The organism is Lysobacter sp. Root604 (genome assembly GCF_001427505.1).
Taxonomy (GTDB): Bacteria; Pseudomonadota; Gammaproteobacteria; order Xanthomonadales; family Xanthomonadaceae; genus Lysobacter.
Map to the genome: position 1 here is coordinate 1,135,602 of NZ_LMGS01000001.1, position 227,974 is coordinate 1,363,575.

Annotated in this window: 210 protein-coding genes, 1 other RNA gene and 1 pseudogene (2 of these 212 only partly in view); 63 read left to right on the top strand and 149 right to left on the bottom strand. The window is 66.6% G+C overall.

The genetic code is table 11. The annotated features are described in order from the left end of the window. A protein-coding gene (locus tag ASD69_RS05290) for a DNA topoisomerase IB (RefSeq protein WP_056174706.1) crosses the window boundary here: on the top strand, positions 1-175 show its 3' end. It extends 884 nt beyond the left edge of the window; only the last 175 of its 1,059 coding nucleotides appear in the window; its start codon lies off the left edge, out of view; it ends in the stop codon at positions 173-175. Between the two features lie 60 nt (positions 176-235). Here the strand turns inward: ASD69_RS05290 and ASD69_RS05295 are convergent, their stop codons facing one another. From ASD69_RS05295 to ASD69_RS21075, 3 genes are all read right to left on the bottom strand, one after another. Continuing rightward, the gene (locus tag ASD69_RS05295; RefSeq protein ID WP_056174708.1) at positions 236-3,316 is read right to left on the bottom strand and encodes an efflux RND transporter permease subunit; all 3,081 of its coding nucleotides are present in this window, start codon (positions 3,314-3,316) and stop codon (positions 236-238) included. Continuing rightward, on the bottom strand, positions 3,313-4,410 hold the full coding sequence (locus tag ASD69_RS05300) for an efflux RND transporter periplasmic adaptor subunit (protein ID WP_056174710.1): 1,098 nt from the start codon (positions 4,408-4,410) through the stop codon (positions 3,313-3,315). Before ASD69_RS05300 ends, ASD69_RS05295 begins: the two co-directional genes overlap by 4 nt. An 827-nt stretch (positions 4,411-5,237) precedes the next feature. After that, entirely contained in the window at positions 5,238-5,657 is a 420-nt protein-coding gene (locus ASD69_RS21075) for an H-NS histone family protein (RefSeq protein ID WP_082576277.1), read from the bottom strand. A gap of 472 nt (positions 5,658-6,129) precedes the next feature. Between ASD69_RS21075 and ASD69_RS21705 the strand changes: the two genes are divergently transcribed. Both ASD69_RS21705 and ASD69_RS21710 read left to right on the top strand, forming a co-directional pair. Next, a complete protein-coding gene (locus ASD69_RS21705) occupies positions 6,130-6,273 on the top strand; it encodes a hypothetical protein (protein WP_157498998.1) in 144 nt (47 codons plus the stop codon). Between the two features lie 632 nt (positions 6,274-6,905). After that, positions 6,906-7,367 carry a HEPN domain-containing protein gene (locus ASD69_RS21710; RefSeq protein ID WP_157499000.1) on the top strand — a complete coding sequence of 154 codons (462 nt, stop codon included), beginning with the start codon at positions 6,906-6,908 and terminating at the stop codon, positions 7,365-7,367. Positions 7,368-7,374: 7 nt separating this feature from the next. Here ASD69_RS21710 and ASD69_RS21715 read toward each other — a convergent pair whose 3' ends face one another. The 3 genes from ASD69_RS21715 to ASD69_RS05310 all read right to left on the bottom strand — a co-directional run bounded on the left by ASD69_RS21715 (position 7,375) and on the right by ASD69_RS05310 (position 10,824). After that, on the bottom strand, positions 7,375-8,019 hold the full coding sequence (locus ASD69_RS21715) for a hypothetical protein (RefSeq protein ID WP_157499002.1): 645 nt from the start codon (positions 8,017-8,019) through the stop codon (positions 7,375-7,377). A 367-nt stretch (positions 8,020-8,386) separates the two neighbouring features. Then, positions 8,387-9,895 carry a hypothetical protein gene (locus ASD69_RS05305; RefSeq protein WP_157499004.1) on the bottom strand — a complete coding sequence of 503 codons (1,509 nt, stop codon included), beginning with the start codon at positions 9,893-9,895 and terminating at the stop codon, positions 8,387-8,389. Between the two features lie 212 nt (positions 9,896-10,107). After that, positions 10,108-10,824 (bottom strand): hypothetical protein, encoded by a 717-nt coding sequence (locus ASD69_RS05310; RefSeq protein WP_157499006.1) that lies wholly within the window; start codon positions 10,822-10,824, stop codon positions 10,108-10,110. 397 nt (positions 10,825-11,221) lie between these two features. Between ASD69_RS05310 and ASD69_RS05315 the strand changes: the two genes are divergently transcribed. The 4 genes from ASD69_RS05315 (at position 11,222) to ASD69_RS05330 (ending at position 14,651) form a co-directional block, all read left to right on the top strand. After that, positions 11,222-11,632, top strand: a complete 411-nt coding sequence (locus tag ASD69_RS05315) for an SRPBCC family protein (RefSeq protein ID WP_056174716.1) — start codon at positions 11,222-11,224, stop codon at positions 11,630-11,632. Between the two features lie 304 nt (positions 11,633-11,936). Next, entirely contained in the window at positions 11,937-12,509 is a 573-nt protein-coding gene (locus ASD69_RS05320) for a methyltransferase domain-containing protein (protein ID WP_235567143.1), read from the top strand. A 49-nt stretch (positions 12,510-12,558) separates the two neighbouring features. After that, entirely contained in the window at positions 12,559-13,233 is a 675-nt protein-coding gene (locus ASD69_RS05325) for a response regulator transcription factor (protein WP_056174718.1), read from the top strand. Further along, the gene (locus ASD69_RS05330; RefSeq protein WP_056174720.1) at positions 13,230-14,651 is read left to right on the top strand and encodes a HAMP domain-containing sensor histidine kinase; all 1,422 of its coding nucleotides are present in this window, start codon (positions 13,230-13,232) and stop codon (positions 14,649-14,651) included. Before ASD69_RS05325 ends, ASD69_RS05330 begins: the two co-directional genes overlap by 4 nt. Before the next feature lie 203 nt (positions 14,652-14,854). On the opposite strand, the gene ASD69_RS05335 is transcribed toward ASD69_RS05330, so the two are convergent. The 5 genes from ASD69_RS05335 to ASD69_RS05355 all read right to left on the bottom strand — a co-directional run bounded on the left by ASD69_RS05335 (position 14,855) and on the right by ASD69_RS05355 (position 20,407). Next, a complete protein-coding gene (locus ASD69_RS05335) occupies positions 14,855-15,136 on the bottom strand; it encodes a S41 family peptidase (RefSeq protein WP_056174722.1) in 282 nt (93 codons plus the stop codon). A gap of 6 nt (positions 15,137-15,142) precedes the next feature. Beyond that, a complete protein-coding gene (locus ASD69_RS05340) occupies positions 15,143-15,991 on the bottom strand; it encodes a hypothetical protein (protein ID WP_056174724.1) in 849 nt (282 codons plus the stop codon). A 138-nt stretch (positions 15,992-16,129) separates the two neighbouring features. Then, complete coding sequence (lnt, locus tag ASD69_RS05345) at positions 16,130-18,595, bottom strand: apolipoprotein N-acyltransferase (RefSeq protein WP_056174726.1); 2,466 nt, start codon at positions 18,593-18,595, stop codon at positions 16,130-16,132. A 24-nt stretch (positions 18,596-18,619) separates the two neighbouring features. Then, entirely contained in the window at positions 18,620-19,180 is a 561-nt protein-coding gene (locus tag ASD69_RS05350; RefSeq protein WP_056174728.1) for a hypothetical protein, read from the bottom strand. A 138-nt stretch (positions 19,181-19,318) separates the two neighbouring features. Continuing rightward, a complete protein-coding gene (locus tag ASD69_RS05355; RefSeq protein WP_056174730.1) occupies positions 19,319-20,407 on the bottom strand; it encodes a hypothetical protein in 1,089 nt (362 codons plus the stop codon). A gap of 360 nt (positions 20,408-20,767) precedes the next feature. Between ASD69_RS05355 and ASD69_RS05360 the strand changes: the two genes are divergently transcribed. Together ASD69_RS05360 and ASD69_RS05365 are read left to right on the top strand one after the other, a co-directional pair. Further along, the gene (locus ASD69_RS05360; RefSeq protein ID WP_056174732.1) at positions 20,768-21,322 is read left to right on the top strand and encodes a GNAT family N-acetyltransferase; all 555 of its coding nucleotides are present in this window, start codon (positions 20,768-20,770) and stop codon (positions 21,320-21,322) included. Between the two features lie 9 nt (positions 21,323-21,331). Next, entirely contained in the window at positions 21,332-21,574 is a 243-nt protein-coding gene (locus ASD69_RS05365) for a DUF6868 family protein (protein ID WP_056174734.1), read from the top strand. Between the two features lie 96 nt (positions 21,575-21,670). On the opposite strand, the gene ASD69_RS05370 is transcribed toward ASD69_RS05365, so the two are convergent. From ASD69_RS05370 to cydP, 7 genes are all read right to left on the bottom strand, one after another. After that, on the bottom strand, positions 21,671-22,027 hold the full coding sequence (locus tag ASD69_RS05370; protein WP_056174736.1) for a DUF4377 domain-containing protein: 357 nt from the start codon (positions 22,025-22,027) through the stop codon (positions 21,671-21,673). 87 nt (positions 22,028-22,114) lie between these two features. Beyond that, on the bottom strand, positions 22,115-22,579 hold the full coding sequence (locus ASD69_RS05375) for a universal stress protein (RefSeq protein ID WP_056174738.1): 465 nt from the start codon (positions 22,577-22,579) through the stop codon (positions 22,115-22,117). A 48-nt stretch (positions 22,580-22,627) separates the two neighbouring features. Beyond that, entirely contained in the window at positions 22,628-22,882 is a 255-nt protein-coding gene (locus ASD69_RS05380) for a cyd operon YbgE family protein (RefSeq protein ID WP_056174740.1), read from the bottom strand. After that, complete coding sequence (gene cydX, locus ASD69_RS21080) at positions 22,882-23,007, bottom strand: cytochrome bd-I oxidase subunit CydX (protein ID WP_082576278.1); 126 nt, start codon at positions 23,005-23,007, stop codon at positions 22,882-22,884. Before cydX ends, ASD69_RS05380 begins: the two co-directional genes overlap by 1 nt. Continuing rightward, complete coding sequence (gene cydB, locus ASD69_RS05385) at positions 23,007-24,140, bottom strand: cytochrome d ubiquinol oxidase subunit II (protein ID WP_056174742.1); 1,134 nt, start codon at positions 24,138-24,140, stop codon at positions 23,007-23,009. The genes cydX and cydB overlap by 1 nt, the downstream gene beginning before the upstream one ends. Continuing rightward, positions 24,137-25,720, bottom strand: coding sequence for a cytochrome ubiquinol oxidase subunit I (locus ASD69_RS05390; RefSeq protein ID WP_157499012.1), 1,584 nt, complete (start codon positions 25,718-25,720; stop codon positions 24,137-24,139). The genes cydB and ASD69_RS05390 overlap by 4 nt, the downstream gene beginning before the upstream one ends. A gap of 6 nt (positions 25,721-25,726) precedes the next feature. Further along, the gene (cydP, locus tag ASD69_RS05395) at positions 25,727-25,981 is read right to left on the bottom strand and encodes a cytochrome oxidase putative small subunit CydP (protein WP_157499014.1); all 255 of its coding nucleotides are present in this window, start codon (positions 25,979-25,981) and stop codon (positions 25,727-25,729) included. A gap of 367 nt (positions 25,982-26,348) precedes the next feature. Between cydP and ASD69_RS05405 the strand changes: the two genes are divergently transcribed. Then, positions 26,349-27,182: a universal stress protein gene (locus ASD69_RS05405; RefSeq protein WP_056174751.1), complete on the top strand. Its 834-nt coding sequence runs from the start codon at positions 26,349-26,351 to the stop codon at positions 27,180-27,182. Position 27,183: 1 nt separating this feature from the next. Beyond that, positions 27,184-27,606 carry a hypothetical protein gene (locus ASD69_RS05410; RefSeq protein WP_056174752.1) on the top strand — a complete coding sequence of 141 codons (423 nt, stop codon included), beginning with the start codon at positions 27,184-27,186 and terminating at the stop codon, positions 27,604-27,606. Between the two features lie 35 nt (positions 27,607-27,641). Here the strand turns inward: ASD69_RS05410 and ASD69_RS05415 are convergent, their stop codons facing one another. Further along, positions 27,642-28,541 (bottom strand): hypothetical protein, encoded by a 900-nt coding sequence (locus ASD69_RS05415; RefSeq protein WP_056174754.1) that lies wholly within the window; start codon positions 28,539-28,541, stop codon positions 27,642-27,644. A 204-nt stretch (positions 28,542-28,745) separates the two neighbouring features. Between ASD69_RS05415 and ASD69_RS05420 the strand changes: the two genes are divergently transcribed. Beyond that, positions 28,746-29,468 carry a helix-turn-helix domain-containing protein gene (locus ASD69_RS05420; protein WP_056174757.1) on the top strand — a complete coding sequence of 241 codons (723 nt, stop codon included), beginning with the start codon at positions 28,746-28,748 and terminating at the stop codon, positions 29,466-29,468. Positions 29,469-29,481: 13 nt separating this feature from the next. On the opposite strand, the gene ASD69_RS05425 is transcribed toward ASD69_RS05420, so the two are convergent. Both ASD69_RS05425 and ASD69_RS05430 read right to left on the bottom strand, forming a co-directional pair. Next, the gene (locus ASD69_RS05425; RefSeq protein ID WP_056174759.1) at positions 29,482-31,503 is read right to left on the bottom strand and encodes a PAS domain S-box protein; all 2,022 of its coding nucleotides are present in this window, start codon (positions 31,501-31,503) and stop codon (positions 29,482-29,484) included. Continuing rightward, positions 31,500-32,282, bottom strand: a complete 783-nt coding sequence (locus tag ASD69_RS05430; protein WP_235567144.1) for a response regulator — start codon at positions 32,280-32,282, stop codon at positions 31,500-31,502. The genes ASD69_RS05425 and ASD69_RS05430 overlap by 4 nt, the downstream gene beginning before the upstream one ends. Before the next feature lie 130 nt (positions 32,283-32,412). Here ASD69_RS05430 and adhP point away from each other — a divergent pair, with 130 nt between their 5' ends. Together adhP and ASD69_RS05440 are read left to right on the top strand one after the other, a co-directional pair. Next, positions 32,413-33,450 (top strand): alcohol dehydrogenase AdhP, encoded by a 1,038-nt coding sequence (gene adhP, locus ASD69_RS05435; protein ID WP_056174764.1) that lies wholly within the window; start codon positions 32,413-32,415, stop codon positions 33,448-33,450. A 73-nt stretch (positions 33,451-33,523) separates the two neighbouring features. After that, entirely contained in the window at positions 33,524-34,363 is an 840-nt protein-coding gene (locus ASD69_RS05440) for a universal stress protein (protein WP_157499018.1), read from the top strand. 66 nt (positions 34,364-34,429) lie between these two features. Here the strand turns inward: ASD69_RS05440 and ASD69_RS05445 are convergent, their stop codons facing one another. From ASD69_RS05445 to ASD69_RS05455, 3 genes are all read right to left on the bottom strand, one after another. Beyond that, entirely contained in the window at positions 34,430-35,341 is a 912-nt protein-coding gene (locus ASD69_RS05445; protein ID WP_082576279.1) for a CPBP family intramembrane glutamic endopeptidase, read from the bottom strand. A gap of 261 nt (positions 35,342-35,602) precedes the next feature. After that, positions 35,603-36,406, bottom strand: coding sequence for an arginase family protein (locus tag ASD69_RS05450; RefSeq protein WP_056174770.1), 804 nt, complete (start codon positions 36,404-36,406; stop codon positions 35,603-35,605). A gap of 70 nt (positions 36,407-36,476) precedes the next feature. Further along, positions 36,477-36,893: a DUF4124 domain-containing protein gene (locus tag ASD69_RS05455; protein ID WP_157499020.1), complete on the bottom strand. Its 417-nt coding sequence runs from the start codon at positions 36,891-36,893 to the stop codon at positions 36,477-36,479. 176 nt (positions 36,894-37,069) lie between these two features. On the opposite strand from ASD69_RS05455, the gene ASD69_RS05460 reads away from it, so the two are divergent. Further along, positions 37,070-37,570, top strand: coding sequence for a hypothetical protein (locus ASD69_RS05460; RefSeq protein WP_056174774.1), 501 nt, complete (start codon positions 37,070-37,072; stop codon positions 37,568-37,570). Positions 37,571-37,606: 36 nt separating this feature from the next. On the opposite strand, the gene ASD69_RS05465 is transcribed toward ASD69_RS05460, so the two are convergent. After that, positions 37,607-38,263 carry a hypothetical protein gene (locus tag ASD69_RS05465; RefSeq protein WP_157499022.1) on the bottom strand — a complete coding sequence of 219 codons (657 nt, stop codon included), beginning with the start codon at positions 38,261-38,263 and terminating at the stop codon, positions 37,607-37,609. Positions 38,264-38,458: 195 nt separating this feature from the next. Here ASD69_RS05465 and ASD69_RS05470 point away from each other — a divergent pair, with 195 nt between their 5' ends. Continuing rightward, a complete protein-coding gene (locus ASD69_RS05470) occupies positions 38,459-39,376 on the top strand; it encodes a DUF2268 domain-containing putative Zn-dependent protease (RefSeq protein WP_056174777.1) in 918 nt (305 codons plus the stop codon). 48 nt (positions 39,377-39,424) lie between these two features. On the opposite strand, the gene ASD69_RS05475 is transcribed toward ASD69_RS05470, so the two are convergent. Together ASD69_RS05475 and ASD69_RS05480 are read right to left on the bottom strand one after the other, a co-directional pair. Further along, complete coding sequence (locus tag ASD69_RS05475) at positions 39,425-40,111, bottom strand: DUF4386 family protein (protein WP_056174779.1); 687 nt, start codon at positions 40,109-40,111, stop codon at positions 39,425-39,427. A 140-nt stretch (positions 40,112-40,251) separates the two neighbouring features. Then, complete coding sequence (locus ASD69_RS05480) at positions 40,252-40,647, bottom strand: type II toxin-antitoxin system PemK/MazF family toxin (protein ID WP_056174781.1); 396 nt, start codon at positions 40,645-40,647, stop codon at positions 40,252-40,254. 339 nt (positions 40,648-40,986) lie between these two features. Between ASD69_RS05480 and ASD69_RS05485 the strand changes: the two genes are divergently transcribed. Beyond that, positions 40,987-42,003 (top strand): transporter, encoded by a 1,017-nt coding sequence (locus ASD69_RS05485; RefSeq protein ID WP_056174787.1) that lies wholly within the window; start codon positions 40,987-40,989, stop codon positions 42,001-42,003. Positions 42,004-42,016: 13 nt separating this feature from the next. Here ASD69_RS05485 and ASD69_RS05490 read toward each other — a convergent pair whose 3' ends face one another. From ASD69_RS05490 to ASD69_RS05520, 7 genes are all read right to left on the bottom strand, one after another. After that, positions 42,017-42,739, bottom strand: coding sequence for a M15 family metallopeptidase (locus ASD69_RS05490; protein WP_056176614.1), 723 nt, complete (start codon positions 42,737-42,739; stop codon positions 42,017-42,019). 94 nt (positions 42,740-42,833) lie between these two features. Beyond that, the gene (locus ASD69_RS05495) at positions 42,834-43,433 is read right to left on the bottom strand and encodes a DUF3011 domain-containing protein (RefSeq protein ID WP_056174791.1); all 600 of its coding nucleotides are present in this window, start codon (positions 43,431-43,433) and stop codon (positions 42,834-42,836) included. An 11-nt stretch (positions 43,434-43,444) separates the two neighbouring features. Further along, complete coding sequence (locus ASD69_RS05500; RefSeq protein WP_082576281.1) at positions 43,445-43,846, bottom strand: EF-hand domain-containing protein; 402 nt, start codon at positions 43,844-43,846, stop codon at positions 43,445-43,447. 478 nt (positions 43,847-44,324) lie between these two features. Next, on the bottom strand, positions 44,325-44,738 hold the full coding sequence (locus ASD69_RS05505; RefSeq protein WP_056174795.1) for a DUF4124 domain-containing protein: 414 nt from the start codon (positions 44,736-44,738) through the stop codon (positions 44,325-44,327). A 484-nt stretch (positions 44,739-45,222) separates the two neighbouring features. Beyond that, positions 45,223-45,690, bottom strand: a complete 468-nt coding sequence (locus ASD69_RS05510; protein WP_056174797.1) for a nuclear transport factor 2 family protein — start codon at positions 45,688-45,690, stop codon at positions 45,223-45,225. Between the two features lie 126 nt (positions 45,691-45,816). Further along, on the bottom strand, positions 45,817-46,023 hold the full coding sequence (locus ASD69_RS05515; RefSeq protein ID WP_056174799.1) for a twin transmembrane helix small protein: 207 nt from the start codon (positions 46,021-46,023) through the stop codon (positions 45,817-45,819). Positions 46,024-46,089: 66 nt separating this feature from the next. Further along, entirely contained in the window at positions 46,090-46,440 is a 351-nt protein-coding gene (locus ASD69_RS05520) for a hypothetical protein (protein ID WP_235567145.1), read from the bottom strand. A 129-nt stretch (positions 46,441-46,569) separates the two neighbouring features. Between ASD69_RS05520 and ASD69_RS05525 the strand changes: the two genes are divergently transcribed. After that, positions 46,570-47,985 carry a PLP-dependent aminotransferase family protein gene (locus ASD69_RS05525; RefSeq protein ID WP_056176620.1) on the top strand — a complete coding sequence of 472 codons (1,416 nt, stop codon included), beginning with the start codon at positions 46,570-46,572 and terminating at the stop codon, positions 47,983-47,985. 242 nt (positions 47,986-48,227) lie between these two features. Here ASD69_RS05525 and ASD69_RS05530 read toward each other — a convergent pair whose 3' ends face one another. From ASD69_RS05530 to ASD69_RS05540, 3 genes are all read right to left on the bottom strand, one after another. After that, positions 48,228-49,262 (bottom strand): NADP-dependent oxidoreductase, encoded by a 1,035-nt coding sequence (locus ASD69_RS05530; RefSeq protein ID WP_056174801.1) that lies wholly within the window; start codon positions 49,260-49,262, stop codon positions 48,228-48,230. 147 nt (positions 49,263-49,409) lie between these two features. After that, entirely contained in the window at positions 49,410-50,015 is a 606-nt protein-coding gene (locus tag ASD69_RS05535) for a TetR/AcrR family transcriptional regulator (protein ID WP_056174803.1), read from the bottom strand. Positions 50,016-50,215: 200 nt separating this feature from the next. Beyond that, positions 50,216-50,812 carry an NAD(P)H-dependent oxidoreductase gene (locus ASD69_RS05540; protein ID WP_056174805.1) on the bottom strand — a complete coding sequence of 199 codons (597 nt, stop codon included), beginning with the start codon at positions 50,810-50,812 and terminating at the stop codon, positions 50,216-50,218. Between the two features lie 299 nt (positions 50,813-51,111). Here ASD69_RS05540 and ASD69_RS05545 point away from each other — a divergent pair, with 299 nt between their 5' ends. Further along, complete coding sequence (locus ASD69_RS05545; RefSeq protein WP_057159364.1) at positions 51,112-51,357, top strand: hypothetical protein; 246 nt, start codon at positions 51,112-51,114, stop codon at positions 51,355-51,357. A gap of 80 nt (positions 51,358-51,437) precedes the next feature. Here the strand turns inward: ASD69_RS05545 and ASD69_RS05550 are convergent, their stop codons facing one another. The 3 genes from ASD69_RS05550 to ASD69_RS05560 form a co-directional block, all read right to left on the bottom strand. After that, positions 51,438-52,013 (bottom strand): hypothetical protein, encoded by a 576-nt coding sequence (locus ASD69_RS05550; RefSeq protein ID WP_056174810.1) that lies wholly within the window; start codon positions 52,011-52,013, stop codon positions 51,438-51,440. Positions 52,014-52,833: 820 nt separating this feature from the next. Continuing rightward, on the bottom strand, positions 52,834-53,220 hold the full coding sequence (gene crcB / locus ASD69_RS05555; protein WP_056174812.1) for a fluoride efflux transporter CrcB: 387 nt from the start codon (positions 53,218-53,220) through the stop codon (positions 52,834-52,836). A 26-nt stretch (positions 53,221-53,246) separates the two neighbouring features. Continuing rightward, a complete protein-coding gene (locus ASD69_RS05560) occupies positions 53,247-54,605 on the bottom strand; it encodes a replication-associated recombination protein A (protein WP_056174813.1) in 1,359 nt (452 codons plus the stop codon). Positions 54,606-54,810: 205 nt separating this feature from the next. Here ASD69_RS05560 and ASD69_RS05565 point away from each other — a divergent pair, with 205 nt between their 5' ends. Together ASD69_RS05565 and ASD69_RS05570 are read left to right on the top strand one after the other, a co-directional pair. After that, entirely contained in the window at positions 54,811-55,338 is a 528-nt protein-coding gene (locus ASD69_RS05565; RefSeq protein ID WP_056174815.1) for an N-acetylmuramidase, read from the top strand. 106 nt (positions 55,339-55,444) lie between these two features. Beyond that, the gene (locus ASD69_RS05570) at positions 55,445-55,921 is read left to right on the top strand and encodes a GNAT family N-acetyltransferase (RefSeq protein WP_056176621.1); all 477 of its coding nucleotides are present in this window, start codon (positions 55,445-55,447) and stop codon (positions 55,919-55,921) included. 55 nt (positions 55,922-55,976) lie between these two features. On the opposite strand, the gene lolA is transcribed toward ASD69_RS05570, so the two are convergent. The 3 genes from lolA to ASD69_RS05585 form a co-directional block, all read right to left on the bottom strand. Beyond that, positions 55,977-56,624 (bottom strand): outer membrane lipoprotein chaperone LolA, encoded by a 648-nt coding sequence (lolA, locus tag ASD69_RS05575; RefSeq protein ID WP_056174817.1) that lies wholly within the window; start codon positions 56,622-56,624, stop codon positions 55,977-55,979. A gap of 150 nt (positions 56,625-56,774) precedes the next feature. Continuing rightward, positions 56,775-57,641 (bottom strand): hypothetical protein, encoded by an 867-nt coding sequence (locus tag ASD69_RS21720; RefSeq protein ID WP_157499024.1) that lies wholly within the window; start codon positions 57,639-57,641, stop codon positions 56,775-56,777. 118 nt (positions 57,642-57,759) lie between these two features. Beyond that, positions 57,760-60,117 carry a DNA translocase FtsK gene (locus ASD69_RS05585; protein ID WP_200943943.1) on the bottom strand — a complete coding sequence of 786 codons (2,358 nt, stop codon included), beginning with the start codon at positions 60,115-60,117 and terminating at the stop codon, positions 57,760-57,762. 533 nt (positions 60,118-60,650) lie between these two features. Here ASD69_RS05585 and trxB point away from each other — a divergent pair. From trxB to ASD69_RS05625, 9 genes are all read left to right on the top strand, one after another. Then, positions 60,651-61,604, top strand: coding sequence for a thioredoxin-disulfide reductase (gene trxB, locus ASD69_RS05590; protein ID WP_056174823.1), 954 nt, complete (start codon positions 60,651-60,653; stop codon positions 61,602-61,604). Positions 61,605-61,606: 2 nt separating this feature from the next. Next, positions 61,607-61,804: a hypothetical protein gene (locus tag ASD69_RS05595; protein ID WP_056174825.1), complete on the top strand. Its 198-nt coding sequence runs from the start codon at positions 61,607-61,609 to the stop codon at positions 61,802-61,804. After that, positions 61,801-62,256, top strand: coding sequence for a GNAT family N-acetyltransferase (locus tag ASD69_RS05600; RefSeq protein WP_200943957.1), 456 nt, complete (start codon positions 61,801-61,803; stop codon positions 62,254-62,256). The genes ASD69_RS05595 and ASD69_RS05600 overlap by 4 nt, the downstream gene beginning before the upstream one ends. Then, positions 62,234-63,400: a GNAT family N-acetyltransferase gene (locus ASD69_RS05605; RefSeq protein ID WP_082576282.1), complete on the top strand. Its 1,167-nt coding sequence runs from the start codon at positions 62,234-62,236 to the stop codon at positions 63,398-63,400. The genes ASD69_RS05600 and ASD69_RS05605 overlap by 23 nt, the downstream gene beginning before the upstream one ends. A 160-nt stretch (positions 63,401-63,560) precedes the next feature. Next, a complete protein-coding gene (gene aat / locus ASD69_RS05610; protein WP_056174829.1) occupies positions 63,561-64,319 on the top strand; it encodes a leucyl/phenylalanyl-tRNA--protein transferase in 759 nt (252 codons plus the stop codon). A gap of 87 nt (positions 64,320-64,406) precedes the next feature. Next, positions 64,407-64,625: a translation initiation factor IF-1 gene (gene infA / locus ASD69_RS05615; protein ID WP_031372296.1), complete on the top strand. Its 219-nt coding sequence runs from the start codon at positions 64,407-64,409 to the stop codon at positions 64,623-64,625. A 340-nt stretch (positions 64,626-64,965) separates the two neighbouring features. Further along, on the top strand, positions 64,966-65,130 hold the full coding sequence (locus tag ASD69_RS21725) for a hypothetical protein (protein WP_157489276.1): 165 nt from the start codon (positions 64,966-64,968) through the stop codon (positions 65,128-65,130). Positions 65,131-65,227: 97 nt separating this feature from the next. Beyond that, on the top strand, positions 65,228-68,086 hold the full coding sequence (lanM, locus tag ASD69_RS05620) for a type 2 lanthipeptide synthetase LanM (RefSeq protein WP_056174831.1): 2,859 nt from the start codon (positions 65,228-65,230) through the stop codon (positions 68,084-68,086). A gap of 644 nt (positions 68,087-68,730) precedes the next feature. Next, positions 68,731-69,090: a DUF6491 family protein gene (locus ASD69_RS05625; RefSeq protein WP_056174834.1), complete on the top strand. Its 360-nt coding sequence runs from the start codon at positions 68,731-68,733 to the stop codon at positions 69,088-69,090. A 291-nt stretch (positions 69,091-69,381) separates the two neighbouring features. On the opposite strand, the gene clpA is transcribed toward ASD69_RS05625, so the two are convergent. Together clpA and clpS are read right to left on the bottom strand one after the other, a co-directional pair. Continuing rightward, entirely contained in the window at positions 69,382-71,664 is a 2,283-nt protein-coding gene (gene clpA, locus ASD69_RS05630) for an ATP-dependent Clp protease ATP-binding subunit ClpA (RefSeq protein WP_056174836.1), read from the bottom strand. Between the two features lie 88 nt (positions 71,665-71,752). After that, positions 71,753-72,073, bottom strand: coding sequence for an ATP-dependent Clp protease adapter ClpS (gene clpS / locus ASD69_RS05635; RefSeq protein ID WP_056174837.1), 321 nt, complete (start codon positions 72,071-72,073; stop codon positions 71,753-71,755). Positions 72,074-72,180: 107 nt separating this feature from the next. Between clpS and ASD69_RS05640 the strand changes: the two genes are divergently transcribed. The 4 genes from ASD69_RS05640 to hflD are packed head-to-tail and all read left to right on the top strand — an operon-like array spanning position 72,181 to position 75,000. Continuing rightward, positions 72,181-72,702 (top strand): YbjN domain-containing protein, encoded by a 522-nt coding sequence (locus ASD69_RS05640; RefSeq protein ID WP_056174839.1) that lies wholly within the window; start codon positions 72,181-72,183, stop codon positions 72,700-72,702. After that, positions 72,702-73,181 carry an NUDIX hydrolase gene (locus ASD69_RS05645; RefSeq protein ID WP_056174842.1) on the top strand — a complete coding sequence of 160 codons (480 nt, stop codon included), beginning with the start codon at positions 72,702-72,704 and terminating at the stop codon, positions 73,179-73,181. The genes ASD69_RS05640 and ASD69_RS05645 overlap by 1 nt, the downstream gene beginning before the upstream one ends. 5 nt (positions 73,182-73,186) lie before the next feature. Continuing rightward, positions 73,187-74,371, top strand: a complete 1,185-nt coding sequence (gene mnmA / locus ASD69_RS05650; RefSeq protein ID WP_056174844.1) for a tRNA 2-thiouridine(34) synthase MnmA — start codon at positions 73,187-73,189, stop codon at positions 74,369-74,371. Further along, the gene (hflD, locus tag ASD69_RS05655; protein ID WP_056174846.1) at positions 74,368-75,000 is read left to right on the top strand and encodes a high frequency lysogenization protein HflD; all 633 of its coding nucleotides are present in this window, start codon (positions 74,368-74,370) and stop codon (positions 74,998-75,000) included. Before mnmA ends, hflD begins: the two co-directional genes overlap by 4 nt. A gap of 706 nt (positions 75,001-75,706) precedes the next feature. On the opposite strand, the gene ASD69_RS05660 is transcribed toward hflD, so the two are convergent. The 16 genes from ASD69_RS05660 to ASD69_RS05715 form a co-directional block, all read right to left on the bottom strand. After that, the gene (locus tag ASD69_RS05660; RefSeq protein ID WP_056174848.1) at positions 75,707-76,336 is read right to left on the bottom strand and encodes an HAD family hydrolase; all 630 of its coding nucleotides are present in this window, start codon (positions 76,334-76,336) and stop codon (positions 75,707-75,709) included. Between the two features lie 519 nt (positions 76,337-76,855). Next, positions 76,856-77,182 carry a nucleotide pyrophosphohydrolase gene (locus ASD69_RS05670; RefSeq protein WP_056174853.1) on the bottom strand — a complete coding sequence of 109 codons (327 nt, stop codon included), beginning with the start codon at positions 77,180-77,182 and terminating at the stop codon, positions 76,856-76,858. Positions 77,183-77,261: 79 nt separating this feature from the next. Then, complete coding sequence (locus ASD69_RS21730; protein WP_157489277.1) at positions 77,262-77,495, bottom strand: hypothetical protein; 234 nt, start codon at positions 77,493-77,495, stop codon at positions 77,262-77,264. Positions 77,496-77,574: 79 nt separating this feature from the next. Continuing rightward, the gene (locus ASD69_RS05675) at positions 77,575-78,033 is read right to left on the bottom strand and encodes a hypothetical protein (protein ID WP_056174855.1); all 459 of its coding nucleotides are present in this window, start codon (positions 78,031-78,033) and stop codon (positions 77,575-77,577) included. A 365-nt stretch (positions 78,034-78,398) separates the two neighbouring features. Then, positions 78,399-79,016, bottom strand: a complete 618-nt coding sequence (locus ASD69_RS22615) for a DUF1294 domain-containing protein (RefSeq protein WP_082576283.1) — start codon at positions 79,014-79,016, stop codon at positions 78,399-78,401. A 70-nt stretch (positions 79,017-79,086) separates the two neighbouring features. Further along, entirely contained in the window at positions 79,087-79,458 is a 372-nt protein-coding gene (locus ASD69_RS21090; RefSeq protein ID WP_082576284.1) for a DUF4274 domain-containing protein, read from the bottom strand. A 60-nt stretch (positions 79,459-79,518) separates the two neighbouring features. Then, the gene (locus ASD69_RS05685) at positions 79,519-79,827 is read right to left on the bottom strand and encodes a hypothetical protein (protein ID WP_157499026.1); all 309 of its coding nucleotides are present in this window, start codon (positions 79,825-79,827) and stop codon (positions 79,519-79,521) included. A 256-nt stretch (positions 79,828-80,083) separates the two neighbouring features. Then, positions 80,084-80,503 (bottom strand): hypothetical protein, encoded by a 420-nt coding sequence (locus ASD69_RS05690; protein ID WP_056174861.1) that lies wholly within the window; start codon positions 80,501-80,503, stop codon positions 80,084-80,086. A gap of 57 nt (positions 80,504-80,560) precedes the next feature. Then, complete coding sequence (locus tag ASD69_RS05695; RefSeq protein ID WP_056174863.1) at positions 80,561-80,935, bottom strand: VOC family protein; 375 nt, start codon at positions 80,933-80,935, stop codon at positions 80,561-80,563. 399 nt (positions 80,936-81,334) lie between these two features. Then, positions 81,335-81,751, bottom strand: coding sequence for a DUF4440 domain-containing protein (locus ASD69_RS21735; RefSeq protein WP_157499028.1), 417 nt, complete (start codon positions 81,749-81,751; stop codon positions 81,335-81,337). A gap of 823 nt (positions 81,752-82,574) precedes the next feature. Beyond that, positions 82,575-82,904: a hypothetical protein gene (locus tag ASD69_RS21740; protein WP_157499030.1), complete on the bottom strand. Its 330-nt coding sequence runs from the start codon at positions 82,902-82,904 to the stop codon at positions 82,575-82,577. Positions 82,905-82,960: 56 nt separating this feature from the next. Next, a complete protein-coding gene (locus ASD69_RS21745) occupies positions 82,961-83,275 on the bottom strand; it encodes a hypothetical protein (protein ID WP_157499032.1) in 315 nt (104 codons plus the stop codon). A 1,489-nt stretch (positions 83,276-84,764) separates the two neighbouring features. Continuing rightward, a complete protein-coding gene (locus tag ASD69_RS05705; protein WP_056174867.1) occupies positions 84,765-85,079 on the bottom strand; it encodes a hypothetical protein in 315 nt (104 codons plus the stop codon). Between the two features lie 96 nt (positions 85,080-85,175). Beyond that, on the bottom strand, positions 85,176-85,598 hold the full coding sequence (locus ASD69_RS21750) for a hypothetical protein (RefSeq protein WP_157499034.1): 423 nt from the start codon (positions 85,596-85,598) through the stop codon (positions 85,176-85,178). 1,443 nt (positions 85,599-87,041) lie between these two features. Then, the gene (locus ASD69_RS21755; protein WP_157499036.1) at positions 87,042-87,422 is read right to left on the bottom strand and encodes a hypothetical protein; all 381 of its coding nucleotides are present in this window, start codon (positions 87,420-87,422) and stop codon (positions 87,042-87,044) included. Positions 87,423-87,567: 145 nt separating this feature from the next. Beyond that, the gene (locus ASD69_RS05715; RefSeq protein ID WP_056174871.1) at positions 87,568-88,053 is read right to left on the bottom strand and encodes a hypothetical protein; all 486 of its coding nucleotides are present in this window, start codon (positions 88,051-88,053) and stop codon (positions 87,568-87,570) included. Between ASD69_RS05715 and ASD69_RS21760 the strand changes: the two genes are divergently transcribed. Then, positions 88,037-88,402 carry a hypothetical protein gene (locus tag ASD69_RS21760; RefSeq protein WP_157499038.1) on the top strand — a complete coding sequence of 122 codons (366 nt, stop codon included), beginning with the start codon at positions 88,037-88,039 and terminating at the stop codon, positions 88,400-88,402. The genes ASD69_RS05715 and ASD69_RS21760 overlap by 17 nt on opposite strands. A 570-nt stretch (positions 88,403-88,972) precedes the next feature. On the opposite strand, the gene ASD69_RS21765 is transcribed toward ASD69_RS21760, so the two are convergent. The 7 genes from ASD69_RS21765 to ASD69_RS21775 all read right to left on the bottom strand — a co-directional run bounded on the left by ASD69_RS21765 (position 88,973) and on the right by ASD69_RS21775 (position 94,251). Further along, positions 88,973-89,266 (bottom strand): hypothetical protein, encoded by a 294-nt coding sequence (locus ASD69_RS21765; RefSeq protein WP_157499040.1) that lies wholly within the window; start codon positions 89,264-89,266, stop codon positions 88,973-88,975. Positions 89,267-90,198: 932 nt separating this feature from the next. Next, positions 90,199-90,657, bottom strand: coding sequence for a hypothetical protein (locus tag ASD69_RS05725; protein WP_056174876.1), 459 nt, complete (start codon positions 90,655-90,657; stop codon positions 90,199-90,201). A gap of 80 nt (positions 90,658-90,737) precedes the next feature. After that, the gene (locus ASD69_RS05730; RefSeq protein WP_056174878.1) at positions 90,738-91,121 is read right to left on the bottom strand and encodes a hypothetical protein; all 384 of its coding nucleotides are present in this window, start codon (positions 91,119-91,121) and stop codon (positions 90,738-90,740) included. A 22-nt stretch (positions 91,122-91,143) separates the two neighbouring features. After that, complete coding sequence (locus tag ASD69_RS05735) at positions 91,144-91,629, bottom strand: hypothetical protein (protein WP_056174879.1); 486 nt, start codon at positions 91,627-91,629, stop codon at positions 91,144-91,146. A 457-nt stretch (positions 91,630-92,086) separates the two neighbouring features. Beyond that, positions 92,087-92,473: a hypothetical protein gene (locus tag ASD69_RS21770; RefSeq protein WP_157499044.1), complete on the bottom strand. Its 387-nt coding sequence runs from the start codon at positions 92,471-92,473 to the stop codon at positions 92,087-92,089. A gap of 471 nt (positions 92,474-92,944) precedes the next feature. Next, positions 92,945-93,181 (bottom strand): hypothetical protein, encoded by a 237-nt coding sequence (locus tag ASD69_RS05740; RefSeq protein ID WP_056174881.1) that lies wholly within the window; start codon positions 93,179-93,181, stop codon positions 92,945-92,947. Between the two features lie 590 nt (positions 93,182-93,771). Next, the gene (locus ASD69_RS21775; protein ID WP_157499046.1) at positions 93,772-94,251 is read right to left on the bottom strand and encodes a hypothetical protein; all 480 of its coding nucleotides are present in this window, start codon (positions 94,249-94,251) and stop codon (positions 93,772-93,774) included. A 131-nt stretch (positions 94,252-94,382) separates the two neighbouring features. On the opposite strand from ASD69_RS21775, the gene ASD69_RS21780 reads away from it, so the two are divergent. Further along, positions 94,383-94,607: a hypothetical protein gene (locus ASD69_RS21780; protein WP_157499048.1), complete on the top strand. Its 225-nt coding sequence runs from the start codon at positions 94,383-94,385 to the stop codon at positions 94,605-94,607. A gap of 169 nt (positions 94,608-94,776) precedes the next feature. On the opposite strand, the gene ASD69_RS05745 is transcribed toward ASD69_RS21780, so the two are convergent. The 9 genes from ASD69_RS05745 to acnB all read right to left on the bottom strand — a co-directional run bounded on the left by ASD69_RS05745 (position 94,777) and on the right by acnB (position 103,725). Continuing rightward, positions 94,777-95,121: a hypothetical protein gene (locus ASD69_RS05745; protein ID WP_056174882.1), complete on the bottom strand. Its 345-nt coding sequence runs from the start codon at positions 95,119-95,121 to the stop codon at positions 94,777-94,779. A 681-nt stretch (positions 95,122-95,802) separates the two neighbouring features. After that, positions 95,803-96,135 carry a hypothetical protein gene (locus ASD69_RS05750; protein WP_056174884.1) on the bottom strand — a complete coding sequence of 111 codons (333 nt, stop codon included), beginning with the start codon at positions 96,133-96,135 and terminating at the stop codon, positions 95,803-95,805. A gap of 59 nt (positions 96,136-96,194) precedes the next feature. After that, complete coding sequence (locus ASD69_RS21785; RefSeq protein WP_157499050.1) at positions 96,195-96,740, bottom strand: hypothetical protein; 546 nt, start codon at positions 96,738-96,740, stop codon at positions 96,195-96,197. Positions 96,741-96,816: 76 nt separating this feature from the next. Continuing rightward, positions 96,817-97,137: a hypothetical protein gene (locus ASD69_RS05760; RefSeq protein ID WP_056174888.1), complete on the bottom strand. Its 321-nt coding sequence runs from the start codon at positions 97,135-97,137 to the stop codon at positions 96,817-96,819. 641 nt (positions 97,138-97,778) lie between these two features. Continuing rightward, complete coding sequence (locus ASD69_RS05765; RefSeq protein ID WP_056174889.1) at positions 97,779-98,018, bottom strand: hypothetical protein; 240 nt, start codon at positions 98,016-98,018, stop codon at positions 97,779-97,781. Positions 98,019-98,502: 484 nt separating this feature from the next. Beyond that, positions 98,503-98,799 carry a hypothetical protein gene (locus ASD69_RS21790; RefSeq protein ID WP_157499052.1) on the bottom strand — a complete coding sequence of 99 codons (297 nt, stop codon included), beginning with the start codon at positions 98,797-98,799 and terminating at the stop codon, positions 98,503-98,505. Positions 98,800-98,839: 40 nt separating this feature from the next. Then, positions 98,840-99,241: a hypothetical protein gene (locus ASD69_RS05770; protein ID WP_056174892.1), complete on the bottom strand. Its 402-nt coding sequence runs from the start codon at positions 99,239-99,241 to the stop codon at positions 98,840-98,842. 34 nt (positions 99,242-99,275) lie between these two features. Beyond that, complete coding sequence (locus ASD69_RS05775; protein WP_056174894.1) at positions 99,276-99,992, bottom strand: hypothetical protein; 717 nt, start codon at positions 99,990-99,992, stop codon at positions 99,276-99,278. A gap of 1,135 nt (positions 99,993-101,127) precedes the next feature. Next, complete coding sequence (acnB, locus tag ASD69_RS05780) at positions 101,128-103,725, bottom strand: bifunctional aconitate hydratase 2/2-methylisocitrate dehydratase (RefSeq protein WP_056174895.1); 2,598 nt, start codon at positions 103,723-103,725, stop codon at positions 101,128-101,130. A gap of 350 nt (positions 103,726-104,075) precedes the next feature. Here acnB and acnA point away from each other — a divergent pair, with 350 nt between their 5' ends. Further along, positions 104,076-106,841, top strand: coding sequence for an aconitate hydratase AcnA (gene acnA, locus ASD69_RS05785; RefSeq protein ID WP_056174897.1), 2,766 nt, complete (start codon positions 104,076-104,078; stop codon positions 106,839-106,841). Positions 106,842-107,419: 578 nt separating this feature from the next. Here the strand turns inward: acnA and ASD69_RS05790 are convergent. Next, positions 107,420-107,890 carry a nuclear transport factor 2 family protein gene (locus ASD69_RS05790; RefSeq protein ID WP_162250615.1) on the bottom strand — a complete coding sequence of 157 codons (471 nt, stop codon included), beginning with the start codon at positions 107,888-107,890 and terminating at the stop codon, positions 107,420-107,422. A 186-nt stretch (positions 107,891-108,076) separates the two neighbouring features. Here ASD69_RS05790 and ASD69_RS05795 point away from each other — a divergent pair, with 186 nt between their 5' ends. Both ASD69_RS05795 and ASD69_RS05800 read left to right on the top strand, forming a co-directional pair. Continuing rightward, the gene (locus ASD69_RS05795; RefSeq protein ID WP_056174901.1) at positions 108,077-109,750 is read left to right on the top strand and encodes a long-chain fatty acid--CoA ligase; all 1,674 of its coding nucleotides are present in this window, start codon (positions 108,077-108,079) and stop codon (positions 109,748-109,750) included. 287 nt (positions 109,751-110,037) lie between these two features. Further along, positions 110,038-110,931 (top strand): crotonase/enoyl-CoA hydratase family protein, encoded by an 894-nt coding sequence (locus ASD69_RS05800; RefSeq protein ID WP_082576287.1) that lies wholly within the window; start codon positions 110,038-110,040, stop codon positions 110,929-110,931. A 51-nt stretch (positions 110,932-110,982) separates the two neighbouring features. On the opposite strand, the gene ASD69_RS05805 is transcribed toward ASD69_RS05800, so the two are convergent. The 3 genes from ASD69_RS05805 to lysS all read right to left on the bottom strand — a co-directional run bounded on the left by ASD69_RS05805 (position 110,983) and on the right by lysS (position 115,944). Next, positions 110,983-113,148: a response regulator gene (locus ASD69_RS05805; protein WP_056174904.1), complete on the bottom strand. Its 2,166-nt coding sequence runs from the start codon at positions 113,146-113,148 to the stop codon at positions 110,983-110,985. A 3-nt stretch (positions 113,149-113,151) separates the two neighbouring features. Then, entirely contained in the window at positions 113,152-114,210 is a 1,059-nt protein-coding gene (locus ASD69_RS05810; RefSeq protein WP_055901601.1) for a two-component system response regulator, read from the bottom strand. Between the two features lie 219 nt (positions 114,211-114,429). After that, entirely contained in the window at positions 114,430-115,944 is a 1,515-nt protein-coding gene (lysS, locus tag ASD69_RS05815) for a lysine--tRNA ligase (protein ID WP_056174906.1), read from the bottom strand. Positions 115,945-116,155: 211 nt separating this feature from the next. Here lysS and ASD69_RS22880 point away from each other — a divergent pair, with 211 nt between their 5' ends. Further along, complete coding sequence (locus tag ASD69_RS22880) at positions 116,156-116,290, top strand: hypothetical protein (RefSeq protein WP_255356342.1); 135 nt, start codon at positions 116,156-116,158, stop codon at positions 116,288-116,290. Positions 116,291-116,355: 65 nt separating this feature from the next. Here ASD69_RS22880 and prfB read toward each other — a convergent pair. Both prfB and ASD69_RS05825 read right to left on the bottom strand, forming a co-directional pair. After that, positions 116,356-117,484, bottom strand: a protein-coding gene (gene prfB, locus ASD69_RS05820) for a peptide chain release factor 2 (protein WP_157489291.1) whose coding sequence is annotated in 2 segments (ribosomal slippage) — positions 116,356-117,408 and positions 117,410-117,484 — 1,128 coding nt in all. Because the reading frame shifts where the segments join, the coding sequence is not laid out codon by codon here. Positions 117,485-117,620: 136 nt separating this feature from the next. Further along, complete coding sequence (locus ASD69_RS05825; protein ID WP_235567146.1) at positions 117,621-120,548, bottom strand: VIT domain-containing protein; 2,928 nt, start codon at positions 120,546-120,548, stop codon at positions 117,621-117,623. A 355-nt stretch (positions 120,549-120,903) separates the two neighbouring features. Between ASD69_RS05825 and ASD69_RS05830 the strand changes: the two genes are divergently transcribed. Next, the gene (locus tag ASD69_RS05830) at positions 120,904-122,289 is read left to right on the top strand and encodes a trypsin-like peptidase domain-containing protein (protein ID WP_056174909.1); all 1,386 of its coding nucleotides are present in this window, start codon (positions 120,904-120,906) and stop codon (positions 122,287-122,289) included. Positions 122,290-122,359: 70 nt separating this feature from the next. On the opposite strand, the gene ASD69_RS05835 is transcribed toward ASD69_RS05830, so the two are convergent. The 22 genes from ASD69_RS05835 to hrcA form a co-directional block, all read right to left on the bottom strand. Further along, positions 122,360-124,195, bottom strand: coding sequence for a 2Fe-2S iron-sulfur cluster-binding protein (locus tag ASD69_RS05835; RefSeq protein ID WP_056174911.1), 1,836 nt, complete (start codon positions 124,193-124,195; stop codon positions 122,360-122,362). Continuing rightward, positions 124,192-124,884, bottom strand: coding sequence for a PepSY domain-containing protein (locus ASD69_RS05840; protein ID WP_056174913.1), 693 nt, complete (start codon positions 124,882-124,884; stop codon positions 124,192-124,194). The genes ASD69_RS05835 and ASD69_RS05840 overlap by 4 nt, the downstream gene beginning before the upstream one ends. A gap of 77 nt (positions 124,885-124,961) precedes the next feature. Next, positions 124,962-127,697, bottom strand: coding sequence for a TonB-dependent receptor (locus ASD69_RS05845; RefSeq protein WP_056174916.1), 2,736 nt, complete (start codon positions 127,695-127,697; stop codon positions 124,962-124,964). Between the two features lie 115 nt (positions 127,698-127,812). Further along, a complete protein-coding gene (locus tag ASD69_RS05850; RefSeq protein WP_056174918.1) occupies positions 127,813-128,190 on the bottom strand; it encodes a CopL family metal-binding regulatory protein in 378 nt (125 codons plus the stop codon). 169 nt (positions 128,191-128,359) lie between these two features. After that, positions 128,360-129,163 (bottom strand): TSUP family transporter, encoded by an 804-nt coding sequence (locus tag ASD69_RS05855; RefSeq protein WP_056174921.1) that lies wholly within the window; start codon positions 129,161-129,163, stop codon positions 128,360-128,362. 82 nt (positions 129,164-129,245) lie between these two features. Beyond that, entirely contained in the window at positions 129,246-130,961 is a 1,716-nt protein-coding gene (gene recJ, locus ASD69_RS05860; RefSeq protein WP_056174924.1) for a single-stranded-DNA-specific exonuclease RecJ, read from the bottom strand. A gap of 10 nt (positions 130,962-130,971) precedes the next feature. Further along, entirely contained in the window at positions 130,972-131,919 is a 948-nt protein-coding gene (locus ASD69_RS05865) for a hypothetical protein (RefSeq protein ID WP_056174927.1), read from the bottom strand. Positions 131,920-131,944: 25 nt separating this feature from the next. Beyond that, positions 131,945-132,421 (bottom strand): transcription elongation factor GreA, encoded by a 477-nt coding sequence (gene greA / locus ASD69_RS05870; RefSeq protein ID WP_056174930.1) that lies wholly within the window; start codon positions 132,419-132,421, stop codon positions 131,945-131,947. Between the two features lie 184 nt (positions 132,422-132,605). Next, positions 132,606-135,854: a carbamoyl-phosphate synthase large subunit gene (carB, locus tag ASD69_RS05875; RefSeq protein WP_056174934.1), complete on the bottom strand. Its 3,249-nt coding sequence runs from the start codon at positions 135,852-135,854 to the stop codon at positions 132,606-132,608. 4 nt (positions 135,855-135,858) lie between these two features. Further along, on the bottom strand, positions 135,859-136,509 hold the full coding sequence (locus ASD69_RS05880; protein WP_056174937.1) for a hypothetical protein: 651 nt from the start codon (positions 136,507-136,509) through the stop codon (positions 135,859-135,861). 59 nt (positions 136,510-136,568) lie between these two features. Then, on the bottom strand, positions 136,569-137,012 hold the full coding sequence (locus ASD69_RS05885) for a hypothetical protein (protein ID WP_056176635.1): 444 nt from the start codon (positions 137,010-137,012) through the stop codon (positions 136,569-136,571). A 14-nt stretch (positions 137,013-137,026) separates the two neighbouring features. Further along, positions 137,027-137,605 (bottom strand): hypothetical protein, encoded by a 579-nt coding sequence (locus ASD69_RS05890; RefSeq protein WP_056174940.1) that lies wholly within the window; start codon positions 137,603-137,605, stop codon positions 137,027-137,029. Next, positions 137,602-138,729, bottom strand: a complete 1,128-nt coding sequence (gene carA, locus ASD69_RS05895) for a glutamine-hydrolyzing carbamoyl-phosphate synthase small subunit (protein ID WP_056174943.1) — start codon at positions 138,727-138,729, stop codon at positions 137,602-137,604. Before carA ends, ASD69_RS05890 begins: the two co-directional genes overlap by 4 nt. 345 nt (positions 138,730-139,074) lie before the next feature. After that, a complete protein-coding gene (dapB, locus tag ASD69_RS05900; protein ID WP_082576291.1) occupies positions 139,075-139,800 on the bottom strand; it encodes a 4-hydroxy-tetrahydrodipicolinate reductase in 726 nt (241 codons plus the stop codon). Positions 139,801-139,858: 58 nt separating this feature from the next. Then, a complete protein-coding gene (locus tag ASD69_RS05905; RefSeq protein WP_056174949.1) occupies positions 139,859-140,320 on the bottom strand; it encodes a hypothetical protein in 462 nt (153 codons plus the stop codon). Between the two features lie 88 nt (positions 140,321-140,408). Further along, positions 140,409-141,011 carry a hypothetical protein gene (locus ASD69_RS05910; protein ID WP_056174950.1) on the bottom strand — a complete coding sequence of 201 codons (603 nt, stop codon included), beginning with the start codon at positions 141,009-141,011 and terminating at the stop codon, positions 140,409-140,411. Positions 141,012-141,062: 51 nt separating this feature from the next. Then, positions 141,063-141,395: a hypothetical protein gene (locus ASD69_RS05915; protein WP_056174953.1), complete on the bottom strand. Its 333-nt coding sequence runs from the start codon at positions 141,393-141,395 to the stop codon at positions 141,063-141,065. A 48-nt stretch (positions 141,396-141,443) separates the two neighbouring features. Beyond that, the gene (locus ASD69_RS05920; RefSeq protein WP_056174956.1) at positions 141,444-143,339 is read right to left on the bottom strand and encodes a DUF3857 and transglutaminase domain-containing protein; all 1,896 of its coding nucleotides are present in this window, start codon (positions 143,337-143,339) and stop codon (positions 141,444-141,446) included. A 205-nt stretch (positions 143,340-143,544) separates the two neighbouring features. Continuing rightward, a complete protein-coding gene (dnaJ, locus tag ASD69_RS05925; RefSeq protein ID WP_056174959.1) occupies positions 143,545-144,672 on the bottom strand; it encodes a molecular chaperone DnaJ in 1,128 nt (375 codons plus the stop codon). Between the two features lie 127 nt (positions 144,673-144,799). Next, positions 144,800-146,713 (bottom strand): molecular chaperone DnaK, encoded by a 1,914-nt coding sequence (gene dnaK, locus ASD69_RS05930; protein ID WP_056174962.1) that lies wholly within the window; start codon positions 146,711-146,713, stop codon positions 144,800-144,802. A gap of 140 nt (positions 146,714-146,853) precedes the next feature. After that, a complete protein-coding gene (grpE, locus tag ASD69_RS05935; protein ID WP_056174966.1) occupies positions 146,854-147,369 on the bottom strand; it encodes a nucleotide exchange factor GrpE in 516 nt (171 codons plus the stop codon). A gap of 595 nt (positions 147,370-147,964) precedes the next feature. Continuing rightward, on the bottom strand, positions 147,965-149,014 hold the full coding sequence (hrcA, locus tag ASD69_RS05940; RefSeq protein ID WP_056174969.1) for a heat-inducible transcriptional repressor HrcA: 1,050 nt from the start codon (positions 149,012-149,014) through the stop codon (positions 147,965-147,967). Positions 149,015-149,471: 457 nt separating this feature from the next. On the opposite strand from hrcA, the gene recN reads away from it, so the two are divergent. Beyond that, entirely contained in the window at positions 149,472-151,139 is a 1,668-nt protein-coding gene (recN, locus tag ASD69_RS05945) for a DNA repair protein RecN (RefSeq protein ID WP_056174973.1), read from the top strand. 329 nt (positions 151,140-151,468) lie between these two features. Here recN and fur read toward each other — a convergent pair whose 3' ends face one another. Next, entirely contained in the window at positions 151,469-151,870 is a 402-nt protein-coding gene (gene fur / locus ASD69_RS05950) for a ferric iron uptake transcriptional regulator (RefSeq protein ID WP_056174976.1), read from the bottom strand. 190 nt (positions 151,871-152,060) lie between these two features. Between fur and ASD69_RS05955 the strand changes: the two genes are divergently transcribed. Further along, on the top strand, positions 152,061-152,456 hold the full coding sequence (locus tag ASD69_RS05955) for an outer membrane protein assembly factor BamE (RefSeq protein ID WP_056174978.1): 396 nt from the start codon (positions 152,061-152,063) through the stop codon (positions 152,454-152,456). A gap of 55 nt (positions 152,457-152,511) precedes the next feature. On the opposite strand, the gene ASD69_RS05960 is transcribed toward ASD69_RS05955, so the two are convergent. Both ASD69_RS05960 and ASD69_RS05965 read right to left on the bottom strand, forming a co-directional pair. Then, on the bottom strand, positions 152,512-152,793 hold the full coding sequence (locus ASD69_RS05960) for an RnfH family protein (RefSeq protein WP_056174981.1): 282 nt from the start codon (positions 152,791-152,793) through the stop codon (positions 152,512-152,514). Beyond that, positions 152,790-153,224: a type II toxin-antitoxin system RatA family toxin gene (locus ASD69_RS05965; RefSeq protein WP_056174984.1), complete on the bottom strand. Its 435-nt coding sequence runs from the start codon at positions 153,222-153,224 to the stop codon at positions 152,790-152,792. The genes ASD69_RS05960 and ASD69_RS05965 overlap by 4 nt, the downstream gene beginning before the upstream one ends. A gap of 42 nt (positions 153,225-153,266) precedes the next feature. Here ASD69_RS05965 and smpB point away from each other — a divergent pair, with 42 nt between their 5' ends. Further along, positions 153,267-153,779: an SsrA-binding protein SmpB gene (smpB, locus tag ASD69_RS05970; RefSeq protein ID WP_056174987.1), complete on the top strand. Its 513-nt coding sequence runs from the start codon at positions 153,267-153,269 to the stop codon at positions 153,777-153,779. 366 nt (positions 153,780-154,145) lie between these two features. On the opposite strand, the gene ASD69_RS05975 is transcribed toward smpB, so the two are convergent. Together ASD69_RS05975 and ASD69_RS05980 are read right to left on the bottom strand one after the other, a co-directional pair. Beyond that, positions 154,146-156,335 (bottom strand): CHASE domain-containing protein, encoded by a 2,190-nt coding sequence (locus ASD69_RS05975; protein ID WP_056174990.1) that lies wholly within the window; start codon positions 156,333-156,335, stop codon positions 154,146-154,148. Between the two features lie 56 nt (positions 156,336-156,391). After that, positions 156,392-156,850 (bottom strand): hypothetical protein, encoded by a 459-nt coding sequence (locus ASD69_RS05980; RefSeq protein ID WP_056174993.1) that lies wholly within the window; start codon positions 156,848-156,850, stop codon positions 156,392-156,394. A 451-nt stretch (positions 156,851-157,301) separates the two neighbouring features. Between ASD69_RS05980 and ASD69_RS05985 the strand changes: the two genes are divergently transcribed. Both ASD69_RS05985 and ASD69_RS05990 read left to right on the top strand, forming a co-directional pair. Beyond that, positions 157,302-157,673 carry a helix-turn-helix domain-containing protein gene (locus ASD69_RS05985; RefSeq protein ID WP_056174996.1) on the top strand — a complete coding sequence of 124 codons (372 nt, stop codon included), beginning with the start codon at positions 157,302-157,304 and terminating at the stop codon, positions 157,671-157,673. 454 nt (positions 157,674-158,127) lie between these two features. After that, entirely contained in the window at positions 158,128-158,820 is a 693-nt protein-coding gene (locus ASD69_RS05990; RefSeq protein WP_056174999.1) for an alpha/beta hydrolase, read from the top strand. A gap of 55 nt (positions 158,821-158,875) precedes the next feature. Here ASD69_RS05990 and ASD69_RS21795 read toward each other — a convergent pair whose 3' ends face one another. From ASD69_RS21795 to ASD69_RS06010, 4 genes are all read right to left on the bottom strand, one after another. Continuing rightward, entirely contained in the window at positions 158,876-159,439 is a 564-nt protein-coding gene (locus ASD69_RS21795) for a hypothetical protein (RefSeq protein ID WP_056175000.1), read from the bottom strand. A 200-nt stretch (positions 159,440-159,639) separates the two neighbouring features. Then, on the bottom strand, positions 159,640-160,398 hold the full coding sequence (locus tag ASD69_RS06000; protein ID WP_056175003.1) for a CPBP family glutamic-type intramembrane protease: 759 nt from the start codon (positions 160,396-160,398) through the stop codon (positions 159,640-159,642). A gap of 429 nt (positions 160,399-160,827) precedes the next feature. Beyond that, a complete protein-coding gene (locus ASD69_RS06005; RefSeq protein ID WP_056175006.1) occupies positions 160,828-161,139 on the bottom strand; it encodes a hypothetical protein in 312 nt (103 codons plus the stop codon). Positions 161,140-161,285: 146 nt separating this feature from the next. Continuing rightward, entirely contained in the window at positions 161,286-162,422 is a 1,137-nt protein-coding gene (locus tag ASD69_RS06010) for a HAMP domain-containing sensor histidine kinase (protein WP_200943944.1), read from the bottom strand. A 367-nt stretch (positions 162,423-162,789) separates the two neighbouring features. Between ASD69_RS06010 and ASD69_RS06015 the strand changes: the two genes are divergently transcribed. Further along, a complete protein-coding gene (locus tag ASD69_RS06015; RefSeq protein ID WP_056176639.1) occupies positions 162,790-171,348 on the top strand; it encodes a glycoside hydrolase family 94 protein in 8,559 nt (2,852 codons plus the stop codon). Then, positions 171,327-171,590, top strand: coding sequence for a hypothetical protein (locus ASD69_RS06020; RefSeq protein WP_235567147.1), 264 nt, complete (start codon positions 171,327-171,329; stop codon positions 171,588-171,590). Before ASD69_RS06015 ends, ASD69_RS06020 begins: the two co-directional genes overlap by 22 nt. A 131-nt stretch (positions 171,591-171,721) precedes the next feature. On the opposite strand, the gene ASD69_RS06025 is transcribed toward ASD69_RS06020, so the two are convergent. From ASD69_RS06025 to ASD69_RS06045, 5 genes are all read right to left on the bottom strand, one after another. Continuing rightward, positions 171,722-172,183 carry a hypothetical protein gene (locus ASD69_RS06025; RefSeq protein WP_056175008.1) on the bottom strand — a complete coding sequence of 154 codons (462 nt, stop codon included), beginning with the start codon at positions 172,181-172,183 and terminating at the stop codon, positions 171,722-171,724. 195 nt (positions 172,184-172,378) lie between these two features. Next, positions 172,379-172,696: a hypothetical protein gene (locus ASD69_RS06030; RefSeq protein WP_056175010.1), complete on the bottom strand. Its 318-nt coding sequence runs from the start codon at positions 172,694-172,696 to the stop codon at positions 172,379-172,381. A gap of 89 nt (positions 172,697-172,785) precedes the next feature. Further along, on the bottom strand, positions 172,786-173,148 hold the full coding sequence (locus tag ASD69_RS06035; RefSeq protein WP_056175013.1) for a response regulator: 363 nt from the start codon (positions 173,146-173,148) through the stop codon (positions 172,786-172,788). A gap of 3 nt (positions 173,149-173,151) precedes the next feature. After that, complete coding sequence (locus ASD69_RS06040) at positions 173,152-174,294, bottom strand: PAS domain S-box protein (protein WP_056175016.1); 1,143 nt, start codon at positions 174,292-174,294, stop codon at positions 173,152-173,154. Positions 174,295-174,444: 150 nt separating this feature from the next. After that, positions 174,445-175,062 (bottom strand): ferritin-like domain-containing protein, encoded by a 618-nt coding sequence (locus ASD69_RS06045; RefSeq protein ID WP_056175019.1) that lies wholly within the window; start codon positions 175,060-175,062, stop codon positions 174,445-174,447. 164 nt (positions 175,063-175,226) lie between these two features. Here ASD69_RS06045 and ASD69_RS06050 point away from each other — a divergent pair, with 164 nt between their 5' ends. Beyond that, a complete protein-coding gene (locus ASD69_RS06050; protein WP_056175022.1) occupies positions 175,227-175,646 on the top strand; it encodes a hypothetical protein in 420 nt (139 codons plus the stop codon). A gap of 63 nt (positions 175,647-175,709) precedes the next feature. On the opposite strand, the gene ASD69_RS06055 is transcribed toward ASD69_RS06050, so the two are convergent. Together ASD69_RS06055 and ASD69_RS06060 are read right to left on the bottom strand one after the other, a co-directional pair. Continuing rightward, positions 175,710-176,618 (bottom strand): NAD(P)/FAD-dependent oxidoreductase, encoded by a 909-nt coding sequence (locus tag ASD69_RS06055; RefSeq protein WP_056175025.1) that lies wholly within the window; start codon positions 176,616-176,618, stop codon positions 175,710-175,712. A 134-nt stretch (positions 176,619-176,752) separates the two neighbouring features. Further along, on the bottom strand, positions 176,753-177,238 hold the full coding sequence (locus ASD69_RS06060; protein WP_056175028.1) for a pyridoxamine 5'-phosphate oxidase family protein: 486 nt from the start codon (positions 177,236-177,238) through the stop codon (positions 176,753-176,755). 306 nt (positions 177,239-177,544) lie between these two features. On the opposite strand from ASD69_RS06060, the gene ASD69_RS06065 reads away from it, so the two are divergent. Beyond that, a complete protein-coding gene (locus tag ASD69_RS06065) occupies positions 177,545-179,635 on the top strand; it encodes a catalase (RefSeq protein WP_056175031.1) in 2,091 nt (696 codons plus the stop codon). A gap of 87 nt (positions 179,636-179,722) precedes the next feature. Here ASD69_RS06065 and ASD69_RS21110 read toward each other — a convergent pair whose 3' ends face one another. The 4 genes from ASD69_RS21110 to ssrA all read right to left on the bottom strand — a co-directional run bounded on the left by ASD69_RS21110 (position 179,723) and on the right by ssrA (position 182,336). After that, entirely contained in the window at positions 179,723-180,190 is a 468-nt protein-coding gene (locus ASD69_RS21110; RefSeq protein WP_082576355.1) for a LuxR family transcriptional regulator, read from the bottom strand. A 241-nt stretch (positions 180,191-180,431) separates the two neighbouring features. Continuing rightward, complete coding sequence (locus tag ASD69_RS06070) at positions 180,432-180,878, bottom strand: hypothetical protein (protein WP_056175035.1); 447 nt, start codon at positions 180,876-180,878, stop codon at positions 180,432-180,434. A 75-nt stretch (positions 180,879-180,953) separates the two neighbouring features. After that, positions 180,954-181,493: a hypothetical protein gene (locus ASD69_RS06075; protein ID WP_057159440.1), complete on the bottom strand. Its 540-nt coding sequence runs from the start codon at positions 181,491-181,493 to the stop codon at positions 180,954-180,956. Positions 181,494-181,982: 489 nt separating this feature from the next. Continuing rightward, positions 181,983-182,336, bottom strand: a transfer-messenger RNA (tmRNA) gene (ssrA, locus tag ASD69_RS21115). 284 nt (positions 182,337-182,620) lie between these two features. Between ssrA and ASD69_RS06080 the strand changes: the two genes are divergently transcribed. Beyond that, positions 182,621-183,094, top strand: a complete 474-nt coding sequence (locus ASD69_RS06080; RefSeq protein ID WP_056175040.1) for a hypothetical protein — start codon at positions 182,621-182,623, stop codon at positions 183,092-183,094. An 84-nt stretch (positions 183,095-183,178) separates the two neighbouring features. Then, on the top strand, positions 183,179-184,228 hold the full coding sequence (locus ASD69_RS06085) for a nitronate monooxygenase (protein WP_056175044.1): 1,050 nt from the start codon (positions 183,179-183,181) through the stop codon (positions 184,226-184,228). 120 nt (positions 184,229-184,348) lie between these two features. On the opposite strand, the gene ASD69_RS06090 is transcribed toward ASD69_RS06085, so the two are convergent. Both ASD69_RS06090 and ASD69_RS21120 read right to left on the bottom strand, forming a co-directional pair. Continuing rightward, positions 184,349-188,761 (bottom strand): DEAD/DEAH box helicase, encoded by a 4,413-nt coding sequence (locus ASD69_RS06090; RefSeq protein ID WP_056175046.1) that lies wholly within the window; start codon positions 188,759-188,761, stop codon positions 184,349-184,351. A gap of 205 nt (positions 188,762-188,966) precedes the next feature. Beyond that, on the bottom strand, positions 188,967-189,389 hold the full coding sequence (locus ASD69_RS21120) for a CBS domain-containing protein (RefSeq protein ID WP_162250616.1): 423 nt from the start codon (positions 189,387-189,389) through the stop codon (positions 188,967-188,969). 208 nt (positions 189,390-189,597) lie between these two features. On the opposite strand from ASD69_RS21120, the gene ASD69_RS06100 reads away from it, so the two are divergent. Further along, positions 189,598-189,777 carry a hypothetical protein gene (locus ASD69_RS06100; RefSeq protein WP_056175049.1) on the top strand — a complete coding sequence of 60 codons (180 nt, stop codon included), beginning with the start codon at positions 189,598-189,600 and terminating at the stop codon, positions 189,775-189,777. 77 nt (positions 189,778-189,854) lie between these two features. Here the strand turns inward: ASD69_RS06100 and ASD69_RS06105 are convergent, their stop codons facing one another. Further along, positions 189,855-190,196 (bottom strand): BON domain-containing protein, encoded by a 342-nt coding sequence (locus ASD69_RS06105; protein ID WP_200943959.1) that lies wholly within the window; start codon positions 190,194-190,196, stop codon positions 189,855-189,857. Between the two features lie 148 nt (positions 190,197-190,344). Beyond that, positions 190,345-190,527, bottom strand: a complete 183-nt coding sequence (locus tag ASD69_RS06110) for a hypothetical protein (protein ID WP_056175058.1) — start codon at positions 190,525-190,527, stop codon at positions 190,345-190,347. 246 nt (positions 190,528-190,773) lie between these two features. Between ASD69_RS06110 and ASD69_RS06115 the strand changes: the two genes are divergently transcribed. Continuing rightward, the gene (locus ASD69_RS06115) at positions 190,774-191,985 is read left to right on the top strand and encodes an FAD-binding oxidoreductase (protein ID WP_056175062.1); all 1,212 of its coding nucleotides are present in this window, start codon (positions 190,774-190,776) and stop codon (positions 191,983-191,985) included. 309 nt (positions 191,986-192,294) lie between these two features. On the opposite strand, the gene ASD69_RS06120 is transcribed toward ASD69_RS06115, so the two are convergent. The 5 genes and pseudogenes from ASD69_RS06120 to ASD69_RS22970 form a co-directional block, all read right to left on the bottom strand. Next, positions 192,295-193,014, bottom strand: coding sequence for an OmpA family protein (locus ASD69_RS06120; RefSeq protein WP_056175065.1), 720 nt, complete (start codon positions 193,012-193,014; stop codon positions 192,295-192,297). A 438-nt stretch (positions 193,015-193,452) separates the two neighbouring features. Beyond that, positions 193,453-194,910, bottom strand: a complete 1,458-nt coding sequence (locus tag ASD69_RS06125) for a wax ester/triacylglycerol synthase family O-acyltransferase (protein ID WP_056175067.1) — start codon at positions 194,908-194,910, stop codon at positions 193,453-193,455. A 378-nt stretch (positions 194,911-195,288) separates the two neighbouring features. Next, positions 195,289-196,731 carry a deoxyribodipyrimidine photo-lyase gene (locus ASD69_RS06130; protein ID WP_056175070.1) on the bottom strand — a complete coding sequence of 481 codons (1,443 nt, stop codon included), beginning with the start codon at positions 196,729-196,731 and terminating at the stop codon, positions 195,289-195,291. A gap of 96 nt (positions 196,732-196,827) precedes the next feature. Beyond that, positions 196,828-197,136 (bottom strand): S8 family serine peptidase, encoded by a 309-nt coding sequence (locus ASD69_RS22965; protein WP_343123758.1) that lies wholly within the window; start codon positions 197,134-197,136, stop codon positions 196,828-196,830. Next, positions 197,116-197,589: pseudogene (locus tag ASD69_RS22970) on the bottom strand (PA domain-containing protein); the annotation flags it as partial. The pseudogene ASD69_RS22970 and the gene ASD69_RS22965, both read right to left, overlap by 21 nt. A gap of 154 nt (positions 197,590-197,743) precedes the next feature. Between ASD69_RS22970 and ASD69_RS22620 the strand changes: the two are divergent. Beyond that, positions 197,744-198,508, top strand: a complete 765-nt coding sequence (locus ASD69_RS22620; RefSeq protein ID WP_235567150.1) for a hypothetical protein — start codon at positions 197,744-197,746, stop codon at positions 198,506-198,508. 219 nt (positions 198,509-198,727) lie between these two features. Here ASD69_RS22620 and ASD69_RS06140 read toward each other — a convergent pair whose 3' ends face one another. The 12 genes from ASD69_RS06140 to ASD69_RS06195 all read right to left on the bottom strand — a co-directional run bounded on the left by ASD69_RS06140 (position 198,728) and on the right by ASD69_RS06195 (position 217,102). Further along, positions 198,728-200,356: a S8 family serine peptidase gene (locus ASD69_RS06140; protein WP_056175076.1), complete on the bottom strand. Its 1,629-nt coding sequence runs from the start codon at positions 200,354-200,356 to the stop codon at positions 198,728-198,730. A gap of 222 nt (positions 200,357-200,578) precedes the next feature. Continuing rightward, positions 200,579-201,655: an alanine racemase gene (gene alr, locus ASD69_RS06145; RefSeq protein ID WP_056175079.1), complete on the bottom strand. Its 1,077-nt coding sequence runs from the start codon at positions 201,653-201,655 to the stop codon at positions 200,579-200,581. Positions 201,656-202,117: 462 nt separating this feature from the next. Then, positions 202,118-203,260 (bottom strand): M23 family metallopeptidase, encoded by a 1,143-nt coding sequence (locus ASD69_RS06150; protein ID WP_056175081.1) that lies wholly within the window; start codon positions 203,258-203,260, stop codon positions 202,118-202,120. A gap of 63 nt (positions 203,261-203,323) precedes the next feature. Beyond that, positions 203,324-203,659, bottom strand: a complete 336-nt coding sequence (locus ASD69_RS06155) for an antibiotic biosynthesis monooxygenase (RefSeq protein WP_056175083.1) — start codon at positions 203,657-203,659, stop codon at positions 203,324-203,326. Positions 203,660-203,801: 142 nt separating this feature from the next. Beyond that, positions 203,802-204,092, bottom strand: coding sequence for a glycine zipper 2TM domain-containing protein (locus ASD69_RS06160; protein ID WP_235567180.1), 291 nt, complete (start codon positions 204,090-204,092; stop codon positions 203,802-203,804). Positions 204,093-204,464: 372 nt separating this feature from the next. Continuing rightward, the gene (gene dnaB, locus ASD69_RS06165; RefSeq protein ID WP_082576293.1) at positions 204,465-207,365 is read right to left on the bottom strand and encodes a replicative DNA helicase; all 2,901 of its coding nucleotides are present in this window, start codon (positions 207,363-207,365) and stop codon (positions 204,465-204,467) included. A 331-nt stretch (positions 207,366-207,696) separates the two neighbouring features. Beyond that, positions 207,697-208,149 carry a 50S ribosomal protein L9 gene (gene rplI / locus ASD69_RS06170; RefSeq protein WP_056175089.1) on the bottom strand — a complete coding sequence of 151 codons (453 nt, stop codon included), beginning with the start codon at positions 208,147-208,149 and terminating at the stop codon, positions 207,697-207,699. A 166-nt stretch (positions 208,150-208,315) separates the two neighbouring features. Then, positions 208,316-208,546, bottom strand: a complete 231-nt coding sequence (rpsR, locus tag ASD69_RS06175) for a 30S ribosomal protein S18 (RefSeq protein ID WP_055899483.1) — start codon at positions 208,544-208,546, stop codon at positions 208,316-208,318. Between the two features lie 12 nt (positions 208,547-208,558). Continuing rightward, the gene (gene rpsF, locus ASD69_RS06180) at positions 208,559-208,987 is read right to left on the bottom strand and encodes a 30S ribosomal protein S6 (RefSeq protein WP_056175092.1); all 429 of its coding nucleotides are present in this window, start codon (positions 208,985-208,987) and stop codon (positions 208,559-208,561) included. A 347-nt stretch (positions 208,988-209,334) separates the two neighbouring features. Beyond that, positions 209,335-212,445: an efflux RND transporter permease subunit gene (locus ASD69_RS06185; protein ID WP_056175095.1), complete on the bottom strand. Its 3,111-nt coding sequence runs from the start codon at positions 212,443-212,445 to the stop codon at positions 209,335-209,337. A 10-nt stretch (positions 212,446-212,455) separates the two neighbouring features. Further along, on the bottom strand, positions 212,456-215,959 hold the full coding sequence (locus tag ASD69_RS06190; RefSeq protein WP_056175098.1) for an efflux RND transporter permease subunit: 3,504 nt from the start codon (positions 215,957-215,959) through the stop codon (positions 212,456-212,458). Between the two features lie 15 nt (positions 215,960-215,974). Further along, a complete protein-coding gene (locus tag ASD69_RS06195; RefSeq protein ID WP_056175101.1) occupies positions 215,975-217,102 on the bottom strand; it encodes an efflux RND transporter periplasmic adaptor subunit in 1,128 nt (375 codons plus the stop codon). 320 nt (positions 217,103-217,422) lie between these two features. Here ASD69_RS06195 and ASD69_RS06200 point away from each other — a divergent pair, with 320 nt between their 5' ends. After that, positions 217,423-217,827: a cytochrome c gene (locus ASD69_RS06200; RefSeq protein WP_056176647.1), complete on the top strand. Its 405-nt coding sequence runs from the start codon at positions 217,423-217,425 to the stop codon at positions 217,825-217,827. Positions 217,828-217,838: 11 nt separating this feature from the next. After that, the gene (locus ASD69_RS06205; protein WP_056175104.1) at positions 217,839-218,273 is read left to right on the top strand and encodes a c-type cytochrome; all 435 of its coding nucleotides are present in this window, start codon (positions 217,839-217,841) and stop codon (positions 218,271-218,273) included. Between the two features lie 135 nt (positions 218,274-218,408). Here the strand turns inward: ASD69_RS06205 and ASD69_RS06210 are convergent, their stop codons facing one another. Together ASD69_RS06210 and ASD69_RS06215 are read right to left on the bottom strand one after the other, a co-directional pair. After that, complete coding sequence (locus tag ASD69_RS06210) at positions 218,409-220,103, bottom strand: hypothetical protein (RefSeq protein ID WP_056175107.1); 1,695 nt, start codon at positions 220,101-220,103, stop codon at positions 218,409-218,411. 19 nt (positions 220,104-220,122) lie between these two features. Next, positions 220,123-220,719 (bottom strand): NfuA family Fe-S biogenesis protein, encoded by a 597-nt coding sequence (locus ASD69_RS06215; RefSeq protein ID WP_056175108.1) that lies wholly within the window; start codon positions 220,717-220,719, stop codon positions 220,123-220,125. A gap of 129 nt (positions 220,720-220,848) precedes the next feature. On the opposite strand from ASD69_RS06215, the gene ASD69_RS06220 reads away from it, so the two are divergent. The 5 genes from ASD69_RS06220 to ASD69_RS06240 all read left to right on the top strand — a co-directional run bounded on the left by ASD69_RS06220 (position 220,849) and on the right by ASD69_RS06240 (position 223,729). Beyond that, the gene (locus ASD69_RS06220; RefSeq protein WP_056175111.1) at positions 220,849-221,190 is read left to right on the top strand and encodes a 4a-hydroxytetrahydrobiopterin dehydratase; all 342 of its coding nucleotides are present in this window, start codon (positions 220,849-220,851) and stop codon (positions 221,188-221,190) included. A gap of 8 nt (positions 221,191-221,198) precedes the next feature. Next, complete coding sequence (locus ASD69_RS06225) at positions 221,199-221,630, top strand: energy transducer TonB (RefSeq protein ID WP_056176652.1); 432 nt, start codon at positions 221,199-221,201, stop codon at positions 221,628-221,630. A 106-nt stretch (positions 221,631-221,736) separates the two neighbouring features. Further along, the gene (locus ASD69_RS06230) at positions 221,737-222,477 is read left to right on the top strand and encodes an energy transducer TonB (protein ID WP_056175114.1); all 741 of its coding nucleotides are present in this window, start codon (positions 221,737-221,739) and stop codon (positions 222,475-222,477) included. Positions 222,478-222,641: 164 nt separating this feature from the next. After that, complete coding sequence (locus ASD69_RS06235; RefSeq protein ID WP_056175117.1) at positions 222,642-223,421, top strand: energy transducer TonB; 780 nt, start codon at positions 222,642-222,644, stop codon at positions 223,419-223,421. Next, a complete protein-coding gene (locus tag ASD69_RS06240) occupies positions 223,418-223,729 on the top strand; it encodes a hypothetical protein (protein WP_235567151.1) in 312 nt (103 codons plus the stop codon). The genes ASD69_RS06235 and ASD69_RS06240 overlap by 4 nt, the downstream gene beginning before the upstream one ends. 9 nt (positions 223,730-223,738) lie before the next feature. Here the strand turns inward: ASD69_RS06240 and ASD69_RS06245 are convergent, their stop codons facing one another. Then, the gene (locus ASD69_RS06245) at positions 223,739-224,698 is read right to left on the bottom strand and encodes an RluA family pseudouridine synthase (protein ID WP_056175124.1); all 960 of its coding nucleotides are present in this window, start codon (positions 224,696-224,698) and stop codon (positions 223,739-223,741) included. A 518-nt stretch (positions 224,699-225,216) separates the two neighbouring features. Between ASD69_RS06245 and ASD69_RS06250 the strand changes: the two genes are divergently transcribed. Beyond that, positions 225,217-227,974, top strand: the 5' portion of a protein-coding gene (locus tag ASD69_RS06250) for an Rne/Rng family ribonuclease (protein ID WP_056175126.1). 545 nt of this gene lie beyond the right edge of the window; only the first 2,758 of its 3,303 coding nucleotides appear in the window; its start codon is at positions 225,217-225,219; its stop codon lies beyond the right edge, outside the window.

Consider the following 227,974-nt stretch of genomic DNA (forward strand, 5'->3'; position numbering starts at 1 on the left):
AGCCTTGCGCAACACGCCGGCGGTCTGCCGCAAGTCCTACATCGATCCCACCGTCTTCGCAGGCTGGCGCGAGGAGGCCTTGGCCTCGTACGCGGCGCGAGCGCGCGGGGACCGCCAGTGGGAGATGGCGATGCTCGGTTTCCTCAAGCGTCGCCGCCGGCGGCGCAAATCCTGAAACGCCAGCGCCGGGCACGGCCTGGTCGCCGTACCCGGATCGGTGAGACCGTTGGCGTCGTCAGGCCGGAGGCGTGTGCTGCCGCGGATGCGAGGAGCGGCGGCGGAAACGCCGCGTCATCCATTCGCCCAGATCGTCGACGACGGTGAACGCCGCCGGGATCACGATCAGGCTCAGCAGGGTCGACGTGATCAGGCCGCCGATGACCGCGATCGCCATCGGCGCGCGGAAACTGGAATCGCCGGAGAAGCCCATCGCGATCGGCATCATGCCCGCGCCCATGGCCAGCGTGGTCATGATGATCGGCTGGGCGCGCTTGCGGCAGGCGTCGATCAGGGCGTCGTGCTGGCTCAGGCCGTGCTCGTCCTCGGCGATCACCGCGTAATCGACCAGCAGGATCGAGTTCTTGGTGGCGATGCCGATCAGCATCAGCAGACCGATCAAGGCCGGCAACGACAGCATGTTCTGGGTCAGCAGCAGCGCGCCGAACGCGCCGCCCGCGCACAGCGGCACCGCGGTCAGGATGGTCAAGGGCATCAGCGCATGGTTGAACAGCAGCAACAGCACCATGTAGATGCAGACCAGGCCCGCGGCCATCGCCAGCATGAAGCCGATGAACAGTTCGACGAAGACTTCGGCGTCGCCGGTATTGAGGAAGCTCACGCCGGGCGGCAGCTGCTTCACGCTGGGCAGCTTCTGCACCGTCTCCATCACATCGCCCAGCGGCCGGCCGTTGAGTTCGGCGGTCAAGGTGACGTTGCGCTGGCGCTGGTAACGCGAGATCAGCGACGGGCCGCTGCCCATCTTGATGTCCGCGACCGCCGCCAAGGGCACCGGCCCGTAGCGGCCGGGCACGCGCAACTGCCCGATCAGGGCCGGATTCGCCAAGGTCGCCTCAGAGAAGCCCACGCGGATCGGAATCTGGCGGTCGGGCAGGTTGAGCTTGGCCAGGCGCTGCTCGTAGTCGCCGGCGGTCGCGATGCGCGCGGCCTCGGCGATGTCGGCGGTGGCCACGCCCAGGTCGGCGGCCCGCGCCGGGTCCGGCAATATCTGGATCTCGGGCCGCAACAACGATGCCGACGAAGTCACGCTGCCCAGGCCGGGTATGCGGCGCAGGTCGCGTTCCAAGGCGATCGCCGCATCCTGCAGATGCTGCGGATCGTCGCCGGACAACACCAGCTGCAGTTGATTGCCGGGCTCGGAACTGACGTAGCTCACGCGCACGCCGGCCAGCTGGGCCAGTCGCGAACGCGCCTCGCGTTCCAGCACGCGCTGGTCGCGCTCGCGCTCGTCCGCCACGCCCCAGTCCAATACCAGGGTGGCCTTGCGCGACTCGCCGATGCCGGTGGTGGAGGGATCGCCCAGGTCCAGCACGCTGCCGATCGCGGTGTAGACCTGCTTGAGCTCCGGCATGTCCTTGAGCAGCACGCGCGCGCGTTCGGCCACCGCCTTGGTTTCCTCCAGGCGCGTGCCCGGCGGCAGTTCCAGGCTCAGGTTGCTGCGCCCCAGATCGGACTGCGGGATGAAGGTGGCGGGGATCAGCGGCACCAGCGCCAGCGAGGCGACGAACAGACCGGTAGCGATCCACAGCGTGCGCGCGCGATGGCGCAGGGCCGCGTCCACCCAGCCCAGGTACCAGCGCATCAGCTTGCTATCGCCTTTCTCCTCGCCATGCGGCTTGAGCAGATAGGCGGCCATCATCGGCGTCAGCAGACGCGCCACCAATAGCGAGAACAACACCGCGGTGGCCGCGGTCCAGCCGAACTCGCGGAAGAACTTGCCGGCGATGCCGGGCATGAAGGCGACCGGCACGAACACCGCCGCCAGGGTCAGCGAGGTCGCGATCACCGCGTTGCCGATCTCGTTGGCCGCCTCGCGGGCAGCCTCCAGCGGCGGTTTGCCCATGCGCAGATGGCGCACGATGTTCTCGATCTCGACGATGGCGTCGTCGACCAGGATGCCCACCACCACCGACAGCGCCAGCAGTGTGATCAGGTTCAAGGTGAAACCGAACCAGTACATCACCGCGAAGGTCGGGATGATCGACAAGGGCAGGGCCAGCGCCGACACCCAGGTCGCGCGCCAGTCGCGCAGGAACAGCCACACCACCAGCAGGGCCAGCAACGCGCCTTCCCACAGCATGGTCATCGACGAATCGTAGGAACGATGGGTCTCGTCGATGACGGTGGTGACCAGGCGGAAGTCGATGCCCGCATGGCTGGCCTTGAGGACGTCCAGCGCCTTGTGCACGCCTTCCTCGACCTTGACCTCGCTGGACCCGCGTGTGCGCGACATCGAGAACGCGACCACGTCGCGCCCGTCGAGCAAGGCCGCCTCGGTGGGATCGGCGGCGGCATCGGTCACCTTGGCCAGCGCCGACAGACGCACCGAGCGCCCGTCCGGCAGGCTGATCGTGTAATCGCGCAAGGCCTGCGCGTTGCCGACCGTGCCCAGGGTGCGGATGGTCTGCTGCGCACCGTCCAGCTCGGCCTTGCCGCCGGCGCGCTCGACCTGGATCTGGGCGAGCTGATGCGACACGGCGCCGGCGGTGACGCCGAAAGCCTGCAGTGCGTTCGCGTCCAGGTCCACGCGCACCTGTCGCTGCACGCCGCCCACGCGCGTGACCCGTGCCACGCCGGGCACGCCGTACATGGCGCGCGAGACCTCGCGATCGACGAACCAGCTGGCCTCGTCCGGCGTCATTTGCGGCGCGACCAGGGCATAGGTCATCAGCGAGCCGCCGATATCGACCTTGGAGATCACCGGCTCCTGGATGTCCTGCGGCAGGTCGGTGCGGATGCGCGTGACCGCGTCGCGGGTGTCGTCCAGCGCGGTGGCCAGATCGGCTTCCAGCTGGAACTCGATGGTGGTGGTGCTGACGCCTTCGCTGACCGTCGAGATCACCCGCTTGACGTTGGTCACCGTGGCGACCGAGTCCTCGACCTTGCGGGTGACCTCGGCCTCGAGCTGGCTGGGCGAGGCGCCGGGCTGAGTGATCGTGACCGTGGTCATCGGGAAGGCGATATCGGGGAAGCGCGCCACCGGCAGCTTGTGGAAGCCCCACAGCCCGGCCACGCACAACACGAAGAACACCATCAGCGCCGGCAACGGCCGCTTGATCGCCCAGGCGGAGAAATTCATCGTGCGGCCTTCCCGGCCGCGGCGGCCGGCACCACGCGCACGCGATCGCCGTCGCCGAGGAAGCCCGCGCCTTCGGCGACCACCTGATCGCCGTCCTTCAAGCCTTGGACGATCTCGACCTGGCCGTTGCCGGTCTGGCCGGTGCGCACGCGCACGCGCTGCACGACCTGCTTGTCTTTCATGGTGAAGACATAGCTATGACCGTCGCGCTGCACAACAGCGGCGGTGGGCACCATCAGCGCACGGCCGGCGCCGGTGACGATGCGGCCTTCCACATAGACGCCGGGCTTGAGCGGCCCCGGTTCGGGCAGATCGACGTACACCGTGCCGGTGCGGGTCTGCGCATCGACGCCGGGCGTGACCGCGCGGATGCGCCCGGCGATGATGCCGCCGCCATACGGCAGCTCGACCGTGTTGCCGACGGCGACGCCGGCCAGTTGGTCCTCGGGCAACTCGGCGCGCCATTCCAGACGGCCGTCGCGAATCAGGCGCAGCAGCTCGTTGCCCGCGGCCACGACCTGGCCCGGCTGCACCAGCCGCTTGGAGATGACGCCATCGGCGGGCGCGCGCAGTTCTGCGAAGTCGCGCCGCAGCTTGGCCGCATCGCGACCCGCGCGGGCGGTGGCGACTTGCGCCTCGGCCTGCACGCGGGTGGCGCGCAGCTCGTCCAGATTGCCGGCGCTGATCAGTTGCTCGGCCGCCAGTTTGGCGCCGCGATCGTAGCTGACCTGCGCCAGCGACAAGGACGCCTGCGCCTGCCGCAGCGAGGCTTCGGCCTGGGCCAACTCGCTGTCCAGCGTGCGATGGTCCAGTTCCAGCAGCACTTGGCCTTTGCGCACCGACTGCCCGACATCGACCAGCAACGAGGTCACTCGCTGCCCGCTGAGTTCCACCCCGAGCTGCATCTCCTCAAAAGGCGACACCGGCCCGGACACCAGCACGCTGCGCGCCAGAGGCTGCGCACGCGCCGCAACCAGCGATACCGCCAGGGCCGACGCGTCGCTGGCCTTGTCTTCCTCCTTGGCACCTCCGCACGCCGCCAACAGCGAGCAGACCAGGAACACGATTAGCCAACGCGAGGAGCGTGCACGCATGGAAGATTCCGTAGAAGAAAAGTGGTAAGCCCGTTTCGGCGCAGTCGCTGATGGGATCACACGACGACCGATCCAACGGCAGACGAATCCAGACTCTGACTGGCGCATCGTGACCCAGCTTAGGGCGGCGAGTTTAAGAAGGGATTAATAAGTTCCCGGCGCGGGGCGTCGCAGGCGGCAGCGCGGCGGGAGTAGGGGAGAGCGCAACGCACAGAAGCGGGGCCTGGATCACAACATGCGATGCGCCCCTTGCGCGCGAGATCAGCACGCCCTCACATCCAGCGATCTGTGGTCAGCAAGCGCGAACGACACCCACCATGCTCAGGCTGTCTCCGTTCCCGATGGCCCAGCGCTCGTAATCGTCCTCGATTCATCGCGCGATAGCAAGTGATTCTCATTAGCATTTAATCGCGACCAAGCAAGCCTCTGACGGGTCGGGCAAAACGTCAGGGGCTGGTGATCGCTGCCGGACGACGGCAGCTGCGATCCGCCGTGATTGGATCCGGAGCACCTGCACCCAGGGCGATGGGGCGAAACTGGCCGGCTAGAGAGCGGCCGCGATCGACAACGTAGCCGGTCTATAGCTCAGGACCGCGCCGGACGTCGCGCTGCGCGCAAAACCAGGGCTGATGCGAGTACCAACCGGCCAGAATGAAATCTGGAGGCCGGCGCTGAGCGTGAGACCGCTGGATCTGGTCGGAATCCATAAGTTGCGCACGCGCGGAGATGGCGGATCTCACGAAGAACCTGGCGGTTAGCGAGGGTTATCTAGGGTAGGGGAGGCAGCTTCCGACCCAAGGCAGCCATTCGCGACTTCCGATTTCGCGTCATCCTTGCTTGATGAGCGTTCGTTGGCCTATTGATCCGCCCTTGCGTGCGGTTGGCTTTCCTAGGCCGGGAATCAGGAAGTCCGTTACGCTCCGGCCATACTTCGTCTTCTGGGCCAGCCATCGCGGCATACGTCCACGGCCCGACCAGGTGTTGCGCATGTTCTCTGGGTCGCGGTACTTGGCAGCAACTTTGCTCGCCTTTCGCCGCGGCGCTCGCTTCTTAGTCGCAATCTCAGCTACCGGCTGATCGCCATAGAGTTCCTCGATCGTGTAACCGTACTGGGCGGCGAGTGCGATCATTTTTCGACGCACTAAGGCAATGGGGCGACGGCTGGAAATCAGCCGCATTCGCTGCTCCGCGGCGGTCAGTAGGGACTTCAGTTCCGAGAGGTTGAGCTTATCGACATCAATGTTCATGCCGCTTAGGGTCCAGGCATGCCTATCAACCTGTCAACCAACATGCCGATGTCCTGTGATCAGAATGTGCTTTCGGCAGGAAGTTGCAGCCAGTCGAAGTAGCCGTCATCAGAGTCCTGCACCAGATTCGCTAGCTCAGCCCGCAATGGCCCGCCGGCGCGAAAAGCCTAGTCCTTAACCAACTCCAGCCAGCCGGTATGTTGCTTGCGGATCTGGCGTCCGAAGCTGACAAAGCGGGTTGCTGACACGTGGCCTGGGGCCCAGGTTCGTATTTACATAATATGCATTATGCGAAGTACGATCCGATCGTGCGTACGGATGGCACGTCGTGTTCGCGGCCGGTTCAGTGGCCTGGGCGCTGCATGGCGAGCCGCAGCATGGAGGCTCGCTGATGGATACACCACGCCCGCCCTGTTGGCTTGACGGCAAGCCTTGCCCGAACCAATGCGCACGCCAGCACTACGAACGTACGGTGTACAACCACACGGCGCTCTACGGTCCGTGGGATCGCTGGCGCATGGCCGGCGGCCGCCTGGTATCGCCGCACGGCGACTGGATCGGACCCGGCTTGCTTGATCGCTGGATGTGGCGGCACATGCGCATGTTCGAGCGGTAGATCTGGCGATGTAGACCTAACCCGCGATCTTGTGTCTCCGAACGACGGCCGGATCACGCCCGAACGCTTGCGTGGCCTGATATTCCGTCAGAAAGCCGAAGACAGGCTTGCGGCAGCAAGGGCTCGACGGGCAGGAGGCGTAGCGGCTTCTTAAGATGCTCTACGCTACCCGCCAGGAAAGAGGCTTTGGGGGGGGCATGGAAAACGTAGAGCATGACTTGTATGCAGGTCTGTCGGGACTGAAGTTGGGAGACGCGGTGATCGAGCTAGGGCACGGCGTAACGTTAAGGGGGACGTACGCTCACGTTTTCTCGACAGACATCCTTGCGTTCGAACGACCGGCGACACCCCATTCCTATCATCCTGGCCCCTGGCAGGCTGGTTCGAGAAGACCTGGCATCGACATAGAGACCGAACTGTATTTGCCATCCACATTTCGACACAAGAAAGTCGACGGAAAGAGGGTCGTAAATACGATAGTTACCCTCCTCCGCCTTTGGAGCGACCCGCAGATTGTGCTTCAGCTGCTCACAGACTGTCCGATCCAACAGTTGAAGGAAAAGCCATACTCCGACGCTAGGCACAATGAGCATGTGGCTGTGCTATTCGGATCCAGGCCACGACACTTCGAAATGGCGGCGATAGATAGAGAACCAGCAAAACTGATCGAGAACATGGGTTGGGTAATTGCGAATTGGCAGGCTGCACTAGATCTTTGCGAGTCACCCGAGTTTTGTTTCGCGCTTGAGACGTTCGATAACGCGCAGTTTATTCCGAATCACGCAATGATGATGGTTTCCTTGTGGGGTGCGCTAGAGGCAATTTTTGCTAGAGCGAAGGCAGAACTGCGATACAGCGTGTCATCAAATATCGCTACTTTCCTTACCCCTCGCGGCCCCGAGAGATTGCAAAAGCAGAAGGAGGTTCAGCGGCTTTACGATGGTCGCTCAGCGGCGGCTCATGGACCTGCAAAGCAGTCACCAGACGATTTGCTACAGACTTTCCAGCTATTACGTGCCGCCATTGTTCGTATGATTGAAGACAAAGCGGTACCGACAAAAAATGATCTGGAAGAGATGCTGTTCGTGAAGTAAGGGCGCTTTAATCGTCCAGGTCTGGCGGTTCTGGCAACCCCGCCCAAGGCGGCGCTGGTGCTGCGCCATACGCTTCCACTTCTTCACTGAGCGTCCTGTAGCTTGTTGCAATGAATGAAGTCAGCTCATCAGAATTGAACAATACCGTACCTAGCGATACCGCAGGCAGCAAGAATGCGTCAGCCTGCATCAGGTGAATGCGATTCTCGCTTTCGTCGAACGGCTGGGGATGTGTGCGACGATCCAATTGGATCATTCCACCGTGCGTGTACTTATGAAATCGTCGCCACATAGGATCTTGCCTCAAGGCGCTCAGCCTCTTCACTCCGGGAATATTGCTAGAGGCAAGGGCGGTGATCATGTCATCCAAATTTGGCGTATCTGCCTTAAATTCGAGAGCACTCCCCGGCTTCAGCTCCAAGAGTGACCCAAGCCACTTTTTTGGAGCCGCATACATAGTCCAGAAAGCACATGCGCTTGCTTCTCCGATTGGCCGCAACATCGCAGCCGCCGATGCATAGTGCGACGAACTAACCATACTGACACAAGCCGAATGATGCTCATGTGCCAACAGCATCGCCGACAACGCAATACGTTGCCTTTCGGTTGAGTATCGACCGGAATAAACGAAGCCTGCGGCCTGATTAGACAACTTGCGAGACTGCCTAATGCGGAGCTGAAGATCCCTGTCAGTCACACCCCTACCCCCGTGTGATTAGCTCACAAAACGACCGGCGTCATGCCGGCCAGTCATTCGGGTTTGCCCATGGAGCGCCCTGGCAGTCAACCACTTGTAAAATGTCCCAGACGAGAACAAGTGTTGCCAGTCCAGTTCCCCACCAAGCCTCAATATCAGAAGCAGAAAGATTAGTCATAGCGCCCTCCCCTTGTATCACTTGGGGCGTCGAAAACCTGGTCGTTGTACCAACACCGCACATCCAGCGCCACCGCTGTACTGATCCCGCACTCAGATCCTGGCCTGGGTCTGCGGCACTGCGTGGCGTCATCGATGTCGACCATCAGGTGTGCCACACCTCGATCCTCAGCGACAGCTTCCGCGCGGTCGGCTCCGCCGGTCCGACGGTCGCTTTCAACAGGCCGTTGAGTTCCCGGTTCAAGAACTGCGTGACCACGGACGGCACCTCGGGCGCGACGGCCGCCGAGGTGCTGGGCAGATAGGCGTAGTCCAACGCCAGATCGTAGCTCGACAATATTTTCCATATCGGATCGGGCAGCCAGGACCCGTTCGGATGCTGCAAATCCGGAGGGACGTACTGGCCCATTGGCTGCGGCCGCCGCAAGCGCAGGCGCAGGCTGATCGGGTCGCCGAGGTTGAGGATGCGGATGGCGAGAATATTGTCCCGCCGAGTGTCCGCCGCGAGCGCGCTGTTGGGGCCGACGGCTTGTTCCAGATTGATGGGTGCACTGCCCTCGCCCAGTTCGCCGTCCAGCCGCAGCACGGATTGGGTGACGTGCGTCGAATGGGCGCGCCTGCGCATCCGGGCCTCGGCCTGGACCAGGTAGCTGCCCAGCGTGTCCAGCGAAATCCAGATGCCGTCGTCGAAGGACTCCTGCACGTCCGCGCCCGGCGCGCTTTGCGTTTGCGTGCGCGCCGGTTCCAGGATGTAGCGATTGCGAAGGTCCAGCCTTTCGGCGTCGAAGCCTTCGATGGTCATGCCCAGGATTTCCGTTTGGCCGAACTCGATCGCGTGCAGCGCGACACGCAGCTGGCCGAAGATCTCCGAATACAGCATCAGCGAGTCGCGCAAGCGGCGATTGAGGCCCAGGCCGGAGTTGGTCTCGAACTGCACCACCTTGCGGCGCCACTTCTCGTCGCGTATCGCATTGCGATTCTTCGCCAAGTCGTGCTCGTAAACGGCGATCTTCTTGGCCGCCGAGATCTGGGCGATCTGGCTGTCGATCACGGACTTCTCGTTCTGCAGGCGCAGGGTTTCGTTGCGCTGGTTGGCGGTCTCGAACTTTACGCTGCGCTTGGCATCGGAGGACATCGCCGCCCAGACGATGTCGAAGACGGAACCGGAGAACAGGGCGCTGTAGGGCGCATTCGACACTTTCACCAATTCCGGCGTGCCATTACCCGGCGTCGACGTGGAATGGATCACCGGCCAATAGGACTGAATCAGCGCCCGGTCGACGCGATGCTCGGACGTGTGTCCGGGCGCGTCCGCGCCATGGCTGGCCATGGCCTCGGTCCAGTTCGCGATCACGCTCGCGAAGGCGGTTTGCTCCTTGCGCTTGGCGGCCAGCAAGCCGTCGTGCAGTTGCACTTCGTCGGCAAGACGGGTCAGCTCGGCGTCCCGCAGCTTCTTGGTCTCCTCGAACTCGTAGGATTCCTGCGCGTAGTTGAACAGGTCGAGCTGCAGCGCCTCGATGCGTCGGCGCAGCTCCAGGCAATCCGACAGCAGTGAGCGGGCGACGCCGATGTTCTCGAGCACGAGAAACGGATTCAGGCCTGGCTCGAGCAAGGTATCCAGCACGGTGATCCGGATCTTGCCGCCTTGCTGCACGATCCCCGACAAGGGAATGTCCTTGGCCTTGTCCCGGATCAGCAGGCGCAGCTGAAGGTCCTTGTCGCGCTTCAGGAAGTCCAGCAGTTCGTCGGAATCGGTCGGAATCGGGTCCGGGTCGAACCGCAATCGCTGGATCAGCTCGTCGGGCGATTGCACCTTGGAAAACAGCGAATCCGAAGACGACGACATACGCGCACCCCCTGTGCGTTTCAGCGTTGACTACCGCCGTTTGCTCCGGGTACCGGCAGCTCCAGCGAACGAATGATCGCGCGGCCGATCTCGTCGGCCATGACGTCGAACCCGCGGCCCAGCGAAACGCCGACGTCGGCCTTGTAGGTGATGTTGCCCGTCTTGAGCTTCGCGCCGGCGTCGAAACAAGGGCCGGAATCCGGGCAAACCGTATAGGCGTAGACCTGCGCGCCGCCCAAGGATGCCCTGCCGAGCTTGGGACCCAGCCCCAACTCCAGGCCGATGGTCTGCGATCCGTCCATGCCGACGCCGAAGTTCAAGGACGTACCGGCCAGCGGCAGCGGTATCGGCGTCTCGAAGGAGCTGCCCTCCTTCAGGGACTTGGCGTCCAGGAGCATGCTCGGGGATGGGACGTAGTCGATGCTGAGGCTGGGGCCAACCTCGAAGGAACCCTTCACCGTCAACTCGAAAAAAGGGAGCCCCTGATACTCCAGCAGCGTTATCCCCAACGTCGAGGATTTGCCCTCCGCGCCCCCCAGGGAATACAAGCTGATGGCATCTGAGGGGATTCGGATCTGCGAGTCCGGCGATTCGCTGGCGTCGCCTTGCGTAGGATCTTCGGAGTCCCCGCGAGCGTCTCGTCCTCTGCGATCCAGATCGGCATCGTCGCGCTCCGCGCGCTGCGGCGGTGGCGAGACATCCATATCCGGTTGGGCGACCTGACCACGAGGGTACATGGGCATCCTTGCCTTGCCGTACGGTGCGGACCCGGATCATCGCAGCACCGCCACCGGACAAAGTCAAGCGCACACCAGGCGCGAATCGAACGGGTGCCGAAGGCCGGGGGCGTCGCGACGCCCCTCGCGGTGCCGCCGCATCGTTCGAATCGGATCCGGACCGGATGCATCTGCCCTGCCCTGGCCGAAGACAGGCTCAAAGCAACAAGTCCTCGTAGAAGACGCCACAGCCGTCCATGTCGCCGAGCCGCGCCGCGCCTGGACGGGTCCGCGCGACATCCCGGCTCGGCGACATCGGCGCGGCGATCTGAAAAAATCTTCGCGAGCCTGTCGATTCGGCGCCCCTCCGTTCGACGCTGCTAATGAACGCCCATTCCGGGCCGCACTGGAGCACAACATGAAGATCACCATCGAAACCCTGGTACGCGCCGACCTGGACCAAGTCTGGAAGGCCTGGAACACCCCGGAGGACATCAAGCAGTGGAACGCCGCCAGCGACGACTGGCACACCACCCGCAGCACGGTCGATCTGCGCGAGGGCGGCAAGTTCCTTTCGCGTATGGAAGCTAAGGACGGCAGCTTCGGCTTCGACTTCGAGGGCACCTACACCCGCGTGGTCCCGCAGCAGACGATCGAGTATCGGATGGAGGACGGCCGCGAAGTCCAGTCCGAGTTCGTCGCTCAGGCTGACGGCGTCCTGATCAAGTCCACCTTCGACGCCGAGTCGGAGAACTCGCCGGAAATGCAGCGCGCCGGCTGGCAGGCGATCCTCGACAACTTCGCCCGCCACGTCGAAGCGAAGGCCTGACATCCAGCGCGCATCGCGGCGCCGTACCTGCGGCGCCGCGGTCTGTCTGCTCCGGGTCGCAGGCACCTGGCCCTTGGACTGCAGGCGCCAGGCCGGTACACCGTGTCGGCCGAGTCGCAGCAATGGGCGCCCAGTCGAGAACAGAAGGCTTGAACACGCAATGTTGGCGCAACCTTCCTTCCTAAGATCGGACTCTCGCCTGCCCTGTGGAGTTCGAATGAGTCCAGCATCGCTACCTCAAACCCCGCACGAATCCGCGCCGCTGGACTCTTCCGCGGCCGCCTACCCCGGATGGCGCGACCTCTTGTCGTTCCTGCGTACCTGGCGGCGCTCGCCTGGACGCGTCGGAGCGATCGCGCCGTCCAGCGCCGCGCTGGCCCGCTTGATTACCAGCGAGGTAGCGGCAGCCCCCGGCCGGGTATTGGAATTGGGGCCCGGCACCGGCGTGTTCACCCGCGCCTTGCTCGAACGAGGGGTTCGCGAGGAGGATCTGGTTCTGGTCGAGGCGGCACCGGAGTTCGCCGCACTGCTGGAGCGGCGCTTTCCGGCGGCGCAGGTCCTGCGCGCCGACGCCCGCTACCTTCCGCACCCGCTCTCGCGGGTCGACAGCCCAGTCTCCGCCGTGGTCAGTGGCCTGCCCTTGCGCAACCTGTCGCGACGGCATCGGCTCGCCGTGCTGCTCGGCGCATTCGGCCATCTTGCCGTCGACGGCGCGTTCTACCAGTTCACTTATGGAGCACGCTTCCCATTGCCGCGCTCGTGGACGGACCGTCATGGCTTCAAGGTGCAAAGGCTGGGTCGCGTGTACGGCAATCTGCCTCCCGCGACGGTGTATCGGGTAACACGGCGGGCGGCCTCGCGCTGGATCGGAGCATGAGCCTGCGATGGCGGTGGCAGAATGCAGCCTACGCGACAGGGTCGGACCCATGCGCATCTTGCTGATCGAAGACGAGCTCGAGTTCGCCGTGGCCCTGACGCAGGCCCTGAAGCGCTACGACATGGTCGCCGACCACGTCCCCACCCTGGGCGAAGGGCAAGCGGCCGCGATGGGCGATGTCCACGACGCGATCGTGCTCGATAGAAGCCTGCCCGACGGCGATGGGGTCGCCTTGATACCGCGTTTGCGCGCAATGGGGCTGCGCACGCCGGTCATCGTGCTGACCGCGCGCGGAGATCTCACCGATCGCGTCGTCGGCCTGGACGCCGGCGCCGACGATTATCTGGTCAAGCCCTTCGCGATCGAGGAACTGCTTGCCCGGCTGCGCGCCGTGTTGCGCCGGCCGGCGCGGATGGCATCCGACACGATACGCGTGGGCCTGCTTGCGTTCGACCTGGTGGAACGGCTGGCGGAGGTCGCGGGACGACCGCTGGAACTGCCGCGCCGCGAACTGTTGCTGCTCGAAGCCCTGCTGCGACGCCGCGGCCGCACCGTGATGCGCAGCGTGATCGAAGAGTCCGTCTATGGATTCGACGACGACATACAGTCGAACACACTCGATTCCCATGTTTCCCGCTTGCGCCGCAAGTTGGCCGAAGCCGGCGCCGGCGTGGAGATCCACAGCATCCGCGGCATCGGTTACCTGCTGCGGGAGGCGGCATGACCCGATCGCGCCCGCACTCGCTGAAGCAGCGCCTGCTGTGGAGACTGCTGGCACTGCAAGGCGCCCTCCTGGCGGTCTTCGGATTGCTGATCGTATTGGCGCTGTACAGCAGCAACGTCGCCAAGGACGCCGACAATGCGGTCGAGATTCTGCAGGAGGCATTGACGCTGGACGACCGCGGCCGGATGAGCTTGCGCGAAACGCCGGACCTTATGGAACTGCGCCGGGAAATTCCGGCCTTGTGGTACGTCATCCGCGATCGGCGAGGCCACGAACTGCGCCATGGTCCGATTCCGCCGGAGTTCGCCTCTATCGGCGGCGCGTTGGACCAGGTCAGTCAGGCCCGGCTGGGATACCTGATAGACGACGACAAGGCGACCGGCGCGCGTCTCAAGCGGGTCGATACTCAGTACGGCAGGGTCCAGATACTGACGACCGAAGAAGGCCGGGTGATGGCGCCCGGCCGCGCGAGCTGGCTGATTCTGTCGGTCTTGGTCACCGTCCTGCTGCCGTTACTGGTCCTGATGACCTTGGTCACCCTGATCGCCACCCCCAAGGTTGTGCGTTGGTCCTTGAAGAGCCTGGAGCCCGTCGTCGACACCGCGCGCAAGCTCGATGTCGAACAGCGCGGAGCGCGTCTGCCCGAAGCCGGCGTGCCCGAGGAAGTGCTTCCCTTGGTGTCGGCGGTTAACGACGCCCTGGGGCGCTACGACGAAGGCCACGAAAGACGCCGACGCTTTCTGGTGGACGCCGCGCACGAGCTGCGCACTCCCGTCGCGATACTCAACGCCCGCCTGGAGTCGATGCCCCCCTCCCCCGACCGGGCACGACTCCTGCAGGACGTCGCGCGCTTGTCCGTGCTGGCCGAGCACCTGCTGAACCTGCAGCGCCTGGATCGGAGCAACCCGAATTTCCAACCGATCGACCTGGTCGACCTGGGCCGGCAAACCGCCGCCAACCTGGCGCCGTTGGCGATTTCCGCCGGTTACGAGCTCGCATTCGAAACCGTTACCGACGCGGCCCGGGTCGCGGGCGACGCGCTGGCGTTGGAACGCGTCCTGGTGAATCTGGTTCAGAACGCCATCGAGCACGGCGGCAACAGCGGCGCGATCACGATCTTCGTCGGTCGCGATAGCGGCCACGGCATTATCGAAGTATCCGACCAAGGCCCCGGCATTCGTCCCGAGTATCGCGAGAAAGTGTTCGAACGCTTCTATCGCGTCCGGGGCAACCAACGCGGCAGCGGGCTGGGATTGAATCTGGTCCGCGACATCGTGCGACTGCACCGGGGCTCCATCGAGATCGTGGACGCGCCGCGGCAAGGCGCTTGTTTCAGATTGGCCTTGCCCTTGGCGCGTTCGCAGCATGCGAAGCTCGGCACGGACCGCGACGTAACCGCGGTGCAGGACGGCGCTTGAACCGGCACGCCAAGTCTATGCCTACCTGCGCGCGGCGCAGGCTTGCGCAAGGCCAGTCGGCGTAGGGATTGTCGACGAAGAATCGGCAGTTCCCGGCGTCGTTGATGGCATTGACAGGATTGTTCGTCGCGGGATGTCGCGCATTCGTCGTTCCGTCGCCATCTCCCACTCGCCTGCCTGCCCGTTCCGAAGCGCGGACTCTTTCAAGCGCCGGCCAGCGTCAAGGCTTTGGCCAAAGCTTCGTCGGCCGGAACTTCGATATCGGGAACGATGCCGACGCCCTCCCAATCCTTGCCGGTATCCGGATCATAGGTGCGTCCTACCGGGATGAACGCGGCCAGGCCCGCACCGATGGGCTCGATGCCGCCGAAGTGATTGGCGCCCGCGGTGCGCTCGCCGATCAGCGTGCCTCGGTGGGTGCGCTGCAAGGCGAGAGCGAAATGCTCGCCCGCCGAACGCGTGCGCTTGGAGGTCAGGTAGAACACCTTGGCCTAGCGCAGGCGGCGTTCGGCCGGGTCGGGAATGGCCACATGCTGGCGTACCAGTTGGTTCGCGGCACCGGGGACGGTACGCAGCGTCGGGGTTGCGAACGGCACCGGACCTCGCCCCAGCCTGTCGTTCTTCGCCACCGACATTTCCACCAGCACCGTTTCTTGCGCGAACAAGAAAGGAAACAAGGCGTCCATCTCCGCCAGGCCGCCGCCCCGCGCCAGGCTGCGCGTGTCGATGATGACGGCCTTGGCGTTCGCATGGTCTTGCACGAAGGCCCGGATCGCCGCCACGGACGCAGGTTCGCCGGCGAACTGGTTGAAGCGTATGTAGGCCACACCGTCCGCGATCCACTTGGTCTCGGCGACGCTGGGCAGGTCGATCGGAGCCAGTGCGGATACCCGACTCGGCGCTCCGCTCGCTGGTGGCACGCGTTGCGGCGATGCTCGCGCACTTCCGGTACCCGTCGGCGCGGGGCCAACGACTCGCCGCGGACCGTTGGACACGGGCCCGGCGCCCGCGCCGAGGTCCGGCGCCAGATCGACGCGCAGATGACCATCGGCCGCGACCGCTTGCAGGTCCAGGGTCAGGCGCTGCGCCAGGTCCTTGGCGTCGTCGATGTCCGCGTACTCGCCCGCGCTTAGCTTGCTACGCAGCATGTCCGCGTAACGCCGGCCCACGGCCGGATCGACGAAGCGCGTCGCCAATTTGTCCGCCAGGGTCTCGATCGCCGCCGGATAGGGATCGTCCGGGTCCGCAGCGAAGGCCGGCGAAACGATCGCGAGCAGTGCGGACAGGCCGATGGCTAGCAGGCCCGGGTATATGCCGGAGTTGGTCTCGTGGTGGCGCATGGCGGATCCTCGCGGGCTAAGCCAGATCCCAGTACCGATGCCGGCCGTGGCCGATTGGTCGCAAGCGGACTCTGCCTGCCCTGGCCTGCCCGGCTCCGTACCCCGGAACGCCACCCCCGAAGTCGGACGAAAGACCGCTTATCCCGTGGAGATCAGACGAAACGCCAGCCAAGCCGGAACGCCCAGATAGAACGCCAGACGGCCCAGCCATTCCAAGGCGTCGCGCAGCGCGGCCAGGTGCGCGGAACGCAGCGCTATCGCCAACGCCACCGCCGTTTCGATCGCGATCCGCAGCGCGGCGGCGAACAGCATCAGGCCGATCGACCAGGATGCCCACCAGATCAGCAACCCCGTCAGGTAGGCCGCCAGCCCGTAACTGTAGTACTCGCCGAAGCTGCCGCCGAAGGCGATGACCTGGTGCAGACGAAACGCCACCAGCGCCAGCAGCAAAGGGAATAGCGCGAACTTCACCAGCGCGTGATCCAGCCGCGGCCGGCGTGCGTCCGCACGCGTTTGGGCCAGATCGGCCAACGCGTTCGCCACGCGCCCTCCCCCGTCCACCGCTGTGCCGGTCGCGGCCAACAGGCGCCGCAAGGCATGCGGCCGAGACAGCGCCAGAGCGCGCGTCCAGTAAGGCCCTTCGGCCAAGCGCAGGTCGACGCCGCTGCGCGGCAGCGGCAGCCGCCAGGGACGCAAGGCGGCGATCGAGGCCAGGGGCATCTCGATCCGTTGCCGGCGTTGGTCCAGCACCAGCAACGGCCCTTCCACGCGCGCCTGCGCGAGGAACGCGCGCTCGATCGCCCAGGCCGCCAGCGCCGGCGCCACCACCGCGGCGGCGAAGATCTTCAGCTGCGACAAGGATTGGATCTGCAGGCCGATGCGCGACAGCATGTCGTAGGCCAGCCACAACAAGCCCGCGCCCGCGCACAACCTCAACGCGCCGGCCGCCGTGCGCCACAATGGCGTGAGCGCGACGACCGCTACCGTCGATTCGTCTTTCGGCACGGCGCCGGCACGGCGGTAGCGGACGCGCCAGACGCTCAATGCGGCCAACGCCAGCAGGAACACCGCGCCCGCACGCCCCACCCAGTCGCCCCAGCGCACCATCAAGGTCGGCGCCGGATCGCGGGCGCTGACGAAGGCGGTGAGCACAGCCTGGTCGCCCATCGACGTACTCGCCAGCACTTCGCCGGTGTCGTCGATAATGGCGCTGAGTCCGTTGGTGGTGACGCGCACCTGCGGCAGCCGCGTCTCGATGCTGCGGAAGGCCGCGACCGCCAGATGCAATCGGGCGCCGACCGGATAGGCGGTGAACCAGGAGTCGTTGGACATGCCGATGATGGCCTGCGCCCCCAAGCGTGCGCCATCGATGGCCAGGTCGGTATGCACGTCGTCCAGACAGATCAGCGGCACCACGTTGACTTCGCGCCCGTCCGCGCTGCGCAAGGGCAGCACGCGCGCGCCCTCGCCCGGGCGCCAGCCGCCGGCCCACGGCAGCAAGCCGCGCAACCAGGGGCCGTCCAGCCAACGCGGCACGTACTCGGTCAGCGGAAACGGATAGGTCTTGCGATAGGCGCCGAGCAGGCCCTTGCCGGGTTCGAGGAACGCAGCCGCGTTGTACTCGCCCTGCTCGTCGCGGTCGTAGGTGCCGAACACCAGCGGCACCCCGGCGGCATCGACGAAGCCTTGGATCTCCCGATCCAGGGCCGCGCCGTCTTCGCTGCGCGGGCTACCGAAACTGGTGGGATACACGGTTTCCGACCACAGCAGCACGTCCGCGTCGTGGTCGCGGATCGCCGACCAGGACAAGGCGTAATGGGTATCGAGCACGTGGCGGACCACGGCGTAGGCGCCCATTTCCTCGCGCAGCCGCTCGTAGTCGGTAATGCTGGCCTGGACCATGGCCACGCGCAGCGTCGCCGCATCGGCTATCGCGGGTGCCTGCAAGGCGGCGCGTCGCAGCAGGCCGTAGCCGGCCATGCAGGCCACGATCAGCGCCGCCAGCGCCAACGGCCGCAGCGCCGCGCGCAGGCCGCGTTCGCGTTGGCGGATGGCGAAGGCCAGCGCCTCGTTGACCAGCAGCAGTACCAGGGTGATGCCCGCGGCGCCGCCGAGGTCGGCCATCTGGCGCAGGACCGCGGACGGAAACAGGCCGTGCCCCAGGGTGTCGCCCAACAGCTTGGGCAGCAGCCATTCGCAGGCCACCCAGGCCGAGGCCGCGGCCAACGCGCGCAGCAGCGGCCCGTAGCGGCGTCCGGTCAGTTGGCGGACCAGTGCGTAGGCGATGAACTGCGGCTGCAGCAACGGCGCCAATAGCAGCAGCGCCACCGTCGCCGTCGCCGCGCCCACGCCGGTGTAGGCGCCGATCGCCGCACCGAACCAATGAAACGCCGCGGCCACGAAGGCGACGCTCATCAGCGCGCCTATCGCCAGCACGCGCGGCAAGCTGCGATCGGTATCGAGCGCCAGCAGCCAAGGCACCAAGGCGACGAAGCCCAGCCCCCAGGCGGGGCCGCCGCGAGCGTATAGGCCGAGCAACAAGGCGGTGGCGAGGATGCCGGCGAGGCTGCGCCAGCGGGACGTAGACAACCGTTCCTTGGTCAAGTCGAAGAACTCCGTGTAGCGGTCTTAGCGCGGAGGAATGCGGACCTGCCGCAACGGCATGCCCGGTGGCGCGAGCGCGGGCGGAACGACGCGATCGGACGGCATCTGAATCGGCCGGCCTTGCGGATCGTAGAGCGTGAAGTCGGGCGCGAACATCAGGATCGGCTCGATCGCGACGCCTTCGTCGGTGACCTGGTGATGGCGCACATAGCCTTCGGGCAGGTCGTAGCCCTCCGGCACGGCCAGTCCCGCCAACGGCGGACTGGTGCCGGGCGGATTGAACGCGCCCAGACCGGTGCGCACGCCGGCCTGCTGCAAGGCCTCGATCACTTGCGCGCCGCTGGGTTCCGGATCGCCGGGTTGGAAGTAAGCGGCCAGATCGTCGGGATCCTGGCTGGGCATGGCCTCGGGCTCCTCCAGCGATGCGGCTTGCAGCTTCGGGCGCGCGTACGGCGGCCGGCCCTCGATCGGGCCGGCCGTCGCATCGTGTTGCGCGCCGGCCTGTGCGGCGAGCGCGTTGTTGCGATCAGCGGATTCTGGCTTGAGCACCCACCAGGCCGACGCCGCGACCAGCGCGACGACCATGCAAACCGCCCACGGCAGCCATCTGCCGCGGGCGGTGGGCGGCTTCGCGATCACACGCATACCCTCGCCGTCCGCTCGGGACGACGGGGTACGCGGCTGGCTGCGCTTGGCCACGAGGCGGGTTTCCTAACCCATCCGTCAGGGCGTGGCCGGCTGATACACCGACAGCGCCCAGCCCATGCGCTCGTGCCCGTACTGGTTCCAGATCGGGCTGCGGCCGTTGCTGAAGCTGGAGTAGCGCGGCGCGCCGCTGCCCGTGCTGCCGCCCCAGAGCCCGGCCGACACGGTACCGCCGGTGTAGGTCGGATGGGTGTCGTCGGACTGGATGTAGTCGAACGAGCTGGAGGACGAGACGAACTTGGTGTTGGCGTCGCGCAAGGTCGCACGCAGGGTGACCGCGGTGCGGTTGATGTAGCTGGCCTCGCTTTCGCCGGACACGTAGCGCAGCGCGTCGGCATCGATCTGGCCGTCGCCGTTGCTGTCGTAGTCCGCGCCCATGTACTGGGCGAAGCTGTCCGCGCACTGGAAGCCCTTCTGGCGGGCGTACTCGCACATCCAGTAGTTCATCTTGGCGATCGCGGGCAGGAAGCGGTCGCGCATGTTCACCGTCTGGCCGGTGCTGGCGTCGCGGCAGGAGCTCTGCACGTTGTCGGCGTTGTAGCCCGGGTAGTACAGGTTGGAGATCACCTTGAGACGGGTGTTGGCGTGCGCATTGGTATTGATGTAATCCATCGCCGCCGACACGTAGGTCTTGCAGGAATTGACCGCCGCGTCCAGGCCGCTGTAATCGCAGGTTCCGGTCTGCGACTTGAAGGCGGAGCGCGCCTGCAGGCCGTCGTTGCCGCACATTTCGAAGCTCACCACGCGGGTGGTCGCGGCCTGCATGTAGGAACGCTCGGCCACGATCTTGTTCTCGTAGACGTCGCGCGCCACGGCGCCGGACTTGGCGCGGCGGATGCTTTCGATGTCGGCGTTCCAACGCGCCGACAGGTATTCGGCGTCCACCGTCGGCGCCGAGTAGCGCGCCGCGTTGCTGATCGAGCCGTTGTAGCCGGCGAAGATCGAATCGCCGTACGCGACGACGCGGTACTTGGTGCTGGTCCCGGCCCGGTCGATGGTCCACGACACGTTCTGGTTGAGCGTGCTGGCCATGGCCGGAGCCGCAAGCGCAAGCAGCGCAGCAGCCGACAGCCACCGCCCCGCCCTGGTGCGGAACAGAGTCTTCATCCTTAATTCCCCTTCGAAATGATGTGCGCCACGGACACCGGTTGGTGCCCGCTGAGAAAACGCTAAACCCGATCACGATGAGGACGCCCGCAGTTTTCCGGGCGTCTCTCCCCCTACCATCGCCCCCAGACGCTAGCGTACGGTCCCCGGGCGCGCAATGTGCGCTGCAACAGCGGCGAGGGACGGCATCACGTTTTCGTACATGGGCGGCGAGCCGAGTACGGGATGGCGATCGACAGGGCCGCATGCTCCGCACTCAAGTTTGCGCCGCCTTTCACAGTCGCAACGGTTGACCTGGATCAATGGAAGCTAAGGCCGCTGACCTACTCTGCATGTGAGCCCCATACGGGAGTACGCAGCATGGCCACGAAATCCTCGTCGACCTCCACCAGCCCCGCCCCTGGCACCGCGCATTGGCCGGAAACCTTGCGCGACGGCAGCCGACTCACCATCCGTCCCATCGCGGCCGAGGACGCCGCCGCCGAGCGCGCGTTCATCGAAGGCTTGTCGGACCAGTCGCGACGCTTTCGTTTTCTCGGCCAGACCCGGCATCCCAGCGCGGACCTGATCCGTCAGCTGACCGACATCGACTACGTCCACGATTACGCGCTGATCGCCACGACGGGCGGCGACGACGGCGACGAAATCGTCGGCGTCAGCCGATACGGGACCAGCCCGGACGGATCGCGCTGCGAATGCGCGGTCGCCGTGACCGACGAATGGCAGAACAAAGGCCTGGGCACGACGCTCATGAGCCGCTTGATCCGGATCGCGCGCGAACGCGGCATTCGCACGATGTACTCGATCGATTCGGCCGAGAATCGGCGTATGCGCGACCTGGCCGGCGACCTGGGCTTCCGCACTCGCAGCGATCCGGACGATGCCAGCCAGGTCATACACGAACTGAGCCTGTGAGACGACCCTATGAACACCGCATTCTGGCCGAACTTCCTGCTCTGGTGCGCCGTTCTCAACTACGGCCTTTTGCTGCTGGGGTTTGCGGCCTACGCGAAGTTCCGCGAGCCGATCCAGCGGCTGCACGGCCGCTGGTTCGCGCTGTCGCCGTCCGCGTTAGACGCCAGCGCCTATCTGATCTTCGGCTTGTACAAGATCGCGATCTGGATGTTACTGATCGTCCCCTACATCGTATTGTGCTGCCTGCGCTGAGATCCCCTGCCCTGTCAGACGGCGCTTGCGCCTGCGAGGCTGCAGCCGACGCAGGCGCCGGCGAAGCCCGCGGTGGCTCGATCAGCGCGCTTCCGGCTATTCGTGTATGTGCGGATAAGCCCCGATCACTTGCTTGAGCACCAGGCGTCCCAGGGACGAATGCTGGGCGGCCGGATACTCGATGATTTCCAGTACATAGTCCTGGCCTTGCGTGTAGGCGAAGCCTTCCACGCGCGCGCACCTTGGCCGCCAGCCGTCGCCGCCATGCTCGAGCACCTGGTAGCGCAGCGCGGGCAGCTGGCCCGCGCAAGCTTCGCTGGCCACCGCACGTATCCGCTTCGCCACCGCATCGCCGGCGATATTCGGAGTCCCGGCGGGGCTGCCGTCCAGGAGTATTTGCGACATGCAGCCGCTGAGCAGCAGCGCTGCGGCCGCGACGATGAGCCGAGTCATGATCGATACTCCTTCATCACTGCTCCGGATCCGGGACAAGACCACGGCGCGCCAGGATCGGCCGCGCAAACAGGCTCTGCCCCTCCTTCAACGCACGACCGTGAGGGGCACCATCGTGCTTCCCAGCACCTTGCTGGCGACCGAGCCCAGGAACAGACTCTTGAGCGCCGATCGCCCGTGCGAGCCCATGACGATCAGATCGCAGCGGTTGGCCTTGACGAACTTCAAGATGGTGGGCGCCGGCTCGCCTACCAGCACATGCTCCTCGCAGGCGGCTTTCGCGCGTTTGAGCATGGCCCTGGCCTTCTGCGTCGCCATCCTGCCGTTCTCGGCGTGATAACGGCGGGTGCCTTCCAGCCCCAGACTCATCGCGACGCTGCGCAGCAGCGGCTCGTCGGCATACAGCAGGTGCAACTCCGGCGCCAGCTTCAGCTCCCCAGCCAGTCGTATCGCATAACGGACCGCGCGCAAGGCGGCCTCGCTGCCGTCGACCGCAATCAGGATACGCATGCTCTTCTCCTCGATGCTCGTGCGTTCATTGACCGCGAGCATGGCCCGGGCCCGGCCGGAGCGCCTTGACCCAGATCAAGGCCTGCGCGCTCAGAAGCTGCGCGCCCACGACAGCGCCAGGACCAACATCGCCGGCCAGAGCAGGGCCGGATGCAACGCGGCGCGCAGCCACGAATGCAAGGGACGGTAGCCCACCCCGTGAACGAAGCCGGCGCAGATAGCGAGCATCAAGGGCGTCAACAGACCGTGCCCGGCCGCCGTCATGCCGCCGCCGCGCATCGCCGGCAGGAACAGCAGGCCCAGGCTCAAGCACGAAGCCAGCAGCAGCGAAACCGCACGCGCCATCACACGTCCTCCTGCACCTCGCGTCTGCTGCGCTCTTCGTCGCTGCGCAGTTCGTACCACATCGCGTTGAGCACGCCGAAGCAGCACGCCAGGGCCAGGCCCAGGATCCAAGCGAAGTACCACATCAGTAACCTCCTTCGGAATCGTGCTGCGACTCCACGTAGGCGCGGGTCACGGTGCCGCGCATGACTCGGAAGGCCCAGCCCGTGTAGGCCAGGATCAGGGGTAGGAATATCGCCGCGGCGACCAGCATGATTCCGAGCGTGCGCCTGCTAGAGGACGCGTCCCAGATCGTCAGGCCGTGGCCCGGAAGCGTGGAGGACGGCATCAGGAACGGGAACATCGCCAATCCCGCGGTCAATATGATGCCAGCGACCGCGCCGCCGCTGGCCAGGAAGGCGAGCCCGTGCGAGCGCACCGTCGCCACCGCGATCAACAGGGCGACGACCGCGACCGGCACGGCCATCATCCATGGCGTCAAGGCGTAATTGGCGAACCAGCCGCCGTCGATCATCAGCACGTGTTTGGTCAGCGGATCCGAGGAGCCGTCGGCATGCAGGCCGCTGACGATCGCCGGCGCCGGAATGGAGCGCAGCCAGATGCCCGCCACGAGGAATGCCGTCGCGGTCGTGGCGGCGGCGATGCGGGCGATGCGCCGCGCACGGCGGCCGACAGGGTCCTCGATGCGCATAGCGGCGAATGCGGCGCCGTGCATCACCAGCATGGACAGACTGACCACCCCGGCGAGCAGGGCGAAGGGCCTGAACAAGCCGATGAAGCTGCCGTCGTAGACCGGAAGAAGCTCCGGTGTGAAATGGAACGGCACGCCCAGCAGCAGGTTTCCGAACGCCACGCCGAAGACCAACGCGGGCACCGCGCCGGCGACGGTCAGGGCCCAATCCCAGGCGCCGCGCCAGCGCGCATGCGGCAAGCGGTTGCGGAAGGCGAAGCCGACCGGCCGCAAGATCAGCGCCACCAACAGCAGGAACATGGCGAAGTAGAAGGACGAGAACGAGGCGGCGTACAACAGCGGCCAAGCCGCGAACACGGCGCCGCCGCCGAGGATGAACCAGACCTGGTTGCCCTCCCAATTGGGCTCGATCGACTCGATCACCATGCGCCGTTCGACGTCGTCGCGTCCGACCAGGCGCAAGATGGCGCCCAGTCCGAGGTCGTAGCCATCGGTCACCGCGAAGCCGATCAGCAGCACGCCCAGCAGAACCCACCAGATGATGCGCAGCAGCGAATAGTCGATCATCGGTCGGTCCTCGCGTTCGGGGGGCTTATCGCGCCATGAAGGGGATGGGACGCCGGCCAGAACTTCAGCCGGTCCGGCCCCGAACGAATCGCTCGCAGCATCAGCACCACGTCGACCACCGCCAGCCCGGTGTAGAGCACGACGAAGCCGATCAGGCTGGCGAGCACCTGGCCGGAACTGGTCGAGGACACGCCCAGGAAGGTCGGTAGGATGCCGTCGATCGCCCACGGCTGGCGCCCGTATTCCGCGACGATCCAGCCCAGCTCGGCGGCGACCCAGGGCAGCGGCAGGCTCCACAGCGCGATGCGCAGGAACCAGGGCCGATGCAGTCGCCCCCGTGTGGCCAGATAGAACGCCCAGCCGAACAGCAGGATGAAGAAGCAGCCCAGACCGACCATGATCCGGAACGACCAGAACAGCACCGGCACGTTCGGGACCGTGCTCCAGGCGGCGCGATCGATGACCGCTTCGTCGGCCGTGGCCGGGTCGGCGACGTAGCGCAGGGTCAGAAGCCCGAATCCCAGATCCTCGCGCAGGGCCAGAAACGCCGCGATCTTGTCGGGATCCTCGCGATCGGCGCGCAACTCGCGCAGCGCCGTATGGGCGGCGATCCCGCGGCGGATGCGCGCGCGGTTGTGCTCGACCAGCTCATGGATGCCCGCAACCTCCTTGTCCAGCGATCGCGTGGCCACCAGGCCCAGCGCCCAGGGAATGCGCACGGCGTGCGCGGTTTCGCGCCGCTCCATGTCCGGCATGCCGAACACCGTGAACGACGCCGGAGCCGGATGGGTGCGCCATTCGGCCTCGATCGCGGCGACTTTCATCTTCTGGTTCTCGGACGCGGTGTAGCCGCTTTCGTCGCCTAGCACCGCCACCGACAACGCCGACGCCAGGCCGAAGCTCGCCGCGACCACCATGGACCGCCGCGCGATCTCCAGGTTGCGTCCGCGCAGCAGGTACCAGGCGCTGATCGAAAGCACGAACATGGCACCGGTCACGTATCCGGCGCTGACGGTATGCACGAATTTTGCTTGCGCCACCGGATTGAATACCACCGCGGCGAAATCGGTGATCTCCATGCGCATGGTCTGGAAGTTGAACTCCGCGCCGACCGGGTTCTGCATCCAGCCGTTGGCGATCAGAATCCACAGCGCCGACAGGTTCGCGCCGATGGCCGTCAGCCAGGTGACCGTAAGATGCTGGAGCTTGCTCAGTCGCTCCCAACCGAAGAAGAACAGGCCGACGAAGGTGCTTTCCAGGAAGAACGCCATCAGGCCTTCGATGGCTAGAGGCGCACCGAAGATGTCGCCGACGTAATGCGAGTAGTACGCCCAATTGGTTCCGAATTGGAACTCCATGGTGATGCCGGTCGCCACGCCCATGGCGAAGTTGATGCCGAACAGCACGCCCCAGAAGCGGGTCATCTGCTTCCAGATCGGGCGTCCCGTCATCACGTACACGCTCTCCATGATCGCCATGATCACGGCCAGCCCGATGGTCAGCGGAACGAACAGGAAGTGATACAGCGCGGTGAGCGCGAACTGCAGTCTCGATAGGTCTACGACGTGTAGATCGGGCATGGCGATTCACCTGGTAGGCAGAAGGAGCCGATCGACTTTCGCGTCGTCTATGCGCGGTCGGTGCGATGGCGAAAAGAACAGCAGGTACAGCACCGTCAGCAGCGCCAGCTTGGCGACGACGGCGACGACGATGCGCCGACGCAGCAAGCGGCGGAATCCGGGCGGCATGCCCGCCTCATCGGCGGATTCGCCCGGCGCGCGCGCGGCGTTCACCGGATGCGAGCCCGGTTCTCCACCGCTTTCGCGCTGGCGACCCGCCAAGCGGCGTTCTCCGCCGCATTGTGGGATTGGCGGTCTTCGACCGGGTCTCTCGAGGTGACCTGCCCGTCCCCGTCCGCGTCGACTCGGATGTTCGGGGATTGCGCGATCGCCCGCGGGTCGACGGCCCGTTCATCCAGTACGCATTTGCGCAAACGCTCGCTGCCCATGGTCGCGTCCGTAAGAAGGCCCTCGCCATTACCTCAGCCGCCGCCCATCGCCGTCTTGATCCAGATCAATCGATGCGCTTGCGTGGTCACAACCGCGCACGGACTGGCGGATCGGTACGCGTTTGACGCAGATCAGTGCCCGGCCTCGCCGACGGGGGTGCAATGGATACCGCGGCCGCACCCGGCCGGGGAGAGCAATTATGTACAAGGATCTGATGATCCCGATGACGGGCGCCGGCGCGGATGAGGACGCTCTGGCCCTGGCGATAGCGCTGGCGAAGTCGCATGGCGCACATTTGACGGTTCTGGAGATGGTCGACCTGCCGATGCCGCTGACGCATCCATGGGGATTGATGCCGGACGCGACGATGTACGAAGCCCATGCGATCCTGCGCGAGCGCGGGGCGAAGAACCTGGCGCGACTCCAAGCCCGGCTCGCGGTCGAGTCCGTCTCGTCCGAAGCCCGGCTGATCGAAGCCTTGTACTCGGAAGCGTCCAGATCCGCGGCCAGGCACGCCTACGACGCCGATCTGACGATCGTTGCCGGCGCGGTCGGCGACAACGCGGATTCCGTCGTGCCGCACGCCTATTTCGTCGACCTGCTGCTCGAGTCCGGACGGCCGGTACTGGTGGTTCCTCCGCGTTCGGCACCCGCACCCATGCGGCGCTTCGCGATCGCTTGGCAACCCACCCGCCAGACCAGCCGCGCCGTACACGATGCCCTGCCCTTGCTGGAGCAGGCCGAACGCGTGGATGTGCTGACGATCGACGAGGACGGCACGCCGGACCCTCAGCAGTCCGGCGAGCGCATCGTGCGGCATCTCATCCGCCATGGCATCGATGCCCACCGCATCGTGCGCCCCTGTCTGGATCAGAGTGTGGCCACTTCGATTTTGCGGTACGCGCACGAGGCCGGCTCGCAGGCCCTGATCGCGGGCGGCTACGGGCATTCCCGCCTGCGCGAGTGGGTGCTGGGCGGCACGACCCGGGAATTGCTGATAGGCGCCGACCTTCCCGTCTTCTTCGGACACTGACATGGCGCGCCATATCGTGTATCCGATGGACCATCCTATGATGGGAGATCCGACGCGGCTGCGCGGGCACGCCCGTTGCGCGCTGGCCCGCGCCTCGGCCAGCATCGAGTCCCTGCGCCATCAGGCCATTTCGGGCGAAGGGCCGATGCTGCGGCAGCAGCGTGCGCTCATGCATGAGGTCGTGCGCGAGCTCGATCTGCGCTTCGGCGATCTCCAGGCGCGTTACGTCGAACTGGGGTCTGAAGCCTGCACCGACCCCGGAGCGGCGTGGCAACGGTTCTTCGATCGCTACGACCGTTTTCTCGAGGCATTGCGGCTGCGCCGTTGCGAGATCGCCACGACGCAAGCGCACTGCGGTGTCGATGACGGCGCGGCCATGATCCATTTGGGCGCATCCGCCGGACCTCTAAGCAACGTCGGATGAGCGATGGCGCACGGTGCGTGCGCCTGCGGGGTCGATCAGGCCTCGCTGCGGACCGGGGCGTACGGCGCTGCCGGGTCTAGCAGGCTGTCCACCCAGGGTTGGACGGCGTTGCGGATCATGCGTCGTGCCGCATCCACGCTCAGCGTCCGCTCGTCGCCAGACGATATCGGCACGCCCACCTTCGGTTCCAGCGCATCGCTCGCTCCATTGGCCAGACGAGCGAGTTCGGGCTGTCTGCCGATGCGGGTCAGGCAGGCATGGCGATGGTTGTGCGGCACCGCGTCGGCCATCGATCCCGACAGCGCCCGATGCTTCCACAGCGCGGATAAACCGTAGTCGCCCTCGTCGCGCCCACCTCCACGTTCGTCCGCCAGGATCAACGAGCCCTGCAGGCAGCCCATGGCCAGGCTCTGCGCTATGCCCCCCGCCACCGCGGGCGAGCGGCTCGAGCCGTAGACCACACCCAGGGCATCGAGCGCGTCGCCCAACCCGACCATACCCACGCCCAGACGCATGGGCAGCGCATCTTCCACGCCGAATTCCATCACCGCATCGTCCAGCATGCGTACCGCGACCGCCGCGGCCGCGCTGAAACGCGTGTGATCGAAGCGCGCCGAGTCGGTATGCGGATCGGATACGAAGACGCCCGCATTCACCACGGCGACGGGATCGAGCAACAGCGGTACCGGCTCATCGGTTCCCGCGTTGCGCAGAAGGCGGGGGTCCGGGAGTATCTGCCATTTCCCGAACGCGAACGCGTAGCGGCTGCGCCAGTACGCCCGCTCCTCGCCCTTCGACTCGGTCAGAGCGCCAGCGATGCGCTGCCAGGTCGCATCGATGGTACGGTCGCGAAGCTGGCCGCCGCTGCGCCAGCGGAAGCGGGCATCCCATAGGTCGACGGCGCTCGGGTCGCTGAATCGCGTTGTACGGCTCACGGTATTTCCTAGCGGCAGCCACCGCGCTGTATTCACGCCACTGTGCCGGCCGCCAGGGGACCGGCATTGACGCGGATCAACCCGACGCCAGCGCCCATCGCGGGGAACGCCTGTTACAAACCGTTACCGACGGTTACCGCTTTCGAATCATCCGCCGCTTCCACAGGCCTAGGCTCAGTCTCAACTCGTCGCCGGAGCGCCGCCATGTTGCTCGATCACGTCTCCCCTAGCGGGCTCGTTCCCGCCCCGTCCGAGCATCTGTTCACGCCGACCCGTACCGATGAAACCTGCAGCCTCGAGCAGTTGTTGCAGGCCTGGCCGCTCCAGCGTCGCTGCGTTCACGCCAAGCAACACGTGTTCCGCGCCGGTCAGGCGCGGCATGCTCTGTACCTGATTCACTCGGGAATCTTCAAGACCGCGGTGATCAGCGAGGACGGGCGCGAGAAGATCACCGGCTTCCGCATGCGCGGCGACCTGCTCGGCCTGGATTCGCTGGACATGCCGACTCACGCTTGCGATGCGACGGCCTTGGACACGGGCGAGATCTGGGAGCTTCCGTACGCGCAGCTGCGCGACCGGATGCCGCAGTTCCAGGAGCGCATCACCGCGCTGCTGGCGGGCGAAATACGCCGCGACTGGAACTGGATGCTGGTACTGGGCACGCTAGGAGCCGACCAGCGCGTGATCACCTTCCTGTTCGATCTGGCCTCGCGCCTGGAACGCCAGGGCTTCAGCCCCAATCATCTGCAACTGCGGATGACGCGGGCCGAATTGGGCAATTTCCTTTCTCTGACGCTGGAAACCGTTACCCGCGTGCTCTCGCGCCTGCAAGCGCGCGGACTGATCGCCGTGGCTGGTCGCGAAATACACATGCTGGACCGCAAGGGATTGCGGAGCATCCTGAGTGAAAGCGTCGCCTATCATTGAACCGCCGCGACGCTTATCCCGGCCGGTACAAGGCACGCGTAACCGCGGCCGTCAGGTCCTCGCGCCGGTAGGGCTTGCGCAGCAACTCGAAAGTCTCCGCCGCCTCGTCCTGGCCGGCCTCGGCAAAGGTCTCATAGCCGGACGTCAGCAGCACCGGAATAGCTGGCGACATGCGTCGCACAACCGTCGCCAGCTCCTTGCCGTTCATGCCCTCGCCCAACATCACGTCACTGAAGAGCAAGGCGATCGGCCCGCTATCGGCCAATCGCAGCAAGGCCTCCTCGGCCGATCCCACCGCGATCACCTGGTACCCCGATGAGCGCAGGAAAGCGACCGTGATATTGCGCACGGCCGCATCGTCCTCGACCACCAGCACGGTTTCGCCGCCCCCTTCCTGGCGCTTGCCGTCGACCTGGGCGGGCGCGGGCGCGCGGGTCTGCGAGGCAGGCAGGAACAGCTCCACCTGTGTGCCATAGCCCAGCGTGCTGTCGATACGCAGATGGCCACCGCTTTGTTTGGCGAAACCGTAGACCATGCTCAGGCCCAGACCACTGCCCCGCCCGGCTTCCTTCGTCGTGAAAAACGGTTCCATCGCCCGGGCCAGCGTCTCGGGCGCCATGCCGCGGCCGGTATCGGCCACGCCGATGCGAACGTAGGGACCGGCCATGAGATCGCCCGCGCGCGTCGGATCGCCCGCCCGATGCGAACGTGCCTCGATGGTGATTTCGCCTCCATTGGGCATCGCGTCGCGGGCGTTGAGCGCCAGGTTGAGTAGCGCCGCATCCAACTGGGTGGGGTCGACATAGGCCGGCGGCAGTGCGTCGTCGCATAGCACCTGCAGGCGAATGCTATCGCCGAGCGTTCGCTTCAGCATCGATTCGACGTCGCGCAGCAACGCCGGCGTATCGACCGGTCGCGGCAGCAGGCGCTGTCGGCGCGCGAACGCCAGCAGCTTACCGGTCAACTCGGCGCCGCGGCTCACCGAGCGCAAGGCGCTGGCGATGAGCTCGCCGGCCTCTGGCTTGTCCTCGCACTCCATTTCCAGCAGCTGCAGACTGCCGGACATGACGGTAAGCAAATTGTTGAAGTCATGTGCGATACCGCCCGTCAACTGGCCGATCGCATCCAGCCGCTGGGAATGGGCCAGTTGCTCCTCGGTCCGGCGCCGCTGCACGAACGCCGCGATCAGGTCGGCCACCGACTGCAGCAGGTGCAAGGCGTCGTGATCGAAGTGCCGCGCCTTCGCCGACACGACCAAGAGCGCCCCCATGGGCCTGCCGCGATCCGACAACGGCAGCAGCACGCCGCTTCCCGACCGCGGCGCGCTCACCGGGAATCCCTCGGCCGGGCTGGAATCGCACGCCAAGTCGTCGACGACCAGGGTGTCGCCCGTCTCTATGCGGGCCAATAGCGCCGCTTCGTCCAGCCCGGCGGGCGATTGCGAACCGGCGATCGAGAAGTCCAGGCCGACCGAGGCGCGGGTCTCCACGTTCTGCCGATCGCTGGACACGAACACGATGGCGACGACAGGCGCATCCAAAGCCGCGGCCAGCAAGCCTGGCACGTGGTCGACCACGCCCGATTCGTCCTGCGCCTCGAGCGCGAGTTGGCCGATCCGCGCAGCCAAGGCGTCGTAGCGTGCGCGAACCAGGGCCTGGCGCGCTCGCTGCGATTCGGAAATGTCGCGCACCGAGGCCAGATAGCGCGGCCCCTGATCGCCCTCGATCGGGCTCAGGGCGATCTCGACCGGAAACCGGCGCCCATCCAGGCGTTGACCGATCAGGCTTTGTCCGGACACCCCCATTGGACGCACGTGCGGTCGATCCATGTAGTGCGCGCGGTGACTGCGGTGCCGCTCGCGGGCCGATTCGGGAATGAGCTGTTCGATGGAGATCTGATTCAGCCCACCCGGCGGGTAGCCGAACAGGCGTTCGGCCTGGCCATTGGCCTGCACGATCCGCCCGCTGCGATCCACCACCACCAGCGCGTCCGGCACCGCCTCGAACAGTCCGGGAAACGTGCTATCGCCGTTCATGCGCCACGCACCTCCGCCGCGAACAGATAACCGGCACCCCTGACCGACTTGATCAGCTTCGGCTCGCCGGGGTCGCGCTCTATCTTGCGCCGCAGCCTGCCGATGCCCACGTCGATGGTCCGATCGAACGGACCGGCCTGGCGGCCGTGCACGCTGGTCATCAATTGATCGCGGCTGAGGACCTCGCGCGGATGCTCCAGCAGGGCCTTGAGGAGTTCGAACTCGCCGGTGGTCAGAGGCACTTCCTCGCCGGTGGCATCCACCAGACGGCGCGCCAGCAGGTCGAGCTTGAAGCCCTCGAAGGCCAGACCGCTGGTCGCGGGCGCCGACAGGGAGGCCACGGCCCGGCGCATCACCGAGCGCGTTCGTGCCAGCAGTTCGCGCAAGTCGAAGGGTTTGGTCACATAGTCGTCGGCGCCCAGTTCCAGCCCGACGACGCGTTCCACCGCCTCGCCTCGCCCGCTGACGACGATGATCGGCCCGCGCCACTGCGTCTGCAGGTGGCGTAGCAAGGAGAGGCCGTCCTCGTCGGGCAAGCCCAGATCCAACAGGACCAGATCGATGACTTGCGAGCGGATCAACGCGCGCGCTTGCGCGGCGCTCGCGGCGGCGACCACTTTGTAGCCGTTCGCGCCGAAATAACGCGACAGCAACGCGACGATGTCGGCGTCGTCGTCGATCACCAGCAGGCTTGGAGCTGGCCGCGTCGAAGACCTCGCGTCGGTGGCTTCGGGTGGCATAGAGATCGCAACTTTCGCGGAGACCGATGCCGGGAGCATGGTCCGATCCCGGCCCGCTCGCAAGCGCCGGGGGCGCCTGCCCGCGAGGCGCGATCGACTTGATCTGGATCAAGGCGCGCGTGCGCGCCCGGCTTAGAGTCTAGGGCCGTTCTCCATCCAGGATCCCGTCATGAAGGGCAGCATGAGAGCGGCAGTGGCGCAGCGTTCGGGCGAGCCGCTGGTCATCGAGCGCCGGCCGATTCCCGCTCCGGGGCCTGGTGAGGTGCTGGTCAAGATACACGCCAGCGGCATCTGCCACACCGATCTGCACGCGATGGACGGGGACTGGCCGATCAAGCCCGCGCTGCCGTTCATTCCCGGCCACGAGGGTACCGGCGTGGTCGCCGAGCTCGGCTTCGGCGTGAGTCAGCTGCAAGTCGGCGACGCGGTCGGTATCGCCTGGCTGCACGACGCTTGCGGCCACTGCGAGTACTGCATCACCGGCTGGGAGACCCTGTGCGAGCGACAGCACAACAGCGGCTACGGCGTCGACGGAACCTTCGCCGAATACACGATCGCCAATGCGGCCTACGTCGTCCGGCTGCCGCACGATTGCGATTTCTTCGCGCTCGCGCCGATCCTTTGCGCGGGCGTCACCAGCTACAAGGGCATCCGCGAAACCGAGGTGCGGGCCGGCGAATGGATCGCTATCTCCGGCATCGGCGGACTGGGCCATCTGGCGATCCAGTACGCCCATGCAATGGGTTTGCGCGTGGCGGCCATCGACGTGAGCGACGCCAAACTGGAGCTGGCGCGTTCGCTGGGCGCGGAGATCGTGGTCAACGCCAACGACGGCCGCGCGCTGGAGGACATACGCCTGGGCACCGGCGGTGGCGCGCACGGGGTTTTGGTCACCGCGGTGTCGCCGGCCGCGTTCGCTCAGGCCCTGGGCATGGTTCGGCGCAAGGGCACGGTCTGCCTGGTGGGTCTGCCTCCCGGGGATTTTCCGACGCCCATCTTCGATGTGGTCCTCAAGCGCATCACCCTGCGCGGCTCCATCGTCGGTAATCGCCAGGATCTGAGCGAAGCGATGGCGATGGCCGCCAACGGCAAAGTCCGGGCGATGACCGAGCCTTACTCCCTGGACCAGATCAATGCGGCGCTGGACCGGCTACGCAGGGGCGAGGTGGAAGGCCGCGCCGTGCTCGACATGACCTTGCTGGCGTGAGCGCTGGCGTGGACTTGGCTTGATCCGGGTCAATACCCCCGATCCGCTTCCTGCCAGGCTCACGACATGGCCCTTGCGAGCACCCGCCATGTACAAAGACTTTCTCCTTCCCCTGCTGATGGGCGACCTGGCTTCGCCGGTGCTGAAAGCGACCTGCGCGATCGCCAAGGCCTGGCAGGGCCGGGTCATCGCCCTGGTCGGCGTCAGCCAGATCGCGCCCGTCGCGCAAGCCTGGGACTATTACCCCGCTGGCGTCTACGAAAGCATGCGCGATTACGCACTGGCCACCACGCAACGCATGGCCGAAGCCGCCGACCTATGCCTGCGCGATGAAGGCGTGCCCTACGATATCCGCCTGTCCGAGGATTACTGGTCCACCCCCGCAGAAATCGCGACCGCGCATGCCCGCTACGCCGACCTTACCGTGCTGGGCATGGGCGACTCCGAGACGGAGACGCGCCATCGCGTGTTCGCCGCGGTCGCAGCGGGTGCGGGGCGCCCCGTGCTGAGCGTACAGGCCTCCACGCCCGCCACCGTCGGGTTCGGCCACGCGGTGGTGGCATGGAAGGCGTCGAAGGAGTCCGCGCGTGCTTTGAGCGACGCCCTGCCCTGGCTGGGTCGCATGGCCACGGTGGATTTGCTTACCGTCGAGGAAGCTTCTTCCAAGGCGAACCCCTTGGACGCGCTGCTGTCGAATCATCTGGACCGGCATGGCGTGCGGACCCGGTGGGTTCGTCGTTCGGCCGCGCACGCCAGCGCGGGCGCCGAAATCGTCCATCACGCCGCCGAAAGCCGCGCGGACCTGATCGTCGCGGGTGCGTACAGCCATTCGAGACTGGTCGAGCAGGTCCTGGGCGGTACGACCCGGCATCTTCTGAGCAATGCGCCCTGTCCGGTGTTGTTCGCGCACTGAGCCCGATCGCAGCCGAACGTCGCGGCACGCGATACGAACTCAATCGGACGGCGTGCCGTCGGCGGCCTACGCCGCGTCGCCCAGCGTCGTGGAGCGGGCCGATGCGGCCGAGCCTTTCCATCGCCACAGCAACACGATCAGCAGGACATCGACCACGACCGCGAAGATACTGGCTTCGGGGCCGAAACTGCCGCCGGTGACCCACTGCGGCCGGTCCAGCAGTTGCGGATGGAACCAGCCCGCGTGCGCGAAGCCGCTGACGTCGAAGCCCAACAGATAACCCTGCGCCCAGTTCCAACCCAGGTGGATGCCGACGGGCATGGCCAGGCTGCGCGTGCGCAGATACGCCAGGCCCAGCAGGACCGCGCCCAGGAACAGTTCGATCGTCGCCCAGACCATCGTGCTGCCCTGCATGTCCGGGTTGCCCCAGTGGCTGCTCGCGAACAGCAGGCCCAAGGCCAATTGCGCGACCCACACGCCGGCGCCGGCGATCAGTCGCTGGAATACGAAGCCTCGGAACAGGGTTTCCTCGAACAAGGCCACGAACAAGAAGATGTAGAGGCCATAGGCCAGCAGGCCGAAGCTGCGCGCCGGGTCCAGTTCCAGCCGCACGCCGCCGACCGCCCAGATCATCGCGACCGCAAGCACGGCCGTCGTCAAGCCAAGCAAGGAACCCACGCCCAGCTCCCTGGCCCAGCGCGCATTCAACACGAAACCGATGCTGGACAGCGGCTCCTTGCGCAGACGCACGCAGATCCAGGTGACCAGCAGCAGGAAGACGAAGCGCAGCGGTTCCAGGGCCTCCTGCGACGCGCCCCAGCCCTGCAGCGCCCGGCTCACCGGGGTGTAGACGAAACGGCTGGCGAACATCAGCGCGGCGAAGATCAGGATCCACCAGCCGTTGCGCACGCGTCCGTTCGAGTCGAGAAATAGGCGTTTCAAGGTGACCTCGGGGCGATGTCGGGTGACGACAGGCATGTGCTCGTCGGTTGCCGACGGTCAGGATCGTGTCGGCGAATATATCTTCACGTGAAGATACTCGATGTAAACACTATCCCGCTGAGCCCGCAACTGACGGCGGTCATGGCGCAGGCAAGGGTGCCGTGCCTGCGCTCCAAGGCAGTCGCGTCCGCATTAGCCCGCGGAAGTCTGCATAAAGGCGTCGGCGCCTGGCTGCGGGGCGGGCCGGGAACGGACGCGCCGCGGTCGATACGACCGGTTCGGCGCGCGGTTAGGGCCTCAACGGCGCAGGGCCGCCTCGCACAGGCGCGCGATCACCCCGCTGCCCTGCTCCGCTTCCAGCGCGTCGGCGGGCGAGAACTCGGTCAGGGTAAGTCCGACCAGATCCGACGCCTCGGCGATGCGACGCACCAGGGCGACCGCGTCGTCCACGCGCAGATCGCCATCGGTATAGGCCAGGTAGGGAAACTCGCTGGGTTCGAGCACGTCGAGGTCGAAGTGGATGTGCACAGGCCCGTTGGGAAGCTGCGTAGGGTCCAGGGTCTGCAGGTCCAGTTCGCGCCGCAGCGCCCAGTCGCCCTCGTCTCCGACGTGGATCCCGAAGTAACGCAAGCGTCCCGGATCGAGCGGCGCGCCCATTAGCGACCGCATCGGCGCGGGCGCGCGGCCAAGGACGGCCGCGACCGGCATGCCATGGAAGCTGCCGCTGGGCGAGGTTTCGGGCGTGTTCGCATCGAGGTGGGCATCGATCCAGATCACGGTGAGCTGCGGATGGATGCGATGCAGATAATCGATCACCGCGATATCGACGGCGCAGTCGCCACCGGCGGTCAGCACGCGTTTGGCGCCCGAGCGCGCGAGGATGTTCTGGGCGTTGCGGAACTGCTCGAGGATCGCATTCCAGCGCCGCACGCCGTGGGCGTCGCCCTCGGCGGCGCTTACCGGCACCCGCTCCAGGGGCGCGAAGCGCGCGCAGACCGCGGCGGCGGCCGCGGCACCGCGCGCCAGGTTGCGATGGCGTCCGGAGCCCTGCCATTGCGGGTACGCCAGAACCAGGTCGAACGCGTTGGAATTCGGTGGCATCGGTTCATTCCCTCCAAGACGCCGCGCGCGGTGCCGGCCGGATCGCTTCGCCGCGCGCTCCCCCATCAGCCTACTTGCAGGCGTCGTACACCCTATCGTTCAAGGCCCGGCGCGCGTCGTAGCCTACGTCGTCGTTATCCTGACGCAGGATGGCCTCGCGTCGGGCCTTGGCCGCCGCGCAGGCGTCGGTTGCGGCCGGCGACGGTGCGTAGGCGGCGCTGGCCCGCGAACCGTCGGTGCCGGCCAGGCGCGACAAGTACCGCGAATCCGCCTCGCCTTGTTTACGCCGATAGTGGCGCCGCCACAATTCGTCGTTGCTGGGCGGCGGCGCCGGCGTCGCGTCCCAGGACTTCACCGCCTTCTGCGCGGGCGCGCAGGGCTCGCTTTGATAGCTGACCGCTCCGCCCTTGCCGACGCACTTGTGCACGCTTTGGCCCTGGACCGTGCCAGCGAACGCCAGCAACAGGCATGCGAGTCCGATTCGCATACATCACCCCCCGGTTGATAAGCGCAGGCTAGCAGACCTGAGCCGCGGCGCCCTAGCCCCTGCAACGCACGGTCACGAACCGGCGCCTGAACGCTGCGCCGCTCGCTGCGGGACTGGCTGGCCGATCGCTCTGGCGCGACGCGATACTGTGGGCCGATGCCCTATTCGGAATCCCTATGCGTAGCCTTCTGCTGACGGCCCTGTTGCTGCCGTGGTGCGCTTGCGCAGCCGAGGCCACGCCGGAACAGGCCGTGTCGACGTTGTGGCGCGCCTCGTCCAATGAAGCCGGAGGCAGCGCGGATCTGACCGCGCTGGAACGGCTGTTCCATGCCGATGCGGTGGTCTTCGGCGGCCGCTACAAGGACGGCGCGCCGGTGGTTCGGCGCTGGTCCGCCGCCGATTTCCTGAAAAACTTCCAGGGCGTGCGCAAGCAAGGCTTCCACGAATGCGAAGTCGCGCGCGTGGTCCACACCTACGATCGTTTCGCGGTGGCCTACAGCGTGGTCGAATCCCGGGCCGACAAGCGCGCGGCGCGTCCGGACTTCGTCGGCGTCAACAGCGTCCAGCTCTACAAGGTGGGCACGCAGTGGCAGGTGCTGTCCTTGTACTACCACGTCGAGAAGCAGGGGTTGCCGATTCCGACCGACGCTGGACGCTCGGGGCAGTGCATCGGTTAAGCGCCCGGACTGCCGGGGTCCCGCGCCTTGGCGGCCTCAGTCCGGCAACAAGCTCCACTGCGAACCCTGCAGTTGGAAGCGCACCCGTTTGGAGCCTGCGCCGGCACCGGGCGTATGCAGTTGCGCATCGCATTCGACCGCGCCGCTGTCGCGGTCCAGATCGCAGGACTCCAGCGCGGCGACTTCGAGGGCGAGCGCGAACCGACGATACTCGGCGGCGCGCCGGGCATCGGTTTCGCGCGCGCCCAGCGCCTGCAAATGTTCGCGCAGCAGCGCTTGCGCGCCGCCCAGGGTCGGTTGCGGGGCCTCGATATCGGACCGTTTGACCAGCCGCCAGTCCGCACCGTCCAGGTCGAAAGCGAAGACCTGATACGCATCGCGCATCGGCGCTTCGATCTTGACGATGCAGGCGGTCTGCGCGGGGGCTAGCGACTGACACCCTTGCACGAGCGAGAACTTCAGCGATTCCAGCAAGGCCCGGCCGAGCGGCGACGCCGCCGCCTGGGGCCCGGCCCGTTCCGCGCTCAAGGCCGCGTGCAAGGCGGCATTGGCCTGATCCAGGGTCGGCGCCGCATCCAGGGCCATGACCTGACCCGACGCGAGCGACAGGACGAATAAGGCATAACGGCGTGCGAGCGCGGTGAGCGGCATTCGGGAAGACTGCGTGGAGCGGACGAAGACCGCGGGCGGCATAGTCTAAAGGCACGGCGCTATCGACGAAGGAGCAGGACGCCACCGTCGCAGCGCCTCCGCTTCGGCTGTCAAGCCTCTTGAGTTCACCGTCGTCCGGCCTACTCGGGCCGCTATCGCCGCGGCGGCGCGGCGCTACCATGCAGGCGCAGTACGACCAGCAGATTCCAAACCGCCTACGACGAATGGAATGCCCCCATGCGAGCCACACGCCTGCTTCTGACAACCGTATCCCTTCTCCTGCTCACCGCCGCCGTCCCGGCCCAGCGCGGCCCGGAAATACGCGTCGACGATGTCGAACGCTTCTATGCGATCTACGATCGCGCCGGCGGCAAGCCGAGCGCGGAAGAACTGCAGCGCGACTATCTGGATCAGGGCAGCCCTGGCTTGCTGGAGTTCGCACGGATGCGCAGGATCACCGGCGAACGCATCGCCGGCATGATCGCCGAGCGCCCCGCGCTGTACACCAACGCCAAGCGCTGCGTGGACGTGCTGCCCGCGGTGGAGACCCGGCTGGGCACGGCGCTGGCCAAACTTAGCCAGTACTACCCGCCTACGCGTTTCCCACCGGTGACGTTGGCGATCGGGCGCGGCAAGCCGGTCGGCACCGCCAACGCCAGCGGGGTGATGATTGGGTTGGAGTCTCTGTGCGCGGTGGACGTCCTCAACCCCAATCTGGAGGACCGCTTCGTCTACGTGATCGCGCACGAGTACGCGCACGTGCTGCAACCGGCCGCGCAGGTGGAGGACTCCAACAGCACGGTGCTCAAGGCCTCGCTGATCGAAGGCGGCGCCGAATTCGTGGGCGAGCTGATCTCCGGTTCGGTCGGTTACAGCCATCTGCGCGCCGCGACGCGCGGAAAGGAACTGGCGCTGGAAACCGCGTTCCTCGCCGACCAGGACCAGAAAGCCGAAGGCTCGGCCTGGCTGTACAACGGCCTGGGCACGCCCGAGCGCCCGGGCGACCTGGGTTACTGGGTCGGCTATCGCATCGCCAAGGCCTACTACCGTCAGGCCAAGGACAAACGGGCCGCGGTGCGCGAGATCATCGAATTCGAAGACGCCAAGGCCTTCCTGGCCAAGAGCGGATGGAAGCCGGGTATGCAGTTGGATTGAGGCATCGCGGCGGGTCGGCGCCGACGACGCGCCGACCACCGCCGCCCGTCAGCCATCGACCGCGCGCTGCGCGTTCGCCTCCTTGGGGAAGCCCTTGACCAGCAGCCAGCACAGCAACGTCAGGTAGACCAAGGCCAAGGGGGCGATCAAGGGATAGATCACCGGCAGCCCGAACAAAGGGCGACCGACGGAGAACATCTGCGCCGTCGCCGCCGCGATGCCGACCACCGCAAGCGCGCGCGGCACCAGCCGCGCCCGGTAAAGAAACGCGAACAGCATCAGTACGCTCGCGCCGCCCATCAGCACGTCCATGAAGTGGATGCTGTTGCGCAACCCGGTCAGCAGGCTCTTGGCCGGCAGGAACAGTTCGCCCGCGTGCGGACCGGCGGCGGTGTAGGCCTCGCTGAGGCTGGCGAACGCGACCAGGGTGGAACATTCGATCAGGGAGATCGCCAGGGCGGCCGCCGCCAGCCCGAAATAGAAGGTGACGATCGCCGGGTGGCTGCGGCGGAAGTGCGCCGACACCAGTGCCGCGACCCATAGCTTCAGCAGGCTGGTGCATAGCCCGATCACCGCGATCAGGCCTATCCGATACGGATGCTGCGCGGCATTCACCAGCAGGCCCTCGCCGACGAACAGATCGGTCTGCAGTTTGAAGTTCGAATACATGCCTAAGGCGAAACTGAGCAGCATGCTCGCCCCGATCCAGCGACCCACGGTGGTGATGTTGTTCATCTCGTCCCTTCGTTCCCCGCCTCATCGGCGAGGCCCACTGTCGTCGTGCGTCGCCAGCGCGTTCAAGCGCGACAACGACAGGCGACGACAAGGACTGGATGAATGCCGGCCGGGCGCGACCGACGGCGCGGACCGGCCGCTCAGCGACGGAAGAACGAGGCCTGCAGGAAGCGCATCCCGGCCAGGATCTGGGCGACGCGTTCGCCCGACAGGCTGCCGATGCGTTCGCCCAGTCGCGTCTTGTAGACCGTCGATACCTGCGAGACCACCACCACGCTGCGCTTGCTCAACCCGCCCTCGTCCGGGTCCAGCAGCAGGTTGCCGGGCTCGCTGGCACGGTTCAAGTTGGAACTCAGCGCGCACACCACCACCGTGCCGATGCGCGAATGATTGAATACATCGTCCTGCACGATCACGTGCGGATGCGGCGCGCCCGGGATCGAGCCTTTCGTGGGATCGGGTGGCAGCCAGAACACTTCGCCTTGATTGACGACGCGGGCATGCCCCCCACCTTGGGCTTCTGGCTCTCGATCCATGGCTTGCGATACCGGTGCTGAGGTGCGGTGAGGGCGTGCTGGCGCTGCCGATGCGGGAGCGCGCGGAAGAGAATACTAGGCCTGCCGCCGAAGCGCGGCTGACGCGGATCCGGCGACTGCCGCGGTCGCGGGTCCGCCCGACCGCACTCCCGGATCGGATCGCGCCGTCCGACTGGGGGGCGAACCGGGACTCGGCTTCGCCCCTGCAAGCTAGGTACTCATCGCGCCCTACCCGGCCGCCGTTCCGAGGCCGCGACCCGGCGGGCCCGCCCGCAAGCCCAAAGGCATCGCCCGCCACCAACTTCCGCTAGGCTTTCGGCAAATCCCGGAATACGCACGATGCGCGCGATCGACGCTACTTACGGCTCCAACGAGGATGGACTGATCTGGGGCTATCGGTTCGCACCCGGCCAGGCCGCGCAGGCCATCGGCACCGAGGCGGTCGCGGCGTTCCTGGCCGCGCAAAGCATGGCCCCCACCGGCGAGTTCCTGTGGCTGCATTTCTCGCTCTCCAATCAGGGCGCCGAGCGCTATCTGCGGCGCGTGCTGGACCTGCCCGAGGCCTTCTTCGAGTCGCTGGGCAGCCAGGTCGGTTCGACCCGCTTGGAGCAGGACGACGATACCCTGATCGCGGTGATCCACGACGTGCTGTTCGAATCCAGCTTCGACGCCTCCGAGGTTGGCACCACCAGCCTGTGCATCAATCCGCGCCTGATCGTCAGCGCGCGCCTGCGCCCCTTGCGGTCGGTCGACCGGCTGCGCGCGGCGGTACGTGCGGGGCAGCCGTTCCGTTCGCCGGTGGAGCTGCTCGCGCATCTGTTGCGCGACCAAGCCAACGTGCTCAGCGATATCCTGCGCAAGTCGACCGTGCGCGTGGACGGCATCGAAGACCGCCTGCTGGCCAATCGCATCGCCAGCGACCGCACCGAGCTGGGCAGCTTGCGGCGCTCGTTGGTGCGCCTGCAGCGGCTGATGGCGCCGGAGCCGACCGCGCTGTTCCGGCTGTTGAACCGCCCGCCGGCCTGGGTCGATCGCGACGACGTGCAGGACCTGCAGCAGGCGGCCGAAGAGTTCGCCACCGCGATCGGTGACTCGGCCGCGCTGGTCGAGCGCGTCAAGCTGATCCAGGAAGAACTGGCGGCGCTGGTCAACGAGCAGACCGGTCGCAGTCTGTTCGTGCTGACCGTGGTGACGGTGCTGGCGCTGCCGGTCAACCTGATCGCGGGCCTGTTCGGCATGAACGTGGGCGGCGTGCCGCTGTCGGAGCACGGTCACGGCTTCGCCATCGTGGTCACCGCCCTGGTGGTGCTGACCGCGGTGCTGGCCTACCTGGCGTTCGGCCGCAAGCGGGATTGAGCGCAGCCCGCGCTCAGCGGATCGGAAAGTCGTAGGCGGTATCGGGCGTAGGCTCGGGCTTGTAGGTGTAGTGCCACCACTCCAGCGGATAGTTGACGAAGCCTTCGCGCGCCATCGCGGCCAGCAGGCGCTGGCGGTGTTCGCGCTGGGCGGGGCTGGCACCGGGCCAATCGGTATGCGCTGAGACGTCGAAGTAATCGAAGGGCGTGCCCATGTCCAAGGGCGTGCAGGTGGCCGGATCGCTCGCCGACCCGCAACGCATCAGGGTGAGGTCCAAGGTGGCGCCGCGGCTGTGGCCGGAGGTCGGCGAGATGTAGTCGCCGAGCAAGGCGCTCTTGTCCAGTCTGGGGTAATAGGCGGCCTTGGTGGATTGGTCGTGCAGGTCGCCCGCCCAGGCCACGAAGTCGCCGACCGCGCGGGCCGGGCGATAGCAATCGAAGAGCTTCAGACGCAGGCCTTCGGTGCGCAGCCTGCGCTCGACCCGTTGCAGGGCCTGCGCGACCGGGCGTAGCAGGTAGCAGCGCGCCGCAACGTAGCCTTCGACCGGACGGCCGACGAAGTTGTCGGCGGAGGCGTAGCGGATTTCCAGGGCCAGATCCGGCACCGATGCGCGCACGTCGACCATGCCGGCCGCATCGGCGTCGGTAGCGGGCGACAGGCGCGGCGCGACCGCGGCGCTCGGCGCTGGTGGCGATGCTGGTGGCGAGGTCGAGACGCAGCCGGACAGGAGCAGCATCAACGGCAGGAAGATGGCGATGCGCATGGGCGCCAACATACAGGACCCGGCCCGCGACCGCGGCGGGCGGTCGTGGGCGCGGGTCGGAGCGGACTCAATACACCGCGAAATCTGCGCGGCAGCCGTTGTCGACCCAGATCGTGTTGCGCTCGACGCCCCAGTTCTGGCCGTACTGGCAATAGGTCTTGCTGAGCTGGCGCTGCACCTCGACGTGGCCGCGGCCGTAGAACGGGCAGCGCACGTAGTTGTTGTCGTTGGACTCGCAACGCACGGTGTTGCTGGGCTGGTAGTAGTTGCCGCCGTTGTAGCGATCGTCGTCGTAGCGGTCGCGATCGCGGTCCTTCTTGTTCTTGTTGGCCAGGATCGCGGCGCCGATCAGGCCCACCACCACCGCGCCGGCGACGGCGTTGGAATTGTCGTGACCGGAGGACTGATAGTCGCCGACGTTGAACTCGGCGCGGCAACCGTTGGTCACCCATACCCGGTTGCGGTCGTAGCCCCAGGTATCGTTCTGCCAGCAGCCCGAAGAGCTGAGCTGGCGCGACAGGGTGACGCCGCCGCGGGTATCGACCGGGCAACTCTTGTACTGGCCGTTGCCGGATTCGCAACGCACGGTTTGGCCCGCGTAGGCGCTCTGGCCCAACGAGGGCACGACCAGGGCGAGGACGAGGATGCTGCTGACGATTCGTTTCATGGTCGTCTCCTTCACTTCGCGGCCCGGCGGGCCTGGGCCAGGGCTTCGAGTTCGGCGCCGGCGAGGTAGCCGTCGCGATCGGTATCGAAGCTGTCGAAGACCGGCCGCAGCGCGTCGCCGTAGGCGTCCATGGTGATCTCGTGCTGCGGGTTTTCCGCGCGTGCGGTAGGCACCAGGTGCGCTGGGATCTCGGCGCCGCGCAGCACGCCGTCGCGGTCCGCGTCGGCTTGGGCGAATCGGCGGATCATGGCATTGCGGTATTCCTCGAACGAGAGCTTGCCGTCGCCGTCGCGGTCCATGCGCTTGAGCAGGCCCTCCGGGGTGACGGCCACAGGTTCGTTCTTGGTCTTCGCCAGCGCCAATGGACTAAGGCACAGCAGCACGACGGCCACCAACGATATGCATCGTTTCATGCGGTTCTCCTGAGGATGGGAAGCGGACGAAGCGCCGTCGGCCGGGAGGGGCCGAACGGTGGACGACGGAACGACGATGTGTGGGCGGCTTTCCTTCTCCTCGTGAACGAACGGCGTCCTGGCGGTTCGGTGGCGATGGGTTCAGCGCTTGCGGGACATCGATGGGTCGGGCGGGCATCCGCAGCGCACTGGCGGGTCGGCCCCAGGTGCACCTGCGCTCATCAAGAACGCGCGCGGCTCCAGATTCAGGCCATACGGCGCACCGACGGAGCCCCCAGCCGTGGCTAGCCCGGCGCGACGGTCCGGCGATACTGGCGTACGGAACATGGCTCACCCCATGCCGCTGCGACCCCGCACTAATAGTGCATCAATCGTTAGCAAAACATGTATTCGCGGCCGGCGCCGACGAGCGGCCGCCGGGCACTCCGTCTGAGGTGTGCGCACGGTCACGTCACGACCGGCCGTCGTGCCACTCCGGCTATTTGCAGGCTTCGAAAACCGCGTCGTTGAGCGCGCTGACCAGCGCGTAGTCGCGTTCCATGCCGACGGCGGCGAGCTTTCGTTCGCGGCGTTCGCGCGCGACATCGCAGTCGCGGCCATCGCCGAGCCGGATCGCATAGGCGCGCGCGCCGCCGGGGCGGTCGGTGCCGGCCAGGCGCGAGAGATAGCGCGAATCGGCTTGGCCGCGCTGCTCGGCCTGCTGACGGCGGGCCAATTCGGCCGTGTCGGGCGGCGGCTGCGGTGTGGCCTCCCAGACCCGGGCGGTGGCGGCGGCGCAGGGTTCGGACTGATAACTAACCGCACCGGAGCGCGCGACGCATTTGTAGAGGCTGGCGGCGTCGGCGACGGTAGGCAGCAGCAACAGCAGCGTGCAGATGGGATGGAGGGGCATGGCGATCGTCCTTGACCGATGCGGCGGGGCCGCGTTGTGGGGTGCGGTCAGATTGATCGTGGCGGGAGATCGTCGCCAGCGGTGGAGCGCGCGGATCGGGGTCGGATAAAGGAGGATCGGGACGTAGGAAAGCCCTTATCCGGATTTGCGGAGGCCGGCATTGCAGCCGCGCGTTCTCAAGGCACCGGTACCGCGTAGCGCTTCGAGGCCTGTGGGAGTTCGTGGCGCGCTGGTCGGGTCATCAGCGCTAGGCATGCGCACGCAGTACCCGATCCCCCTGCCCCCTTTAGCAAAGGACCAGGTCGAGCGGCCCCCGGCTGGAGGTCGGCGATCGCACCAGAGCCGGGGCGTGCTGATTAAGTACGTTCTGGCGAGCCTGTGCAGCGATGGGCGGCTAGCGCGCGAGGCGCAGGAGCAACGAAGAGCTCGAGCGGCGGGCCTCGATGAGCGAGGTCCCGCAATGGCGCGGGCGCCCTAGCCTGGGTCAGGGCTTGGTCGCGGGCGCCGCTGGCAGGCGCGAGGCGTGGCTGGCCACCATCACCCAGCCCTGCGGCCCGCGCACGTAGGTGTCGGTGAACTGGAAATCGGCGGCGAAGGCTTTGCCTTCGGAGACGCCCTTGACGCTGGTGATGCCCAGCGCGATCGCGGTGTCGTTGCCGTAGTAACGCAGGCGGGTGCCGTGGTTGCGGAACACCTCGTAGGTGGTCACGCCTTTGGCTAGTTCGGCGACCTCATCGTCGCGCGTGGTGATCTTGCCGTTGGACGCGGTCAGGGTGAAGTCCGGGGCCAGGTGCTTGCCGATCCAGGCGGCGTCCTCGGCTTCATAGGCCGCGCAGATGTCGCGCTCCAACTGCAGGATGGCGCGTTCGTCGGCGCTGCGATCGGCGGCGATGGCGGCGGGCGCGCACAGCGCCAGGGCGATGGACAGGGGCAGCAGCGAGTACAGGCGCATTGCGGGTTCCTTGCGGGATCGATGGCGAGGGACGCGAGCAGCGCCCGTCGCGCAGCATGCCCGCGTGCGCTCGCGCAGGCTGCGCGGATCTTGCGGATTCGCGTGGTTGCGCGAAGCGCTGCGCGCTCAGCGGCCGATGCCGTGCGGCTCGATGACGCCCGTGGCGATGCCGGCCGCGACCAGCGCGATCAATGCCACCGACAAGACGATGCGACGGGTGAGCGCGTTGACGGTGCGCCGGCTCTGTCCGTGATCGACGAGCATGTAGTAGAGGCCGGCGCCCAGGTTCCACACGATCAGGCTCAGGAAGGCGACGATGAACAGCGTTTTCATACGGGTTCCATGCCGGCGCGGCCGGCGACGTAGCGGGCCCGCGTGACGCCGCGGGCGGCGGCGGGTTCAGGCGTCCGCGGAAGCGACGGCCTTGCGCCAGCGCGGCAATATGCGCAGGCGTAGGAACACGGCGGCGGTCATGATCAGCAGGAACAGGCCGTAGGCGACGGAGGTTGCGAGCACCTGTTTCCAGATCGCGCCGGCGTTGGGGTCGGCGTTGTGCATCGACCAATGCATGCCCCACCCGGCCAGCAGCGTGGCCAGCAGCAAGGCGCCGCTGTCGAAGACGGTGCGCGCGGCCAGGCGCGGCTGCTTCGGGTAGGCCCAGTACAGCCAGGCCAGGATCGAGAACCAGGGCACGAACAGGATCAGCGCGAGGTTGAGTTCGACCTGCGGATTCATGGCGGCGGCGAGCATCGACGGCGACTCTGTGGGGTTGAGGCCATACTGCGCCGACCATATCAGTTTCGCCAGAATCAGAAATGAGATAAAAAACCGTATCAGTTGAGCCTGAGCGGCCGTCCCGCCGCGCTCTGGAGCCGCGCCTTGAAGCGTTACGAAGCCCTAGCCGACGACATCGCGGCCTCGATCCGCGACGGCCTGCTGCGTCCGGGCCAACGGCTGCCCTCGGTGCGTCAGGCCAGCGCGGCGCGCGGGATCAGTCCGGCGACGGTGTTCCAGGCCTATTACCTGCTGGAGGCGCGCGGCCTGGTGAGATCGCGCGCACGCTCGGGTTACTACGTGACCCGCCCGTCCGCGCTGCTGCCGCCGGAGCCGGACGCGGCCTCGCAGCCGGACGGCGAGTCGCGCGCGGTCGATGTGTCCGAACTGGTGTTCGAGGTGCTGGGATCGGCGATGGCGCACACGGTGGTGCCGCTGGGGTCGGCGTTCCCCAGCCCCTTGCTGTACCCGCTGCAGAAGTTGGGTCGGGCGATGGCTTCGGCGGCGGTGCATCTGGACCCTTGGAGCACGGTCGACGATCTGACCCCGGGCAATGCGGCGCTGCGGCGCCAGATCGCGCTGCGCTACCGGATCGACGGCCTGCAGATCGGCGCCGACGAGATCGTGGTCACCAACGGCGCGCTGGAAGCCTTGAATCTTTGCGTGGCCGCGGTGACCCGCCCGGGCGATGCCGTACTGGTGGAGTCGCCCTGCTTCTACGCCGCGCTGCAATCGCTGGAGCGCCACGGTCTGCACGCGATCGAGGTACCCACGCATCCGCGCGACGGCATCGACCTGGAGGCGCTGGCCGCGGCCATCGAACGCCATCGCCCGCGTGCGTGCTGGCTGATGACCAACTTCCAAAACCCCTTGGGCAGCGCCATGCCCGATGAGAAGAAGCGCGCCCTGGTCGAACTGCTGACCCACCATGGCGTGCCGCTGATCGAGGACGACGTCTATGGCGAGCTCTACTTCGGCGAGCGCCGACCGACGCCGGCCAAGGCCTACGATCGCGAGGGGCTGGTGATGCATTGCGGTTCTTTTTCCAAGAGCCTGGCGCCGGGCTATCGGATCGGCTGGGTCGCGCCCGGGCGTTATGCGCGCGAGGTCGCGCGGCGCAAGCTCACCGCGACCTTGAGCACCTGCGTGCCGGCGCAGCTTGCGATCGCGCACTATCTGGAGAAAGGCGGCTACGACCGTCACCTGCGGCGGCTGCGCGCGACGCTGTCGGCGCAGCAGGCGCAGTATCTGGCGGCGGTGGCGCGGCATTTTCCGCCAGGCACGCGCGTGACCCGTCCGGCCGGCGGCTACTTCCTCTGGATCGAACTGCCGGAGGGCGGCGACGCGCTGCGCGTCTATCAACGCGCCTCGGCCCTGGACATCAGCATCGCGCCGGGGCCGATGTTCTCGGTGCGGCGCGGCTTCGGCCACTGCCTGCGCCTCAACTGCGGGCACCCGCTGGATGCGCGCGTGGATGCGGCGCTGGCGACCTTGGGTCGGTTGGCGGGCGGCGGCGGATAGGAGCATCCAACACTGCGCGTATCCGAGCGGATCTTGCATCGAGGCGGCGCCGGCGAGGCGCGCGCGGTCGACGGTCCGTCACGCGCTGGATCGCTGCCTTGGCGCCGAGCGGGGTCGGTCGCGCATCCGATCGCCGGCCGACGCGTATCGCCGCTCCTTCGCGAGAGCGGCGATACGCGGACGGAAGTCGCCTTCGCGGTTCCGCCTCGTTGTTAGCTGGCGTCTTGCTCAGGCCGTAAGGATCAGGCGTCGGCGACCTGCACCACCAGCTTGCCGAAGTTGCGCCCCTCGAGCAGGCCCGCGAACGCCGCCGGTGCCCGCTCCAGTCCATCGACCCGATCCTCGCGCAGTTTGACCAGTCCGTCGGCGAACCATTGGTCCATGTCGCGACGGAAGGCCTGGTAGCGGTCGGCGTAGTGGTCGAGGATCACGAAGCCCTGCATGCGGATGCGCTTTTGCACCAGCATCGTGGTCAGCTGGGGCAGACGGTTCGGGCCCGGCGGCGGGGACTCCTCGTTGTAGTGCGCGATCACGCCGCACACCGGTACGCGCGCGCCGATATTGAGCAGCGGCAGCACCGCATCGAACACTTCGCCGCCGACGTTTTCGAAGTAGACGTCGATGCCGTCCGGGCACGCCGCGGCCAGGCGCTGAGCCAGGTCCGACTCGCGGCGGTCCAGGCAGACATCGAAACCCAGTTCCTCCACTGCGTAGCGGCACTTGTCGGCGCCGCCGGCGATGCCGACCACGCGCGCGCCTTTGAGCTTGGCGATCTGGCCGACCATGGCGCCGACCGCGCCGGTCGCGGCGGCCACGACCACGGTCTCGCCGGGCTTGGGCTGACCGATATCGAGCAGGCCGACGTAGGCGGTAAAGGCCGGCATGCCCAAGCCGCCCAGCGCCAAGGACGGCTGATGCATGTCGCCCAGCGCGACCAGATCGCTGCCGTCCGACAGGGCGTAGTCCTGCCAACCGGCGTTGCCCAGGACCAGGTCGCCGGCGCGGAACTGCGGGTGTCGCGATGCGACCACGCGATTGACGGTGCCGCCGACCATAGGCTGGCCCAGCGCCACCGACGGTGCATAGGTCGGCCCGATTTCGTTCATGAGCTGGCGCATGTAGGGATCCAGCGAGAGGTAGAGGGTACGCAGCAGCAGTTGCCCCTCCTCCGGCGTCGGCACCTCGGTCTGGTCCAGGCGGAAGTCCTGCGGGGTCGGCACGCCGCGCGGACGCGCGGCCAGGACGATGCGGCGGTTGACGGTGGCGCTGGACGACATGGGTTTACTCCGTGGTGTGGGGTGAGTGGGGCGCGAGTGGGCCTGCGATCGGGCTGGCAACGGCGCAGGGCCGGCAGCGGGCGCAACTAGACCGGTCGTCTAGAACGCGGATACAAAAAGGGCGGGAATGCATGCGCAACTCCCGCCTCAGACGTACAGGTTAAGGCCGAGCAGTTGGCGGGTGCCGATCAGGGCCGTGTCCAAGGGCGCGCGGTCGCGGGTGATCTTCGCCAGCAGGCTGGCGCCCAACCAGTTCTGATAGAGCGCGGCCGCGGCGGCCTGCGGATCCGCTGGCGCCGACGCCAACGACCCGTCCAACCTGCCCGCTTCGATGCACGCGGCCAGCCGCGCGATGATCCGGCGGGTACCCTGCGCGAGCGCGGTGCGCATGCTCTCGGACAGGTCGCAGACCTCGGCGCCGAGCTTGACCACCAGACAGCGGCTTTGCGCCTGCTCGCCGGTCTGCGAGTCCAACCAATCGTGGAAGTAGGCCAGCAAGCGTTGCGCGGCCGGGCCCGGGGCGCTCAGCAGGGCGTCGGTACGCGCCAGGTACTCGTTGAAGTAGTTCTCAAGCAGAGCTTCGCCGAAGGCTTCCTTGGAACCGAAGTAGTGATAGAACGAGCCCTTCGGCACGCGAGCAGCGGCCAGCACTTCGGCCAGCCCCACCGCGGTGAAGCCCTTGCTGAGCAGCAAGGGATGGGCGACGTCGAGGATGTGCTGGCGGACGTCGGCGACGGCGGCGGCGGGATTCATAGGCCGGGACTTTAAACTCAATTAGACCGGTCGTCTAGCGCCTGAAATCGCGGGGCTAGACGCCGTATGGCGGTGCGTCATGCAGATCCCTGCCCCGCCCGCCCTGACCCGCGCCGCTCGCCCCGCGTCCGCGCAAGCCCGCAAATTCATCCTCCGCGCGCCGACCGAAACATCGAACTCTGCGCCCGGCCGTGCGGCGCTCAACGCAAGCCGCGGAGCCGCGCCAGGATGCGGCGCTCGAAACGCTCCAGGCGACCGCGCTCGACCCGCTCGGCGCGATACAGCGACAGCAGCTCCAGCCGGCAACGCGGCGCGCAGGTGCCGAGCAAGGCGTGCGCGAGCACGCGTCTAACCGGCCGACGCAGCCACAGCCAGTCGACCCACCAGGGCGAGCCCAGCGTGGTGATCGCGATCGTGCGCCGCAAGCCGTGCAAGGCGGGCTTGATCGCGCTCAGATCGGATGCGTGGTGATACGCGTGGCCCGGCGCCCAGACCCGATCGAACCAGCCCTTGAGCATGGCCGGAAAACCGAACCACCAAGTCGGAAACACCAGTACCAAGGCCTCCGCCGCGCTCAATCGCGCCAACTGCGCGCGCACCGCGGTGTCGTCGTAAGCGCCGGCCTCGTAGTAGGAACCGCGTTCGCGCGCGCTCAGCGCCGGCTGAAAACCTTCCGCGTATAAGGACTCGGTTTCGACCTCATGACCATCGGCGGTCAAGGCGTCGATCACCAAACGCGACAACGAGACGCACAAACTGTCGTGCAGCGGGTGCGCGACTACGACCAGACATTTCACGACTGCGTTCCTTGCCTTGCGCGATTCGTATGGTGTCCAGACTAACCAAGCCTGAGCGATATTCCGATCCGCCCATGGTCGTAGATGCGACGCCATTGTTGTGCATATCGTATGTGTTTTAAGTGCTATCGCTGCCGGCGCAGATGTGAAAAGTGCGTCGAGAAGCTGAACGCTTTGTCAAAACCCTTCACACGACTAACGCGACGTTGCGCACGGTTAACACACCCGATCCTAGATTCGCCCGGCACAAGAAGGGGGGATTGCGGGTGTTCAAAGTGTCGTTGAGGGAGCACGCATTGATGAGCGTGCTGGTGGGGCTGCAGCGCGGCGTGCAGCCGGAAACCAGTCATCTGAAACATTGCCTGGTCGAAGAAGGCCTGGCCCTGAATCGCGAGGGCCGTCTGTGCCTGTCCGATGCCGGCAGCACCCTGCTGCAGGGCTTGCAGCACATGCTCTGGGCCGAGGTCGAAGCCCTGCAGCAAGTGCTGGCCAATCGCAGTGCGACCGTGGCGCAGGGCCAGCCGCGAGTGCTGGCGCCGGACTGAGCGGTCGGGATCCGCGGGTCGCCAACCCCGCGGCGAAGCGCGAGCGCGCCGACGGCCGCAGGCCGCCGGCGCATCGTCGATCATGCCGTGGCGCGATCCTTACGACCCAGCCACCAGGCCATCGCCGCACCGGCCAGCAACCAGCCGATCAACTGTTCGGCCAAAGCGGCGAGCGTGAAGTCGATCGGGAACAGGTACCAGTTCCAGTACGGCACGCTAAGCGCGAACCAGGCGAACAGCGCCATCGCGCCGGCGATCAACACGCGTCGGCCGAAGCTGCGCGCGGCCAGCGCCATCACCCAGGCCGCCAGCATCGCACCCAGCAGGCAGCTTACGAACTGTTTGCCCAGATTCGGGCCCATGCTGGAAATCGCCGGATTGCCAGCGGGCTGATAGATCACGAAGGCATAGGCTTTGCCCTGGTTCTCGGCGATGAAGCTCTGCCTCGCCGCTTCGTCGCTCCACTTCTCCGGCGCCATGCTCGGATACGTATACACGCCCTCGCCCGCCGCCGACTGGCTAAGCGCGCTCAGCACCGCATCCTGCTGAGCCGGCAGCTTCATGCCGGCTTCGCCGATCGGCAGCGCCATGTGCGCGACCGCGCCCCAGATGAACATCACGATCGCGCCGATCAGGCCCGTAATCGCTATCCGCATAGTCGTTCTCCCCGCAACGTAGGTGGGTTCCCCCGAACCCGCGATAGCGAGCTTGCGCTCAGTCGCGATGGCCGACAACTCCCACGCGGGTGTTGCGCCGCAACGTCGAACGGTGCGCATAGCGGCCGCGTCGCAACCCGCGCATGCGCTCAGAACGAGCGTGGCACCTGCGGTCAGAATTGCATCGGGAGTATCGCGGCTCACTCCGATAGCCAGGGCCAGGCACAAGAAATCCGCCGCTGTGTTGTCGTCGCTGGCGCTTGCGCGGCCGCGCCAGTCGACGGTGCCGTTGCAGGAACTGTCGATCGCGCTCGCGCTGTGGTCGTCGTTTCCGTGGCGGCGTGACGCCTGGCCGCGAAAACGAGATGGAGAATCATCGCTATGGCCAACAGGCGCGCATGCTTGTCTCCTTCGGCACCAGCGGATGCCAGGGGGCGGACGCGATGCGCCGCTACGGGCAATCGCGGTCTCCTGATCGACTTAGCCAAGCCGATCTGCCTTGGCAGATATCGCTCTCTTAAAGGCGCACTGCATACACAAAAATTGCGCAGTCCCTTATCGAAGCTAGAGAGTTGCGAAAAGGTTGCATCGCTGCAACATCGCCTGAGCCGTCCGAAGCCAACTCGTGGGCGCCGAGCCGCGCCAGATGCTTGATCGTCAAGGGATAGGCCACCCAGGCCCAATGATTCGACCAGACGTTTCAGTAGCGAAACAGTGCCTAATTCCCGGCCGGTAGAATGGCTTTATTTGTTATTATTTTCAGATATTTATATAAGATAATTTAAGTGATTCCGCAGTTGTGCTTGCGATACTCCACTACCTAGCCCGCCCCACTCCAGCCGCGCACGCTGGCGATCCCCAAGGCCGTCATCGCCAGCGAACCGAATAAGTGCAGTGCCGCAGTCGCCAGCGCCCAGCCGTACTGCTGGCGCAGCAGCTGCTGGACGACCTCAGCCGAGAAGGTCGAGAACGTGGTCAAGCCGCCCAGCAATCCGGTGATCGCGAACAAACGCCACTCCGGCGCGATCGAGGCATGCGCATCGAACCAGGCCACCGCCAGGCCCACGCCGTAGCCGCCGATCAGATTGGCCGCGAGCGTACCCAGCGGCAGACTCGCGGCCAGCGGGTTGAGCCACAGCGACAGGCCCCAGCGTGCCCAGGCGCCGAGCGCGGCGCCCACACCGATGGCGAGGAAGGCATAAGGCATCGCGTGGTTCTCCGTGCGGCGCGGGCTCAGTCGTCGCCGCGCGCCTTGGCGCGCGCCGAGCGCAGGCGGTCGAGTTTGTCCTTGAGCTTGATCTCCAGCCCGCGTTCGACCGGCTGGTAATAGACGCGCTCGCCCATCTCGTCGGGAAATCCGGTTTGATCCAGCGCGATCCCGCCTTCGGCGTCGTGATCGTACTGATAGCCCTGGGCGTAGCCGAGCTGCTTCATCAGCTTGGTCGGCGCGTTGCGCAGATGCAGAGGCACGGCCTGGGTGCCGTATTGGGCGACGTCGCTGCGGGCCGCGTTGTAGGCCGCATAGGCCGCATTGGATTTGGCGGTGCTGGCCAGATAGATCGCCAGCTGCGCGAACGCCAGTTCGCCCTCGGGGCTGCCGAGGCGGTCGTAGGTGTCCCAGGCTTCCAGCGCCATCTGCAAGGCGCGCGGATCGGCCAGACCGACGTCCTCGACGGCCATCCGGGTCAGCCGGCGCGCCAGGTAGGCCGGATCGCAGCCGCCGTCGAGCATGCGCGCCAGCCAGTACAGCGCGGCGTCGGGATTGGAGCTGCGCACGGATTTATGCAGCGCCGAGATCTGGTCGTAGAACTGCTCGCCGCCCTTGTCGAAGCGGCGGGTGCGATCGGCCAGCACTTGGGCCAGGCTGGCCTCGGTGATGCGGCCGCCCTCGTCGGCCGCCAGTTCGGCGGCGATCTCCAGCAGGGTCAGGCCACGACGCACGTCGCCGTCGGCGGCGCCGGCGATCTGCAGCAGCAAGTCGTCGTCCACCGCGATGCCCTGCGCGCCCAGGCCGCGTTCCTCGTCGCTGAGCGCATGCCGCAGCGCCAGCGCGATGTCGTCGGCCGACACCGCCTCCATCACATGCACGCGGCAGCGCGAGAGCAGCGCCGAGTTGAGTTCGAACGAGGGATTCTCGGTGGTCGCGCCGACGAACAGGATGGTGCCGCGCTCGATGTGCGGCAGGAACGCATCCTGCTGGGCCTTGTTGAAACGATGGACCTCGTCGACGAACAACACCGTGCGCCGGCCCTCGGCGAAACGGTGCGCGGCTTCGGCCAGCACTTGGCGGACCTCGGGCAGGCCGGACAGCACCGCCGAGATCGCGCGGAACTCGGCGTCGGAATAACGCGCCAGCAACAGCGCCAGGGTGGTCTTGCCGCAGCCCGGCGGCCCCCACAGGATCATCGAATGCACGTGCCCGGATTCGACCGCGCGCCGCAGCGCGGTGCCGGGCGCGACCAGGCGGCGCTGGCCGACCATGTCGTCCAGGCTGCGCGGGCGCATGCGTTCGGCCAGCGGGCGCAGGCCCTCGCGGTCGACGCTGAGCAGGTCGGGTTCGTCCTCGGAACGGCGGGAAGTTCGGCGGGCCACGTGGGGGTAGGTCGCTTACGGCGGTGTCGACCGACACGATAGCAAGTTCGCGCCCGCACGGCGTCGCGACCACCGCCAAGGCCTTGATACGCAAGGCCTTGATAGCTCATCGCTCACAAGCACGGGCCTCGCGCGTTGGCATTACCGGGCCGGCAACCGCGCCGCCCGGCGCGTCCTCGCGCCCACTCGGACCGGACTGCGTTCAATGGCCAATTTCGATCTGTACTTGCCGCAACTGCTGATCTTCGAAGGCGGCTACGTCGACGACCCCCACGACCCCGGCGGCGCGACCAACAAGGGCATCACCCTGCGTACGTTCCAGAGCCACGCCGAGCGGCTGTTGAGCCTCGCCCCCACCCTGGCCAATTTGCAGGCGCTCACCGACCAGCAGGCCGCCGCGCTCTACCGCGCCCTGTACTGGGACGCGTTGCAGTGCGATCAGATCCAGTTGCAGTGCCTGGCCGAGGATCTGTTCGACTTCTACGTCAATGCCGGCGTGCATGCGATCTTCCTGATCCAGCGCCTGCTCGGCGCACCGGTGGCGGTGGACGGCATGTTCGGCCACGACACCCTGGCGGCGTTGGAAGCCGCGGATCAGCGCACCCTGTACGCGCGCTACCGCCAGGGCCGCATCGACTACTACCGCCTGCTGGCGACGCAGCATCCGGTGCTGGCGCGCTTCCTCGCCGGCTGGCTGCGCCGCGCGCAATGGTTCCCGGTCAACGCGCCATGAGCGATCCGTGAGCCGGTCCGGGGCCATCGTGTACGCGCGCATCCGCGCGGCCGAGGCGGCCGCGCGCGACAATGCCGACGATGCTGAGCCGCGAACGGACCTGCGAATGAACACCCCTGCCCTGCGCACCTGGCGGCCCGACGACCGCCACGCCGTGCTGGCCCTGCTGAAGGAAACCTTCCAGCACACTTGGCAGCCGCAGCTCAGCGCGGCCGCGATCGAGGCCTACCGCCGCGTCGCCGAACGTTACGTCGATGCGCAAGGCGCGCATTTCCTGATCGCCGAATGCGAGGGCCGCATCGCCGGCTTCGTGCATCACGAGGCGGGATTCGTGCAAGCCCTGCACGTGACGCGACGCTATCGCCGACGCGGAATCGCGCGCCGCTTGATGGCCGCCGCCGAAGCACAGATGCGCGCGCAAGGCCTCGCACTGGCGAGCCTGGAGACCGACACCTTCAACGCCGAGAGCCAGGCGCTGTACCTGGCCCTGGGCTACCGCGAGGTCGCGCGCTATCCCGATCTGGAATGGAACAGCGGGCTCACCACGATTCGCTACGAGAAGGCGCTGACGCAGCCCTCGTAACGACGCGGCCAGCGCGCATGCGGCAGCGCGGACGCTGCCACGAATCTCGCCGGGCTCAGCGCTCGCCGATCACATCGGTGCCGGCGGGCGGCACGAACTTGAACTTGCCGGCGGCGAAGCCAGGGTTGCGCTTCCAGCCGCTGAACACGACCTCGGTGCGCTGGCCCAGGCTGTCGACCACCTGCATGCGGGCCAGGCCGTTGCCGTCGAAGCCAAGCTTGGCAGTGCGGAAGTTGGCCTCGGCGTTGCCCTTGGGCGCCAGCGACAGCCAGTTCAGGCCGTCGGCCTTGCCGGCGTCCTTGACCACGAACTGCGCGTCCAGCTTGGCCGGATCGATCAGCGCCGACAGCGGGCTGTTCTGTTCCTCGGCGCCCTGCGGACGCACGGTGACCTGTTGCAGATCCGGATCGTGCACCCAGACCTTCTTGCCGTCGGCCACGATCAGCTGCGGGTACGGCTTCACGTACTCCCAGCGGAACAGGCGCGGCGCGGACAGCGCGAGGTTGCCGCTGGAGGCTTCCTTGCGCTTGCCGTTGGCGTCGAACACCTGCTGGGTGAACTGCCCTTCCAGGCCTTTGAGGCCGCGGGTGAAGCTGTTGAGATCGTCGCGCGCGGCGGCGACGGCGCTGCCGGCGAACAGCGCCGCGGCGATCAGAACGATGCGCGCGGCATGGCGGGCGGTGGGAAGGACGGACAGATTCATGCGATCGATCGCTCCGGAAAGACGTGCTGCGGCGAGTCTGCCGCGAGCAAACTGAATAGGTGCTGCGCAATGCGCCAGTATCGCGCGAAAGCGCGGGCGACGTTCAGTCGCGCGATGGCGGCGTGAGCGCCGCCGCGCGTCGGCGACCGCTCAGAAGCCGCGCAGCGCGCTGCGCTTGATTTCCGATTCGATCTGGCGATGCGGCGAGTTGTCCACGCCCGGCGCGGCCTGCAGGCCGACGCTGGGGAGTTCGTTCTCCAGGTGCTCGCAGCGCCCGGACTCGTCGCAGGAATAGACCTGCGGCGCCGCCGCCACCACGCTGGCGTCGCCGTCGCTGCCGACGGTCACGTAGGCGCCGCCGGCGCGCGGCGCGCGCACTTCGGTCTCGGCGCGGGCTACGGCCGCGGTCGCAACCGAAGCCCGCTCGGGCTCGGCGTCGGCGGCGGTGGCGGCGATGGACGGCTCGTCCGCACTCAAGGGCGCGATCTCGAGCGCGGCGGCGTCAACGGGGGCCGCCAAGGTGATCGCGGGCGCGCCGCGCTTCGGCGCTGTGGCGGTCGGCATCGTGGCTGCGGGCAAGGCAGCCCCCGCGGCCGGAACGACCGGTGTCCGCGCGATCGTCGCGACCTCGACGCCGGCAAGCGCAGCCGGTGCGGTCGCCGCATCGGCGGGCGCGGCTTGCGATACGGGCGGCACGGGAGCCAGCGTTGCCACGGCAGGCGGCGGTGCCGGCGCAATCGCAATGCATTGCGCTTCGACACGCGGCGCAGGCCTGGCGACCGTGGGGGGTTCGGGGACGGGAACCACCTCTCGCGCGGCCCCGGGTGCTTGCGGCGTCCGCGCCTTCGGCGCCGGCGACTGCGGCAGGCGTTTGGCCGGATCCTGATCCAGCAACGAAGGCGTCCCGCGCCAGCGCACCCATTCCTGGGCCGGCGCCGGCGGCGAAACGCAGACGATCATCCAGAACGCCGCGATCGCGACGCCCGTCCTGCTCGAATTCCAGGCCATGGCGGCCATCCCCCGAGTCCGAACCGCGTAATCCCCCCCTGCGGTCCAGCTTAGGGCGTCGTTGTGACAGCCGCCAGTCCGGCGCCCGCCGCCTGTCGGCGCCCGGCCCGGTTCCGGCGGCGCCGCCCTATTTCGGCGGCGGCGGCGCCAGCACGCTGCGGTCGCCGTTGTGCTCGGGGGCGGTGACGATGCCGGCCGCCTCCATCGCCTCGATCAGGCGCGCGGCGCGGTTGTAGCCGATCTTGAGCCGGCGCTGCACGCCGGAGATCGAGGCGCGGCGGGTCTCGGTGACGATGCGCACGGCCTCGTCGTAGAGCGGATCGGACTCGTCGCCGCCGCCACCGCTCTCGGGCAACCCGGTGGCGCCGACCACGATGCCGTCGCCCAGGGTCTGGACCTCGTCCAGCACGCCTTCGATGTAGTCCGGCCCGCCGCCGACCTGCTTGAGGTGCTCGACCACGCGGTGCACTTCCTCGTCGGAGACGAAGGCGCCGTGCACGCGCTCGGGCATGGCCGTGCCCGGCGGCAGATAGAGCATGTCGCCGTGGCCCAGCAGGGTCTCGGCGCCGGACTGGTCCAGGATGGTGCGCGAATCGATCTTGCTGGAGACCTGGAAAGCGATGCGGGTCGGAATATTGGCCTTGATCAGGCCGGTGATCACGTCCACCGACGGACGCTGGGTGGCCAGGATCAAATGGATGCCGGCCGCGCGCGCCTTCTGCGCCAGGCGCGCGATCAGCTCTTCGACCTTCTTGCCGACGATCATCATCATGTCGGCGAATTCGTCGATGAAGATCACGATGAAGGGCAGCGTCTCCAAGGGACGCGGCGCCTCGCCGAGCTCGGCATTGGGTTTGAACAGCGGGTCCATCATCGGCTGGCCCGCTTCCTCGGCGTCGCGGACCTTCTTGTTGAAGCCGGCCAGGTTGCGCACGCCGACCATCGACATCAGCTTGTAGCGCCGCTCCATCTCGGCCACGCACCAGCGCAGGCCGTTGGCGGCTTCCTTCATGTCGGTGACCACCGGCGCCAGCAGGTGCGGGATGCCCTGGTAGACCGACAGCTCCAGCATCTTGGGGTCGATCATCAGCATCCGCAGTTCCTTCGCGGAGGCCTTGTACAACAGGCTCAGCACCATCGCGTTGACCGCGACCGACTTGCCCGAGCCGGTGGTGCCGGCGACCAGCAGATGCGGCATGCGCGCCAGGTCGGCCACGGTCGGGCGGCCGGCGATGTCCTTGCCCAGCGCCAGGGTCAGCGGGCTACCGGACTTGTCGTATTCCTTGGAGCGCAGCAGCTCGGACAGGAAGATCATCTCGCGGGTGGTGTTCGGCGTTTCCAGGCCGATCACCGACTTGCCCGGGATCACGTCGACCACGCGCACCGACTTCACCGACAGACCGCGCGCGATGTCCTTGTCCAGCGAACTGATCTGGCTGACCTTGATGCCGGCCGCGGGCTGCACTTCGAAACGGGTGATGACCGGGCCCGGGTAGGCGCCGACCACCTGGGCGTCGATGCGGAAGTCCTTGAGCTTGAACTCGATCTGCCGCGACAGCGTTTCCAGGGTCTCTTCGCTGTAGCCCTTGGGCTGCGGCTTGGGGTCGTCGAGCAGGGCCAGCGGCGGAATGCCGGTGCCGTCGCCGACGTGGAACAGCGGAATCTGCTGCTCGCGCTTGGCGCGCTCGCTCTTCTCCACCACCGGCGCCGGCGGCGGCTCGATGCGGACCTTCTCGCGCTTGGCGCGCAGCTCGGTGTCGACCTTGCGCGCTTCCTCGCGCTCTTCGCGGAAGGCGCGGGTCTGCTGCCATTCGGTGGCTTGCTGGCTGCCGCGCCGGAACAGCTTGCTCAGGACCGGCCCCAGCGCCATCGCCCAGCCTCCGATCCTGTCCATCACCGCCAGCCAGGAAATCCCGGTGGCCAGGGTCAGCGAGACCAGCAGCAATGCGAGTAGGAACAGGTTGCCGCCGACCGGGCCGAAGCCTGAGTACAGCGAACGCCCGACCAACTGGCCGAGGATGCCGCCACTGCCGGCCGAGAAATCGGCGGCCGGGCCGAAGCGCAACTGCAGCAGGCCGGTGGCCGAGACCAGGAAGCCGACGATGCCGACCAGGCGCAGCGCCGGACCGAGGTCGGCGTCGCCATCGCCATCGCTGTCCATGCCGAACAGGGCGATCCAGGCGATCGCGCCCAGCATCAACGGCAGCAGGAAGGCGACGTAGCCGCACAGGTACAGCAGCACGTCGGCGGTCCAGGCACCGACGCGGCCGCCCAGGTTGTGCAGCGGCGCGGTGATCGAGCCCGAATGCGACCAGCCCGGATCCTCGGTCGAGAACGACAGCAGGCTGGCCAGCAGGTACAACAACAGCGGCGCGATCAGAATCAGCGCGATATCGCGCACCAGCCGCTGCCGGCGCGGCGAAGGCGGCGCCTTTTCCTTGGCCGGAGCGGCCTTCTTGCGGCTTGCGGAGGGAGCTTGCGCCACCGTGATGTTCTGCCTGAGCTAGATACCGTTAGTTATTGAATATACGGCGGAACAAACTGAATTAACAGCCAATTCACAGCAAGATCCCCGCCGTGGCGGGGATCCGCGGACGCCGCGGGCGTCTCGCCGTCGTCCCGGCGGGACAGCGGCCGGACCGGCCTGCGTCGCGGCAGGCCAGGACGCCACGTTACAGCTTCATGCCGCGTCGCGCAGGATCGCCGCACGGATCGTCCGGGCCGCGCGCCCTGCTCCGCCTCGGCCTACGCCTGCGCGTCATCGCTCGCAACGTTCGCGGCGCAGGCCTGGTCGATCGGCTCCATGGCGCCGATGGATGTTCAACGCGCTCCGACCGCGATCGCGCCGCAATGGCGTGGATCGCGGGCCATGCAACGTTGCGTCCGCGGCGCGCGCCTTGTGTTGCCGGGACGCCGCCGCCAAGCTATGTGGCCACCGCATCTTCGCCGCGCCAGCATCGGCTCGCGCGACGGAGACACATAGCGCCCAGGCGCGTCCTCATAGCCCGCGATCCCTACATGACCCCTTCGAAGCACTCCCGCGTCGTCATCCTCGGTTCCGGCCCCGCCGGCTGGACCGCCGCCGTCTACGCCGCCCGCGCCAACCTCAAGCCGCTGGTCATCACCGGCCTGCAGCAGGGCGGTCAGCTGATGACCACGACCGAGGTCGACAACTGGCCGGGCGACGCCCACGGCCTGATGGGGCCGGACCTGATGACGCGCATGCAGGCGCATGCCGAACGCTTCGATACCGAGGTGGTGTTCGACCATATCCACAGCGCCGATCTGTCCAAGCGCCCGTTCCGCCTCACCGGCGACAGCGGCGAGTACACCGCCGACGCCCTGATCATCGCCACCGGCGCCACCGCCAAGTACCTGGGCCTGCCCTCGGAAGAGGAATACAAGGGCCGCGGCGTGTCGGCCTGCGCCACCTGCGACGGCTTCTTCTACAAGGACCAGGACGTGGCGGTGATCGGCGGCGGCAACACCGCGGTCGAGGAAGCCCTGTACCTGTCCAACATCGCGCGCAAGGTCTACCTGGTCCACCGCCGCGACACCCTGCGCGCCGAGAAGATCATGCAGGACAAGCTGCACGCCAAGATCCAGGCCGGCAAGATCGAGCCGGTGTGGCACCACGTGGTCGAGGAAGTGCTGGGCAACGACGCCGGCGTGACCGGCCTGCGGGTGAAGTCGGTGCAGGACGACTCGGTGCGCGAGCTGGCGATCCACGGTTTCTTCGTCGCCATCGGCCACACCCCGAACACCACCCTGTTCGAAGGCCAGCTGGACATGAAGAACGGCTACCTGACCATCAAGACCGGCCTGGACGGCAACGCCACCCAGACCTCGGTCGAGGGCGTGTTCGCCGCCGGCGACGTCGCCGACCAGGTCTACCGCCAGGCCATCACCTCCGCCGGCTTCGGCTGCATGGCCGCCCTGGACGCCGAGAAGTTCCTCGACAAGGACGCTTGAGGGTGCGCGGCGCGCTCGCGGCGGCATCGCTGATGGTGGCGCTGGCGATCGCGCCCGCGACGGCTGCGAGCGAGCCGGGCATGTTCTGCCTGGACCGAACCGAGCTGGCCGCCGAACGCAAGAACGCCAGCGGCCCGGCGCAGCAGTACATCTTCAGCCAGCCCGCCGGCATGGGCATTCCGTTCTCGATCAAGCGCTGATGACCGCACCCGCCTCTTCGCTGCAGATCCGCGACGACCGCGATGGCCCCTGCTCGGAGCGGGACTTCGCGCGTATCCACGACTTCATCGGACAGTCCTACTGGGCCGCCGGCATTCCCGCCGACACCCTGCGTCGCGCGCTCGATCATTCGCTGTGCTATCGCGGCTATGTCGACGGCGAACTGGTCGCGTTCGCGCGCGCGGTCACCGACCAGGCCACCTTCGCCTACCTCGCCGACGTGTTCGTGCTGCCCGCGCATCGCAGCCGCGGCCACGCCCGCGCGCTGGTGGGCGCGCTGATGGACGACGCGCGCGTGCAAGGCCTGCGCCGCTGGCACTTGGTCACCCGCGACATGCAACGCCTGTACGCGGGACTGGGTTTTCAAGCCTTGAGCCAGCCCGAGTACCACATGCAGCGTCACGATCCCGATGTCTACCGACGCGGCGACTGAGCCGGTCCGCGCGCGCCTGCTGGAGGACCTGTCGGAGCTGACGCCCGCGCAGTGGGACGCGCTCCACGACGGCCACAATCCCTTCGTCGCGCATGCCTTCCTGTCCGGCCTGGAGCGGCACGGCTGCTTGCGCGAAGAATGGGGCTGGCGGCCCCAGCACCTCACGCTGTGGCGCGGCGACCAGCTGATCGCGGCGGCACCCGCCTATCTCAAGGACAACTCGCACGGCGAGTTCGTGTTCGACCACGCCTGGGCCCATGCCTACGCGCAACACGGGCTGGACTATTTCCCCAAGTGGCTGTGCGCGGTGCCCTACTCGCCGGTGACCGGCCCGCGCCTGCTCGCGCACGAGCCCGCCGACCGCCGCCTGCTGGTCGAGGCCATGAGCGCGCTGGCCGAACGCCTGGCGCTGTCATCGGCGCATGTGAACTTCCACGGCGAGGGTGAGGACGCACTGTTCGGCGACGACTGGCTCGCGCGCAGCGACGTCCAGTACCACTGGCGAAATCCCGCCGGCGCCGACGGTCCGGCCTGGCGCGATTTCGAAGCCTTCCTGGCCGCGTTCGACCACAAGCACCGTAAGAACATCCGCCAGGAGCGCGCCAAGGTCGCGCGCGCCGGGGTGCGCTTCCGCACCGTCGAAGGCGCCGACGCCAGCGACGCCGATCTGGCGCTGATGCACGGCTTCTATCTGCGCACCTTCGCCGATTACGGCAACCATCCAGCGCTGACCCTGGACTTCCTGCGCCACCTGGCGCGCGAGTTGCCACGCGCGCTGGTGATGTTTCTGGCCGAGCTGGACGGCCGCGCCATCGCCGGCGCGTTGTGCCTGCGCGGCGGCGATACCCTCTACGGCCGCTACTGGGGCGCCGAGACCGCCCTGCCCGGTCTGCATTTCGAGACCTGCTACTACCAGGGCATCGACTACTGCCTGCGCGAAGGCCTCAGCCGCTTCGAGCCCGGCGCCCAGGGCGAGCACAAACTCGCGCGCGGCTTCCTGCCCACCTTCGTGCGCAGCCGCCACTGGATCGCCCACGAAGGCTTCCGCGCCGCGCTCGCGCCCTGGTGCCGCGACGAACGCGCATCGATCCGCGACTACGCCCGCACCTTGGCCGAGCACAGCCCGTTCAAGCAGGCCGACTGAGACGCCTTGCCCCTCCTTGCTGTACCTCTGTGGCCTCCCTCCTTTGTCGCAGGGTGAGCACTGCGTTCAAGACCGGCCGGGCTGGGGAGCATGCGCTTTCGATCCGCCGCGCCCCGCACCAGCCCTGCAGCCGTACGCCAACTCGGCGATCATGCCCGCGATGAGTCCCCTGCCCACGCTGCTGTCGGCCGATCCCGAGTCCCCGTTCCCGCCCGCCGAGCGCGCCCTGCGCCGGCCGGAGGGTCTGCTCGCGGCGGGCGGCGACCTGACGCCGACGCGGCTGCTCAACGCCTATCGGCACGGCATCTTCCCCTGGTACGCCGAAGGCCAGCCCCTGCTGTGGTGGTGCCCCGACCCGCGCACGGTGTTCCGCAGCGACGGCGTGCGCCTGTCCTCGAAGTTCCGTCGCCAACTGCGCCGCAGCGCCTGGCGCCTGCGCGCCGACACCGCCTTCGCCGAGGTCGTCGACGCTTGCGCGCACATGCCGCGCCCCGGCCAGGACGGCACCTGGATCACCGACGAAATGCGCGCGGCCTATCTGCAGCTGCACCGGCTGGGCCATGCGCATTCGGTCGAGGTCTATGACGGCGAGCGCCTGGTCGGCGGCATCTACGGCGTGGCGATCGGACGCATGTTCTTCGGCGAGTCCATGGTCTCGCTGCAATCGGGCGGCTCCAAGGTCGCCCTGGCGGGACTGGCGCGGCGTCTGCACGCCTGGGGCTGGCCGCTGCTGGACGCCCAGGTCGAGAACGAGCACCTGCTGAGCCTGGGCGCGCAACTCTGGCCGCGCACGCGCTTCCTGGCGGCGGTGGCCGAACTCAGCGCCGCCGACGCCACGCCAGGCCCCTGGACCGCGGCCTTCGGCGATCGCCCCGCCAGCGAGTTGGCCGACGCGGCCGGGGATTGCGGCGCCGATTAACGCTATTTTTGCGTCGATGCGCCAGGCGTGGCACAATGCCGGGCTTCGCGGGCGCGAAACGCCCGTTCTTCCTCATTCAGGAAACACATGGCAAAAGATGACGTGATCGAATTCGAGGGCACGGTGGCGGAAACCCTTCCGAACACCATGTTCCGCGTGCGCCTCGAAAACGGGCACGAGATCATCGCCCACATTTCGGGACGGATGCGCAAGAACTACATCCGCATCCTGACCGGCGACAAGGTCAAGGTCGAAATGACGCCTTACGACCTGACCAAGGGACGCATCACCTACCGCATGAAGTAAGTGCGGTTGCGAGCAGCGATCAGAAAAAGCGGCCCATGGCCGCTTTTTTCGTTTCGGCCCTCCCGCCGTGTTCCCGGCGCCAGCGTTATACGCTGAGGATGTGCCTAACGGCACAAACAACCCTAACGCGTAGCGCCCGCCTCGGCTTACGGCGCAAATGCCGCGCATAGGCAGTCGCGCGCGCGCATTCGGCTGTGCTACGTTCGGGATAAGGCCATTTCCGCATTGGAAATCCGATCCCTGTGCGAGTCAGGGCGCACGCACAAGGAGGGTGCTCGGAACGCGCCCATTCCGGAACGCCGCCAAGCGCGCGGCGCTCCGCTGCCAAGGAGGAACGCACATGCCTGCACGGATCCCCGAAGACGTCATGAACCGGCTGATGATCGAAAGCGTCGGCGATGTCGAGTTGAAGGACGAAAAGCTGGTCGACCAGACCGCGAATCTTCGCTCCCCGGTCGACACCGTACGTTGCACCTGCATGATCGGCGCCGACTACTTCGGTTGACGCACCCACGATCCGGGTCGCCGCGACGCGGCCCGGATCGCTACCAGGACCGCCCGCACCCACGCGCATCGGCGCGGGCAACGGCCTAGGACCACGGATGTCCGGACCCGATCCGCCTGCCATCGAGCTGGACGACTACACGCCTTTCGAGGCCGGTCTGCTGCCCTTGCTGGAATGGGCCCGGCCGCTACTCGCGCCGCCGCAACGGCGGTTGAGCGCGCTGCTGCACCGGTTGCGGCGCGAAGCCAAGGCCCGCGAATTCGACCTGGTCGGTTTCCAGGACTCCGTCGCACGCGCGCTGGACAGGACCGCGTTGCGCTGGAGCTACCGCTGCCTGCTGTTGGAACTGCGCATCGCCCGGCACCAGCAACGCCTGCGCGGCGCGACGCCGCAGGAACGCCACGCCGATTTCCTGCGCTGGATCGGTAGCGCGGCCGGAAGGCGGCAGGTCCATGCGCGCTATCCGCTGCTACGCGCCGATGTCGAACGGCAGGTCGCCCAGAGCGAGCGCTTCCTGGCCGAGTTCCTGCAACGCCTTGCCGGCGACCGCGCACCGCTGCGCCGGCTGTTCGCCGGGTGCGACCTGGGTGCCGCCACCGGATTCCGCACCGGGCTGGGCGACCCGCACGACCACGGGCGCAGCGTGGTGCGGCTGCGTTTCGAACATGGCTGCGCGTATTACAAGCCGCGCAGCTTCGCCGCGGATGTCGCTTATGCGGATTTCCTCGCCGACCTGGCCCGGCACGGCATCGCGCCTGCGCAGCGCTCGGTCGCGGTAGCGGACCTGGGCCGCTACGGCTACGCCGCCGAGGCCGTGCATGCGCCGATCGCCGATCGCCAGGACGCCGTCCAGTACTACCGGCGCTACGGCGGCCTGGTCGCGATCGCGCAATTGCTGGCGATCTCGGACCTGCACTACGAAAACCTGATCGCCAGCGGCGCCTATCCGGTCGCGATCGACCTGGAAACCCTGTTCCAGCCGCGCCTGGGTGCGCGCCACGGCGGCCGCATCCGCTACGACGTTTATGGCGCCTCGGTGCTGTTCTCCAATCTAGTGCCGCGCGCACGCGACGCCGCCGATGAGCACGATCTGAGCGGCTTGGCGTTCGCGCTGCACACCGTGACCTCGCGCGTGCCGGTGGACCCGGGCACCGATACGCTGCGTCTGGACGAGGTCGAAACGGTCACCGCGCACGGCCAGAACCTGCCGCGCTTCAACGACGGCACCCGCGCCCTGCCCCAGGACCACATCGCCGACATCGTCGCCGGCTTCGAACAGACCTACCTCGGCCTGCTCGCGATCAAGCCGGCGCTGCTGGCGCCGGACGGCCCTCTGTCCCGGTTCCGGCATGCACGCATGCGCCTGTTGCTGCGCTCGACTCATATCTACGGTCGCCTGCTCTCGGCGATGTCGCACCCCAAGTTCATGGGCTCGTCGGCCGCCCGCGAGGACGTGCTGGCCCGCCTGCGCCTGGGCGAGCGGCAGTGGCCGTTCCTGACCCAGTCGCACGGCTCCGAGCGCGAGGCCTTGCTGCGCGGCGACGTGCCGCGCTTTTCGATGACGGTCGACGGCACCGACGCGATCGACGAGCTCGGCCGCCGAATCGGCCGCACCCACGCGCGCTCGGGATGGGCGGAGGTGCGCCGTCGTTTGCGCGAGTGGTCGCCGCGCGATCTGCAGCGTCAACGCTACGTGCTCGCGCAGGCGCTGGAATGCATGCGCGCGGACGCGGTCGTGGCGCCGTCGTCGCGATCGCGCGTGCGCGAGACTTTGCCGCCGCCGCCCTCGCCAGGCGAGTTTCGCAGCGCGGCGGCGGCTATCGGCGATCGCCTGCTGGCCCTGGCCTTTCGCGACGGCCGCGGTTCGGCCTATCTGCAGGTCGAGTACGACCAGGCCGACCGCCCCGCGATACGGCCCATGGGCCTGGGGCTGTACGAAGGCCTGTGCGGGCTGGCGCTGAGCTTCGCCGAACTCGGCCGTCAGTGCCGGCAACCGCGTTACCTGCGCGCGGCCGAGGCCGCGCTGCAGTCGATCCGCCGACGCCTGCGCGACGAGCCCGAGGCGCTGGCCTCGATCGGCCTGTACACCGGCACGGCCGGCTGGATCCACACCCAGTTGCAGTTGGGCCTGAGCTGGCGCCGCCGCTCCTTGCTGCGCGACGCCGTCGCCAGCGCAGCGGGCTTGCGCGAACGCATCGCTCAAGACCGCGAACTCGACCTGATCGGCGGCGCCGCCGGCTGCCTGCTGACGCTGATGCGCCTGGACGACGCCTGCCCCGACCCGGGCCTCGCAGCGCTGGCACAGGTCTGCGCCGAACACCTCGCCGCGTCCGCAACCATCGAAGGCCGCGACGCCTATTGGCTGAGCCTGGGCGCGCCCGAGGTCCCGTTCTGCGGCTATGCCCACGGCAGCGCGGGCATAGCCGCCGCCCTGTCCGCCTACGCCCGCCGCAGCGGCCAGCGACAATTTCAAGCGCTGGCCGAGCGGGCCCTGCGCTTCGAACGTCGCCGCAGCCGTCTCGGCGCGGATGCCTCGACGCAGGCGGATCCGGCGTCCTGGTGCCACGGCGCCAGCGGCCGCGGCATGTCGCGCCTGCTGCTGGCGCGGACGCTGCCGCAGCCCCCTGTCGAAGCCGAGCTCGACGCCTGCCTGGCCACGGTTGAACGCACCGGCCTGAGCGGCAGTCACTGCCTTTGCCACGGCCAGCTCGGTCAGTTGGATTTCATGCTGCAACTCGCGTTGCATCGCGGCGATCGCGATTTGCTGCGCCGCTGCCGCAGCTATGGCGGACGGATCCTGCAGCAAGGCCGGCAGCGCTGGCGTTGCGGCGTGAATCAACCCGGCCAGGAGCCGCTGGGCCTGATGATCGGTCTATCCGGCATCGCCTACGGCCTGCTGCGCCTGGCCGACCCGAGGCGCACGCCCTCTGTGTTGAATCCGGGCTGGGCGCAATGAGCCGGCGCGGACGGCACCCGCCTGCGGGGCCCTGAAAGCGGCGCAGCGCGAGCACAGGACCGGGGATTGAGGTGCGTCCGGATGCGAGGATGTTGGCGACCTGGCGGCGACGCCGTCGCCGCACGCGCAGCGACGAGAGCAAGCCGGCGGCCTCACGACACCAACAGCAGGGCCGCGATGGACGGGGCCTGGAGGTACCCGACGCCAGCGCCCGCTACAGCGCGCTCGATGGCGGTTCCTGCGAGATTCGAGCGACCCCACGCATCCACTGCGACCCAATCGCGCGCTCGCGCATCCATACCCGCATGCCTCAGTCCAAGCGACGTGCGGCGACGAGCGATCGTCCGTTAGGAAGATCGTCGCGATAGCTCGCGCCCTGCGCACAAGCCGCGCCGATGCGACGCAGGACCGAGGGATTCGTCGGCGTCTGCGGCGATTCGCGCCGGTCGCGGCCCGAATCGTCGCAAACGCATTGCGCCGTAAAGGACGGCACGCAGCATAGGCACCGTCATACGCGTTTCGTTCGGAATCGGACATAGGCCGATGTTCACGGTGCCGGAGGTCAGGGCGACTTCCTCCAGATTCGGCACGAACCGCGCATCACTACTTTAATCACGCCCCGTTCCCAAACCAGGAGAGATGCCATGCGCCACACCCACCGAATCACCCTGTTGCTCGCGCTCGGCCTGTGCGCCGCCAGCGCACAAGCCGTCGCCGGCGAAGCCATCCAGGAATGCGTGGAGCTCAGCGGCTCGCAGCAGGTATCGCGCTTCGGCACCCAGTACGTGCTGGTCGCCGATGGCGACGCCTATTACCGCCTCAGCGTCTCCAGCTCCTGCGACGGCCTGCAAATGGCGACCCGCTTCGACCTCTCGGCCGACGGCCAGAGCGGCCGTATCTGCCCCAGCGGCACCCGCGTCAAGCTCAACAAGGACGACTGCAAGGTCAGCGCGGTCGAGCGCATCGACGAGACCGCGTACGCGCGCTACAACAAGCGCCGCTGAGCGAGGCCGAACGAGTCGCCAGCCGTGTTACGCGGCAGGGTGCGGTGAGCGAACGCGTCGGCAGGCACCCGCCTTTGCCCCCTCCTTTGAAAAAGGAGGGTTGGGGAGGATTTGCTCCTCCTCGCTACGCGACATCCCGCCCACGGCACGATCTGCTCGCGGCGAAGCGGACTGGAGTAGCACCGCGATCGGCCGTCATAGCGTAACGAGAGACCAAAACCAAAACAGGCGGCCATCCGGCCGCCTGTTTCGTATCGCCTGACACCGCGCGAACACCGCGGCGCCGTCGGATCACACCGTGACCGGCAACAGCTTCTCCGGCTCGGCCTGGGCCTCGACCACCAGCTCGTCGTCCTTGACGTCGATGCTGACGCGGCCGCCCCCGATCAACTTGCCGAACAGCAACTCGTCCGCGAGCGGGCGCTTGATCTTGTCCTGGATCACGCGCGCCATCGGACGCGCGCCCATCAGCGGATCGAAGCCGTGCTGGGCCAGCCAGTCGCGCGCGGTCGGGGTCGCGCTGAGGGTGACGTTCTTCTCGTGCAACTGCGCTTCCAGCTCGATCAGGAACTTGTCTACCACGCGCAGGATGTGATCGAAGCCCAGCGCCTGGAACTGCACCACCGCATCGAGGCGGTTGCGGAATTCCGGGGTGAAGCTGCGACGGATCACTTCCATGGCGTCGGTCGAATGGTCCTGCTGGGTGAAGCCGATCGTGCGCCGCGCCGCCTGCGCCGCGCCGGCGTTGGTGGTCATCACCAGGATCACGTTCTTGAAGTTGGCCTCGCGACCGTTGGTGTCGGTCAGGGTGCCGCGGTCCATGACCTGCAACAGGATGTTGAAGATGTCCGGATGCGCCTTCTCGACCTCGTCCAGCAGCAGCACGCAGTGCGGGGTCTTGACGATCTTCTCGGTCAGCAGGCCGCCCTGGTCGAAGCCGACGTAGCCCGGAGGCGCGCCGATCAGGCGGCTGACCGAATGCGGCTCCATGTACTCGGACATGTCGAAGCGCACCAGCTCGATGCCCAGCTGCAGCGCGAGCTGCTTGGTGACCTCGGTCTTGCCCACGCCGGTCGGGCCGGCGAACAGGAAGTTGCCGATCGGCTTGTCCGGATTGCCCAGCCCCGAACGCGCGAGCTTGATCGCCGCGGTCAGGGTGTCGATGGCCGGATCCTGGCCGAAGATCACCATCTTGAGGTTGCGCTCGAGGTTGCGCAGCACGTCCTTGTCGCTGGCCGAGACCTGCTTGGTCGGGATGCGCGCCATCTTGGCCACGATGGTCTCGATCTCTTCGATGTCGATCAGGCTCTTGCGCACGTTCTCGGGCAGCAGGCGCTGGCGCGCGCCGGCCTCGTCGATCACGTCGATGGCCTTGTCCGGCAGCAGGCGGTCGCCGATGTGCTTGACCGACAGATCCACCGCCGCCTGCAGCGCCTCGTCGGCGTAGGTCACGCCGTGGTGCGCCTCGTACTTGGGCTTCAGGCCCTGCAGGATTTCGAAGGTCTCGCCCACGGTCGGCTCGACGATGTCGATCTTCTGGAAGCGCCGCGCCAACGCGCGGTCCTTCTCGAAGATGCCGCGGTATTCCTGGAACGTGGTGGAACCGATGCAGCGCAGCTCGCCCGAGGACAGCGCCGGCTTGATCAGGTTGCTGGCGTCCATGGTGCCGCCACTGGCGGAACCGGCACCGATGATGGTGTGGATCTCGTCGATGAACAGCACCGCGTCGGGCAGCTTCTTGAGCTGCGCCAGCACCGCCTTGAGGCGCTTTTCGAAGTCGCCGCGGTACTTGGTGCCGGCCACCAGCGCGCCCAGGTCCAGGGCGTAGATGGTCGCGTTCTCCAGCACCATCGGCACGTCGCCGTCGACGATGCGCTTGGCCAGGCCTTCGGCGATCGCGGTCTTGCCCACGCCGGCCTCGCCGACGTACAGCGGGTTGTTCTTGCGCCGGCGGCACAGCACCTGGATGGTGCGCTCGACCTCGTCGGCGCGCCCGACCAGGGGGTCGATGCGGCCGTCGCGAGCGAGCTGGTTGAGGTTGACCGCGAACTCGGCCAGGGCGTCGGACTTGCCCTCGCCCTCGCCGCCCTCGGCCGGCTTGGCTTCGCCGTCCTCGTGCTGGCCGCCCGCGTCCTCGGCGCCGTGCTTGGCGATGCCGTGCGACAGGTAATTGACCACGTCCAGGCGGGCCACGTCCTGCTGGTTGAGGAAGTAGACCGCGTGCGAGTCCTTCTCGCCGAAGATCGCCACCAGCACGTTGGCGCCGGTGACCTCCTTCTTGCCCGAGGACTGGACGTGGTAGACCGCGCGTTGCAGCACGCGCTGGAAGCCCAGGGTGGGCTGGGTGTCGCGATCGACGTCCTCGGGCAGCACCGAGACCGAGGTCGCGATGGCCTGTTCGAGGTCGCTGCGCAGTCGCGCGAAGTCGGCGCCGCAGGCCTTGAGCACGCCCTCGGCGGAGGGGTTGTCCAAAAGCGCCAGCAGCAGGTGTTCGACCGTCATGTACTCGTGGCGCGCCTCGCGGGCGCGCTTGTAGCACTGGCCGATGCTGTATTCGAGATCCTTGCTGAACATGGGAGGGGGCCTCCAGTACGTATGCACCCTTGATTGGGGCCGGCCGGCGGTTTTTCCATCCCCGTCGTCGCGGAGCTACAGCAGAGTTCTAAGCCTTTTCCATCGTGCACAGCAAGGGGTGCTGGTGCAGCCTTGAAAATTCGTTCACTTGCGCCACCTTGGACTCGGCGACTTCGCGCGTGAAGACGCCGCAGACGCCGCGGCCGCGGGTGTGCACATGGAGCATGATCTGGGTCGCTTTCTCGGCATTCATGGGGAAAAAGCGCATCAGCACCTCCACCACGAAGTCCATCGGGGTGTAGTCGTCGTTCAGCAACAGCACGGAGTACAGCGGCGGCCGGGCGACTTCCGGCTTCCCGGTCTCCACCATGACGCCGTGGCTGTGTTCGTGATCGGTTTGTTTGGGCATACGCAAATTATACGGCCGGCAGGCCGCGAGCCGTGGACGCCCGAGAGCGCGGCAAGCAAAATGGCGGCTTCCGCCCCATCCCAACCTCCCAAGTGAAAGGAATCCCGATGCGCCTTACCGCCCTGGCCCTACCCGCCGCGCTGGCCGCCGCCCTGCTGCTGCCCGCCGCCGCCCAGGCCGCCAGCAACAAGGCCCAGGCCGACGAGGCCAAGCACTCGACCGCCGCCGACCCGCGCATCGCCAAGCAGCTGGACGGCTTGGGGTACAAGTACGAAGTGGATGAGGATGGCGACTACAAGTTGACCTTCGAGATGGACGACGACCGCAGCCAGCTGGGTTTCGTGATTTCGCGCACCGAGAGCTACGGCAAGCACAAGGTCCGCGAAGTCTGGGCCCCGGCCTACCGCGCCGAGGGCGACGCCTTCCCGGCCGAGCTGGCCAACAAGCTGCTCGAGGACAGCCAGTCCAGCAAGATGGGCGGCTGGGTCAAGCAGGGCAACATGGCCGTGTTCGTGGTCAAGCTGCGCGCCGACGCGCCGGCCGAGGAGCTCGACGACGCTCTGGACTACGCCCTGCGCGCGGCCGATCTGATGGAATCCGAGCTGACCCCGGGCAAGGACGAGTTCTGATGAGCTACCGCGAGGGCCGCTTCTGGCAGCCGGACGTCACCGTGGCCACGGTGGTGGTCGACGGCGGGCGGCTGCTCGTGGTCGAGGAGACGGTCGGCGGGCGCCTGGTGATCAACCAGCCCGCCGGCCATCTCGAGCCCGACGAGAGCCTGGTCGACGCCGCCCTGCGCGAAACCCGCGAGGAAACCGGCTGGGACGTGCGCCTGACTGGCTTCGTCGGTGCCTACCAGTGGAAAGCACCGTTGCAGCCCGACGGCAGTAGCGGCCGCCACTACCTGCGCTTCGCCTTCGCCGCGGTGCCGGTGGTGCACGACCCGAACCGGCGCCTGGACGAAGGCATTGTGCGCGCCCTGTGGCTGACCCCGGACGAGCTGCAGGCCGAATCCGCGCGCCACCGCAGCCCCCTGGTCTGGCGCACCGCCAGCGATTTCCTGGCCGGGCGCCGCCACCCGCTGGACCTGATGCAGCACCTGGATTGAACGCAGTGGCTTCGCTACGCACCGTGGTGGGCATGTCCGGCGGCGTCGATTCGTCGGTCGCCGCGCTGCGCCTGCGCGATGCCGGCGAGCCTATCGCGGGCTTGTTCATGCAGAACTGGGCCGATGACGATGCGCAGGACAGCGCGAGTGCCGCTGAAGGCAGGAAGCCGAAAGCGGCCGGCAAGAGCGACTGCCGGGCGGAGGACGACCGCCGCGACGCGGTCGCGGTCTGCGGCCGGCTCGGCCTGCCCATCCACTTCCGCGATTTCTCCAGCCAGTACTGGGACGGCGTGTTCACCCACTTCCTGGCCGAATACGCGGCCGGCCGCACGCCCAACCCGGACGTGCTGTGCAACCGCGAAATCAAGTTCAAGCACTTCCTGGACGCCGCCCATGAGCTGGGCGCCGAATTCATCGCCACCGGTCACTACGCCCGGATCGAGCGCGTCGGCGGCCGCCAGCGCCTGCTGCGCGCCGCCGACTGCGGCAAGGACCAGAGCTATTTCCTGCACCAGCTCGGCCAGGCCCAGCTGGCCTCCACCCAGTTCCCGCTGGGCGATCTGATCAAGCGCGACGTGCGCCAGATGGCCCTGGACGCCGGTCTGCCGACCGCGGCCAAGAAGGACTCGACCGGGATCTGCTTCATCGGCGAGCGCGACTTCCGCGAGTTCCTGTCGCGCTACCTGCCCGCGCGCGAAGGCGAGATCCGCGCCGTCGATGGCGAGCGCGCCGACGGCCGGGCGATCGGCCGCCACGCGGGCGTGTTCTATTTCACCCTCGGCCAGCGCGAAGGCCTCAATATTGGCGGCGTGCGCGGCTACGAGGCGGCGCCCTGGTACGTGGTCGGCAAGGACGTCGCCCGCAACGTGCTGTACGTGGACCAGGGCAGCGACAGCCCCTGGCTGCGTTCGCAGGCGCTGTGGTCGGAAACCGCGCACTGGATCGACGGCGCGCCGCCCGCGCGGCGCTTCGCCTGCAGCGCGCAAACCCGCTACCGCCAGCCGGACGAGGCCTGCGAGGTCGAAGTGCTGGACGACGGCCGCCTGCAGGTGCGTTTCGCGCGCCCGCAACGCGCGGTCACCCCCGGTCAATCGCTGGTGCTGTACGACGGCGAGGTCTGTCTGGGCGGCGCCGTGATCGCCGCCACCGACGCGCCGCTGGAACAACATTTGAAGGTCAATGCCGCATGAGCTCCACCGCCTCCCCCGCTTCCTCGGCGATTTCCGAGCGCGTGCTCGCCCTGGCCGGCCTGGTCCAGGCCCTGGCCCAGGTCCGCCGCATCGCCGACACCGGCCAGGCCAACGCCGCGGTGCTGGGCACGGCGCTGGACTCGGTGTTCCGCATCGACGCCGCCTCGCCCGCCCAGGTCTATGGCGGCACCGAGGCCCTGCGCCCCGGCCTGGTGCTGCTGCGCGACTACTTCGTCAACGACACCAAGGACGAGCAACTGCCGCGCCTGGCGATGGCGGTGATGCAGCTGGAGCGCCGTTTCGTGCGCGACTCGGCCATGGCCGAACGGGTGCAGGCCGGCATCCGCGCCCAGTCCGGCGCCGCCGAACGCCTGGGCAGCGCGCATCCGGACGTACTGGCCGCGCTGGGCGGGCTGTACGCCGAAACCCTGAGCCACCTGCGCCCGCGCGTGCTGGTGCAGGGCAACCCGCATTACCTTGGCCAGGCCAACGTGGTCGCGGAAGTGCGCGCGGTGCTGCTGGCGGCGGTGCGCTCGGCGGTGTTGTGGCGTCAGCTGGGCGGCAGCTTGTGGGACTTCCTGCTGCGCCGGCGCGACATGATCGCGGCGCTCCACGCCTATCTCGACTAGCTCGAAGCCGCCCGGCGGTGAAGCCGCAGGCAGCCACCGTAGGATGCGGTAAGCCCTAGGCGCACCGCATCGGCGCCATCGAACGGCCGCGACGCCGAGGGCGACGCGTAACGATGGCCAAAGTGCGCCAGGGCGCCCCTATCGACAGAGCAGCTTAGAGCGTGCTGCCGCCGTGGGCCCAGGCCCAGGCTACCGCCGCGATCAGGACCAGGCCCAAGGTCCAGCGCAGAGCACGGTCCAGCCGGTCGGCTCGAAGCGATTTAACGGATTTCATTGCATTCCCCCTGCGCGTGCAATCACACACCAGCACGCGTTTTGCATCTGCGAATGCCGTCACGTCGCCGTGCAGCGCAGCGCCGCGGAATGCGACCTGCTTCGCGTCTTCGCATCGCGGTCCTGCGACGATGCGTCCTGCCTATGAAGAATACGCCGCGCACTTGAAACGCCGGCCAAATCCGGCGGGCTCCAGGCTCGCGAAGATGGCGATGCATTCATCGCGATGCAAAGGCAACGCCAGCCGGCTACCGGAGTAGCCCCACGTAGGATGTGGTGAGCGCAGCGAACCGCATCGCCACGCACCGCCAACTGCGGCCCGTCCCCGGCTCGCCCCGGACACGAAAACCGCCATGCGAGCGCAGGCATGGGCCAGTCCGGCACGGGAACGGGTTGCGATGCAGCTTCGCTGCCACTCGCCCCATCCCGCGAGTCACAGTACGTCCAGCGCCTCCAACACCCCGCCGAGGTCGGAAATCGGGTCGGCCGCCTCATCGCCCAGCCTCGCCCCCTCGCGCCGCAGCAGCAGGCTACGCATGCCGAACCGGCGCGGGCCGTGCAGATCGGCTTCGGGCGTATCGCCCACCATCAGCACCTGCGCGGGCTCACAGCCCAGCTCGCGGCAGACGTGGGCATAAATGGCCGGTTCGGGCTTGATCGCGCCGACCTCGAAGCTCCAGGCGTAGGCGTCCAAGGGCGGCAGCAGAGCCAGCACCGGCGCCGCATAGGGCGCGGCCAGGTTGGAGCACAGGCCGAGCTTGAGGCCCCGCCCGGCCAGGGCCTGCAGCACGCCCAGGGTGTCGGGGAACAGGCGCACCGATGCCAGTTCGGCTTGCAGCTCGCCCTCCAGCGCGGCCAGCTCCGACGCGGAAAGATCGGCCCCGAGCAGCGCCGCGGCGTCAGCCAGGTCGAGCCGCCGGCTCATGATCGTAGCGGCGTCGCCGGCCTGTCGCGCCCGCCCGGCCGCCTCCATGCGCGCCAGCAACGCCCGGAACGGCGCGCGCCGTTCGCCGATGCGCACCAAGGTGCCGTACACGTCGAACACCACCGCCCGTATCGTCATCGCAAATCCGCCTGAAACCGGAATGCCAGCCTAGCGCGCCAAGCGCGCATCGCCGAGCGTAATGGCCACGACGGGGCCCGATCACGACGCGATCCATCTACGGACAACCCAGGCCTAGCATCGCCAAGGTCATTCATGTCCTCTGCAACTCACTAAGCGAACAGCGCGAAGGGCACAGGCCACCAATAGCCTGCGCCTCCCAATGGAACAGGTGTCCAGAAGAGGAGAACTACCGCCGCCCTGATCGATATCTTGAGCCATTGTTTGGACATGCGCCTGGTCAAGAGCCAAGTGATAGCAAAGACGATGGCAAAGACCACGGCGAGAACCGCATAGAGGAATATCGCCAACTCCGTGGGGTCTGAAGCATGCGCGAGGGTTGGACTTACGAGCATCGAAAAGAAAACAAACGAGCGATTTGGAAGCGAGTTAAGGCCTTTCGAGCATCTTCGATGGCTGGCAACAGGCCTAACGCCCGAATTGAGCCGAGCCGCGATGCGGCGTCGGATGAACCAATGGCTATGCATCCAGCTCGCCGGATACATGTGCAACCAGCTCGCCGGTGTTCTTGACAAACTCCGCCTCCAAGTCGATGCCGCACTTATTTGCAAGCACAATAATGGACCATAAACAGTCCGACAATTCATGGCCGAGCTTTGCTTTGCAGTCGTCGATATGTCTGATGCCCGCGTTCGCCTGAATCAGCTTTGCCAGATCGCCCACATCGCCCACGAAGCCGAGCGCAAGCTCTTCTGTGCTCCAGACACGCCCATACCTTTTGATCTCGAGCTTTTCGTAAAGCTCGTTTAGCTCAAGCGCTAGTTTCTCGATGTCACTGAGCTTCATGATTGCATAGCACCTGTTAAGCCGAGCCGCGAAGCGCTCTGTTTGGATGAAATGGGTTCTGACCTGGACAGACAGGCCCTCATTTGCGCAGCAACTCCGGTGATTCCGCAGGATCGAAGCGGGCCTTTCCGTCTTTGTCCATAGAGAACGTGTTGGTAAGTTCCTTTTCAAGCGGCAGCACTGCTTCGGGTGTGACCGGAACGATCTGACGAACAGCACGCCTAATCTTGCGGTGCGATGCTGCTTTGTCGGATTTTTCGGACGTCGCTGATGTAACCCCACTGACAGGCGTCTTGCGCTTTGATCTCGCCATGAACCTACTCCTGCCTACTAACACGCGAGCGAAGACGACCCACACAGCGGTGTCGGATTGAACGAATTACCAGAGGCTTTCACTGGATGCCGCAGCCGCTGACCTGCCGGCTATCGGCGCGCACATAACTTGCCGTGTTGCCGGTCTTTTCGCTATGCAGCAGCAATTGGTCGTACGCAGGCGAGGCAGATAGCTCTATAGGGATCGCGTAACCGTTCGCATTAGCGAGGAGAGACACAGATCGACCAGAATGCCTATGCAAAAACTCAATGCTGCCTTTGGCCCGGATGACCATACCCGTCCCGTCTTCGTTGAACTGCAATGAGTCCTTGGGGCTATTGTCGGGATCTTCGCAAAGAACCCAGGTCCCAACGAGCCAACCGACTTTAGGACTCTGATCCGGCTGAGCAGCAACCTCCATGGAAGCCAGCAAAAGAAGCAAATAAAACATCAAGTTACGAAACACCATAGCCACCTCAACTCCGAACCAAGCCCAGCCGCGAAGCAGTTTTGGCCTGAACAACCAGCTATCTCTCATATGAATCCTGCTTCACGCAATGCGCTAGCGATAGCGATTGGCTCCGCCGTCGCACCAACAGGAAAAATGTCCAACTCCGGCTCCCAACCTGCCGGAGCCCGCGCTGTTGAATGCTCATAGCTGAGACAGGATTGACACCACTCCCAAAGGCCCCGGCCGCCGTCATGCCACCTAAGAAGCCTGCGCTCGCCACACACAGGACAAGGATGGGCGACGCGTATCCGCGCGGGGGCTTCGGAAAAGGCTTGGCGCCATGCGCCCAGCAGGGCCGAAGGCACACCTTCCCAAACGCTGGGGGTATCGGACATAAGCGCAAAAGCCTGAATTAAGCAGCGCCGCCAAGCGGCGTCGACTTGAGTGAATCGTTAGCTGCCGAGAAGTGCGGTTGTCAACGACCTCGCGGCACCACTGCGTATAAGCCAAATAGTAGCAACAATGTTAATAAGAACGGTAACCCAGAAAACCGATTGAAACGATGTCTTCACGGTCTTATGGCGAAACCGTTGCTGCGCCATGAGCGCGCCAGGCCAGCCGCCAAGCGCATCCACGAAATGCAGCGTGCTTTCCGGAGTGCGCTGCATGCCCTTCCCCGCTGCAGCCTTGTCTACCGAGTACATGATGTAAGACAAGCAACTCAGCAGCACATAGCCGGCAATGATTGCGAAGGGAATGAAACCGAATAGCACGCCAAATACGCCTGCAAGCAAGAATAGAACGCCGATCGCCAACCTTGGCATTGGCCTGGATGACTTGCGTTGCTCGATCTTCTGACCGGCATAACGCACATCCACTGCGTTCGCGCGGCCGCGATCGTCCTTAGACACCGAGTACGAGATGAGGTCTCCGTCAACAGGGCGACGAGACCCGGGCTGGAATGCTTTGATATGAACAAAGGCACGGACGCTGCCGCCACCGGCATGCGGCGTGACGAAGCCATATCCTTTTTCCTCGTTCCAGCCTGAAATTCTTCCTACAAGTCTCATGGCAAGTTCGCTTTACGAATAACGCGCGAATGAGGCCGAACCGCGAAGCGGCTCCAGTTCGAACGAACTATCAGACCGACCAACTGCCACCAAGAAGTAGGCTAGGCACGCCGAGCTTTCGGTACTTATAGATCTGAACCTTGGTCAGCGGGACCTGGAACGAAGTTGCGCCTTGAACATAGTGCCCACTCAAAATTCGTTGAGTGATCGAGCTACAGAAGCATCGCCAGTCTGCGTTGTACGCGCCGTTAGATACCTCTCCGAGGTAAATCGAAATGGCGTTAGAAAGCCAGAACAGTTCAAGAGCTACTGCAAGATCACAATTTGGGTGATCTGCGATCGCTTGTGGAAAAGCAAAGCCGTCATCCCAATTGTAGTCAAGGCACATATGCCACAGAGTTTCCGGGGTAGCATCGCGGGGCACATGGATGAAAAGTGTCATTCGGTGCGAGCCTAACGCCTGAACTAAGCCACGCCGCGGAGCGGCCGATTGAACTAATCGCTAGTCGCGATCACGCAAGCCTTGATCGCGCAGCTTCTTGATTCGCTCATGAATCTTGTCGGACCTAAACTTGAAGAAGTAGTAGAGCGCTATAAACCCTACAAAGGCAGCGGGCGCGATGCTGCGCCCTAACGCGCGCCCCAACTGGTACGGCCCTAGATCCGAGCGCGACGCCATGACGAGGTTAAACACTATAAACGCCCCTGCCAGCACCAAATAGATGGCGGCGCCGTTGATGGTCAGAGTTCGCCGCGCCGAATTGATAACTTTTGCGATGCCTAGACAGGCAAGAAAGATCAAAGCGAACACGAAAAAAAGCACAAAACCCCCAATAGTTTTGAATGTCTCGCGTGAGAAGCGACCGATCGGCGTACTCGTGATTCACGAATATAGCCGTGTGCGCCATCACTGGATAGCCTGATGCGCGTCATAGGAAGACCTACGAGAGCCGTCACCGCTTCCGGCCCGCAGGAAAACGGAGACCGTCAGATAGGCATACACGCGCGATGACATTCGGCTTGAGCGCGCGAATCCCGTTCGGCCTGAATGACCATCAGACCGCATCTTAAACGTCCATAAGAACGATACGAGACTCGCCCGCCAGGATGGCCCGTAGATCCGCATCGAGTTTCGCGACCGCCACAGTAGTGTCGATTCTTCTGAAGAGGCGCTTCCAGAGAGAGACCTCAGCCTCCGGAAAGCAATGCCAGATCACGTCCTCCTTGGCGGGTGGCGGGTCTCCCGGTTTTGCGGTGTCGTAGTCAGCGACACTCCCGCAACCGACCCACAACATGAAAGGGGCTCGCAAGCACACCAGGCAGCGCCCCCAATCCTCATCAATGACAGGCTCGACGACATAGCCACGCCCCTCCAATTGGACTTTCAGCCACGCAGCAAGCTGCCTGCCGTACATGCGAGGATTGATCAGCTCATCCTCGCCCGGCTCTATGTCAAACAGGGTTGACTTAAACCGATAGCCTTCCATGCGACCTGACACCTGAATTAAGCCGAGCCGCCTAACGGCTTCAGCTTGAATGAATAACTAGGGTTCAGCCGGAATGACGTGTCCAATGCGCCAAAGCACACCTGTAGGATCGATGAGTGTGAAGTCCCTGATCCCCCAGGGCCTATCATCTGGCGGACTAAGGCGAACCGCGAACTTTGCGACTACATCCGACGCTTCGACGTTCCGATACCAATCGTCTGCATTTGAGACAAGCATGTGCATTACGAAGTTGTTTGCATGCTCCGGATTGTAGAACTGCGAAAGCAGAAATGAGGTCTTACCAAAACGAAGATAAGCGAGCTCATCCGACTCCATCGTCGCTTCGAAGCCGATCGCCTCGTAGAAAGCTATGGACTCGGCAAGCTCCCGAGCCGGAACAAACGCTTTGATCTCAATCGTCTCCAGATTCATGCGCCCCCCCTACAAGGCCAAACGCCGACATTGAGCCGACCCACAAAGCGGCTTCGACTTGCATGATTGTTCAGGCTCGACGGGCGATGCAAGCAGCTCCTTGAGCTTCACCCTATTCCCCAGAACGCATCTTTGAACGCCGACCCGAGTTGCCTGAGGGTCTTGTTGTCGCCACCACGCAGCGCAACCCGAATGAGTTGCATGAAAGTAGCCAGTCCAAGGGCCAAGAAGACAACAAGACCGAGACCGTCACGGAACGCGCACGCAACCCCAAACCAGAAGATAGCCAGGGCTAGCAAAGCCAGAGCTTGCTTCCTCTCACCGTTTGCCATGTCTATTCCCTAGCGCTAGCGCCTGAATTAAGCCGTGCCGCGAAGCGACTTCGGCTTGAATGAATTGTCAGGCATCGTCGTCGACCCAGGCAAGCGAGGATATGCGCCACCCATCGCTTAGATCTACAAGCTGGAAGCACTTGGTGCCTGACCCCGAGTAGTCGCGATCGTTGAGTATCCCGAGCTTGCTGTAGCGTGATGTGCGAGTCGCTATGCCGCCAAAAATGGATGTACTTGAGTCGGTCTCGTATTCGTGAAAGTCTCGCAGCGTGCCATTTGCAAGCAGATCAATACGCGGCAACGCAAACTCGAGTGGAGTGTAGATAGCTGTCGCGGCTTTAGAATGGCGAACAATAACCGCCTTATCACTGAAGCAGTCAACGACACGTTTCATCTCCGGCAGAACACCACCGCGATTGTCGAAGGCCGAAAAGAAGGCACCGATGAGTGCATCAATCTTATCTCGCTCGTGCTGATCGCTCATGCGAATCCTAATGCCCGAGTTGAGCCGAGCCGCGAAGCGGGTTCGGCTTGAACGAATTGTTAGGCGACACTGCCGACCGCCCTACCGCAGTGCAAGCACTTGCGAGTATAGGGATTACGCCAGAACGTGCCCGAGGCAAATCGATTGTCGCAGTGGGGGCAACGAAATAGCCAGACGTAGTTTGCCGTCAGCGCAGGAGCCAATACCGCGAAGAAGGCCAGTACATAGAAGACCCAGTCCACGCTAAGTGCGCTAGCCAAGAAACCACCAGCCAGACCAATTGCTACAGAAGCCGGAAGCGAACGCAGATGCAATTGTTGGCGTTTGCGGTACTGGGACCACTGATCTTCAAGGTATGCAGGATTCAACATGTGCCGTCTAACGCCTGAACTAAGCGGACCCGCGAAACAGGTTCGGATTGAATGAACTGTCAGGTGACAGGTGCCCACCGACCGTGAGCAACATCTCTGACTCGCTATTCCAACTCCGATTCATACACTTCCACCTCATATAGGCAGTCGCTCCCAACGGCCGGGAAGTACGCCAACACCATCGGCAGACCATCTTCGCCGGTGAATCCCTGATCCAGAACCACCATGTCTCCGATCTGCGGAGCACGCCCTGCCGCTGTGAGGAGCCGGTAGCGCTCCGCGGGTATCTCAACCAGAAGACGAGCACAAGGATTTACCATTGTTTCCATGAGTGCCACCTAACGCCTGAGTTAAGCCGGACCGCTGCGCGGCGCGGCGTGATGACACACCTCACCATTTCAGACGAGTCGCGAAGCGGTCTCGGCATGAACGAATTGTAGCCCCCTTAGAGATCAGTCCATCCAGCCGTAAGGTGGTGATTGGCCAGTTCTCAGTTCAACAGCAAGGGGAACGGGAATGTCGACAGACTTCCGGATCAATGAAAAGCCCCAGCGTGCGTGCATTTCGTAGCGCCCGTTGAAATCTTTGTCCACTAGGGCCCAGTCACAGTCATCACAGCCACGTAAATGCAGCTCGAAGTCCGCAACACCGTCATTGTTACGGTCGTAGTAGGCGACGCCAATGAAGTCACCTGACGCAGGATCGGTAGCTTGAGGTTCTGCGTGCTCTGGTGCACAAGCTGCGAGCAGAACAACTATCAAAAGAGCGGTGCCATTTCGCATAGAAGCCTAGCGCCTGAATAGAACCGACCCGCAAAGCAAGCTCGGCTTAAGAATTGTCAGGCCCCGCCTGCTTGATACGCAAGCAATGCCTCACGAACCACCAAGAGCTCTGTCGCCCAACCACGAGGGTCAGGGCTGATCTCAAATCGCTCCCCGGCTGGCCAGGTTGACTCAATCGTAAAATTGCGGCCGTTTAACTGAAAGCGACAGAAGGGCTTACCGCGAAAGCCAGACAGGACACCTGGCTTCTGCGTCACCAGCACGCCCGGAATGCTTGAAACGATGCGTGCAACAGTTCGCCTACCGATCGACGAGGAGATCTCGATGGACCAAATGCGCCCGGGCTTTGGCGAGTTGTCATAAACCTTCATGCGGCGCCTAACGTTTGAGTTCAGCGGCCGCCGCAGGCGGCCCGCTGGAACGATGGACTAGGCCTGATGCCTCACTCATTCCATGCCCCTTCAGGTTCGATATCAAGCCTTCCATCGCGAACGAAAGCGCGATAGATGCTCCCGCTCGCAACCAGCCCTTCACTGAGTCGACCGGTTTTGATTTCGTAGTCGGCGTCAAGGGCTACCTGGTTCCCGTGAACGTCCTCGTACGGATATGAATTGGGCGTCCATACCTGAATGACCATCTCCCCCGACAAAGTCCTCACCCGGTCGCATAGCTCGCGTTCGAGTTCGTCCTTCGGTGTGTATGGCAACGGATTTACGGTCGTCAGTCGCATGACAGCCTAACGCTGAATTAAGCCGACCCGCGAAGCGGGTTCGGTTTGAATGAATTGTTAGGGCCGAACCTAATAGTCCGAGCCCCAGCTCTCAATCTCAACAGCACAACCAAAGATGGACGATAAGGCTGCCCGGTGGAGGACAAGCCACGATAGCAGGGGCTCACTATAGCTATCAGAATGCAGGACTGCGACGGGAGATCCCTTGGGCGCGGAAATCTCAAGCGCGACGAAGCCCGGCCCTTTAGCGCGCTGCATTGACCCAATGGAAATACGGGCAGCTGGCCAAGTAACGCTCATGCAGCGCCCCTTGTGACATAGGCCAGCAGTTCCGGCAGCCTCATCTGTCCACGCAACAAGGTGCCACAAGCGACCCGATGCCAAACGATTTCGGACCTCGGGTGGCGCGACCTCGAAAGAACACGAGCCCACTCCAAGCCGAAAGGGAATCGCTGCACTTGTCTCAAGAGTTACAATTCTCACTTTGGGTCAAGACGCCTAAATTAAGCCGAGCCGCGAAGCGGCTTCGACTTGAATGAACTGTCAGCAGGAACTGCACCAATCGTCGCCCCTGCTAGCCAAAATGCCGCACCGCGAACTCAAATCACTGCTCCAGCATGTTCTCGGCTGGGTTCGAGCCTGCCCGATTCATCGCACAGCCTTCTTGGATAAATGTCGGATGTAATAAGACGACTCTGCGGCAGGTATCAGGCGGAAGTGCTTATATGGCTCCTGTCCGTTGCCGTACAGGAGGTAAGCGTTCTTATCGGACAGGCGAACCTCGTAGTTGCATGGCGACGCTGGAAAAGTGCGGCGCGTAGTGAACCTATCCCCGGATTTTCGCCCCCCTTTCCAGCCGAGAAGCACCTCCCATAAAACAGTTTCGCGGAAGCTTTCGGCGTAACGAAGATCAGCGGCTTGTCGGGGCCGGAATGAAACCGCTACTGGCCGCGCCAATACAACAATTTCACTACGCTCGAACTCGTAATCGGGAGGAAATAGAACGATCGAGCATGCTGCAGTTGGCGCAGAAGCCGTCAACAAAGATAGAAAGACGATCATGCACTTCATGTTGCACCTGTCGCCAGAGTGGAACCGGCCCGAGGAGCGGCCTCAGCTAAAATGATTAGCTAGGGCATTATCCTGCGAAAGAAGCCCGTCACGATGCAAGTAGCCAACAATACGATGAGAATTTGGTGAATGCGGTAGTGCCGCCGAATGGCGATGTGGTCCGGGTCAGATAGATCATGGGCCGTGGGTACCTTTCGCATGCGGAAGAGGTTGAGGACGATTCCAACTGGTGAGCCGCCGAAGCGGACATTTCCGAGATCCGGGTAGCTCAGTCGTTGCGACTCCACCGCTTTTCGGACCTTCCTGGCCAGCAACCAATCGCTCGCTATGACGGCAATAAATAGGCCCACGCATAAGTTGTACAGCAGCGGCATGAATTCTCCGAGTGATCTCGCGCATGAACTAGGCCGCCCTGCGAAGCGGCTTTAACTTGAATGGACTCTTAGGCCGCGTGCCACCTCAGCCCATGGTCAGTCCGCCGCCGAGGGTGCAACTCGGCGGACCCGGCCTTGCAGCCAACTGTCGACAATCTCTTGCCCAGAAAGATCAACCTCTGCTCTATCCAACAAGCTGATAGATATCTCATTCACATCACCCTTGAGTTCTAAGGGCTCGATCTCCCAGTGGCTATCAAAAAGAGCGCCCCCGATTTTTGCCCCTGACAGAACGAGATCAACGCCAGGGGCGCCTCTGTACTCCGTCTTGAGGTATATGAGGAATGCCAACTTTGCTCGGAGAGCGTAATCCTCCAGGGTCCATAGGCTTTTTCCGCCCTCGGGGCTTTGCCAAAGCTGAGACTCCCTCAAAACATCTCTGGACAGTTCATTTATGTCGGTAGTGAGTTGAACAAGTGACGGTTTGGGGCGGACTAGGTAGTAGCTATTTGTTCTCATCGAAACTCCTTAAGCACCGATCGTGCCCGATACTTGCCACGGCGGCTCATGCCTGAGTCTAAGCCGCGTCAAGGGCGCCAGCTTGAATGAACTGTTAGGCCCGTAGGTCAACTACCGCAAGCAGCAGATGAGCAGATGACCCGCAGTAGAAGCGACGGCCCTCACTGCCCTCAAGTGCCCCTCGCCCACGCTGATATCTCTCAAATATGGTTCCAGCAGCTTCGAACTCGCGACCGCATTGCGAACACCATACAAAACCAAGCCCTTTTTCGAGGGCCTCTGCTGCCATGAACTCGAGCAGCCGTCCCTCAGTCGGGGTGACGGCGCTGAGTGGGTAAGGGTCATCGGAAAGCCCACTAGTTGTTGCGGCCGCAAGTTGGAGCGCGATTGGGCGCAGCTCCACCTCCAAATGAGGCACCGTGTCCAGTAGGCCGACGAGGTATGCCTCGCATACGGCAAGAGGCAATCGCAGGCGACAGAGTTCCCGGCGCTTTTTTACTATCGGATAGCTGACGTGTATGGTTATACGACCTAACGCCTGGATTAAGTCAACCCTCGAAGCGGGTTCGGATTGAATGAATTGCTAGCTGTCATCCGGCGGCGCCTGCTGGTCGCTCGGTCGTGGGAAAACCTCATTTCGGATCCTTTCGAGACGAACTACGACCTCTGCGTTTGACTCGCAATCATCTGAAGTTATTTCCGCGAATTGGGCAGGAGTGATGTAGGCCTGCAAAATGGCATCGTCCAACATAGATTGAAACTCCGAGATGAGCGTTTTCATCTCCGCGTGGAGGGTGCCATCTCGAATCATGGCTCGAAGCTCGTGCGTCTCGTACCACTCCATGTGGCAAAAGGTTCGAAGCACCAATCGGAGCGTTTCCGGGACATCCCGCATGACTTCAATGTTCCCTAGAGCCTGAATTAAGCCGAGCCGCGAAGCGGGTTCGGCTTGAATTGACTGTCAGGCCGATACCAGCGATTCGACGGGGGCATCAAAAGTAGGACAACAGCAGCTAGCTGGAGAAATCCTTGAGCTGCGTACATGACCTTAAGAGCATCGGAATTGCGCGAAACAGCGCCTACGAGCAAGACAACGTTGACTGCCATGAGAATAACTACCAACCATCTGCCCCAGTTCCGGCGAGAGCAGATAGCGAACAACATAGCTGTGGAAACAAGTAGGCCAAGGAGCAGGCCGGCAATGAAGATAGGCGCTCTAGGAATGCCCACTCTAGTTATGGCAATAATTAGTCCGATTGCGTAGCTGATCCCGTAGAGCCATGCGGAGATTGCGACAGAAGCTGGTCGCGTCGCGCGCGACGAGATCGGCAACGGAGCAGCAGGTGCAGAGTAAGGATTGTGTGACATCGGCCTAACGCTCGAATTAAGCCGAGCCGCGAAGCGGCTTCGGCTCGAATGAATTGTTAGGCTCCGCTGCCGAGGTCATTTGGGATTGACCCGGTGGCGGAGGACGACACCTTGATGGCTAACATAGATGTGAGTTTGCCCACCGAGCTGATGCTGACAGGAGCCAACCTCCCAACAATCGCTTTCAAGCCTCATTGTGAAGGACGGTTTCCAGCCAAGCCCCCTGCTCTGGGCGTAGTCCTTGGCAGCAGAAATTGCAATGGAGGGATCTAGCGGAACGATTTCCGGGGTGATCCTGCCCGTGGCCTCAATAATGCGAATGACGCACTCATTCTCCGCCTGAACTCGCCACTCTCCATCCTCAAGGTCGATCCAGTATGGGGGGCGCCACGGCCAACCTCGTGTTTGGGCAGCAGCGCCAGCAATTTTGAAGGCTTCAATCTCGTCGGCATGCATATCAAGGGACCTAAAACCTGAATTAAGCTACGCCGCAAAGCGGCTTCGGTTGAATGAACTGCTAGGACTCTACACGTTGAATCCGCCAGCTGGACACCGCCTCAATTAAGTCGAGCCGCGAAGCGGCGTCGGCTTGACTGAACTGCTAGCCCTCATGGCCCGGTACCTCCGGATAGCGATCATAGATTGCCGATGGAGGCTCCCGCATGTATGTGAGAAAGTCAGCCTCTCCAAGAACCTGTGCCGGATCCAAGCGCTTCAAGAACCTGCGAAAGCTCCTGGACGAGGATTTTTCCGAGTCCGGGTTGCTACGCGCCAGCAACCCAAGCAGCTCAGATACAGTGACCGCTCGGCCAGGCAGTAACTCGTACTCAACCAAACTCATGCTCCAGAGCCAGTTGAGCTTGCTGAGCCAACGTCGCCGATACCCAGCTACTTGAAACTCACGTAGCTGGCCATGCCGATCCACCAACCAGCGGAACTTCTGATCGGTACGGGCGTCTTCACTGCAAAGATAGCGGTTAGCGCCGACGTGGCGAAAATTCCACAAGGCGATCAGTTCTTTTCCGCAGGGCACGATGTCGTCACCGAAGCGGTAGATGACGGGGAACGCGATGGGAGCTGTATCCATAAAGCCTGGCGCCTTAAGCCGAGCCGCGATCGGCTTCGGCTTGAATGAATTGTTAGGTCTCGTCCAATACGGTCAGACTCTCACCAACGACGTCAAACTGCTGAAGGAAGTCCGCATCACTTTGATCCTCGATTGCGACAGTGAGAGCAACAAGCTCGTCGCCATCCCTCCGGAGGACATCCACGCCCTGTACCGGAACATCCATCGTTGCATCCTCGTCGAGGGAAATGTGGATACTCATCCCGGGCCCTACAGCGCCTTGGATTATCTCCCCGGCAAAGACAAACAGCAAACGGGAAGTCAGAGGGAAAGCGTACTGAACTTTAAAGATCGCTGCCATAGGGTCTAACACCTGAATTAAGCCGATCCGCGAAGCGGCTTCGACTTGACTGAATTGTCAGGCCCCGACTGCGTGAACCAGGGTATTGCGTGGTCGTTGGTAACGCGAATCAGATCGGAAATGCAGCGATCGTACGTGCTCCACGATGAAGCGTTGAAGCGAAGATGATATGCGTAACCACGATGATCACGTAATTGATCGGTTGAAGGGCCGACAACTCTGAGCGCGGGAGAACCCAGAGGGTCCTCAATAGAAAAGGAGACGCGAATATCGACGGATGCGGTCCGAGGCGGACCATAGCTGCTGCCGAGCCTGAAGAAGCCGATCTGGTCAAATAGATCGCCCCGCGGCCGACTCCAGACCATCTTCTTGGTGCGGGTGAACCCAAGAGGAGCAATGGCACGCGTGAAGTCTCCGCAGGCTCGCTCGAGCCCAGCGCGGACAATCTTTATCAATGGGACCTGAGGATCTTCCATAGAAGCCTAACGCCTGAATTAAGCTAAGCCGCGAAGCGGTTTCGACTTGAATGAATTGTTAGGCCGCGACCACCAAGCGATCCAGCGCTGCTTCTCCCAGTGATCATGAGTGAAGAAGAATGCTGATCGCGATCTCCGGGCGGAGAGCTCCAAGCTCCCGCAAGACACTACGTAGTGCTTTAGCTTCACTTGGGACGCTAACCCCAAGATTTGGCAAGCCTGTGACGACAATCTTGGCAGGCAAAGATCTGTTTTCAGGATCGTACAGCCTATCCCTAAGAATCTCCCACGTAAGCTCTCCGTTGATCTGCATGCCAAAGGCTAAGGCAACCGTTTGCCGCACGAACAATACACTCTTCGCGTGGGTGAGGTCGATGGTGACTTGCTTGGATGTCATTTGAGCCGCCTAACGCCTGAATGAAGCCGACTTGCGAAGCAAGTTCGGCTTGAATGAATTGTCAGGCCGCACCTCGCACGTCTCGGTTAGTAGCAGTGATCTGATATCGCAGCGAGTCGCGGCCCCTTGGGCTACCGAGACTCTCACCGGCTGCGCACAGCAACTGGCAAGGCCGCAGACCAGAAGAAAGTTTGCGAGTAGCGGAATGGTCGGCATAGGCGGCCTAACGCCCGAGCTAAGCCGGGCCGCGAAGCGACTTCGGATTGAATGAATTTCCAAGCACAAGCCTGGCCTTGTAGTTCAGTGACACACCGGCGGGCTATGTCCACCAACAGAACTACCTGGGTGTCACCGGTGGATTGTTTCTGCACGCAATTGACTGCGACAGACCACTTTCTATACCTCTCATAGAAATGGCGATTGCTTGCAACTGATTCCAGGTCGACACTTGTGCATTCGCATTGCCAGACACCCCCTACCCGTTCCGCTAGATAATCAGAAGCTAACTTAATTGCTCTTTCTTCAATTTGATGCTTGCTGAGTCGAATCTCTTACGCCTCGAATTAAGCCAATTCGCGAAGCGGGTTCGGCTTGATGAATTGTCAGACCCCGACATAGTTCCGGAGGCCCTGGTTGCCGGACCAAGTATCCCAGACACCTTGTGGATCGGCCTCGCCGTAGGTTTTCGCAGAGTTACCCTGCGGCCAGACTTTAGACCTACCCAGCAGCGAATGCACGTGAGAAGCGGAACTCCATCCGCCGCCCGGCGAGTGACGTGCTTGGCCCCCCACTCTCGCAAGTCCATACGAACATTGAGATGGTACGACGCATTGCAAGTCGGACAAACGGCATATGGCATCGCGGGCTAACGCATGAATTACGCCGCGCCACGAAGCGGCTTCGGCTTGAACAAATTGTTAGAGCTCAGGCTACTAGACTAGCGTAACGCTCTGTTTCTGCTGGTACGGATAGTCGATGCCATCAAAGAAGAACTGAAGGTTGTCCTCAGGTCCATTTGCTGCCCTGCCGAGGACTTTTTCCATGGCGCAGACACCTATCTGGAATTCCGGCTCGCCTACAACCAGAACAAAGGGATTTTTCTCGTCGCCCCTCAGGTACCTGCCGCCGTAACGGCGCCTGGCGCACTCGAACACATACGCCGATGCCAGAAAGTGTAAATCGTCTGGAAGCTGTGCATTCTGCGCATAGAAGTCCTGGAGAATCCGATCCACCAAAGCGATCGAGTCTCTACTGAAGTCAAGTCTATCTGCATCAATTGGGGAGCCGGGACCTCGGAATGCATTGATGAAGTCATCTGCCTGAGATGCCATTCCATCCTCTATCGATGCGGGCATCTTGGGCTTCTTGCGGAAAATGTCGAAGATACTCATCGGTTTCCCAGCTCGTTGGATGTGAAGCTTAACGCCTGAATTAAGCCACGCCGCGAAGCGGCTTCGGCTTGAATGAATCGTTAGGGCCCAGCGACGCGCTGGAGCAAATCATGGTACTCGCGCTCCCCGGCGTCAGGACCCAGAAAGATTAAATCGTCGGCGATGCCGGACGCGGATGCAACGCCAACGACGAACTCTTGGCCTGTTGCCCGTGCTAGAGCACGTGCAAATGGCACAACCTCGGCCGCTTGAGTGGGGCCAAACTGATCTAGCGGGACGTTGAGGCCTATGAACCAATCCGGGAGATCATCAGGCAGAAGGTCCGGGGTCCGTTCGTGCCGTTGGTTTACGGCGAATGCGCCAATGCTTGACCACTGATCCGCGAGCTGACGAAACGCGGAGACCAGCAATGCTTCCGTTGCTATGTTGTCAGAGTCATCGACGTAGACGTAGATGGTTTGCATGATCCGGGCCCTAACGCCTGAACTAAGCCGACCCGCGAAGCGGCTTCGGCTTGAATGAATTGTTAGGGGGCGTGCCGAGATGCTGGCGCGCAACCTCCTCGATGAAGTCGACAATTTGCGATACGGGAATTGTAAAAACTCCGCCTTCGCCAGCATCGTACGCCTCGCGCCACGCGGCGTAGCCCTCACTCACGTCTGGCGGGTTGGCGGTTGAGCCCTGCAGCTTTATGACACTCAGGTCCAAGGTCTTTGTCGAAACGGGGGCATGCGGAAGCTCCGTTTGCACTTGTCCCGGCAAGCGTTCGTTGGAAATCCTCAGATTGTCCAGGTAGATGTGGAACGCGAGTTCTCCATTGGACAAGGTCTCAACCTTGGCGATGTACAAGCGGGACTGTTCTTCACCCGGACGGGTCTTGTACTGCCAGATCTGACCTGTCTGGTACTCGTGGGAATACGCACCAGCCGAGAAGAGACTAAGAAATATTGCGAGCAGTTTGCGAACCATCATTAGCACCTCTAACACCTGAATTAAGCCGAGCCGCGAAGCGGCTTCGGCTTGAATGAATTGTAGGCGCGAACCTGGACCTTAGGCCGCCTATGGATTGCCACCCAAATGGAATCTTCTTGCCTTGTCATAGCAGACACTGCAAAGAATCTGGACGCCAAGATGGGCGGCCGCCTCTCCAACCCATTCTCCGCCCGTCAACGCCACGCGTTCCTGGCATTCGGCACACCAAGCGTCGGGATGTGGGGTGCCTGGATCATCGGCAGACCAGAAAAAGCCGACACGGCGCCTTTCTTGTAGCCCCTGGACGATGTGCTGGCAGACAAACGTCTCCCGCTGCAGCCCGTGAATCGCACATTCAATAGTGGCTATGTAAGGCACGATAGCTCCGCATTTGGCGCCTAACGCCGCACCGCGAAGCGGTGTCGGCTTGCATGAATTGTTAGCCCGCTCAGTCACCTCAAGCTATCCGTTTTTCAACTGAATTTATCAAGTTCTCTACATCTGCTAATGGATAAGAAAGGCCTTTGTGTCTGTAAAACTCAAAAGCCATCGCATTGCAACCTCTCAATGCCTGTAGCAGGAGTTGAATTGGATCATTTTCTGTTGAATCACCGATAGCAACTTGTACGACTAGACAGGGAGGGCTTGGCGAGAACTGCCCATAGCGAAGTCCGTCAAATGGGATTTTGTTGATCAGAGAACCAGGCACGTAAAAAATTGCGTTGAGTCGTATCTCAGACTCAGCCCGCAAGTCCTTGACGATTCCAGCAATGCGCTGGATCGCTAGGTTGAGTGGGCCACCTCTGAGTTCAGGGCCGCCATAATGAGCACCGATTGAGATCATGGATAAGGGCTAGCGCCTTAATTAAGCCGAGCCGCGAAGCGGCTTCGGCTTGAATGAAATGTTAGGCGCCAGCGTACTCAACCGTGCCGCCGAACAAGAGATTATGAACTCAGCAGCCCTCTGGCAGAGAGGCTGTTGCGGGGAGCGTACCGCCAGAACCAGAGGATCTAGGGAAACTGGATCGATATCTAGATGCTCAGTATCCAGGCTTTCCCCGGACGGGCCACGTAACGACAATGACAGCTCTGTCCAGTTACGGTCGTCGGGATCCTGGCTATCGCCATCCGAGTCGAAGTCGCAACCGTCGCCCCACAAGTGCTCTGCGACCCGACAGAACTCAGGTCGCGGTCCAATGGCTTCGATTAGAACAACGTGATGGCCGGACATGGCGCCTAACGCCTGAATTAAGCCGAGCCGCGAAGCGGCTTCGGCTTGAATGAATTGTTAGATTTGTCCCACATGGCGCGAGTTCTACTGCTGAGGCCCTTGATGTTGCTGCGCGACATAATTTGTATCCGTGATGTCCGGTCTGTCTCTGCGCGGCATGACGATGACGTCATTGCTAGAAATTTCACGACGCATGAAGTAGTGCATCACAACAACCGGAATGTAGAGGCCAAGCCATAAGAATTGCTTGGTCTCCCAGGCAACAATACCAATGATGAAAATGAGTGGTATGCCGAGAAGTAGCTGTAGGTTTCTTTTCATGAGCTGCGCCCCCCCTGACGCAAATCTAACGCCTGAATTAAGCCGACCCGCGAAGCGGGTTCGACTTGAATGAATTTTTAGATGCCATTTACGTGACCCAGCGCCTTACACCGAGCAGCTCCAGGAGGTGCCTGCCAGTTGTCGAAGCCAGGAACATTTGGCCAGCATACATGCCAGCAGCCGCCACCCGTGTGACGGGCCTGCCCTGAGCTTAGACAACTTACAAGGCAATCATTTGCGGGGCTGCACTCAGCTGCTAGCTCTTTCACCCAGCATTCCTCCGCAGCAGTAGGTACTACCTCTGGCGTTGCGGCGCATTTGCCAGTCAACGCGTTAAGGAAAGACATGTCAGGCGGTGGCGGCGGTTCTGGCAGTGCTGGCTGAGCGACCTGAGCTGGTTGGCGCGCGGGCTCTTCTGGCGCGGGAGCGCACGCCATCAGAAAGAACAAGCTGCCGATCACGATGATCTTCCACATGGCATCTAACAACCAAGTTCAGCCGTGGCTCTGCCGGAGGGCCGAAGGCCCGGAGGCAGAGACGTCGGCTGCAACGCCTGGTTGGGCCCGAGCGCGCCAGGCCAGCGGCAACCTCTATATCGATCCATCGATCCACCTGTATTCGACATCAGAGGAAGTGATCAACCATGAACCCGAGTCACGGTATCCGCTCCATTCGATCTCGTGTACCAACAGTCCTTCATCTGATACTCGAAATTCGTCATACCGCCAGTCGCGGTGACCGCCTCGCACGCCTTGCATGTCAAGGCGATAGCTTGTGACCTCGGGATAATGAAGCTCGATGTATCCGTCGTGATACGCACCCAGCAGGCGCACCGTTAGTGATGTGCGGCGAATCTCTCGGCGCTCGCCGGTTGCTGGCTCATCGATGCGAACCCATTCCAGCCAGGCGTCATGCGGGCAGTGGTGATCGAAGAAATTAAAGTACCACTCCGATTGCGCGAGCGACAGTGCTCCCTTTGGGAAGCGCGCTGCATTTTCGCGAAGATAGGCGGCGTACCGCTCTCCCGCGGCCATCGCATCGGCGTCACGCTGCGCTGCGAGAATGTACATGCGAAGAGCTACTCCTCTTCTGGGCCCAACGCCTGAACTAAGCCGACCCGCGAAGCGGGCCCGGCTTGAATGAATTGCTAGCCCCCAGCTGCGGCAAGCAACCGACTGACTGCCTCGGTAGCTGGAGCTCCATGGGCAAGTATGCCGTGAAGGGTGGACTGATCAATGTCAGCAAACCTACCGACGGGCAGGCCCCACATCACATCGACAGGCTCGTCGGTGAATTGCTGCGTCGGATCCTCGAAGTGCAATACAGCATTGCCATACTCAACGCCGCACACACTGCACTTAAAGCGGCTCCGCTCAGGCATTGTGGCAAGGAACGGACGTCGTTCAGTGCGGCACCATGCAATTAGGTCGCGTTGACGCTCATACGCATCTCCGGAGCTAAGAAGGTGGGCTGCTCCGAGGAGGTCTGCGAATTCGAGTAGGCGGGCGTGAGTTGCGATCATGTTGGTTCTGGGGGCTAACGCCTGAGTTAAGCCGACCCGCGAAGCGGGTTCGGCTTGAACGAATTGTTAGAGCTTATATAAGCCCTGCTTCGACAAGAATGTATGCGAGCACGAGCAATGAAACCACAACCAGTGCGGAGTACAACACATATTTGCTGATTAGCTTGAGGCCATCACCACTGGCCTCGGCCTCATAGAAAACGTCCATGTCTATGCGATTGAGAACCTCATGGTCTGGGTCCTCAAGCAACCGAATTGCATCGTCCACTTGCCCAGGAAATATCACTACGAGCTCTACCCTTTCAGGGTCGCTCCAGGTGCCGGCATTCTTGAGATACGGAGGAATACCGTTGACCTCAAGAAGATTGAACGCTTCCAGAGCTTTGGCCTTATCAGAATACGAAGCAATGGTTGGCATATGTTCTAACTACGATTAGGCCGAGCGCCCGCGCCCAAGGGCGACACAACCCGTGTATGCCCAGAAAAATACAATGACTCCGAGCCAGGCAAACGCTACTCGTAGATACTGAGCCGCAAAATGGACGAATGGAAAGGAATTGCCAGAATGTTTCCCCAGCAGTAGCGGCCACCCTTCGGCCTGCCAGAAGGACAAGTAAGCATCCACGCCAAGCAGCAGCGGGACAATCCAACCTGCCGATAGAAGTGCGACGACAACTGCCAGAACTCTATGTCGGGTCATAGCGGCCTAACACCTGAATTAAGCCGTGCCGCGAAGCGGCGTCGGCTTGAATGAATTGTTAGGCATCTGCCCGAGAGAACTGAGTTGTCCTTCTAGCCATGCCACGAACTCCTGCTCTGAGAGTGGGTTTGGATTGTGGCCCCACTCATTCCAGCGCCGGTCAACCATAGTGGACCAGTCGCTAGCAACCTCAGCAAGCGCAGGGTGACTGCCCCAGAACTTTGCTGCTGTAGCTAGACCACTGATGCGACCGTTGAGCTCTTGTATGGAGCAGGTCCCTGCCAGGTAGCGCCGACCAGCCTCAAGCATTTGGCGGAACTCTCCGATCTCAGTAGCCATTCTAATGCCTAACGCCCGAATTAAGCCGAGCCGCGAAGCGGCTTCGGCTTGAATGAATTGTTAGGGCGCACCGACGGTGAGCCCCGCTAATATGCCAAAGAAGACAACCATATCGAACGGGAGAAGGATGCGGACGCGGTTGGCGTACTTGGCAGCCTGCGGTGAACGCAACTCATGTCGCTTGGCACTGAATGCGATACCGATAGTAGCGAGACTGACGTTAGGGTCCGCAAGGCGGGGAATGCCTGTGTAAAAGAAGCCGAGCGAGCCGCGACGATCAACCCACTCAGGCCGCTCCGCTTTGACCACGGCATAGAACTTAAACACCGCATGCATGTACACGAGCATGGCGATGAAAAAGAGGAATGTGGCAATTGAAAGTGAGGATTGCATGTGCGCCCTAACGCCTGAATTAAGCCGCGCCGCGAAGCGGTGTCGGCTTGAATGAATTGTTAGGTTGCGCCTGCGCCATGCTGGGAAAAGTACTCCACGATCTCGGAGATGTCAGTGCCTGCGCCACCGCGCTGAGAAGCCGAGGCATGTTTGAGTTGGTGAAGAACAGCATGGAATGGAACAACCTTGATGTTGTGGTTGGCAATGAGCGAAAGCTCAAGTGGCTCGCGTACAACAGCGTGGACGAAAACGTACTGCCAAGACAAGCCGGGCCAAGCGCGCTCCCTTGCAGCGACCTTACCTCGCGACGTGAATTTTTTTTCGACCCAGGCAGCGACGCTGCGTTGGAGGATTGCTTCGGGTCTGGCCTTTGCGCTAGTCCCGGACTTGGCAAAGCCGGCCAAATGCTCTTTTGCGATTGGCGTGATGTAGCCAACGGGCCTGAAGCTGGCCTGCACCTCTACATGACATGCCTCCAAGCCGTCGGGACAGGGGCGAACACCCAACAGGTCTATCTCAGAAACGCCATCCTTGAGGCCACGTACAGTGAAATAGCCTTGGCGGTTGAGCCATTCATCGACGAGAGTTTCAGCTAAGAACGCCATTGGGTGCGCAACCTAACGCCTGAATTAAGCCGAGCCGCGAAGCGGCTTCGGCTTGAATGAATTGTTAGGCCGCGCTCTAAGCATAAAAGCGGCGCTCGCCAATGACTGCATCGATTTCCTGAAGTGCCTGCTGTGCGACGCTGGCTGGGATCTGCAGGGCCCAAGAGTCGATGCTTGGCACTGCCTGCGCGCCGAATTGCTGGAGCAGCGGGAGAACGCGTTTAGGCTCCCACGTAAGCAAGTCCGTCGTGTCTGGGAATGAAAGAAAGACAAAGATCTGCGAGTTGTCTTTTGAAGTACGAACCAAGCCTTTAACGCCACGACTAAAGATGTAGTTGTACGCGGTCCCTCCCACGGGCTGCTTGCTCTCAGACTCAATGTATGGAGTGGCGGGCATGGACTGTCCTAGCGGCCTAACGCCTGAATTAAGCCGCGCCGCGAAGCGGCATCGGCTTGAATGAATTGTTAGGTGCCGCCCCTCGATGATTGGCCGCCCTAAGTAGAGGTTCTAGCTTAACGCTGGCCGGAAGCAAGTAGCTCCCGTAGTACCAGCCAGAGCGGACCGAGCTCCACTGGGTGAGCATATGCCCGCCGGAACGAAGGGTGCAGAGTTGCCCACCGACAGTGCCGCGAGTTGTGGCAAAGCTCACGTACATGCACCGTTGCACTAGGGGATGCTCGGGACGAAAGGGTTGAACCGATGCAAAAGCCCGCGTCCACTCGGCAATGGTGGCCGGATCCGTGAGGCGTTGACCCGCTTGAATCAAAGACGCCTCGCGCGCAGGTTCCAAGACGACCTCGGAGATGCTAGTAGCCGATAGATTCTGAATTGTGTCGCGCGCTACCCGAGCACTCGGACTAATAAAACGGTAGCTACAGAGGCTTAAAGAAATAAGCACGACACCAATGAACGCACCCAATCGCAGTTTTTTTGTTGTTGTCTCGACTGACAGCATGACTGTAGCGGCACCTAACGCCTGAATTAAGCCGAGCCGCGAAGCGGCTTCGGCTTGAATGAATAGTTAGCCGGCAGTGCTCTCACGGATCGATATCTGTCGGAAACTGGATAAACGAATCATACAAATCGTTCGTGAGCTTGCTCTTGGATGAGTCAAAATTACGGCCGTTCCAGGCACTATTGAGATGCCAATAGATATGCTGCATGTCCACAAGGTAACTGCCGTCATCGTAGTCGGGATCCGACTGCATCTCAGCCATCAACTGCTCGATGGCCTGCTTTGCCTCGGCCAGGTTGAATAGTGCGTAGTCCTTGAACATGGGCTCTTGATCTTCTGACGGCTAACGCCTGAATTAAGCCGAGCCGCGAAGCGGCTTCGGCTTGAATGAATTGTTAGACCTGCACGCGCTAACCCTCATGCACGGCCCCACCAAAGAACGTTGCCAAACTGTCGGCCAGTGCTCGCGAGGAAGGGGTGCCATCTGCAATATGCACTGCACCGTTTGCAAATGCGACCGGGACAGTCTCACCAGCATCGTGACCAAGCCACCAATAGGACTCGCCTTGGGGAAGAGTAATGGGTTGGCCGTCAGGGCTGAGGCCATGCAACTGGCCGGTGGGTTCGAAATCGGAGCGCGAGGCAACAAAAGACTGCCACTCACCGAGAGAAATCGGTGACTTACGCGTTACCCAGAGATCCAAGCAGCTTTCCATGCAGGTCTAACGCCTGAATTAAGCCGACCCGCAAAGCGGGTTCGGTTTGAATGAATTGTTAGGCGGCGCGCCATGCATCAGCCGCACTGCCTATGCAACTTTTGCGCGCGAATCGAGCGCGAGTTGATCGCAGAGCTCACCCCATTCTGCCTTGAACAACGCGGCATGTGGACTCTCGGCCCTGGCGCGAAGGGCTGCCCTACAAAAGGCGCGAAACATCTCTGGCGGTGAATCCACAAGACTAATGAACATCATCCCCTCATGGTCATAGGGCTTGTAGATGGCTGCGACGATCTCTGACTCTGATGCCAGAAACCTTTCTCGAGTCGCCTCGATAATATGATCAAAGGCAGCGCTACTCATCGATGTACCGCGACCATCGGACACCAAGACTGCTCCAGCCATCATCAGCCGCCTAACGCCTGAGTTAAGCCGAGCCGCGAAGCGGCTTCGGCTTGAATGAATTTTTAGGCGCCTGCTGGGGACCGCCGCCGAGGATAGAAGCCGGGACGCGCGACGCGTCAAACTCAACGAACGCCCCGCAGGTGTTGAGGTGGTGAACAACCTGTGTGAGGTAGCTTGTTGCGAGCAAGTAGTACGGGCGATTGCTCTCGGTGGGTGGAAAGTCGCGCATATGCTCTGAGGCGCGGGCCACAAATGCGGCAACAATCTCGTAGTTGGCACTGAGCAGGGCGCCAGTAATGTTGTTGATGTAGCAGATAAGAGGATATATGCCGCTATTACGGCTGAACCCCTTGTCAGGAACATAGTCGAAGCTGTTGAGACAGTTACGGAACTGTTCCAATGCAGCTGTGCTTTCGTCTTTCATGAGTGGAATACCGTATTGGCGCCTAACGCCTGAATTAAGCCGACCCGCGAAGCGGCTTCGGCTTGAATGAATTGTTAGGCAGCAAGCTGCGATCCCCGCCGGCAACAATCTCGTGCATTAGCTCGCAGAACTCATTCAATAACTTCGTGATCGATTCGCGGTTGTTGGTTAGCCTCTTGACCCAAGTTTTTCGCGCGACGCTGTAGAGCTGCCGGTGTAGAGCGCGCCACTCGTTCCTTTCTGGGGCGTGGATGGCGAGAAAAGAGAATGTCGAGAGTTCTTTCATTTCCTCATCTCGGAATGCTCGGGCGTGCACATGTTTGCCGCGCACCAGAACGACGGAGGATAGCGCGACACGTATCCGCTCCAACAAGCCATCCAGTGGGCTAGCGTTGACGCCTTCTAGCCCAATCCGTTTCTTGCGAAGTCTAAGTACGCTCTTTGCGTAACTTTCGAACCGCTCGTTGAGTATGTACACCTCTTGGAAATAGAAGGTGATGTGGTACATCAGGTAGTCATCAGCTTTTAGTCCCTTACGGCGAGGCATTGGCGCTTTAATGAATGCCAAACACAGATCCAGCCGATCAACACAATCTGTGAGTTCAGTGAAGTGTTGGAACACGATATCCATCAGCTCGCACTCATCCGCCGGCATGGATTCGTTTCCTTTCAACATCTCTGGCGTGAACCTGGGCGCAACCCAATCCACGAGTAGAGCTTGGTACTTCTCAAGTGCCGACTTCTCTTCCATGCTGCCTAACGCCTGAATTAAGCCGACCCGCGAAGCGGGTTCGGCTTGAATGAATTGTTAGGCCTCACTTGCCGTGGCTAACACGTAAGATTTGGCCGTCCGACCTGGAAATGACGGCTGTCGCAGTGCCGCCTACCCAGCCTTTGGGGAGTGAGCCTGTCACAGTCCATTTCCCATCAGCAAGTGTTGCCCGATAGGGTCGCTCCGACTCGATCTGCTTCTCGCCGTAGATTGGCACCCAGACAGCCACCGCAATGGAAATTGCGGTTCTAGCGTCTGGAACCAATCCTTGCGGCGGGCGAACGTTGTGCTGTTGAGCGGGCAGTGGCAGAACTAGAAACACAAGCCCAAAGGCAATCAGAGTTCGAGCGAATGGCATAAACACCTCGTGAGGCGCCCGAGTTGAGCCGAACGGCTAAGCGGGTCAGCTTGAATGAATTGTTAGAACCTGTGCTCCAAGAGCTGATTCGCTGCGCCCGCCGCTATGGCCGCTGCAGCATGAACACGAAGTAGCTCAGGCTCGAATGAATTGTCAGGCGGCGCTACGACGTGCCGGCTAACCATGATGCGAACCACCAACAGAGCGCAAGGACTACCAAGCCTACGCCTAGAGCCATCAGCACACGCTTGATGGAAAACGGACGACGCAAGATGACGGCGCCCGGCTTGGGCGGGAACAACCAGCCGGGGAGCCACTCAGCAAGTATTGAAACAATTACACAGAGCGGCGGCCCAATAACAACGAACAAGATCCAACCAAGTAGGGAGTTCGGAACAAGTGGCCAGAACTGCAGCGCCAGTAAAGCCGCGATAGCGAGCCAAAACGCTGCGACAATCAGTAATCCGCGCCGCATGATTCCTCCAAGTCGCCGTTGCCCCTGCTGCTCGGCCTAGCGCCTGAATTCGGCCGCACCGCGAAGCGGCATCGACTTTAGTGTTGGCATGCAGCAACTTGCGACGCTAGAAGATGTCGCGACCGTAAGCAATCTGAATCATTCCGCCAAAGCCCGATTTGTTCAGCGCGGGCTGATAATTTCCATAGTCGCTCCACATAATTACGTCTAAACAGACACAAAAAAACCCGGCCGAAGCCGGGTTTTCCGCGAGCGCCTAGCGCCCGAAACTTGCGATCCGATCAAGCCGCGACAGTATCCGCCACCGTCTTGTAATCCTCGATCTGATCGAAGTTCATGTAGCGGTAGATCTGGTCGCCGCTGGCCTTGAGCACGCCGACGTCCGCCATGTACTCCTCGCGGGTCGGGATGCGGCCCAGGCGCGAGCAGATGGCGGCCAGTTCGGCCGAGCCCAGATAGACGTTGGTGTTGCGGCCCAGGCGGTTGGGGAAGTTGCGCGTGCTGGTCGAGAACACGGTCGCGCCCTCGCGAGCCTGGGCCTGGTTGCCCATGCACAGCGAGCAGCCGGGCATTTCCATGCGCGCGCCGGCGGTGCCGAAGGTGCCGTAGTGGCCTTCCTTGGTCAGTTCGGAGGCGTCCATCTTGGTCGGCGGCGCGACCCACAGACGGGTCGGGATGTCGCGCTTGCCTTCCAGCAGCTTGGCGGCGGCGCGGAAGTGGCCGATGTTGGTCATGCACGAGCCGATGAAGACCTCGTCGATGGCCGCGCCAGCGACGTCGGACAGGGTCTTCACGTCGTCCGGATCGTTCGGGCAGGCCACGATGGGTTCGACGATCTGGTTGAGGTCGATGTCGATCACCGCGGCGTACTCGGCGTCGGCATCGCCTTCCAGCAGCTGCGGGTTGGCCAGCCAGCCTTCCATCGCCTTGATCCGGCGCTGCAGCGAGCGCGGGTCGGCGTAGCCTTCGGCGATCATCCACTTCAGCAGAGTGATGTTGCTGGTCAGGTACTCGATGATCGGTTCGGCATCCAGCTTCACCGTGCAGCCGGCGGCGGAGCGCTCGGCCGAGGCGTCGGACAGTTCGAAGGCCTGTTCGACCTTGAGCTGCGGCAGGCCTTCGATCTCGAGGATGCGGCCGGAGAAGATGTTCTTCTTGCCCTGCTTGGCCACGGTCAGCAGGCCCTGCTGGATCGCGGCCAGCGGGATCGCGTTGACCAGGTCGCGCAGGGTCACGCCGGGCTGCATCTCGCCCTTGAAGCGCACCAGCACCGACTCGGGCATATCCAGCGGCATCACGCCGGTGGCCGCGGCGAACGCGACCAGGCCGGAGCCGGCCGGGAACGAGATGCCGACCGGGAACCGGGTGTGGGAGTCGCCGCCGGTGCCGACGGTGTCGGGCATCAGCATGCGGTTGAGCCAGGAGTGGATCACGCCGTCGCCCGGGCGCAGGGCGATGCCGCCGCGGTTGCTGATGAAGGCCGGCAGGTCGTGGTGGGTCTTGACGTCGACCGGCTTCGGGTACGCGGCGGTGTGGCAGAACGACTGCATCACCAGGTCGGCCGAGAAGCCCAGGCAGGCCAGGTCCTTGAGCTCGTCGCGGGTCATCGGGCCGGTGGTGTCCTGCGAGCCCACCGAGGTCATCTTGGGTTCGCAGTAGGTGCCCGGACGGATGCCCGGCTGGACGCCGTCGACTTCCGGCAGGCCGCAGGCGCGGCCGACCATCTTCTGCGCCAGCGAATAGCCCTTGCCGGTGTCGGCCGGGTTCTGCGGCAGGCGGAACAGGGTCGAGGTCGGCAGGCCCAGGGCCTCGCGCGCCTTGGCGGTCAGGCCGCGGCCGACGATCAGCGGGATGCGGCCGCCGGCGCGGACTTCGTCCAGCAGCACGTCGGACTTGAGCGCGAACTCGGCGATCACCACGCCGTCCTTGATCGCCTTGCCGTCGTAGGGACGCAGCTCGACCACGTCGCCCATGTTCATCTGCGACACGTCGAGTTCGATCGGCAGCGCGCCGGCGTCTTCCATGGTGTTGTAGAAGATCGGCGCGATCTTCGAACCCAGGCACACGCCGCCGAAGCGCTTGTTCGGGATGTAGGGGATGTCTTCGCCGGTGAACCACAGCACCGAGTTGGTCGCCGACTTGCGGCTGGAGCCGGTGCCGACCACGTCGCCGACGTAAGCGACCAGGTGGCCTTGGTCCTTCAGCGATTCGATGAAGGCGATCGGGCCGCGCTTGCCGTCTTCCTCCGGCTCGATGCCGTCGCGCTTGTTCTTCAGCATCGCCAGCGCGTGCAGCGGGATGTCCGGGCGCGTGGTCGCGTCGGGCGCCGGCGACAGGTCGTCGGTGTTGGTCTCGCCGGTCACCTTGAACACGGTGATGGTCAGGCTTTCCGGCACTTCCGGCTTGCTGGTGAACCATTCGGCGTCGGCCCAGCTCTGCAGCACGGCGCGGGCGTTGGCGTTGCCCTGCTCGGCCTTTTCCTGGACGTCGTGGAAGGCGTCGAACATCAGCAGGGTGTGCTTGAGCGCGTTCGCGGCCACGCCGCCGACCTGGGCGTCGTCGAGCAACTCGATCAGCGGATGGATGTTGTAGCCGCCCAGCATGGTGCCCAGCAGCTCGGTGGCGCGCTCGCGGCTGATCAGCGGGTTGGTTTCGGTGCCGAACGCGACCGCGGCCAGATAGGAGGCTTTGACCTTGGCGGCGTCGTCGACGCCGGCCGGGACGCGGTGGGTGATCAGGTCGAGCAGGAACTCGCCCTCGCCCGCCGGCGGGTTCTTCAGCAGTTCGATGACCTCGGCGGTCTGCTGAGCGGTCAGCGGCAGCGGCGGAATGCCCAGCGCGGCGCGCTCGGCAACGTGTTGGCGGTAGCTGGAGAGCATGGAGAGTCCCGTAGATGGAGCTGGTATGCACCGCGCCGGCGCCGCATCGGCCACCGGAATGGGATGCGTCGCGGGCTGGCGGGGTTCGGAGCTTGCCCTTTCGGAGCGGGTCTGAAGCGGGCGGCCCCTCGACCGCGTATTTTGCCTGGAAAGGCGTTTCGCGGCAACGCGCCCGGGGCCTGACAGCCATATCCGGCAAGGCTTTGCGTGGTTTTTACGGAACGCTGTGGCGCGCTTGCGACCATTGTCTGCACGCTACCTGAATCCGATAAGGTGATAATCGCGACGAACGCACGCCACCTTGCCCGCACACGCGGGCACGCCAGCCGCACATCAGGAGCATCACCCCCATGCCCGACTCCTATTCGACCCGCCGCCAGCTTTCCGTCAACGGCCGCGACTACACCTATTTCAGCCTGCCGGCCCTGGGCGAGCGCTACGACATCGCCCGCCTGCCCTACTCCATGAAGATCCTGCTGGAGAACCTGCTGCGCCACGAGGACGGCGGCATGACCGTGGGCCCGGAGCACATCGAGGCGGTCGCGCAATGGGACGCGACCCGCGAGCCGGACACCGAGATCGCCTTCATGCCCGCGCGGGTGGTCTTGCAGGACTTCACCGGCGTGCCCTGCGTGGTCGATCTGGCCGCGATGCGCGACGCGGTCGGCCGCCTGGGCGGCAAGCCCTCGCAGATCAACCCGCTGATCCCGTCCGAGCTGGTCATCGACCACTCGGTCCAGGTCGACGTCTACGGCAGTCCCGAGGCCCTGGACCTCAACGGCAAGATCGAGTTCCAGCGCAACCAGGAGCGCTACAGCTTCCTGCGCTGGGGCCAGAAATCCTTCGAGAACTTCAAGGTGGTGCCGCCCAATACCGGCATCGTCCACCAGGTCAACCTGGAGAACCTGGCCCGCGTGGTCATGGGCCGCGAAGTCAACGGCGAGCTGCAGGCCTTCCCGGACACGGTGTTCGGCACCGACAGCCACACCACCATGATCAACGGCATCGGCGTGCTGGGCTGGGGCGTGGGCGGCATCGAGGCCGAGGCGGCGATGCTGGGCCAGCCTTCGTCGATGCTGATTCCGCAGGTGGTCGGCTTCAAGCTGACCGGCAAGCTGCCCGAGGGCGCCACCGCCACCGACCTGGTGCTGACCGTGACCCAGATGCTGCGCAAGCACGGGGTGGTCGGCAAGTTCGTCGAGTTCTACGGCGACGGCCTGCAGCACCTGCCGCTGGCCGACCGCGCCACCATCGCCAACATGGCGCCCGAGTACGGCGCGACCTGCGGCATCTTCCCGATCGACGCCGAGGCCCTGACCTACCTGCGCCTGTCCGGCCGCTCGGAGGAACAGATCGCCCTGGTCGAGGCCTACGCCAAGGCCCAGGGCCTGTGGCACGAGCCCGGCCAGGCCCACGCCACCTATTCGGCCACGCTGGAACTGGACCTGGGCGACGTCAAACCCTCGCTGGCCGGCCCCAAGCGCCCGCAGGACCGCGTGTTGCTGGAAAACGTGCACAGCAACTTCCAGGACAACCTCGGCCCGCTGGTCGCCAACCGCAAGCCCAAGGTCGGTTGCGCGATCGACGAGCTCAAGGCCGAGGGCGGCGCGCAGCCGCAGGCCGAGCACCTGGCCGCCAAGCCGGTGTCCAGGATCCGCATCAAGGACCAGGACGCCGAGCTCTGCGACGGCTCGGTGGTGATCGCCGCGATCACCTCCTGCACCAACACCTCCAACCCGGCGGTGATGCTGGGCGCCGGCCTGCTCGCGCGCAACGCCGCGCGCCTGGGCCTGAAATCCAAGCCCTGGGTCAAGACCTCGCTGGGGCCGGGCTCGCTGGTGGTTACCGATTACCTGAAGAAGGCCGGTGTGCTCGACGATCTGGAGAAGCTGGGCTTCTACGTGGTCGGCTACGGCTGCACCACCTGCATCGGCAACTCCGGCCCGCTGCCGGACGAAGTCTCCAAGGGCATCGCCGAGAACGAGCTGGTGGTGGCCTCGGTGCTGTCGGGCAACCGCAACTTCGAAGGCCGCGTGCATCCGGAAGTGAAGGCCAACTACCTGGCCTCGCCGCCGCTGGTGGTGGCCTACGCGATCGCGGGCACGGTCAATATCGACCTCACCCAGGAACCGATCGGCAAGGGCAGCGACGGCCAGGACGTCTACCTGCGCGACATCTGGCCCAGCAATAAGGAAATCGGCGACACCATCGCCGCCACCGTCGGCCCGGAGCTGTTCGCGCAGAACTACGCCGACGTGTTCAAGGGCGACTCGCGCTGGAACCAGATCGCTTCGCCCGACGGCGAGTCCTTCCAGTGGGATGAGGCCTCCACCTACATCAAGAACCCGCCCTACTTCGACGGCATGACCATGCAGGTCGGCCATATCGCCGACGTGACCGGCGCGCGCGTGATGGGCCTGTTCGGCGACTCGATCACCACCGACCACATCTCGCCGGCCGGCAACATCAAGAAGGATTCGCCCGCCGGCCGCTTCCTGCAGGAACGCGGCGTGCAGCCGGTCGACTTCAACAGCTACGGCTCGCGCCGCGGCAACGACGACGTGATGGTGCGCGGCACCTTCGCCAACATCCGCATCAAGAACCTGATGTTCGGCGGAGAGGAAGGCGGCAACACCCTTTATTTCGGCAAGGACGGCGGCGCCGGCGAGAAGCTGGCGATCTACGACGCGGCCATGAAGTACAAGGCCGACGGCGTGCCGCTGGTGGTGTTCGCGGGCAAGGAATACGGCACCGGCTCCTCGCGCGACTGGGCCGCCAAGGGCACCAACCTGCTGGGCGTCAAAGCGGTGATCGCCGAGAGCTTCGAGCGCATCCACCGCTCCAATCTGGTCGGCATGGGCGTGCTGCCGCTGCAGTTCAAGGACGGCGAGAACGCCCAGACCCATGGCCTGGACGGTTCGGAAGTGATCGACGTGACCGGCCTGCAGGACGGCGCCGCCAAGACCGCCACCCTGACCGCGACCAAGGCCGACGGCAGCCGCGTCCAGTTCGAGGTCAAGGTGCTGCTGCTGACGCCTAAGGAAGTCGAGTACTTCCGGCACGGCGGCATCCTGCATTACGTGCTGCGGCAGTTGGCGGCGCGCAAGGCGGCGTAAGCGGCTTTGTGTAGGGCCGGAAGCCCCGCCCGCCGCGGCGCGGCGGGCGTTCGCAAGGGCCGCGCGGCCATGCCGCGCAAGCTGGCCCTTGCTCACCCAGCACGGCGGCATCCTGCATTACGTGCTGCGGCAGTTGGCGGCACGTAAGGCGGCGTAAGCGGTCTTAAGCCCTGCTCGGCTCGTAGCCCCTCTCCCGCCTGCGGGAGAGGGGTTGGGGTGAGGGCCGCCGYAGGYGCGAAACTCCAACCTCATCCGYTGCCCTCATCCGCCCTTCGGGCACCTTCTCCCGCWAGCGGGAGAAGGGAAACGAAMCYCGTACATCCGCGCGCATTMGCCCCTCTCCCGCCTGCGGGGTGAGGGGCGGCGTTTGCGAGCCATGGCTCGCGCTGCACCGAACGCCCGGCCGCTGTGCGGTCGGGCCGGGATGCGGGTTGGGGTGAGGGCCGCCGCAGGYGCGAAACTCCAACCTCATCCGYTGCCCTCATCCGCCCTTCGGGCACCTTCTCCCGCAAGCGGGAGAAGGGAAAGCGGTAGGGCCCTAGTAAGGGAAAGCGGTCATCCGCCCTCCTCTCCCAGCCCTACAACTTCGGCTTCCACTCCGCGCTGCTCATCCGCCATTCGCCGTCGCTTTCGCGCCAGCCGGTCTGCACCTCGTAGACCTGCGCGGCCTCCGGCAGCACCCGCCCCGCGCCACCCGTCAGCGCCGCGCTGAAGCGCACCGTGGCGCGGTCGCCCTGGATCTCGATCTGCGCCGGCCCCAGCGCCACGCCCACGTCGCGGTAACGCCGGAAGCTGAGCATCGCCAATGCGCGGGCGCCGTTGCGGTCCATGCCGTCCGGGCCGACGAAATCATCGGCCAGGCTGGCGTGCAGGGCCTCCAGATCGCGCTGCTCCAAGGCCGTCTGCAACTCGCCCAGGGTTTCGCGCAGACGCTGCTCGGGCGGCGTGCGCGCGCAGGCGACCAGCAAGGCCAGCAGCGCCAATGCGCACAGGCCGAGGGCGATGCGACGCCAATGCGGCGTCCCGAAACTCGTCGTTGGGGGGCTCATAGACCTGACCGTCCGTTCGTTTTTTCGGTCGCCATCGTGACACGTCGCGGCGGTGTTTCGCGCTCTCGCACTGGCTCTCCTTGCCAGCCAATAGAGCCTATGCTCCAATCCAGTGAGGACCGTACGGCAGCGCATTCGCTTGCGCCGCCAGCGAACGGAAACAGCGGCGATAGAGAGGGGATCGCGATGAGTTTTGAACGTCCGTGGCTTGCCCAGTACCCGGCGGAAGTGCCGCCGCAAATCGACGTGGACGAGTTCCCGTCCATCGTTTCGGTGCTGGAAACCGCGATTGAGAAGTATCGCGACCGCCCGGCCTTCTCCAACCTCGGCAAGGTCCTGACCTACGCCGAGATCGACCGCCTCAGCGCCCAGTTCGCGGCTTACCTGCTGGGCGAGCTCAAGCTCAAGAAGGGCGATCGCGTCGCGATCATGATGCCCAACTGCCTGCAGTACCCGATCGCGACCTTCGGCGTGCTGCGCGCCGGCCTGACCGTGGTCAACACCAACCCGATGTACACGCCGCGCGAGCTCAAGCACCAGCTCGACGACTCCGGCGCCAGCGTCATCTTCGTGCTCGACAACTTCGGCGACACCGTGCAGAACGTGGTGGCCGGCAGCTCGATCAAGGTCATCACCACCGGCCTGGGCGACATGCTCGGCTTCCCCAAGGGCGCGATCGTCAACTTCATGCTCAAGCACGTGAAGAAGATGGTCCCGGACTACAACATCCCGGGCGCCACCCGCTTCCGCGACGCGCTGACCCTGGGCCAGATGCACAAGCTGCCCGACATCGAGATCACGCCCGACGACATCGCCTTCCTGCAATACACCGGCGGCACCACCGGCGTGGCCAAGGGCGCGATGCTCACCCACCGCAACCTGGTCGCCAACATGCAGCAGGCCGCGGCCTGGGTCGGCACCAACGTCAAGCTGGGCGAGGAAATCATCATCACCGCGTTGCCGCTGTACCACATCTTCGCTTTGACGGCGAACGGTCTGGTCTTCATGAAGTTCGGCGGCCTCAACCACATGATCACCAACCCGCGCGACATGCCTGGGTTCGTCAAAGAACTGAAGAAAACGCCATTCACCGCCATCACCGGCGTCAACACCTTGTTCAACGGCCTGCTCAACACGCCCGGCTTCGACGAGGTCGATTTCTCGCGTCTGCACCTGACCCTGGGCGGCGGCATGGCGGTGCAGCGCGCCGTGGCCGAGCGTTGGAAGCAGGTCACCGGCGTGACCCTGCTGGAAGCCTACGGCCTCACCGAAACCTCGCCCGCGGCCTGCATCAACCCGATGAACCTGGCCGACTACAACGGCGCCATCGGCCTGCCGATCTCCTCCACCGACGCCTGCGTCAAGGACGAGAACGGCAACATGCTGCCGATGGGCGAAGTCGGCGAGCTGTGCATCAAGGGCCCGCAGGTCATGAAGGGCTATTGGAAGCGTCCGGAGGAAACCGCCAACGTCATCGACAACGAAGGCTGGCTGCACACCGGCGACATGGCGCGCATGGACGAACAGGGCTATTTCTACATCGTCGACCGCAAGAAGGACATGATCCTGGTGTCGGGCTTCAACGTGTATCCGAACGAGGTCGAGGACGTGATCGCGATGATGCCCGGCGTGCTGGAAGTGGCCGCGGTCGGCGTGCCCGACGAGAAGTCCGGCGAGGCGGTCAAGGTCGTGATCGTCAAGAAGGACCCGTCGCTGACCGCCGAGCAGGTCAAGGCGCACGCGCGCGAAAATCTCACCGGCTACAAGCATCCCAAGTACGTCGAGTTCCGTACCGAGCTGCCCAAGACCAACGTCGGCAAGATCCTGCGCCGCGAGCTGCGAGACGCGCCGGCGGCCTGAACGCCGCCGATCCGGCAGCTAACGGCACCGTCCGTCCGATAAGCCGCTTAAACGCGCCCGCAAGGCCCCGAGCCTTGCGGGCGCTTCGTTTTGGGCGCTTAGAATCGCCCGTGCCGGGCATCGGTTTGCCAAACGGGTCACGCCCGCTGAGGCATGCTGAATCGGCCACACGCCCGTTCCGGATGCGGGGTCGGCCAATTTCTGGAGCTTCGAGTCTGAACGGCAGGTGTAGCATGAATTTGCCGGGCTAACGCCCGCCATTCCCTACTACGACTAGGAGCCTCGCCATGTCTGCTGTCCCCGCACGTTTGCACCTCGAAGATTCCTCGCTGTTCCGCCGCGTCACCGATGCCGCCGGCACCGCCGATTGGTGCTACATGCACGCCAATCCCTCCCAGGTCTACCACCCCTGCTTCTCCGAGCGCCTGCTGTGGGATATGAAGCGCACCCAGGAATGCATCCGTCGCGAGCTTGCCGCGTCCGACGATGCGCGCGCCGGCATCCATCATCTCGTGCTCGCCTCCGACGACGCCCAGGCCTTCAACCTCGGCGGCGATCTGGCCCTGTTCTCGCAGCTGATCCGCAACGGCAACCGCGGCCGCCTGCTCGAGTACGCCAAGCTCTGCATCGAGGTCGCGTTCAACCTCTATCAGCTCTACGAAGACCGCGTGCACAGCATCGCCGTGATCCAGGGCGACGCGCTCGGCGGCGGTTTCGAGGCCGCGCTGTGCTGCCACACCATCATCGCCGAGGAAGGCACCGGCATGGGCTTCCCGGAAGTGCTGTTCGACCTGTTCCCGGGCATGGGCGCCTACACCTTCCTCACCCGCCGCGTCACCCCGGTCCAGGCCGAGCGCATGATGCTGGACGCGCGCGTGTACCCGGTCGAGGAACTGCAGCGCATGGGCGTGGTCGACCTGGTCGTGCCGCGCGGCGAAGGCCTGCGCGCGGCAGCCGACATGGTCAAGCGCAACCAGCGCATCGGCAACGCGCTGCGCGCGATGAACACGGTCCGCCAGGCCTGCAATCCGGTCACCCTGGACGAACTGCTGTCGGTCACCACCGAATGGGTCGATGCGGCGATGCGCCTGAACGACCGCGGGCTGAAGACCATGGAACGCCTGGTGCGCGCTCAGCAGCGCCGCGCGGAATCGAACGCTCCGGCGCTTGCATTCGCATGAGGACTTCGCAGGGGGAGCCTGCCACGCGTCTTGCGTGGCAGGACGAAGGGCCTAGGAGACGTCGGGGACGTCCTTGCCGCGCCCGTTGCGGCTGAGGCGGGCGACCTCATGACGGCTGGCGTCGGTCACCGCCGTTAGCTGCGAGGCCAGGTCCGAAACCAGCTTGGATTGCTCGCGCGCCAGGACCTCGTCGCTCGCGCGCATGATCTGCGAGCAGCGCTCGGCGATCGAGTGCGCGCCCAGGTTCTCGGCCACGCCCTTGTAGGCGTGCGCGACCTCGCGAAACTCCTCCCAGTTGCGCGCCGCACCGACTTTGGCCAGCTCCTGCTGGCAGCCGCCGGCGTCCTTCAGGCACTGCTCGACGAAATCGCGCAGGAACTGCTCGCCCAGGCCCATTTCCGCCAGTTCCGCCAGCACCGCCGGATTGGTCAGCGGACGGCTGACGTCGCTGATCGCGCGCACCGCCGGCAGCTTCTGCGAATCGACCACGTCGGCGATGGTCTCGAGCAGGCGCCCGACCACGATGGGCTTGGTCAAAAAGGCCATCGCGCCGGCTTCGTTGGCCGCTTCCGAGGCCTGCAGGGTGGCGTCGGCGCTGAGGATGATGGTGGGCGTGTTGCGGCCGGTGCCGGCCTGCATGAAACGCAGCTGGCGGATCACGTCCAGGCCGCTGAGGCCGGGCATGTGCATGTCCAGCACGGCCAGTTCGAACTGCGCGACCTCGAGCTGGTCCAAGGCCTGCTCGCCGTCGTTGACCGCGGTCACGCGGTGGCCGGCGCGCTCGAGGATGCGCGTGAGCACGGTGCGGTTGGCCTGCTGATCGTCGGCGATCAGCACGCGCAGATTGCGCACCCGGGTCTTGTGGCGGATGAAGGGATCCTCGAACGAGATCACCTTGCCGCCGTCGCTGCTGACGGTGTCGTGCTGCTGGGTCGGCTGGGTCTCCTCCAGCAGCATCGGCAGCTCGATCCAGAAATGGCTGCCGCCGCCGGGGTTCTCTTCCAGCCCGATTTCGCCGCCCAGCAGCTGGGTCAGGGTGCGCGCGATGGTGGTGCCCAAACCGGTGCCGCCGAAGCGCCGGGTCGGGCCGGTGTCGACCTGCTCGAAGGCCTGGAAGATGCGCTCGGCGTCCTGGCTGGGCACGCCGATGCCGGTGTCGCGGACCGAGAAACGCAGCCATACGCGGCGTTCGGAATCGCCGCTCTCGGCGCGGTCGCCGGCCAGGCGCGCGACCAGCGACACCCCGCCCTTCTCGGTGAACTTGACCGCGTTGTGCATCAGGTTCAACAGCACCTGGGTCAGCAACGCGCTGTCGCCGTTGAGGCGCACCGGCACGTCGTCCTCGATGTCGACCTTGAAGGTTAGGCCCTTGGCCGAGGCCAGCGGCTGCAGCATCTTCTGCAGACGCTTGAGCACTTCCTGCAGGTTGAAGTCGACGTCGCGGCGCTGCAGCTTGCCGGCCTCGATCGCCGAGATGTCGAGCACGTCGTTGACCAGCAACAGCAGCGACTGCGCCGAGGTGTGGATGACCTCGGCGTACTCGCGCTGCTCCGGCGCCAGACGGGTGCCGTGCATGAGTTCGGCCATGCCGATGATGCCGTTCAAGGGCGTGCGCAGCTCGTGGCTCATATTGGCCAGGAAACGGCTCTTGGCCTCGTTGGCGCGGCGCGCGTCCTCGGTGGCCTTCTGCAGGCTGCGCAGCAGCGAGGACAGGTAGGCGGGGATCGCGACCAGGCCCAGCCACAGGCCCGCGGCCAGATAAGGCTGCACGCGCCAATAGGGATTACCCAGGATCACCGCCATGAACGACACCGCCGCCAGGCCCGCGGCGGTGTACAGATAGGTGGTGCCGTAACGCAGACCGTTGCCGATCGTCACCCACAGCACGATCACGTACAGCGGCGCCAGCGAGGGCGCGTCCAGCGACATCAGCATCGCCAGGGTCGAATAGTCGGCGATCATGCCGATCCAGCGCCGGGTATGCGACACGCCCGGCGAGGCCACGATCCCGGCCAGCAGGGCCAGGCCGATCACCGACTCGCCCAGCATGACCCACAGCATGACCATGGTGGCCTGACTGTCGTGCTCGAACGCCTGCAGGCCCAGCAGGTAGGCCACGATCAGGCAGGCGATCACCAATCGCACCAACGCCTGCCCGTGCTCGCTGTCCGGGCGATTCGAAAGGCGCTCCTTCAACAAGCGCAGGGCGGAAGCCATCGGCTACTCCATGCCGGGACGGGGGACACTCGTCGAATATCGGCTGCAAATCTCTTCGAGGCGGGCGCGGCTGCGGATCAGGGCGTCCACGCAGCGCGGGTCGAACAGGCGACCGCGCTGCGCGTACAGATAGCCCAGGGCCGCGTCCACGTCCCAGGCCTTCTTGTAGGGGCGCGGCGAGATCAGGGCGTCGAACACGTCGGCGACCGCGACGATCCGCGCTTCCAGCGGAATCTCCTCGCCGACCAGACCGTCCGGATAGCCGCTGCCGTCGTAACGTTCGTGATGGCGCAGCGCGATCATCGCGCCAGCCTGGATGAAGCGGTTCTGGCTGCCGCTGAGCAGTTCGTAGCCGATCTTGGGATGGCGGCGCATCACCGCCGTCTCCTCCTCGGTCAACGGGCCCGGCTTCATCAGCACCGCGTCGGGGATCGCGATCTTGCCCACGTCGTGCAGCGGCGCGGCCATCTCGATCACCCGCACTTCGTCTTCGAACATGCCCAGCGCCTCGGCGATCAGCCCGGCGATGTGGGCCATGCGCTCCAGGTAGGCGCTGGTGCCGGCGTCGCGGTACTCGATCGCGCGCGCCAGCCGCGACAGCGTTTCGCGTTCGCGTTCCTCGACCTCGTGCATGCTCGACAGCAGGCGCTGCTCCAGCGACAGCGCGCGTTGCTTCACGTTCTCGGACTGCTGGCGCAGCTGCAGCAGGTTGCGGCAACGCGCGCGCAGTTCGCGCGGACGCACTGGCTTGACCAGGAAGTCGATCACCCCGGCCTCGAGCGCGGCCTGGCGCACGGGCTCGTCGCCGACCACGGTGACCAGGATGATCGGGATGTCGCGATGCAGCGGCAGGCGGCGGAAGCGGCGCGCGAATTCCAGGCCGTCGATGCCAGGCATGCGGTAGTCCAGCAACAACAGATCCGGCTGGCTCGACTCGCACCAGGCCAGCGCGGCTTCCGGTTCGCCGAAGTCGTGCACGGCCAGCTCGGACGCAATGTCCTCGATGATGTGGCGCAGCATCGTGCGCGCGGACGTTTGGTCATCGACGATAACGACGTTCACACCGGCATCCGTGAGGGGCCACCCCCTGTGGTGGCCGACAAGGCGAGGATACCCCGCCCAGCGGCTGTTGGCAGCCGCCCCGTTCATTTTGCTTGCCGGCGTACATCGATAACGCAGGAAGGCCGCCGCGGCGGCCTTCCGAGTTTGCGCCGAGTCGGTGCGGCGGGGTTCACGATCGTCGCCCCGCTTCGTCCCCCCGCGCCCCGCCCAGCTTGACGATCAGCCGGCTTCGGGCCGCATGTAGGGGAACAGCAGGACGTCGCGGATCGACGACGAACCGGTCAGCAGCATCACCAGGCGGTCGATGCCCACGCCCAGGCCGCCGGTGGGCGGCAGGCCGACCTCCAGCGCGCGGATGTAGTCGGCGTCGTAATGCATGGCCTCGTCGTCGCCGCCGGCCTTCTGGTCGACCTGGGCGCGGAAGCGCGCGGCCTGGTCCTCGGGGTCGTTGAGCTCGGAAAAGCCGTTGGCCAGCTCCTTGCCGCCGATGAACAATTCGAAGCGGTCGGTGAGCTCCGGGTCGAGGTCGTTGGCGCGCGCCAGCGGGCTGACCTCGACCGGGTGGTCGGTGATGAAGGTCGGCTGGATCAGGGTGTGCTCGACGGTGGCCTCGAAGATCTCCAGCAGCAGCTTGCCCCAGCCGTAGGAAGCCTTGATCGGCAGCTTCAGGCGCGCGCAGTGGGCGCGCATGACAGCCAGGTCGCGCAGCTCCTCGCGCTTGATCTCGGGGTTGTGCTCCAGCACCGCGTCGATCATCGACCAGCGCCGGAACGCCGGCCCCAGGTCGATGGAGTTGCCGTCCCATTCGGACACCACCGCGTCCACCTGCTGCGCGCAGTGGCGGATCACCGCCTCGGTCAGGTCCATGATCTCGGTGTAGGTGGCGTAGGCCTCGTACAGCTCGAGCATGGTGAATTCGGGGTTGTGCCGGGTCGACACGCCCTCGTTGCGGAAATTGCGGTTGATCTCGTAGACGCGTTCCAGGCCGCCGACCACCAGGCGCTTGAGGTAGAGCTCCGGCGCCACGCGCAGGTACAGCTCCAGATCGAGGGCGTTGTGGTGGGTGGTGAAGGGCTTGGCCGCGGCGCCGCCGGGGATGTAATGCATCATCGGCGTTTCCACTTCCAGGAAACGCCGCGCGTCCAGCCAGGCGCGGATCGCGCGGATGATCAGCGAGCGCTTGACGAACACGTCGCGCGCGTCGGGCGAGACGATCAGGTCGACGTAGCGCTGGCGGTAGCGCTGCTCGACGTCGGCCATGCCATGGAACTTGTCCGGCAGCGGACGCAGCGCCTTGGTCAGCAGGCGCAGGCTCTCGGCCTTCAGCGACAGTTCGCCGGTGCGGGTGCGGGTGAGCTCGCCCTCGGCCGAGACGATGTCGCCCAGGTCGAGGTCCTTGAACACCTCGTAGGCCTCGCCCAGCACGTCCTTCTTCAGCCACAGCTGCAGGCGCCCGGACTCGTCCTGGATCTGGCAGAAGCCGGCCTTGCCCATGTCGCGCTTGAGCAGCACGCGGCCGGCCACGGCGACGCGGTGGTGCTGGCCTTCCAGCGCCTCGGCGCCCCACTGCTCGGCGTCGACGTACTGCGCCTGCAGGTCGCCGACGTAGTCGCCGCGGCGGAAGTCGTTCGGGAAGGCGATGCCCTGCCCGCGCAGCGCCGTGAGTTTGGCGCGACGCTCGGCGATCAGGTGGTTCTCGTCGTGCGGCGTGGTCTCGGGCGTCTGGTCGGTCATGGTCTTCGCGTTTGAGGGTTGCGGTGGGACGGGGTCGGTAAGGCGGTGCTCAGGAGCGCAGAGTACTGGCAGCGGCGGCGGTTTGCTCGCCACCGGGCGGTAGCCGGTTCCCGAAAGACCGGGTGACCTTGCGCACATACGCGCGCCGTCGGCCGGGTCTAGATTCGGTCGTGCGCCCTATCCGGCGGCGCGCCCACGAGGTGGATGCAGCATGTTCAAGAAATTTCTGATCGGCCTGGCGATGGTGGCGGTGGTCTGCGCCCTCGCCCGCGCCGGCCACGAGTTCGGTCAACACCTGGCGCAGCGCGATCAGGCCAAGGTCGCCGCGACGGCCGCCCAACCCTAGAGGGGCGGCAACGCGGTCCCCAAGCGGCGGGCGACGACCGTGGTCGCGCCCGTCGCCGGCGGGGTTCAGACCGCGTCGCTGCGTTTGGAACCGACTTCCAGGCCCGATTTCAGACTGGCCTCGACGAACTCGTCGAGGTCGCCGTCGAGCACTTTCTGGGTGTCGCTGCGCTCGATGCCGGTGCGCAGGTCCTTGATCCGGCTCTGGTCGAGCACGTAGTTGCGGATCTGGCTGCCCCAGCCGATGTCGGACTTGGTCGCCTCGACCGCGTCGCGTTCGGCGTTGCGCTTCTGAATTTCCAGCTCGTACAGCTTGGCAGCGAGCATCTTCATCGCGTTGTCGCGGTTCTGGTGCTGGCTGCGGCCGGTCTGGCAGGCCACCACGATCCCGCTGGGGATGTGGGTGATGCGCACCGCCGACTCGGTCTTGTTGACGTGCTGGCCGCCGGCACCCGAGGAGCGGTAGACGTCGGTGCGCAGGTCGGCCGGGTTGATCTCGATGTCGATGTTGTCGTCGACTTCCGGCGACACGAACACCGAGGTGAAGCTGGTGTGGCGGCGGTTGTCGGAGTCGAACGGCGACTTGCGCACCAGCCGGTGCACGCCGGTTTCGGTCTTGAGCCAGCCGTAGGCGAAATCGCCCTCGACCCGCAGCGTGGCCGACTTGATGCCGGCGACGTCGCCGCCGCTGGCTTCCATCAGCTCGGTCTTCCAGCCGCGCGACTCGCACCAGCGCAGGTACATGCGCAGCAGGATTTCGGCCCAGTCCTGGGCTTCGGTGCCGCCAGCGCCGGCCTGAATGTCGACGAAGGCGTTGCACGCGTCCATCTTGCCGGAGAACATGCGCCGGAACTCGAGCTTCTCGACTTCCTTGGCGTAGCCCTCGACGTCCGCCACCACGGCCTGCGCGGTGGACTCGTCGTCCTCCATCTCGGCCAGTTCCAGCAGTTCGCCGGCGCCGACCAGGCCGTCGGTGAGGTTGCGGATGCCGTCCACGACCTTTTCCAGCGAGGCGCGCTCGCGGCCCAGGCCCTGGGCGCGCTCGGCGTCGTTCCAGATGTCGGGGTTTTCGAGTTCGCGGTTTACTTCTTCTAGACGTTCGACCTTGCTGTCGTAGTCAAAGATACCCCCTGAGCGAATCCAGCCGTCCGGTGAGGTCGGCGATGCGCTGGCGGACGGGATTGAGTTCGATCATGTCCGGTGGTTTTGATGCGGATGAACCGGCGATTCTAGCAGGCTCGGCGGCGTGGCCGGCTGCGGCCGCGGTGCGCAGGGCCGGGAGCGGCCCAGGACCGTCCCGACGCCGCCCTGGGCGGCGCCGGGCGTAGCGCTCACTTCACCTCGAACTCGCCGACCAGCACGGTTTCCGACTGCTGCTTCAGGCGCAGGGTCACGCGCTGATCCTGCTGGCGGGCGGTGCCGAAGCCGGTGCTCAGCCACAGCTGCAGCGTGGTGGCGCCGGTGACCAGTTGCTGGCGGTCGCCATAGAAGTTGGCTTCGACCTTGTACTTGCCGGGTTTGGCGTCGCGCAGCATGAATTCCTCGGGGCCGTAGCCGCCGGTGAAGTCGTTGGAGATGCGCCCGCCCTGGTAGGTCAAGGTGTGCTGGTAGTAGCAACGCTCGCCGTTGGGGTCGGTCACCCACAGGTCCATGTCGGAGTTGTCGCTGTCCCAGCTCAGCACCGCACGCAGGTCCAGCGGCAGATTGCGCAGCAGGCGCTTATCCATCGCCGAGGTATCCAGCGGCCGGCCCGAGGTCGCCACGATCGCGTTGAGTTCGTTGAGCGCGATCAAGGCCACGCCGTCGAAACGGCTGTCCCAGGTTCGGCTCACCACCTGGTAGAGACTGTCGATGGCCGGCTGATAGTCGCGCGCGGCCGCATGGGCCAGGCCGAGGTCGCGGAAGCTTTGCGGCTCCTCTTCGGCCAGCCGCACCACGCGCTCGAACAGCGGCACCGCCAGCGTCGGCTCGTCGGCCTGCAGCAGGCGATAGCCGAGCACGCGCAGGATGTGGCGGTTCTCCAGGTCCAGTTCGGCCAGGTTGGACAGCACCCGCAGCGCCAGTGCGCGCTGCTTTTTCTCCAGCAGCACGTCGGCCACGTCCAGGTAGAACGCGGTGCTGGCGGCATAGCCGTCGCGCTCGTCCAGGTAGATCGCGTAGGCCTGCTCCGGCCCGGCCTTGCGCAGGCGCGCGGCGTACGGCGAATCGGGCTTCCAGGCCTGCAGGGCGATGGTCGCGCCGCGGCCTTCGCCGCCGTCGCCGGCCTCGCCCTTGGGCGCGGCCTCGGGCTCCAGATCCTCGGCGCTGATGCGCGCGCCGGTGACTTCGATCCGCTCCAGGCTCTGCGACGCCGCGTCCGCCGCCGCCACTTCGCGCACCGCGCTGGGCGCGGGTGCGGCCATCGGCATCGGCGGCGCGTAGGCGTAGCTGTCGCTTTCCGTCGTGGGCGCGGCGATCGTCGGCTTGGGCTGCGGCGGCCGACCCTTGGGCCAGGTCTTCTGCCACCACTGCACGGTGCCCTCGAACTGCGCCGCGATCTGGTCCAGATGCGAGCGGCGCGCCGCATCGCGTTGCGCGAACTGTGCGGACTTGAGCCGGTCGAACTCGGCGCGCAGCTCGGCCGGCGGCAGGATGTCGTACTGCAGATAGTCGGCGACCGCTTCCAGCACCAGCAGCGAACTCTCGGGCGTGACCAGGCCGAACTGCTGGCTCAGGCGCGCGATGGCGGCGCGATTGAGCTCCGGTTCGGCGCCCAGCGCACGCACCCGGTAACCCGCCCACAGGCGCGCCGCATAAGCGCTGTCCGGCGCGTCGGCGCCGATGGTCAACGGCTGCGGCGACTGGCCGGCGAAACCCAATGTCAGTGTCGCGCTCGGCGCGGTCAGGCGCCCGGCCACGCGCAGCACGCCATCCTGGGGATAGGCGGATTCGGCGACCAGGTCGGTCGCGCCCAGCGCTTCCAGGTCGGCAAGGCGCGCGTCGGCCGCCAACAGGTCGCGCGCGCCGCTCTCGATCGCGCCCGGGGTCTGCCAGGCGATCAGACGGCCGCCGTGGCCCTCGGCCAGCGCGCTCAGGCGCGCGCTGTCGGCGGCGTTGCCGGCGGAATTGATCGCGTACAGACGCTGGCCGCGGCCCAGTTCGGGGAAGCGGCGCTGGCCGTAATTGAACAGGCCGTCGCTGACCAGCAGGTATTCCTCGACCTCGGCCTGCGGCGTCCAGCCGCCGGGGTCGGTGGCGCCGTCGTAGACCGTGGCCTTGAGCGCGTCGCGCAGCGCGCGCCAGTCGCCGCCCTGGACGCGGAAATCGCCCGCGTCCTCGGCGCGGTCGCGCAAGCGGATCAGGCGCACCTGGGCGTCGCCGAGGGCGGCGAAGTAGCGATCCAGCAGCGCCAACTCGCCGGCCAGATCGCGCTTGCGGCCCGAGGCCGAGCTGTCCCACACCAGGCCCACGCGCTGGGGCAACGCGCGCTGGGCGACGCTCGCGGCCACCGGCACCTCGGCGAGAAAGTAGTGCTGGCCGTCGACGCTCTGGGTGTAGACCTGCGCCGATTCGGCGCGGGCGAAACGCAGGCCCAAGCCGCCGTCGACCAGCTGCGCGCGTTCGATCCGGGCGCGGTAACCGCCCTGGCCGTCGCGCTTGAAATCGACCCGGCCGAAACCGCTGTCGACCCGCGGCGCCGAGGCGCCGCGCGCGATCACGCGCAGGTCCACCGCATCGGCGCCGCGCGCGTAATCCAGCGGCAGCCGCAAACGCCGGCCGTCGCGGTCCGGGCGCAAGGCCTCGACATAGCTCAGGCGCACCCGGCGGGTGCCCTGGGCCGGGATCGGATACACGCGCAGGCGGAAGTGATTGCCCTCGGTCTTCTCCAGCAGGGCCGGATCGACCCCGCGCCGTTCGATCGACTCGAACACCGCCTGCCCCTGCGCCTTGGGCACCGGCACGGCCGCGCGCATGCGGCCGTCGATATCCAGCGCGAACGCGCTGATCTGCTGGCCTTCGTGCAGCGGAAACTGTAGCTCGCCTTCCAGCGGCCGCGCGTTGGGATTGCGGAACGTCAGCTCGACCGTGGTCTGGGCCAGCCCGCCGTTGAGCTCGACCTCGACCGCGGCCGTCTCCAGCACGATCGGCCGCTCGGCGCCGGGCGCGCGCATCAGCGGCGGCGCGGTGACCGACCCCCGGTCCGGCGGACCGATGACCTGAGCGGCGACCGCTCCGCTCAGCCCCAATAGCAGGCACATATGCAAGACATAGGAACGCACCGGTGGTCTCTCCTGGATTGGTCGTCGATCACGCCTGCTGGTAGCCAACGCACGCGCACGCTGAACGGGGTTGAGTCGCCACTCAATCCCTCCAGGCACGGCACTCTTGTCAGCCCCTCGCCTACCTTAAGGCCTGCCGCCCGGTCGCGGGCCGGATGCGCGTCCGACCCGGCGAGGCCGGATCCCCGGGCGCAGGGAGGCCCTTTCTAAAAATGTGACTTACGTCTCATTTAATGAGTGTTTACCCAGACTCCAAGCGCGCTGCCGCCCGCCGGCGCTCCGCCATGATCCCAGCAGCCCCGCCGATGCGAGGGCACAACGGACTACTTCATCAGCACACTGGGAGCCAGACGCAATGACACGTAAAGGCATGCTTCGCTACGCGCTGTTGGCCGCTATTTCCGCCACGACCGCCACGGCCTCGGCGGCGGAAATGAGCGCCGCGCCGGTCACCGCCAAGCCCATGGCCAGCGCCTTGGGCGGCGCCGATTTCGCCACCGGCCTGAAGGTCCGATCGCAGCGCGCAGTCGACCTGGGCCTGCCCGATGCGGCCAGCCTGAAGGCCTTGCGTACCCGCCGCGCCGATCAGTACAAGCACGGCCAGCCGATGGAAATCGGCTACGCCCGCAACGTCGGCCGCAGCCGCGTCGATCTGACCAGCCTGGACTGGGAAGCCCTGCCCGACGGGTCCCACGGCGCCCGCTTCACCCTGACCTCGACCCAAGCCGTCGCCCTGCGCGCTGGCCTGCTGCTGCGCCCCACGCGCAAGAACGGCGGCGATCCCGCCGCGGTGACCCTGCGCTTCGCCGGCAGCGACGGCCGCGTCTTCACCGACAACGGCCGCAACTACAGCGGCGACGAAGCCGGCTGGTCGCCGACCGTGGCCGGCGACACGCTGACCGTCGAAATCGTGCTCGCGCCGGGCCAGCGCCCGGACGGCTTCGACCTGAACGTGCCGCAGTTGTCGCACCTGGACGTGGACCCGGCATCGAACACGCGCGATCTGTCCAAGGCCAGCGGCGTCGGCGCCAGCGGCGCCTGCGAAAAAGACATCGTCTGCCGCGTCAACCCGACTCCGGGCTTCCTGGCGGCCAGCAAGTCGGTGGCGCGCATGGTCTACACCGCCAAAGGCAAGTCCTACCTGTGCACCGGCACCCTGCTCAACAACAACAACTCGCCCAAGCGCCAGCTGTTCTGGACCGCGGCCCACTGCATCAGCACCCAGAGGGTCGCCGACACGCTGCAGACCTATTGGTTCTTCGATGCCACCGCCTGCAATAACGACACCGCCAACCCGGGCGCGGTGACGCTGACCGGCGGCGCCTACCTGCGTCACGCCAACACCACCCGCGACACGTCGCTGCTCGAGCTGAAGACCGCGCCGCCCACCGGCGCCTACTACGCCGCCTGGAACAGCAGCGCCATCACCGTCAACGGCACCGCGATCGAAGGCATCCACCACCCTGCCGGCGATCTGAAGAAGTACTCGCTGGGTTCGGTGACCAGCCTGTCGTACACGCTGGACGGCAAGTCGCCGCTGACCCGCGTGGCCTGGAACACCGGCGTCACCGAGGGCGGCTCCTCGGGCTCGGCGCTGTTCACCGTCGCCGCCTCCGGCGACTACCAGCTGCGCGGCGGCCTGTACGGCGGCACCTCGTTCTGCTCGGCGCCCAACGATCCGGACGGCTACTCCCAGCTCAGCGGCGTGTGGTCCAGCATCTCGACCTACTTCGGCCCCTGATCGCGACCAGCACCGACGGCCCGCCTCTCCCGCCCTGCGCGGGAGAGGCGGCGCCGCCGCATGGCGGGGCTCAGATCTTGAAATCGTCGAACGCGATGCGTTCCTCCGCCACACCCAACTTGCGCAACAGCTGCCGCGTCGCAGCCAGCATCGCCGGCGGTCCGCACAGGTAGAACTCGCACGCGGCCAGGTCCGGATGCGCGCTCAGCAGATGCGCATGGGTGGCCTCGTGGACCAGGCCGCGCACCAGGCCGTCGCCCTGCTCGGCTTCCTCCGACAGCACCAGGTGCCAGCTGAAATTGGCGTGGCGCCGCGCGAGCTCGGCCATCTCCTGCACGTACGGCGCTTCGCGCAAACGCCGCGCGCCGTACCAGTAGTGGATGCGCTCGGGCCCGCCCCGATCCAGTCGTGCGCGAATCATCGCCCGCAGCGGCGCCATGCCCGCGCCGCCGCCGATGAAGATCTTCTCGCGCTCCCCAGGCCGCAACGCGAAGTCGCCGAAGGCGCCGCTGAAGTCGACGTCGTCGCCGGGCTTGAGCGAATACAGATAGGTCGAGCCTTTACCGAACAAGGTGCGCTTCTTGTGCTGGCCGCCGGGGCTGAATCGCGCCAGCAGGGTCAGGCACCCATCGGCCTGCTCCACCGGCAAGGCCAGCGAGTACGAACGGCGCACCGGCTCCTTGTTGTGCAGGCTGGCCGGCAGATCCAGCGCGGCCCAGTCCTCGCGGTGGTGCTCGGGATAGTCGATGTCGTCGCGTCGCAGCGTGTAGTCGGGCACGTGCAGCTGCAGGTAGGCGCCGGGCTGGAATTCCGCCCCCGGTGGCGACTGCGGTCGCAGCACGATCTCGCGCAGGAACGGCGTGACCGCGTGCACCGACTCGACCGTGGCCTTGCGCTGCGTCCACAGCGCCGCCCCGCCCGCCACTTCGATCTGCAAATCGCCATCCAGGGCCAGGTTGCAGGCCAGGCGATGCCCCAGGCGCAATTTGCTTTCGGCCAGGTGGGCGCGGTCGGCGCTGCTGGGCGGCGGCGCGGCGCCGCGCACGCGCACCTCGCACAGACCGCAGCTTTGGCCGCCGCCGCAGTTCGAGGGCAGTTGCAGGCCGCTGCGGCCCATCGCCAGATAGACCGTGTCGCCACGGTGCGATTCCAGCGAGCGCAGCTTGTCGCCGGCTTGATCGAACACCGTCAGCGCGCACCGCGGCCGCCAGCGCGCGGGCACGAACTCGCCCAGGCGGAAGCTGGCCACCAGCAGCCACGCGCCCGACAGCGCGATCCACAAACCGCCGGCCGCGGCCATGATCACCAGCGGATTGTTGAAATCCTGGCGGCCGGTGTAGTCCATGATGTGCAGCATCCAGAACAGATCGAACAGGCGCCAGCTGTCGTTGCGCCGTTCCAGGATGCGGCCGTCCTGCGCCGACAGGTACACACTGGTGCCGTCGCCATCGCCGAAATCCACGCGCCAGATCGGCCCGGCATGGCCGCGCACCTCCAGCGTCGCGCGCGCCATCCACTGCGGCGCGCCGGGACGCCCCTCGCCCACGTAATCCGCCGCGGCCAGTCGCGCGGCCAACGCGGCATCGATCTTCAGCGGCATACCGTCGCGCGCATCCACCAGCCAGGCCGCGGACTTATGGCTGAGGCGATAGACCGGCCGTTCCAGCAACCAGGCCGCATCGACGCTTTGCACCGGCTTGCCGGCCTGGGCCAGCAGTTGCGTCGGCGCCAGCGTGCGCGCGGGCCAGACGCGCGCCTGCGCCTCGGCGTGGGCGCGATGCTGGTGGCCTTGGACGGTGTCGTGATCGAGCACGCTCATCACCAGCCCGCTCGCGGTCCACAGTACGAACTGCAGCGCGACGATCAGGCCTACCCATTTATGCAGTTTTCGCATCCAGGGCGTCATGCGGGCCGCCTCCGGCTGAAGCTGTACAGCAGCAGCCACACGCCGCTGAGCGCGAACACCAGACCCAGCCCGGACGCGATCCGCAGCAGGTTGTTGTTGACGTCGCTGCGTTCCTGGTAATCCATGATGTGGAACATCCACAGGAAGTCGAACCAGCGCCACAGGTCGTGGCGCTTGGCCAGCAACTCGCCGGTTTGCGGCGAGAGATACAGCGCGGTTTCGTTGTCGTCGGCGAACGCGACCCGCCACATCGGCACCGGTCGGGTTTTGACTTCGCTGGGCGCCTCATGCAACAGCTCGACCGAGGCGATCGGCGCCTTGCCCTGATACAGCGACACCGCCAGGGCGCTGGCGGTGGCCTCGTCCAAGGGGCTGATCGGATCGCCGCTGATCGCATCGACCAGGCTCAGGCGCTCGCCCTGGCGCAGTTCGTAGACCTCGCGCTGCATGAAGCGCTTGAGCCGGAATTCGCTCAGCTGCGGGTAGCGCGCGCGCAGTTGGTCGGGGCTCAAAAACGCGCTGGCCGCCGACAGCGGCTGGGCCCGGGTATGCGCCAGATGATCGCCATGGATGATGTCGATCGAGATCGAGGTCATGTAGAGGCCGCTGATCATCCACAGCAGGGCCTGGACGCCCACCACCAGAGCGATCCATTTGTGGGCGCGACGCGCCCAGAATGCAGGTTTCATAGCGTCACCTATCGGAGTTCATGTAGTCGGCGAGTCCGCGTTCCTGCCGGCGCGTGGCCGGCAGGAACGTTCGGGTCTCACCAGCGGTAGGTGGCTTTGAGGTTCCAGCGCCGGCCCAGCAGGTCGTAGGTCATGGTGTCGGTGTTGGCGTCGGTCCAGCTCTGAATGAACGGCGGCGATTTGTCGAACAGATTGTCTACGCCGACCGAGAGATCCAGCGACTCGCTGAAGGCGTACTTCACCTGGGCGTTGTGGTAACTCAGGCTGGGCGCGCGATCGCCGATGTCGCCGCGTTCGGCGTTGATGTCGTCGGCCGAGCCGATGTACTGCACGCTGTAGGAGCCCGACCAGGGACCGCGCGCCAGGGTCAGCGAGCCGAACGAACGCCACTGCGTGTAGCTGCCGCGGCCGCCCGTGATCTTGCCGGCGTAGCGGATCTCGTCGGCGCCCAGGAACGGCCGCACGTCGTAGTTCTTCAGATACGACAGGTCCCAATTCACGGTCGCGTCCCAGCCGCCCAGCGCGAACTGGTACAGCAGGCCCAGGTCGATGCCCGAGACTCGCTCGCTGGCCGCGTTGACCGGCTGCGCCGACAGGAAGTCGATCTCGCCGGTGAGCGGATTGCGGGTGAAATTGGCGTTGCTGCAGAACGGGTGGCTCAAACCCGGCGTGTTGTAGCAGACCGAAAGCTTGGTCGAACCGTCGATGCGCTGGATCGCGTGATCGATCTTGATGTTGTAGTAGTCCAGGGTCAGGGTCAGGTCGGGCACGAAGCTCGGCGTCCAGACCGCGCCGACGGTCAGCGTCTTGGCGTCCTCCGGTTTGAGGTCCGCGTTGCCGCCCACCGTGGTCAGCACAGTGTTGCCCAATTGGGTATAGCCCACCGGCACGCCCGAGGCCTGGCAGTTCTGGTGGATCGTCGACGACACCGGCTGGCTGCTCCAGCCGCTGCAGGGATCGGTGGTGGTGAGGTTGCCTTCGGACACGCCGCCGAACAGCTCGGGCACGTTGGGGATGCGGAACGCGGTGGCATAGGTCGCGCGCAACTTCAGCGAAGGCACCATCTGCCAATCCAGGCCGACCTTGTAGTTGGTGTCGGCGCCGAACAGGTCGTAGTCGGAATAGCGCACCGCCGCGTTGAGGGTCAGCGATTCGGCCAGGGCCCTGCCCTGCAGCAAGGGCACCGCGACTTCGGCGAACACTTCCTTGGCGGTGTACTCGCCGGCGATGCGCTGCTGCTGGTTGGTGTTGGCGATGCCCAGCACGGTCAGCGGATCGGGATCGCGCCAGCCGCGCTCCTTGCGCACTTCCACGCCGGTCGCCAAGCCGACCCAGCCGGCCGGCAGCTCGAACAGCTGGCCGCTGATGTTGGCGGTGAAGCTTTTCTGCTCGTTGCCGCCGCTGTCGCGGGTGGTGAACATGATGTAGTCCAGCACCTGCTGGGTGACGTCGCCGTAGCCCAGATAATCGGCGCAGGGAATCGCCGCGCCCGGCGCGTTGCTGCACAAGGCGGTGTTCAAGGTCTGATCGACGCGGTCCAGGTTGGCGACGTTGTTGGAGCCGTCGATGCCGGTGTTGCGCCCCCAGTTCAGCGCCGCCGACCAGTCCCAGCCCACGCCGAGCTTGCCGTCCAGGCCCAGCACCACGCGGAAGGTGTCGGTCTCCTGATAGAACTCGCGCACGCCGGCCTCCTGCAAACGACGGCGCTGCAGCAGCAGGTTCTGTCCGGTCGGGTTGGTCGGATGGTTGGCGGCGATGTTGATCGGCCGGTACTGGCCGATCGCGCCCGGCGTGGCGAGCTGGTTGGAACGCCGGTTGGTGTACATCAGCTCGGTGAACAGGCGCAGGTCGTCGTTGAGGTTCAGATTGCCGAAGCTGCTGAAGCTCAGGCGCTTGATCGGGTTGACCGCGTTGAGATACGGGTTGCTGTTGTAGTTGTGCTTGGCCGGCGAATAGGTCTCGTAGAAATCTCCGTCGCCGTTGGGATCCTGGTTGAAGTTCACCCGGCGCCCGTCGGCTAGCACGGCGCGGCCGCCGATGGTGGTCGAGCTGCCCACGCAGACCAGTTGGCCGTTGGACTCGCCCAGGCCGCAGGGCGCGCGATCGGCCATGTTGACCGAGCCACCCTCGGTGTAATTGACCGCAGCCATGATCGAGCCGCGCTCGCCGCTCATGCCCCAGGTCAGATCGACCGCGGTCTCATCGCCATCGCCCTGGAAGGTCTGACCGTAGCGCACCGAGGCTTCGACGCCGTCGAACTTCTTCTTGGTGATGATGTTGACCACGCCGGCCACCGCATCGGCGCCGTAGATGGCCGAAGCGCCGTCCTTGAGCACCTCGACGCGCTCGATCAGGGCGATCGGGATCACGTTGAGATCGACCGAGCTGTTGGCGCCGGTGCCGCCGTTGACGATACGGCGGCCGTTCAACAGCACCAGGGTGCGGTTGATGCCGAGGCCGCGCAGATTGACCTGGGTGGTGCCGTAGCCGTTATCGGCCCAATAGGCATTGGTCTGATTGCCGGCGAAGCCCGCGGCCGCGGGCAAACGTTGCAGCAAGGTGTCGACCGAGATCGCGCCGGAGCGCTGGATCGCTTCGCGGTCGATCACCGTGACCGGGCCGACGCCGGAAATCTGGGCGCGCTTGATATGGCTGCCGGTCACGGTGACCGTATCGATGGTGGTCGCTTCCTGCGCGGGGCTGTCGTCCGTGGGGTCGATCGGTGCGGCGGTTTGAGCGTTGACGGCCTGGCATAGGCCCGCGGACAGCATCAGGCCTATCGCGGCGGCGAGGTGGTTGCGCTTGCAGTACATGGAATTCCCCGAACGGTTCTGGATCTGGTGTCGAACGCCCACGGCGACGCCCGCGCGGATGCGCGCACGCGAAGCTGGAAGCGACGGAGACCACCACGCAGGTGGTCGGACCGGATCAGGCGATCGGAGGTCGGAATACGCCGGTAGCGGCTGCGGGGGCGGCGGACACCGGCGCCAACGCCACGGGTTGGTCGGCGAGACGGTGCTGGGCCGCGAACGGCACGCTGTGGATTACCGCCAACACCGGGAAGGCGCAGGCGCAGCAACCCGAACCGGTGCCGCAATCGCAATCGCGATGCGGCGAACCGCCTTCGCGATGCGGGGTCTGCTCTTCGCAGTCTTCGTCCGCTACCACTGCCGCGGCGGCTTCGGCGGACACCGCGGCGGCGACGCCCTCGGTGGCCATGACGCTGGAACTCCACAGCGACAGCGTGCCTTCGAGGCAGAACGCCACGATCAGCAGGCAACGCAGCAATGTGCCGTAGGAGAACATAGGTTCGCAGCGTACGATGACCCCGCAATCAAATAACATGTGGAAAAAGCGTGTGTCAACCGCGTGACGCGGACCGCACGCATTCACTATTTGCCGCAACAGGCGAGTCGCCGACGCGCATGCGGCGCGAGGCAATGAGACCCAGTCGCGCCGGCAAGGACGCGGGCGCTCAGCCGCCGCCGGCGTCGGAAAAATGCGCCGCCAACGCCAAACGCAAGGGATTGCCCGGGTCCGACAACAGTTTCACCGTGAGCGCCAGACAGATCACCACCAACACCGGCCGCACCGCGCGCGCGCCGAAACGCATCGCCGCGTGCGCACCGACCTGCCCGCCCGCAACGCTGGCCAGGGCCATCGCCAGTCCGACCGTCCACAGCACATGCCCGCCGGCGATCATCACCGCCAACGCGGCCAGATTGCTGGCCAGGTTGAAGAACTTGGTCTGCGCGGTCGCGCGCACCACGCCCAGGCCGCCCAGCGCGACCAGGGCGGTCGCCATGAACGAACCGGTGCCGGGCCCGAAGAAGCCGTCGTAGACGCCGATCAGCGCGATCAGCGCCGCCAGCGCGTACGGGCCGATGCGCTGATGGCTGTCCTGATCGCTCATGCGCGGCGCGAGCAGGAAGTAGGCCGCCATCGCGATCAGCAACAAGGGAATCACGCCGCTGAGGAATGACGGGTCCATGCGCTGCAGCAGCCAGGCGCCGCCGGCCGATCCCACGAACGCGCCCAGCGCGGGCAAGGCGTAACGCCGGAAATCGATATGGCCCTTGCGCGCGAACGCGAACACCGCGCTGGAGGTGCCGATCGCGCTTTGCAGCTTGTTGGTGGCGATGGCCGCCACCGGCGGGATGCCCACCGCCATCAGCGCCGGAATCGTCAGCAGCCCGCCGCCGCCGGCCAGCGCGTCGATGGCGCCCGCGACGAAGGCCACGGCCATGAGGAAGGCGATGACCTCGGGCGAGAACTCCATCGACGGCGCACCTGGATCGGGGAGCGCATTGTCTCCGCTACGGACCGCACTGGAAAGAAGGCCGCTGCGCGGCCGTCGTCGGCTAGGCCGGCTCGCGGTGCACGATCACCAACTGGATCGCATCGCCGCCACGGTAGTCGTCCGGCTCCAGCCGATACGCGATACGCACCCGTGCCGGCGGCGGATCGCCGTGCCAGCCGCCGAACTCGATCGCGTTCAAGCGCCGGCCTTGATGACCTAGCTCGAGCTTGAGATGACGCTCGCCGACCACGCGCCAACCCAGCACGGGGAACTCGCCGTCGAACTGCGGTTCCGGAAAGCCCTGCCCCCACGGCCCGCCGTCGCGCAGCGATTCGGCGCTGGCGCGGTCGAACTCGCCCGCGCCGAGCTCGCCGTCGCTGAGCACGTCGGCTTGCAGCAGTTCCGGTGTGAGCGACGCACCCGCGCAGCGTTCGAATGCGGCGCGGAACGCGTCCAGCGCGTCGCGTCGCAGCGACAGGCCGGCGGCCATGGCGTGACCGCCGAAGCGTTCGATCAGCTCGGGGTGCTGCGCGGCCACGTCGGCCAGCGCGTCGCGAATGTGGAAGCCGGGGATGGAGCGCGCTGAACCGCGCAGCGCGTCGCTGCCGGGTTCGGCCGGCGCGAACGCGATCACCGGGCGGTGCAGGCGCTCTTTCATCTTGGACGCGACCAGGCCGACCACGCCCGGATGCCAATCTTCGTCGAACAAACAGACCGCGAACGGTACGGCCTTGGCATCCAGCGCGACCTTGGCGAACGCGGCCGCGGCCTCGTCGGTCATCTGCTGCTGCACCGCGCGTCGTTCGGCGTTGATCTCGTTGAGACTGTGGGCGATCTCGCGCGCCTGCGCCTCGTTCTCGGTCAGCAGGCATTCGATGCCCAAGGCCATGTCTTCCAGACGACCGGCGGCGTTGAGGCGCGGCGCCAGCGCATAGCCGATGTCGGCCGCGGTCAGACGGCGCGCATCGCGTTGCGAGACCTCGATCAGGGCGCGCAGGCCGGCGCCGCCCTGCCCCGCGCGCAGCCGGCGCAAGCCGGCGGCCACCAGGGCGCGGTTGTTCGCGTCCAGCGGCACCAGGTCGGCGACGGTGCCGACCGCGACCAGATCCAGCAGTACCTGCAAGTCCGGCCCATTGCCTTCGCAGCGCCCTTGCGCGCGCAGCGTGCGGCGTAGCGCCAGCAGCACATAGAACATCACGCCGACGCCGGCCAGGGCTTTGCTGGGAAATGCATCGCCGGGCAGGTTCGGATCGACGATCGCGTCCGCGGGCGGCAGGCGTTCGCCGGGCAAATGGTGGTCGGTAACCAGCACCTGCCAGCCGCGCGCCTTGGCCGCGGCGATGCCGGCGTGGCAGGCGATGCCGTGATCGACGGTGACCAGCAGGTCGGGCTGCAGCGCGGCCAGTTCGTCCACCAGCGCCGGCGACAGGCCGTAGCCGTGCACCATGCGGTTGGGCACCGCATGCGAGACCCGGCGCGCGCCGAGCATGCGCAGCCCGCGCACGCCGACCGCGCAGGCGGTGGCGCCGTCGCAGTCGAAATCGCCGACCACGACGATGTGGCGATCCTGGGCGATCGCATCGGCGAGCAAGGCGGTGGCGGCGTCCAGGCCGCCCAGTCCGTCGGGCGGCAGCAGTTGGGCCAGGCGCGGCTGCGCCTGTTCGATCGCGAACGCGCCGCGCGCGGCATACACACGCCGCAGCAGCGGCGACACGCTGTCGGGCCAGGCGCCGGGGTCGGCGATCTGGCGGCGGCGCAGGCGGGCGGGTTCGGTCATGCGCGCGCGGTCATGCTTGCAGCGAACGCAGCGGCTTGCGCCAGAAGCGCCAGCGCTGCGCGCGCGCGAGTTCGTAGGCTTCGCTGCCGCCGAATTCCAGCGCGATCCGGCTCACCCGGCCGGCATCGAGTTCGGCGCTCAACGGCGTCAGCCAGTCGCGCTCCAAGGCTTGCAGGTCGCGTGCGCGGCGCAGATCGACCGCCAGGTCGCCCTCGCCCGCGCTCCAACGCGGCGGCAGCGCCGTGGCCTGGACGCCGGCCAGCGCGCCCAGTGCGGTCAGGGCTTCGTCGTCGCTGCAGATGCGCGCGTAGGCGCTGCGCACGTGATCGGGCAGCAGCCCGGCGCCCCAGAACCACAGCGAGTTCACCGGCGCCTGGCCGGCGGCGATGCGCTGGGCGTTGCGTGGGTGGTTGTGCAGCGTCACCTGCGCTTCGCTCAGCAGCGAGCGCCAGCGCCGGCCTTCGGGACTCTGGTCGGCCGCATCCGGCAGGTGTTCGAACAAGTCGGCGCCGAGCACGGTTTCCGGGCTGGCGAAGCTCGGCAGCTTGGCGCCTTGCGGCAGGCGCAGGTACCAGCGCGAGGGCCGCGGCGCGTCGATCGGAAAACCGGCATCGCCGAACAAGGGCTTGAGCGTGCGCAGGAAGTCGGCGGCCTCCGCCTCGTCCAGGCCCAGGGCCTGGCCGTAGGCGAGCAGGCGCGCGCCGTTGAGGTCGGGTCGCACATAAGCCGGATCGGCGCGCATCCAGGCCGCGTGGGCGGCATCGCGGGCGTCGCGCTGGCGGGTGGCCGCGGCCACCGGCCAACCGCGCGGCAGCACGTCGAGCACGCGCGCGAGCGGATCGCCGCTGCGCGCGATCCGGTCGGCGCGCGCGAGCCGGCGGCCCAGGTCCTCGGACAGGCGCTGGCCGCCGAAGCGTTCGCGCTCGGGCAGCAGCAGGGTCGCGGTGGTCGGAGTCATGCGCGGCCTCGCGGTCGCGGCCTGCTCAGCCGGCGTAGCTGACGCCGACGATTTCGTACTCGTGGGTGCCGCCCGGCGCCTCGATGACGACGCTGTCGCCCTCGTGCTTGCCGATCAGGGCGCGCGCGACCGGCGAGGAGATCGCGATCAGGCCCTGTTTGATGTCGGCTTCCAGGTCGCCCACGATCTGGTAGGTGCGTTCTTCGTCGGTCTCGACGTCGGCCAGCTCGACGGTGGCGCCGAACACGATCTTGGAACCGGCGTTGAGGGTGGACACGTCGATCAGCTGGGCGTGCGAGAGTTCGGACTCGAGCTGCTTGATGCGGCCCTCGATGAAGCTCTGCTGCTCGCGCGCGGCGTGGTACTCGGCGTTCTCCTTGAGGTCGCCGTGCGCGCGCGCTTCCGCGATCGCGTTGATCACGGCCGGTCGCTTGACCGACTTCAACTCTTCCAGTTCCGCGCGCAGGCGCTGGGCGCCCTTCACCGTGATCGGTGCTCTCATCTCATCGTTCCTCGTGCCGGCCGGGGGCCGGTCGCTTCCGTTTGCAAAGTTCGATTGTGCCGCGAACGCGGCCGCTTGGCACCCCATCGGGCGCCGGCGGGAAAATCCCTCGAAATCGGGCGCGAAACCCGCGCTGGGCGCGCGGGCCGCCGGGACGCGGAGCGGTTCCGCGTCCCGTGCCGGCTCAGGCCGCGCCCTGGATCTGCGCGTGCAGCTCCTGCAGCGACCACACCGGGCCCTGGCCGCGGTAGTCCAGCGAGTTCACCAGCGCGCGCGCGCCGGACACCGTGGTCGAGTACGTGATGCGCGCCTGCAGCGCCTCGCGGCGGATCGAGAACGAGTCCGAAATGGCCTGACGGCCTTCGGTGGTGTTGATGATGTAGACGATCTCGCCGTTCTTGATCAGGTCGACCACGTGCGGGCGGCCCTCGGTGACCTTGTTGACCACTTCGCAGGCCACGCCGTGGCCACTGAGGAAGGCCTGGGTGCCGCTGGTGGCGACCAGGGTGTAGCCGCGGCGCACCAGCTCCTGCGCCACCGTCAGCACGCGCTGCTTGTCCGGATCGCGCACCGAGACGAACACCTTGCCCACCGGCGGCGCCTTGATGCCGCCGGCTTCCTGGGCGCGCGCCATGGCCGCGCCGAAGTTCTTGCCCACGCCCATGACCTCGCCGGTGGAGCGCATCTCCGGCCCGAGGATCGGGTCCACGCCCTGGAACTTGGCGAACGGGAAGATCGCCTCCTTGACCGAGTAGTAGTCCGGCACGATCTCTTCCAGCGCGCCCTGCGAAGCCAGGGTCTGGCCGACCATGCAGCGCGCGGCGATCTTGGCCAGCGGCATGCCGGTGGCCTTGGACACGAACGGCACCGTGCGCGAGGCGCGCGGGTTCACTTCGATCAGGAAGATGGTGTCGCGGCCTTCGGCGTCGGTCTGGATCGCGAACTGGGTGTTCATCAGGCCCACGACCTTGAGCGACTTGGCCAGCGCCACGACCTGCTTGCGCAGCTCGTCCTGGGTCGCCGGCGACAGCGAATACGGCGGCAGCGAGCAGGAGGAGTCGCCGGAGTGCACGCCGGCCTCTTCGATGTGCTCCATCACGCCGCCGATCAGCACGTGGCCTTCGCGGTCGGCGATGATGTCGACGTCGACCTCGACGGCGTTGTCGAGGAAGCGGTCCAGCAGCACCGGCGAGTCGTTGGAAACCTTGACCGCGTCGCGGATGTAGCGGGTGAGGTCGGCGTCGGAATAGACGATTTCCATGGCCCGGCCGCCCAGCACGTAGCTAGGGCGCACCACCATCGGATAGCCGATCTGGCCGGCCAGCAGCAGCGCTTCCTCGGGATTGCGCGCGGTACGGTTGATCGGCTGCGCCAGGCCCAGCTCCTGGACCAGCTGCTGGAAGCGCTCGCGGTCCTCGGCCAGGTCGATGCTGTCCGGGCTGGTGCCGATGATCGGCACGCCGTTGGCTTCCAGCGCGCGCGCCAGCTTCAGCGGGGTCTGGCCGCCGTACTGCACGATCACGCCCTTGGGCTTCTCGAGGTCCGCGATCTCCAGCACGTCTTCCAGCGTCAGCGGCTCGAAGTACAGGCGGTCGGAGGTGTCGTAGTCGGTCGAGACCGTTTCCGGGTTGCAGTTGACCATGATGGTTTCATAGCCGTCCTCGCGCAGGGCGAGCGCGGCATGCACGCAGCAGTAGTCGAACTCGATGCCCTGGCCGATGCGGTTGGGGCCGCCGCCGAGCACGATGATCTTGTCGCGGTTGGTCGGCTGGGCCTCGCACTCGTCCTCGTAGGTCGAGTACATGTAGGCGGTGGTAGTGGCGAACTCGGCCGCGCAGGAGTCCACGCGCTTGTACACCGGGCGCACGCCGAAGGCGCGGCGCAGGGTGCGCACGGCGGTCTCGTCGGTGCCGGTGAGCTGAGCGATGCGCGCATCGGAGAAGCCCATGCGCTTGAGCGCGCGCATGCGGGCCTTGTCCAGCGAAGCCAGGCCGGCCTCGGCGAGCTTGCGTTCGGCGGCGATCAGTTCCTCGATCTGGTCCAGGAACCAGGGATCGACGAAGGACAGCGCGTGCACGTCCTCCACGCTCATGCCGGCGCGGAAGGCGTCGCCGATATGGAACATGCGCTCCGGGCCCGGCTCCTTCAGCTCGCGGCGCAGCTTGGCCATGTCGGTGTCGCTGGACAGGTCCAGGCCGGTCGGGTCGAGGCCGACCTTGCCGGTCTCCAGGCCGCGCAGGGCCTTGTGCAGCGACTCCTGGAAGGTCCGGCCCATCGCCATGACTTCGCCGACCGACTTCATCTGCGTGGTCAGGCGCGCGTCGGCCTGCGGGAACTTCTCGAAGGCGAAGCGCGGAATCTTGGTGACCACGTAATCGATGGTCGGCTCGAACGAGGCCGGGGTGGCGCCGCCGGTGATCTCGTTGCGCAGTTCGTCCAGGGTGTAGCCGATCGCCAGCTTGGCGGCGATCTTGGCGATCGGGAAGCCGGTGGCCTTGGAGGCCAGCGCCGAGGACCGCGATACGCGCGGATTCATCTCGATCACGACCACGCGACCGTTCTGGGCGTTGATGCCGAACTGCACGTTGGAGCCGCCGGTGTCGACGCCGATCTTGCGCAGCACCGCGATCGAGGCGTCGCGCAGGCGCTGGTATTCCTTGTCGGTCAGGGTCTGCGCCGGCGCGACCGTGATCGAGTCGCCGGTGTGCACGCCCATGGCGTCGAAGTTCTCGATCGAGCACACGATGATGCAGTTGTCCGCGGTGTCGCGGACCACTTCCATCTCGAACTCCTTCCAGCCCAGCACCGACTCCTCGACCAGGATCTCGTGCACCGGCGACAGCTCGAGGCCGCGCTTGGCGATCTCCTCGAACTCTTCCTTGTTGTAGGCGATGCCGCCGCCGCTGCCGCCCAAGGTGAAGCTGGGACGGATGATGGTCGGGTAGCCGACCCGGGTCTGGATATCGACCGCCTGCTCGAAGCTGCGCGCGACTTCGGCCTTGGGGCATTCCAGGCCGATCTCGGCCATCGCCACGCGGAACAGCTCGCGGTCCTCGGCCATGCGGATGGCTTCGCGCTTGGCGCCGATCAGCTCGACGTTGTACTTCTCCAGCACGCCGTTGTCGGCCAGGTCCAGCGCGCAGTTCAGAGCGGTCTGGCCGCCCATGGTCGGCAGCAGCGCGTCGGGCTTTTCCTTGGCGATGATCTTCTCGACCGTCTGCCAGTTGATCGGCTCGATGTACACGGCGTCGGCCATGTTCGGGTCGGTCATGATGGTGGCCGGATTGCTGTTCACCAGCACCACGCGATAACCCTCGTCGCGCAGCGCCTTGCAGGCTTGCGCGCCCGAGTAGTCGAATTCGCAGGCCTGACCGATCACGATCGGCCCGGCGCCGATGATCAGGACGGTTTTGATGTCGGTGCGCTTGGGCATTGTGTCACTCGAGGATCGTGGAAGGCGGTACGTCGCAAGTGGTCATCGCGCCGAGCATCAGCTTCAGCACCAGACGGGTGCCGATGCTCTTGCCGGCGTCGCTGTTCTCCTGCGCCGTCTTGGAGGGATCGAAGGCTTCGCCGATGCCGACCAGCTCGCGCAGCGGCGCGTGCTTGGGCTCGGTGATGAAATCGATGAAGGACAGCATCTGATCGGCCTTCATCTTCTTCATCACTTCGGTCGTTTCGACCTTCTTGCCGGTCTGGGCTTCATTGACCCCGGCATTGATGAAATCGGAGAACACGCTGGCGGCGCCGCCGTTGAGCAGGGCCAGGTCGGCGTCGACGCGGCCGGGATTGGCCTTGACGTACTCCAGGGCCTGGGCGCGCTTGCTGCGGCGATAGCCGTCGGTGGACAGCTCGTTGCGCAGGCAGCTCAGCTTGGCCGGCTCGACCTTGTCGGCCTTGCCTTGCAGCGGCCACTCCGGGTCGCCGGCGGCGGCATCGTCGAGGATCTTGCCGAACGGCAGCATCTGCATCATCACGTCGGCCAGCTTGTCGGCCTGGGCCTGCGCGTTCTGGGCGCTGGCGACGATAGGAAGCAGCGCCAGCAAAGTGGCGGCGACGACGGCATTGCAGCGAGCTTGCAGGGTCATTCCTTGTCTCCGTTGAGTGCGCGTCGCGGGTGGTGTGGTGTGGTGTGGTGTGTTGCATGTCAGTACAAGCGGTCCTGCCAGTCGCCCGGGGGCAACCAGGTGATCTGCTGGCTGCCGGCGGCGTCGATCGCGCCGGCGCGCACGGCGTCGCGCACGCTCAGGTTCATCGCCTGCCAGCTGTCGGCGTCGCGGCCGATGCGCGCGCCGATGCGGTTGTTGTGCGCGTCCATGGCGCGGCTGCGGTTGCCCTGCCCGTCGCGCTCCATGACCCGGGTGACCCAGTCCACGATGCGCGGCGAGGTGGTGTAGGCGACCACGGCGCTGGCCAACGTGTGCCGGTAGGCGTCGGCGGGGCCGTTACGGCCGCCCGGCAGGCCGGCGGCGAAGAACTGCGAATACACCACGATCAGGACGAAGGCCGGATAGGCCGCGACCACGGCGCCGGCGATCAGCCAACGACGCCAGCGGCGCGCGGGCTTGCGCGCTGCGGTCGCGGCCTGGATCGTGGCGGCGCTCATCAGGCCTTGGGCATCTCGATGCCGCAGCGCTTGGACACGCGCTCGCTGAGCTTCTGCAGCTGTTCCGGGCTGACGTCGGTGTCGGGGAATTCGCGTTCCAGCACCTTGGCGGCCGGGCTCTGCATGAACTCCATGACCTCCATCAGCTCGTCGGCCTGCATGCCCTTGAAGAATTCGACCGCCTCGGCCTTGGGCGCGCCGTCGACGGCGTTGTCGATGTTGCCCTTGACCTGCTCGCGCATGCCGGCGACGAACTTGGCGCCGCCCTTGGTCTGGCCGAAACGGGTCCAGGCGGCGATGGTCTCGCCGTCGCCGAACAGCTGGCGGAAGGCGTCGACCATGCTGCTGCGGAATTCCGGCAGCAGCTCGCCCTTGATGCAGCCGCGTTGGCTGTCGTTGAAGACCTTGAACTCTTCGGCGTTGTCGATCTTGCCGGCGATCACGCGCTCGATCGCGACATCGAAGCCCAGCAACTGCTGGATCTGGGCGACTTCGGCATCGGTAGGCGCGGCCGCGGCGACCGGGGCCGACCAGGCCAAGCCCGCGGCCAGGACGGCGGCGAACGCGTGGAACTTCATCGTGCCGACTCCATGCTGGCGACGAAACGGTCGAACAAGGGCGCGACATCGTGCGGGCCGGGGCTGGCTTCCGGGTGGCCCTGGAAGCTGAAAGCCGGCGCGTCGCTGAGCTCGATGCCCTGGTTGCTGCCATCGAACAGCGAGCGGTGGATCACCCGCACGTTGGCGGGCAAGCTGGCCTCGTCGACCGCGAAACCGTGGTTCTGCGAAGTGATCATCACGCGCCCGCTGTCCAGGTCCTGGACCGGATGGTTGGCGCCGTGGTGACCGAACTTCATCTTCAGCGTCTTGGCGCCCGCGGCCAGGCCCAGCAGCTGGTGGCCCAGGCAGATGCCGAAGGTCGGCAGCTTGCGCGTCAGGAATTCGCGGATCGCGGCGATCGCGTAGTCGCAGGGCTCCGGATCGCCGGGGCCGTTGGACAGGAACACGCCGTCCGGATTCAGCGCCAGCACGTCGGCGGCCGAGGTCTGCGCCGGCACCACCGTCACCCGGCAGCCGCGCTCGGCCAGCATGCGCAGGATGTTGCGCTTGACGCCGAAATCGTAGGCGACCACATGGAAACGCGGTTCGGCCTGGACGAAGGCGTTGGCGTCCAGATCGAGCTGGCCGTCGCGCCACTCGTAACGCTCGCGGGTGCTGACTTCCTTGGCCAGGTCCATGCCCTTCAGGCCCGGGAACTTGCGCGCGGCCTCGATGGCCTTGGCCGCGTCGATGCCCTCGCCCGCCATCAGCGCGCCGTTCTGGGCGCCGCGATCGCGCAGCAGACGGGTCAGCTGGCGGGTGTCGATGTCGGCGATCGCGACCACGCCGCGCTCGGCCAGCCACTGCGGCAACGCGATCTGGCTGCGCCAGTTGCTGGGGCGGCGCGGCACGTCGCGCACGATCAGGCCCGAGGCCCAGACCTGGCCGGCTTCGTCGTCCTGGTCGGTGCAGCCGGTGTTGCCCACGTGCGGATAGGTCAGCGTGACCAGTTGGCGCGCGTAGGACGGGTCGGTGAGGATTTCCTGGTAACCGGTGATGGCGGTATTGAAGACGACTTCGCCGACGCTGAGGCCGGGCGCGCCTACGGAAACGCCCTCGAATACGGTGCCGTCTTCGAGAGCGAGGATTGCGGGTTGGGTCACGGGGGTCGCCTTGGCTGCCGAGGATACTGACCCCGTCCAGCGCGCACCGGCAAAACCGGCTTGCAGCAAAACACGGACGCGGTGCGGGACCGGTCCGGCGGGCGGGGTTCAGGCGAGCGAGAATTGTACCGACGCGGGCCGGCGAACGCCAGCCGCGCGAGCCCATTCCAGCGCCGCCCGCGCGTCCGGAAACCGGCTGTTCACCTTCGCGCCAGCGGTGTGGCGGTTACGGCCCGGATCGGCAAACCAGCGCAGTGCCCGCTCCGCGGCGCCTGCCTCGCCCTGCCGGGCCGGCGAACCAAGGGGCGCGCTGCCGTCAGGGGCCCGAGCCCGCCACGACGCGACCTACAGATTCGGGAACATAAGCTCGGCCAGGCCGTAGCGGCCCGGGCCTTGGCGCGCCACCTTCAACGCCGCCTCCAGCGCACCGCGCGCGAAGATGTCGCGGTTGGTCGCGCGGTGGATCAGCTCCAGGCGCTCGCCGGCGCTGGCGAACTGCACCGTGTGCTCGCCGACGATGTCGCCCGCGCGCAGGCTGGCGTAGTGCGGGTCGCGGCCGCTGCCGATCGCGACCGCCTGGCCCAGGTGCAGGGCCGTGCCCGACGGCGCGTCCAGCTTGCGGGTGTGGTGGGCCTCGACGATGTCGCAGTCCCAACTCGGCAAGGCGGCCGAGGCGCGCCGCACCAGTTCGGTCAGCACCGCCACGCCCAGGCTGTAATTGGCGGCCCACACGATCGCGATGCGCGCCGAGGCGGCCTCGATCGCGCGGTTCTGTTCCGAGGACAGGCCGGTGGTGCCCGAAACCAGGGCGCGGCCGCGTTCGGCGCACAGCGCCAGCACCGGGTCGAAGCCCTCCGGCAGGCTGAAATCGATGGCGACGTCGAACTCGGGCACGCCGCTCAATTCGCTGGCGGCGAACTGCGGCACGCCGTCGACCACGCGCTGCGCCGGCGATTTGCGCGAGACCGCGGCCACCACGCTGAGATCGTCGCGGGCCGCGGCCAGACGCAGCAGCGCCAGCCCCATGCGCCCGGAGGCGCCGTGGATCAGGAGTCGGGGGATATCGTTCATGCCGGCAGGCTAACGGCTGGGCCGGAGTTTCGACAAGCGGCGACGACGGCGCGCCGCCCTACTCGTCGTAATAGGACGTCAGCGTGCGCAGCAAGGAACGGCCGTCGGGACCGACCAGATCGGCCGCGCGCCAGCAGCGGTCCGCGCCGCTGAAGCGCAAGCGCAGCTCGCGCGACTGCGTCGGCATGCGCTCGTCGAGCACGAAGCGGTAACGCAACCGCACCACGTCCTCGGCTTCGACGAAGTACTCCGGGTCGCGGGCCTCGCCGTCTTGCGCATCCAGCCAGGGATCGGCGTCGATCGCGCACACGCCCTCGACTTTGCAGGCCTGCTCGCGTTCCAGCAGCCGCAGCAAGGGCGGAGCGAAGGCGTCGCCCAGGGTCGTCGTCGGCTCGTTCCAGAACGTGTAGTGCTGCCGAAACCAGGCCTGCGCGGCGGCCAACGGCGTCTCGCCCAGGCAGGCCGCGTGCGCGGGCGCAGCGAGCGCGTAGGCGGCGATGAGCGCCAGTGTCCGTTTCATAAAGCGTCCTGATTGGGGTAACGATCGCCACGCGACGCGCACACGCGGGTCTGGCCTGGACGCCCACGGCGCGAACGACCGCGCACGCTCATTCATACCAGCGCCACGCATGCAGCAGCGCATCGGCTTGGGCGGGCCCCTGCCCCAGGAACTCGGCCAGCGCGTCGCGCACGCTCGCGCGCGCCTGCGGCCGCAACTCGTAATCCTCGTCCAGCGCCGACTCGCCCAGCGCGGCGTAGGTGTTGGCCACGGTCGCCAGCGCGCCGAACGCGGTGGCCAGATCGTCGGCGATCGGGCGCGGGTTCCAGTGGCCGCCGGCCAGGTCGAACGACACCGCACCGCTGATCAGGTCGTAGATGAAGGGATGGCTGCCCTCCATCGCCACCACCAGCCATTCGTCCTTCCAGCCGCGCAGGCGCTCGCCGCTGAGCCCATGCCAGCGATAGCCGGCCTGGCGCGCCCATAGGTTCTGCAGCGGCGGGATCGACACCGGATTGCCGCCGCAGGCCAGGTCCAGACCGAGCGGGCCGACCGACGCGTGGCGGACGCCGCCCCAGGGGCCGACCTCGCGATAGAAGTCCAGCAAGGCCGGCGGCAGTGCGAACTCGCCCTGCCAGTCCGATGCCGGCTGCGCGCGCAACTCGCCCCAGGGCGCCAGCAAGGGCCGGATCGCGGCATAGCTAGGCGGCATGCGGCCTCCCGGCGGCGGGAGCGGCGCGCCGCGTGGACAGGCCGGTCCGCCTCATGCGTCGGCGACCTCGGCCGAACCCCAACCCTGCTGCGCGGCGTACTCGTGCAGACGTTGCAGCATCGCCGCGGCCGCGGCGGCGCGGCTGAGTTCGACGTGGAAGCGGGCCTGCGGCAGTTGCGGATCCCAATCGCTGCCGCGCACCCGGCAGACCACGCCGTCGCGCTGGCCTTCCCAGTAGAAATCGTAGGACTGGTTCGGCCCATGACGCTCGATCAGACGCTGGCCGGCGATGCCCAGCACGTTGAACAGGCGGCTGGCGCCCGCCTGCAGGCCGCAAGCGTGGCGGCCCGGCGTCAGCACCAGCTCATGCACAGGCGTCGGCATGCGTCCGTTCCGCCATCGGCTGTGTCGCGCAGCGCATGCCCTGCCCGCCTACTGGTACACCACCTGCGACTTCAGGTTCGGCAGCACCTTCTTGGCGAAGGCCTGGAAGGCGCGGTTGTACTCGGGCGTGCACAGCGGGCCGGGCGTGCCGTCCTCGAACACCCGGCTGGCCTCGAGCACATTGCCCTTGAGGCTGTAGGTGGCGTGGTAGCGCAGGCCGCCGGATTCGATCGACAGATTGGTGGGCACCGCGATCACCTTCATGCTGGCCGGAAACTCGATCCGGTAGATCTCCTCGGAGCGCCCGCCGGTGCAGGCGGTTTCGCCCTCGGCGCTGAGGTCTTCGTTGGCGCTGGAGACGAAGCTCGCGACCGGCTGCGGGTTCATGAACATCGGCCGCAGCGGGATCGCGCCCGGCACCGGCAGCATCTGCGCGACCTCGAATTGGGCGTCGTAGTTCTGGCTGTCGATCAGGGGCTTGGGATCGTCCTGGCGGAAGCTGCCCTGCGCGACCAGGCCGCTGGACTGAAAGTAGTTCTTGACCAGGTCCCGGGCCTGCTCCTGGGTCATCTCGCGCAGCGCGCCGCGCAAGGAGACCGCCGGGAAACCCGACACCTCCACCGCGACCTTGCCCTTGACCGAGCCGTCCTCGCTCACGGTCAGATGGGTGGTCATGCGCTGGCGGTTGCGCTCGGAACGATAGGCCGGCGTGTGCGCCTTCAATTCGGGCTGGTCGACGCGCAGCACCGGCTTGCCGGCCACGTTCGGCGGCAGGTCGCCGAACGGGATGCCCTTGGCGGTGGCGTCCAGGTACAGATCCAGCCCGGGCAGGTAATTGATCACGTGGTTGACGCTGGAGGCGACCGGAATCTCCGGCAGGCGGTAGACGTTGCCGGCGTTGACCAGGGCCTGGCTGGCCTCGATGCCCTTGGCCGCCAACAGCGCCTGCAGCAGGGTGGCGTGGTCCTTGCAATCGCCCAGGCGGTTGTCGAGCACGAAGTCCTGGTCGCGCGGCACCACCGCGCCCAGACCGATGCAGTTGCCGCCGTAGTGGATGTTGGTCGACACCCATTCGTACAGGGCACGCGCGACCTCGCGCGGCGCGGTCTTGCCGGCCGCGATCTCGTCGGCCAGCTTGCGCGCGCGCGCCGTCGGCACCGCCTTGGGCAGCGCGCGCTCGCCGTAGACGCGGGCGATGTCGCCGTAGCTGCGAAAGGTCGAATAGGCGAAGCCCGGGAAATCCTCGACCTGGTAGACCGAGTAGTCCGTGCGCTTGCTCTTGGACGGGGCACGGTTCTGATAGCTCCACTCGACGATACGACGGTCGCCGACGGTCTCGTCGCGCACCTGCTTCAATGCGCCCCAGGCCTTGTGCTGGGCCCACATCGCCGCCGGCGCGTCGATCTTGATGCGCACGTCGCCCGCGTAGCGGTGGTTGCTGAAGCTGTCGAGTTCGGAGAACTGGCGGTCGAACATCGGCTGCTTGCCGATCAGGCGATAGGACAGCACCACGGTGTCGCCGGCGGCGACATCGGGGAAGATCAGGCTGGTGGTGGCGATGTCGGAGAACGCCGGACCGCCGCCCTCGCGGCCGTCGTTGGTCTCGACCTGATAGTTGGACTTGGGCACCTCGATGCGGCGGCCGTCGGCCTTGCGCGTATAGGCCTCGATCACCTCGAACCGCTGAATGCTGGCGCTGTAGCTGATCGACTCGCGCTTGGCGTATTCGACCGCGCGTTCGTCCAGCACCTTGAGTTCGGTCTCGTGCTGTTCGACGTAGCTGCCGTCGGGCTGCACGGTGTAGGTCACGTGCGCGCGTTCGCTGCGCACCGGATCCTCGGAGGCGGCGGGCGCCGTCGTCGGCGTGGCGTTCTGCGCCACCGCGGCCGTAGCCGCCAGCGCAATGCCGATCGCGGCGCACAGCCGCAGTGTTGCGATACGCATCCCTTCCCCCTGTCGCTACGTGGGCGACGAGCGCCTCGCATAGGCTCGCGGGGCGCCGTCCTGAACCGGCCGTACACCGGATGCGAGACGTTCTATCACATCGCGCGAGCGCCGCTAAGACCGTTCCAGCGCAAGCCGGCGGCGGCACACAACGGGCACGAAAAAGGGGGCCGCAGCCCCCTTCTGATTTCGCTATGCCTCGGGCTCAGGAGGTCATCCGGTCCCAGAAACCCTTGACCCCGTCCAGGAAGGTCGAGGAACGCGGCGAATGCTTGCGCGCCCCCTCGCCGATGAAGGTCGCTTCGAACTTTTCCAGCAACTCGCGCTGTTCGACGGTCAGATTGACCGGGGTTTCCACCACCACCCGACAATACAGATCGCCCGGCTTGCGGCTGCGCACCGACTTCACGCCCTTGTCGCGCAGGCGGAACAGCTTGCCGCTCTGGGTCTCGAACGGAATACGCAGCTCGACCTCGCCGCCCAACGTGGGCACGCGGATCGTATCGCCGAGCGCGGCCTGGGAAATGCGGATCGGCACCTCGCAGTGCAGGTCGTCGCCGTCGCGCTGGAAGATCTCGTGCTCGCGCACGCGCACTTCCACGTACAGATCGCCCGGCGGCGAACCGGCCGGGCCGGCCTCGCCCTCGCCGGTCAGGCGGATGCGGTCGCCGTTGTCGACGCCGGCCGGAATCTTGACCTGCAGGGTCTTGGTGCGTTCCACCCGGCCCTGGCCGTGGCAGTCCTTGCAGGGATCGGCGATGGTCTGGCCGCGGCCGCCGCAATGCGGGCAGGCCTGCTGCATCGAGAAGATGCCGCGCTGGAAGCGGACCTGGCCGCGGCCGCTGCAGGTGGTGCAGGTTTCCAGCTTGCCGTCGGCCGAACCCGAGCCGTTGCAGGTGTCGCATTCGTCCAGGGTCGGGATTTCGATCTGCTTGTCCAGGCCGCCGACCGCCTCTTCCAGCGACAGCTCCATCACATAGCCGATATCGGCGCCGCGGCGCGGACCGCGCTGGCCGCCACCGCCGCCGAAGATGTTGCCGAAGATGTCGCCGAAAATATCGCCCATGTCGGCGTAGCCAGGCCCGCCGCCGCCACCGCCCATGCCGTGCTCGAAGGCGGCGTGGCCGTGCTGGTCGTAGGCGCGCCGACGATTGGCGTCGGACAGCACCTCGTAGGCCTCCTTGCACTCCTTGAACGCCGCCTCGGCGGCGTTGTCGCCGGGATTGCGGTCGGGATGGTGCTTCATCGCGCAGCGCCGATAGGCCTTCTTCAGGTCGTCGTCGCTGGCGTTGCGGGCCACGCCCAGCACTTCGTAATAGTCGCGTTTGCTCATGGGCCGGGATTCGTGATTCGGGATTCGTGATTCGTTACGGCGCAAAACTCAGGGACGGAACCGGTGGGAGAATAGCGAAAGGAGCGGGAAAACCCGCTCCTTCCAATCTCTAATCCCTAATCCCGAATCACGGCTTCTGATCGTCCTTGACCTCGGTGAACTCGGCGTCGACCACGTCGTCGGACTTGGCGCCGGCGTTGCCGCCCGCGTCCGCGCCCGGCTGCTGGGCCTGGACCGCCGCGAACAGGGCCTGAGCGGCCTCTTCCAGGGCCTTGGACTTGGCCTCGATCTGGCCCTTGTCGTCGCCCTTCATCGCGGTCTCGAGCTCGGCGATCGCGCCCTCGGTGCGGCCGATCGCGTCGCCCGGCAGCTTCTCACCGTGCTCCTTGATCGTGCTGCGCGCCATGTGGATCAGGCCGTCGGCCTGGTTGCGGGCCTGGACCAGGTCGTGGAACTTCTGGTCTTCCTCGCGGTTGGCTTCCGCGTCGGCGACCATCTTGGCGATCTCGTCCTCGGACAGGCCCGAACCGGCCTTGATCTCGACCTTCTGTTCCTTGCCGGTCTTCTTGTCCTTGGCCGACACGTGCAGGATGCCGTTGGCGTCGATGTCGAAGGACACCTCGACCTGCGGCATGCCGCGCGGCGAGGGCTCGATGCCGGACAGGTCGAAACGCGCCAGCGACTTGTTGTAGCGGGCCTGCTCGCGTTCGCCCTGCAGCACGTGCACGGTCACGGCCGACTGGTTGTCCTCGGCGGTGGAGAAGGTCTGCGAGGCCTTGGTCGGTACCGTGGTGTTCTTCTCGATGATCTTGGTGAACACGCCGCCCAGGGTTTCGATGCCCAGGCTCAGCGGGGTCACGTCCAGCAGCAGCACGTCCTTGACCTCGCCGGCCAGCACGCCGCCCTGGATCGCCGCGCCGACAGCCACGGCCTCGTCCGGGTTGACGTCCTTGCGCGGTTCCTTGCCGAAGAACTCGGCCACGGCCTGCGCGACCTTGGGCATGCGGGTCTGACCGCCGACCAGGATCACTTCGCTGATGTCGCCCGCGCGCAGGCCGGCGTCGTTGAGCGCGATGCGGCAGGGTTCGATGGTCTTCTTGACCAGGTCCTCGACCAGCGACTCCAGCTTGGTGCGGGTCAGCTTGATGTTGAGGTGCTTCGGGCCCGACGCGTCGGCGGTCACGTAGGGCAGATTGACTTCGGTCTGCTGGGCGCTGGACAGCTCGATCTTGGCGCGCTCGGCGGCGTCCTTCAGGCGCTGCAGGGCCAGCGGATCCTTGCGCAGGTCGATGCCCTGGTCCTTCTGGAACTCTTCGACCAAGTAGTCGATGACGCGCTTGTCGAAGTCTTCGCCGCCCAGGAAGGTGTCGCCGTTGGTGGCCAGCACCTCGACCTGCATTTCGCCGTCGACCGAGGCGATCTCGATGATCGACACGTCGAAGGTGCCGCCGCCCAGGTCGTAGACCGCGACCTTGCGATCGCCGCCCTTCTTGTCCATGCCGTAGGCCAACGCCGCCGCGGTCGGCTCGTTGATGATGCGCTTGACCTCCAGGCCGGCGATCTTGCCCGCGTCCTTGGTGGCCTGACGCTGGCTGTCGTTGAAGTAGGCCGGCACGGTGATGACCGCCTCGGTGACGGTCTCGCCCAGGTAGGCCTCGGCGGTCTTCTTCATCTTGGCCAGCACTTCGGCCGAGATCTGCTGCGGCGCCATCTTCTTGCCGTCGGCGGTCGCCACCCAGGCGTCGCCGTTGTCGTGCTGGGCGATGCCGTAGGGCACCAGGTCCAGGTCCTTCTGCACTTCGGCGTCGGTGAACTTGCGGCCGATCAGGCGCTTCACCGCGTAGAAGGTGTTCTTGGGATTGGTGACGGCCTGGCGCTTGGCCGAAGCGCCGACCAGGACTTCGCCGTCCTTGGTGAAGGCCACGATGGACGGCGTGGTGCGATCGCCTTCCGCGTTCTCGATGACCTTGACGTTGCCGCCTTCCATGATCGCGACGCAGGAATTGGTCGTGCCCAGGTCGATGCCGATGATCTTGCCCATGGTGTTGCTCCCTCTCGAATGCTTTAGATGTTGCGGCTGCCGTTGCGGCGCCGATGTGCGTTATTTGGGGTCCGGTCGCGGGCGGTTCAAGCGCCCCCGCCCTCGCCCGCGCGCTCCGGCGCGCTCGCGCCGGCGACGGTTCAGGCGTCCTGGGCGACCACGACCAGGGCCGGGCGCAGCAGCCGCTCGTTCAGCAGCCAGCCCTTCTGGTAGACCTGGACCACGTGGTTGGGGGCGACGCCCGGGGCCGGGACCATGCTCATGGCCTGGTGCTGTTCGGGGTTGAACGGCTGGCCGGTGGGGTCGACCGCGATCAGACCGTTGTCGCCGGCGACCTTGAGCAGCTGGCGCAGGGTCAGTTCCATGCCCTCGCGCAGCGCGCTGGCGTCGCCGCCGGCCGCGGCCAGGCCGGCTTCCAGGCTGTCGATCACCGGCAGCAGGTCGCCGAGCAGGCGCTCGTTGGCGAACTTGCGCGCCGTGTCGATGTCGCGCGCCAGACGCTTGCGTTGGTTGTCGAGTTCGGCGCGCTCGCGCAGCGCGTCCTCGCGGACCTGGGCCAGTTCGGCGCGCAGGGTCTCGACCTCGTTCGGCGCGGCGGCGGAAGCCGGGTCCTGCGCGTCGGGGTGGAGTTCGGTATTCGGATCGTGGTGGCTCATGCTGGGCTGGTCCTGGCGGTATATCCGCGACAGGGGCAGCTATTGGGGCCAAGCCCGGACCGTTCAAGTGCGCGCCGCGCAGAAGTGCCGGCATCTGCGGCGATCGTGCGGCAACGGCGGCGACCGGGGTGGTTCGATGCCGTTTTTGGGACGATGGGCATAGCCGCAGGGGCTATCGCGCCGCTATCGGCATCATTGAGCGCGAGCGGCGCAAGCCGCGAYCGCGRGAGTCGGCGACCGACGCGGGCCCGGCTTCGGCTGGAACCTCGGTGATCGGCGGRCTTCGGCTTCGGGSATCGCGGCTCACGCCGCTCCTACCCCAAAGCGGCGATCGGCGACGGCGATGGCCTTGGGCAGCAGCGACGCGAGTCGCGGCCTAAGCCACCAATGGCGACGCCCACCCCGCCTCGCCCGCTTCCTGTGGGAGCGGCGTGAGCCGCGATGCCGAAGCGGTGGCGCGCCGAGGCAGGTAGAAAAAACCGAAGCCAATACCCGCAGCACGACGGTTTTCGCGATCGCGGCTCACGCCGCTCCCACAGGAAGCCAAGGTCCGCGCCAGCGGACAGAAGGCCAAGTCCCCAGACACGCGCCCCGCTCAAGCCTCGGGCTTGAACGCATCCCCCAGGGCATCCGCCGCGGCCTGCACCACCGGGATCACCCGGTCGTAGGCCATCCGGGTCGGCCCGATCACGCCCAATACACCCAGCACCTGGCCGCCGGCGGTGTACGGCGCGGTCACCAGCGACACGCCTTCCAGCGGCGCCAGGCCGGTTTCCTCGCCGATGAAGATGCGCACGCCCGGGGCGTGGATGGTGCGCTCCAGCAGCTGCAGGATCTCGCGCTTGCGCGCGAAGGCCTCGAACAGCTCCCGCAGGCGATCCACGTCGGACAGCTCCTGCACGCCCATCAGCCGGGTCTGCCCGGCCAGCACCATGTCGTCGTCGCGGTCCGGCGCCAGCGCCTGCTCGGCCAGCTCGACCGACTGCGCCAGCAACGCGGCCATTTCCGACTGCGCGCTGCGCAGCTCGTGCAGCAGGGTGGCGCGGATGTCGGCGACCGGGCGCCCGGCGAAATGGCTGTTGAGGTAGTTGGCGACCCGCTCCAGCTCGCCGGCGTCGTAGGGCCGCTTGGTCTGGATGATGCGGTTCTGCACGTCGTGATCGGCGAACACCAGGATCGCGAGCACGCGCTGCGCGTCCAGCGGGACGAAATCGATGCGCCGGAACGCGAACTGCTCGCGCTTGGGCACGCTGACCACGCCGACGAAATGGGTCATCGCCGACAGCAGCTCCGAAGCGCTGCCGAGCAGGGCCTGGGTGCCCGAACCGGTCGGCAGCTCGTTGCGCAGGCGCGCCAGGTCGCCCTCGGGCAGCGGCCGCACCTGCAGCAGCGAATCCACGAACAAGCGATAGCCCTGCGCGGTCGGGATGCGCCCGGCCGAGGTATGCGGCGCGCTGAGCAGGCCGGCGTCCTCCAGGTCGGACAGGATGTTGCGGATGGTCGCCGCGCTCACGTCCAGGCCGGCATGGCGCGCCAGCGTCTGCGAGCCCACCGGTTCGCCACTGTGGATGTAGCGCCCGATCAGCGTGCGCAACAACTGGCGCGCGCGCGGGTCCAGGCTGAGGTCGGAAGAACGGCGATTCATCGCTGTCGATATAAGCGCGCCGGGCGGTGGGCGCAAGCGCGGCGATGCGCGCGCGCCATTCATGCGGCCGGAGGCCCGTGTGAGAGCGCCCCCGGCGGGCTGGCCTTGCGGGGCCTGGCAGCCACGCAATCGCGGCTCACGCCGCTCCCACAGGAAGCGTGCCTGCACGCACCGCTAGTCGGTCGGGTTTGCGGTAGGAGCGACGCAAGTCGCGACCGCGCCATCGAGCCACGACGTAGCTTCCGTTCGTCGCCCTCCTCCCCAAGCTCGATGCCTAACGGGTTCCGCCCTCCCGTCGGAGCGACGTAACCCGCGATCGCGCCGCCCGCACTCGAAACTCGCCTGCCGCCGCCCAATCTCAACCCTGGAGACTAATCCGACACAGATTGGCGGCATTCCCTGCTAGCCCGGTCACCCCCGACCCGGCACAATCGCCGCTCCACAACGCCGCCAGCGCATGCTCACCCACCTTTCTCTCAAGCATTTCGTCGTGGTCAGCGCGGCCGAACTCTCGTTCGGCCCGGGCTTGACCGTGATCTCCGGCGAAACCGGCGCCGGCAAGTCGCTGTTGGTCGACGCCCTGGGCCTGATCAGCGGCCTGCGCGCCGACAGCGGCGTGGTCCGCCACGGCGCCGACCGCGCCGAACTGGTCGCCGACTTCTCGCTGGCAGACGCCGCGCCGGCCGCGGCCTGGCTGCGCGAGAACGAACTGGACGAGGACGACAGCTGCCAGGTCCGGCGGGTGATCCGCGCCGACGGCGGCTCGCGCGCCTGGATCAACGGCCGCCCGGCCACCTTGGGCCAGCTCGCCGACCTGGCCTCGCGCCTGGTCGAGATCCACGGCCAGCACGAGCACCAGGCCCTGCTGTCCAAGGCCAGCCAGCTCGCCCTGCTCGACGCCTACGCGCGCAACGATGCCGCGCGCGCGGCGGTCGAAACCGCCGCGCGCGACTGGAGCGCCCTGCTGCGCGAACGCGACGCCCTGATCGCCAAGGGCGACGTCTCCGAACGCATCGGCTGGCTGGAACACCAGCACGCCGAACTCGAACGCGAAACCCTGGAACCCGAGGCGATCGCGCGCCTGAACGCCGATCACAAGCGCCATGCCCACGCCGCCGGCCTGATCACCGCCTGCGACGACGCCTTCGCCCGCCTCGGCGGCGAGGACGGCCCCTCGCTGTCGCGCAATCTGCAGCAGGTGCGCGCCGAACTGCAGCGCGTGGTCGAGCACGAGGCGCGCCTGAGCGACGTCGACGCCATGCTCGACGCCGCCGCGATCCAGGTCGACGAAGCCTTGGCCCTGCTAGGCCGCGTGCGCGACGACCTCGACCTGGACCCGTCCGCCTTCGACACCCTGGAACAACGCCTGGGCCGCCTGCACGAGCTCGCGCGCAAGCACCGCGTCGCCCCCGAACAACTGGCCGCGCACCGCGACGGCATGGGCGCCGAACTGGACGTCCTGCGCGGCGCCGGCGAACGCCTGACGCGCCTGGACGGCGAGATCGCCGGCGCGCGCAAGGCCTGGCGCGGCAACGCCGACGCCCTGACCGCCTCGCGCAAGAGCGCCGCCCAGGCCCTGTCGGCCGCGACCACCGGCCTGATCGGCGAGCTCGGCATGGGCGGCGGCCGTTTCGAGATCGCTCTGGAGCCCATCGACGAAGACCGCCCCGATCCGCAGGGCGGCGAGCGCGTCGAGTTCCTGGTCGCGGCCAACCCCGGCCAGCCCGCGCGCGCCCTGCGCAAGGTCGCCTCCGGCGGCGAGCTCTCGCGCGTCTCGCTGGCGATCGAAGTCGCCGCGTTGGGCCTGGATACGGTCCCCAGCATGGTCTTCGACGAGGTCGACTCCGGCATCGGCGGCGCCGTGGCCGAGATCGTCGGCCAGAAGCTGCGCGCCCTGGGCGCGAGCCGCCAGGTTCTGTGCGTGACCCACCTGCCCCAGGTCGCGGCCCAGGGCCACGCCCACTACCGGGTCAGCAAGTCGGCCAGCGAAGGCGTCACCCAGAGCGCGGTCCAGCGCCTGGACGCCAAGCAGCGCGAAGAGGAACTCGCGCGCATGCTCGGCGGCGTCGAGCTGACCAAGGAAGTGCGCGCGGCGGCCAGGCGGCTGCTCGCGGATGTGGTTTAAGGGCCGGGATTCGGGATTCGGGATTCGGAAGAGCTTTGCGTGCCGTGGCCACTCTCGATTCGTCATCCCCGCGAAGGCGGGGATCCAGTGACTTGCTCGGTCTGTCGCCGACGACGCAGGCGCCCTAGAACCTCTCGGTTCCAGACTGGGCGCCACCTACGCGCCGAGTGGAGTCAGCGCGCGAATGACGCCGCGGACGCGTCCCGTATTGGACCTAGGCCTGTCGCGGCAACACAGCCCGCACCAAAGAAAAGGCCCGCCATGAGCGGGCCCTTCTAGTCTGGCGGCACCGGCGAGCGCTGCGCTCCACCGATCCCGCAACGCGCCCCTCAGCGCTTCTTGCGCACGTACAGCACCAGCGAGTGCTCTTCGATCTCGTAGCCGTGCTTGGCCGCGATCTTGCGCTGCAGCTCTTCGATCTCGGCGCTCTCGAACTCTGTGATCTTGCCGGTCTCGATGTCGACCATGTGGTCGTGATGATGGCCGCGGTCGAGCTCGTACACCGACTGCCCGGCCTCGAAGTTGTGCTTGAGCACCAGGCCCGCGGATTCGAACTGGGTCAGCACGCGGTAGACCGTGGCCAGGCCGATGTCCTCGCCCTTTTCCAGCAGCAGCCGGTAAATGTCCTCGGCGGTCATATGGCGCGGCTTGGACTGCTCCAGCAGCTCCAGGATCCGCATGCGCGGATGGGTGACCTTGAGTCCGGCGTTGCGCAGGTCCTGCGATTCCATCTGATCGTCCTTCTTTATCGTGCTGACTGGGCGGCCCGGGTCGGCGTTCGCGCGCCGGCGGCGCGGCGGCCGCGGCCGGAACGGCGGATGAACGCGTCTCGGCGCGCCCCGGTCCACCCCTTGTGGATGCGGCCTTCAGTGTATCATCGGCGCGTTACCCGCCCGTCGCAGACATAGGTCCCAGCACACGATGCGCAAGCTCCTGCTCGTCCTTTCGATCGCCTTGATCACCTCCGGTTGCGGCATTCTCTATAAGCAGCCGATCTACCAGGGCAACCTGCTCGAGAAGACCGCGGTCGACCAGCTGCAGACCGGCATGACCAAGCAGCAGGTGCAGTTGCTGCTGGGCAGCCCTTCGATCGAAGACCCGTTCCACCACGATCGCTGGGACTACACCGCGACCCAGCGCACCGGCCGCCTGGCGCGGACCGAGAAGAAGAACCTGGTCCTGTACTTCGAGAACGACGCCCTGGCCCGCTGGGACGGCGACTACTTCCCGGAGCAGGACGAGCAGATCGCCAAGGCCGCGCCGAAGCAGTTCGGCCGCAACCTGGCCAAGGAAAAGGACAAGAAGCGCCGCCGCTGAGGCCGCGCTTCTCCGGTTTCCAGCGTTTCCGGCACCGCCAGGCGGTGCCTGCCCCCTACTTGGACACGCCGCCCTTGAGCGGACCGCGCGCCTGCGCGCGGCGCCTGCGTGCGTCCTTGGGATCGGCCAGCAAGGGCCGCAGCAACTCGACCCGGTCGCCCTCGTGCAGGACCGCGTCGTGCTCTACGCGCACCCCGTACACCGCATAGGCCACCGCCTCCTCGTCCCGCGCCCAGCCCGCCGCGGCCAGCGCGTCGCGCACGCGCGCGCCCTCGGGCAGGTCCAGCGCGCAGGTCTCGAACCGCCGCGGCCAGGCGCGGACCAGCTCGATCTTCACGCCTCGTCCCCGCGATCGGCGACCCGCACGAAGTCGTCGACCATGCGGTCGGCCAGGCTTTGGAAGCCGATCGCCATCGCCGGGCCCAGCAGCTTCACCGCCGGCTCGAACTCCAGGGTCAGGGTGACCTTGCAGGCCGACTCGTCCAGGGCGTGGAACTCCCAGCGCCCGCCGAGCTGGCGGAACGGGCCGTCGACCAGCTTGAGCTCGATATGGTGCGGCGGCGACAGGGTATTGCGGGTGGTGAACCAGGTCCGCAGCGCCCCCAGGCCCAGGTCCAGCCGCGCCACCATGTGGCTGTCGCTGGCCTCCAGCACCTGCGCGTTCTCGCACCAGTCGAAGCGCCGCGGATAGGCCGCGACGTCGTTGACCAGCGCGTACATGCGCGCGGCGGAATGTTCGACTAGGGCGGAACGACGGATGGTCGGCATGGAATATTCGCTAGCGGCCGCGCAATCGGGGACAATGGCGCGATGGCTAAAAATGCAAACAACAAGGCCGGCAAGGATAAAGGAAAGGGCGGCGCCGGCGGCACCATTGCCCTGAACAAGCGCTCGCGCCACGACTACCACCTCGAGGAACGCTTCGAGGCGGGCCTGGCCCTGCAGGGCTGGGAACTCAAGTCGATCCGCGCCGGACGCGCCAACATCACCGATGCCTACGCGGTCATCCGCGCGGGCGAGATGTTCCTGTACGGCTCCCAGATCAACCCGCTGATCTCCGCCTCGACCCACGTCGTGGCCGAGGAACGGCGCACCCGCAAGCTGCTCCTGCACCGGCGCGAGATCGACAACCTGATCGGCCGGATCCAGCGCGACGGCTACACCGTGGTGCTCACCGCGCTGTACTGGAAGGGCAACAAGGTCAAGGCCGAGATCGCCCTGGCCAAGGGCAAACAGAGCCACGACAAGCGCGAAGCCAGCAAGGAAAAGGATTGGGCGCGCGAAAAGCAACGCACGATGCGGCGCCATAACCGCGACGCTTGAGGGCCGGATTCGGGATTCGGGATTCGGGATTCGGCCAGAGCCTAGACCGCTAAGTCACTCCCGATCCGTCATCCCCGCGGAGGCGGGGATCCAGTGACTTCAGCACCATGCCGCGATGCAGGCCCCTACTCATCGAAGCGACGCAAGCCGGCCGCCGACACTTCGACCAGCTCACCGAGACCTACTCGGGGAGCATTATCGCGATAGCGCTTCCTCCCCCTTTGAAAAAGGGGGATCGAGGGGGATTTGCTTTTGGAACGAGGCGAACCCGCGCAGGGTCCTACGGGCATACCTCGAACGATTCCGCGCACATTAGCGACACGGCAAATCGCAAACGATGCGCAGCACCGCTAAACGTTCAAACCCCTACTCCCCCGGCAAGGTAAACGTAAACGTCGCGCCCTTCCCTTCCACGCCCTCGGCGCGGATGCTGCCGCCGTGGCGTTCGACGATGCGCTTGACCGAGGCTAGGCCGATGCCGTGGCCGGGGAAATCGCTGTCGGTGTGCAGGCGCTGGAACGGCCGGAACAACTTGCCCACGTATTCCTGGGCGAAGCCCGCGCCGTTGTCGCGTACGTGGAACTCCGTCAGCCCCTGCGCATTGGTGGTGGCGCCGAACGCGATGCGCGCCTGAGCCTGGCCGCGGGTGAACTTCCAGGCGTTGCCCAGCAGGTTCGCGAGCAGGTTACGCAGCAGCGGCGCATCGCCGACCACGGTCAGGCCGGGTTCGATCTCGACTTCGACGCTGCGCTGCGGGTCGGCGGTGCGCAGCTCCTCGACGATTTCTCCGGCCATCCTGCTCAGGTCGATGCGATCGAACTTGAGCTCGCTGCGCGCCAGACGTGACATCTGCAGCAGGGCGTCGATCAGTTCGCCCATCCGCCCGGCCGCCTTGCGCACCCGGCTGAGGTAGTCGCGGCCGGAGTCGTCGAGTTGCGCGGCGTGTTTCTCGATCAGGATGCGGCTGAAGCCCTCGATCGCGCGCAAGGGCGCGCGCAGATCGTGCGAGACGCTGTAGGCGAACGCCTCCAGCTCCTGGTTGGCCACGCTCAGCTCGCGCGTGCGCAAGGCCACGCGCGCCTCCAGGGTACGGTTGAGCGCGTGCACGCGTGCCTCCGCGCGCAAGCGCTCGGTCACGTCCTCGATCTGGACCAGGCCGGTGATGTCCTGACCGACGTTGCCGGGCACCGGCGAATAGGTCAGTTGGACCTGACGCACCAGCCCGTCCCCACGATGCAGGCGCCGCGTCGCCCGGTGCACGCCGTCGGTGTCGGTGCGGCCGGTGGCCTTGCCGATCAGTTCGTGGTCCTCGTTATCGAACAGGGCATCGAAACGCGTGCCCAGCAAGGCCGCTTCGTTGTTGCCGACGATCGCGACCAGGGCCGGATTGGCCTCGACGATGCGGCCTTCGCTGTCCAGCAGGGCCTTGCCGATCGCCGAATAGCGCATCGCGCTGCGGAAACGGGTTTCGCTGCGGCGATAGTCCTCGGTCATGCGCAAGGCGATCTTGCGGGCGCGCGCCTCGGTGCGGGCCAGGGTCAGCGCTACCGCGTACAGCAGCAGGGAGGCGAACAACCCCAGCGCCAGCATGTTCTGCAGACTGGCCAGGCGCGGCGCCGACTGCGCCTGCGGGCTGGATTCGAACTCCAACCGCCAGCGCCGCCCGTAGACGTCCAGCGTGGTCGAGTGGCGGAACGCCGACTCCACCTCGTCGCGCCCGCGCGGGCTGGCGTACAGCAAGGTGCTGCGGGCGCCTTCGACGTCGTAGACGCGGAAGCGCGCGTCCTTGAAGGCGCCGCCCATCGAATTCTCGGCGAAACGCTGCATGCGAAACGGCACGTAGACCCAGCCCTGCATCGAGCTGCGACGCGCGTCCAGGCTCTGCGGCCGATCGCCGCCGCGGTACACCGGCAGGTACAGCACCAGCCCGGTCTGCTTCTCGGCTCCGTCCTGGATGAGTTGCAACGGCCCGGTCAGCTGCGGTTGGCCGGACTCCAGCGCCGCCAGCATCGCGGCCGCGCGGGTCGGCTCGGAGTACATGTCGTAGCCGATCGCCGCCACGTTGGCCGCGGTCTTGGGTTCCAGGTACAGGATCGGGCCGTAGTCGCGGCGCACGCCGCGTGGCCGCACCTCGAGCAGGCCGTAGCCGGATTCGCGCCATTCGGTTTGCAGGTCCGGCAGACGCGAGCTGCGCACGTAGCCGCCGAAGCCCAGCCCCAGCATCGCCGAGAAGCGCTGGCTCAGGTTCATGCCCTCGACGTAGGCGCGCCACTGTTGCGGGGTCGGTCGCGCCACCGAGGCGAACAGCGACACGCCGCCGCCGGCGACCAATTCGTAATAGATCAGGCGCTGCCGCATCAGGTCGGTGATGACCTCGGTCTGGACCTGAAACTCCGATTCGGCGGTGCGCAGTTCGCGATCGCGCGCCACGGTCCAGGTGGTGAACACCAGCACCAGCGCGCCGATCAGCACCAGCAAGGCCAGCAGATAGCTGCGACGCGGCACCAGGCCGGACAGCTGTGCCGCGGCGGAATCGTCCGAATGGATTGAGCTCATAGCGCGAGCATACAAGCCGAGCCAGCGCCGAGGCACGTTTGCGGCACGCCCGCCGCTTAGGGTTCGGCCGCCTTGCGCCGGGACGGCGACGGCGCCTCGCGGCGCAGGCCCTCCAGCATCAAGGCGTTCACGCACTCCAGATGTTCGCCGGCGATGCGCCGGCACAGGCGCGCCCAGCGCCGCTGCTCGCCGGCGTTGCGTCCGGCCTGCTCCGACTGCGCGACGTGACGCTCGATCTCGCGCGCCAGCCACAACAGCGTGTCGCCGTTATCGCTTTCGCGTTCGGCCAGCTCCGGCAAGCTGGGTTGGCGCCGCATCGACACCGCCAGCGCGCAGGCCGCCGCCGCGATCAGCAAGGCCAGCGCCGCGGCCAGACCGGCCGCCACGGACGAGGCATCGGCCCAGTCCGCGCGCAGCGGCGACGCCGGTTCGGCCGCCGCGACCGCCACCAGGGCGGTGGTGTCGGATTCGCGTCCGGGCGCCTCGGCCCGCGGGTCCGGCCGGCCCATCGGCATCAGCCCCGCCCGGCCCGACGCGGCAGCGCCATCAACTCGACCGCGCTGACCCGCCCGGCGCAAGCCTCGGCCATGCGCAAAGCTCGGTTGCGCGTAGAAACGAAGCCACGAATACGCATTTGACGCAGCATTTCTGTGGACACACCGGCGGCCTTGGCCGCCAACCCGACTGTCGCGAAGCAGGCGACATAACGCTGGATCGGGTTTTCGCGGGAATTTCCGCCTTCCGCGCTTGCGGCTGGTACTGCACGAGCTGTATCGGCCACGACATCCCTATCGTCGTCTACGCCACCGCAATATACAACCTGAAATAGCGAAATACAACACCCAAAAAGTGTGATTCGTTTCCACAAGATGCGCAAGAATGAGTTGCGCTCTCCCGCGCAAGAACGAGTGGACACCCGGTGACGGACAACCGATCGAGCCTGGCAGGACGCACAGGCGGTACCGCATGAGCAATACACCCCACGACGAATTCGCCCGCCGCCTGCATCAGGCGCTGGATTTCTCCGGCTTCGCCAAGGGCCGCGCCCGCACCGGCGCGCTCGCCTCCTACTACGGCGTCAGCCGCGAGACCGCGCGCAAATGGCTGATCGGCCTGGCCCTGCCCGAGCTGGAGCGCATGCTCTCGATCGCGGTGCAGCAGCATGTGAGCTTCGAATGGCTGGCCACCGGCCGCGGCACCATCGAAGGCAAGTCGCTGTCGGTGCGCGACCAGACCACCAAATACAGCGACCCCGACGAACTGCGCCTGATGGGCCTGATGCGCAAGCTGTCGCGCAAGAAGCGGCGCGCCCTGATCGAGCTGCTGGACGGCCATTGAGCCAGCGCGGGGCCTGACCGGCGCGGATCGCACCTCCCTCCCATCGGCACGACGGCCGTTGCGTCGAGGCTGCGCCGTGCGCGTCGCATGGGGCGAGATCAGGCGCGCAGGTCCGCGCGCGGGACCGATCACGCGGCCGCGGATAGGCGCCGGCGTCGCGGGCGCGGCGTATCCGGACACGACGCGATCGCGACGCGGCTCGTGGCCTGCGTCCGCCCCTGCGTCAGGGTCCGTCGCCCGCCTATCTCAGCATCCACAGCTACGCCACATTTCGCCCGGATTTAACGCGCCCGGATCGAGTCTGTGCGGGCCGCACCGCTCGACCGCCATCGCACCGGCCACCGCACGGATCCGCTCCCCGCCGCCTACGGCTCGACCGATGTCCGCCCGCCAAGGCCGCGCCGACCGGCCCTGCCGGCACACCGTCGGCGCCCCCAACGTCAGGAGAGCGATCATGAGCGGCAAGCCCACGGTGGTGCTGGTACACGGTTTCTGGGGCGGCGCCGCCCATTGGAACAAGGTCATCCTGGAGCTCAAGCGCCAGGGCTATGGCTCGATTCGCGCGGTCGAGCTGCCGCTGACCTCGCTGGCCGACGACGCCGAGCGCACCCGCAAGATGGTCGCCCAGGTCGACGGGCCGGTGGTGCTGGTCGGGCATTCCTACGGCGGCGCGGTGATCAGCCAAGCGGGCAACCTGCCCAACGTGGTCGCCCTGGTCTACATCGCCGCCTTCGCGCCGGATGCCGGCGAAAGTCCCGGCGGCATCACCCAGGAGCACGTGCCGATCGCGGCCTCGAACCTGGCGCCCGACAGCGACGGCTACCTGTGGGTGCAGGCCGACAAGTTCCATGAAAGCTTCTGCCAGGACCTCACGCCCGACGAGGGCTACGTCATGGGCATCACCCAGAAGGCGCCGCTGGCCAGCACCTTCGGCGATGCGGTGAGCGCGCCGGCCTGGAAACACAAGCCGTCCTGGTATCAGATCTCCAGCCAGGACCGCATGATCGCGCCCGAGAACCAAAAGCGCATGTCGGCGCGAATGGGCGCGCGCAAGGTGATAGAACTGGCGGCCAGCCACGCCTCGCTGGCCTCGCAGCCAGCCGAAGTCGCCGCGCTGATCGACGAGGCCGCCCAGGCCACGGCCTGAGCCCGCACGCCGCGCGATCTTGCCGATCGCGCGGCGTCTCAAACCGATCTTCGGCTTAGAGCTTGCCTTCCGAACCGGTGTAGCTGACGTTCCAGACCTTGCCCTTGTCGTCGACCATGCAGGCCCACGGCGCGTCGGCGCCCGGCACCTTGACCTTGACCCCCGTGCCGGCCTGACTCCACTCGGCGCTGATCACCGACAGGGTGTTCGCCTGGACGTTGGTGGTCTTGGCGACCGCGGCCAGGCAGGCCTTCTCGGCGGCCGGATGCGATTCGCGCGCGCCGGTCTTGGGCGCGGCCGCGGGCTGCGCGGCGGCGGCGGCACCGAGCTGGCACACGCCGTTAGCGCGGTTCTTGCCGGTGTAGGACAGGCTGGGCGAGCCGTCGGGATTGATGCTGATCGACAAGGTCACGCCGCTGGCGGCGTCCTTGGCTTCGTAGTAGTTGTCGTTGAAGCGCTTGAGCTTGGTTTCCTTGCCGTTGACGTACACCGGACCGCCTTCGTCGGCGTGTACCGACAGCTTGCCCGGGCAGGTGCCGTTGAGCTGCGGCAGGCCGGCGTAGGCATTGCAGGCGAACAGGGACGCGGCGGCGGCGGTGGAGACGAGGATCCATTTCATCTTGGGAACTCCTTGGGTTGGGGGAAGCGCGTTGCGGCGATCGGACGCACGGAGCTGATGATGCCCGTGCGCCCGCCAATGAAACCCGAACGTCGATGGCGTCGATGGCGGTGCGCGTATTTTTGCCATCTTGCCCACCTCGATCCGGTGAAAACTCGGTACCCATACTTCGGCGCCCGCCGCGAACCGCACCGGCAAGCTCACACGGCGCTCGCGCTCGCGCCGAGCAGGCCGATACCGAACAGCGACCAGTCGTTGATCACATGCGCGCCGAACGACACCCACAGGTTCTTGGTTTTGAGATAGGCCAGCGTAAGCACCAACCGCGCGCTGCCGATCACGACCAGGCACTGCAGCAGGTTCCAGCCGTAGGTGGGCAGATGCAACGCGCCGAACATGGCCGCGGTCGCCAGCCACGCCGCCAGCAGCGCGCGCGAACGCGACCAGCCCCGCTTGCTGTGCAGGTACCAGGTCAGCGCCAGCAAAGGCAGCACGGTCAGCACTTCTTCGCCCAACAGTTGCGGCAGCGTCTTGAGAAAGAACAAGGCGCGTTCGCCCGTGCCTTGCTGGGCCAGGATGGCGAAGGCCGGATTACTGGCGACACCGGTGCCTTTCATGACCAGCAGGCCGACCGCCAGGCTGACCAGCAGATTGAGCGCGGCGAAGGCGAGCATCCACAGCAGCGCTCGCCAGCCGACGCGACGGAAGACGGCGGTCCAGTGATGCGGGGCGACGATCGCCAGGCCCAGCAGCGGAATCGCGAAGAACGCGACCGCGGGAATGAATTGGCCCCAGCCATCGCGGAACAAGGGGATGGGCGCCGCCAGCACTGCGAAGCCGATCGCGACCATGAGCAGCACGAACAGCCACTGCGCGCCCGAAATCGCGACCGGCCTCGCGTTGTAGTAAGGAAAATCGTCGTTCGGATAGTCGCTGCGGTCTGGCGTGACTTCGGTCATGAGCGGATTTCCGAATGGGCGTGAACCGAACCGAGCGAACGAACCGCGGCGCGCCAGGCGATACGCGTAGGCCTGCCTACGAGCTCCGCGGGCGACCACCGCCCTGCCCCCACCTTCGCGCGCTTAAGGTCGAACCGACTGCGGGTCATGCGGACGTCTCCCTGAGCTCGTGGCGGACTCCGTCTGGGGCGGCACATCGGCGCACCGGGCCGCGCCTGCACCGGCGACAACCGCCCGCAGGGCTTTCGCGCGCCCGACCATCGTCCAACGCAAGCCGCGACCGGAAACGGACAGCGAACGCTTACGACCCTAGCGAGATGTTCCGCGCAAGTTCAAGGCGGTCTCGCTTCATTCGGGGCGCGATCCGTGACTGGGGTCCGGATTCAGCGTTGGCGCAGCGCGCACCGGCGCCCTGGCCTCGCGCCTGTTCTACGGCAGCGTGAACTTGCGCATCGCGCGCAGCGGCCAGATCGAGGTGAAACTGGCGCCGCCGACGAGACGGAAGGCGGCCGACACGCCCTGCGCCACGCCCAGTGTCTCCAGCACGCTGCGGGCGCGCCGGAAAGAATGGCGCGGATCGGCCGTGGTCATGAACACATTGATCTCTTTCGGGCTGACGTCGTAGCCCTCCAGCTCCACGGTGTCGCCCAAGGCCGCCTTCAGCTGGCTTTCCAGCGTGGTCAAAAAGGTCTCGTCTGTCAGCGACTTGCGCCACAGCTTGATGATGAGCTGGTAATCCATCCGCGCATTATAGGCCTTACTCGCGCAGCGGCCGGGCGTTCTTCAGCGAAGCTGCCGGGCTTGCCAACGACCGGAGTTTCGCCCGCGAACATCGGCTCCCCGACGACCTGGCCCTGAGGCGGTCGTGGCGACCTTCGAAACACGCGCTACGCCGCCACGGCATGCCGCGGAAGATTGATCGTGAATACGCATCCGACGCCCGGCAGGTCGCGCACGCCCAGCGTGCCGTGATTGGCTGCCACGCCGCGGCGCGCGATGGACAAGCCCAGTCCCAAGCCGCTGCGATCCGCGGCGCCCTGCGTGAACGGCGTAAACAGATCTTCGGCGGCACCGGGTGTCAGCCCCCCGCAGTGGTCCTGCACGTCGATGAAGATGCGATCGGACAAGGCGTAGACGTTCAGCACCACCTCGCTGCCCGGATGCGTGAACTTGAACGCGTTCTGCAACAGATTGCCGGCGGCGGACAGCAACAGGTCGCGATCCACGTCCACCGCCAGCAGCGGATCGACATCCGATACGGTCAGGGAACAGCCGACGACCTGCGCTTCCAGCGAGGCCGATTGCTTCACCTCCGCGATGAAGTCGGCCAGCGAGAACAAACGGTGCTGAATCGGCAACCCCGCCGTCATCCGCACCTCCGCCAGCGAACGATCGATCAGATTGCCCAAGCCGACCAGCGCGCGATCCAGCACCCCGCCGGTCGCGCCCGACAAGCCCACGTTGCCTTGCTTGATGATGGAAAGGGCTAACGTCGCGGTGCAAAGCTGGTTGCGTAGCTCGTGCGCCAGGAATCCGAGGCGCTCGTTCAGATGCATGGCCTGGCGGTCGGCGATCACGAAGTCGCGTTGGTAGCCGAACTCGGTGACCGCATTGGCGATGGCGTTGTCCAGGCAGCGATTGAGAGTGCGGAATTCGTCGACTTCGATGGCCTGACCGCGTTCCATCGCCAAATCCGAAATCGATTGGCAAAGATCGCCGTAATCGTGCACCACCTGCTCGGCGGTGAAGCCGTGGCGCTGCAGCTCGCGGCCGTGCTGGGTGGCGGATTCGCCGATCTCCGACAAGTTCGGCTGTCCGCCGCCGGAAGGCCCCGAGACTTCCCGGCTGCGCATCGGCGTGGCGGTCTTTTCCACCACCAGCGTCTTGATCAGCTGATCCAGGAAAGTGCTGATGCCGTATGCGAGCTCTTCCTCGGACGCACCCGGCGTCCCGCGCTGAGCGACCTTCTCACGGCACCGTGCGATCAACTCGATCCGGTTCGCAGTGAGGAATTCGTGCATCATGTCTTGACCATACGCTATATGCGGCCATCCGCCGCACCGTTGATCGCGTAAGCGCGCCTACGGGCGGCGCAGCCTGCATCCACGATGCATGGACCCACGATCGCTAGCGCGGCGATGCCGCGTGCGTTGCGAGCCTGCGCAAGCAAGCGACCGATCGATTTTCACCTTGTTGTACCGCGATAGATGCCAGGATCGAGGCCTCGGCGACTGATCGCCCTTGTTTAGGTCTCCGATGCCTCAGTTATGGAGGATGTTCAGTCATTGGTTGCGCCTGCGCAGGCGCCTATGGCGCTGGCGCCGCGAAGCGACCCAGCGCACGCTGACGTCCGAAGAACCCCTGCGATCGCAACTGTTCAACGCCGAGCAGATGGAACTGCACGGCCGCGCCCTGGCGACTTCGCACCGGCTGCACGCGCGCGCCGGTCCGGAACTGCTGCTGCGTCGCCTGGAAGAGAACGAAGGCCTGCTCGACGACGCCTCCACCCTGCTCACCCGCATGGTGCAGGACGAAATGCGCATCACACCGGCAGGCGAATGGTTGCTCGACAACTATTACCTGGTGGAAGAACAGATCCACACCGCGCGCCGGCATCTGCCCAAGGGCTATAGCCGACAATTGCCCTCGCTGAGCCAGGGGCCCTCCAGCGGCCTGCCGCGCGTCTACGACCTGTCGCTGGAAGCCATCGCCCACGGCGACGGCCGCATCGACGCCGAAACCATCGGCCGCTTCGTCGCCGCCTATCAGTCGGTCGCCCCGCTGAAGCTGGGCGAGCTGTGGGCCATCCCGATCATGTTGCGCCTGGCGCTGCTCGACAACCTGCGCCGCATGGCCGTGCGGGTCATGCGCGACGGCGCCGACCACCGTCTGGCGCGCGAGTGGGCCGATCTGCTCAATCGCACCGCCGCCGACAACCCCAAGGACGTGGTGCTGATGGTCGCCGACATGGCGCGCTCGCAGCCGCCGCTCACCGGCGCCTTCGTGTCCGAGCTCACGCGCGGGTTACAGGGCCGCGGCGGCGCGTTCTCGATGCCGATCACCTGGCTGGAACAGTGGGTCGTCGACGGCGGCCAGAGTATCGAGGAACTGGTGCATCTGGAAAGCCAGCAGCAAGCCGCCGACCAGGTTTCGATCAGCAACAGCATCGGCAGCCTGCGCTTCCTGGCCACCATGGATTGGCGCGAGTTCGTCGAAGACATGAGCGTGGTCGAACATCGCTTGCGCGAAGACCCCGCGGGCACCTACGCCCTGATGGACTTCAGCACGCGCGACGGCTACCGCCACGTGATCGAGAAGATGGCGCGCCTGAGCGGCGCCAGCGAACCGGAGGTCGCCGAGCTGGTACTGGGCCTGGCGCGTTCGCGCGCCGCAGCGACCGCGCCCGACGACACCCAGGCGCATGTCGGCTACTACCTGGTCGACGACGGCGTGCCCCTGACCCGGGCGGCGGTGGCCGCGTCCGGGCCCGATCGCCGGCCCTTGCGCCTGCGCCCCGCGCGCATTCCGCTTGGCGCCTACCTGGCGCCGATCGCCGCCGTCACCGGCCTGTTCGCATGGGGCCTGCTCTCGCACCGCTCCGAACTGCCGCAGCACCCGGCGACGCTGTGGCTGTTGGCCGTGCTGGCGGCGATCGCCTACAGCGAACTGGGCATCGCCCTGGTCAACTGGATCGCGACCCTGCTGGTCGCGCCGCGGCCGTTGCCGCGCATGGACTATTCCGAGGGCATACCGGCGCAGGCCCGCAGCTTGGTGGTGGTGCCATGCATGCTCAGCAGCGCCGACGCGGTGGACAGCCTGGCCGAGGGCCTGGAAGTGCGCTTTTTGGCCAATCGCGACCGCCACCTGCATTTCGCCCTGCTCAGCGATTTTCTGGATGCCGACCAGGCCAGCCTGCCGGCCGACGATGCGCTGCTGGCGCGGGCCGCGCAGCGGATAGCGACCCTCAACGAGCGCTATGCGCCCGAAGACGGCGACCGCTTCTTCCTGTTCCATCGCGCGCGCCAGTGGAATCCGCGCGAACGCCGCTGGATGGGCTACGAACGCAAGCGCGGCAAGCTGGCGGCGCTGAACCGCCTGCTGCGCGGCGGCGCGCAGGACGAGTTCCTGCAAGTGACCGGCAACACCGAGGCGCTGAGCCAGGTGCGTTATGTGATCACCCTGGACACCGACACCCGCCTGCCGCGCGACGCCGCGCGCGAGTTCGTCGGCACCCTCGCGCATCCCTTGAACCGCGCCCGCTACGACGCCCAGCGCGGCCGCGTGGTGCGCGGCTACGGCATCCTCCAGCCCAGCGTGGGCACCAGCCAGAGCGGACGCCGTAGCACCCGCTACGCGCGCATGTTCGGCAGCGAACCGGGTATCGATCCTTACACCCGCACCGTATCGGACGTGTACCAGGACCTGTTCGGCGAAGGCTCCTTCGTCGGCAAGGGCATCTACGACGTCGACGCCTTCGAAGCGGCGCTGGCCGATCGCTTCCCCGACAACCGCATCCTCAGCCACGATCTGCTGGAAGGCTGCTACGCGCGCGCCGGACTGGTCAGCGACGTGCGCCTGTTCGAGGACTACCCCTCGCGCTACGCCGCCGATGCGAAGCGGCGCTACCGCTGGATACGCGGCGATTGGCAACTGCTGCCCTGGCTGCTGCCCTGGGTGCCGCGCGCGCAGGGCGGCTACGAGCGCAATCCGCTGTCGTGGCTGTCGCGCGGCAAGCTGCTCGACAACCTGCGCCGCAGCCTGGTGCCGGCCGCCGCCACCGCCCTGCTGCTGTGGGGCTGGCTGTACTCGGCGCATCCGCTGGCCTGGACCGGATGGCTGCTGTGCCTGTGGCTGTTGCCGGTGCTGCTGCCGGCGGTGCGCGAAGCCTTCGTCGTGCCGGTGGATATGCCGCTGGAGAGCCATCTGCTCAGAGTGGGCAAGTCCACGCTGTTGCAATTGCAGCGCGCCGCGGTCGGCCTGGCCTGTCTGCCCTACGAAGCCCTGCTGAGCCTGGGCGCGATCGCGCGCACGCTGTGGCGGCTGACGATCAGCCGTCGCCATCTGCTGCAGTGGAATCCGTCCAGCGAGGTCGAACGCAGCCTGGGCAGCGGCATGGGCGCGGAGTTGCGCGGCATGCTCGCCGCGCCGCTGTTCGCCGTCGCCGCGGCGGCGTTGTTGGTCGCCGTGCGGCCCACCTCGCTATGGCTGGCTCTGCCCCTGTTGGGCTTGTGGCTGCTGTCGCCCGCGCTGATGGCCTGGCTGGGCCATCCGCCGCCCCAGCGCGATGCCGATCTGTCGTCCACGCAGCTGGCGTTCCTGGGCCGATTGGCGCGCCGCACCTGGGGCTTCTTCGAAACCTACGTGCGCGCCGAGGACCACTGGTTGCCGCCGGACAATGTGCAGGAGCACCCCGCCCTGGTGGTCGCGCGCCGTACCTCGCCGACCAACATCGGCCTGTCGCTGCTGGCCAATCTGTCGGCCTACGACTTCGGCTATCTGCAGACCGACGGCGTGCTGGAACGCACCCGCCGGGTCTTCGCCACCTTGGAGACACTGCCGCGCCACCGCGGCCATTTCTACAACTGGTACGACACCGAAACGCTGCAGCCGCTGCCGCCGCGCTACATCTCCACGGTCGACAGCGGCAACCTCGCCGGCCATCTGCTGACCTTGCGCCAGGGCCTGCTGGCGCTGATCGAGGCACCAGTACTGGCGCCCAGCACCTATGCCGGCTTGGCCGACACCCTGGGCGTGCTGGAGGAAACCCAACGCGCGGCCGGTCTCGACGGCGAGGCCCTGACGCGCGCCCTGGCCGATCTGCGCGCCACCCTCGATCCACTACTCGAACAGGCGCCCGTCACCGTGGGCGACGCCGGACGCGCTCTGACCGAACTGCTCGCGCACGCCGACCAGGTGCTGGCGGTTTGGCCCGCGAGCGAGGACCCGATCGCCGATCACTGGGTCCACGCCTTGGCCGCCGCCTGTCGCTCCGCGCTGGCCGAGCTGCGGCATTTCGGTCTGCTGCCGCTGCCGACCGATGGCGACGAAAGCCAGCCCATCCCCAGCCTGCGCGAATTGCAGGCCCGATCCTCCAACGCCACGGCGCAGGAGCGCGCGCGCGCACGCGTCCACGAACTCGAACGCCTCGCGCACGTCGCCGGGCAGTTCTCGTTGATGGAATACGAATTCCTCTACGACCGCGCACGCCATCTGCTGTCGATCGGCTACAACGTGGACGAGCATCGCCTGGACGCCGGCTACTACGATCTGTTGGCCTCCGAGGCGCGGCTGTGCAGCTTCGTGGCGATCGCCCAAGGCCAGTTGCCGCAGGACAGCTGGTTCGCGCTGGGACGCCTGCTGACCGAGGTCAACGGCGACGCCACGCTGCTGTCGTGGAGCGGCTCGATGTTCGAGTACCTGATGCCGCAACTGGTGATGCCCAGCTATCCGGACACCCTGCTCGACCAGACCTCGCGCCACGCGGTGGATGCGCAGATCGCGCACGGTGCGCAGCGCGCCGTGCCCTGGGGCGTGTCCGAGTCCGGCTACAACACCGTCGATGCGCGCATGAACTACCAGTACCGCGCGTTCGGGGTGCCGGGCCTGGGCCTCAAGCGCGGTCTGGGGCTGGACCTGGTGATCGCGCCCTACGCCAGCATGATGGCGCTGATGGTGGCGCCGGAAGCCGCCTGCCAGAACCTGCAGCGGCTGACCGCGCAAGGTTTCGGCGGCGACTTCGGCCTGTACGAAGCGATCGACTACACGCCGGCGCGCGTGCCGCACGGCCAGGACTGCGTGGTGGTGCGCTCGTTCATGGCCCACCACCAGGGCATGGGTCTGCTCTCGCTGGACCATCTGCTGCGCCACCAGCCCATGCAGCGGCGCTTCGTCGCCGACGCCGAGTTCCAGGCCACCTTGCTGTTGTTGCAGGAACGCATCCCGCATACCGGCGTGTTCCATCCGCACGAGGCCGAAACCCTGGGTTCGCGCGGCGCGGCCGGCGAAACCGAAACCCAGCTGCGGATCTTCCGTAATCCCGGCACGACCCGTCCGGCCGTGCAGTTGCTGTCCAACGGGCGCTATCACGGCCTGCTGACCAGCGCCGGCGGCGGTTACAGCCGCCAGCAGGACATGGCGGTCACGCGCTGGCGCGAGGACGGTACCCGCGACCATTGGGGCAGCTTCTGTTACTTGCGCGACGTCGACAGCGGCGAGTTCTGGTCGGCCGCGCTGCAGCCGACCGGGGTGCAGGTGGACCAGTACGAGGCGATCTTCTCCGACGCCAAGGCTGAGTTCCGCGGGCGCAAGCGCGGCTACGAGAGCCACCTGGAAATCGCGATCTCGGCCGAGGACGACATCGAGCTGCGCCGGCTGCGCCTGAGCAATCGCAGCCGGCAAACGCGCACCATCGAGATCACCACCTACGCCGAAGTCGTGCTGGCTCCGGCGATCGCCGACGAACTGCATCCGGCCTTCAGCAATCTGTTCGTGCAGTCGGAGATCCTCAGGCAGAAGCAGGCGCTGCTGTGCACGCGACGCCCGCGCTCGCATGACGAAGTGCCGCCGTGGATGTTCCACCTGGTCGCCGCGCACGACGCCGATATCGGAGCGATTTCCTACGAGACCGACCGTGCGCGCTTCCTCGGCCGCGGCAACACCCCGCGCACGCCGCGCGCGCTGTCGATCGACGTGGCGCTGTCGGATACCGAAGGCTCGGTGCTGGACCCGATCGTGGCGATCCGCTGCCGGATCGAACTGGCGCCCGGGCAGACCGCGATGATCGACATGGTCACCGGCGTAGGCGCGGATCGCGACGCCTGCATGGGACTGGTCGACAAGTACCGCGACCGTCGCCTGGCCGACCGCGTGTTCGACCTGGCCTGGACGCACAGCCAGGTGGTGCGCCGCCAGATCAACGCCTCGCAGGCCGACGCGCAGCTGTACGAGCGCCTGGCCGGCCTGATCGTGTACGCCCATCCCCTGTTGCGCGCCGACCCGGCGGTGTTGCTGCAGAATCAGCGCGGCCAATCCGGCCTGTGGGGCCATGCGATCTCCGGCGACCTGCCCATCGTGCTGTTGCGCATCGCCGACGCCGACAACATCGAATTGGTGCGGCAGATGGTGCAGGCGCACGCGTACTGGCGCCTCAAAGGCCTGCGCGCCGACCTGGTGATCTGGAACGAAAGCCAGGCCGGCTACCGCCAGCAATTGCAGGACCTGATCCTGGGCATGGTCTCGGCCGACCCCGAAGGCAACATTCTCGATCGGCCGGGCGGCATCTTCGTGCGCCCGGCCCAGCAGATCTCGCAGGAGGATCGCATCCTGCTGCAGTCGGTGGCGCGCGTGATCGTCGACGATCAGAAGGGCACCCTGGCGGCCCAGATCGGCCGCCACGTGCCTCCGGAACGGGCGATCCCCGCCCTGCTGCCGGAAGCTACGGCGGAGCTGGCCGCGGTCGCCGATACGGACGCATCAAACGGTCTGCCGCCCAGGCACGACGACCAAGCCGAGGACGTCTGGCCGTTCGACGCGGTGGCTCAGGAGTTCCTGTTCGACAACGGCACCGGCGCGTTCTCCGCCGATGGCCGCGAGTACGTGATCGTTTCGCGCGAAGGCGCGCCGACGCCGGCGCCATGGTGCAATGTGATGGCCAACGCGAACTTCGGCACCGTGGTCAGCGAGAGCGCCCCGGGCTACACCTGGTTCGAGAACGCGCACGAATTCCGCCTGACGCCATGGCATAACGACCCGGTCGCCGACAGCGCCGGCGAGGCCTTCTACCTGCGCGACGAAGACAGCGGGCGGCTGTGGTCGCCGATGCCGCTGCCCTGCCGCGGGCGCGGCGACTACCGCACCCGCCATGGCTTCGGTTACAGCGTTTACGAACACCTCGAGGACGGCATCGCCAGCGAGCTGTGGGTGTACGTGGGCGTCGAGGACGCAGTGAAGTACTCGGTGCTGAAGGTGCGCAACCTGTCCGGCCGCGCGCGCCGGCTGTCCGCCACCGGCTATGTGGAATGGGTGTTGGGCGACCTGCGCGGCAAGTCGCAGATGCACGTGGTCAGCGAACTCAACGCCGAAAACGGCGTACTGACCGCGCGCAATCCCTACAACACCGAATTCAACGGCCGCGTCGCCTTCTTCGACACCGACGCCAACGGCTGCAGCTATACCGCCGACCGCACCGAGTTCCTCGGCCGCAATGGCAGCCTGGGCGAGCCGGCGGCACTGCGGCGCGAGCGTCTGTCCGGCCGCTTGGGCGTGGGCCTGGACCCCTGCGCCGCGATCCAGGTGCCGATCGTGCTGGCCGCCGGCGAGCAAAGCGAGACGGTGTTCCGCCTGGGCATGGGCAAGGACCACGGCGAAGCCTTGAGGCTAGCGGCCAAGGTGCGTGGCGTCGGCTGGGCGCACGATGTGCTGGACGGCGTGCGTATCTACTGGCGCACGCTGCTGTCGAGCGTGCAGGTGCAGACTCCCGACCCCAGCGTGGACGCGCTGGCCAACGGCTGGCTGCTGTACCAGACCCTGGCCTGCCGCTACGTGGCGCGCAGCGGCTACTACCAGTCCGGCGGCGCCTTCGGTTTCCGCGATCAGTTGCAGGACGTGATGGCCAGCGTGCACGCCAAGCCGGCCCTAACCCGCGAACATCTGCTGCTGTGCGCGGCCCATCAATTCCCGCACGGCGACGTGCTGCACTGGTGGCATCCGCCCCAGGGCCGCGGCGTACGCACGCGCTGTTCGGACGACTACCTGTGGCTGCCGCTGGCGGCCTGCCGTTACCTGACGGTCACCGGCGACACAGGCGTGCTGGACGAGAAGGTGCGCTACATCGAGGGGCGTCCGGTCAACCCGGACGAGGAGTCTTACTACGACCTACCGGTGCCGTCCTACCTGCAGCAGTCGTTCTACGAGCATTGCGTGCTCGCCCTGCAGCGCGGCTGCGCCCTGCTGGGCGAGCGCGGCCTGCCCCTGATCGGCACCGGCGACTGGAACGACGGCATGAACCGGGTCGGCGAAGCCGGCCGCGGCGAAAGCGTGTGGCTGGGCTTCTTCCTGTTCGAAACCCTGGAGGCCTTCGCGGAGGTCGCACAGGCGCGCGCGGACCACAGCTTCGCCGGCTATTGCCGCGAACAGGCGCAACGCCTGCGCGAGAATCTCGAAGCCAACGCCTGGGATGGGCAGTGGTATCGCCGCGCCTGGTTCGACGACGGCACGCCGCTGGGGTCCACCGCCAGCGACGAATGCACGATCGACTCGATATCGCAAAGCTGGTCGGTGTTGTCGGACGCGGCCGATCCCGAGCGCGCGCGCCAGGCCATGGCCTCGCTGGATCGCCACTTGGTCCGGCGCGACGCCGGATTGATCCAGCTGCTGGACCCTCCGTTCGACAAGACCGTCAAGGACCCTGGCTACATCCGCGGCTACGTGCCCGGCGTGCGCGAGAACGGCGGTCAGTACACGCATGCCGCAGTATGGGCGGCGATGGCCTTCGCCCACCGCGGCGATGCCGAGCGGGCCTGGGAACTGGCGCGCATGATCAACCCCATCCACCACGCACGCGACGCCGATGACGTGCAGCGCTACAAGGTGGAGCCGTATGTGCTGGCCGCGGACGTGTACGGCGTGGCGCCGCACGTGGGCCGCGGCGGCTGGACCTGGTACACCGGTTCGGCCGGCTGGATGTACCGCCTGCTCACCGAATCCCTGCTGGGCCTGCACCGCCAGGGCGACCGGCTGTCGCTGCGTCCCTGCCTGCCCGCCGAATGGCCGGAGTATCGCCTGCAGTACCGCCACGGCAGCAGCGCCTACTCGATCCGCGTGCGCCAATGCGACGGCGGCTCGGCGTCGCTGCGATTGGACGGTGTGGAGCAGGCCGACCTCGCATTCCCGCTGATCGACGACGGCGCCGCGCATGAGGTCGAGCTGCAATGGCCGCGCCCACCGGCATGAGCGTGCGCGCGGAGCTGGATGCCGAATTGGATCATCTGGCCGACATGCTTCCGCCCTGGCTGGAGAAACTGCGCCACCCGGCGCAGTTCTGGCCTCAATTCGACGCGCTGGCCTCGCAGATCCTGGCGCGCGCCGGTGCGGAAGACCAGCCGCACGTAGTGCGACGCGTGGACGCGATGCTGCTCGCGCACGGCTTGGCCAGGCACGCCGACGCCGGCGACCGGAGCACGCCCCTGCCCTGACGCGCGCGAGCGCCTTCGCCGCTGCGATTCGCAAGCGCGCTGCGCGCACGACTCAAGGGTGTCGGCCTCGCAAAAAGAAACGGGACCGCATGGCGGTCCCGCAACTCCACTGAGCTTCCGCTGCCGCGCGCTTAGCGGCCGTCTTTGTCGGCGTCGCCCGGCATCGCGCGCTCGATGTAATGCCAGCCATCGCGCACCGCATGCCTGGCCTCGTCCCAGGGCAGATGCGAGGCGTGACGGGTTTCGTCCCATTTGCGCTGCAGGTCGCTTTCGACCGCATCGTAGGTTTGCCCGCGGTACTCGCCGTAGGTGTCGTAGCCGTACTGATAGGCCGGCTGGTAATCGCTCCATTCGCGGCCCGCCACATAGGACGGCGACTTTTGGTACTCGCTCTGGAAGTGGGCGGTGTATTCGGTGGGATTGACCGCTTCGGCGATCGAATCGCCGGCCTTGGCGCCTACCACGCCGCCGACGACCGCGCCGACCGCGCTGCCGATGGGACCGGCGGCGGAACCGACCGCGGCACCCGCGATGGCGCCCGCTACCGCACCCGTGCCCGCGCCGACGCTGTGGTCTTTTTTGACATCGCTCATCTTGCTTACTCCTGTGGGGCCGACGCCCATCGGCGTCGGTAATCCACAGTAGGCTCGCGCGGGTACGAGGGCGTGAATTGCGCGCGCGGTTATATGAAGGGTTAAGACTCGACCGGCGAACGATGGCGGATCAGCACAAGGCGGATGGCGCGGACATGCGCGGGCGGCGCAATGGCGGCCGCCCGCTCGGCTCGGCTAGAAGATTCGCTTCTTCTTTCTCTTTCTGATTCGGCTCAACCAATCCGAATCGGGCACGACCTCGCTTCCCACAGCCGGCGGCGGCGCGAGCGATCCGATCTTGTCGTGCTCGGCCAGCAGCTCCTCTAGCCGTCTTTGCGCGTGTAGCAGCGCCTGCTCGCTGACCACGCCCGCGTCTTGAACGATGGGGCTGGAAACACGGACGTACGCCGCCCAAAAATCGCCCTCATCCGGGTGATCGGCGACCAATTGCGGCATCCGCTCGGCCAGCTCGTCCAGACGCTTGGCGATGGATTTGGGAGTGTGCTTGCACATCGTGTGTACATCGTAGCAATCGCCGCCTGTATCCGCGCGTTACTGGCGGCCGCGGTCGGCCCGTGCGTCCCGAGTCGGACGCATGGCGCTCAACCGGCCTCTTGCGCATCCAGCAGCGCGAGCAACTGCATCACCCGGTACGGCTTGGGCAAGAACAGCACGCCTTCCGGCATCGGCGGCAATTGCGACTTGGCGTAGCCCGAGGCGAGGATGAAACGCAGGTTCGGTTTGAGAGCGCGCAGGGTATGGGCCAGGTCGATTCCCGACACGCCCTGCGGCATGCTAACGTCGCTGAAGATCACATCGATCTCCGCATGGGCGTCGATCATGGCCAGGGCCTGCGGGCCGTTGCACGCCGACAATACGGTGTAGTGCGTTTCCTGTAAGGCCTCGACCACGACCTCGCGCAACAGATCGTCGTCTTCCACTATCAGGATGCAGGACGAGGACACGGCTCAGTCCTCCAAGGCCGGGAAATACAAGGTCACGCGCGTACCCTGCCCCGGTTCGCTGGCGATATGCAGATAACCGCCCGACTGCGCCGCGAAGCCATGCGCCTGGCTCAGCCCCAGGCCGCTGCCGCGCCCTACTTCCTTGGTGGTGAAGAACGGCTGCACCGCCTGCTGCACCACCTCATCGCTCATGCCGGAGCCATCGTCGACCACGCACACACAGACGAAGTCGCGGGCCGTCGATTCGATCTCCGGCGGGCGGCGATCGGCAAGACCGGTGGCGACGGTGATGGTGCCGCCCTCGGCGAACGAGTCGCGGCTGTTGATCACCAGGTTGAGCAGCGCGGCTTCCAGCTGGGTCGGATCGACCCGGATCGGCGGCAGGTCCTGCGCCAAGGACAGTTCGATATCGACGCCCAAGCCGCAGGAGCGCATCAGCACGTCCTTCATGCCCAGCACCAGCTCGTTGACGTCGCGCACCTCAGGCGCCAAGGCCTGGCCGCGGGCGAAGCTCAGCAATTGGCGGGTGAGCAGCATGCCGCGGTCGGCGGCGCGCAATGCGCCCTCCACCAAGCGGGTCACGCGCTTCTCATCGTCGCGGTGGGCGCTGATCAGGTCCAGGCTGTTGACGATCACCCCCAGCAGGTTGTTGAAATCGTGGGACAAGCCCAGGGTGAGCTTACCGATCGCCTCAATCTTCTTGGCCTGCAACAGCGCTTGCTGCGCCTCAGCCAGTCTCAGCGCGGACTCATGGCGTTCGGTGATATCGCGGGCGACCTTGGCGTAACCGATCAGTTGGCCGTCCACCCGGATCGGGTCGATCACCACGCTGGCCCAGAAGCGCGAGCCGTCCTTGCGCAAGCGCCAGCCTTCCTTCTCGTAGCGACCGTTCTCGCGCGCCATACGAAGGCCGTACTCGGGCTCGCCCGCGTCGCGATCGACCAACTCGTAGAAGCGTGAGAAGTGCTGACCGATGATCTCGGCATCGTCGTAGCCCTTGATCCGGCGCCCGCCTTCGTTCCAGTTGCAGATGTAACCGTCGGGATCGAGCATGTAGATCGCGTAATCGACCACGCTCTGAACCAGCAGTTGGAACTGCTGTTCGGCTTCGAATGCGCGTATCGCCGGGGTACGTTTGTCGTGCATAACCCCTACTCGGTCGGTGCGCAGCAGGCGACGCTAACCTTGCACCGGTTAACGGCCCGTTACGCCGGGCAAAGCCGACCGACACCGATGACGGCCGACAAGGCATGGCAAAGACACCGAACCGAAAGTCCGGCTCGGCGACACTGGCTATCAGTTCTTTTTCAACATCTGGTCGCGCGCCTGTTCGGCGCGCGCGGCGCCGATCGCCGTCTCGACTTGCTTGATCTCCTCTGGCGGCGGCAACACCGCCGGGAAGCCCAGCGACTGAATCCACAGCTCGCGGGTCCAACCCTGCGTGTGATAAAGGTGGTGATCCTCATCCTGCTCGACGGCGTCGAAGGCGGCCTGCAGGATCTCCACTTCGGGTCCCTTGCCATGCTTGGCGACGTGGCCGATGAGTTCCCAGTTCAGATGGTCCTTGGTTTCGGCCAGCACCACGCATTCGCACGCGACCCGCTCGGCCGCGGTCGCATCGCCAGCGGACAGCGCCATTTCCATGGCCCTGACCAGGGAGCTGCCGATATGCGCGACCACCTCGCGACCGGGCGTCACGGCATCCGGGTCCAAGCCCAGGGACTCGAACACCTGCATCAGCACTTTGCGATGCGAGCGCGTCTGTTGCAGGTACTCGCCCCACTCCGCGCGCAGATCTTCGTTCACCGCGCACCGAATGGCCGCCCCATAAATCTGAATTCCGCCCAGTTCGGTCTCGAGTGCCTGATACAGCAGTTCTTCGACTTGGACGGAATCTTGTGCTGTCTTGGCCATCGGGGTCTCCTTAAAGAGCGTCGGACGACGCAGACCCAGGCCCGACCATAGGAGCGGCGCGATGCGCGCACCGTGAATTGCGAAGCTGGTTTCGTGAACGGTTCAGACCTGGAATGCGCGGCCTGCCATCGCGTCATCGCTCGTCACTGCGATTGCACATACGCGTGACACACTCGCTCGCCTACAAGCATCCGCTTGCGAACAAGGCCCACGCGATGTCGCCCCCGCACAACCGCACGTCCCGACAACTGTCCGCCATCGCCCAGGCATCGCCCTTCGTGGCGGCGCAACGCCTCATGGATCTTTCGCTGGCGACGCAGCCGCTGTCCGGCCGCGACCTGCGCGAGTGGAACCGGATGATCGCCGAGAAGGGCGCGGCCACGATGGAAGGCTGGTGGGGCATGTTCAATGCCCTCTGGCTGGCGCCGCTATCGACGGGCGCGTGGTCGTTCTGGTCGCCGTGGTCGAGTCCGTGGCAACGCTGGTCCGGACTTACGCTAGCCGGCGACCGCATTCTGGCCGCCGGACTCAAACCGGTCGCACGCACCGTGACCGCCAACAGGGCCCGGCTCGCCAGGCGCTGAGCTCCGCGGCGGCGGTCGGACGCCGTTGCGAGAACCGGCATAGGCTTACGCGAGGGTCCGGGTTCACCCGCCCTGTTCTGCCGTTCGCGGCACGATCGGCAGTTGCTGGTGCAAGTGGGTGGCCGCGATCGCGGCCTGCCCCACCGCCACCGAGATCTGGTTGAGGCCGCTGACCATGTCGCCTATGGCGTACAGGCCGGCGACGCGCGTCATCTGATTCGCATCGACCACGGTCTCGCCCGGCTCGTCGGGCCAGGCGCCGGCGGACGCCACCAACGGATGCGCCTCCTGGGTACCGAGGAAGGGATAGACGGTGTCCAACACCGTCTCGGATCCGTCGCTCGCCCGATAGCGGCAGCGCGTTCCGTCGAACATAAGCTCGCCGCCGGGAGGAAGCACCAGCACGGTCTCCTCCCGATAAGGCGGCGGAAACCGATCGTCGAACGCCCGATCGATCGGCATCAGCACCAGGCGTGACGTGTAGCCCCGCAGAAAGCGCGCATGGGAGGCGACGGCCTCGCGTGGGCCGTACACGCCGATGCGCAGATCGGTGGCTTCGAACGCGTCGCAGATCGCGCACAGTCGAATCGCGCCGCAGGAGATCGCCTGCTCCGCCCAGTCCACGTCAGGCAGCACGTCGCGCACGCCCGTGGCCAGCACCACCGCGCGGGCGCGCCAACTGCGCCCGCCGGCGACGGCGCGAAAGCTATCGCCCTCCCGCAGCAGCGCATCCACCACGACCGGCTCGATGCGCACGCCCGCCTCCAGCGCCTGCGTGCGCATGCGCCGCAACAGATCGGGGCCGGACACGCCGTCGGGGAAGCCCGGACAATTGTGGCTCTCCGGAATGCGCCTGGCCCGACTGTCGCCGCCGTCCAACACCACGCAACTGCGATGAAAACGACGCAGGTAGGTGGCGGCCGTCAGGCCCGCCGGACCGCCGCCCACCACTACGACGTCGATGATGTCCATGAGGCGGTCCTCCAGGCGTCAGGCCATGTTCCGATGACGACGGCCACAAGCACCGGATCCTACGCCGACAGCAGTGCTCGGACGTGGCGGGCAATGGTCGGCGCGTGCCTCGACACTGCGCTGCCGAAGCGTGGCTAACTCAGCCGCACCTCGCCGACCTTGTCCTCGTAGTCCTTCTTGGGATCGATGCCCAGCAGCATCTTCACCCCGGCGAGCAAGCTGTTCTCGTTGAGCCACACCTCCGCCTCGGTGGCATCGAAGCGCAGCAGGGCCAGCTTCGGATCGTCCTTGCCGCCCTCGAACCAGGCCGCGATGAAGGGATTCCACAGGCGCTCGATCACGGTTCTATCCTGGTCGCGGCGCAAGCTGCCGCTGATGCTGGCGAACAGATCGTGGCCCTTGGAGGAAAACGCCGCGATGGCGGCATGGCTGGAGTTCAATTTCTGCACCAGCGCATTGTCGGTCGAGGTGAAGAACCAGATCGGGCCATGGTGGTCTTCGGCGATCGCGGTCATGGGGCGGGTATGACCGGACTCCACGCCATCCAGACCCAGCATTACCGTGCGATCGGAAGACAAGGCTTTCCACAGCTTTTCTTTCAGATCTACCGTGTCGCTCATATCCAACTCGTATTCAGGCGCCAGCTTCGCGTGGCGAGGCCAAGCTAATTCCGGATACGTCGGCAGCGCGTGATGCGACCCCTTTTAATGCGAGCGTCTTTTCGCAATGGAACACGCGACTGTCGGCGCGCGGCGAAGCATGAACCGTTCAGGTGATCGAGCACCTGTGCGAAAACCGGATGCGGGCTGCAACGCGAGCATATGAATGCGCACACTCGCTCGCACGACGCGATGTTCACCGCAAGCGCCGCATGATCGAACCATCGGCAGCGATCGCCGCCCGCTCATCCGCTCAGGAGTTGCGCCATGGCCACCAAGAAAGCCGCTAAGACCCGTACCGACGGAATCACGCGCGACGGTCGTGGAGTGGGCGACGAACTGCACCAGAGCGCTGGCGGCAAGCATCCGCCACTGACGACCAATCAGGGCCTGCCCTTGTCGGACAACCAGAACTCGCTGCGTGCGACCGAGCGCGGTCCGGGCCTGCTCGAAGACTTCATTCTGCGCGAGAAGATCACCCACTTCGATCATGAACGCATTCCCGAGCGCATCGTGCATGCGCGCGGCTCGGGCGCGCACGGCTACTTCGAGCTGAGCAAATCGCTCAGTCGCTACACCACGGCGGATGTTCTGACCAAGGTAGGCGAACGCACACCGCTGTTCTGCCGCTTCTCCACCGTGGCCGGCGGCGCCGGTTCGATCGATACCCCCCGCGATGTGCGCGGCTTCGCGGTCAAGTTCTACACTCAGCAAGGCAACTGGGACCTGGTGGGCAACAACATTCCGGTGTTCTTCATCCAGGATGCGATGAAGTTCCCGGATGTGGTGCATTCGGTGAAGATGGAGCCCGACCGTGGCTTTCCGCAGGCCGGCAGCGCCCACGACACGTTCTGGGATTTCATATCGCTTACGCCCGAAGCCATGCACATGATCATGTGGGCGATGTCGGACCGCACCATCCCGCGCTCGTTGCGCATGATCGAAGGTTTCGGCGTGCACAGCTTCCGCCTGGTCAACGCCAAGGGCGCCTCGACCTTCGTCAAGTTCCATTGGCGGCCCAAGCTGGGCCTGCAATCGACGCTGTGGGACGAAGCCTGCAAGCTGGCCGGCGCCGACCCGGACTTCCATCGTCGCGACCTGTTCGAGGCGATACAGAACGGCGACTTCCCCGAATGGGAACTCGCGGCGCAACTGTTCACCCAGGAACAGGCCGACGGCTTTCCGTTCGACCATCTCGACGCGACCAAGCTGATCCCCGAGGAACTGGTGCCGCTGACGGTGATCGGCCGCATGGTCCTGGATCGCTGGCCGGACAACTTCTTCGCCGAAACCGAGCAGGTCGCCTTCTGCCCCTCGCATGTGGTGCCGGGCATCGACTTCTCCAACGATCCGCTGCTGCAGGGACGTTTGTTCTCCTATCTGGATACGCAGCTGTCGCGGCTGGGCTCGCCCAACTTCCACCAATTGCCGATCAATGCGCCCAAATGCCCGTTCGCCAATCTGCAGCGCGACGGCCACATGCAGATGCGGGTGCCGCGCGGCCGGGTGAACTACGAACCCAGTTCTCTGGATCCGCAATCGCCGCGCGAGACGCCGGCCGGTTTCCGCAGCGCCGGCGTGCCCAGCGACGACGGCGTCAAGGGCCGCGTGCGTCCGGAAAGCTTCGCCGACCACTACAGCCAGGCGCGCCAGTTCTACCGCAGCCAGACCGACTACGAGCAGGCGCATATGGCTTCGGCGCTGGTGTTCGAGCTGTCCAAGGTCGGCACCGCGCACGTACGCGAAGCCGTCGTGGGCCACTTGCGCCATATCGACGCCGCGCTGGCGCGCCGTGTCGCCGACGGCCTGGGCCTGGCTGCGCTGCCCCCGGCGCCGCCGGCCGCGGTCGCGGTCCAGGACCTGCCCGCGTCGCCGCCGCTGCAGATCATCGGCAAGATGAAACCGACCCTACAGGGGCGCTGCGTCGGCGTGTTGATCGACGACGGCTCCGATGCCGCCACGGTGCGGGCCTTGCGCAAGGCGGTCGAAGCCGCCGGCGCACGCGTCAAGATCGTCGCGCCGCGTATCGGTGGGGCCAAGCTGAGCGACGGCAAGACCCTAGCCGCCGACGGCCAGTTGGCCGGCACGCCATCGCTGGTATTCGACGCGGTCGCCCTGGTGTTGAGCGACAAGGCCGGCAAGCGCCTGGCCAAGGAAGCCGCCGCGGTCGACTTCGTGCGCGACGCTTACGGCCACCTCAAGGCGATCGCGGCCGATGCCGGCGCGCAAGCGCTATTGAATGCAGGCGGCGCGGAGCGCGACGCGGGCGTGGTCGACGCGGGCGATACGCGCTCGTTCATCGCTCAAGCCATGAAGCGCCAGTGGGCGCGCGAGGCCAAGCTGCGTACGCTGGCGTGATTCGCACAGGCACAGCGCATTCCGGCCGAACGCCGGCGCGGGATACGAAAAAATCCGACGCCCAAACGGCTTCGGCTTGAATCAATGTTAAGGCTCGTCGGGCACGCGCGAGAAGAATGCAGTGCGCTGCATGGGAGTTCCATCTTCTTTGAAGTACGTTTCAGTCTCGGTCAGGACTTTACCGTCCGAGCTCACCGAAAAAACTCGCGTCGATCTTGGAACCCCCTGATAAACGATTTGCATTACCAGGACGTTCGGAGCGGGCATTTTTGCCGCGAGCACATCGACCCAGTAGTTGCCAGAAGCTCGTCCAGGGGTGCCATCCAGAGACAACGTGGACTGCGCGAACATCTTGTTGTTGTTCTGGTCGACTATCTCGACGCGAGTTTCCCACTTCCCCTCAGGCGCATCGCGGAAATCGAGATGGACACTCTTTGGGCGCGCCGCTGGCGGCATCGGCAAGCTAGCTACATCCAGAGCCCATTGACCTATCAATGGCGATTTTTCCGGCGACGCAGCAAGTGCCGGTGTAACGTGGATCATGGCGACAGCCAGCGCCGCGATGAATGCTATTTTCATGATGCCTTCCTTGTCGATTAGTCGTCCTGCTCTGATCATGCTTTTTTGCTGGCAGCACGACCAATGAGGCGACAGAGCCCCAACATCTGAATATTGTGTGCCGCGAGCCTGATTTTTTGCGAGATCTGACGCCCCCACGACCGAGTCGATGCTCACGAGGGGCCCTCAGCCCCACGCGGTTCGGTCTGAATGAATAACCAGATCTCATCGAGGGAAATTAAGGGCGAAAGCGAAACATGGAAACATTTTTGCGAGGCATTGGCGTTTCCGTCGTCACGTCCTCGCCGGTGGTCAGATCGCGAAGCCAGAACACGAACCCTGTTCTCCACGTCCCCCGGAACGCCACTTCGTAGCTGTGTCCTTCCAGGAACTCATACGTAGCGGCCGCGTTGCCTATGTACTGGGCCTGCAAGAAACCGATATCGATCTGGCGCTCGCCGGGCTCAACACAAAGGCCAACATCCCATTTCTTCTTCGCGCGTTCGATTTTGGTTCCATCAACGGCGGCGACGAACATGATTGGGTCAACGAGAAGGGCACCAGCCTCGATCTTGCTTCCCTTTAGCGAAGTAGTGCACTGGGCGATAGGGCTCGCGACGTCTGCTCCCGCGAAAGCCTGCAGTGGCAGCATCATCAGAAGAAACGGTAATAGGCCTGTCTTCATAAATCCCTCGTAAGCTCCAACGCCTGAACCAAGTCGAACCGCGAGACGGGCTCGACCTGAATGAGTTTTTAAACCTTACGGATACTTTTCCCGATCCCGATACGTCAGGCTGTCACTGACCCCGGCCTTCACAAGGCACTGATCGAATCGAGACTTGAGCTCGGTGACCCTAATGCCACCAGGCGACGCAAGAAGAAATTGGCCAGTAAGGCATTCTCTTGGGAATGCTGATCCACGATCCACCAAGCCCAACGGCTTGCCCTTGGGTGGCGCCGGATTGGCACCTGCGAAATTGTGAGGAATGTAGGTATGCCCAGCCACCAGCTCGAGCTCGATGACGTTCGAATATTCGATTTTTCTCGGGAAGAGGCCGGCGGTAATCGCAACATGCTTAAGCAGGAACGTGTGCTTACCGGGAAGAACAAAAAATGTATACGGCGCGTATTCTTTTCTAGAGTACGTCAGCTGATCGTCGATCTCGACAACAGTGGCCCCGGAGTCGGGCGCTTGCCCTTCAACTAACGCCAAATCGGACTGCTTGAACACTTTTCCATCGATCGTGATCGTCATGTCCGGATTTCGCACCAACGACTGAGCTTCGTTGAGCTTTTGCATCGATGGACCTCCCGCGACAGCTACGCTGGCGACAAGAGCAACTCCGAATAGCAAAGGGGAAGATTTTCGCATACCTATCACCGAAGGCCTGAGGCCTGCTTTAAGTCGACCCGCGGCGCGGGCGCAATGAACTGTCAGGACTCGCCGAGCCGGAATATCTCGCCTTATTCCAACCAGGCAACGAGCGGTGGCGTGATCCCCTAGGATGCTCGCTCCAGAGATCTCGATACGCTTCATAGGAGCCCTGACGCCCGAGCTAAGCCTTCGGCTTGAATGGCTGATCAAACCACGTCGGCACTGGCGCTTCCGAATTTTACGAGGCCGCATTGCGCCATGGCACCGGCCCGCCGTTCGATTCCACCGGTCCGGCGCATCCCCACCGATCGCGGCCAAGGCGCAAGAGCCGTGCTGCGGCTACGCAAGACACAAAAAAGGCCGGATGCCCGTGGGCGATCCGACCTTTCTTGTTCCGTCTTGCGACGGCGGTATTGGTGGAGGTGGGCGGAATCGAACCGCCGTCCGAAGGCACTCCATCCCCGGCACTACATGCTTAGCGCTCCGTTAGATCTCGCCCCCGAACAGCACGGCGCGCAAAGCGCATCCGGGAACCAGCCTGTTTTGGGTTAACCGGGGTTTGACAGGCAACCGACCCCAGCGATTCCGTGATGATGACCCTACGCTGCGAGCACGGACACAAGCAGTTTCGGGGCTTACGCCTTAAGCGGCGAGAGCGTAGTTGTCGTCGTTGGCAACTAAAAGTTTGCAGCTGGATTTACGAGGAAAGCTACCCCCTCGGCATGCACCAGGCGATTTCGCAACCCCCGTCGAAGCCAGTGCACCCCCGGGGACAGCTCACGCTGACCCGGTCAGTATAGGGGCGGCGGGCGCATTCACAAGCGCGGCGATGGGCGCTGTTCATGCCGCTGGCGGGGCGAGGTCGGATTCGCCGGCGCGGCCTGCGGCCGCCCGACCGGCCGCGCCGCTGGAGCGCGCCGTCCTTATTCAGGTTAGATTTCATCCAGGGGCGGCGCCAGGAGGGCCAGGACGCCGTCCTGGGTAGCGGCCTGCTTCGCGCGGCGAGCGAACACGGGCACGAACCGTCAATACACAGGAGCGCGGCAGGCAGCATGGACGATCTGATCATCGAACTCTCGGACAGCCGCTATCAGCGCCACGGATTCGACCGCAGTAGCGGCAGCGAAACCGTCTCCCACGAGCCACCGCTGCCGCAGCAGGCGCGCAGTCGGGAAATCGCCGGGCGCCTGCAAGGTTTGGCTACGGAGCATGCCGCCAATGTGGACCGTCGCGAGGTCCGGCACCAGGACAGCCGAAAGCACTACGACGGCGGAATGGGCAACCACGTCTACGAAACGCTGGCCATCGCGTTCTCGGCCTCCGGCGGCGCGATCGCCTTTCTCAAGTTCGCTCGGGAGTTGCTGATCGAATGGATGAAGGCTTCGGCCGGAAAATCCATCCGCATCAAATTCAAGGACACCGAAGTACAAGCGCGCACCCTGGCGGAACTGGAAGCCGCGCTGGCCCTGATCGACAAGCACACCCAAACGCAGGCGCCCGCCGAGCCGCGCGACCCGACGGGGTGAATCGAGGCCCGATCGAGCGCAGCCCAGGCAACGACGTCTAGAATCGGGGCGCCCGCGATCGGGCCGCAGCCAGCGATCAGTCCCATGCCCCCTGCCCTATTCTCGGACCTTGAGTTCCCGCTGATCCAGGCCCCCATGGCCGGCTCGCAGGGCAGCGCCCTGACCGTCGCGGTCTGCGAGGCCGGCGGCCTGGGCTCGTTGCCGGCGGCCATGTTGAGCGCGCAAAGCCTGAGCGAGGAGCTCGCGGCGATCGCGGCACAGACCGACCGCCCCTACAACGTCAACTTCTTCTGCCACACCTCGCCTGCGCCCGATGCCGGCGTCGAAGCGGCCTGGCGCGAATCGCTGGCGCCTTACTACCGCGAGTTCGGGATCGACCCCGCCACGGCGGCCCCCGGCGCGGGCCGGCGCCCCTTCGATGCGGAAGCGGCGGAGCTGCTGGCGCAGTTCCGGCCGCGCGTGGTCAGTTTCCATTTCGGCCTGCCCTCGCCCGCGCTGCTCGCGCAGGTGCGCGCCTGGGGCGCGAAGGTGCTGTCCTCGGCGACCACGCTGGAGGAAGGACGCTGGCTGCAGGCGCAAGGCGTGGACGCGGTGATCGCGCAGGGCCTGGAGGCCGGCGGGCATCGCGGGCATTTTCTGGATGCCGATCTGAGCCGGCAGTCGGGCACGTTCGCGCTGTTGCCGCAGCTGGTGCGCGCGCTGCGGATACCGGTGATCGCCGCCGGCGGCATCGCCGATGCGCAGGGCGTGGCGGCGGCGATGCGCCTGGGTGCGGCCGGCGTACAGATCGGCACGGCCTACCTGCTTTGCCCGGAAGCCAGCACCAGCGCCGTGCATCGCGCCGCCTTGAAGAGCGCGGGTGCCGAGCACACCGCGCTCACCAATCTGTTCAGCGGACGTCCCGCGCGCGGCATCGTCAATCGCTACATGCGCGAGCGCGGACCGATCAGCGAGCTGGCGCCGCCGTTTCCGCTCGCGGGTGGCGCGTTGGCGCCTGTCCGCGCGCGCGCCGAGGCGCTGGGCAGCGGCGATTTTTCGCCGTTGTGGTCGGGGCAGAATCCCAGTGAGTGTCGCGAGGTGCCGGCGGGCGAATTGACGCGGGAGTTGGCGAAGGGGTTTGAGGGGCGGTACTGAAACGGGGGCGCGGGGGCGGCGCTGGGGACGTTAAAAGCAAATCCCCCTCAATCCCCCTTTTTCAAAGGGGGAAGACCGGCATGCTGTTCTTGCGTGGCAGCGTGTACCGCGCGCTGGCGCCTATACCGGCGCCAGGCGCGCGTAGAGGTCGGCTTCGGGTTCCACGGCTGTACCGCGCCGGCGCACCAGTGCCTGGCGCGCGCGTTCGGCGTCGGCCAGCGCCAGGTCGGTTTCGATCAGCTCGACCTTGCCCGCGCTCAGGCAGGCGATCGGCACGCCGTCGCGGAACAGCACGCGCGCGCCCGGCAGGCGCGCGACGCGTTCGCCGGCGAGCACGGTGCCGGCCAGGTTGAGCGGGTCCATCGCCGAGACGCAGACCAGTTCGCCGCTGTCGGGGCGCTGGCGCAACTTGCGCAGCGCGCCGATCGCGTCGGGCAGCGCGAACTGCTCGCCGGACATGCCGCTAACGAAGCGCCCGCCGCGGATCTCGCCGCGCGCTTCCCAGCGCCGGTACACGCGCAGCAGCTCGCGCCAGGGCGGCAGCCAGTGGGCTTCGCGCTCGATCAAACGCCAGAACACCACGCCGTAGCGATCGAGCAGGCTGCGCGCGGCGTGCTCGACGGTCTCGGCGTCGATCGCGGGCACGGGCGCGTCCTCGGCCGGGCGCGGGGTGAGCGACCAGCGCCCGGCGTCCTGGATGCCGAACAGCGGCGTGCGCCGGCTGCGTCCGCCGCGCGCGCCGTCGCGCCTGGACGGCGGCACCAGCAGCGCGCGCAAGCCGGCGTAGCTGTCGCAGGTCACGCGCCCACGCGCGACCAGTTCGCCCAGGGCCTCTTCCAACTCGGTCTTGAGCAGGTGCGCGCCGCGTTCGAGCTCGTCGAAGAAGGACGCGCCGCGCACGCGCAGGCAATCGACCACGCGGGTCGCGCGCGAGGACAGCGGCGCGTCGTCGCTGCGGCCGGCGGTCAGCGTGGACCACACCGCCAGGTCGCGCCGCGGCAGCAGCACGATCGGAGTCTGTCGCACCGAGGGCGCGGTCGCACTGCCCGCCTCGACACGGGTCGGACGCAGGCGCGCCCAGGTCACGCGACCGGCGCCGCACAGGTCGTCCAGCCAGGCGGGGCTGTAGTCGGCGATGCGCGCGCTCAACAGCTCGCTCTCCCACACCGCCGCCGGCGCTTCGTAGCCCTGCAACTGGCTCAACACCGCTTCGACCGCGTCGCGGCCGCTCATGCGGGTAGCCGCGGACACGCGTTGCCAGTCGAACAGGAAACGCACGAAATCGCGCGGCGAGACCGGTTCGATCTCGCGCCGCAGGCGGCCCACGGTGTAACGGTGGATGCGCGCGAGCAGGTGGCGCTCGCACCATTCCTCGGCGCCGCCTTCGCTGCTCTCGCGGGTGTAGCGGCCGCGCATCACATAGCCCTCGCCCTCCAGGCGCGCCAGCGCGATCTCCACCGCCAGCGCCGGTTGTCGCAGCGAGTCCGCAAGGACAGCCACGGTCGCCGGGCCCAAGCCGGTCAGGCGCGAGCGCAGCCATTCGGCCAGCACGCCGTCGGCATCCCAGGCGGTGGCGGCGTACTCGGGCGGGACCACGACTTCAGGCGCCCAGCTCGCGTCCGGAAACAGCGCGCGCGCCTGCGGCAGGGTTTCGGTGGCGATCCACAGCGCCGCCTCGTCGCCGAATTCGGCGGCAGGCCGCAGCCGGGTCGCGCGCCCGGCCTCGGCCAGGGTGCGCAAGGCATCCAGCCAACCGTGCGTGCGCGCCTCCTCCGCCTCGACGTAAGCCAGTCCGATCAGCGCCTCGTGCATCTCGTCGGCGTTGCGTACCTCCGGCCAGGCTTCGGCGCGCACGGCGGAGATCGCCTCCGGATCCAGGCGCCCCAGATCGTCGGCGCTGTCCGGATCGGCGTAGCGGCGGCTCATCACCGCCTGGGTGCGGCGCTCTTCCAGCGGCGCATCGTCGAGGAAGGCATAGGGCCGCGCATTGATGGCCTCGGCCGCGATCGGCGACGGGCCGGTCACGTCGCGCGCGATCACCTGCACTTCGCCGCGCTCCAACCGGCCCAGCAAGCGCAGCCAGCCCCGCGCGTCCATGGCTTCGTACAGACAGTCGTGCAGGGTCTGCGCGACCAGGGGATGGTCCGGCACCTCGCGTTCGCCGACCAGGTTCTCGGCGCAGGCGACCTGGTCGGGGAACACCGTGGCCAGCAGGTCCTCGCTCTTCATGCGCTGCAGCTGCGGCGCGACCTTGCGCCCGCCCACGTAGCGCGGCAGGGCCAGCGAGGTGGTCGCGTTCCAACGCCAGCGCACGCCGAACAAGGGCGCGTCGAGCAAGGCCTGGATCAATACGTCCAGCGCACTGGCGCTGTGCAGATAGCGTGCGACTTCGATCAAAGGGAAGCTGTGGCTGGTCGACAGCGACAGCACGATCGCATCCTCGGTCGCCGCCGCCTGCAGCTCGAAATTGAACTTGCGGCAGAAACGTTTGCGCAGGGCCAGGCCCCAGGCGCGGTTGACGCGGCTGCCGTACGGCGTGTGGATCACCAGCTGGGTGCCGCCGGATTCGTCGAAGAAGCGCTCCAGCACCACGGTGTCCTGGGTCGGCACCGCGCCCAGCGCGTAGCGCGTGCGCGCCAGATAGTCGACCAGCTGGGCGGCGGCGTCCTCGCCCAGGCCGAGTTCGCGCGCGATCGCGGCCGCGACCTGCGCGTGTACCTGCGCCAGGCTCGCCGGATCGGGCTCGCCGAACGCGGCCAGCTGGGCGTCGACCAGGCCGCGCAGGCGCGATACGCCCAGCGAAAGTTCGTCGGTGCGGCCCGGCGCTTCGCCCAGCCAGAACGGAATGTTCGGCGGCGCACCCTGTGCATCCTCCACCCGCACCCGCCCCGGCTCGACGCGCAGGATGCGGTAGCTGGCGTTGCCGAGCTGGAACACGTCGCCGGCCAGGCTTTCGATCGCGAAGTCTTCGTTGACGTTGCCGATCGTGGTCGCCTGCGGCTCCAGCACCACGGCGTAATCGCCGGTGTCGGGGATGGTGCCGCCGGAAGTGACCGCGGTCAGGGCGCCGCCGCGACGCGCGCGCAGGCGCCGGTGCACGGCATCGCGGTGGACGTAGCCGGCGCGCGCGCCGCGACGGGTGGTGAAGCCCTCGGCGAGCATGCGCACCACCGCGTCGAAGTCCGGGCGCGCCAGGCCCGCGTACGGCCAGGCCTGGGTCAGGCACGCGTACAGCGCGTCCTCGTCCCATTCGCGCGAAGCGACTTCGGCGACGATCTGCTGCGCCAGCACGTCCAGCGGCGCGACCGGGATTTCCAGCGCGTCCAGCTCGCCGCGGCGCACGCAGTCCAGCAGCGCCGCGCACTCGACCAGATCGTCGCGCGACTGCGGGAACAAGCGCCCCTTGGGTACGCCGCCGACGTGGTGGCCGGCGCGGCCGACGCGCTGCAGGAAGGCCGCGATCGCGCGCGGCGAGCCGAGCTGGCAGACCAGGTCGACATCGCCGATGTCGATGCCCAGCTCCAGCGATGCGGTCGCGACCAGCACGCGCAGCTCGCCGCGCTTGAGGCGTTGCTCGGCGTCCAGGCGCAACTCGCGCGACAGGCTGCCGTGGTGGGCGGCCACCGCGTCCTTGCCCAGGCGTTCGCCGAGATGGCGCGCGGCGCGTTCGGCCATGCGCCGGGTGTTGACGAAGACCAGGGTGGTGCGATGCTCGCCGACCAGCTCGGCCAGGCGCAGATAGACCTGGTCCCATTGTTCGTGCGACATCACCGCGCTCAGCGGCGACGGCGGCAGTTCCAGGGCCAGATCGCGCTGCTTGGCGTAGCCGATATCGACGATCTCGCAATCCGGGCGGCCGTCGGCATCGACCGCCGCCTTGCCGACCAGGAAGCGCGCGACCTCCTCGATCGGCTTCTGCGTCGCCGACAGGCCGATGCGCGCGATCGGGTGTTCGCACAGCGCTTGCAGGCGCTCCAGCGTCAGCGCCAGATGGCTGCCGCGCTTGCTCGCGGCGACGGCGTGGATTTCGTCGACGATCACCGTGCGTACGGTCGAGAGCATCGCGCGTCCGGATTCCGAGCCCATCAGCACGTACAGCGATTCGGGCGTGGTCACCAGCAGATGGGGCGGTTGCTTGCGCATGCGCGTGCGCTCGCTGGCGGTGGTGTCGCCGGTGCGCACCGCGCTGCGGATGCCGGGATCGGCACGGCCCATGCGTGCGAGCTGTTCGCGGATGCCGGCCAGCGGCGCGTCGAGGTTCAGATGGATGTCGTTGGACAGCGCTTTCAGCGGGGAGACGTAGACCACCGTGGTCTCGTCGGGCAGGCCGCCCTGCGCCTCGGCCTGGCGGACCAGGGCGTCGATCGCGGCCAGGAAGGCGGTCAGGGTCTTGCCCGAGCCGGTCGGCGCCGCCACCAGGGTATGCCGCCCGGCACGGATCGACGGCCACGCCAGGATTTGGGCCTGGGTCGGCGCCGGGAAGGTCGCCGCGAACCAGGCGGCGACGGCGGGATGGAAGGCGGACAGTGGCATGGCGCGCGGGCGCGATCGCTGCGGCGAAGTTCCGGTGGGGGCCGCACCCGGTATGGGGGCGGACAGGCGCTTAGGGAATGGTAGCGCTGCCGCGACGGCCCCGGGCCGGGCCGGCCGCCGACGCGTCGTTCAGCCTACCCGCGACCTCGCGATCGCAAGGCCAGCCTGCCGTGGTCGCGTCTCAACCGCTGCGACGCTGCGACGCTCATCGCGGCGGCGCGGAGACCTCGCGCACGACCTCGGCGATGGCCCGGCTCTGGCCGGCCAGGGCGATATCGGCCAGCGACACGATGCCGGCCAGGCGCCCGTCGGCGTCGACCACCGGCACGCGTCGGATGCGGGCGCGTTCCATCAGTTCCACGCAGTCGCGCAGGTCGGCATCCACTCCGACGCATAGTGCCGGCATCGTCATCGCATCGCCGGCGGTCGTGTTGCCGTCGCGGCCGACCGCGACCACGCGCACCGCGATATCGCGATCGGTGACCACGCCCAGCGGCACGCCGCGTGCGTCCAGCACGGGAATCTCGCCGCAGTCGTGGTCAGCCATCATGCGGGCGACCTCGCGCAGCGGTGTGGTGACGTCGCAGGCGGCCGGGTTGGGTGTCATGAAAGCGCTCACGTTGGCCATGGCGGTCTCCTTAGGAGTGTCGGATGGAAGGTCTATCGTTCGCCGGCACCGTCGTGTGATCGCGGCGTGAAACGCAAGTCGGCGCGAACAGCGGCCACGCAATTGCGCGCGCGGCGCCACGCCGCAGCCGCGCCGGCCGTTGTATCCTCGGCCCGGTATGCGTCCTTGACGCGATACGCCCCGCGATGCGACATCAACGGAGAACGCCATGACGACCAAGTTGGACAAGCCGCTGCGACGCGAACTGGAAATCGGCGACAAGCTCTATACCCTCACGATCGACGGCCACGGTTTGAAGCTCACCGAGAAAGGACATCGCAAGGGTGTCGAGTTGAGCTGGAACGAAGTGGTCGGCGGCGACGACGCGGCTACGCCGCCCGGCGCCTGACCGCTACGGCCGCGACGGCGGAGACGCCGTCGCGGCCCGATCTACTGCGGCATCGGTGCCGGCATAGACCGTCTCTGTCAGTGGCCGCCGTGCTTGGCGGCCATCAAGCCCTTGGTGTCCACGCTGCGTACGCCCTGCACGGCCTTGGCTACGGCCATCGCTTTGTCGACCTGGGCCTGACTGTCCACCTTGCCCGACAGCGTGACCACGCCGTTGACGGTGTCGACATCGATCTTCAGGCCCGACACATCCTTGGCGGCGAGCAGTTCGGTCTTGACCTTGGTGGTGATCCAGGTGTCGCTGACCGGCTGATTCGATTCGCCGGTCTGCGGCGTCGGCGTTGGTTCCTGGGCGAAGGCGACGACCGGCAGGCCGGCCAGCAGGGCCACGGCGAGCGCGGAAGCGAGGCGATGGGAGATGAGGTTCATATGCGTACTCCTAAGGGGTGTAGCGGCGAAGCGGCCACACCGTCGCGATGCGCGGCGTAGCCTGGGGCGCGCGGTTGCGCGCGAGTGACGATGGGGAGGCGGCGCGCAACGGTTGCGCACGCACGGCGGGGCGCGGCATTCAATGGTGACGCGCGCGCCCTGAGCCGGATTTTTTGCCGCCGCCGTCGAGCTTGTTGACGGTGGCCCAGGCGCGCTGTTCGGCGGTCTTCTCGGGCAAGCCCTCCTGCCGGTAGCCCTGTTCGATATGGCGGGCCTGGCGCTTTTGTTTGTCGGTATAGGTGGATTTGTCTCCACGAGGCATGGATGCATCTCCGGTCGGAACCGTTCCGACGCATGGCCGAGGCTAGGCCGCAGGGAGTAAACGCAAGGGCAGTATTTCGTTAGCCTGCGGTCGAGGTATGGCCTGCGCTCATGTAAGTGAATCGCGTGGAGAGCGTTCCCCGCAGCGCCACGGCCGTGCCGTCGCGCTCACTCCGCGACGACGGCCGATGGAGTGTGCTGTGCCCGTCGCTTCCCAACGAGCCCCTCGCATGCCCAGGCGCCGCGCATGGATCTGAAGAGCGGTTATCCCTACTGGGCCGTGCGCAACGGCCTGATGCATGCGTTCCCGGCCCTGGACGCCGATGCGCGCTGCGACGTCGCGGTGATCGGCGGGGGCATCAGCGGCGCCCTGATCGCCGACGAATTGAGCCGTCACGGCCACGACGTGATCGTGATCGAGCAACGCGACATCGGCTGGGGCAGCACCGCGGCGAGCACGGCGCTGCTGCAGTACGAGATCGACACTCACATGATCGACTTGGCCCAGCGCTACGGCGAGGACGCCGCCGCCCTCGCCTACCTGGCCTGCGGCGAGGCCGTGGACACTCTGCGCGAACGCGTGCGCGGCCTGGGCGGCGTCGACTTCGCGCGCAACGACAGCGTCTACTGCGCCAGCAAGCAACGGCATGTGTATGCGCTCAAGCACGAACTGGCGCTGCGGCGTCGGCACGGTTTCGACGTGCGCTGGCTCAATGCGGCCGACCTGCACGAGCGCTACGGTCTGCATGCGCCGGGCGCGATCCTGAGCCGCTTGGGCGCGCGCGTGGATCCGTATCGGCTGACCTATCGGTTGTTGATGCGCCTGGCGCGACAGGGCGTGCGCGTGCACGACCGCAGCGAGATCGCGGCGCTCGAACCCGGCGCGCGCTCGGTGCTGCTGCGCACCCCGCAAGGGCATACGATCCGGGCGGCGCAGGTGGTGCTGGCGCTGGGTTACGCCGGACAGCGCTGGCTGCGCCAGCGGGTGGCGCGCAACCGCAGCAGCTACGCCTTCGTCACCGACCCGATGGCGGCGGACGCGACCCGCGGCCTGGAGCGCACCCTGGTCTGGGAGTCCGCGCGCCCCTACCTCTATCTGCGCGGCACCGGCGACGGTCGCGTCATGGTCGGCGGCGAGGACGATGCGGTCGACATCCCGGCGCGGCGCGACGCGCGCCTGGATAAAAAAGCCCGACGCCTGGTGCGGGCGGTGGCGCAGCGTTTCCCTGGCCTGGAACTCACGCCGGCCTTCGCCTGGGCCGGGACCTTCGCCGAAACCGACGACGGCCTGCCCTACTTCGGCCCGCACGAGCAGTACGGGCCGAGGGTGCATTTCGCGATGGCCTACGGCGGCAACGGCATCACCTATGCGCAGATCGGCGCGGGGTTGCTGCGGGCGCTGATCGAACGCAAGGCGCATCCGCTGGCGCGGCTGTTTTCGTTTCAGCGCAGCCAGTGAGCAGCGCGTGCATCGCAAAGCGGCGATACGCGTTTCGGGGTGGCGGCGGCGCAAGCCGCGAGCCGAAACCGGGCACGCTGCGCAAGGACGGCCCGGTCGCTTGATCTAAACGACCGCACTACCTTGCCGGGGCGTCGCAGGGTTCGTCGCGGGTGCAGGGGCGCGGTTGCGGCTTGCGCCGCTCCTACCGCCGGCATGCCGCGGCGGTGGGCTCGGCGCAATGCGAACGGGCCGCTCGCGCGGCCCGTTCGGCGGGACGTTGGGATCCGGACTCGACGCGCGCGACGCCGAGCTCCGAATCGATACGCCTCAGGAGCGCAGCGGCACCAGGGTGATCTCGACGCGGCGGTTCTGGGCGCGGCCTTCCTCGGTGTCGTTGCTGGCGATCGGGCGGGTCTTGCCGGCGCCGGTGAGGATGAAGCGATCGCGGACCAGGCCGCGCGACATCAGGTAGTTGCCGACCGAGGCCGCACGCTGCTCGGACAGGCGCTGATTGACCGCGTCGGTGCCGATGCTGTCGGTGTGGCCGGCGACCTCGACGATGGTCTGGTTGTACTCCTGCAGGGTCGAGGCGACGTTGTCCAGCACCGGATAGAACTGCGATTCGAGCGAAGCGCTGTTGAAGGCGAAGGTGATGTTGCTGGGCATGTTGAGGGTGATGTTGTCGCCCTGGCGCACCACATCGACGCCGGTACCGGCCATGCGCTCGCGCAGCGCGCGCTCCTGCCGGTCCTGGTAGTTGCCGATCGCGCCGCCGGCCAGGCCGCCGACGCCGGCGCCGATCAGGGCGCGCTGGCGGCGCTCGGTGGCGTCGTCGCCGCTGAGCAGGCCCGCGGCGACACCGGCCAGCGCGCCGATCAGGGCGCCCTTCTGGGTGCGGCTCATGCCTTGGCGTTCTTGCGGGTACTGGCCTTGCGGGTACTGGCCCTGCGGCTGACCGCCGTAGTATCCGCCGCCGCCCGTGGCGCAGCCGGCGAGCAAAGCGGTCATCGCGGTGGCGGCCATCGCAATCTTGATCTGGGTTTTCATGGGGCGTCCTCGGCTGAATTCGGCGGAGCCAAAGCTAATCACGCAAGCGTCACGGGTGGGTGACGAGGACTTGCCGCAGTTCAGCTGTCGGCAGGGGTGCGTGAGGGGCGTCGTGCGCTCTAGGCAACGCTCACTTGGCGTTGTTGCGCGATGGTTGGGGTTCGATCGCGGCTCACGCCGCTCCCACAGAATGCGTGGAACCGCGAGCGGCAGCGGCGAGTGAGGTTGCGTGGTCGCGGCTTGCGCCGCTCCTACCCGGAGCTTGGGCGATGGCTTGGGGTTCGATCGCGGCTCACGCCGCTCCCACAGAATGCGTGGAACCGCGAGCGGCGGCGGCGAATGAGGTGGCGTGGTCGCGGCTTGCGCCGCTCCTACCCGGAGCGTGGGCGATGGCACGGCGCGGTGCGATTCGGATCGCACCGCGCCTGCGGGCGGCGCTCAGTCGCCGACGGCGACCAGCGCGTCGGCGCCGGCGGCGTCGAGGGTGTGGTCCCAGTTGCCCATCAGCGCCAGGTACAGCAGCTTGTCGAACTCGGCGCCGAATCGGCTGATCACCGCGTCGGGATCGGGAATCAGTTTGGCGTCGGCGATCAGGCCGAAGTGGACGCGGCCGTTGTAGCTGAGGATGGAAATGCCGACGCCGATCGAACCGGTCTGCGGCACCCAGAACATCATCTCGCGCAAGGTGCAGCCGGCCAGGTACAGCGGCTGCTGCGGCCCGGGCACATTGGTGGCCACCGCGGTGGCCTTGCGGCTGAACAGCTCCAGCGCCAGCCCCTGCACCTGCGAAGGCGCCATGCCTAGCGCAGCCAAAAGACCAAATGCAACAATAGCTTGCCGTGAATTCTTAAGGTTATTCATGCACTCGGCGACGCGCTCGACCCGGCGGATCGGGTTGTGCTCGCCGACCGGCAGCTCCAGGAACACCAGGCCGAAATGGTTGCCGAGCTTCTTGGCGTGTTCGAGCGGACGCAGGTTGACCGGCACGGTCGCGCGCAGGGTCACGCCGTCGACGTTGTCGCCGCGTTCGATCATGTAGTTGCGCAAGGCGCCGGCGGCGGTGGCCATCAGCACGTCGTTGACGGTGCAGTCGCAGGCGCGACCGACCGCCTTCACCTCCTCCAGATCCAGGGGCTCGGCCCAGGCCACGCGCTTGCTCACGCCGAGCTTGCCGCGCAACAGCGAGGGCGGATCGTCGGACAAGGCCAAGGCATTGAGCAGTTCGCGCGCGATCTCGCCGCCCTCTTTGGCCAGCATGCCGGCCAGGGTCGGGTCGCGGTACATCTCCATGCCCTTCTCTAGCGCGCGCGAGCCCAGCTTCATGTAGCGGTCGACCGCACCGACCCGGCGCGCGACCTCGACGCCGTCGGTCTTGAGCCAGGCGTGCGGCAGATCGCTGCCCTTGGCGGGCTCGCGAGTGGTGTCGGTCAGCGACAGCAGCACCTGGACCAGGGCGATGCCGTCGGCGTAGCTGTGGTGGATGCGCGCGATCAGGGCCGAGCCGCCGTCGTAGCGTTCGACCAGATGGAACTGCCACAGCGGCCGGCTGTGATCGAGCGGGCTGGACGCGAGCTGGCTCACGAAGCGCTCCAGGCCGCGCTTGCCGCCGCGCCCGGGCAGCGCGGTCAGCTGCACATGCCAGTCGAGATCGAAATCCTCGTCGGTCTGCCAGGACGCGCCGGCCGGCGTGTCCACCGCCTTCTGGCGGAAGCGTGTATAGGCCAGGAAGCGTTGTTTGACCACGCGCCGCAGGGCGTCGATCGACATCGGTTCGGCGAACATCAGCACGCCGGTAATCATCATCGGATTGGTCGGTCGCTCCATGCGCAACCAGGCCGTATCCACTCGCGACATCGGTTCGCGACGCGCTCGCTTGCGCGGTTCTGCTGTGGCCATGCGCCCTCCAAAGCGTATGCGCTGAGTGAATCACGCGGTCGCGAGCGGCGTCAACGCGGCTAAGCCGGGAATCGAGAACCGGGAAAGACTCAGGGCTGTCCGCGCTATCTCGATTCGTCATCCCCGCGCAGGCGGGGATCCAGTGACTTCAGCGCGAATGGATCGCACAACGGCGCAGGCAGTAGAACCAGAGGCTCCGCAGCGGCGGTGCCAGCGTGCGGCCGTCACGACCACGGGGTCCCCGCCCGCGCGGGGATGACGGGGCGAACCAGCGCCACGGCGTGCAGTGACGCAGGAATAGGACATCATGGGCTGGAAGCGCGAGTGCGATTCACACGCCGCTGGGGGCGAATCTCCGAAGGAGTGCGCAGCCGCGCCCTACGCCCCCTGCTCCCGCTGCTTGCGATACGCCGCCAACGCGGCGTCGCGGCCCGCCGCCAGATCGACCAGCGGCTGCGGCGGATAGTCCGGCGCGAGCCGGCGCAAGGTCGCCGGCTCGCGCCAGGGCGCATGGCGCAGCGGCAACGGCAGCGCCGCCAGCTCCGGCACCCAGCGCGCGATGTAGCGACCGTCGGGATCGAACTTTTCGGACTGGGTGACCGGATTGAACACGCGGAAGTACGGCGCGGCGTCGGCGCCGGTGCCGGCGACCCACTGCCAGCCCAGGGTGTTGTTGGCCAGGTCGGCGTCGATCAGGGTGTCCCAGAACCAGCGCGCGCCGTGGCGCCAGTGGTAACGCAGGTGCTTGGTCAGATAGCTGGCCACGATCATGCGTACGCGGTTGTGCATCCAGCCGGTGTGCCACAGCTCGCGCATGCCGGCATCGACGATGGGCACCCCGGTGCGGCCGTGCTGCCAGTCCTGCAGGCGCGGCTGGACCAGACGCGCCCAGTCGAAGTCGTCGAAGCGCGGATTGAAATTGCGCTCCGGGGTGTGCGGGAAGTGGTGCAGCAGATGATGGGCGAATTCGCGCCAGCCCAGCTCGCGGATCGCCGTGTCGATGTCGCCGGCGCGCGCGGCGTTGCGCTGCGTCTCCAGCGCGGCGACCACGCGCCAGGGCGCGATCTCGCCGAAATGCAGGTGCGGCGACAACCGCGAGGTGCCGATGTGATCGGGCCGGTCGCGCTGTTGGGCATAGCCCTCCAGCGCGCCTTCCAAGAAGGTCTCCAGGGTCTCGCGCGCGCCGGCTTCGCCGGGCGTCCAGTGCTCCCAGAAGCCGCTGTCCCAGTCCCGCGACGGCAACAGCTTGAGCGCCTCCAGGGCCACGCCCTCCGGCCCCTGCACGCTGCTGGGCAGGCGGGCCGGCGGCTCCCAGGTCGGCTGCAGGCGCCATGCGGCCAGGGCCGTGCGCCAGAACGGCGTGAACACGCGATAGGGATCGCCCTGCTTGGTCGCCAGTTGCCAGGGCTCGAACAGCAGCGCTCCGTTGTGGCTTTCCGCGCGCACGCCCTGACGGCGCAGGGTCTGCTTGATGCGGGTATCGCGCTTCTCGATCGCCGGTTCGTAGCGGCGGTTCCAGTACACCGCCTCGGCGTCGGTGGCCAGCAGCAGCGATTGCAGGGTCGGCAGGCTGGGGCCGACGAAGCGGCGCAGGTGCGAGCCGCGCGCGCGCAGTTCGCGGTCCAGCGCGGCCAGGGAATGATGACGCCAGGCGTCGGAGGCGGCACCGGGCCGCCAGTCGCCCTGCTCGTCGGGCGCATGGATGTAGATCGGGATCGGCGTGTAGCCGTCGTCCAGCGCCGCCCGCAAGGCCGGGTTGTCGGCCAGGCGCAGGTCGTTGCGGAACCAGACCAGCGCGGTGGCGGCGGCAACGTCGGACATCGCGGAACCGGGGCAGTCCAGGGAGTGCCAGTATGCCGCCCCGCCGGCCTCAAAGAGACGGGGCCCGCGTGGGGCCCCGTCCGGGTCTTGCCAGGCTTACGGCGACTGCAGTTCGGTGATCGCCGACTGGGTCTGGACCAGGCCCCAACCGGTGTTGTTGTCGTAACCGGCGGCGTCGATGTCCTGCGCCGTGGTCAGCAGGGCGTCGCGCACCTGCGCCGCGGTCGCGGTCGGCTTGGCGCTCCACACCACCGCGGCCGCGCCGGACACGTGCGGGGTGGCCATCGAGGTGCCGCTCATGGTCTGGTAGGCGGTGTTGGACACCGACGGGGTAGCGTCGACGGTCGCGGTCTGCCCGGCCAGATTGGCCACGATGGTCTGGCCGTCGGCCTGGCTGATGCCCACCGCCGGCAAGGTGGTGGTGACCGGATTGCCGTTGGCATCGTACATGCCGATGCGCAGCTCGCCGGCGACGTTGTTGTAGATCACCACGCCCAGGGCACGGCCGGACTTGGCCTTGGTGATCTTGTCGACGAAGGTGTTGGTGCCGCGCTGGCAGATCACGATCTTGTTGCGCCAGGTGCTGGACGAGGTCTGGCACAGGCCGCCGTTGACCCAGCCGGCGCTGGCGGTGGTCTGCTTGGAACCGGCGACCGGAATCGCGGCGAAGCTGGAGCTGCCGACCAGCAGCGGGTCGTTCTTCAGCGGATAGGTGCTGAGCGTGTCCACGCCCGGCGCGGCGATGTCGACGGCGCTGTTGAACTGCGAGAAGTCGGCCTTGACGTTGGCCGAGTCCACCGCCGCCACCGACACCACCGAGCTGTAGGACGCCGGGTAGCTGAGGCTGGAATCGCCGTCGTTGCCGGCCGCTGGCCAGGGTCTGGAAGGCGTTCTGCTCGGTGGTCGAGCTGGTCGGGCCGCCCAGGCTCATGCTGATGATCTTGGCGCCGGCGGTGTTGCAGCGGTTGGCCGCGTCGACCAGGGTCGACGAATAGGTCCAGTTGCACTGGCCGTGGCCGCCGCCGTTGGTGCCGTTGGTGCCGAAGATCTTGATGATGTGCAGCGAGACCTTGCCCGGGCTCACGCCGACCACGCCGGTGCTGTTGTTGGCCGCGGCGATGGTGCCGGCAACGTGGGTGCCGTGGCCGCAGGTGTCGGTATCCCAACCGGTCGGATAACCGGTGATGGTCATGCCGGCGAAATCTTCGTGGGTCTTGTTGATGCCCGAATCGATCACGCAGACCTTGATGCCGGCGCCGGTGGCCGCACCGGTGTCGAGCACGCCGTCGTGGTTGGCGTCCCACACGTTGCGGGCCTGCACCTGATCGATGCCGTAGGGCACGCTCTGCGCCTGCAGGTAGCGCGGCTGGTCGATCTCGACCGACTCCACGTCGGGGTTGCTGCGCAGGGCCTTGATGGCCTCCGGCGAGGACAGGGTCATCACCGCGCTGTTGAGGCGGTCGAACTGATAGTTGACCACGGCATCGCCGCCGCGCGCGGCGGTCAGCTTGCCGCGCAGCGTCTGGATGCGCTGACCCAGGCTCAGGGTCGAGGCACCGGCGCTCTTGCCGGCGGCGGCGCTGGCGGTGCCAGCCTTGAACTTGACCCAAACGCGGTTCGGGTTGGGCTGTTCCTGCGCCGCAGCGGTGCTGGCAGCGACCATCGTGGCCAGGCCCAGGCCCAGCGCGTACATCAACTTGCTCTGCTTCATCGATCCCCCAATGGAAGGTCGGTCGCGCTCCGGGCGGAGCGGCCTTGTGGCTTGAGCGTGCCGTAAGCGCTCAATCGACCGACTAATCCAAACGGGGGCAGTCGCCTGCCCCCCTACCCATCAGGGAAAAAGCGTGCCGTTTTATGCAGGACTTCTCAGTTCTGGACAGCCTGTAGAGATACCCGCCGCATCAACTGGCACCAATAATCCGTATTTATTGCGCCATAAAACCAGGCGCCGGGGACGGGGCCCGAGGCATCGGGCCCCGTCCGGGGCTGGGCGTGCTCAGGGCGACAGCAACTCGTCGATCGCGGACTTGGTCTGGACCAGGCCCCAGCCGGTGTTGTTGTCGTAACCGGCGGCGTCGATGTCCTGCGCCGTGGTCAGCAGGGCATCGCGCACCTGCGCCGCGGTCGCGGTCGGCTTGGCGCTCCACACCACCGCGGCCGCGCCCGACACGTGCGGGGCCGCCATCGAGGTACCGTTCATGTTCTGGTAGGCGGTATTGGACAACGACGGCGTAGCGTCGACCGTCATGGTCTGACCGGCCAGACCGGCCAGGATGGCTTCGCCGTCGGCCTTGCTGATGCCGACGCCCGGCAGCGTGGTGGTGAGCGCGTTGCTGTTGGCGTCGTACATACCGATGCGCAGCTCGCCGTCGACGTTGTTGTAGATCACCACGCCCAGAGCGCGGCTGGACTGGACCTTGGTGATCTTGTCGACGAAGGTGCTGGTGCCGCGCTGGCACAGCACGATCTTGTTGCGCCAGGTGGTGGACGTGGTCTGGCACAGGCCGCCGTTGACCCAGCCCGCGCTGGCATTGGTCTGCTTGGAACCGCCGATCGGTATCGCGGCGAAGCTGGAGCTGCCAACCAGCAGCGGGTCGTTCTTCTGCGGATAGGTACTGAGTACGTCCACGCCCGGCGCGGCGATGTCGACGGCGCTGTTGAACTGCGAGAAATCGGCCTTGACGTTGGCCGAGTCCACCGCCGCCACCGACACCACCGAGCTGTAGGACGCCGGGTAGCTGAGGCTGGAATCGCCGTCGTTGCCGGCCGCGAGCACGCCGTTGTTGGCCAGGGTCTGGAACGCGGTCTGTTCGGATGTCGAGAAGGTCGGGCCGCCGATGCTCATGCTGATGATCTTGGCGCCGGCGGTGCTGCAGCGGTTGGCCGCGTCGACCAGGGTCGACGAATAGGTCCAGGTGCACTGGCCATGGCCGCTGCCGTTGGTGCCGTTGGTGCCAAAGATCTTGATGATGTGCAGCGAGACCTTGCCCGGGCTCACGCCGACCACGCCGGTGCCGTTGTTGGTCGCGGCGATGGTGCCGGCAACGTGGGTGCCGTGGCCGCAAGTGTCGGTGTCCCAGCCGGTCGGGTAACCGGTCATGGCGACGCCCGCGAAATCCTCATGGGTCTTGTTGATGCCCGAGTCGATCACGCAGACCTTGATGCCCGCGCCGGTGGGCGCGCCGACGTCGAGCACGCCGTCCTGGTTGACGTCCCACACATTGCGCGCCTGCACCTTGTCGATGCCGTAAGGGACGGTCTGCGCCTGCAGGTAACGCGGCTGGTCGATCTCGACCGATTCCACATCGGGATTGCTGCGCAGGGCCTTGACGGCCTCAGGCGAGGACAGGGTCATCACCGCGCTGTTGAGGCGGTCGAACTGGTGGTTGACGACCGCGTCGCCGGCGCGCGCGGCGGTCAGCTTGCCGCGCAGGGCCTGGACGCGCTGGCCCAGGCTCAGGGTCGAAGCGCCGGCGCTCTTGCCGGCGGCGGCGCTGGCGGTACCGGCCTTGAACTTGACCCAGACGCGATTCGGGTTGGGCTGGTCCTGCGCTGCGACGGCGGTGGTGGCCACCATCGTGGCCAGGCCCAGACCCAGCGCGTACATCAACTTGCTCTGCTTCATCGATCCCCCTAGTGGAAAGTCGGCCGCTTCCGGACGGAGCGGCCGTTGGCTTGGGCGCGAAACGCGCCCGATCAGCCAAACTTATCCAAATAGGAAAATAAAGCGCACGCCGAGGCGCCGGGGTTTTGCCTCACAAAGCGTGACACGGGTCACGATTCAGAGAGACTCACGTCGCCGCGCGCACCGGCATTCCACGGCCAGCATGCCAGCGACCGCGACCGCTCAGGTCTCGACGAAACGCACCCGACGCGTGATCGAGCAGGTCAGCTCGTAACCGATCGTGCCCGAGACCTCGGCGATGCGTTCCACCGGCAGCTCCGGGCCCCACAGCGTCACCGGATCGCCGACGCGGGCGTCGGGGATGCCGCGCAGGTCGATGGTCATCAGGTCCATCGAGACGCGGCCGATCACCTGGGTGGCCTGGCCGCCCACCAATACCGGCGTGCCCGAGGGCGCGGCGCGCGGGTAGCCGTCGCCGTAACCGATCGCGGCCACGCCGACGTTCATGTCTTCCGGGCATTCCCAAGTCGCGGCGTAGCCGATGCGCTCGCCGCGGCGCACGCGGTTGACCGCGATCAGGCGCGTGGACAGGGTCATCGCCGGGCGCAGGCCGAAGTCGGCACCCGTGGTGCCCTCCACCACCGAGATGCCGTACAGGGCACCGCCGGGGCGGATCCAGTCGGCGTGCGCGTCGGGCCAGCCCAGCACGGCGGCGGAATTGGCCAGCGAGCGCGCGCCGCCGAGCCCGGCGGTGGCGTCGCCGAACGCGCGCAGCTGCGCGGGCGTTTGCGGATTGGCGAATTCGTCGGAGCTGGCGAAATGGTTCATCAGCACGATGCCGTCGGCCACGCCCGCCAAGGCGGACAGGCGCGCGTAGGCCTCGCGCACCTGCTCGGGCGCGAAGCCCAGCCGGTGCATGCCGGTGTCGACCTTGAGCCAGCAGCGGATCGGCTCGCCGTCGGCGGCCTGCTCCAGCATTTCGATCTGGCTGAGGTGGTGGACCACGGTTTCCACGCCGAGACGGCGCAGTTGCGGCAGATCGTCGGCTTCGTCGAAGCCCGACAGCAGCACGATGGGTTGCGACAGGCCGGCCGCGCGCAGGCGGTCGGCGTCGGACAAGGCCGCCACGCCGAAGGCGTCGGCGCCTTCCAGGGCACGGGCGACGCGCTCCAGGCCGTGGCCGTAGCCGTCGGCCTTGACCACCGCCATGACGCGGCTGTGCGGCGCGCGCGCGCGCGCCTGGGCGAGGTTGTGACGCAGGGCGTCGGTGTGGATGCTTGCGGAAGTCGGACGTGCCATCGCGCTAGTTTATCGGCTGGCGGGCGTGCGCAGGCTGTCGGGTTGGGGTATCGCTGCTCCCGCTTACCGCAGCCGAAGGAAGTGCAAAGCTGGGAAAGTGCTTGGAGGGCGCTGAAGTTGGCGTTGCACGGCTGCGGCGGCCCTCACCCCAACCCCTCTCCCGCAAGCGGGAGAGGGGCTAAGCAAGGTTGCGATGGAATGAGCGGGTGCCTGCTGTTCCTGCTCGCGCTTGCGGCGACCGAAAGAGTGCAAAGTTGGGAAGGTGCGCGGAGGGCGGATGTGGGCWGCGRCKGAGGYTGGMGTTGCACGSCTGCGTCTGCCCGCACCCCAACCCGCATCCCGGCCCGACCGCACAGCGCTCGGGCGTTCGGTGCGGCGTGAGCCAGTGGCTCGCAAGCGACGCCCCTCACTCCGCAAGCGGGAGAGGGCCTAAGCGCACTGAGAGCAGCTAAAGGCGCGTGCTCAGTCCTCGAACTCCAGCACCGTATTCGGCGCCGGCCGCTCGCGTTCGCGCGTCAGCCGTTCGGACGCCTGCGGCGGCGTCCACGGCGTCTTGCCGAGCTGAGACAGATCCGGATAGCGGCCCAGCACGCGGAAACCCCGCAGTTCGAAGGCGACGCCCTCCGCGCCCAGCGGCGAATTGCGGTCGGAGACGTGGAAGTGCAGATGCGGGCCGGTGGAGTCGCCGGTGAAGCCCAGCGCGGCCAGGACCTCGCCACGGCGCACGCGTTGGCCGGTTCGCACGCGCGCGCTGCCGGTCTTGAGGTGCTCGTAGAACGCGTAGCGGCCGTCGCCCAGGTCCAGCGCTACATAGTTGCCGGTGGCCTCGCCCAGGGTCTGCTTGCCGTGTTCGGAGATGCGCACGGTTTCGGCGACGTCGTCGCGCACCGCCACCACGGTGGCGTCGGCCACCGCCACCACTTCGGCGCCGTAGCCGTAGGTGTTGGCGACCAGGTCCTTGTCGCCCTGGCTGGTGCGGCCCTGGGCATCGAGCTTGACCCAGTCGATCGCGTGGCGCCCTGGGATACGCGCCTTGCCGTCGACGGTGTAGAGCACGCGGCGGTGACCGCGCGCCCAGTCCGGATGATGGATCGCGATCCAGGGGCCGCCGCGCACCGGCGCGCCCAGGATCAGGCGCGGTGCCGCGGCTACCGCGACTTCGCCGCCGTCGACCGACTGCGGCGTGTCGTTGCCGGCCACCGAGTAGCGTAGGCGATGGGCGAGCCGCTGCGGCGCCGGCACGTTCGCTGGCAGCGTCAGTTCCAGGTACAGCACGCCGCGCTGACCGGGTGCCAGGGTCAGCGCGTCGCTGTCCTTGACCGCCGCGATGCGATCGAAGCGGCGCGTCAGCGCTTCGCCTTCGTAGCTCGCCAACGCCTGCCCGCGTCCGGCGTCGCGCGCTTCCACGCCCAGCAGGCGCAGCGGCTCGTTGCTGAAGTTGGTCGCATGCAGCTCGTAGACCAGCACCGACGCGCCGTCCATATGCACCGGCGCGGGCGCGGCCGGCACCTGCAGATCGAAGGACTGACGCAGGGGCGCGGCGCGATCGGCCGCGTGGAGGAAACCGGCGAAGGAAAGCAAGGCGGCGAACGCGATGGCGCGCATGCGGAGGGGTCGTCCTGGCAACGAGGGGAAGTCGCCCGGCGCGAGGCGCCGGGACCGATGAATTCAAATCGCCGTGCGCAGCTCGTCGATGGCCGCGTCCGACAACCACAGCAAGGTATTGAGGTAGTCCTCGATGCAGCCGACGACGTCGGCGCGCGGGCCTTCGCGCCAGATCGCGGAGGAGTAGAAGGCGTCTTGCTGCGCGACCAGGTCGGCCTGGTCGCGGTAGGCGCGGATCAGGTACCAGCTTTCGTGCTCGTGCCGGCTGCGCCCGAACGCGACCACGTCCATGCCGCGTTCGCGCAACAGCGGCAGCGCGCGCCGGGTCATGACCTGTTCGAACCGGGTGCCCGACTCGGGCTTGAGCCGGTAAGTACGCACTTCGATCAGTCGCTGCATGTACGCACTCGAGGGGACCGCTAGCGGATGCTGTTCGAGCGGGTCGGCTGGCGCAAGTTACGTTTGTCATGCCTGGCGCGCGGCGGCGCAAAAAAAACGGGCCAGCTAGGCCGGCCCGTCCTTCGAGACAGCGATCGCGCGATCAGTCGCAGCGACGCTCGATCACGGTCTCGGTCTTGTTCTGCTGATTTTCCTGGATCTTGCGCCCGACCAGGGCACCGCCGACGGCGCCGGCCGCGGTCGCGACCTTCTTGCCGTTGCCGCCGCCGACCTGATTGCCGAGCAGGCCGCCCGCGACCGCGCCCAGGGCGGTGCCGGTGATCTTGTGCTTGTCCTTCACTTCCTTCGGACGCTGCACCTCGACGTCGTAGCAATGCGGCTGCTTGGCCTTGGTCTTGGACTTGGTCTGGGCGCCGGCGGCGCCCGTGACCATGACGCAGGACATCAGGGCGACGGCGATCGTGGATTTGAGTTTGGCGTTCATGCGGATTCACCGGTAGGAGTGGGGGCCACGGCCAACATGCGCCGCGCGTCGTCACGACCGCGTCAAGCGCGGCATCGTGTCTGCGCGGCAGTCTGGCCCTTTCAGTCTGAACCGTCGCCGGCGCGCGCGCTGCCACGTCGATCACATCCGCCGCTAGCACGACGAACGGCGGCGCGCATGGCCGTCCGCGCCGAGCGCCTCGCTCCGGGGCGGGCTCGGGCGGACGACCTTGCCTCGCCCTGCCCTGCCCTCATGGACCGCGACCGACGCGGCCGCGCTGGGTCCAAGACCGGGCCGCCTTGCGCGCCCCGGCCAGGTCGCTTACTCGAACGACCCCACCGAGTCGTGCGCGAGGTTGTCGAAACGGGTGTACTCGCCGAAGAACTTGAGCTTGAGCGAGCCGGTCGGGCCGGAACGCTGCTTGCCGATGATGACCTCGGCCAGGCCCTTGTCCGGCGAGGTTTCCTTGTTGTAGTAATCGTCGCGGTAGATGAAGACGATCACGTCGGCGTCCTGCTCGATGGCGCCGGATTCGCGCAGGTCGGCCATCACCGGGCGCTTGTCGGCGCGCTGTTCCAGCGAGCGGTTGAGCTGCGACAGCGCGATCACCGGCAGGTTGAGTTCCTTGGCCAGGTGCTTGAGCGAGCGCGAGATCTCGGAGATTTCGGTGGCGCGGTTCTCGCTGTTGCCGGGCACCGACATCAGCTGCAGGTAGTCGATCACGATCAGGCCCAGGTCGTGCTCGCGCTTGAGGCGGCGCGACTTGGCGCGCAGCACGTCCGGCGACAGGCCCGGGGTGTCGTCGATGAAGATCTTGGCCTCGCGCAGCTGACGGATCGCGCTGGTCACGCGGCTCCAGTCCTCGTCCTCGAGCTGGCCCGAGCGCAGGCGCTGGGCGTTGACGCGACCCACCGAGGAGATCAGGCGCAAAGCGAGCTGGCTGGCCGACATTTCCATCGAGAACACCGCCACCGCCTTCTTGCTGCGGAAGGCGGCGTACTCGGCCATGTTCAGGGCCAGGGTGGTGTTGTGCACGCACACATCGTTGGCGATGAAGTTATGCGTATCGGGAATGGTGAGGTCATAGACCTGCTTCTCGCCCAGAGGGACGATCGACACGATCCGGTCCCAGTAGACGTCGCTCGACGCCAGCGCGCGCAATGTCGGGTCGCCCAGCGCCAGGGCGAACTTCGCCAGGTGGGCGCGGCTCATCGCGCGCTTGCCTGGATGCGGGTTCGAATCCGCCACGCCGGCACGCCGCGCCAGTTCGGCCCAACTCAGCTCGCCCTTGCAGTCTTCGATCCGCTGCCACACGGCCGCCGGCACCAGATCGCGATTGACCTTGGGCGGATGCGCGTCCAGCGCCGCTAGCACGCGCGCTACGGCCGGTTCCTTGCCGAACATGCCGATACGCTCGCAGAACAGGCGCAACGATGCGTTATGCGTGATATCCAGTTGCCAGCTCGAGCGCCGGGTGTCGCGGTAGCGCACCCAGCGATGACGAATCGCCGCGATCACGCCGAAGCGCAGCAACACATGCTGCAACTGCCGAACCAGGCGTTCGCTGACGCTCGCATAGCCGATCTGGGCCTGCCCCGCGCGGGTAACCGTGGCCCAGCCGTCGGTAGCGAACAGGCGATTCACGAAAGTCGCCAAGGATTCGGCGTCCAGTCTGAACACCGCCTCGGGAATGAACTTTCCGGCGGAGCCCTGGCCGAGCAGCCCCAACCCGGACAGCCACTGCGCGAGCGGATTACGCTGGTTGCGCCTGGCCGAGGCGATCCCTTCGGGCGCGAGCGTCTCGGGACGCAGCTCGAGCACTTGGCACAGCCGCTCGAAAACCGCTGCGGCAGGCACGGTACGCCCATGCCGCCAATGGCTCAGCGACGCGGGCGAGACGCCGAGCTGCCTGGCGACCGCGTTCTGGCTCAAACCGCGACCGGCGAGCGCGTGCTGCAGTGCGGCCGAGAAACCGCGGCGCTGCGCCGCGACCTCGCCCGCGTCGGCGATCACCGCCATGCTCGGGGCGAAGCCGGCGCGTTTTTCGGTCTGCCTGACCACGACCCCGCCGAACTCCCGCGAGGCCGCGGTGAAGTCCTCGACGATGCGGGGGTTCGAGTTGGTGAAGCGCGGCGTGGCGCCGGTGAGCCCACCGTCGCCGATCAGATACCCCAGCAGCCTGAGTTCGCAATCGCGCCAGCGCTCGCTGCCGAACACCGGCAGGCTGCGAGGCACCGCGATGCTGTCGCCCTCGGCCAGCTCGTGCAGCGGCTTCCAGCCTTCCACCGTCAGATAGGGGTGGCTCAAGGTGGTTTCGATGCGTCGACCCAGCGCAGTCGTGACCTCGAACACCGGTTTGAGGCCATCGTCGACGTAGTCGCTGGGCACCTGCCGCGACAAGCGAAAGTCGTCGCCCAAGGTAGCGACCGCTGCGCCGCGGTGGCCGTCGAACAAACGCTCGATGCTGACCACGCTGCCGTCGTCGAGCACGATTTCGGAATCGTGGGCGACGCACTTACCCATGGCCGGACGCGCGGCGATGATCAGCAGGTCGGTGTTCTGCAGGCCCGCGGTCATCTCGTCGAATTCGGTGTAGCCGGTCGGCAGGCCGGTCACGCTGCCGCCGTTGGCGTAGCGCGTCTGCAGCACGTCGAAGGCTTCCGACAGCGCCTTGTTGACCGGGGTGAAATCGGTACGGCCGCGCGCGCCGGCTTCGGCGATCGCGAACACCTCTTGCTCGGCCTTGGCCAGGATCTCGCCGCTGTCGCGGCCGTCGGGCTGGAAGCCGTCGTTGACGATGCCGGTGCCGACCTCGATCAGCTGGCGCAGCACCGCCTTGTCGCGCACGATCTCGGCGTAGGCGGCGATGTTGGCCGCCGAGGGCGTGGTGCTGGCGAGTTCGATCAGATAGGCGCCGCCGGCGACCTGCTCGGACAGGCCCATCGAGTCGAACCATTCGCCCAGGGTCACGGCGTCGAAGGGACGGTTTTTCTCGGCCAGCTCGCGGATCGCGCGGTAGATCAGCTGGTGGTCGCGGCGGTAGAAGTCTTCCTCGACCAGCTGGTCGGCGACGCGGTCGTAGGCGTCGGGCGCCAGCATCAGGCCGCCCAGCACGGCCTGTTCGGCCTCGACCGACTGCGGCGGCACGCGCAACTGATCGATGCGCTGCTCGGCGCGCGTTTCGTAACGTTTCTCGCCGCGGGACCCCGGACGTAGGCTCATGGATGTGCTGGTCCCCTGGGACGTGCGGTCTTGCTGAGGGAGGTGGCCGCGACCTGGGTCTCGCCGTCACGCCCGACTGGCGCGAGGCGTGGGTCGGTACGGTCGGACGAAAGCTGGCCGGGCTGCTGAGGCATCGTAGTCGCCGCCGTAGGTCGGGGCCACGGATAAGTCTGTGGATATCACGTGGATAGCGCACAGGCTTCAGCATCCGGGGCGCGGTCTCACGGGCTGAGACTGCGGCCTACCTTCCATCGGCGGGCCGCGACGGCGGCGCAAAAACGAAAGGCGCCTCGCGGCGCCTTTCGTCGTCATCGTCTACGCGACGATCGGATCAGGCGGCTTCGCCTTCGATCACGACCTTGACGGTGACTTCGACGTCCGCGTGCAGGTGCAGCAGGATGTCGTATTCGCCGGTGCGGCGCAGCGGGCCTTCGCCCATGATCACTTCCGACTTCTCGACCGGGTGGCCGTGCTTGGTCAGGGCCTCGGCGATATCGCGCGGGGTGACCGAACCGTACAGCTTGCCTTCGGTGGAGGCGTTGGCGTGGATCGTCACCGAGACGTCCTCGAGCTTGGCCTTGCGGCCTTCGGCGCCGTCGAGCAGCGACTTGGCCTTGGCCTCGTAGTCGGCGCGCTTGGCTTCGAACTCGGCCAGGTTGGCGGCGGTGGCCGGCACGGCCTTGCCCTGCGGGACCAGGAAGTTGCGGCCGTAGCCCGGCTTCACGTTGACCTTGTCGCCGAGGTTGCCCAGGTTGGTGACTTTCTGCAGAAGGATCAGTTGCATGGTGGTGCTCCGTATTCGTTAGCGGGCCTGTAGGTCCGCAGCAGAGGACGCTGTCCGAAAAGGCTTTGTGCGGGTTCGGGCGCTGTCGCGGCCCTCACCCCTGCCCTCTCCCGCCAGCGGGAGAGGGGGACAAAGGGTTCGCCCGCAAGCGGGCGAACGTCTTTACTTACGCGTTGTGGTTGTCGGTGTACGGGATCAGCGCGAGGAAACGGGCGCGCTTGACGGCCGTCGACAGCTGGCGCTGGTACTTCGACTTGGTACCGGTCACGCGGCTCGGCACGATCTTGCCGGTCTCGGTGAGGTACTGACGCAGGGTGTTGAGATCCTTGTAGTCGATCTCTTTCACGCCTTCGGCGGTGAACTTGCAGAACTTGCGGCGGCGGAAGAACTTGGACATGAGTGCGATCCCTTAGGCGGCTTCGGCGTTGTCTTCGGCGCTGTCGGCGGTGCCGACTGCGTTGTCGCTGTCGTCGTCACGACGACGGCGCTCGCCGCGCTCGGGCTTGTCGCCCTTCTCGTCCTTGAACTTCATGATCAGGGACTGTTCGGTGTCGGCCTCGTCGCGCTTCATGACCAGGTGACGCAGCACCGCGTCGTTGAAACGGAAGCCGTCGACCAGCTCGTTGAGCACGGTCTGGGTGACTTCGATGTTGAGCAGGACGTAATGGGCTTTGACCAGGTTCTCGATCGGGTAGGCCAGCTGACGGCGGCCCCAATCCTCGAGACGGTGGATCTTGCCTTCGCCGGCTTCGATCAGCGACTTGTAGCGCTCGATCATGGCCGGGACCTGCTCGCTCTGGTCCGGGTGGACCAGGAACACGACTTCGTAATGACGCATCGTTGTTTCCTTGTGGGTGTCGGCCCGAAAACCGGGCCGGTGTAGCCCCCCGCCACCGGGCGAGGAATCGCCGGGCGCGGTAGGGCAAGGGTCCTGCGACGGCACGGGGCCTCGCGGGAGCCGGAAATTATGGCAGGGTCAAGGGCTTAGGTGCAAATCGGGGGTTGGGGAGGCGCCGGTTGGGGCCGAATTCGGGCGGGGGCGTCGGTTTGGGTCCGGATCCGGCTGGGGGCAGCCTGCGCGGGCCCTCGCGGGGGCGCGGTCGCGGCTTGCGCCGCTCCTACCCCGGGGGCGGCAGGCGCCACCCTGCCCCGGGTCCGCCGTTGGGGCGGACCCGGGATCGGGGCTCACTCGGCGTGCAGGGCCGCGACTGACGCGGCCGGCAGCGCCGGGTCGCCCGATTTGCCGCGCGCGCGGCGGACCGCGCGGGCGCTGCCGTTACGCAGGTCGTCGAGGATGGCGTAGATGGTCGGCAGGAACAGCAGGCTGACCAGGGTCGAGAACGCCAGGCCGCCGGCGATCGCGCGCGCCATCGGGTAGTAGGCCGGCATGTCGTTGCTGCCGCTGGTCGACAGCGCGATCGGCACCATCGCCAGGATCGCCGTGCCCATGGTCATCAGGATCGGCCGCAGGCGTTCGCGGCTGCCCTCGACCAGGGCCTCGGTGCGCGACAGGCCGCGCCGGCGCAGGTTGTTGATGTGCTCGATCATGACGATGCCGTTGTTCACCACCACGCCCATCAGCACCAGGATGCCGATGAAGGACATGATGCCGAAGGTGGTGCCGGTGAGCCAGAACAGCCAGAACACGCCGAACACCGAGAACAGCACGCCGCTCATGATCGCCGCCGGGAACAGCAGGGATTCGAACACCGCCGCCATCACCACGTAGATCATGATCAGGGCCAGGACCAGGTTGAACACCATCTGCCCCATCGCGTCGTCCTCGTCCTCGAACGCGCCGCCCTCGAAGGAGTAGCTGTAGCCGGCCGGGAACGACACCGACTTGAGGGTGTCCTCCATCGCCTTGCGCGCATCCGGCATGGTGGCCTTGTCGGCCAGGTTGGCCTGGATGGTCAGGGTGGTCTGGCGGTTGGCGCGGCGGATCTCGGTCGCGGCCGGACGCACGCTGACGTCGACCATGCTCAGCAGCGGCACGGTGCGGCCGTCAGGCGCGCGCACGGTGAACGAGGCGATGTCCTCGACGCCGTAGTTCTCGGCGCCGGCGAAACGCACCCACACCGGCACTTCGGTCTCGCCGCGACGGAACTCGCGCAGCGGCGCGCCGCGCAGGGCCAGGCCGACGAAGCGCGAGACTTCCTGGGCGCTGAAGCCGAACGAGGCCGCGCGCTCGCGGTCCACCCGCACCGCCAGCTCGCTGTTCTGATCGCCGGCATCGACACGCACGTCGCGCAGTTCCTTGCGCTTGGCCAGGATCGGCACGATGTCCTTGGCCACCTCGGCCAGGGTCTGGGTCGAATCGCCGACCAGTTGCACCTGCACGTTCTTACCGGGCTGGCCGCCACCGCCACCGGGACCGCCCTGGTCGCCGATGCCGATGTCGGCGCGCGCCGACTTCGGCAGCGCCTTGCTGATCGCGTCCACCAGCGGCTTGGTCGCGCTGGCCTCCTTGGTGTCGAAGGTGATGCGGGTGCCCGCGCCGCCGACTTCGCTGTAGTAGGAGTAGACCTGGGTGATGTGGTAACGCTTGCGGTTGGCGTCGAGGAATTTCTCGACCCGCAGCACTTCCTCCGACATCTGTTCCTTGGTGTAGCTGCCCTTCCATTGGTAGAAGACGTTGACTTCGCCGCCTTCGTCGCCGCCGAACATGTCGAACTTGGTCATCTTCATCGGGATCACGCTGACCGCGACGATCAGCACGATGCCCAGCACGCTCCAGCCGCGATGGGCCAGGGTCCAGCGCAGGAAACGCGCGTAGCGGGTCTGCAGACGCGGGATCAGGCCGGTGGTGTTGTTGACCGTGGGCGGGGTCTTCAGACGCGCCGAGATCATCGGGATCAGGCTGACCGCGACCAGCCACGACGCCAGCAGCGACACCGAGATCGTGATCGCGATCTGGGCCATGTAGATGCTGAGGAAGTTGCGCTCGCCGAACAGGTTGGGCAGGAACACGATGCAATGGCACAGGGTGCCCGCCGTCAGCGCGATGGCGACGTGGCGGGTGCCCAGGATCGAGGCCAGCCGCGGCTGCCCGGGCATCTTCTCGCGTTCCTGGTAGATGCTCTCCACCACCACCACGGCGTTGTCGACCAGCATGCCGACCGCCAGCAGCAGGCCCATCATCGACAAAATGTTGAGGGTGACTCCGGCGAAGTACATGAAGCCCAAGGTCATCACGAAACAGATCGGGATGGCCAGGGTCACCATCAGCGTCGACGGCCAGTGGCGCAGGAAGAAGAACAGCACCGCGATCGACAGCACCAGGCCGATGCCGCCGGCCTCGGCCAGGTCCAGCAGCGAGGTGGTGACGTTTTCGCCCTGGTTCTCGATGATCTTGATCTGCACGCCGCGCAGCGAGGGCTCCTTGCGGATGTCCTCGACCTCCTGCAGCGCCAGCCGCGATACCTCGACCAGGTTGGCGTTACGCTCCTTGAAGACGTCCAGGCCGACCGCCGGGCGGCCGTCGAGGCGACGGCCATAGTCCATGCGCGCCGGCTTCATGCGCACGTCGGCGATATCGCCCAGGCGCGTGCCGTTGCCGCCGATCACCAGATCGCGCAGCTGCTGCAGGTCGGTGACCTCGCCCACCGGCTGCACGCGCAGGCGCTGGCCGCCGTCGTCGATCTGCCCGGCCGAGACCGAGAAGTTCACCGCCTGCAGGCGCGTGGTCAAATCGTTGAGGCTGAGGTTGTGCGCGTTCAGGCGATCGGGCTGGATCGCGATCTCGACCTCGTTCGGCGGCGCGCCGGAGACCTCGACCCGGGCCACGCCGGGCAGACGCTCGATGCGGCGTTTGAACTCGCGGTCGATCAGGTCGTAGGCGCCGGTCAGGTCGATGTCGCCGGCCAGACGCACGCGCAGCACCGGCTGGTCGGTGGTCGAGAACTTGAGCACGAAGTAGCGCTGCAAGTCGTCCGGCAGATCGGAGCGGATCGCGTCGATGCGCTCGCGCGCCTCGGACGCGGCGATCGCCACATCGCGGTCCCAGTTGGAGAACTGGATGAAGATGTTGGCGCCGTCCGAACGCGCGCTGGCATCCATGCGCTTGATGCCGGTCATGGTCGACAGCGACTCTTCGACCGGACGCAACACCGTGCGCTCGACCTCTTCCGGGGTCGAGCCGGTGTACGGCATCTGCACGAAGATGAAGGGCGGCGAGACCTCCGGGAACGCTTCCAGGGGCAGCCTGATCGCAGCGATCAGGCCGATCACGAACAGCGACACGAACAGCATGACCGTGGTGACGGGACGCTTGATGCTGAGCTCGGCGATGCTCATCGTGCGCTCCTCAAGCCTGGCCCGAACCGGTCGGATCGACCAGCGGCGTTTGATCGTCCTCGATCAGCTCGGCCGCGGCGCGCTCCTCGCGACGGGCGCGGCGCGCGCGTTCGCGGTAGTGCTCGTCGGAGCGGCGGTCGAGCAGGTCGTACACCACCGGGATCACTATCAGGGTCAGAAGGGTCGACACCAGCAGGCCGCCGATCACCGTGATCGCCATCGGCGAACGCACTTCCGCGCCCTGCCCCGTGGCGAGCGCCAGTGGCAGAAAGCCGAACAAGGTGCACAGCGTGGTCATGATGATCGGGCGCAGACGCGAACGCGCGCCTTCGACCAGGGCATCGCGCTTGGCCACGCCCTGCTCGCGCAGTTGGTTGACCTTGTCGATCAGGATGATGGCGTTCTTAACCACCAGGCCGACCAGCAGGATCAGGCCGATGAACACCACCACCGACACCGCCGAGTTGCTGATCAGCAGCGCCAGCACCGCGCCGACCAGGGCCAGCGGAATGGTGAACAGGATCACGAACGGATGCAGCAGCGACTCGAACTGCGAGGCCATCACCAGGTAGACCAGGAAGATCGCCAGGCCGAACGCGAACAGCAGCGAGTTGATCGATTGCTGCAGTTCCTCGCCCTGACCGCCGATGTGCATGCGCACGTCCGGCAGCGGATTGTCGGCGACCATCTTCTGCACCTCAGCCACGGCGCCGCCGAGGTCGATATCGCGCAGGTTGGCCGAAACGATCGCCACGCGCACCTGATCGGCGCGATGGATTTCGCTGGGGCCGGTGGTGGAGATCACGTCGGCGACCGAGTCCAGGGTCACGGGGCGGTTGCTGCCCGGATTGACGATCAGACGGCGGATGCTTTCGACCGAGGCGCGGTCGGCTTCGCGCGCCCGCACCAGCACGTCGATCTTGCGATCGCGGAAGCTGTAGCGGGTGGCGACGTCGCCGCGCACCTTCTTGACCACCACGTCGGCGATCTGGCGCGTGGTCAGGCCGAGCGCTCCAGCGCGTTCCTGATCGAAGCGGATCTGGATCTCGGGGAAGCCCTGCTCCACCGTCGATTTGACGTCGGCGTAGTGCGGGTTCTCGCGCAGCATCGCGGCCACGCGCTGGCCGGCGCGCTGGATGGTCGCCATGTCCTGCCCGCGCAGCTCGATTTCCAAGGGCGTGGAGAACGAGAACAGCGCCGGACGGCTGAAGTTGACCTGGGCGCTGGGATGGGCACGCATGGTCTGGCGCAGACGTTCGGTCTCGGCGGCTTCGATCTGCTTGCTGCCGCCGTCGGTCATGACGATGCTGAGCTTGCCGATGTTCTCGCCGCTCTCGGTCGGGTTGGCGTCCAGACGCGTACCGGCGCCGCTGACGCCGAACACGGTGGCGATGCCCGGGTCCTTGGCATGCTTGCCCTGCAGCTCGCGCACCAAGGCGTCGGTCTCGCGCAGCGGCGTGCCCGGCGGCAGCTTGACCGTCATTTCGAAACGGTCCTGGGCCAGCTGCGGGATCAGGTCGGCGCCCAGCATCGGCACCGCCAGCAGGGTCAGCGCGAACGCGGCGGCGGCCGCGCCCAGCACCAGCCAGGGCCGGCGCATCGCGCTGGGCAGCAGACGCATATAGCCGGCTTCGGCGCGACTGTACGGCCACATCGCGAGGTCGCTGGCCTTGCGCATGATCGGGCCGACCACGGCGACGATGCCGCGCCAGATCCGCACGAAGAACCAGGCGATGCCGAAGAACACGCCGCGGCCGGCCACGCCCAGGCCGTGGCTGGTGGCGGCCAGCGGCTTCTGGAACTTGGAATCGGGCGTCCAGCGCGGATGCGGCGCCTCCTCCGGGAACGCCATCGGCGAGCGGCCCTTGAGCGCGCTCAGCATCGGGATCAGGGTCATCGACACGATCAGTGAGATGCCGATCGCCAGGGCCACGGTCAGGGCCTGGTCGCGGAACAGCTGGCCGGCGATGCCTTCGACGAATACCAGCGGCAGGAACACCGCGATGGTGGTCAGGGTCGAGGCGACCACGGCCATGCTGACTTCGCGGGTGCCGGTAACGGCGGCGTCGAGGATGCTCAGCCCGCGTTCTCGGGCCTTGGCGATGCTTTCCAGCACCACGATCGAGTCGTCCACCACCAGGCCGGTGGCCAGCGCCAGGCCGCCCAGCGACATCACGTTGAGGCTCAGCCCCAGGCGGTCCATGAAGAAGAAGGTGGTGACGATCGAGACCGGCAGCGACAGGCCGACCACGAAGGTGCTCCAGCCGTCGCGCAGGAACAGGAAGATGATCAGGATCGCCAGCGCCGCGCCGATGATGCCGTCCTTCTTCACCTCGTAGATCGACTCGCGAATGAACTTCGACTGGTCGTCGATGGTGGTCAGTTCGACGTCGGGCGGGATCTGCGCCTTGAGCTGTTCCAGGCGGGCCTGGATCGCGTCGGCGGTGGCGACGGTGTTGGCGTCGCCTTCCTTATAGATGGCCAGCTCGACCGCTTCCTTGCCGCCCATGCGGATGATCGCTTCGCGCTCCTTGTAGCCCTGACGGACCTCGGCGATGTCCTTCAGGCGCACCGGCATGCCGCCGGCCACGGAGGAACCGGAACCGGAGTTGGCGCTCTGCACCGAAGCCGCCGCGGCCATCGCCGCCGCATCGCCGCTGGAGGCCGCGATCGCCGCCATCTGCGCGGCCGCGTCGGCGGCCGCGTTGCCACCACCGCTCTGGGTGGTGACCAGCATCTCGCGCATTTCCGGCACGCTGGCGAACTGGTTGACGGTACGCACCAGATAACGCTGCGAACCCTCTTCCAGACGGCCGCCGGAGATATTGATGTTCTCCTGCTGCAGGCGCTGGATCACGGTGTCGATCGGCAGGTTCAGCTGGGCCAGCTTCTGCTGGTCGATATCGACCTGGATCTCGTCCTCCAGACCACCGCCGACCTTGACCGCGGCGACGCCGTCGACCGGTTCCAACTTCTTCTTGAGGTCGTCGTCGGCGTAGCGGCGCAGCGCGGTGAGCTGACGGGTCGAATCGCCGTCGGTCTTGGCCGACAGGGCGAGGCGCAATATCGGCTCGGTCGAGGGATTGAAGCGCAGCAGCACCGGGGCCTTGGCCTCCAGCGGCAGCTGCAGCACTTCCATCTTGTCGCGCACCTCCAGGCTGGCCTGGTCCATGTCGGTGCCCCAGGCGAACTCGAGCACGACGTCGCTCTGGCCGGTACGCGAGACCGACTTGAGCTTGCGCAGGCCCTTGACCACGCCTACGGCCTCTTCGACCGGCTCGGAGATCAGGGTTTCGATTTCCGATGGCGCCGCACCGGTGTACTCGGTGCGCACGGTCAGGGTCGGATAGCTCAAGTCGGGCAGCAGGTTGACCTTGAGGGCGCGCAGCGCGATCACGCCGAACAGCAGGAAGGTGATGGTCACCATCGCCACGGTGACCCGGCGGCGTGTGGAGAATTCGACCAAATTGAAGGAGCCGCCCTCGTGGGCGTGGTTCTTGGAAGCCGGGGTCACGGTGCGTCTCCGCCCTTACTGCTTCGGCTTATCGGATTTCTCGGCGGACGCGACCTGCTTGGGCGCGTTCTTGCCGATCAACTGCACCAGGGTGCCGTCGCGCAGCGCGGTCTTGCCCGCCACCACGACCTGGTCGCCCTGCTTGATGCCGGCGCGCACCTCGGCCCATTCGCCGTCCAGGTAGCCCAGCTTGATCGGTACGCGCGCGGCCTTGGCGTTGCGGATCACGAACACCGCCGGATCGCCCTCGTCTTCGAGCAATGCGATGCGCGGCACCACCAGGGCGTCGGCGCGGTTGTCGTAGTCGATGCGGACGCGGCCGAACATGCCCGGCTGCAGGGTGTCGCCGCCGGCGAAGGTGCAGACCACGCGGAAGGTGCCGCTGCCCGAGTCCACCACCGGGGCGACGCGATCGACCGTGCCCTGGAAGATCTTGCCCGGCAGCGCGTCGACCGCAAGTTGTACCGGCAGGCCGGCCTTGAGGGTGGCCAGCTCGCGCTCGGGGACATTGAGCGTGGCTTCCAGGCGCGAGGTGTCGACGATGCGGAAGATCGGGGTGTTGATCTGGACGAAGTTGCCGGTCTTGATCGAACGCGAGGCGATCACGCCCGAGATAGGCGCCTGCACGTTGGCGTAGGACAGTTCGAGATTGGCCAGACGGTTGGCGGCGCGCGCGTTTTCCAGGTCGTAGCGCAGCTGGTCGTTGTCGTTGGCGCTGAGCAGGCGCTGCTCGGCCAGTTGCTTGGAACGGGCGAAGTTGGCCTCCAGCTTGCGCATCTGCGCCGAGGTCTGGGCGGCCTGCAGTTCCGAACGCGCCGAGTCCAGGCGCACCAGGGTCTGGCCGGCGTGCACGATCTGGCCTTCCTCGGCCATCACGTTCAAGGCCACGCCCGAGGTCTTGGCGACCACCTGGGATTCGGCGCGCGCCTCCAGGGGGGCGGTGCCGGTGTAGCTGGCCGCGATCGCCCGGCGCGAGGCCAGGGCGACTTCGACCGGGACGGCGTCGGGCGCCTTCTGTTCCTTGGCCTGGGCCTCGCCGGCCCCGCCGCCGCCCTTGCAGGCCGTCAGGGCCAGGGCGCAGGACAGCGCCAGGAGAGCGACACGGGCGGCCCCGGCCTTACGGAATGTGGTGTTTTGACGCATTTCAGACGACCCCGATGGCTGAACTTGCTAGCTGGAACCGGCGCTTGTGCCGGTGTTGTATATAGGTATATCACCCACCTCCGAAACCGCATCCGCCGAAGGTCATGGTGACTGCCGCCATGCCCAGGGCGCGGCGACCGGCAAACAGGACAACGGGCGACGCGCGCCTCATCGGCACACCCTGTCTATGCGATGCATCGAGGGACGACTTCGTTGCATCCGCATCGCGGGCTATACTTGCGGACTTATGCGCGGTCGTGACCGTGCACAGCCAGCTACAACTCTTTCGCTAGCCATTCGAGATTGCGGATTACGACATGATGCGACCGCTGACGATCGCCGCCTGCTTTGCCCTGACCATCGCCGCCGCATTGGCCGCGAACGCCGAGGACAAGGCTCCGGCCGCCACTCCCGCCGCTCCGGCCGCGGCCACCGCCGCTCCGGCTCCCGCCGCCAAGGCGCCGGCCATCAAGGGCAACGCCGACACGGGTCGCCAGCTCACCTACACCTGCCAGGGCTGCCACGGCGTCACCGGCTACAAGAACGCCTATCCGAACTATCACGTGCCGAAGATCGTCGGCCAGTCGGAGGTGTACCTGACCACCGCGTTGACCGAATACAAGAAGGGCACCCGCAAGCATCCGACGATGCAGGCGCAGGCGCAGAGCTTCTCGGATCAGGACATCGCCGATATCGCCGCCTTCCTTTCGACCGCGAAGCAGTGAGCAGCCGCCCCATGACGACCAAGCACCTCGCCATCGCCCTGTTCGCCGCCCTCGCCGTGTCCGCCTGCTCGCAGGGCGACACCCCGGCCGAGCATTCCTCCGCCGACCGCGCCGAAGGCCACACCTCCTCCTCGTCCGGCCTGCCGGCCGGCCACATCGCCGCCGGCGAGAAGTTGGCCAGCACCAAGAGCGCGGCCACCGGCCAGTCCTGCGTGGACTGCCACGGCGCCGAAGGCAATGCCCCGATCGACGCCACCTACCCCATGCTCGGCGGCCAGTACCACGACTACATCGCGCACTCGCTGCAGATGTACCGCGACGGCGACCGCGAGAATTCGACGATGGCGAGCCAGGCCAAGCCCCTGACCGACCAGCAGATCGCCGACCTCGCCGCCTACTTCGGTTCGCGCGAAAGCAAGCTGCACGATCTGCATAACGTGCATTGATCCAGGCGCACGCGATAGCAAAAAGGCCCGCTTCGGCGGGCCTTTTTTTTGAGAATGAGAAGTACGCAGTGAGCGACCAGCGCTCCTCGTTACTCACTTCTCACTTCTCACTACTCTCTTCTCGCTCCTAAGCTCCTAGCCCCCAGGCTTCACGCTGCCATTGTCCTCCTGCAGGCCGGGCTTGAACGGAATGTCCGGCGGCGGGCGCGCGATCGCGGGTTGCTCGTTGAGGTTGGGGTCGTTGATGCTGCAGGCGCCGCCCAGGGCCAGCAGCGAGACGCCGCAGACGATGCTCTTGGTGGTGCCCGGGATCGGGATCGCGACTTCCTTGAAGCCCTTGCGCACCCACTCCTGCAACAGGGTCTCGTTGGGCCGCCAGTACTTGTCGAACGCGGTCGGCTCGTAATCGTTGGGCTTGCGCCGCAGCCAGGTGCCGGCGCGGTCGATGTTCTTGATTTCCTGAGTGATCGTGCCCGGCGGGAAGCCCGGCGAGGCCGAGCCCGGCTGCTCGCCCAGGCGCACGCTGCCGTCGCTGTTGAACAAGCCCGGCTTCTCGCCGCGCTGGCCGCCGGGGACGTTGCGCGTGGACTGGCCCCAGTCGTCGCCGCGCCGCGGCGTGGCGATGCCGCCCGGCGCCGGCGTCGGCTTGGGACCGGCGCCGCCGGCGCTTGCGGCCGGACGCGTGCCGCTGGGGCTCGGCGTGCCGGCGGTGCTGGGCGCGGCGGTCGGCGCCGAACGCGTCGCCGCCGTCGAAGCAGGCGCGCTGGACGACGCCGACGACGACGCGGGCGCCGTCGCGGCCGCGCTCGCGGCGGCAGCGGCCGGCGCCGGAACATCGCGGGTGCGTACGTTCGGAGTGGCCGCGCGCAGCTGCGGCGCGGCCGCGGTCGGAGTCGGCAGTTCGCGTACCGGCGCGCGCTGCAGCGGCGCCGGCACTTCGCGCGCGGCGACCTCGGGCAGGCGCGCGCTCAGAGACGGCGCGGCGAGTTCGCGCTGCGGCAGGTCGCGCCGGATCGGCTGCACCGGCTCGGAGACGTCGGCCTGGCGCACTTGCTGGGTCGGCGCCGACAGCTCCGGCACGACGATCGCGGTCTCGGTGCGGCGCTTGGTCGGCGGCAGGGTGAAGACGGTGGTTTCCGGCGGGCTGGGCACCGGCTCGCTCACCGCCACCGGCTGCTCCACCGTCGGCGGCGGCGACTGCGGCTCGGGCACGTCGCGCTGCGGGATATCGGGCGCGGCCGCTTCCAGGGTCGGCGTGGGCAGCGTCGGCGAGGCGATGCTGGCGGTCGCCGACGCGGCCGCATCGGCCGGCGCCGGCGCGGCCTGGGCCGCGGATTCCTGCGGTTGCTGGCTGGGCTGGTCGGGGCCGCCGCCGGGTTCCTCCGGCGTGCCCACGCCGATGTACTCGACCTGGACCACGGTCTCGCCCTCGGGCGGCGGCGCCGGCGTGCCCAGGAACTGCAGGTACATCAGCCACAGCAACAGACCGCCGAAGAACACATGCCACAGCAGGGTGACGACCACCGCGAACCAGTGCACGCCGCGGGTCTCGCGCTCCGGCGGCTGCCATTGCTGGCGCCACAGCGTCGCGAAGGCCTGCCAACGGTTGAGATCGCCGACCCGGCGCGGCGGCTGGGTCAGCGGCCGTTCCAGCAGTTGATCGACGATGGCGGCGGCGGGCGCGCCGGTCACCCGGCCGACGCGTTCGCCCATGGCGGCGAACCAGGTCGCCCAGCCAGGCGGAAACTCGCCGGGCTTGAGCGAATCGCGACGCACATTCAGACGCAGCCTGCGCTGCAGGGCTTCGATGAGTGCGGCGGCGGAATACATCTACGGCGCCGCGCCGGGCTCAGGCCGCGGATTCGCGGCGGATATACGGAGCCTCGCCGGTCTCGTGGTCGGTGGCGTCGCGCACCGCGGTCACGCCGGGCACCTTGCTCATCAGGGTCTTCTCGATGCCCTGCTTGAGGGTGACGTCGGCCATGCCGCAGCCGTGGCAACCGCCGCCGAAGCGCAGCAGCACCACGCCCTCGGCGGTCACTTCCTGCACCGACACGTGGCCGCGGTGTTCGGCCAGCTGCGGATTGATCTCGTGCTCGACCAGCCAATGCACGCGCTCGACCAGCGAGGCCGAGTCCGTCGGCGCCTCGCCCTTGATCTTGGGCGCGCGGATCTGCAGCTGGCCGCCGGTGGCCATGGTTTCGTAGTCGATCTCGGCGCCGTCCAGGTACTTCACGCTGACCGCTTCCAGCCACAGGGTGAAGCCGTCGCAGTCGATCGCCCATTCGTCTCCGGCCAGGTCGCCGGGCTCGGCGAACTCCAGGCGCACGTCCGCGCGCGGCGTGCCGGCATGCACCGCCGACAGCTTCACGCCCAGGCCGGGCAGCGCCTCGCGCTCGATCAGCTTGCGGAAATGGGTCTGCGCGGATTCGGAAATGTTGATCATGGGGCTATTCTAGCGGGGTCCGTGTCACGTGAAGACACACCCCGACGGCCGCGGCGGCCGCTGTTGCGAGTTCCATTCAGGCAAGCCCGAACGGACCCGCAGCCCAGCCCCGCAAGGAGCGTAAGTCCGATGAACGATCTGATCCCCCTCGCCCAGGCGCATTGCCTGGCCCGCCGCGGCAGCGAACACCGCCTCAGCGAGGCGCGCGTGCGCGAACTGCTGCCGGAAGTGCCGGGCTGGGAACTGGCCGAAGACGGTCACGCGCTGGTGCGCACCTTCCGCTTCGACGACTACTACCGCACCATGGCCTTCGTGAACGCGCTGGCCTTCATGGCCCATCGCGAAGACCACCACCCCGACCTGGGCGTGCATTACGACCGTTGCGTGGTGCGTTACTCCACTCACGACGTCGGCGGGCTCAGCGAGAACGATTTCATCTGCGCCGCCAAAGCCGACGCCCTCACCGGTTGACCGCCGCCATGACCAGCCCCGTTTCGCTCCCTTCCCTGCGCATCGTGGCCGCGACCGTGGCCCTGTGCGCGTCGCTCGCGGCCTGCAAGAAGCCGGCCGAGGAACCCATCATCCGCTCCACCGAGCCGCTCGCGGTGAGCACGCCGCCCCCCACCTACCCGATGGAACTGGGCTGCGAGGACATCGGCGGCACGGCCGTGCTCAAGGTCGTCATCGGGGTCGAGGGCAAGCCCACCGATATCCGCATCGTCCAGACCAGCAAGACCAAGCAGCTCGACGACGCCGCGGTCGCGGCGGTGCGCGGCTGGACCTTCCGCGCCGCCACCCGCGCCGGCAAGCCCACGCCGGTCTCGATCCAGGTGCCGGTGACCTTCGCCCCGCCAGCGGTGCGTCCGGAGTCGTGCTTCGTGTACGACGAGGAAAAGAAGAACAAGCTCTGAGCGAGGATTGCGCTGGGGTCTGAGGCCGTGCGGTTCGCGCGCGGCCTTTGCCTTGGATCGTCTATTCGCATTCGCAGCATCACGAGCTCCGGGGAGCCGCGCCACCATGTCCGTTCGTCCGAATCGCCGCAGGCTGTGGCCACTCGCGCTGATCCTGTTGGCCGGCAGTGCGATCGCGCAAACCCCGCCCCCGCCCGCGCCACCTGCCCCGCCGGCATCGGTCGCGATCGATCCGAGCAAGCCGCAGCGCCCGCTCGCCGCGCGCTCGGCAGTGCAACCGCGCTATCCGCGCGATCAGGCCTGTTTGCGCATAGAGGGCACCGTCGGCCTGATCGTCACCGTCGGCGCCGACGACAGTGTGTCGGCGGTCGAGATCGAACGCAGCTCGGGCAGCGCCGAACTAGACCGCGCGGCGGTCGAGGGCGCGCGTCGCACGCGCTGGCAGGCCGAAATCGTGAACGGCGAAGCGGTCGCCTCCAGCCTGCCCCTGGCGGTGAAGTTCGTGTCGGACGATGAGCCGCGCGAGTACTGTCGGCGCGTCGAGATCACCCTGTTCGGCGATGACGGCGAGGACGTTATTCCCGCATCCGCGGAGCCGATCGAGATGCGGGTGGAATTGTTCGTGCCGGTCGCACTGGAAGCGCGGTTGCAATTGCGCCGCATCGGCGCGCCGTCGCAGAGCGAATCCCCGATCCACGAACAGCGCCGCAAGCTGGAGCGACCGGACAACGAGCGTCGCAGCTCGTTCGACGCAAGCGTGCCGCGGCCGCCCAGCCCGGGGCGCTACGCGCTGGACGTGTTGGTCGACGGCGAGCCGCGCGCGCACCACGAGTTCGAAGTGCGCTGAGGCGTTCCGCGCGCGCCGGTGGCGCTGCCGCAAGCCGCGCACGGCCTGCCGCAAGACATCGGACGAGCGCGCGGCGAGCGCACGCGAATCGGCGATGATGGCGTCCGCGTCCGTCATGGCGGCGGCAGCGCATCCCACCGAGACCTGGGGAGGCCTCGTTTTACATGATCCGTACCCTTGCACGCCGCGCCGCACCCCTGTTCGCGCTGATCCTGTTGTCGTCGTATGCCGCAGTTCACGCGCAAACGCCGCCTCCGCCGCCTCCCTCGCCGCCGCCGGGCGGCTGGGACACACCGCCACGCGTGGTCGATCCGCGCCTGCGCCAGCGCGACGCCAAGATGAAGACCCCGATGCGGGTGCGCTACCCCGACGCCGAAGCCTGCATGCGCATCTCCGGCACTACCACTTTGGTCGTGACGATCGGGGCCGAAGGCGACGTGCTCGACGTCGGGATCGAACACAGCTCGCGCAACCGCAACCTCGACCGCGCCGCGTTTGCGGCCGCCCGCGAGACGCGCTGGACCCCGGAGATCTTCAACGGCCAGGCCACGCCGTCGCGGGCGCGCATTCCGGTCGATTTCGTGCTGCCCGAGGTCTCGTCCGAAAGCTGCCGGCGCGTGAGCGTGGCCCTGGTCGACGCGCAAGGCGCCGCGCAGCTCACCCCACCCCCGGCCGGCCAACCGCTGCGCGCGAAGATCGGCCTATACGTACCCGCCAAGCTCGAGCTCAGGCTGGCGCTGCGCCGCGCCGACCCCAAGGCCAGCGACAACCCCGACCTGTATCCGGTGGTGCACGAAGAAAGCCGCAGCCTGGCCCCCCCGGCGCGCGCCGAACTCAGCAACCTCGACTACGCCACGCCGCAGCCGCTGAGCGCGGGCCCCTACCTGTTCGAAGTCCGCGTCGACGGCGAACTGCGCAGCAGCACGGCGATCGAGGTGCGTTGAGCAAGCACCGACAGACGACGATGGGCAGCGATCTCGAACCCTTGATGCTCAACTGCGGCGAACACGGCCAGCGCATCGCCACCGTCATCTGCCGCCACTTGCTCGGCGGCAGCGACCTCCCCAGGGCGGGGTTCATCGAGAACAGCGACGACCCGAACGACCTTCAGGCCTGGTGCCATGCCTGCGAAGCCAAGTTCGAAGCCGAAGGCGACATGACCGAGGCCTTCCGGGCGTTCAACGACTTCGCGGTGGTGTGCGTGGACTGCTATCTGGCCGCCAAGGCGCACCACTCCCTGGTGGGCCACTGACTCGCTGGATCAAGCCAACCGATCCAGCACCTCGATCAACTCCGGCGCCAGCGGCGCGTTCAATAGATAAGGTTCGCGGCCGCCGTCCAGCGCGAACTCCAGGGTCGAGGCATGCAGGAACAGCCGGCGCAGGCCGGCCTGGTCGCGCAGGCGCTTGTTGGCCTCCGGGTCGCCGTATTTGTCGTCGCCGGCCACCGCGTGGCCGATGTGCTGGGCGTGCACGCGGATCTGGTGGGTGCGGCCGGTCTCGATCCGGACCTCGCAATAGGACTGCCCGCCGCGCCGCTCCAGCACCTTGAAATGGCTGAGCGAGGCCTTGCCGTCGCGGTGGACCTGAACGTGGCGCTCGCCGCCCTGGCGCAGGCCGATGTGCAGCGGCGCATCCACGCTCATCACCCCGTCGGGCACGCGCCCGGTCAGCAGGGCCAGGTAGCGTTTTGCGATACCGCCGTCCTCGCGCATCAGCGCCTGCATCTCGGTCAGGGCCGAGCGCTTCTTGGCCACGATCAGCAGCCCCGAGGTGTCGCGGTCCAGGCGGTGGACCAGCTCCAGGGTCTGGCCGGGGCGCAGCGCGCGCAGGGTCTCGATGGCGCCGAAACTGATGCCGCTGCCGCCGTGGCTGGCCACCCCGGAGGGCTTGTTCAGGGCCAGCAGGCGCGCGTCCTCGAACACGATCGCGGCGTCCAGGGCGTCCATGAAGCCCTTGGGCGGGGCCGCTTTTTCTCCGACCTCGCTGAGACGGACCGGCGGAATGCGCACCTCGTCGCCGGCCTCGAGCTTGCGCTCGGCCTTGGCGCGGCCGCCGTTGACCCGGACCTGGCCCGAACGGACCAGCTTATAAATCAATGAACGCGGCGCGCCTTTGAGCTGGCCGAGCAGGAAGTTGTCGAGCCGCTGACCTTCACGGTCGTCCGGCACACGAATAGTGCGGGCCCCGGGGCCCGTGGCGGTGTTGGCTGGAGAGGTCATCCGGAAAGCGTTATCTGTTACACTCGCGACGCGAGATAAGGTTTTGATTTCGCTGGGAGTTGTCCTGCAGGTCGCGCCAGATGGGCATGACCGCAGGATGTGGGCCGAAAGCCCCTCCTCGCGATTCCGGTCCGCGTCTAACCACTGCCCACGGGGTAGCCATGTTAGCAGCGACGGTCCGGCGGAACCCGCCCTCGCCCGGTGGTTCTCCCGCAGGGGCGACACCATCGCGATGAACACGACCCGCGCGGCGCCCCGGTTCGAACCGAAGGCTGCCGCCGGGCCCCCGCCCCGAGCGACGTTCGCGTCGCCGGTCCGAAAGTCAGGCAATAAAGAAACAAGCGCTCCCGCGGCGTGCCGTGGTGTAGAAGCGCTGGTAGTGGAAGTTTCGCCGGCGCGCGCCGGGCGCAGAGCGGTTTACCGCCCTGCAGCGTACAGGCCGCGACGGCGGGGCTTCGGTTCCCAGATAGCGAAACGCCATGGCGTTCCGCGCGGTAGAGCGCGCGAGGAACGCAACAATGAAGCGCATGCTGATCAATGCGACGCAGGCGGAAGAACTGCGCGTCGCGATCGTCGACGGCCAGAACCTGTACGACATCGACATCGAACAACCGGCCAAGGAACAGAAGAAGTCCAACATCTACAAGGGTCGCATCACCCGCCTCGAGCCCTCGCTCGAAGCGGCGTTCGTGGAATACGGCGCCGAGCGCCACGGCTTCCTGCCGCTGAAGGAAATCTCCCGCGACTATTTCCAGGCCGGCGTCGACCACAACAAGGCCGGCCTGCGCGAGCTCCTGCGCGAAGGCCAGGAAGTGGTGGTTCAGGTCGATAAGGAAGAGCGCGGCAACAAGGGCGCCGCCCTGACCACGTTCATCTCCCTGGCCGGCCGCTACATGGTGCTGATGCCGAACTCGCCCACCGCCGGCGGCGTCTCGCGCCGCATCGAGGGCGACGACCGCGCCGCCCTCAAGGAGGCGATGGACAAGCTGGCCATCCCCGACGACATGGGCGTGATCATCCGCACCGCCGGCGTCGGCCGCGATGCCGAAGAGCTGCAATGGGACCTGGACTACCTGCTCCAGGTCTGGAAGTCGATCGCCGAGGGCGCCCTGAGCAAGCCCTCGCCGTTCCTGATCTACCAGGAATCGCGCCTGATCATCCGCGCCCTGCGCGACTACATGCGCCCGGACATCGGCGAGATCCTGGTCGACACCGACGAGATGTACGCCGAGGCGCGCGACTTCGTCGAACAAGTCATGCCGCACAACCTGCGCAAGCTGAAGAAGTACAGCGACGATACCCCGCTGTTCAACCGCTTCCAGATCGAGTCGCAGATCGAGAACGCCTACGAGCGCACCGTACGCCTGCCCTCCGGCGGCGCCCTGGTGATCGACCAGACCGAGGCCCTGACCGCGGTCGACGTGAACTCGGCGCGCGCCACCAAGGGCGGCGACATCGAAGAAACCGCGTTCAACACCAACCTGGAAGCAGCCGAGGAAGTCGCCCGCCAGATGCGCCTGCGCGACCTCGGCGGCCTGGTGGTGATCGACTTCATCGACATGTCGTCCAACCGCCACCAGCGCGAGGTCGAGAACAAGCTGCAAAATGCCCTCAAGCAGGACCGCGCGCGCGTCCAGATCGGCCGCATCTCGCGCTTCGGCCTGCTCGAGCTGAGCCGCCAGCGCCTGCGCCCGTCGCTGGGCGAGTCCAGCCAGCTGGTCTGCCCGCGTTGCGACGGCCACGGCCGCATGCGCAGCGTCGAATCGCTGTCGCTGTCGATCCTGCGCGTGGCCGAAGAGCACGCGATGAAGGAGAACACCGGCCAGGTGCTGGTGCAGGCCCCGACCGAGATCGCCAACTACCTGCTCAACGAAAAGCGCCGCGCGCTCAGCGAGATCGAACAGCGCCACGACTCGCCGATCGTGATCGTCGCCGACGAGCAGTTGGAGACCCCGCACTACGAGGTCACCCGCATCCGCGAGAACGAGCTGGGCGAAGAATCCAGCAAGCCCAGCTACCAGCGCGGCACCCCGCGCAAGCTGCCGACCCACGCCCTGACCAAGGCCCATCTGAACATTCCGGATGCGCCGATGGTGACCAACGTCAAGCCCGCCCAGCCCGCGCCGATGCGCGAGCCGCGCGAAGAGCCGGCCGCCGTGGCCGCTTTCGCGGTGCCGGCGCCGGTGGTGGTCGCGGCGCCGCAGGTCGGTTTGTTCGGACGCCTCATCAACCTGTTCCGCGGCGGCGCCGCCGCTGCCCCCGCCGCACCGGCTCCGGCCGCGCGCGCGCAGGACGGCCGCGGCCGTAACGAACGCGGCGACCGCAACGGCGGTCAGCGCCGCGACGGCCGCAACGAAGGCCGCAACGGCAAGGGCGGCCGCGATGGCGGTCGCCGCGACGAGCAGCGCCGCGACAAGCCGCAGGCCCAGCAGCAGGCCCCGGGCGGCCAGCAGCAGCCCCGCGTCAAGCAGGAGCAGCCGGCCAAGCAAGCGCAGCCGCAGAACCCGCCCAAGCAGCAGCAGGCGCAGCAGCCCAAGCAGCCCAAGCCCCAGCAGCAACCGCAGGGCGAAGAGCAGCGCACGGGCAACGCCCCGCAGCAGGCGCAGGCCAACAACGCCCCGCGTCCGCCGCGCGAGCCCAAGCCGGCCGCAGCGCAGCCCAAGCCCGACACCGAAGCGCTGAACGCACCCGCGATCGCCGCCGCTGCCCTGCCCGCCGTCGCCGCCGCGACCGGCGAAGCCGTGGCCGCCGAGGAAGCGATCAAGCGCGAAGACGCCGTCAATGCCAGCAACGAGAACGGCGCCGCAGCCGATGACGCCGCCGGCGAAGGCGGCGGCCGTCGCCGCCGTGGCCGTCGCGGCGGTCGCCGCCGTCGTCGCGGTGCGGGCGAAGCCGGCGCCGCCGGCGAATCGCAGCTGCACGACGATGTCTTGAACGACGACGACGACGAAGCCGGCGACGAGCCGGGCGCGACGCCGGTCGCGGCCGCGAACCGCTCGCAGCCCGAGTTCGATTTCGACGACGATGCCTCGGCACCGGCCAAGCCGGCTCCGGCTTCGGCCGCGCCCAGCGCGGTCGCGACCGCGGCACCGGTCGCCGCCGCCGTGGCCGCCGCGCCGTCCTTCGACACCCAGCCGGTGTTCGAACCGCACGAGCCCACGCGCAGCTACAACGCCGCCGAACAGGTCGTGCCGGCGGCCGCGACCGCCGTCCAGGCGGTCGAGACCGCGCCGGCCGTGGAGCCGACGCCCGCCGCCGCCGCGGCGGCCGCGATCG

Excerpts from the sequence above, each read along its gene's own strand:
- ASD69_RS05645 (WP_056174842.1), top strand. The coding sequence starts at position 72,702 with ATGAGCTACCGCGAGGGCCGCTTCTGGCAGCCGGACGTCACCGTGGCC.
- ASD69_RS05570 (WP_056176621.1), top strand. The coding sequence starts at position 55,445 with ATGAACACCCCTGCCCTGCGCACCTGGCGGCCCGACGACCGCCACGCC.
- ASD69_RS05910 (WP_056174950.1), bottom strand. The coding sequence starts at position 141,011 with ATGCCGCCTAGCTATGCCGCGATCCGGCCCTTGCTGGCGCCCTGGGGC.
- ASD69_RS05745 (WP_056174882.1), bottom strand. The coding sequence starts at position 95,121 with ATGCCAACCATTGCTTCGTATTCTGATAAGGCCAAAGCTCTGGAAGCG.
- ASD69_RS21795 (WP_056175000.1), bottom strand. The coding sequence starts at position 159,439 with ATGAAATGGATCCTCGTCTCCACCGCCGCCGCCGCGTCCCTGTTCGCC.
- ASD69_RS05805 (WP_056174904.1), bottom strand. The coding sequence starts at position 113,148 with ATGGCTTCCGCCCTGCGCTTGTTGAAGGAGCGCCTTTCGAATCGCCCG.
- ASD69_RS05465 (WP_157499022.1), bottom strand. The coding sequence starts at position 38,263 with ATGCCGCCCGCGGTCTTCGTCCGCTCCACGCAGTCTTCCCGAATGCCG.
- ASD69_RS05545 (WP_057159364.1), top strand. The coding sequence starts at position 51,112 with ATGAGCGTGCTGGTGGGGCTGCAGCGCGGCGTGCAGCCGGAAACCAGT.
- ASD69_RS05775 (WP_056174894.1), bottom strand. The coding sequence starts at position 99,992 with ATGGAAGAGAAGTCGGCACTTGAGAAGTACCAAGCTCTACTCGTGGAT.
- cydB (WP_056174742.1), bottom strand. The coding sequence starts at position 24,140 with ATGATCGACTATTCGCTGCTGCGCATCATCTGGTGGGTTCTGCTGGGC.
- ASD69_RS06025 (WP_056175008.1), bottom strand. The coding sequence starts at position 172,183 with ATGAGCGATGTCAAAAAAGACCACAGCGTCGGCGCGGGCACGGGTGCG.
- recJ (WP_056174924.1), bottom strand. The coding sequence starts at position 130,961 with ATGACCGAACCCGCCCGCCTGCGCCGCCGCCAGATCGCCGACCCCGGC.
- ASD69_RS06150 (WP_056175081.1), bottom strand. The coding sequence starts at position 203,260 with ATGCGCGCCATCGCGTTCGCCGCCTTGCTTTCCTTCGCCGGTTTCCTC.
- ASD69_RS05350 (WP_056174728.1), bottom strand. The coding sequence starts at position 19,180 with ATGGTCGTCGCGCTGGTCGCGGCGTCGGCCTGGTGGGTGCTCAAGCCA.
- ASD69_RS05365 (WP_056174734.1), top strand. The coding sequence starts at position 21,332 with ATGAACACCGCATTCTGGCCGAACTTCCTGCTCTGGTGCGCCGTTCTC.
- ASD69_RS06215 (WP_056175108.1), bottom strand. The coding sequence starts at position 220,719 with ATGATCAACATTTCCGAATCCGCGCAGACCCATTTCCGCAAGCTGATC.
- ASD69_RS05380 (WP_056174740.1), bottom strand. The coding sequence starts at position 22,882 with ATGGCGCGTGCGGTTTCGCTGCTGCTGGCTTCGTGCTTGAGCCTGGGC.
- ASD69_RS21735 (WP_157499028.1), bottom strand. The coding sequence starts at position 81,751 with ATGAGCGATCAGCACGAGCGAGATAAGATTGATGCACTCATCGGTGCC.
- ASD69_RS06235 (WP_056175117.1), top strand. The coding sequence starts at position 222,642 with ATGATCCGTACCCTTGCACGCCGCGCCGCACCCCTGTTCGCGCTGATC.
- ASD69_RS06060 (WP_056175028.1), bottom strand. The coding sequence starts at position 177,238 with ATGAGCGACACGGTAGATCTGAAAGAAAAGCTGTGGAAAGCCTTGTCT.
- ASD69_RS05705 (WP_056174867.1), bottom strand. The coding sequence starts at position 85,079 with ATGCCGCTGCTGTACAACTTATGCGTGGGCCTATTTATTGCCGTCATA.
- adhP (WP_056174764.1), top strand. The coding sequence starts at position 32,413 with ATGAAGGGCAGCATGAGAGCGGCAGTGGCGCAGCGTTCGGGCGAGCCG.
- lanM (WP_056174831.1), top strand. The coding sequence starts at position 65,228 with ATGTCCGGACCCGATCCGCCTGCCATCGAGCTGGACGACTACACGCCT.
- ASD69_RS05315 (WP_056174716.1), top strand. The coding sequence starts at position 11,222 with ATGAAGATCACCATCGAAACCCTGGTACGCGCCGACCTGGACCAAGTC.
- trxB (WP_056174823.1), top strand. The coding sequence starts at position 60,651 with ATGACCCCTTCGAAGCACTCCCGCGTCGTCATCCTCGGTTCCGGCCCC.
- dnaK (WP_056174962.1), bottom strand. The coding sequence starts at position 146,713 with ATGGGCAAGATCATCGGCATCGACCTGGGCACGACCAATTCCTGCGTC.
- rpsF (WP_056175092.1), bottom strand. The coding sequence starts at position 208,987 with ATGCGTCATTACGAAGTCGTGTTCCTGGTCCACCCGGACCAGAGCGAG.
- ASD69_RS06005 (WP_056175006.1), bottom strand. The coding sequence starts at position 161,139 with ATGGATTACCAGCTCATCATCAAGCTGTGGCGCAAGTCGCTGACAGAC.
- acnB (WP_056174895.1), bottom strand. The coding sequence starts at position 103,725 with ATGCTCTCCAGCTACCGCCAACACGTTGCCGAGCGCGCCGCGCTGGGC.
- lysS (WP_056174906.1), bottom strand. The coding sequence starts at position 115,944 with ATGACCGACCAGACGCCCGAGACCACGCCGCACGACGAGAACCACCTG.
- infA (WP_031372296.1), top strand. The coding sequence starts at position 64,407 with ATGGCAAAAGATGACGTGATCGAATTCGAGGGCACGGTGGCGGAAACC.
- clpS (WP_056174837.1), bottom strand. The coding sequence starts at position 72,073 with ATGCCCAAACAAACCGATCACGAACACAGCCACGGCGTCATGGTGGAG.
- ASD69_RS05855 (WP_056174921.1), bottom strand. The coding sequence starts at position 129,163 with ATGGAGTTCTCGCCCGAGGTCATCGCCTTCCTCATGGCCGTGGCCTTC.
- ASD69_RS05300 (WP_056174710.1), bottom strand. The coding sequence starts at position 4,410 with ATGCGTGCACGCTCCTCGCGTTGGCTAATCGTGTTCCTGGTCTGCTCG.
- ASD69_RS05765 (WP_056174889.1), bottom strand. The coding sequence starts at position 98,018 with ATGTTCAAGGACTACGCACTATTCAACCTGGCCGAGGCAAAGCAGGCC.
- ASD69_RS05355 (WP_056174730.1), bottom strand. The coding sequence starts at position 20,407 with ATGAAGACTCTGTTCCGCACCAGGGCGGGGCGGTGGCTGTCGGCTGCT.
- recN (WP_056174973.1), top strand. The coding sequence starts at position 149,472 with ATGCTCACCCACCTTTCTCTCAAGCATTTCGTCGTGGTCAGCGCGGCC.
- ASD69_RS05445 (WP_082576279.1), bottom strand. The coding sequence starts at position 35,341 with ATGCCTGTCGTCACCCGACATCGCCCCGAGGTCACCTTGAAACGCCTA.
- hflD (WP_056174846.1), top strand. The coding sequence starts at position 74,368 with ATGAGCTCCACCGCCTCCCCCGCTTCCTCGGCGATTTCCGAGCGCGTG.
- alr (WP_056175079.1), bottom strand. The coding sequence starts at position 201,655 with ATGGCACGTCCGACTTCCGCAAGCATCCACACCGACGCCCTGCGTCAC.
- ASD69_RS06140 (WP_056175076.1), bottom strand. The coding sequence starts at position 200,356 with ATGAAGCAGAGCAAGTTGATGTACGCGCTGGGTCTGGGCCTGGCCACG.
- ASD69_RS05750 (WP_056174884.1), bottom strand. The coding sequence starts at position 96,135 with ATGCAATCCTCACTTTCAATTGCCACATTCCTCTTTTTCATCGCCATG.
- ASD69_RS05375 (WP_056174738.1), bottom strand. The coding sequence starts at position 22,579 with ATGCTCGCGGTCAATGAACGCACGAGCATCGAGGAGAAGAGCATGCGT.
- lolA (WP_056174817.1), bottom strand. The coding sequence starts at position 56,624 with ATGAATCTGTCCGTCCTTCCCACCGCCCGCCATGCCGCGCGCATCGTT.
- ASD69_RS06130 (WP_056175070.1), bottom strand. The coding sequence starts at position 196,731 with ATGTCCGACGTTGCCGCCGCCACCGCGCTGGTCTGGTTCCGCAACGAC.
- ASD69_RS05565 (WP_056174815.1), top strand. The coding sequence starts at position 54,811 with ATGGCCAATTTCGATCTGTACTTGCCGCAACTGCTGATCTTCGAAGGC.
- ASD69_RS05800 (WP_082576287.1), top strand. The coding sequence starts at position 110,038 with ATGTCTGCTGTCCCCGCACGTTTGCACCTCGAAGATTCCTCGCTGTTC.
- ASD69_RS21770 (WP_157499044.1), bottom strand. The coding sequence starts at position 92,473 with ATGATCTCAATCGGTGCTCATTATGGCGGCCCTGAACTCAGAGGTGGC.
- ASD69_RS05625 (WP_056174834.1), top strand. The coding sequence starts at position 68,731 with ATGCGCCACACCCACCGAATCACCCTGTTGCTCGCGCTCGGCCTGTGC.
- ASD69_RS06100 (WP_056175049.1), top strand. The coding sequence starts at position 189,598 with ATGACGACCAAGTTGGACAAGCCGCTGCGACGCGAACTGGAAATCGGC.
- ASD69_RS21780 (WP_157499048.1), top strand. The coding sequence starts at position 94,383 with ATGGGCAAGTATGCCGTGAAGGGTGGACTGATCAATGTCAGCAAACCT.
- ASD69_RS05835 (WP_056174911.1), bottom strand. The coding sequence starts at position 124,195 with ATGACGCCCTGGATGCGAAAACTGCATAAATGGGTAGGCCTGATCGTC.
- ASD69_RS06220 (WP_056175111.1), top strand. The coding sequence starts at position 220,849 with ATGAACGATCTGATCCCCCTCGCCCAGGCGCATTGCCTGGCCCGCCGC.
- ASD69_RS05905 (WP_056174949.1), bottom strand. The coding sequence starts at position 140,320 with ATGAAACGGACACTGGCGCTCATCGCCGCCTACGCGCTCGCTGCGCCC.
- ASD69_RS21775 (WP_157499046.1), bottom strand. The coding sequence starts at position 94,251 with ATGTACATTCTCGCAGCGCAGCGTGACGCCGATGCGATGGCCGCGGGA.
- ASD69_RS06085 (WP_056175044.1), top strand. The coding sequence starts at position 183,179 with ATGCCCCCTGCCCTATTCTCGGACCTTGAGTTCCCGCTGATCCAGGCC.
- ASD69_RS21710 (WP_157499000.1), top strand. The coding sequence starts at position 6,906 with ATGGCGGCGATAGATAGAGAACCAGCAAAACTGATCGAGAACATGGGT.
- ASD69_RS05450 (WP_056174770.1), bottom strand. The coding sequence starts at position 36,406 with ATGCCACCGAATTCCAACGCGTTCGACCTGGTTCTGGCGTACCCGCAA.
- ASD69_RS05460 (WP_056174774.1), top strand. The coding sequence starts at position 37,070 with ATGCGTAGCCTTCTGCTGACGGCCCTGTTGCTGCCGTGGTGCGCTTGC.
- ASD69_RS05915 (WP_056174953.1), bottom strand. The coding sequence starts at position 141,395 with ATGCCGACGCCTGTGCATGAGCTGGTGCTGACGCCGGGCCGCCACGCT.
- ASD69_RS05485 (WP_056174787.1), top strand. The coding sequence starts at position 40,987 with ATGCGCGCGATCGACGCTACTTACGGCTCCAACGAGGATGGACTGATC.
- ASD69_RS06185 (WP_056175095.1), bottom strand. The coding sequence starts at position 212,445 with ATGAGCATCGCCGAGCTCAGCATCAAGCGTCCCGTCACCACGGTCATG.
- rpsR (WP_055899483.1), bottom strand. The coding sequence starts at position 208,546 with ATGTCCAAGTTCTTCCGCCGCCGCAAGTTCTGCAAGTTCACCGCCGAA.
- ASD69_RS06115 (WP_056175062.1), top strand. The coding sequence starts at position 190,774 with ATGGATCTGAAGAGCGGTTATCCCTACTGGGCCGTGCGCAACGGCCTG.
- ASD69_RS21120 (WP_162250616.1), bottom strand. The coding sequence starts at position 189,389 with ATGGCCAACGTGAGCGCTTTCATGACACCCAACCCGGCCGCCTGCGAC.
- ASD69_RS06110 (WP_056175058.1), bottom strand. The coding sequence starts at position 190,527 with ATGCCTCGTGGAGACAAATCCACCTATACCGACAAACAAAAGCGCCAG.
- ASD69_RS05520 (WP_235567145.1), bottom strand. The coding sequence starts at position 46,440 with ATGCTCGCCGCCGCCATGAATCCGCAGGTCGAACTCAACCTCGCGCTG.
- ASD69_RS05515 (WP_056174799.1), bottom strand. The coding sequence starts at position 46,023 with ATGAAAACGCTGTTCATCGTCGCCTTCCTGAGCCTGATCGTGTGGAAC.
- ASD69_RS05760 (WP_056174888.1), bottom strand. The coding sequence starts at position 97,137 with ATGCCCGCCACTCCATACATTGAGTCTGAGAGCAAGCAGCCCGTGGGA.
- ASD69_RS05735 (WP_056174879.1), bottom strand. The coding sequence starts at position 91,629 with ATGATGGTTCGCAAACTGCTCGCAATATTTCTTAGTCTCTTCTCGGCT.
- ASD69_RS05370 (WP_056174736.1), bottom strand. The coding sequence starts at position 22,027 with ATGACTCGGCTCATCGTCGCGGCCGCAGCGCTGCTGCTCAGCGGCTGC.
- ASD69_RS05550 (WP_056174810.1), bottom strand. The coding sequence starts at position 52,013 with ATGCGGATAGCGATTACGGGCCTGATCGGCGCGATCGTGATGTTCATC.
- ASD69_RS05670 (WP_056174853.1), bottom strand. The coding sequence starts at position 77,182 with ATGAAGCTCAGTGACATCGAGAAACTAGCGCTTGAGCTAAACGAGCTT.
- ASD69_RS05730 (WP_056174878.1), bottom strand. The coding sequence starts at position 91,121 with ATGCAAACCATCTACGTCTACGTCGATGACTCTGACAACATAGCAACG.
- dnaJ (WP_056174959.1), bottom strand. The coding sequence starts at position 144,672 with ATGAGCAAACGCGACTATTACGAAGTGCTGGGCGTGGCCCGCAACGCC.
- ASD69_RS21765 (WP_157499040.1), bottom strand. The coding sequence starts at position 89,266 with ATGACATCCAAGCAAGTCACCATCGACCTCACCCACGCGAAGAGTGTA.
- ASD69_RS21090 (WP_082576284.1), bottom strand. The coding sequence starts at position 79,458 with ATGACACTTTTCATCCATGTGCCCCGCGATGCTACCCCGGAAACTCTG.
- ASD69_RS05715 (WP_056174871.1), bottom strand. The coding sequence starts at position 88,053 with ATGGATACAGCTCCCATCGCGTTCCCCGTCATCTACCGCTTCGGTGAC.
- ASD69_RS06075 (WP_057159440.1), bottom strand. The coding sequence starts at position 181,493 with ATGCAAAAGCTCAACGAAGCTCAGTCGTTGGTGCGAAATCCGGACATG.
- ASD69_RS06160 (WP_235567180.1), bottom strand. The coding sequence starts at position 204,092 with ATGGTCACGGGCGCCGCCGGCGCCCAGACCAAGTCCAAGACCAAGGCC.
- ASD69_RS06000 (WP_056175003.1), bottom strand. The coding sequence starts at position 160,398 with ATGACCGAAGTCACGCCAGACCGCAGCGACTATCCGAACGACGATTTT.
- ASD69_RS05510 (WP_056174797.1), bottom strand. The coding sequence starts at position 45,690 with ATGCGCCTGTACTCGCTGCTGCCCCTGTCCATCGCCCTGGCGCTGTGC.
- ASD69_RS05740 (WP_056174881.1), bottom strand. The coding sequence starts at position 93,181 with ATGAAAAGAAACCTACAGCTACTTCTCGGCATACCACTCATTTTCATC.
- ASD69_RS21725 (WP_157489276.1), top strand. The coding sequence starts at position 64,966 with ATGCCTGCACGGATCCCCGAAGACGTCATGAACCGGCTGATGATCGAA.
- ASD69_RS05455 (WP_157499020.1), bottom strand. The coding sequence starts at position 36,893 with ATGCGAATCGGACTCGCATGCCTGTTGCTGGCGTTCGCTGGCACGGTC.
- ASD69_RS05675 (WP_056174855.1), bottom strand. The coding sequence starts at position 78,033 with ATGAGAGATAGCTGGTTGTTCAGGCCAAAACTGCTTCGCGGCTGGGCT.
- acnA (WP_056174897.1), top strand. The coding sequence starts at position 104,076 with ATGCCCGACTCCTATTCGACCCGCCGCCAGCTTTCCGTCAACGGCCGC.
- ASD69_RS05795 (WP_056174901.1), top strand. The coding sequence starts at position 108,077 with ATGAGTTTTGAACGTCCGTGGCTTGCCCAGTACCCGGCGGAAGTGCCG.
- ASD69_RS06225 (WP_056176652.1), top strand. The coding sequence starts at position 221,199 with ATGACCAGCCCCGTTTCGCTCCCTTCCCTGCGCATCGTGGCCGCGACC.
- ASD69_RS06125 (WP_056175067.1), bottom strand. The coding sequence starts at position 194,910 with ATGGCCACAGCAGAACCGCGCAAGCGAGCGCGTCGCGAACCGATGTCG.
- ASD69_RS05390 (WP_157499012.1), bottom strand. The coding sequence starts at position 25,720 with ATGCCCGATCTACACGTCGTAGACCTATCGAGACTGCAGTTCGCGCTC.
- grpE (WP_056174966.1), bottom strand. The coding sequence starts at position 147,369 with ATGAGCCACCACGATCCGAATACCGAACTCCACCCCGACGCGCAGGAC.
- ASD69_RS05500 (WP_082576281.1), bottom strand. The coding sequence starts at position 43,846 with ATGAAACGATGCATATCGTTGGTGGCCGTCGTGCTGCTGTGCCTTAGT.
- ASD69_RS05965 (WP_056174984.1), bottom strand. The coding sequence starts at position 153,224 with ATGCCGACCATCCGTCGTTCCGCCCTAGTCGAACATTCCGCCGCGCGC.
- ASD69_RS05475 (WP_056174779.1), bottom strand. The coding sequence starts at position 40,111 with ATGAACAACATCACCACCGTGGGTCGCTGGATCGGGGCGAGCATGCTG.
- ASD69_RS05340 (WP_056174724.1), bottom strand. The coding sequence starts at position 15,991 with ATGCGCCACCACGAGACCAACTCCGGCATATACCCGGGCCTGCTAGCC.
- ASD69_RS05975 (WP_056174990.1), bottom strand. The coding sequence starts at position 156,335 with ATGAGCTCAATCCATTCGGACGATTCCGCCGCGGCACAGCTGTCCGGC.
- ASD69_RS05790 (WP_162250615.1), bottom strand. The coding sequence starts at position 107,890 with ATGAGCCCCCCAACGACGAGTTTCGGGACGCCGCATTGGCGTCGCATC.
- carB (WP_056174934.1), bottom strand. The coding sequence starts at position 135,854 with ATGCCCAAGCGCACCGACATCAAAACCGTCCTGATCATCGGCGCCGGG.
- ASD69_RS05425 (WP_056174759.1), bottom strand. The coding sequence starts at position 31,503 with ATGAACGGCGATAGCACGTTTCCCGGACTGTTCGAGGCGGTGCCGGAC.
- ASD69_RS21750 (WP_157499034.1), bottom strand. The coding sequence starts at position 85,598 with ATGAGAACAAATAGCTACTACCTAGTCCGCCCCAAACCGTCACTTGTT.
- ASD69_RS05405 (WP_056174751.1), top strand. The coding sequence starts at position 26,349 with ATGTACAAGGATCTGATGATCCCGATGACGGGCGCCGGCGCGGATGAG.
- ASD69_RS21720 (WP_157499024.1), bottom strand. The coding sequence starts at position 57,641 with ATGGCCGCCATGGCCTGGAATTCGAGCAGGACGGGCGTCGCGATCGCG.
- ASD69_RS06020 (WP_235567147.1), top strand. The coding sequence starts at position 171,327 with ATGGCCGCGCCCACCGGCATGAGCGTGCGCGCGGAGCTGGATGCCGAA.
- ASD69_RS06245 (WP_056175124.1), bottom strand. The coding sequence starts at position 224,698 with ATGACCTCTCCAGCCAACACCGCCACGGGCCCCGGGGCCCGCACTATT.
- ASD69_RS05410 (WP_056174752.1), top strand. The coding sequence starts at position 27,184 with ATGGCGCGCCATATCGTGTATCCGATGGACCATCCTATGATGGGAGAT.
- ASD69_RS05295 (WP_056174708.1), bottom strand. The coding sequence starts at position 3,316 with ATGAATTTCTCCGCCTGGGCGATCAAGCGGCCGTTGCCGGCGCTGATG.
- ASD69_RS06195 (WP_056175101.1), bottom strand. The coding sequence starts at position 217,102 with ATGCGTCAAAACACCACATTCCGTAAGGCCGGGGCCGCCCGTGTCGCT.
- ASD69_RS21755 (WP_157499036.1), bottom strand. The coding sequence starts at position 87,422 with ATGCATGCCGACGAGATTGAAGCCTTCAAAATTGCTGGCGCTGCTGCC.
- dapB (WP_082576291.1), bottom strand. The coding sequence starts at position 139,800 with ATGAACGATATCCCCCGACTCCTGATCCACGGCGCCTCCGGGCGCATG.
- ASD69_RS21745 (WP_157499032.1), bottom strand. The coding sequence starts at position 83,275 with ATGAAGGTTTATGACAACTCGCCAAAGCCCGGGCGCATTTGGTCCATC.
- ASD69_RS21730 (WP_157489277.1), bottom strand. The coding sequence starts at position 77,495 with ATGGCGAGATCAAAGCGCAAGACGCCTGTCAGTGGGGTTACATCAGCG.
- ASD69_RS06200 (WP_056176647.1), top strand. The coding sequence starts at position 217,423 with ATGCGACCGCTGACGATCGCCGCCTGCTTTGCCCTGACCATCGCCGCC.
- ASD69_RS05605 (WP_082576282.1), top strand. The coding sequence starts at position 62,234 with ATGTCTACCGACGCGGCGACTGAGCCGGTCCGCGCGCGCCTGCTGGAG.
- ASD69_RS05845 (WP_056174916.1), bottom strand. The coding sequence starts at position 127,697 with ATGTACTGCAAGCGCAACCACCTCGCCGCCGCGATAGGCCTGATGCTG.
- ASD69_RS05955 (WP_056174978.1), top strand. The coding sequence starts at position 152,061 with ATGCGCAAGCTCCTGCTCGTCCTTTCGATCGCCTTGATCACCTCCGGT.
- ASD69_RS06070 (WP_056175035.1), bottom strand. The coding sequence starts at position 180,878 with ATGAAGACAGGCCTATTACCGTTTCTTCTGATGATGCTGCCACTGCAG.
- ASD69_RS21740 (WP_157499030.1), bottom strand. The coding sequence starts at position 82,904 with ATGCGAAATGGCACCGCTCTTTTGATAGTTGTTCTGCTCGCAGCTTGT.
- ASD69_RS06210 (WP_056175107.1), bottom strand. The coding sequence starts at position 220,103 with ATGTATTCCGCCGCCGCACTCATCGAAGCCCTGCAGCGCAGGCTGCGT.
- ASD69_RS05310 (WP_157499006.1), bottom strand. The coding sequence starts at position 10,824 with ATGTACCCTCGTGGTCAGGTCGCCCAACCGGATATGGATGTCTCGCCA.
- dnaB (WP_082576293.1), bottom strand. The coding sequence starts at position 207,365 with ATGAGCCTACGTCCGGGGTCCCGCGGCGAGAAACGTTACGAAACGCGC.
- ASD69_RS06090 (WP_056175046.1), bottom strand. The coding sequence starts at position 188,761 with ATGCCACTGTCCGCCTTCCATCCCGCCGTCGCCGCCTGGTTCGCGGCG.
- greA (WP_056174930.1), bottom strand. The coding sequence starts at position 132,421 with ATGAGAGCACCGATCACGGTGAAGGGCGCCCAGCGCCTGCGCGCGGAA.
- ASD69_RS05325 (WP_056174718.1), top strand. The coding sequence starts at position 12,559 with ATGCGCATCTTGCTGATCGAAGACGAGCTCGAGTTCGCCGTGGCCCTG.
- ASD69_RS05690 (WP_056174861.1), bottom strand. The coding sequence starts at position 80,503 with ATGGAAGGCTATCGGTTTAAGTCAACCCTGTTTGACATAGAGCCGGGC.
- ASD69_RS05865 (WP_056174927.1), bottom strand. The coding sequence starts at position 131,919 with ATGACTCCGACCACCGCGACCCTGCTGCTGCCCGAGCGCGAACGCTTC.
- rplI (WP_056175089.1), bottom strand. The coding sequence starts at position 208,149 with ATGCAACTGATCCTTCTGCAGAAAGTCACCAACCTGGGCAACCTCGGC.
- hrcA (WP_056174969.1), bottom strand. The coding sequence starts at position 149,014 with ATGAATCGCCGTTCTTCCGACCTCAGCCTGGACCCGCGCGCGCGCCAG.
- ASD69_RS06015 (WP_056176639.1), top strand. The coding sequence starts at position 162,790 with ATGGAACTGCACGGCCGCGCCCTGGCGACTTCGCACCGGCTGCACGCG.
- ASD69_RS05985 (WP_056174996.1), top strand. The coding sequence starts at position 157,302 with ATGAGCAATACACCCCACGACGAATTCGCCCGCCGCCTGCATCAGGCG.
- ASD69_RS05695 (WP_056174863.1), bottom strand. The coding sequence starts at position 80,935 with ATGAATCTGGAGACGATTGAGATCAAAGCGTTTGTTCCGGCTCGGGAG.
- ASD69_RS06155 (WP_056175083.1), bottom strand. The coding sequence starts at position 203,659 with ATGCAGCGACTGATCGAAGTGCGTACTTACCGGCTCAAGCCCGAGTCG.
- ASD69_RS22880 (WP_255356342.1), top strand. The coding sequence starts at position 116,156 with ATGTTCAAGAAATTTCTGATCGGCCTGGCGATGGTGGCGGTGGTCTGC.
- ASD69_RS05660 (WP_056174848.1), bottom strand. The coding sequence starts at position 76,336 with ATGACGATACGGGCGGTGGTGTTCGACGTGTACGGCACCTTGGTGCGC.
- ASD69_RS05330 (WP_056174720.1), top strand. The coding sequence starts at position 13,230 with ATGACCCGATCGCGCCCGCACTCGCTGAAGCAGCGCCTGCTGTGGAGA.
- ASD69_RS06080 (WP_056175040.1), top strand. The coding sequence starts at position 182,621 with ATGGACGATCTGATCATCGAACTCTCGGACAGCCGCTATCAGCGCCAC.
- ASD69_RS05480 (WP_056174781.1), bottom strand. The coding sequence starts at position 40,647 with ATGGATCGAGAGCCAGAAGCCCAAGGTGGGGGGCATGCCCGCGTCGTC.
- ASD69_RS05505 (WP_056174795.1), bottom strand. The coding sequence starts at position 44,738 with ATGCCCCTCCATCCCATCTGCACGCTGCTGTTGCTGCTGCCTACCGTC.
- ASD69_RS05360 (WP_056174732.1), top strand. The coding sequence starts at position 20,768 with ATGGCCACGAAATCCTCGTCGACCTCCACCAGCCCCGCCCCTGGCACC.
- ASD69_RS06045 (WP_056175019.1), bottom strand. The coding sequence starts at position 175,062 with ATGGCCAAGACAGCACAAGATTCCGTCCAAGTCGAAGAACTGCTGTAT.
- ASD69_RS21075 (WP_082576277.1), bottom strand. The coding sequence starts at position 5,657 with ATGAACATTGATGTCGATAAGCTCAACCTCTCGGAACTGAAGTCCCTA.
- ASD69_RS05840 (WP_056174913.1), bottom strand. The coding sequence starts at position 124,884 with ATGAAACCTGCATTCTGGGCGCGTCGCGCCCACAAATGGATCGCTCTG.
- ASD69_RS05535 (WP_056174803.1), bottom strand. The coding sequence starts at position 50,015 with ATGAATCCCGCCGCCGCCGTCGCCGACGTCCGCCAGCACATCCTCGAC.
- ASD69_RS05770 (WP_056174892.1), bottom strand. The coding sequence starts at position 99,241 with ATGAAAGACGAAAGCACAGCTGCATTGGAACAGTTCCGTAACTGTCTC.
- ASD69_RS05470 (WP_056174777.1), top strand. The coding sequence starts at position 38,459 with ATGCGAGCCACACGCCTGCTTCTGACAACCGTATCCCTTCTCCTGCTC.
- ASD69_RS06030 (WP_056175010.1), bottom strand. The coding sequence starts at position 172,696 with ATGTGCAAGCACACTCCCAAATCCATCGCCAAGCGTCTGGACGAGCTG.
- ASD69_RS05850 (WP_056174918.1), bottom strand. The coding sequence starts at position 128,190 with ATGTTCTCCTACGGCACATTGCTGCGTTGCCTGCTGATCGTGGCGTTC.
- ASD69_RS06205 (WP_056175104.1), top strand. The coding sequence starts at position 217,839 with ATGACGACCAAGCACCTCGCCATCGCCCTGTTCGCCGCCCTCGCCGTG.
- ASD69_RS05920 (WP_056174956.1), bottom strand. The coding sequence starts at position 143,339 with ATGCGTATCGCAACACTGCGGCTGTGCGCCGCGATCGGCATTGCGCTG.
- ASD69_RS05990 (WP_056174999.1), top strand. The coding sequence starts at position 158,128 with ATGAGCGGCAAGCCCACGGTGGTGCTGGTACACGGTTTCTGGGGCGGC.
- fur (WP_056174976.1), bottom strand. The coding sequence starts at position 151,870 with ATGGAATCGCAGGACCTGCGCAACGCCGGACTCAAGGTCACCCATCCG.
- ASD69_RS05725 (WP_056174876.1), bottom strand. The coding sequence starts at position 90,657 with ATGAGTATCTTCGACATTTTCCGCAAGAAGCCCAAGATGCCCGCATCG.
- ASD69_RS05640 (WP_056174839.1), top strand. The coding sequence starts at position 72,181 with ATGCGCCTTACCGCCCTGGCCCTACCCGCCGCGCTGGCCGCCGCCCTG.
- ASD69_RS05420 (WP_056174757.1), top strand. The coding sequence starts at position 28,746 with ATGTTGCTCGATCACGTCTCCCCTAGCGGGCTCGTTCCCGCCCCGTCC.
- ASD69_RS22615 (WP_082576283.1), bottom strand. The coding sequence starts at position 79,016 with ATGAGACTTGTAGGAAGAATTTCAGGCTGGAACGAGGAAAAAGGATAT.
- ASD69_RS05530 (WP_056174801.1), bottom strand. The coding sequence starts at position 49,262 with ATGTCGTCCAGCGCCACCGTCAACCGCCGCATCGTCCTGGCCGCGCGT.
- clpA (WP_056174836.1), bottom strand. The coding sequence starts at position 71,664 with ATGTTCAGCAAGGATCTCGAATACAGCATCGGCCAGTGCTACAAGCGC.
- ASD69_RS05830 (WP_056174909.1), top strand. The coding sequence starts at position 120,904 with ATGACACGTAAAGGCATGCTTCGCTACGCGCTGTTGGCCGCTATTTCC.
- ASD69_RS06040 (WP_056175016.1), bottom strand. The coding sequence starts at position 174,294 with ATGCACGACAAACGTACCCCGGCGATACGCGCATTCGAAGCCGAACAG.
- ASD69_RS06010 (WP_200943944.1), bottom strand. The coding sequence starts at position 162,422 with ATGATGCACGAATTCCTCACTGCGAACCGGATCGAGTTGATCGCACGG.
- ASD69_RS05890 (WP_056174940.1), bottom strand. The coding sequence starts at position 137,605 with ATGAAGTTCCACGCGTTCGCCGCCGTCCTGGCCGCGGGCTTGGCCTGG.
- crcB (WP_056174812.1), bottom strand. The coding sequence starts at position 53,220 with ATGCCTTATGCCTTCCTCGCCATCGGTGTGGGCGCCGCGCTCGGCGCC.
- cydX (WP_082576278.1), bottom strand. The coding sequence starts at position 23,007 with ATGTGGTACTTCGCTTGGATCCTGGGCCTGGCCCTGGCGTGCTGCTTC.
- ASD69_RS06120 (WP_056175065.1), bottom strand. The coding sequence starts at position 193,014 with ATGAAAACCCAGATCAAGATTGCGATGGCCGCCACCGCGATGACCGCT.
- ASD69_RS06055 (WP_056175025.1), bottom strand. The coding sequence starts at position 176,618 with ATGGACATCATCGACGTCGTAGTGGTGGGCGGCGGTCCGGCGGGCCTG.
- ASD69_RS06230 (WP_056175114.1), top strand. The coding sequence starts at position 221,737 with ATGTCCGTTCGTCCGAATCGCCGCAGGCTGTGGCCACTCGCGCTGATC.
- smpB (WP_056174987.1), top strand. The coding sequence starts at position 153,267 with ATGGCTAAAAATGCAAACAACAAGGCCGGCAAGGATAAAGGAAAGGGC.
- ASD69_RS05430 (WP_235567144.1), bottom strand. The coding sequence starts at position 32,282 with ATGCTCCCGGCATCGGTCTCCGCGAAAGTTGCGATCTCTATGCCACCC.
- ASD69_RS05490 (WP_056176614.1), bottom strand. The coding sequence starts at position 42,739 with ATGCTGCTCCTGTCCGGCTGCGTCTCGACCTCGCCACCAGCATCGCCA.
- aat (WP_056174829.1), top strand. The coding sequence starts at position 63,561 with ATGAGTCCCCTGCCCACGCTGCTGTCGGCCGATCCCGAGTCCCCGTTC.
- ASD69_RS05880 (WP_056174937.1), bottom strand. The coding sequence starts at position 136,509 with ATGACCCTGCAAGCTCGCTGCAATGCCGTCGTCGCCGCCACTTTGCTG.
- ASD69_RS06065 (WP_056175031.1), top strand. The coding sequence starts at position 177,545 with ATGGCCACCAAGAAAGCCGCTAAGACCCGTACCGACGGAATCACGCGC.
- ASD69_RS21760 (WP_157499038.1), top strand. The coding sequence starts at position 88,037 with ATGGGAGCTGTATCCATAAAGCCTGGCGCCTTAAGCCGAGCCGCGATC.
- ASD69_RS21785 (WP_157499050.1), bottom strand. The coding sequence starts at position 96,740 with ATGGCGTTCTTAGCTGAAACTCTCGTCGATGAATGGCTCAACCGCCAA.
- ASD69_RS05980 (WP_056174993.1), bottom strand. The coding sequence starts at position 156,850 with ATGCCGATGGGCCGGCCGGACCCGCGGGCCGAGGCGCCCGGACGCGAA.
- ASD69_RS05495 (WP_056174791.1), bottom strand. The coding sequence starts at position 43,433 with ATGAAACGAATCGTCAGCAGCATCCTCGTCCTCGCCCTGGTCGTGCCC.